223 protein-coding genes, 5 tRNA genes and 3 pseudogenes (2 of these 231 running past the window's edge) are annotated in these 230686 nt (G+C 55.1%); 102 read left to right on the top strand and 129 right to left on the bottom strand.

The features are described 5' to 3' along the window. Nucleotides 1–21: the beginning of an Asp-tRNA(Asn)/Glu-tRNA(Gln) amidotransferase subunit GatB gene (gene gatB / locus FHW17_RS16350; RefSeq protein WP_182510337.1), read on the bottom strand. The gene continues 1482 nt to the left of window position 1, outside the view; 21 of the gene's 1503 nt are visible here — the first part of the coding sequence; it begins with the start codon at nt 19–21; the stop codon falls past the left edge of the window. 203 nt (nt 22–224) lie between these two features. On the opposite strand from gatB, the gene FHW17_RS16345 reads away from it, so the two are divergent. Together FHW17_RS16345 and FHW17_RS16340 are read left to right on the top strand one after the other, a co-directional pair. Beyond that, nucleotides 225–866 (top strand): cysteine hydrolase, encoded by a 642-nt coding sequence (locus FHW17_RS16345; protein ID WP_182510336.1) that lies wholly within the window; start codon nt 225–227, stop codon nt 864–866. A gap of 151 nt (nt 867–1017) precedes the next feature. Further along, nucleotides 1018–2166: an alpha/beta hydrolase gene (locus FHW17_RS16340; protein ID WP_182510335.1), complete on the top strand. Its 1149-nt coding sequence runs from the start codon at nt 1018–1020 to the stop codon at nt 2164–2166. On the opposite strand, the gene FHW17_RS16335 is transcribed toward FHW17_RS16340, so the two are convergent. Next, nucleotides 2163–2807, bottom strand: a complete 645-nt coding sequence (locus tag FHW17_RS16335) for a TetR/AcrR family transcriptional regulator (protein WP_113096243.1) — start codon at nt 2805–2807, stop codon at nt 2163–2165. The genes FHW17_RS16340 and FHW17_RS16335 overlap by 4 nt on opposite strands. Nucleotides 2808–2907: 100 nt before the next feature. On the opposite strand from FHW17_RS16335, the gene FHW17_RS16330 reads away from it, so the two are divergent. Together FHW17_RS16330 and FHW17_RS16325 are read left to right on the top strand one after the other, a co-directional pair. Beyond that, entirely contained in the window at nt 2908–3771 is an 864-nt protein-coding gene (locus FHW17_RS16330; RefSeq protein WP_182510334.1) for an NAD(P)H-binding protein, read from the top strand. Nucleotide 3772: 1 nt separating this feature from the next. Continuing rightward, nucleotides 3773–4258: an anthrone oxygenase family protein gene (locus FHW17_RS16325; RefSeq protein ID WP_182510333.1), complete on the top strand. Its 486-nt coding sequence runs from the start codon at nt 3773–3775 to the stop codon at nt 4256–4258. 2 nt (nt 4259–4260) lie between these two features. Here FHW17_RS16325 and FHW17_RS16320 read toward each other — a convergent pair whose 3' ends face one another. After that, entirely contained in the window at nt 4261–5205 is a 945-nt protein-coding gene (locus tag FHW17_RS16320; RefSeq protein WP_182510332.1) for a GlxA family transcriptional regulator, read from the bottom strand. Nucleotides 5206–5292: 87 nt separating this feature from the next. On the opposite strand from FHW17_RS16320, the gene FHW17_RS16315 reads away from it, so the two are divergent. The 4 genes from FHW17_RS16315 to FHW17_RS16300 all read left to right on the top strand — a co-directional run bounded on the left by FHW17_RS16315 (nt 5293) and on the right by FHW17_RS16300 (nt 7448). Beyond that, nucleotides 5293–5979: a DJ-1/PfpI family protein gene (locus tag FHW17_RS16315; RefSeq protein WP_182510331.1), complete on the top strand. Its 687-nt coding sequence runs from the start codon at nt 5293–5295 to the stop codon at nt 5977–5979. Between the two features lie 117 nt (nt 5980–6096). Further along, complete coding sequence (locus FHW17_RS16310; protein ID WP_091877135.1) at nt 6097–6411, top strand: metalloregulator ArsR/SmtB family transcription factor; 315 nt, start codon at nt 6097–6099, stop codon at nt 6409–6411. Next, entirely contained in the window at nt 6408–6788 is a 381-nt protein-coding gene (locus tag FHW17_RS16305; protein ID WP_112524892.1) for an SRPBCC domain-containing protein, read from the top strand. Before FHW17_RS16310 ends, FHW17_RS16305 begins: the two co-directional genes overlap by 4 nt. A 36-nt stretch (nt 6789–6824) precedes the next feature. After that, nucleotides 6825–7448: an ATP-dependent Clp protease proteolytic subunit gene (locus FHW17_RS16300; protein ID WP_112524890.1), complete on the top strand. Its 624-nt coding sequence runs from the start codon at nt 6825–6827 to the stop codon at nt 7446–7448. Nucleotides 7449–7457: 9 nt separating this feature from the next. Here the strand turns inward: FHW17_RS16300 and FHW17_RS16295 are convergent, their stop codons facing one another. Next, nucleotides 7458–8099: an HD domain-containing protein gene (locus FHW17_RS16295; protein WP_182510330.1), complete on the bottom strand. Its 642-nt coding sequence runs from the start codon at nt 8097–8099 to the stop codon at nt 7458–7460. Between the two features lie 115 nt (nt 8100–8214). Between FHW17_RS16295 and FHW17_RS16290 the strand changes: the two genes are divergently transcribed. Together FHW17_RS16290 and FHW17_RS16285 are read left to right on the top strand one after the other, a co-directional pair. Then, nucleotides 8215–9165, top strand: a complete 951-nt coding sequence (locus tag FHW17_RS16290; protein ID WP_182510329.1) for a GlxA family transcriptional regulator — start codon at nt 8215–8217, stop codon at nt 9163–9165. Nucleotides 9166–9361: 196 nt separating this feature from the next. Continuing rightward, nucleotides 9362–9619, top strand: a complete 258-nt coding sequence (locus FHW17_RS16285) for a YjhX family toxin (protein ID WP_112524884.1) — start codon at nt 9362–9364, stop codon at nt 9617–9619. A 187-nt stretch (nt 9620–9806) separates the two neighbouring features. Here the strand turns inward: FHW17_RS16285 and FHW17_RS16280 are convergent, their stop codons facing one another. The 8 genes from FHW17_RS16280 to FHW17_RS16245 all read right to left on the bottom strand — a co-directional run bounded on the left by FHW17_RS16280 (nt 9807) and on the right by FHW17_RS16245 (nt 19397). After that, nucleotides 9807–11051, bottom strand: coding sequence for a type VI secretion protein ImpB (locus FHW17_RS16280; protein ID WP_182510328.1), 1245 nt, complete (start codon nt 11049–11051; stop codon nt 9807–9809). A gap of 105 nt (nt 11052–11156) precedes the next feature. Continuing rightward, nucleotides 11157–12947 carry a single-stranded-DNA-specific exonuclease RecJ gene (recJ, locus tag FHW17_RS16275; protein WP_182510327.1) on the bottom strand — a complete coding sequence of 597 codons (1791 nt, stop codon included), beginning with the start codon at nt 12945–12947 and terminating at the stop codon, nt 11157–11159. Between the two features lie 71 nt (nt 12948–13018). Further along, nucleotides 13019–13702, bottom strand: coding sequence for a hypothetical protein (locus FHW17_RS16270; RefSeq protein WP_182510326.1), 684 nt, complete (start codon nt 13700–13702; stop codon nt 13019–13021). Between the two features lie 136 nt (nt 13703–13838). Beyond that, nucleotides 13839–14828, bottom strand: coding sequence for a class II fructose-bisphosphatase (gene glpX / locus FHW17_RS16265; RefSeq protein ID WP_091877154.1), 990 nt, complete (start codon nt 14826–14828; stop codon nt 13839–13841). 600 nt (nt 14829–15428) lie between these two features. Beyond that, complete coding sequence (locus FHW17_RS16260) at nt 15429–16091, bottom strand: VOC family protein (RefSeq protein ID WP_112524876.1); 663 nt, start codon at nt 16089–16091, stop codon at nt 15429–15431. A gap of 167 nt (nt 16092–16258) precedes the next feature. Continuing rightward, nucleotides 16259–17575, bottom strand: coding sequence for a homoserine dehydrogenase (locus FHW17_RS16255; RefSeq protein ID WP_112524874.1), 1317 nt, complete (start codon nt 17573–17575; stop codon nt 16259–16261). A 73-nt stretch (nt 17576–17648) separates the two neighbouring features. Next, complete coding sequence (locus FHW17_RS16250; RefSeq protein WP_112524872.1) at nt 17649–18866, bottom strand: LL-diaminopimelate aminotransferase; 1218 nt, start codon at nt 18864–18866, stop codon at nt 17649–17651. Between the two features lie 186 nt (nt 18867–19052). After that, complete coding sequence (locus FHW17_RS16245) at nt 19053–19397, bottom strand: hypothetical protein (RefSeq protein WP_112524870.1); 345 nt, start codon at nt 19395–19397, stop codon at nt 19053–19055. Between the two features lie 249 nt (nt 19398–19646). On the opposite strand from FHW17_RS16245, the gene phaC reads away from it, so the two are divergent. The 9 genes from phaC to FHW17_RS16205 all read left to right on the top strand — a co-directional run bounded on the left by phaC (nt 19647) and on the right by FHW17_RS16205 (nt 28180). Next, complete coding sequence (gene phaC, locus FHW17_RS16240; RefSeq protein ID WP_112524868.1) at nt 19647–21467, top strand: class I poly(R)-hydroxyalkanoic acid synthase; 1821 nt, start codon at nt 19647–19649, stop codon at nt 21465–21467. Between the two features lie 252 nt (nt 21468–21719). Beyond that, nucleotides 21720–23003, top strand: coding sequence for a YcbK family protein (locus FHW17_RS16235; RefSeq protein WP_112524866.1), 1284 nt, complete (start codon nt 21720–21722; stop codon nt 23001–23003). A 147-nt stretch (nt 23004–23150) separates the two neighbouring features. Beyond that, nucleotides 23151–23225, top strand: a tRNA-Glu gene (locus FHW17_RS16230). A 674-nt stretch (nt 23226–23899) separates the two neighbouring features. Further along, nucleotides 23900–24022, top strand: a complete 123-nt coding sequence (locus FHW17_RS25370) for a hypothetical protein (RefSeq protein ID WP_255784354.1) — start codon at nt 23900–23902, stop codon at nt 24020–24022. An 82-nt stretch (nt 24023–24104) separates the two neighbouring features. Continuing rightward, nucleotides 24105–24806, top strand: a complete 702-nt coding sequence (sfsA, locus tag FHW17_RS16225) for a DNA/RNA nuclease SfsA (RefSeq protein ID WP_112524862.1) — start codon at nt 24105–24107, stop codon at nt 24804–24806. An 18-nt stretch (nt 24807–24824) separates the two neighbouring features. After that, nucleotides 24825–25655 carry a type I methionyl aminopeptidase gene (map, locus tag FHW17_RS16220; protein WP_112524860.1) on the top strand — a complete coding sequence of 277 codons (831 nt, stop codon included), beginning with the start codon at nt 24825–24827 and terminating at the stop codon, nt 25653–25655. Nucleotides 25656–25668: 13 nt separating this feature from the next. Further along, nucleotides 25669–26469, top strand: coding sequence for a DNA repair protein RadC (gene radC, locus FHW17_RS16215; protein WP_112524858.1), 801 nt, complete (start codon nt 25669–25671; stop codon nt 26467–26469). A gap of 91 nt (nt 26470–26560) precedes the next feature. Then, nucleotides 26561–27394 (top strand): AraC family transcriptional regulator, encoded by an 834-nt coding sequence (locus FHW17_RS16210; RefSeq protein ID WP_112524856.1) that lies wholly within the window; start codon nt 26561–26563, stop codon nt 27392–27394. Nucleotides 27395–27463: 69 nt separating this feature from the next. Next, the gene (locus FHW17_RS16205; protein ID WP_182510325.1) at nt 27464–28180 is read left to right on the top strand and encodes a 3-keto-5-aminohexanoate cleavage protein; all 717 of its coding nucleotides are present in this window, start codon (nt 27464–27466) and stop codon (nt 28178–28180) included. 83 nt (nt 28181–28263) lie between these two features. On the opposite strand, the gene tig is transcribed toward FHW17_RS16205, so the two are convergent. After that, on the bottom strand, nt 28264–29688 hold the full coding sequence (tig, locus tag FHW17_RS16200; protein ID WP_182510324.1) for a trigger factor: 1425 nt from the start codon (nt 29686–29688) through the stop codon (nt 28264–28266). Nucleotides 29689–30349: 661 nt separating this feature from the next. Here tig and FHW17_RS16195 point away from each other — a divergent pair. The 4 genes from FHW17_RS16195 to FHW17_RS16180 all read left to right on the top strand — a co-directional run bounded on the left by FHW17_RS16195 (nt 30350) and on the right by FHW17_RS16180 (nt 37079). Beyond that, nucleotides 30350–31507, top strand: coding sequence for an efflux RND transporter periplasmic adaptor subunit (locus FHW17_RS16195; protein ID WP_112524850.1), 1158 nt, complete (start codon nt 30350–30352; stop codon nt 31505–31507). Beyond that, nucleotides 31504–34674 carry a multidrug efflux RND transporter permease subunit gene (locus FHW17_RS16190; RefSeq protein ID WP_112524848.1) on the top strand — a complete coding sequence of 1057 codons (3171 nt, stop codon included), beginning with the start codon at nt 31504–31506 and terminating at the stop codon, nt 34672–34674. Before FHW17_RS16195 ends, FHW17_RS16190 begins: the two co-directional genes overlap by 4 nt. Before the next feature lie 146 nt (nt 34675–34820). Beyond that, nucleotides 34821–36908, top strand: coding sequence for a prolyl oligopeptidase family serine peptidase (locus FHW17_RS16185; protein WP_182510323.1), 2088 nt, complete (start codon nt 34821–34823; stop codon nt 36906–36908). A gap of 88 nt (nt 36909–36996) precedes the next feature. Beyond that, nucleotides 36997–37079, top strand: a tRNA-Leu gene (locus tag FHW17_RS16180). A 117-nt stretch (nt 37080–37196) separates the two neighbouring features. On the opposite strand, the gene FHW17_RS16175 is transcribed toward FHW17_RS16180, so the two are convergent. From FHW17_RS16175 to FHW17_RS16125, 11 genes are all read right to left on the bottom strand, one after another. Next, entirely contained in the window at nt 37197–38234 is a 1038-nt protein-coding gene (locus FHW17_RS16175; protein ID WP_182510322.1) for a type VI immunity family protein, read from the bottom strand. After that, nucleotides 38212–39237 (bottom strand): PAAR-like domain-containing protein, encoded by a 1026-nt coding sequence (locus tag FHW17_RS16170; RefSeq protein WP_162700311.1) that lies wholly within the window; start codon nt 39235–39237, stop codon nt 38212–38214. Before FHW17_RS16170 ends, FHW17_RS16175 begins: the two co-directional genes overlap by 23 nt. 10 nt (nt 39238–39247) lie before the next feature. Continuing rightward, a complete protein-coding gene (locus tag FHW17_RS16165) occupies nt 39248–40285 on the bottom strand; it encodes a hypothetical protein (RefSeq protein ID WP_112524842.1) in 1038 nt (345 codons plus the stop codon). Further along, the gene (locus FHW17_RS16160; protein WP_112524840.1) at nt 40282–41310 is read right to left on the bottom strand and encodes a DUF2169 domain-containing protein; all 1029 of its coding nucleotides are present in this window, start codon (nt 41308–41310) and stop codon (nt 40282–40284) included. Before FHW17_RS16160 ends, FHW17_RS16165 begins: the two co-directional genes overlap by 4 nt. Nucleotides 41311–41315: 5 nt before the next feature. Then, nucleotides 41316–41564 (bottom strand): hypothetical protein, encoded by a 249-nt coding sequence (locus FHW17_RS16155; RefSeq protein ID WP_162700312.1) that lies wholly within the window; start codon nt 41562–41564, stop codon nt 41316–41318. Between the two features lie 303 nt (nt 41565–41867). Further along, complete coding sequence (locus tag FHW17_RS16150) at nt 41868–42497, bottom strand: hypothetical protein (protein ID WP_112524836.1); 630 nt, start codon at nt 42495–42497, stop codon at nt 41868–41870. Between the two features lie 12 nt (nt 42498–42509). Beyond that, the gene (locus tag FHW17_RS16145; protein WP_112524834.1) at nt 42510–44009 is read right to left on the bottom strand and encodes a hypothetical protein; all 1500 of its coding nucleotides are present in this window, start codon (nt 44007–44009) and stop codon (nt 42510–42512) included. Further along, nucleotides 44009–44398: a hypothetical protein gene (locus FHW17_RS16140; protein ID WP_112524832.1), complete on the bottom strand. Its 390-nt coding sequence runs from the start codon at nt 44396–44398 to the stop codon at nt 44009–44011. The genes FHW17_RS16145 and FHW17_RS16140 overlap by 1 nt, the downstream gene beginning before the upstream one ends. A gap of 14 nt (nt 44399–44412) precedes the next feature. Beyond that, nucleotides 44413–46542: a type VI secretion system tip protein TssI/VgrG gene (gene tssI, locus FHW17_RS16135; RefSeq protein ID WP_112524830.1), complete on the bottom strand. Its 2130-nt coding sequence runs from the start codon at nt 46540–46542 to the stop codon at nt 44413–44415. Nucleotides 46543–46805: 263 nt separating this feature from the next. Further along, nucleotides 46806–47375: a GDYXXLXY domain-containing protein gene (locus tag FHW17_RS16130; RefSeq protein WP_182510321.1), complete on the bottom strand. Its 570-nt coding sequence runs from the start codon at nt 47373–47375 to the stop codon at nt 46806–46808. Then, nucleotides 47372–48484, bottom strand: a complete 1113-nt coding sequence (locus tag FHW17_RS16125; protein ID WP_182510320.1) for a DUF2157 domain-containing protein — start codon at nt 48482–48484, stop codon at nt 47372–47374. The genes FHW17_RS16130 and FHW17_RS16125 overlap by 4 nt, the downstream gene beginning before the upstream one ends. Before the next feature lie 256 nt (nt 48485–48740). On the opposite strand from FHW17_RS16125, the gene FHW17_RS16120 reads away from it, so the two are divergent. After that, nucleotides 48741–48887 carry a DUF1127 domain-containing protein gene (locus tag FHW17_RS16120; RefSeq protein WP_091878374.1) on the top strand — a complete coding sequence of 49 codons (147 nt, stop codon included), beginning with the start codon at nt 48741–48743 and terminating at the stop codon, nt 48885–48887. A 139-nt stretch (nt 48888–49026) separates the two neighbouring features. Here the strand turns inward: FHW17_RS16120 and FHW17_RS16115 are convergent, their stop codons facing one another. Next, complete coding sequence (locus tag FHW17_RS16115; RefSeq protein WP_182510319.1) at nt 49027–49605, bottom strand: hypothetical protein; 579 nt, start codon at nt 49603–49605, stop codon at nt 49027–49029. 140 nt (nt 49606–49745) lie between these two features. On the opposite strand from FHW17_RS16115, the gene FHW17_RS16110 reads away from it, so the two are divergent. Beyond that, entirely contained in the window at nt 49746–50693 is a 948-nt protein-coding gene (locus FHW17_RS16110; RefSeq protein WP_182510318.1) for an aldo/keto reductase, read from the top strand. 80 nt (nt 50694–50773) lie between these two features. Next, nucleotides 50774–52183 carry a methylenetetrahydrofolate--tRNA-(uracil(54)-C(5))-methyltransferase (FADH(2)-oxidizing) TrmFO gene (gene trmFO / locus FHW17_RS16105; RefSeq protein ID WP_182510317.1) on the top strand — a complete coding sequence of 470 codons (1410 nt, stop codon included), beginning with the start codon at nt 50774–50776 and terminating at the stop codon, nt 52181–52183. 404 nt (nt 52184–52587) lie between these two features. On the opposite strand, the gene FHW17_RS16100 is transcribed toward trmFO, so the two are convergent. Genes FHW17_RS16100 through yajC form a run of 4 tightly spaced genes read right to left on the bottom strand, consistent with a single transcriptional unit; the run spans nt 52588 to nt 56508 of the window. Then, entirely contained in the window at nt 52588–53430 is an 843-nt protein-coding gene (locus tag FHW17_RS16100) for a phytoene/squalene synthase family protein (RefSeq protein ID WP_182510316.1), read from the bottom strand. Between the two features lie 27 nt (nt 53431–53457). Further along, nucleotides 53458–53847, bottom strand: a complete 390-nt coding sequence (locus FHW17_RS16095; RefSeq protein ID WP_112524818.1) for an Mth938-like domain-containing protein — start codon at nt 53845–53847, stop codon at nt 53458–53460. A gap of 4 nt (nt 53848–53851) precedes the next feature. Beyond that, nucleotides 53852–56110, bottom strand: a complete 2259-nt coding sequence (secD, locus tag FHW17_RS16090; RefSeq protein ID WP_113096220.1) for a protein translocase subunit SecD — start codon at nt 56108–56110, stop codon at nt 53852–53854. A gap of 56 nt (nt 56111–56166) precedes the next feature. Continuing rightward, entirely contained in the window at nt 56167–56508 is a 342-nt protein-coding gene (yajC, locus tag FHW17_RS16085; protein WP_112524814.1) for a preprotein translocase subunit YajC, read from the bottom strand. 162 nt (nt 56509–56670) lie between these two features. Here yajC and FHW17_RS16080 point away from each other — a divergent pair, with 162 nt between their 5' ends. Then, entirely contained in the window at nt 56671–57534 is an 864-nt protein-coding gene (locus FHW17_RS16080; protein ID WP_182510315.1) for an ATP-binding protein, read from the top strand. Between the two features lie 56 nt (nt 57535–57590). Here FHW17_RS16080 and FHW17_RS16075 read toward each other — a convergent pair whose 3' ends face one another. The 13 genes from FHW17_RS16075 to FHW17_RS16015 all read right to left on the bottom strand — a co-directional run bounded on the left by FHW17_RS16075 (nt 57591) and on the right by FHW17_RS16015 (nt 72288). Next, on the bottom strand, nt 57591–58874 hold the full coding sequence (locus FHW17_RS16075; RefSeq protein ID WP_182510314.1) for a M23 family metallopeptidase: 1284 nt from the start codon (nt 58872–58874) through the stop codon (nt 57591–57593). Between the two features lie 144 nt (nt 58875–59018). Next, nucleotides 59019–59672, bottom strand: coding sequence for a protein-L-isoaspartate(D-aspartate) O-methyltransferase (locus FHW17_RS16070; RefSeq protein ID WP_182510313.1), 654 nt, complete (start codon nt 59670–59672; stop codon nt 59019–59021). Then, a complete protein-coding gene (gene surE / locus FHW17_RS16065; protein WP_113096219.1) occupies nt 59669–60427 on the bottom strand; it encodes a 5'/3'-nucleotidase SurE in 759 nt (252 codons plus the stop codon). The genes FHW17_RS16070 and surE overlap by 4 nt, the downstream gene beginning before the upstream one ends. 9 nt (nt 60428–60436) lie before the next feature. Continuing rightward, nucleotides 60437–61720, bottom strand: a complete 1284-nt coding sequence (serS, locus tag FHW17_RS16060) for a serine--tRNA ligase (protein WP_113096218.1) — start codon at nt 61718–61720, stop codon at nt 60437–60439. A gap of 69 nt (nt 61721–61789) precedes the next feature. Then, a complete protein-coding gene (tatC, locus tag FHW17_RS16055; RefSeq protein WP_112524804.1) occupies nt 61790–62620 on the bottom strand; it encodes a twin-arginine translocase subunit TatC in 831 nt (276 codons plus the stop codon). Further along, nucleotides 62617–63285 carry a Sec-independent protein translocase protein TatB gene (gene tatB / locus FHW17_RS16050; protein ID WP_182510312.1) on the bottom strand — a complete coding sequence of 223 codons (669 nt, stop codon included), beginning with the start codon at nt 63283–63285 and terminating at the stop codon, nt 62617–62619. Before tatB ends, tatC begins: the two co-directional genes overlap by 4 nt. Nucleotides 63286–63349: 64 nt before the next feature. Next, the gene (locus tag FHW17_RS16045) at nt 63350–63571 is read right to left on the bottom strand and encodes a twin-arginine translocase TatA/TatE family subunit (protein WP_091877218.1); all 222 of its coding nucleotides are present in this window, start codon (nt 63569–63571) and stop codon (nt 63350–63352) included. A gap of 189 nt (nt 63572–63760) precedes the next feature. Beyond that, a complete protein-coding gene (gene scpB / locus FHW17_RS16040) occupies nt 63761–64468 on the bottom strand; it encodes an SMC-Scp complex subunit ScpB (protein ID WP_227988139.1) in 708 nt (235 codons plus the stop codon). A gap of 16 nt (nt 64469–64484) precedes the next feature. Next, the gene (locus FHW17_RS16035; RefSeq protein ID WP_091878380.1) at nt 64485–65315 is read right to left on the bottom strand and encodes a ScpA family protein; all 831 of its coding nucleotides are present in this window, start codon (nt 65313–65315) and stop codon (nt 64485–64487) included. A 58-nt stretch (nt 65316–65373) separates the two neighbouring features. After that, the gene (nagZ, locus tag FHW17_RS16030; RefSeq protein ID WP_112524800.1) at nt 65374–66393 is read right to left on the bottom strand and encodes a beta-N-acetylhexosaminidase; all 1020 of its coding nucleotides are present in this window, start codon (nt 66391–66393) and stop codon (nt 65374–65376) included. 78 nt (nt 66394–66471) lie between these two features. Then, complete coding sequence (locus FHW17_RS16025) at nt 66472–69159, bottom strand: SPOR domain-containing protein (protein WP_182510311.1); 2688 nt, start codon at nt 69157–69159, stop codon at nt 66472–66474. A gap of 99 nt (nt 69160–69258) precedes the next feature. Then, entirely contained in the window at nt 69259–71016 is a 1758-nt protein-coding gene (gene argS, locus FHW17_RS16020; protein WP_112524796.1) for an arginine--tRNA ligase, read from the bottom strand. 63 nt (nt 71017–71079) lie between these two features. Beyond that, complete coding sequence (locus FHW17_RS16015; protein WP_182510310.1) at nt 71080–72288, bottom strand: deoxyguanosinetriphosphate triphosphohydrolase; 1209 nt, start codon at nt 72286–72288, stop codon at nt 71080–71082. A gap of 158 nt (nt 72289–72446) precedes the next feature. Between FHW17_RS16015 and erpA the strand changes: the two genes are divergently transcribed. The 3 genes from erpA to FHW17_RS16000 all read left to right on the top strand — a co-directional run bounded on the left by erpA (nt 72447) and on the right by FHW17_RS16000 (nt 74340). Continuing rightward, the gene (erpA, locus tag FHW17_RS16010; RefSeq protein WP_162700314.1) at nt 72447–72782 is read left to right on the top strand and encodes an iron-sulfur cluster insertion protein ErpA; all 336 of its coding nucleotides are present in this window, start codon (nt 72447–72449) and stop codon (nt 72780–72782) included. A gap of 197 nt (nt 72783–72979) precedes the next feature. After that, entirely contained in the window at nt 72980–73759 is a 780-nt protein-coding gene (gene xth / locus FHW17_RS16005; protein ID WP_112524791.1) for an exodeoxyribonuclease III, read from the top strand. 41 nt (nt 73760–73800) lie between these two features. Next, the gene (locus tag FHW17_RS16000) at nt 73801–74340 is read left to right on the top strand and encodes a PH domain-containing protein (RefSeq protein ID WP_112524788.1); all 540 of its coding nucleotides are present in this window, start codon (nt 73801–73803) and stop codon (nt 74338–74340) included. A 37-nt stretch (nt 74341–74377) separates the two neighbouring features. Here the strand turns inward: FHW17_RS16000 and FHW17_RS15995 are convergent, their stop codons facing one another. The 7 genes from FHW17_RS15995 to FHW17_RS15965 form a co-directional block, all read right to left on the bottom strand. After that, nucleotides 74378–75112 carry a tetratricopeptide repeat protein gene (locus FHW17_RS15995; RefSeq protein WP_227988138.1) on the bottom strand — a complete coding sequence of 245 codons (735 nt, stop codon included), beginning with the start codon at nt 75110–75112 and terminating at the stop codon, nt 74378–74380. Nucleotides 75113–75158: 46 nt separating this feature from the next. Then, nucleotides 75159–75551, bottom strand: a complete 393-nt coding sequence (locus tag FHW17_RS15990; RefSeq protein ID WP_162730225.1) for a hypothetical protein — start codon at nt 75549–75551, stop codon at nt 75159–75161. A 234-nt stretch (nt 75552–75785) separates the two neighbouring features. Beyond that, entirely contained in the window at nt 75786–77039 is a 1254-nt protein-coding gene (locus FHW17_RS15985; RefSeq protein ID WP_112524782.1) for an OmpP1/FadL family transporter, read from the bottom strand. Between the two features lie 397 nt (nt 77040–77436). Beyond that, a complete protein-coding gene (locus FHW17_RS15980) occupies nt 77437–80223 on the bottom strand; it encodes a valine--tRNA ligase (RefSeq protein WP_182510309.1) in 2787 nt (928 codons plus the stop codon). Between the two features lie 267 nt (nt 80224–80490). Next, nucleotides 80491–81312 (bottom strand): DUF2497 domain-containing protein, encoded by an 822-nt coding sequence (locus FHW17_RS15975; protein ID WP_182510308.1) that lies wholly within the window; start codon nt 81310–81312, stop codon nt 80491–80493. Nucleotides 81313–81535: 223 nt separating this feature from the next. Further along, nucleotides 81536–82930, bottom strand: a complete 1395-nt coding sequence (locus FHW17_RS15970; RefSeq protein WP_182510307.1) for a TolC family outer membrane protein — start codon at nt 82928–82930, stop codon at nt 81536–81538. A gap of 148 nt (nt 82931–83078) precedes the next feature. Continuing rightward, nucleotides 83079–83753 carry a protein-L-isoaspartate O-methyltransferase gene (locus FHW17_RS15965; protein ID WP_112524767.1) on the bottom strand — a complete coding sequence of 225 codons (675 nt, stop codon included), beginning with the start codon at nt 83751–83753 and terminating at the stop codon, nt 83079–83081. 588 nt (nt 83754–84341) lie between these two features. Here FHW17_RS15965 and FHW17_RS15960 point away from each other — a divergent pair. From FHW17_RS15960 to FHW17_RS15945, 4 genes are all read left to right on the top strand, one after another. Then, nucleotides 84342–84893: a GGDEF domain-containing protein gene (locus FHW17_RS15960; RefSeq protein WP_112524763.1), complete on the top strand. Its 552-nt coding sequence runs from the start codon at nt 84342–84344 to the stop codon at nt 84891–84893. Between the two features lie 64 nt (nt 84894–84957). Continuing rightward, nucleotides 84958–85395: a hypothetical protein gene (locus FHW17_RS15955; protein ID WP_112524760.1), complete on the top strand. Its 438-nt coding sequence runs from the start codon at nt 84958–84960 to the stop codon at nt 85393–85395. A gap of 214 nt (nt 85396–85609) precedes the next feature. Beyond that, complete coding sequence (locus FHW17_RS15950; protein ID WP_182510306.1) at nt 85610–85777, top strand: hypothetical protein; 168 nt, start codon at nt 85610–85612, stop codon at nt 85775–85777. 333 nt (nt 85778–86110) lie between these two features. Next, on the top strand, nt 86111–86305 hold the full coding sequence (locus tag FHW17_RS15945; RefSeq protein WP_182510305.1) for a hypothetical protein: 195 nt from the start codon (nt 86111–86113) through the stop codon (nt 86303–86305). Here the strand turns inward: FHW17_RS15945 and FHW17_RS15940 are convergent. After that, nucleotides 86300–87199, bottom strand: a complete 900-nt coding sequence (locus FHW17_RS15940) for a LysR family transcriptional regulator (protein ID WP_182510304.1) — start codon at nt 87197–87199, stop codon at nt 86300–86302. The two genes, FHW17_RS15945 and FHW17_RS15940, sit on opposite strands and share 6 nt — an antisense overlap. Before the next feature lie 239 nt (nt 87200–87438). Between FHW17_RS15940 and FHW17_RS25465 the strand changes: the two genes are divergently transcribed. Next, on the top strand, nt 87439–88329 hold the full coding sequence (locus FHW17_RS25465) for a DUF1254 domain-containing protein (RefSeq protein WP_348643748.1): 891 nt from the start codon (nt 87439–87441) through the stop codon (nt 88327–88329). Nucleotides 88330–88338: 9 nt separating this feature from the next. Here the strand turns inward: FHW17_RS25465 and FHW17_RS15930 are convergent, their stop codons facing one another. Further along, nucleotides 88339–89076 (bottom strand): BPL-N domain-containing protein, encoded by a 738-nt coding sequence (locus tag FHW17_RS15930; protein ID WP_112524751.1) that lies wholly within the window; start codon nt 89074–89076, stop codon nt 88339–88341. A gap of 196 nt (nt 89077–89272) precedes the next feature. Here FHW17_RS15930 and FHW17_RS15925 point away from each other — a divergent pair, with 196 nt between their 5' ends. Continuing rightward, nucleotides 89273–89515 carry a hypothetical protein gene (locus tag FHW17_RS15925; RefSeq protein WP_182510303.1) on the top strand — a complete coding sequence of 81 codons (243 nt, stop codon included), beginning with the start codon at nt 89273–89275 and terminating at the stop codon, nt 89513–89515. A 198-nt stretch (nt 89516–89713) separates the two neighbouring features. On the opposite strand, the gene FHW17_RS15920 is transcribed toward FHW17_RS15925, so the two are convergent. Together FHW17_RS15920 and FHW17_RS15915 are read right to left on the bottom strand one after the other, a co-directional pair. Beyond that, nucleotides 89714–89787: transfer RNA gene (locus tag FHW17_RS15920), tRNA-Cys, on the bottom strand. 190 nt (nt 89788–89977) lie between these two features. After that, nucleotides 89978–90526 (bottom strand): GNAT family N-acetyltransferase, encoded by a 549-nt coding sequence (locus FHW17_RS15915; RefSeq protein ID WP_182510302.1) that lies wholly within the window; start codon nt 90524–90526, stop codon nt 89978–89980. A gap of 336 nt (nt 90527–90862) precedes the next feature. Between FHW17_RS15915 and FHW17_RS15910 the strand changes: the two genes are divergently transcribed. Further along, nucleotides 90863–91276 (top strand): hypothetical protein, encoded by a 414-nt coding sequence (locus FHW17_RS15910; protein WP_182510301.1) that lies wholly within the window; start codon nt 90863–90865, stop codon nt 91274–91276. Here the strand turns inward: FHW17_RS15910 and FHW17_RS15905 are convergent. After that, the gene (locus tag FHW17_RS15905) at nt 91273–92022 is read right to left on the bottom strand and encodes a GNAT family N-acetyltransferase (RefSeq protein ID WP_348643747.1); all 750 of its coding nucleotides are present in this window, start codon (nt 92020–92022) and stop codon (nt 91273–91275) included. The genes FHW17_RS15910 and FHW17_RS15905 overlap by 4 nt on opposite strands. A 120-nt stretch (nt 92023–92142) precedes the next feature. On the opposite strand from FHW17_RS15905, the gene FHW17_RS15900 reads away from it, so the two are divergent. After that, a complete protein-coding gene (locus FHW17_RS15900; protein WP_112524954.1) occupies nt 92143–93039 on the top strand; it encodes a LysR family transcriptional regulator in 897 nt (298 codons plus the stop codon). Between the two features lie 20 nt (nt 93040–93059). Here FHW17_RS15900 and FHW17_RS15895 read toward each other — a convergent pair whose 3' ends face one another. Both FHW17_RS15895 and FHW17_RS15890 read right to left on the bottom strand, forming a co-directional pair. Then, nucleotides 93060–93299 carry a hypothetical protein gene (locus FHW17_RS15895; protein ID WP_112524740.1) on the bottom strand — a complete coding sequence of 80 codons (240 nt, stop codon included), beginning with the start codon at nt 93297–93299 and terminating at the stop codon, nt 93060–93062. Nucleotides 93300–93430: 131 nt separating this feature from the next. Then, entirely contained in the window at nt 93431–93679 is a 249-nt protein-coding gene (locus tag FHW17_RS15890; RefSeq protein WP_112524952.1) for a hypothetical protein, read from the bottom strand. 246 nt (nt 93680–93925) lie between these two features. Between FHW17_RS15890 and FHW17_RS15885 the strand changes: the two genes are divergently transcribed. After that, a tRNA-Asn gene (locus tag FHW17_RS15885) sits at nt 93926–94000 on the top strand. A 167-nt stretch (nt 94001–94167) separates the two neighbouring features. After that, entirely contained in the window at nt 94168–94785 is a 618-nt protein-coding gene (locus FHW17_RS15880; RefSeq protein WP_182510300.1) for a LysE family transporter, read from the top strand. A 264-nt stretch (nt 94786–95049) separates the two neighbouring features. Here the strand turns inward: FHW17_RS15880 and FHW17_RS15875 are convergent, their stop codons facing one another. After that, a complete protein-coding gene (locus FHW17_RS15875; RefSeq protein WP_091877268.1) occupies nt 95050–95310 on the bottom strand; it encodes a DUF982 domain-containing protein in 261 nt (86 codons plus the stop codon). 261 nt (nt 95311–95571) lie between these two features. Further along, nucleotides 95572–95772 (bottom strand): hypothetical protein, encoded by a 201-nt coding sequence (locus tag FHW17_RS15870; protein WP_112524734.1) that lies wholly within the window; start codon nt 95770–95772, stop codon nt 95572–95574. A gap of 115 nt (nt 95773–95887) precedes the next feature. On the opposite strand from FHW17_RS15870, the gene FHW17_RS15865 reads away from it, so the two are divergent. After that, on the top strand, nt 95888–96769 hold the full coding sequence (locus tag FHW17_RS15865) for a LysR substrate-binding domain-containing protein (protein ID WP_112524731.1): 882 nt from the start codon (nt 95888–95890) through the stop codon (nt 96767–96769). On the opposite strand, the gene FHW17_RS15860 is transcribed toward FHW17_RS15865, so the two are convergent. Continuing rightward, nucleotides 96770–97426 carry a TetR/AcrR family transcriptional regulator gene (locus FHW17_RS15860; protein WP_113096202.1) on the bottom strand — a complete coding sequence of 219 codons (657 nt, stop codon included), beginning with the start codon at nt 97424–97426 and terminating at the stop codon, nt 96770–96772. It lies immediately after the preceding gene. Between the two features lie 186 nt (nt 97427–97612). On the opposite strand from FHW17_RS15860, the gene FHW17_RS15855 reads away from it, so the two are divergent. Both FHW17_RS15855 and FHW17_RS15850 read left to right on the top strand, forming a co-directional pair. Then, nucleotides 97613–98452, top strand: a complete 840-nt coding sequence (locus tag FHW17_RS15855; protein ID WP_112524725.1) for an alpha/beta hydrolase — start codon at nt 97613–97615, stop codon at nt 98450–98452. Between the two features lie 76 nt (nt 98453–98528). Continuing rightward, nucleotides 98529–98825, top strand: a complete 297-nt coding sequence (locus FHW17_RS15850) for a VOC family protein (protein ID WP_246706862.1) — start codon at nt 98529–98531, stop codon at nt 98823–98825. Nucleotides 98826–98894: 69 nt separating this feature from the next. Here FHW17_RS15850 and FHW17_RS15845 read toward each other — a convergent pair whose 3' ends face one another. Both FHW17_RS15845 and bla read right to left on the bottom strand, forming a co-directional pair. After that, nucleotides 98895–99356, bottom strand: coding sequence for a GNAT family N-acetyltransferase (locus tag FHW17_RS15845; RefSeq protein WP_182510299.1), 462 nt, complete (start codon nt 99354–99356; stop codon nt 98895–98897). A gap of 12 nt (nt 99357–99368) precedes the next feature. Then, nucleotides 99369–100367 carry a class A beta-lactamase gene (bla, locus tag FHW17_RS15840; protein WP_112524716.1) on the bottom strand — a complete coding sequence of 333 codons (999 nt, stop codon included), beginning with the start codon at nt 100365–100367 and terminating at the stop codon, nt 99369–99371. A gap of 163 nt (nt 100368–100530) precedes the next feature. On the opposite strand from bla, the gene FHW17_RS15835 reads away from it, so the two are divergent. The 3 genes from FHW17_RS15835 to FHW17_RS15825 all read left to right on the top strand — a co-directional run bounded on the left by FHW17_RS15835 (nt 100531) and on the right by FHW17_RS15825 (nt 101492). Further along, entirely contained in the window at nt 100531–100809 is a 279-nt protein-coding gene (locus tag FHW17_RS15835) for a hypothetical protein (RefSeq protein ID WP_112524714.1), read from the top strand. Nucleotides 100810–100909: 100 nt separating this feature from the next. Beyond that, nucleotides 100910–101095, top strand: a complete 186-nt coding sequence (locus tag FHW17_RS15830) for a hypothetical protein (RefSeq protein ID WP_112524711.1) — start codon at nt 100910–100912, stop codon at nt 101093–101095. 64 nt (nt 101096–101159) lie between these two features. Next, a complete protein-coding gene (locus FHW17_RS15825; protein WP_182510298.1) occupies nt 101160–101492 on the top strand; it encodes a DHCW motif cupin fold protein in 333 nt (110 codons plus the stop codon). A gap of 28 nt (nt 101493–101520) precedes the next feature. Here the strand turns inward: FHW17_RS15825 and FHW17_RS15820 are convergent, their stop codons facing one another. Next, entirely contained in the window at nt 101521–101772 is a 252-nt protein-coding gene (locus FHW17_RS15820) for a DUF2171 domain-containing protein (protein ID WP_112524705.1), read from the bottom strand. A gap of 184 nt (nt 101773–101956) precedes the next feature. On the opposite strand from FHW17_RS15820, the gene FHW17_RS15815 reads away from it, so the two are divergent. Further along, nucleotides 101957–103441: an NAD(P)H-hydrate dehydratase gene (locus FHW17_RS15815; protein ID WP_112524701.1), complete on the top strand. Its 1485-nt coding sequence runs from the start codon at nt 101957–101959 to the stop codon at nt 103439–103441. Nucleotide 103442: 1 nt separating this feature from the next. Here FHW17_RS15815 and FHW17_RS15810 read toward each other — a convergent pair. Then, a pseudogene (locus FHW17_RS15810) lies at nt 103443–104697 on the bottom strand (MFS transporter). Nucleotides 104698–105118: 421 nt separating this feature from the next. On the opposite strand from FHW17_RS15810, the gene FHW17_RS15805 reads away from it, so the two are divergent. Beyond that, entirely contained in the window at nt 105119–106363 is a 1245-nt protein-coding gene (locus tag FHW17_RS15805) for a GGDEF domain-containing protein (protein ID WP_112524695.1), read from the top strand. Here FHW17_RS15805 and FHW17_RS15800 read toward each other — a convergent pair. From FHW17_RS15800 to FHW17_RS15785, 4 genes are all read right to left on the bottom strand, one after another. Next, entirely contained in the window at nt 106360–107334 is a 975-nt protein-coding gene (locus FHW17_RS15800) for a spore coat protein U domain-containing protein (RefSeq protein WP_227986467.1), read from the bottom strand. The genes FHW17_RS15805 and FHW17_RS15800 overlap by 4 nt on opposite strands. Further along, complete coding sequence (locus tag FHW17_RS15795; RefSeq protein ID WP_348643746.1) at nt 107331–109643, bottom strand: fimbria/pilus outer membrane usher protein; 2313 nt, start codon at nt 109641–109643, stop codon at nt 107331–107333. The genes FHW17_RS15800 and FHW17_RS15795 overlap by 4 nt, the downstream gene beginning before the upstream one ends. A gap of 85 nt (nt 109644–109728) precedes the next feature. After that, nucleotides 109729–110448 (bottom strand): molecular chaperone, encoded by a 720-nt coding sequence (locus FHW17_RS15790; protein ID WP_112524689.1) that lies wholly within the window; start codon nt 110446–110448, stop codon nt 109729–109731. A gap of 24 nt (nt 110449–110472) precedes the next feature. Continuing rightward, a complete protein-coding gene (locus tag FHW17_RS15785; protein ID WP_112524686.1) occupies nt 110473–110979 on the bottom strand; it encodes a spore coat U domain-containing protein in 507 nt (168 codons plus the stop codon). A 653-nt stretch (nt 110980–111632) separates the two neighbouring features. Here FHW17_RS15785 and FHW17_RS15780 point away from each other — a divergent pair. Beyond that, entirely contained in the window at nt 111633–112895 is a 1263-nt protein-coding gene (locus FHW17_RS15780; protein ID WP_112524682.1) for a cyclopropane-fatty-acyl-phospholipid synthase family protein, read from the top strand. Further along, complete coding sequence (locus FHW17_RS15775; RefSeq protein WP_246706861.1) at nt 112892–113254, top strand: MmcQ/YjbR family DNA-binding protein; 363 nt, start codon at nt 112892–112894, stop codon at nt 113252–113254. Before FHW17_RS15780 ends, FHW17_RS15775 begins: the two co-directional genes overlap by 4 nt. Here FHW17_RS15775 and FHW17_RS15770 read toward each other — a convergent pair. Then, entirely contained in the window at nt 113244–115220 is a 1977-nt protein-coding gene (locus tag FHW17_RS15770; RefSeq protein ID WP_112524680.1) for a bifunctional 2',3'-cyclic-nucleotide 2'-phosphodiesterase/3'-nucleotidase, read from the bottom strand. The two genes, FHW17_RS15775 and FHW17_RS15770, sit on opposite strands and share 11 nt — an antisense overlap. 97 nt (nt 115221–115317) lie before the next feature. Then, nucleotides 115318–115806: an Lrp/AsnC family transcriptional regulator gene (locus tag FHW17_RS15765; protein WP_112524677.1), complete on the bottom strand. Its 489-nt coding sequence runs from the start codon at nt 115804–115806 to the stop codon at nt 115318–115320. Between the two features lie 155 nt (nt 115807–115961). Here FHW17_RS15765 and ald point away from each other — a divergent pair, with 155 nt between their 5' ends. After that, on the top strand, nt 115962–117077 hold the full coding sequence (ald, locus tag FHW17_RS15760; RefSeq protein ID WP_091877302.1) for an alanine dehydrogenase: 1116 nt from the start codon (nt 115962–115964) through the stop codon (nt 117075–117077). A gap of 47 nt (nt 117078–117124) precedes the next feature. Here ald and FHW17_RS15755 read toward each other — a convergent pair whose 3' ends face one another. From FHW17_RS15755 to FHW17_RS15710, 10 genes are all read right to left on the bottom strand, one after another. Further along, nucleotides 117125–117616 (bottom strand): DUF1203 domain-containing protein, encoded by a 492-nt coding sequence (locus FHW17_RS15755; RefSeq protein WP_182510297.1) that lies wholly within the window; start codon nt 117614–117616, stop codon nt 117125–117127. Between the two features lie 223 nt (nt 117617–117839). Next, complete coding sequence (locus FHW17_RS15750; protein WP_182510296.1) at nt 117840–118280, bottom strand: hypothetical protein; 441 nt, start codon at nt 118278–118280, stop codon at nt 117840–117842. Between the two features lie 153 nt (nt 118281–118433). After that, a complete protein-coding gene (locus tag FHW17_RS15745; protein WP_227988133.1) occupies nt 118434–118916 on the bottom strand; it encodes an OmpA family protein in 483 nt (160 codons plus the stop codon). 192 nt (nt 118917–119108) lie between these two features. After that, a complete protein-coding gene (locus FHW17_RS15740) occupies nt 119109–119645 on the bottom strand; it encodes a GNAT family N-acetyltransferase (RefSeq protein ID WP_112524669.1) in 537 nt (178 codons plus the stop codon). Then, the gene (sseA, locus tag FHW17_RS15735) at nt 119645–120499 is read right to left on the bottom strand and encodes a 3-mercaptopyruvate sulfurtransferase (protein ID WP_182510295.1); all 855 of its coding nucleotides are present in this window, start codon (nt 120497–120499) and stop codon (nt 119645–119647) included. The genes FHW17_RS15740 and sseA overlap by 1 nt, the downstream gene beginning before the upstream one ends. Before the next feature lie 2 nt (nt 120500–120501). Next, entirely contained in the window at nt 120502–121248 is a 747-nt protein-coding gene (locus tag FHW17_RS15730; RefSeq protein ID WP_182510294.1) for an alanyl-tRNA editing protein, read from the bottom strand. A 5-nt stretch (nt 121249–121253) separates the two neighbouring features. Next, nucleotides 121254–122282, bottom strand: a complete 1029-nt coding sequence (locus FHW17_RS15725) for a cysteine synthase A (protein WP_112524663.1) — start codon at nt 122280–122282, stop codon at nt 121254–121256. A 190-nt stretch (nt 122283–122472) separates the two neighbouring features. Further along, a complete protein-coding gene (locus FHW17_RS15720) occupies nt 122473–123807 on the bottom strand; it encodes a DEAD/DEAH box helicase (protein ID WP_112524940.1) in 1335 nt (444 codons plus the stop codon). A 322-nt stretch (nt 123808–124129) separates the two neighbouring features. Further along, entirely contained in the window at nt 124130–125326 is a 1197-nt protein-coding gene (locus FHW17_RS15715) for an HPP family protein (RefSeq protein ID WP_112524657.1), read from the bottom strand. 123 nt (nt 125327–125449) lie between these two features. Then, a complete protein-coding gene (locus tag FHW17_RS15710) occupies nt 125450–126313 on the bottom strand; it encodes a DMT family transporter (protein WP_182510293.1) in 864 nt (287 codons plus the stop codon). Nucleotides 126314–126467: 154 nt separating this feature from the next. Between FHW17_RS15710 and FHW17_RS15705 the strand changes: the two genes are divergently transcribed. Continuing rightward, complete coding sequence (locus tag FHW17_RS15705; RefSeq protein WP_182510292.1) at nt 126468–127880, top strand: PLP-dependent aminotransferase family protein; 1413 nt, start codon at nt 126468–126470, stop codon at nt 127878–127880. Here the strand turns inward: FHW17_RS15705 and FHW17_RS15700 are convergent. The 4 genes from FHW17_RS15700 to ade all read right to left on the bottom strand — a co-directional run bounded on the left by FHW17_RS15700 (nt 127848) and on the right by ade (nt 132101). After that, entirely contained in the window at nt 127848–128384 is a 537-nt protein-coding gene (locus tag FHW17_RS15700; protein WP_112524651.1) for a DUF1697 domain-containing protein, read from the bottom strand. The two genes, FHW17_RS15705 and FHW17_RS15700, sit on opposite strands and share 33 nt — an antisense overlap. Then, nucleotides 128381–128929, bottom strand: coding sequence for a DUF1697 domain-containing protein (locus FHW17_RS15695; RefSeq protein WP_182510291.1), 549 nt, complete (start codon nt 128927–128929; stop codon nt 128381–128383). The genes FHW17_RS15700 and FHW17_RS15695 overlap by 4 nt, the downstream gene beginning before the upstream one ends. 101 nt (nt 128930–129030) lie before the next feature. Continuing rightward, entirely contained in the window at nt 129031–130290 is a 1260-nt protein-coding gene (gene ilvA / locus FHW17_RS15690) for a threonine ammonia-lyase IlvA (protein WP_112524645.1), read from the bottom strand. Next, entirely contained in the window at nt 130287–132101 is a 1815-nt protein-coding gene (ade, locus tag FHW17_RS15685; protein ID WP_112524642.1) for an adenine deaminase, read from the bottom strand. Before ade ends, ilvA begins: the two co-directional genes overlap by 4 nt. Nucleotides 132102–132346: 245 nt before the next feature. On the opposite strand from ade, the gene FHW17_RS15680 reads away from it, so the two are divergent. The 3 genes from FHW17_RS15680 to FHW17_RS15670 all read left to right on the top strand — a co-directional run bounded on the left by FHW17_RS15680 (nt 132347) and on the right by FHW17_RS15670 (nt 135406). Continuing rightward, complete coding sequence (locus tag FHW17_RS15680) at nt 132347–133324, top strand: tripartite tricarboxylate transporter substrate binding protein BugD (protein ID WP_112524639.1); 978 nt, start codon at nt 132347–132349, stop codon at nt 133322–133324. 104 nt (nt 133325–133428) lie between these two features. Further along, nucleotides 133429–133890: a tripartite tricarboxylate transporter TctB family protein gene (locus FHW17_RS15675; RefSeq protein ID WP_112524636.1), complete on the top strand. Its 462-nt coding sequence runs from the start codon at nt 133429–133431 to the stop codon at nt 133888–133890. Nucleotides 133891–133900: 10 nt separating this feature from the next. After that, nucleotides 133901–135406, top strand: coding sequence for a tripartite tricarboxylate transporter permease (locus tag FHW17_RS15670; RefSeq protein ID WP_112524633.1), 1506 nt, complete (start codon nt 133901–133903; stop codon nt 135404–135406). An 18-nt stretch (nt 135407–135424) separates the two neighbouring features. Here FHW17_RS15670 and FHW17_RS15665 read toward each other — a convergent pair whose 3' ends face one another. Next, nucleotides 135425–136918, bottom strand: coding sequence for a glycosyltransferase family 39 protein (locus tag FHW17_RS15665; RefSeq protein WP_246706859.1), 1494 nt, complete (start codon nt 136916–136918; stop codon nt 135425–135427). A gap of 732 nt (nt 136919–137650) precedes the next feature. Here FHW17_RS15665 and FHW17_RS15660 point away from each other — a divergent pair. Further along, a tRNA-Leu gene (locus tag FHW17_RS15660) sits at nt 137651–137736 on the top strand. A 56-nt stretch (nt 137737–137792) separates the two neighbouring features. On the opposite strand, the gene wrbA is transcribed toward FHW17_RS15660, so the two are convergent. After that, nucleotides 137793–138392, bottom strand: coding sequence for an NAD(P)H:quinone oxidoreductase type IV (wrbA, locus tag FHW17_RS15655; protein WP_112524618.1), 600 nt, complete (start codon nt 138390–138392; stop codon nt 137793–137795). Nucleotides 138393–138567: 175 nt separating this feature from the next. Here wrbA and FHW17_RS15650 point away from each other — a divergent pair, with 175 nt between their 5' ends. From FHW17_RS15650 to gpt, 3 genes are all read left to right on the top strand, one after another. Next, nucleotides 138568–139317, top strand: coding sequence for a competence/damage-inducible protein A (locus tag FHW17_RS15650; RefSeq protein ID WP_112524615.1), 750 nt, complete (start codon nt 138568–138570; stop codon nt 139315–139317). A gap of 126 nt (nt 139318–139443) precedes the next feature. Continuing rightward, nucleotides 139444–140286, top strand: coding sequence for a universal stress protein (locus FHW17_RS15645; protein WP_162730222.1), 843 nt, complete (start codon nt 139444–139446; stop codon nt 140284–140286). Between the two features lie 182 nt (nt 140287–140468). Next, nucleotides 140469–140966 carry a xanthine phosphoribosyltransferase gene (gene gpt, locus FHW17_RS15640; protein WP_091877352.1) on the top strand — a complete coding sequence of 166 codons (498 nt, stop codon included), beginning with the start codon at nt 140469–140471 and terminating at the stop codon, nt 140964–140966. On the opposite strand, the gene FHW17_RS15635 is transcribed toward gpt, so the two are convergent. Further along, complete coding sequence (locus tag FHW17_RS15635) at nt 140963–142006, bottom strand: magnesium and cobalt transport protein CorA (protein WP_112524609.1); 1044 nt, start codon at nt 142004–142006, stop codon at nt 140963–140965. The genes gpt and FHW17_RS15635 overlap by 4 nt on opposite strands. 247 nt (nt 142007–142253) lie before the next feature. On the opposite strand from FHW17_RS15635, the gene FHW17_RS15630 reads away from it, so the two are divergent. The 3 genes from FHW17_RS15630 (at nt 142254) to FHW17_RS15620 (ending at nt 147746) form a co-directional block, all read left to right on the top strand. Next, entirely contained in the window at nt 142254–142748 is a 495-nt protein-coding gene (locus FHW17_RS15630; protein WP_112524606.1) for an NUDIX hydrolase, read from the top strand. A gap of 19 nt (nt 142749–142767) precedes the next feature. Next, a complete protein-coding gene (locus FHW17_RS15625; RefSeq protein ID WP_182510290.1) occupies nt 142768–143367 on the top strand; it encodes a tetratricopeptide repeat protein in 600 nt (199 codons plus the stop codon). 596 nt (nt 143368–143963) lie between these two features. Then, complete coding sequence (locus FHW17_RS15620) at nt 143964–147746, top strand: vitamin B12-dependent ribonucleotide reductase (protein ID WP_182510289.1); 3783 nt, start codon at nt 143964–143966, stop codon at nt 147744–147746. A 255-nt stretch (nt 147747–148001) separates the two neighbouring features. On the opposite strand, the gene FHW17_RS15615 is transcribed toward FHW17_RS15620, so the two are convergent. From FHW17_RS15615 to FHW17_RS15605, 3 genes are all read right to left on the bottom strand, one after another. Then, nucleotides 148002–148532, bottom strand: a complete 531-nt coding sequence (locus FHW17_RS15615; RefSeq protein WP_182510288.1) for a YcxB family protein — start codon at nt 148530–148532, stop codon at nt 148002–148004. A gap of 148 nt (nt 148533–148680) precedes the next feature. Then, nucleotides 148681–148845 (bottom strand): hypothetical protein, encoded by a 165-nt coding sequence (locus FHW17_RS15610; RefSeq protein ID WP_162700323.1) that lies wholly within the window; start codon nt 148843–148845, stop codon nt 148681–148683. 107 nt (nt 148846–148952) lie between these two features. After that, nucleotides 148953–149225 carry an usg protein gene (locus FHW17_RS15605; RefSeq protein WP_112524594.1) on the bottom strand — a complete coding sequence of 91 codons (273 nt, stop codon included), beginning with the start codon at nt 149223–149225 and terminating at the stop codon, nt 148953–148955. 408 nt (nt 149226–149633) lie between these two features. On the opposite strand from FHW17_RS15605, the gene FHW17_RS15600 reads away from it, so the two are divergent. Continuing rightward, nucleotides 149634–150905 carry a YwqG family protein gene (locus FHW17_RS15600; RefSeq protein ID WP_182510287.1) on the top strand — a complete coding sequence of 424 codons (1272 nt, stop codon included), beginning with the start codon at nt 149634–149636 and terminating at the stop codon, nt 150903–150905. A 341-nt stretch (nt 150906–151246) separates the two neighbouring features. Here the strand turns inward: FHW17_RS15600 and FHW17_RS15595 are convergent, their stop codons facing one another. The 3 genes from FHW17_RS15595 to FHW17_RS15585 all read right to left on the bottom strand — a co-directional run bounded on the left by FHW17_RS15595 (nt 151247) and on the right by FHW17_RS15585 (nt 154730). After that, nucleotides 151247–151903, bottom strand: coding sequence for a DUF4166 domain-containing protein (locus tag FHW17_RS15595; protein ID WP_210275913.1), 657 nt, complete (start codon nt 151901–151903; stop codon nt 151247–151249). Between the two features lie 115 nt (nt 151904–152018). Next, on the bottom strand, nt 152019–152510 hold the full coding sequence (locus FHW17_RS15590) for an acyl-CoA thioesterase (protein ID WP_112524591.1): 492 nt from the start codon (nt 152508–152510) through the stop codon (nt 152019–152021). 249 nt (nt 152511–152759) lie between these two features. Beyond that, nucleotides 152760–154730, bottom strand: coding sequence for a TetM/TetW/TetO/TetS family tetracycline resistance ribosomal protection protein (locus tag FHW17_RS15585; RefSeq protein ID WP_182510285.1), 1971 nt, complete (start codon nt 154728–154730; stop codon nt 152760–152762). 361 nt (nt 154731–155091) lie between these two features. Here FHW17_RS15585 and FHW17_RS15580 point away from each other — a divergent pair, with 361 nt between their 5' ends. From FHW17_RS15580 to FHW17_RS15570, 3 genes are all read left to right on the top strand, one after another. After that, nucleotides 155092–156471 (top strand): OmpA family protein, encoded by a 1380-nt coding sequence (locus FHW17_RS15580; protein ID WP_182510284.1) that lies wholly within the window; start codon nt 155092–155094, stop codon nt 156469–156471. Between the two features lie 12 nt (nt 156472–156483). Next, complete coding sequence (locus tag FHW17_RS15575; protein ID WP_246706858.1) at nt 156484–157185, top strand: hypothetical protein; 702 nt, start codon at nt 156484–156486, stop codon at nt 157183–157185. A gap of 151 nt (nt 157186–157336) precedes the next feature. Further along, nucleotides 157337–157594 carry a DUF982 domain-containing protein gene (locus FHW17_RS15570; protein ID WP_112524582.1) on the top strand — a complete coding sequence of 86 codons (258 nt, stop codon included), beginning with the start codon at nt 157337–157339 and terminating at the stop codon, nt 157592–157594. A 41-nt stretch (nt 157595–157635) separates the two neighbouring features. Here FHW17_RS15570 and FHW17_RS15565 read toward each other — a convergent pair whose 3' ends face one another. From FHW17_RS15565 to FHW17_RS15545, 5 genes are all read right to left on the bottom strand, one after another. Next, entirely contained in the window at nt 157636–158553 is a 918-nt protein-coding gene (locus FHW17_RS15565; RefSeq protein WP_182510283.1) for a LysR family transcriptional regulator, read from the bottom strand. Nucleotides 158554–158694: 141 nt separating this feature from the next. Continuing rightward, the gene (locus tag FHW17_RS15560) at nt 158695–159819 is read right to left on the bottom strand and encodes a GGDEF domain-containing protein (protein ID WP_182510282.1); all 1125 of its coding nucleotides are present in this window, start codon (nt 159817–159819) and stop codon (nt 158695–158697) included. Between the two features lie 162 nt (nt 159820–159981). Beyond that, entirely contained in the window at nt 159982–160629 is a 648-nt protein-coding gene (locus FHW17_RS15555) for an alpha/beta family hydrolase (protein WP_182510281.1), read from the bottom strand. A 23-nt stretch (nt 160630–160652) separates the two neighbouring features. Then, nucleotides 160653–161150, bottom strand: a complete 498-nt coding sequence (locus tag FHW17_RS15550; protein ID WP_182510280.1) for a GAF domain-containing protein — start codon at nt 161148–161150, stop codon at nt 160653–160655. Between the two features lie 60 nt (nt 161151–161210). After that, nucleotides 161211–162098, bottom strand: coding sequence for a LysR substrate-binding domain-containing protein (locus FHW17_RS15545; protein WP_112524567.1), 888 nt, complete (start codon nt 162096–162098; stop codon nt 161211–161213). A gap of 189 nt (nt 162099–162287) precedes the next feature. Between FHW17_RS15545 and FHW17_RS15540 the strand changes: the two genes are divergently transcribed. Beyond that, nucleotides 162288–163064 (top strand): class I SAM-dependent methyltransferase, encoded by a 777-nt coding sequence (locus tag FHW17_RS15540; protein ID WP_348643745.1) that lies wholly within the window; start codon nt 162288–162290, stop codon nt 163062–163064. Nucleotides 163065–163126: 62 nt separating this feature from the next. On the opposite strand, the gene FHW17_RS15535 is transcribed toward FHW17_RS15540, so the two are convergent. Together FHW17_RS15535 and FHW17_RS15530 are read right to left on the bottom strand one after the other, a co-directional pair. Further along, nucleotides 163127–163441, bottom strand: a complete 315-nt coding sequence (locus tag FHW17_RS15535; RefSeq protein ID WP_182510279.1) for a PepSY domain-containing protein — start codon at nt 163439–163441, stop codon at nt 163127–163129. A gap of 88 nt (nt 163442–163529) precedes the next feature. Further along, complete coding sequence (locus tag FHW17_RS15530) at nt 163530–164339, bottom strand: mechanosensitive ion channel domain-containing protein (protein WP_112524561.1); 810 nt, start codon at nt 164337–164339, stop codon at nt 163530–163532. Between the two features lie 305 nt (nt 164340–164644). Between FHW17_RS15530 and ftsZ the strand changes: the two are divergent. Beyond that, a pseudogene (gene ftsZ, locus FHW17_RS15525) lies at nt 164645–165643 on the top strand (cell division protein FtsZ); the annotation flags it as partial. A 143-nt stretch (nt 165644–165786) separates the two neighbouring features. On the opposite strand, the gene FHW17_RS15520 reads toward ftsZ, so the two are convergent. Further along, nucleotides 165787–166248: a PadR family transcriptional regulator gene (locus FHW17_RS15520; protein ID WP_348643744.1), complete on the bottom strand. Its 462-nt coding sequence runs from the start codon at nt 166246–166248 to the stop codon at nt 165787–165789. Between the two features lie 51 nt (nt 166249–166299). On the opposite strand from FHW17_RS15520, the gene FHW17_RS25225 reads away from it, so the two are divergent. Next, entirely contained in the window at nt 166300–166755 is a 456-nt protein-coding gene (locus FHW17_RS25225; RefSeq protein ID WP_246706856.1) for a hypothetical protein, read from the top strand. 88 nt (nt 166756–166843) lie between these two features. Here the strand turns inward: FHW17_RS25225 and FHW17_RS15510 are convergent, their stop codons facing one another. Then, the gene (locus FHW17_RS15510; protein WP_113096167.1) at nt 166844–167434 is read right to left on the bottom strand and encodes a TetR/AcrR family transcriptional regulator; all 591 of its coding nucleotides are present in this window, start codon (nt 167432–167434) and stop codon (nt 166844–166846) included. Between the two features lie 128 nt (nt 167435–167562). Beyond that, nucleotides 167563–168507 (bottom strand): GlxA family transcriptional regulator, encoded by a 945-nt coding sequence (locus tag FHW17_RS15505; RefSeq protein ID WP_112524548.1) that lies wholly within the window; start codon nt 168505–168507, stop codon nt 167563–167565. Between the two features lie 97 nt (nt 168508–168604). Between FHW17_RS15505 and FHW17_RS15500 the strand changes: the two genes are divergently transcribed. Further along, nucleotides 168605–169426 (top strand): SDR family oxidoreductase, encoded by an 822-nt coding sequence (locus FHW17_RS15500; RefSeq protein WP_162700325.1) that lies wholly within the window; start codon nt 168605–168607, stop codon nt 169424–169426. A 47-nt stretch (nt 169427–169473) separates the two neighbouring features. Here FHW17_RS15500 and FHW17_RS15495 read toward each other — a convergent pair whose 3' ends face one another. Further along, the gene (locus FHW17_RS15495; RefSeq protein WP_112524542.1) at nt 169474–169968 is read right to left on the bottom strand and encodes a hypothetical protein; all 495 of its coding nucleotides are present in this window, start codon (nt 169966–169968) and stop codon (nt 169474–169476) included. Nucleotides 169969–170072: 104 nt separating this feature from the next. Further along, nucleotides 170073–170447: a hypothetical protein gene (locus FHW17_RS15490; protein WP_162700326.1), complete on the bottom strand. Its 375-nt coding sequence runs from the start codon at nt 170445–170447 to the stop codon at nt 170073–170075. Between the two features lie 186 nt (nt 170448–170633). Here FHW17_RS15490 and FHW17_RS15485 point away from each other — a divergent pair, with 186 nt between their 5' ends. From FHW17_RS15485 to FHW17_RS15465, 5 genes are all read left to right on the top strand, one after another. Beyond that, nucleotides 170634–171281 (top strand): response regulator transcription factor, encoded by a 648-nt coding sequence (locus tag FHW17_RS15485; RefSeq protein ID WP_112524535.1) that lies wholly within the window; start codon nt 170634–170636, stop codon nt 171279–171281. Nucleotides 171282–171487: 206 nt separating this feature from the next. Continuing rightward, the gene (locus tag FHW17_RS15480) at nt 171488–171937 is read left to right on the top strand and encodes a hypothetical protein (RefSeq protein WP_162735940.1); all 450 of its coding nucleotides are present in this window, start codon (nt 171488–171490) and stop codon (nt 171935–171937) included. Nucleotides 171938–171949: 12 nt separating this feature from the next. Further along, a complete protein-coding gene (locus FHW17_RS15475) occupies nt 171950–173182 on the top strand; it encodes a sensor histidine kinase (protein WP_091877409.1) in 1233 nt (410 codons plus the stop codon). A gap of 113 nt (nt 173183–173295) precedes the next feature. Further along, nucleotides 173296–174039, top strand: coding sequence for a GGDEF domain-containing protein (locus tag FHW17_RS15470; RefSeq protein WP_182510277.1), 744 nt, complete (start codon nt 173296–173298; stop codon nt 174037–174039). Between the two features lie 173 nt (nt 174040–174212). Beyond that, a complete protein-coding gene (locus tag FHW17_RS15465; RefSeq protein WP_112524528.1) occupies nt 174213–174887 on the top strand; it encodes a class I SAM-dependent methyltransferase in 675 nt (224 codons plus the stop codon). A gap of 186 nt (nt 174888–175073) precedes the next feature. Here the strand turns inward: FHW17_RS15465 and FHW17_RS15460 are convergent, their stop codons facing one another. Then, a complete protein-coding gene (locus FHW17_RS15460; RefSeq protein WP_182510276.1) occupies nt 175074–175403 on the bottom strand; it encodes a hypothetical protein in 330 nt (109 codons plus the stop codon). 703 nt (nt 175404–176106) lie between these two features. Next, on the bottom strand, nt 176107–176955 hold the full coding sequence (locus tag FHW17_RS15455; RefSeq protein WP_227988129.1) for a hypothetical protein: 849 nt from the start codon (nt 176953–176955) through the stop codon (nt 176107–176109). Between the two features lie 459 nt (nt 176956–177414). Between FHW17_RS15455 and FHW17_RS15450 the strand changes: the two genes are divergently transcribed. The 7 genes from FHW17_RS15450 to FHW17_RS15420 all read left to right on the top strand — a co-directional run bounded on the left by FHW17_RS15450 (nt 177415) and on the right by FHW17_RS15420 (nt 184104). Further along, complete coding sequence (locus FHW17_RS15450) at nt 177415–178050, top strand: hemolysin III family protein (protein ID WP_348643750.1); 636 nt, start codon at nt 177415–177417, stop codon at nt 178048–178050. Nucleotides 178051–178062: 12 nt separating this feature from the next. Continuing rightward, a complete protein-coding gene (locus FHW17_RS15445; RefSeq protein WP_182510273.1) occupies nt 178063–178686 on the top strand; it encodes a glutathione S-transferase family protein in 624 nt (207 codons plus the stop codon). 210 nt (nt 178687–178896) lie between these two features. Further along, nucleotides 178897–179808: an ABC transporter substrate-binding protein gene (locus FHW17_RS15440; protein WP_112528663.1), complete on the top strand. Its 912-nt coding sequence runs from the start codon at nt 178897–178899 to the stop codon at nt 179806–179808. Between the two features lie 60 nt (nt 179809–179868). Then, a complete protein-coding gene (locus FHW17_RS15435; protein WP_182510272.1) occupies nt 179869–181032 on the top strand; it encodes an ABC transporter permease in 1164 nt (387 codons plus the stop codon). Further along, a complete protein-coding gene (locus FHW17_RS15430) occupies nt 181029–181970 on the top strand; it encodes an ABC transporter ATP-binding protein (RefSeq protein ID WP_182510271.1) in 942 nt (313 codons plus the stop codon). Before FHW17_RS15435 ends, FHW17_RS15430 begins: the two co-directional genes overlap by 4 nt. Further along, on the top strand, nt 181967–182719 hold the full coding sequence (locus FHW17_RS15425; RefSeq protein ID WP_112528659.1) for an ABC transporter permease: 753 nt from the start codon (nt 181967–181969) through the stop codon (nt 182717–182719). The genes FHW17_RS15430 and FHW17_RS15425 overlap by 4 nt, the downstream gene beginning before the upstream one ends. Before the next feature lie 62 nt (nt 182720–182781). Next, nucleotides 182782–184104, top strand: coding sequence for an LLM class flavin-dependent oxidoreductase (locus FHW17_RS15420; RefSeq protein ID WP_112528657.1), 1323 nt, complete (start codon nt 182782–182784; stop codon nt 184102–184104). On the opposite strand, the gene FHW17_RS15415 is transcribed toward FHW17_RS15420, so the two are convergent. The 3 genes from FHW17_RS15415 to FHW17_RS15405 all read right to left on the bottom strand — a co-directional run bounded on the left by FHW17_RS15415 (nt 184101) and on the right by FHW17_RS15405 (nt 186774). Next, nucleotides 184101–184757: a methionine ABC transporter permease gene (locus FHW17_RS15415; RefSeq protein ID WP_112528655.1), complete on the bottom strand. Its 657-nt coding sequence runs from the start codon at nt 184755–184757 to the stop codon at nt 184101–184103. The genes FHW17_RS15420 and FHW17_RS15415 overlap by 4 nt on opposite strands. Beyond that, the gene (locus FHW17_RS15410) at nt 184738–185811 is read right to left on the bottom strand and encodes a methionine ABC transporter ATP-binding protein (protein WP_112528653.1); all 1074 of its coding nucleotides are present in this window, start codon (nt 185809–185811) and stop codon (nt 184738–184740) included. The genes FHW17_RS15415 and FHW17_RS15410 overlap by 20 nt, the downstream gene beginning before the upstream one ends. A 117-nt stretch (nt 185812–185928) precedes the next feature. Then, nucleotides 185929–186774, bottom strand: coding sequence for a MetQ/NlpA family lipoprotein (locus FHW17_RS15405; RefSeq protein ID WP_113097314.1), 846 nt, complete (start codon nt 186772–186774; stop codon nt 185929–185931). Nucleotides 186775–187059: 285 nt separating this feature from the next. Here FHW17_RS15405 and FHW17_RS15400 point away from each other — a divergent pair. Beyond that, nucleotides 187060–187563 (top strand): annotated as a pseudogene (locus tag FHW17_RS15400) (hypothetical protein); the annotation flags it as partial. Between the two features lie 33 nt (nt 187564–187596). Beyond that, a complete protein-coding gene (locus tag FHW17_RS25220) occupies nt 187597–187983 on the top strand; it encodes a VOC family protein (RefSeq protein ID WP_348643749.1) in 387 nt (128 codons plus the stop codon). Here FHW17_RS25220 and cml read toward each other — a convergent pair. Further along, entirely contained in the window at nt 187980–189185 is a 1206-nt protein-coding gene (gene cml / locus FHW17_RS15395; protein ID WP_182510270.1) for a CmlA/FloR family chloramphenicol efflux MFS transporter, read from the bottom strand. The genes FHW17_RS25220 and cml overlap by 4 nt on opposite strands. Nucleotides 189186–189621: 436 nt before the next feature. On the opposite strand from cml, the gene FHW17_RS15390 reads away from it, so the two are divergent. Both FHW17_RS15390 and FHW17_RS15385 read left to right on the top strand, forming a co-directional pair. Further along, the gene (locus FHW17_RS15390; protein WP_112528647.1) at nt 189622–189936 is read left to right on the top strand and encodes a PsiF family protein; all 315 of its coding nucleotides are present in this window, start codon (nt 189622–189624) and stop codon (nt 189934–189936) included. Between the two features lie 223 nt (nt 189937–190159). Beyond that, the gene (locus FHW17_RS15385; protein ID WP_182510370.1) at nt 190160–191143 is read left to right on the top strand and encodes an NAD(P)-dependent oxidoreductase; all 984 of its coding nucleotides are present in this window, start codon (nt 190160–190162) and stop codon (nt 191141–191143) included. Here FHW17_RS15385 and FHW17_RS15380 read toward each other — a convergent pair. Further along, nucleotides 191128–191802: a GntR family transcriptional regulator gene (locus FHW17_RS15380; protein WP_091877445.1), complete on the bottom strand. Its 675-nt coding sequence runs from the start codon at nt 191800–191802 to the stop codon at nt 191128–191130. The genes FHW17_RS15385 and FHW17_RS15380 overlap by 16 nt on opposite strands. A 259-nt stretch (nt 191803–192061) precedes the next feature. On the opposite strand from FHW17_RS15380, the gene FHW17_RS15375 reads away from it, so the two are divergent. The 3 genes from FHW17_RS15375 (at nt 192062) to FHW17_RS15365 (ending at nt 196466) form a co-directional block, all read left to right on the top strand. Continuing rightward, a complete protein-coding gene (locus FHW17_RS15375; RefSeq protein ID WP_182510269.1) occupies nt 192062–193471 on the top strand; it encodes a malonyl-CoA decarboxylase in 1410 nt (469 codons plus the stop codon). Further along, complete coding sequence (locus FHW17_RS15370) at nt 193468–194994, top strand: malonyl-CoA synthase (RefSeq protein WP_182510268.1); 1527 nt, start codon at nt 193468–193470, stop codon at nt 194992–194994. The genes FHW17_RS15375 and FHW17_RS15370 overlap by 4 nt, the downstream gene beginning before the upstream one ends. A gap of 119 nt (nt 194995–195113) precedes the next feature. Beyond that, a complete protein-coding gene (locus FHW17_RS15365) occupies nt 195114–196466 on the top strand; it encodes an SLC13 family permease (RefSeq protein WP_182510267.1) in 1353 nt (450 codons plus the stop codon). A 52-nt stretch (nt 196467–196518) separates the two neighbouring features. On the opposite strand, the gene FHW17_RS15360 is transcribed toward FHW17_RS15365, so the two are convergent. Together FHW17_RS15360 and FHW17_RS15355 are read right to left on the bottom strand one after the other, a co-directional pair. Further along, complete coding sequence (locus FHW17_RS15360; RefSeq protein WP_348643743.1) at nt 196519–197190, bottom strand: HAD family hydrolase; 672 nt, start codon at nt 197188–197190, stop codon at nt 196519–196521. A 113-nt stretch (nt 197191–197303) separates the two neighbouring features. After that, the gene (locus FHW17_RS15355; protein ID WP_182510265.1) at nt 197304–198005 is read right to left on the bottom strand and encodes a creatininase family protein; all 702 of its coding nucleotides are present in this window, start codon (nt 198003–198005) and stop codon (nt 197304–197306) included. Between the two features lie 205 nt (nt 198006–198210). Here FHW17_RS15355 and FHW17_RS15350 point away from each other — a divergent pair, with 205 nt between their 5' ends. Continuing rightward, the gene (locus tag FHW17_RS15350) at nt 198211–199443 is read left to right on the top strand and encodes a mechanosensitive ion channel domain-containing protein (protein WP_182510264.1); all 1233 of its coding nucleotides are present in this window, start codon (nt 198211–198213) and stop codon (nt 199441–199443) included. A gap of 42 nt (nt 199444–199485) precedes the next feature. Continuing rightward, on the top strand, nt 199486–200778 hold the full coding sequence (locus FHW17_RS15345; RefSeq protein WP_113097304.1) for an MFS transporter: 1293 nt from the start codon (nt 199486–199488) through the stop codon (nt 200776–200778). A 3-nt stretch (nt 200779–200781) separates the two neighbouring features. Here the strand turns inward: FHW17_RS15345 and FHW17_RS15340 are convergent, their stop codons facing one another. Beyond that, nucleotides 200782–201459, bottom strand: coding sequence for a GntR family transcriptional regulator (locus FHW17_RS15340; protein ID WP_112528628.1), 678 nt, complete (start codon nt 201457–201459; stop codon nt 200782–200784). A gap of 313 nt (nt 201460–201772) precedes the next feature. Here FHW17_RS15340 and FHW17_RS15335 point away from each other — a divergent pair, with 313 nt between their 5' ends. The 3 genes from FHW17_RS15335 (at nt 201773) to FHW17_RS15325 (ending at nt 205800) form a co-directional block, all read left to right on the top strand. Beyond that, nucleotides 201773–202786 (top strand): TRAP transporter substrate-binding protein, encoded by a 1014-nt coding sequence (locus tag FHW17_RS15335; RefSeq protein WP_182510263.1) that lies wholly within the window; start codon nt 201773–201775, stop codon nt 202784–202786. Nucleotides 202787–202794: 8 nt separating this feature from the next. Then, nucleotides 202795–204672, top strand: a complete 1878-nt coding sequence (locus FHW17_RS15330) for a TRAP transporter large permease subunit (protein WP_182510262.1) — start codon at nt 202795–202797, stop codon at nt 204670–204672. A gap of 183 nt (nt 204673–204855) precedes the next feature. After that, complete coding sequence (locus FHW17_RS15325; protein WP_182510261.1) at nt 204856–205800, top strand: hypothetical protein; 945 nt, start codon at nt 204856–204858, stop codon at nt 205798–205800. 34 nt (nt 205801–205834) lie between these two features. Here FHW17_RS15325 and FHW17_RS15320 read toward each other — a convergent pair whose 3' ends face one another. Continuing rightward, a complete protein-coding gene (locus FHW17_RS15320; protein WP_210275910.1) occupies nt 205835–206740 on the bottom strand; it encodes a GntR family transcriptional regulator in 906 nt (301 codons plus the stop codon). A gap of 298 nt (nt 206741–207038) precedes the next feature. On the opposite strand from FHW17_RS15320, the gene FHW17_RS15315 reads away from it, so the two are divergent. From FHW17_RS15315 to FHW17_RS15300, 4 genes are all read left to right on the top strand, one after another. Next, entirely contained in the window at nt 207039–207671 is a 633-nt protein-coding gene (locus FHW17_RS15315) for a hypothetical protein (RefSeq protein WP_227986420.1), read from the top strand. A 221-nt stretch (nt 207672–207892) separates the two neighbouring features. Next, entirely contained in the window at nt 207893–208192 is a 300-nt protein-coding gene (locus FHW17_RS15310) for a hypothetical protein (RefSeq protein ID WP_162700330.1), read from the top strand. A 97-nt stretch (nt 208193–208289) separates the two neighbouring features. Further along, nucleotides 208290–210083, top strand: coding sequence for a chloride channel protein (locus tag FHW17_RS15305; RefSeq protein ID WP_112528618.1), 1794 nt, complete (start codon nt 208290–208292; stop codon nt 210081–210083). Between the two features lie 147 nt (nt 210084–210230). Continuing rightward, nucleotides 210231–212033, top strand: a complete 1803-nt coding sequence (locus FHW17_RS15300) for a GGDEF domain-containing protein (RefSeq protein ID WP_182510260.1) — start codon at nt 210231–210233, stop codon at nt 212031–212033. On the opposite strand, the gene FHW17_RS15295 is transcribed toward FHW17_RS15300, so the two are convergent. The 6 genes from FHW17_RS15295 to FHW17_RS15270 all read right to left on the bottom strand — a co-directional run bounded on the left by FHW17_RS15295 (nt 212030) and on the right by FHW17_RS15270 (nt 219888). Further along, nucleotides 212030–213175 (bottom strand): TDT family transporter, encoded by a 1146-nt coding sequence (locus tag FHW17_RS15295; protein WP_182510259.1) that lies wholly within the window; start codon nt 213173–213175, stop codon nt 212030–212032. The genes FHW17_RS15300 and FHW17_RS15295 overlap by 4 nt on opposite strands. Nucleotides 213176–213275: 100 nt before the next feature. Next, a complete protein-coding gene (locus tag FHW17_RS15290) occupies nt 213276–214160 on the bottom strand; it encodes a LysR family transcriptional regulator (RefSeq protein ID WP_182510258.1) in 885 nt (294 codons plus the stop codon). Further along, nucleotides 214160–215590, bottom strand: a complete 1431-nt coding sequence (locus tag FHW17_RS15285) for a virulence factor family protein (RefSeq protein WP_182510257.1) — start codon at nt 215588–215590, stop codon at nt 214160–214162. Before FHW17_RS15285 ends, FHW17_RS15290 begins: the two co-directional genes overlap by 1 nt. Beyond that, complete coding sequence (gene mprF, locus FHW17_RS15280) at nt 215587–218226, bottom strand: bifunctional lysylphosphatidylglycerol flippase/synthetase MprF (RefSeq protein WP_210275909.1); 2640 nt, start codon at nt 218224–218226, stop codon at nt 215587–215589. Before mprF ends, FHW17_RS15285 begins: the two co-directional genes overlap by 4 nt. Nucleotides 218227–218391: 165 nt before the next feature. Further along, nucleotides 218392–218874: a hypothetical protein gene (locus tag FHW17_RS15275; protein WP_112528608.1), complete on the bottom strand. Its 483-nt coding sequence runs from the start codon at nt 218872–218874 to the stop codon at nt 218392–218394. 318 nt (nt 218875–219192) lie between these two features. Then, the gene (locus FHW17_RS15270) at nt 219193–219888 is read right to left on the bottom strand and encodes a fumarylacetoacetate hydrolase family protein (RefSeq protein ID WP_182510368.1); all 696 of its coding nucleotides are present in this window, start codon (nt 219886–219888) and stop codon (nt 219193–219195) included. 154 nt (nt 219889–220042) lie between these two features. On the opposite strand from FHW17_RS15270, the gene FHW17_RS15265 reads away from it, so the two are divergent. Together FHW17_RS15265 and FHW17_RS15260 are read left to right on the top strand one after the other, a co-directional pair. Beyond that, entirely contained in the window at nt 220043–221347 is a 1305-nt protein-coding gene (locus FHW17_RS15265) for a glucoamylase family protein (protein WP_182510256.1), read from the top strand. 77 nt (nt 221348–221424) lie between these two features. Then, complete coding sequence (locus tag FHW17_RS15260; RefSeq protein ID WP_112528604.1) at nt 221425–222321, top strand: diacylglycerol kinase family protein; 897 nt, start codon at nt 221425–221427, stop codon at nt 222319–222321. A 62-nt stretch (nt 222322–222383) separates the two neighbouring features. Here FHW17_RS15260 and FHW17_RS15255 read toward each other — a convergent pair whose 3' ends face one another. The 8 genes from FHW17_RS15255 to FHW17_RS15220 form a co-directional block, all read right to left on the bottom strand. After that, nucleotides 222384–222833, bottom strand: a complete 450-nt coding sequence (locus tag FHW17_RS15255) for a hypothetical protein (protein WP_112528602.1) — start codon at nt 222831–222833, stop codon at nt 222384–222386. 128 nt (nt 222834–222961) lie between these two features. Continuing rightward, nucleotides 222962–223828 carry an alpha/beta hydrolase gene (locus tag FHW17_RS15250; RefSeq protein ID WP_227988124.1) on the bottom strand — a complete coding sequence of 289 codons (867 nt, stop codon included), beginning with the start codon at nt 223826–223828 and terminating at the stop codon, nt 222962–222964. A gap of 27 nt (nt 223829–223855) precedes the next feature. Next, entirely contained in the window at nt 223856–225475 is a 1620-nt protein-coding gene (locus tag FHW17_RS15245) for a molybdopterin-binding/glycosyltransferase family 2 protein (protein WP_182510255.1), read from the bottom strand. After that, nucleotides 225472–226185, bottom strand: coding sequence for an XdhC family protein (locus FHW17_RS15240; protein ID WP_182510254.1), 714 nt, complete (start codon nt 226183–226185; stop codon nt 225472–225474). Before FHW17_RS15240 ends, FHW17_RS15245 begins: the two co-directional genes overlap by 4 nt. A 2-nt stretch (nt 226186–226187) precedes the next feature. Further along, nucleotides 226188–226520, bottom strand: coding sequence for an XdhC family protein (locus tag FHW17_RS15235; protein WP_112528594.1), 333 nt, complete (start codon nt 226518–226520; stop codon nt 226188–226190). After that, nucleotides 226517–227776 (bottom strand): VWA domain-containing protein, encoded by a 1260-nt coding sequence (locus tag FHW17_RS15230; protein WP_182510253.1) that lies wholly within the window; start codon nt 227774–227776, stop codon nt 226517–226519. The genes FHW17_RS15235 and FHW17_RS15230 overlap by 4 nt, the downstream gene beginning before the upstream one ends. A 1-nt stretch (nt 227777) precedes the next feature. Further along, the gene (locus tag FHW17_RS15225; protein WP_182510252.1) at nt 227778–228704 is read right to left on the bottom strand and encodes a MoxR family ATPase; all 927 of its coding nucleotides are present in this window, start codon (nt 228702–228704) and stop codon (nt 227778–227780) included. Between the two features lie 16 nt (nt 228705–228720). Continuing rightward, nucleotides 228721–229176, bottom strand: a complete 456-nt coding sequence (locus FHW17_RS15220; protein ID WP_112528588.1) for a flavin reductase — start codon at nt 229174–229176, stop codon at nt 228721–228723. A gap of 275 nt (nt 229177–229451) precedes the next feature. On the opposite strand from FHW17_RS15220, the gene FHW17_RS15215 reads away from it, so the two are divergent. Together FHW17_RS15215 and FHW17_RS15210 are read left to right on the top strand one after the other, a co-directional pair. Next, nucleotides 229452–230534 carry a branched-chain amino acid ABC transporter substrate-binding protein gene (locus tag FHW17_RS15215; RefSeq protein WP_246706855.1) on the top strand — a complete coding sequence of 361 codons (1083 nt, stop codon included), beginning with the start codon at nt 229452–229454 and terminating at the stop codon, nt 230532–230534. Then, nucleotides 230534–230686, top strand: partial view of a P1 family peptidase gene (locus FHW17_RS15210; RefSeq protein WP_182510251.1) — the start only. 855 nt of this gene lie beyond the right edge of the window; 153 of the gene's 1008 nt are visible here — the first part of the coding sequence; its start codon is at nt 230534–230536; the stop codon falls past the right edge of the window. Before FHW17_RS15215 ends, FHW17_RS15210 begins: the two co-directional genes overlap by 1 nt.

Raw genomic sequence — 230686 nt, 5'->3', positions numbered from 1 at the left:
GCGGGTATCAACGAGAGTCATGCTGGACTGCAATTCCTGGCTAAATTTATCTGTCTATTGGCTAATCGAAACAGCCCCGTGAGGCAAGTGTTTCTCAATATGGAAGCATCACGTTTGAGGAAATGCCGCGCATCGGCCTGTTTTTCCGGGCCCATGGTGATACCGTTGATTCCCGGGAGCGGTGATCGGGAGAGGATCGCCTGACATATATTCGGAGGACATCCATGCAAAATATCTACGGTCTCGCCATCCCTGAAACCCTTGCTGAAACCGTAAGCCCCGAAACAACGGCGCTTGTTGTTTACGATATGCAGGTGGGAATATTGCACCAGATGAAGGATGGCGCTGCCATACTGGACAAGGTGGTGCAAACCGTCGAAATCGCCCGCTCCGCTGGCATCCGCATCTTCTTCATGCGCCATATGTCGCTGCCAAAGAAAATGGCCGGGATATTCCAACTGAAACAGATGATGGCCTGGCAGCGCAAAACATCGCCCGAAGACGTCGAACCATGGTTCCTGCGTGACAGCCCCGGCTTTGCGCTTGCCCCGGAATTGGCGGTGCGCGAGGATGAAGCCATTCTCGACAAAATCACCTTCTCAGCCTTTGAAGGCACACCGCTTGCCATTGCCTTGCGCGATTGCGGCCTGAAAAGCTTTATCATCTGCGGTATTGCCACGGAAATCGGCATTGATCCGACGGTGCGCCATGGTGCCGATCTCGGCTTCATTCCGGTTATCCTCACCGATGCCTGCGGCGGCGGCCATGCGGATGCGGCGGATCGGTCGATGGCCAACATGGCCTATATGGGCGACTCGATCCTGTGTACCGTCGATGAACTGGCAGCCGCGCTTAGTTCCCGTTAGTTCGTCGCTCACCTGACTGGAAAACGATGCAACCGCAAAGCGCCTTCGCATCGGACGCAAACAGGCCAACCAACGGCGGTGCGAACTTAACGGACCCAATGCCGGGCTGTTAGCTTGATGCTGGGAAGCATTATCGCAACGGAGGCACTGAATGGCACACCACAGATGGCTCGTTCCAGCACTGGCAATTCTGGGCCTCTCAACATTGCCCGAAGCAGCAAATGCCGCCTGTTCCAGCATTGACACCGGCAAATGCACGATCGAACTGAAGACAGGCATTCGTATGGCCTATGTTGAGACCGGTCCTTCAGATGGAAAAGCCGTCATCCTGTTGCACGGGTTGACCGACACAGCGCGCTCCTGGTCTGCCACTATGGCAAGCCTTCACAGGCTCGATCCCTCCCTGCACATTCTTGCGGTTGACCAACGCGGCCACGGTTCAACCTCAATGCCAGCAGGCGCGGAATGCCCCAAAGACCCGAAAACCTGTTTTGCACCTAAACTCTTCGCCGACGATCTCGCGGCTTTCATGGAAAGCCTGAAGATTCCAAAAGCAACAATAGCCGGTCATTCCATGGGATCGATCGTATCGCAGGAAATGGCACTCGATTATCCTGACAAGGTTGAGCGTGTGATCCTTGTTGCCACCAGCAACAAGACCAAAGACAATTCCGTTGTCCGGGATTATGTGCTCAATGAACCGGTGCTTGGCAGTTGGAAAAAAGCACTCGACGCCAAGGGGATTACCAGCCCCGAAGCGATCTGGAATGCAACGCCGCGCGATGCAGACCCCAATGCTGAGGAATGGATAGCCAAAAACTGGGATGTTGATCCCGTCGCGGACCCAGCACTGGTCAAGGCTATTGTTCCGGAAACGTCCAATGTGAAAATGGGAACGTGGATTGGCGCGACGAGCGCTCTGCTTGATTTTGACAACACCGCCCGCCTTGCCAGTCTCAAGACACCTATTCTTGTTCTGTGGGGCTCGCAGGACAGTATTTTTTATCACGAACCCGACCAGATCGGCATCATCGACGTATTACGCAAGGCAGCATCCGCGAACGGTGTCGTGGCAATCTGGAAGCAATATGGTGTCGACCCCCTGCCAGCATCCGGTGCGCAGGAAACCGATATCGGCCATAATGTGCAATGGGATGCGCCCGATCAGGTCGCGACCGATATTCTGAGTTTCATCAAGACTGGCAGACCAACGCCGGACCTCACTCGTTCCGTCATCACTTCGGCAGGCATGACAATCAAGACCGAACCCGGCAAAGCGACCATCATAACTTTGCCTTAAGCTGCCAGCATCTCCCTGAGCACCATGCGTTTGAAACCGTCGACCAGCGCAGCGCCTTCCGCAGGGTCGACGGAAATCGCAAGGTGCATCGTTGCCTGGCCCAAATGCATGATCAGAAAGCTTGAATTTTCTAGAAAAGCCCTGTCCGCAGCCGGATCGACGCGGGCTCGCGCGTCGGCCAGCACAGCACCGTTCAGGCGGCTATCGAGCAGATCGATATCGCGCAGCGCCTTGTCCGCCTGCGTGCCCGACCAGATGTCGCGCATAACCGGTTCGGCAAGAAACAGCGCATAATAAATATCAATCAATTCCGCAAAAGACGCCTGTAAACCGTTCATATCATGAACATTTTTCAGCGTATCAGCAATGCATTCGCGCCCCAGTGCATTGTACCGATCGGCAAGGGTGCGGATGATTGATCCCTTGTCCGGAAAGTACTGGTAGAGCGAGCCGATCGATATCCCCGCTTTCTCAGCCACGTCGCTCATGCGCATGGCATCGCTGCCATTGTCCGCGATCAGCGTCGAGGCACAGGAAAGAATGCGCTCCACCCTCTCCTTGCTGCGGCGCTGGGTCGGTTCCTTGCGCATGGCGGCATCCTTGTCACCCGACACCGACACAAGGGGTGCGATCTCATTCATTGGCAGCGTCTCCGACTCTCATAAATTCCGCTTGACTTGCAGAATATGAGGATTTATCACTTATTGCAAATGTGAGTATTCCTCATATTAATTAAGGGAGATGAAAATGACCACGACAAGCACTTCTTCGACAAAACCAATCCTGATTATCGGTGGAACCGGAAAAACCGGACGCCGCGTTGCCGAACGCCTGACAGCACAGGGCGTGCCTGTCCGCATCGGTTCACGCAGCGGCACCCCATCCTTTGACTGGGAAGACCGCAGCACCTGGCTTCCCGCACTTGATGGTGTGAAAGCCGCCTACATCACCTATTATCCCGACATTGCCATTCCCGGCGCGACGGAAACAGTGGAAGCACTCACCCGCCTTGCCGTTGAAAATGGTGTGAAGCGTCTCGTTCTTCTGTCCGGACGCGGCGAACACGAAGCCCAGCGCGCCGAAAAGGCTTTTCAGGCTTCCGGGGCCGACTGGACCATCGTCAGAGCCAGCTGGTTTGCGCAAAATTTCAGCGAGAATGTCATGCTGGCATCCATCCTCGCCGGCGAACTTGCCCTACCTGTTGGCACCGTAGGAGAACCTTTTATCGACGCCAACGATATCGCCGATGTTGTCGTGGCTGCGCTCACCGATGACAGGCATATCGGCCAGCTCTATGAAGTCACCGGCCCGCGTCTCTTGACTTTTGCCGACGCGGTGGCCGAAATCGCCAGCGCCACCAAACGCGATATTCGCTATGTGACGATAACGCCGGAACAGTTCTCGCAAGGGTTGGCGCAGGAACAGCTTCCTCCTGAAATCGTCGGGCTGTTGAACGACCTCTTCACGCAGGTACTCGATGGCCGCAATGAATATCTGTCCGATGGTGTGCAGCGAGCATTGGGCCGCGCGCCGCGCGACTTCTCAGACTACGTTCAGGAAACAGCAGCAACCGGCGTCTGGTCCGGTATAGTGGAGGGACAGTAACATGTGGCTACCTATTCTCACTCTTTTGGCCGCCTTGGGAAGCGGCCTGATGGCGGGTTTGTTCTTTGCCTTTTCAAGCTTCATCATGACGGCATTCGCCAAGCTTCCGGCGGAACAGGGCATTGCCGCCATGAACTCGATCAATGTGACGATCCTCAACTTCTCGTTCACGCTGGCTTTCTTCGGCACAGCAGCGATCTGTGTGGTGCTTGGTGTTGTCAGCGTTCTACGCTGGAGTGACAGCGGGTCGCTGGCTCTGCTGGCGGGCAGCGTGTTCTTTCTGGTCGGCACGATCATCGTTACGATAGTTTTCAATGTACCGCTCAATGACGCATTGGCGGCAGTTGCTCCCGCAAGTACCGAGGGCGCAAACGTCTGGGCAAATTATCTGAAGGATTGGCTTCCCTGGAATCACGTTCGGACGGTTGCAAACTTCGCCGCCCTCGCCGCCTTCATCTTCGCCTTCGCGCAGCAGTCGCAGGCGTAAAACTACCCGATAACACGAAGCGCGCGTGCAGCGCGCTTCAAAGCCTGCGGCGGCTGACCATAAAGTCTTAAAAAAGCGCGCCGCATGCGTTCCGGATCAATAAATCCTACCGACACCGCAATAGTCTCAATCGGTTCACTACCCGATTCAATCCGCACTCGTGCCGCTTCCGCCCGCAGACGTTCCACCGCTTTCGCCGGAGTTTCTCCCGTTTCAGCCCGAAATGCCCGGCCAAACTGACGCGGACTGAGACAGGCAGCCTCTGCCAGCCGTTCCACCGGCAATGCCTCATGCAAATGCTCACGGGCAAAGCTCAAAGCACGCCGTACCCGGTCGCTATCGGGCTCCAGTTCCAGCATGGCGGAAAATTGCGACTGGCCACCCGGACGGCGATGATAGACCACCAGTTCCTGCGCCACCGCCCGCGCTGCATCGGCACCAAGATCGTCCTCAATCAGTGCCAGTGCCAGATCAATTCCCGCCGTGATACCAGCCGACGTCCAGACCGAGCCATCCCTCACATAAATTTTGTCGCCATCAACCGCGATATCAGGAAAGCGCTTTTGCAGATCCGCCGCACGCCGCCAATGGGTTGTCGCCCGCTTGCCGTCAAGAATACCCGCCGTCGCTAAAAGAAAGGCTCCGGTGCATACGCTGGCAACCCTGCGCGAGCGGGACGCGAGATCTCTTATCATTGCGGGAAGCGGCCCGGTTTGCGATGCAAGCCGCGCACCATAGCCGCCAGCCACAACCAGCGTATCGAAAGACTGGTCTCCGGCTTGCACAGTCATGACTTCGAGGCCCGTCGTGCTTGCCACCAATCCACCCTCCGCCGAGATGACATGCAGCCGGTAGTCCGGCCCGGCAATCTGAAAGGCAGACAACGGCCCCGTCAGATCGAGAATCTGGAACGCAGGAAAGACGAAAAATCCGATATGGCGGGCCATGGCTGAAAATGAGGGTTCTATGTCGTTTGAGACGCAATGATGTCGCTCTAATCTGATACTGTCAACCAGCACTGCAAAGGACTTGCTATGGCCGACCTGATCACCATCGTCATCCCAATCTATAATGGCGTCACCCATCTCGACTTCACCGGCCCGCACCAATTTATGTCCCGTCTGCCCGACACGAAAGTCATTGTCGCGTCCATGAACGGTGAAGATGTCGGTGCCGACGGCCTCGTCTTCTCTGGTCTCTCTGATCTTTCAGCAATCGAGCGTTGTGACGTGCTGTTTGTGCCCGGTGGTTCCGGTTGCACAGGTGCCTTGCAGAATGAAGCGTTTGTCGCCGCAATCCGCCGCCTTGGGCTTTCTGCACAATATATCACCTCGGTCTGCACCGGTTCCCTGATCCTCGGCGCTGCGGGTCTTCTTAAAGGCAAGCGTGCGGCCTGCCACTGGGCATGGCGGGATATGCTGCTGCCATTCGGCGCTATTCCCGACACTGATCGCGTGGTGCGCGATGGCAATATACTGACCGGCGGCGGCGTTACCGCTGGTATTGATTTCGTATTGACCCTGATCGCAGAATTGCGCGGAGACGAGGCCGCACAGCGCATTCAGCTGATGCTGGAATATGCACCTGCCCCGCCCTTTAACGCAGGCCGTCCCGATACTGCTCCGCAAGCCATTGTCGATGCGGTTCTCAGCTGGATGCAACCCTTCGTGCAACAGCGCCATGACGAGGTTGCCTTGGCCGCCGCTCGCCTGACAGGATAAGTTTTTCTCATTTGCATGGCATCGACAAACCCGGCCAGATATCTGGCCGGGTTTTATTTTACAACACCATTGCGAAATCGGCTTGCGACTCACATAAGTCTATGCTTATGTATCTGCATGTCAGAGGTCGATATATTCAAGGCACTTGCCGATCCCACCCGCCGCGCCGTGTTTGAACGGCTGGCCGATGGCGAGAAGAACGCGACGGAACTGCGCGAGGGGTTTTCCCTGTCCCAGCCCGCCATGTCACAGCATCTTGCGGTGTTGCGTTCCGCCGGGCTTGTTGCCGAACAAAAAACCGGCCGCCATGTTCACTACCGGGTCAACCCGGATGGACTGGCGCAAATCCACCAATGGCTTAACCGCTACCGTGCCTTCTGGCCGCAGCGCGTCGATGAACTGAAGCAGCTTTTGAAGGAGATGGATCAATGACCAGCGACACGGCAGAAGCCGACACCGCCCTGCGTTACGAATATGATCTGGATGCCGCACCTTCGAAAGTCTGGCGCGCGCTGACCGTGCCGGAATTCGTTGCCCGCTGGCTGCTGCCTGATCCGCAGGCGCCACAGGAGCCATCGCGCATCTCCCTTGAAGTCATCGAAGCCGATACGGAGCGCTTTGTCCGCTATTCCATGCGCGAAGAAGATGAAGCGGTGCCTGATAGCATCGTCACCTTCCGGATCGATCCCAATGGCTCGGGCGGCACCACGTTCAGCATTGTGCATGAGCCTGTAGCCCTGGCAAAGCCGATCAGCCGCACCGCTGCCAACGGCAACGCGCCGCCGACAACCATGCGCCTCGCCGCTTAAACCAAACAAAATCTCAATATCGAAGGAGTGTTCGCCATGCGCGACATGATGCAGCTCGTCCCTATGGTCGTGGAACAATCCAGCCGTGGTGAACGATCATTTGATATCTATTCGCGTCTCCTGCGGGAGCGGATTGTCTTTCTGAATGGTCAGGTGGAGGATGGAATGGCGGCGCTGATCTGCGCGCAATTGCTGTTTCTTGAATCGGAAAACCCGAAAAAACCCATCTCCATGTATATCAATTCACCGGGCGGTGTGATTACCAGCGGCCTTGCCATTTATGACACGATGCAGTTCATCACCTGCCCTGTCGCCACGTTGTGCATGGGCACGGCCCGCTCCATGGGATCATTCCTGCTGATGGCAGGCGAACCCGGCCACCGCGCCGCCCTGCCCAACTCCAGCCTGCACGTACATCAGCCGCTTGGTGGCTTTCAGGGTCAGGCTTCGGATATTTTCATTCAGGCGCAGGAAATGGCCGTCGTTAAACGGCGCATGACCAGTCTCTATGCCCAACATTGCGGGCGCACGGTGGAAGAGGTCGAGAAAACTCTCGACCGCGACCATTTCATGACCGCACAGGAAGGGCTCGACTGGGGGCTTGTCGATACGATCATCACCAAGCGTGATCGCGATCCCCTACAGATTACGAAGGAGTGAGCGCCAGCCTCACGCCTTCCAGTGCGAACAGCGGATCACATCGCAGAAATTGCCGCGATGGAAATGCGGGTCTTTGTCCGCAAGCACATCAGCCTTGACGTTGCCGAAAGTGGTATCGGGCTTGTGCTTGATGCCGTCATAGAACGCCTGAATGATATCTTCCTTGAAGTGGTCACTGCGTGGGAACGCCTTGACCACCGCCTCACGCTCCGCATCGCTGTATTGCTTGTAGGTCAGACCCAGCACATCCATCTCCACGCCGGCAGTCACAAGTGCCACAACAGGGTGCATATGCTTGGGGATTCCGGGCGTTGTATGCAGGGCAATCGCCGTCCACACCGTATCGATATCCGCCTGCGCGATGCCATGACCGCGCAGAAAATCCCGTGCCGCATTGGCACCATCCACCTCGAACCGCTCATCGGCACTGCTGTGCTGATGCGTCAGGCCCATATCATGGAACATTGCGCCCGTATAAAGCAGCTCACGATCGAACTTCAGCCCCTTCTGCTGTCCGGCAATCGCACCGAAATAATAGACGCGGCTTGAATGGTTGAAGAGCAGTTCCGAAGCCGTGTCGCGCACCAGCTCAGTGACACCTCTTGCAAGCTTCGTATCGGGAATGCTGATACCGCCAATGGATATGGACATTTTGATTTCTCCTTTGTCTTGGGAAACCGACCCTATCGCGCACGCCATTTGGCAGCAATTGACTGAATGCGTCTAATTCTGCCAATATGCGATCCGTAACGCCACGGAGCAAAGAATGCGAACCATCAGCCTTTTGGCCATGCCCGGCGTCCAGCTTCTCGACGTATCGGGACCAATGGACGTGTTTGCCGAAGCCAGTGTGCAGTCAGGGCGTACGGAATATGAATTGCAGGTGGTTGGCATTGAAGCGGGGCCAATCCGCAGTTCATCAGGCGTGCGGCTTTTGCCTGACCGGATCATAATGGATGAGGCAGAGGCCAGCGATACGGTGCTGGTTGCCGGATGCCCGCATGCGCCTGATATCCGGCTTACGCCAGAGCAACATCACTGGCTGCGCACCTCCTGCCTGCGGGCGCAACGCTTTGGTTCCGTTTGCAGCGGCGCTTTCATTCTCGCTGCGGCAGGATTGCTCGATGGCAAACGCGTCACCACCCACTGGGCGTTGGCGGAGAACCTGGCAGCAACCTACCCCGCCATTCACGTCGATGCGGATGCGCTGCATGTGCGCGATGGTCCCGTGCGCACCGCTGCGGGAGTAACAGCCGGGCTCGACATGGCACTTGCTCTGGTTGAAGAGGACCTTGGCCGCGATATCGCCCTCAAAGTGGCGGGGCAACTGGTGATGTTCTTCAAGCGCCCCGGCGGACAGTTGCAATTCAGCCGCCACGGCGAGGCGGAACCGGGCGGGCGGTCGGCCCTGCAGGAGGTACAGCGCTGGGTTGCCGCCAATCCCGGCGAAGACCATTCCGTCACCAGCCTTGCCCAGCGCACCGGCCTCAGCGCGCGCCATTTCGCGCGTATTTTTCAGCAGGAAGTTGGCATTACGCCAGCGGCATGGGTGGAAACGGCGCGGATCACGGCAGCGCGCAATCTTCTGGAAAATGGCCACCGGCTACCAAAACAGGTTGCTGCCGAATGCGGCTTTGCCGATGCGGACACGCTGCGCCGCGCCTTTGTTCGCCATGTCGGCGTGACACCGGCGGAGTACAGGCGGCGCTATTTGTGAGGGTAGACAGGGCGGCAATCTTGTCTTATACGGCTCGTCCACACCGATGGAGTGTTTATGTCTAATCAGTCTGAGTCCCGCTAGAGCCCCAGCTTCTTTGAAGGTTGGGGCGTGAAAACAGGAGCACCGCGCCAAACGCTTTTGGCAGCGGATAGGTTCTTATGGGCTTTTGCCCGTTTTCCCAGGACTTGGATCAATGGATATTTCGCGCGACGAACAGCGCATACTTCACCTGCTCGCCCAGGGCGGCAAAATTTTACTCGAAAAAGATGAGCGCAAAGCCATCACGGACATCATCTGCCTCACCCGCGATGGTTCCCGCTATACCGCTTGCAATTTGCGGCTCTTCCGCAAGCTCAAGCAAAAGGGCGCTATCGCTTCATCCGGCGGCGGCCCCTACCGCGTAACCCGTCGCGGCCTGCAACTGGTAAGGTCAGAATTGGATAATCGGTGAATGGATGTCCGGCGGTGCCAAATGGTGCCGCCGGTTGCTCTACCAAGGTTCCGGTATTGATGTTGAGGCGCTCACCCCCCTCTGTCCTGTCGGACTACCGGGGCGAGCCACGGGTCTCGCCCGTCCTTCGGACCCCCACAAGGGGGGAGATGTCCGACAGGACAGAGGGGGGTGAACGCACAAATCCTCAAAAATCCTCCGGCTCGGGTATCCGGCCGAACGCAATTTTTGAGCCGATATAATTCCCCGGCCCGGTGGTCAGCCCGAGATTGAGTGCCTTGGAGCCGTGGCGCACGCGCACCTTGTCGAGCATATCGGACACGCGCTCCCATTGGCCGCGCTGTTCGGTGACGGCATGCGTATCAAACAGATCCTGGCTTTCCTCCGTTTCGCTGGACAGATCATGCAGCACGACGGTGACGGAGCTGATGTTCCGCATTTCATCTGCTTTGACCATTTTTTCGTGCAACCCATTGAGGCAATTGAGAAAACTATGATCATCGCGCGCAGGGCGAAATTGACCTTCCATGGTCACGCGGCTGTCCCGGCGCACGCCCACCGTATAGCTGAGCGCTCCTGCGCGGTAATGCGAACGGCGCAGACGCCGGGCGGCGCTGAGACAAAGCAGCCGCGCGCATTGCAGCACCTTGTCAGGTGCCCGCCAATCCGGCGGCAGGTTGCGGCCATGGCCGAACATGCGCTTGACCGTCTCGGGCTTTTCCACCGCATAACCATGCAGCGCTGTGACAAACCGCTCGCCCTCAACGCTGTTCCATATCGCACGGGCATGTTTGGGTGCGAGCGCCCAAAGGCCCTGCACATCATTCACCCCGGCCTGTCCCAATCGCTGCTCCATACCCTTGGAAATACCGGGCAAATCCTTCAGCCGCAGATCGAATAGCCGTCCCGGCAGGTCTTCATGATCAAGCACGACGCAACCATCAGGCTTGTCCATTTCCGCAGCGATCTTGCCGAGGAGTTCGTTCAGGGAAACACCGATGGAACAGGTCAGCACCGCGCCCATTTCATCGTGCAGAGCCCGCTTGATGCGTGCAGCAAGCCCATGCGGGTCCTTCGCTTCCGATGCCAGCAGCGTGCATGCAACTTCATCGATGGAACGCACCGCTGCAATGGGCACACATGTCTCAATGGTTGTCAGAATCTGGTTATGCAACTTCACATAAACGTCGGGTCGGGCTTCCAGAAACACGATATCAGGACAGAGTTCCCGCGCGTCACGCACGGACGTGCCTGTTTTGATGCCGAATGGCTTTGCCTCGCGGCTCGCGGCAATCACACTCGTGTGGGGCGAATCCAGCGGCACCACCGCAATCGGACGGTTGCGCAGTGCCGGGTTCAGCTGCTGCTCGGCGCTGGCGAAGAAACTGTCAAAGTCGAGATACAGTTTTTCCAGATGGGTCGGTTTGCGCATGGGCCACGGGTTCTATCATTGCCAATATGAGAACAAAAATAGAACATATGCGGAGAGAGTGCAAACTTATTCGGGAAATGCTGCGGTTTCTGCTGACAACAGCCGTCAGGCTTTTGCGGCGTCGATGATACGAAACTGCGTGGTTGTCGAGCCGTTCCAGTGGTTGAGCGCAAGATTACCCGCCACATGCATGGATTGGCCGAGATTGCCGAAGAGGAAATCACCAAGCGGCGCACCTGTCGCGCGAAAGGCAATGGCGTTGATGCGCTTGCCATCGGCGCCCGCCAGCGTTGCCTTGACGTGGTTTGTGCCAACAGTGCGCGCGTCTACCAGCCTGTGGTGCGGCAGCACAAGCACGGGCTGCGGGTGCCCCGAACCAAACGGCCCGGCCCTTTCCATCGTTTCATAAAGCGGCACCGTAGCACCCGAGGCGCTGAGCGCGCCATCAATGGCCAGAGACTCGTTTTCGCGCAACTGGCTGACCATTTCAGCCGCGTGCTCTTCAAAAAATGCCCGTAAAGCACCCATTTTTCCGCGTTCAAGGGTGATACCCGCCGCCATGGCATGGCCGCCGCCCTTGACCAGAAGCCCGGCATCAACCGCGCCACGCACCAGCTTGCCAAGATCAAATCCGCTGATCGAACGTCCGGAACCACTTCCCGTGCCATTGACGTTGAAGGCAATGGCAAAAACCGGACGGCGCGTTCGTTCCTTCAAGCGCGCGGCGATCAACCCGACAATTCCGGGGTGCCAGTCATCGCTTGCCGTCACCAGAACGGCAGGACCGCCGCCACTCGACATTTCAAACATCGCCTCGGCTTCCGCCTGCTCCAGCATGACGGTTTCCATGGCTTGCCGTTCCGTATTGAGCCGGTCAAGCTCGGTGGCAATGCGCGCTGCTTCATTAGGGTCATCCAGCGTCAACAGGCGCGAGCCAAGCCCCGCATCGCCAATACGTCCGCCCGCATTGATGCGCGGTCCAATGAGATAACCGAAGTGGAAAGCGCTCAGCGGCTCGCCGATGCGCGATACCCGCGCCAAAGCGGCAAGCCCGGCATTTTGCTGCGCCCGCGCCACCAGCAGACCTTTGACCACAAAGGCGCGGTTGAGTTCCTTCAGGGGCACCACATCGCAGACGGTGGCCAGCGCCACCAGGTCAAGCATCGACAACAGATCAGGCGCAAGCGTTCCCGTCGCGATGCGCTGCTCACGCAAGGTTCGCAGAACCTGCACCAGCGTGAGGAAAACCACACCCGCCGCGCAAAGATAGCCCTGCCCTGACAAATCGTCTTCCCGATTGGGATTGACCACGGCGACAGCAGCGGCTGGCAATTCGCCGCCCACCTGATGGTGATCAAGCACAACCACATCGGCACCAGCCTCCCGGGCCGCCTCAATGGCCAAAGCACTGTTGGTGCCGCAATCCACGGTGACAATCAGCGAAGCGCCATTTTGCGCCAGCTCACGCATGGCCTGCGGATTTGGCCCATAGCCCTCGAAAATCCGATCAGGGATATAGATGTGATTGGCAATGCCGTAATGGGTGAGAAATCGCGACAGAATGGCCGATGAACAGGCACCGTCCACATCGTAATCGCCGAAAATTGCCACCTTTTCGTGTTTGCCGATAGCCTGCGCAATGCGAAGGGCCGCCTTCTCCATATCGGTCAGCGTGGCCGGATCGGGCATCAGCCCCTTGATTGTCGGGTCCATGAAGGCCGGGGCATCATCGACACCAACGCCGCGCCCGGCAAGAACACGGGTGACAAGATCAGGAAAACCATGGTTCTGCGCCATGGCAAGAGCGATATTGGCCTCGCGCGGGCCCAGCCGGTCAATCCATTTGAGACCGGTTGCTGAGTTTTCAACGCCGAGGAAGAGCCGTTCTGCTGCCATGCAACGCTTCAATCACTCAGCGCCGCCGAATGCAATGCTCCGAATGATGTATCCAGTGAACAAGCCCGCAATTACTGTGCGGGCGCCGGTGTAACCGCCCCATTTGCGGGCGCGACGGCACCATCTGCGGGTGGCGGCGGCGGTGCGCCAATGTCATGCATTGCCGTTGCAATGGAGGTTGCAAAGTTTGAAAGGGTGCGTTCCGCCGCTTCCTTGCTGCCCTTCGCATAATTGGCGGCGGGTTGGATCAGCAGATAGCGGCTGTGCATACCGACAACACACACAAGAAAGGCGTGCTTTTCCTGTGCCGCGTCAGCACTGACACAGGGCATTGCCAGCCCGACGCTGTATGGCAGCGTGCTCTGAACAGCGATCTCACCGGGCTGGGTCGAATGATACTGGGTCGCCTTCTCAAAGAGATCGCGAACAACCGGATCATCCGCCCCGTCCTTGATGGGATAAGCGGCTGCCCTGTTATTGGCCTTCACGCCCGCCATTATCACCGTTGCCTTGGCATCCACAGCTTCATATTCCGCTGTGACACCAAAATCCTGCGGATTGACACTGTGCTTGACCAAGGTGAATGGCCCAACGGTCTGAGGAAACCTGTCGGCAATGGAATTGGATCGATACCCCTGAATGAGGTCAAGATAGGGGTCCTGAGCAAACGCACTGCCGGACAGCCCGGCGAATACGAGCGTCGAAACAAGGCAGGCACTTATTTTCGTTCGGATATTCATGGCTTTAACACTCATATGAACTCCCCATATGAAAATAGCTTAAAAACCATGGCCCCAATAGGGCAATTCCTACTGAGCCTCGAACGCAGTTAACAAAATGCCCTGCTGCTCGGGTGAGCGGCAGGGCAAAAAGTGTTTCAATTGCCAGATCTTACTGGAACTTGCTCATATCCTGATGCTTAGCCTTGATCTCGCGCACGGTCTGCGAGTGCGAGCGCATGACGATCGTATGGGTCTGGATATAGTCGCGGGCGAACTTGACGCCTGACAGCATATTGCCGTCGGTAACGCCTGTTGCCGCAAAAAGAACGTCACCTTTGGCCATTTCTTCCATGGTGTAGATCTTTTTGGGATCGCTGATACCCATCTTGGCCGCACGAGCGATCTTGTCATCGCTGTTGAGCTGCAAGCGGCCCTGCATCTGGCCACCAATGCAACGCAGTGCTGCGGCAGCCAGAACGCCCTCAGGCGCGCCGCCAATACCGATATAGATATCGATGCCAGTCTCGTCAGGATCGGTTGTGTGGATCACACCGGCCACGTCGCCATCGCCGATAAGGCGGATTGAAGCGCCTGTTGCACGCACTTCCTCGATCAGACGCGCATGGCGCGGGCGATCCATGATGCAGGCGGTAATCTCGTTGATTGGCACGCCCTTGGCTTTCGCAACGGCAGCAATATTCTCGGCTGCAGGCGCATCAAGCTGAATGATACCGGCGGGATATCCGGGCCCAACGGCAATCTTTTCCATGTAAACATCAGGCGCGTAAAGCAGATTGCCCTTTTCGGCAATCGCGATCACCGCAAGCGAATTGGGCAGGTTCTTGGCGCAGATGGTCGTGCCTTCAAGCGGATCGAGCGCAATATCGACCTCGGGGCCGGTACGTGTACCGACTTCTTCACCGATATAGAGCATCGGCGCTTCGTCACGCTCGCCTTCACCGATCACAACGGTACCGCTGATTGGCAGACGATTGAGTTCCTGACGCATGGCATCCACAGCCGCCTGATCGGCAGCCATTTCATCGCCGCGTCCGCGCAGACGCGCAGCCGCCACGGCGGCACGTTCGGTCACGCGGACAAGCTCAAGGGTCAAAATACGGTCAAGGCCCATTGAAGTCTGGTCGGAAGTTTTCGGCATAAATCTATCCTGCGTTCGTGTGGAGATACCCAGTTGCGGATCAACAGGGCTCTTCCTAGCATTGCTGTGCAAACCTTTTGTCAAAGTCATGCCGCAGCGGCAAGACCCCGCCAGCAGGAAAGTGCCCTCCCCGAAAAAGCTAATCGATTAAACGGGGTAGCAGCCGTTCACGATGCAATACAGGTCTTTTACAAAGGGTCATGTGGTCGGGCTTTTGAGTGGGGGTGCGGTTCGTGGTTCGTGGTTCGTGGTTCGACAAGCTCACCATGAGGGGCTTGGGTGGATGCAACGATAATCGCAAAGAGTGTGGGGTATAACATTCTACAACCCACCTCTCTCCGTCATCCTCGGGCTTGACCCGAGGACCCGGCTAGGAAGCTCAAATAAACTTGGAGCTGGGCGCTATTTTAATTGTGGGTCCTCGGGTCAAGCCCGAGGATGACGGAGAGAGGTGGGTTGTAGCGAGAGGTGGGATATAGAGAGCCAAGTTCTGCAAACCTACCCCACACTCTTTGCGATTATCGTTGCATCCTCACTCTCCCTCATGGTGAGCTTGTCGAACCACGCATCACGCACTGTGGTGATGCAAAGCAAATCTCCTTACAAAGAAACCACTGTCGTCCATTCCGAAAGCTGCATTGTTCCGGCACGCATGGGCGCTTTGATTTCGATCAGCAATGGAGCGCGGGCGGCATGGATATTGAGCGTTGGAAACCACAATCGGTTTTTGTCGACCACAATCAGCAACCCATCCGTATCGCCGACCGGAGAAAATGTATCGGTCTGGGGTGGAAATGGCGGCACACCAAACTCGGTCGTCAGCAGATCAACGGAGGTTTTGACGTTCTCAACAGCAAAACCAACCTCGGCAATGGAAAATGGCTGCGGGCCAACGAAAGGCAGACCGCTATATTCATCATGGGCAATATATTCCAGAATAATTCCTTCGGGGCCGATGAAGTAAAGTGAACGCGAATGCCAGCCCTGCGGACCGGTAACAACATCGCTGTCACCGACGGAAATCAGCCTAATGCGCTTACCCAACCAGTCTCTGATCCGCTCGAACTTTGTCGGCGCGATGCCGAACGCCAGATGATGCACACCACTGAATGCTGTGCCCTGTTCCATCACAAGGCGGCTGTAACCCACAGTCACAATGGCATGGCTGATATGCTCTTCAACCGGCAACTGGAGTAGATCCCGATAGAAAGAAACAGCCGCGCTTAAATCCTGCACAGTGATGCGCGCAGAGAAAATCTTCATTTCACATATCCCTGAAAATCACTCGATCTGCCAAGCGTAATTCCTCAAGCATGGTTGAGGTCAACAAGGATAAACATCTGTTTTAGATATATTTTGGCGTTCAAAAGCAAAACGCCACCCCTTGGAATACAAGGGATGGCGTCTGAACCGGGTAATAATCTGGTCCGTTAGCCAGCGCGCTCGATGCGGATCATCTGCGGCTTGTCGGTGGCGTGTCCATCCTTGACGATGCCTTCCAGCGCCTTTTTGACGGCCGCCTCGGTCGTCTCATGCGTGACGAGAATGACAGTCTTGGTCGCATCAGGATGGCTTTCCGGCGTCTGACGCTGGACGATCGATTCCAGTGAAATGTCATTGTCGGCCATACGTTTGGCAATGGCGGCAAAAACACCGGCACGATCATGCACCGTCAGGCGAATGAAATAGCCGCCCTCGTGCGAGCGCATCTTGGCGCGTTTATAGGGTGCAAGGGCTTTTGCCGGTGTGCCGAATACGGGGCCATGCTGGAAACCCGGACGGCTTTTGGCGATATCGGCAAGATCACCGATGACCGCTGATGCTGTCGCGGCACCGCCTGCACCCGGTCCTGATAACAGCAGTTCGCCAAGCAGATCGGTTTCAATGGCTACCGCATTGGTCACGCCATGCACCTGTGCAATCACCGATTCGACCGGGACCATGGTCGGATGCACACGCTGCTCGATACCGCTATCGGTTTTCAGGGCAACGCCAAGCAGCTTGATGCGATAGCCGAGTTCATCGGCGGCCTTGATATCAGCCAGCGAAATATTGCTGATACCTTCGAGGTAAATATCATCGGCGGCAATCTGCGTGCCAAAGGCCAGGCTGGTCAGGATCGCCAACTTGTGCGCCGTGTCGTTACCTTCGATATCGAAGGTAGGATCGGCTTCCGCATAGCCAAGACGCTGCGCATCGGCGAGACAATCCTCAAACGAAATACCTTCATCCCACATCCGCGTCAGGATGTAGTTGCACGTACCGTTCATGATGCCATAGACGCGCGACACGGTGTTGCCGGTGAGCGATTCACGCAGGGCCTTGATAACCGGGATACCGCCAGCGACCGCCGCTTCGAAGTTAAGCAGAACGCCCTTTTCCTCGGCGATCTTGGCAAGAGACACGCCGTGTTTGGCCAGAAGCGCCTTGTTGGCGGTGACCACATGACGGCCAGACTTGAGCGCAGCTTCAACCGCAGCGCGGGCTGGACCCTCGTCGCCGCCGATCAACTCGATAAAAACATCGATATTATCAGACTTCGCCAAGGCAACGGGATCATCGAACCATCTGGCTGATGAAAAATCCACACCGCGATCGCGCTTGGCATCACGCGCAGATACAGCGGTGACGATGATTTCCTTGCCGCACTGACGGGTGAGCATATCGCCCTTGTCCCGCAAAATTTTCAGGACCGAGGCACCAACAGTGCCCAGTCCGGCGATTCCCACGCGCAGCGCATCACTCATCGTTCATTTCCCTGAAATATCTAGCCTGAAACGGAGCCCGAAGGCGCCGCGAGTTCCGGTTTCAGCTTACCGCTTAGCGGCGCGCGTTCAACGGAATGACGTTGTGCAGCTTTTCATCCGCCGTGGCAAGAAACCGCTTGAGATTACGGGCTGCCTGACGAATGCGATGTTCGTTCTCGACCAGCGCAATGCGGATATAGTCATCGCCATGTTCACCGAAGCCAATGCCCGGAGCAACGGCCACATCCGCATGTTCGATCAGAAGCTTGGAGAATTCCAGCGAGCCGAGGCTGCGGAACTTTTCCGGGATCGGTGCCCAGGCAAACATGGTTGCTGCCGGTGACGGAATGTCCCATCCGGCCCGGCCAAAACTGTCGACCAGAACATCACGGCGATGCTTATACACAGCGCGAACTTCCGCAATGTCGGAACCATCGCCATTCAGCGCTGCAGCGGCGGCAACCTGAATGGGCGTGAACGCACCATAATCAAGATAGGATTTAACCCGGGTGAGCGCCGAAATCAGACGTTCATTGCCAACGGCAAAGCCCATGCGCCAGCCGGGCATGGAGAACGTTTTTGACATGGAGGTGAATTCCACGGCCACATCAATTGCGCCCGGCACCTGCAAAACAGATGGAGGCGGCGCATCGTCGAAGTAAATCTCCGAATAGGCCAGATCCGACAGAATGATGATTTCATTCTTGCGGGCAAAGGCAACCACATCCTTATAGAAATCCAGCGATGCCACATGGGCCGTTGGATTGGATGGATAGTTGAGGATCAGCGCCAGCGGCTTGGGGATCGAATGGCGAATGCCACGCTCCAGCGCCGGGATGAACTGATCATCGGGCATGGCCGGGATCGAACGGATCACGCCACCGGACATGATGAAGCCGAAAGCATGGATCGGATAGGTCGGATCAGGGCAAAGCACCACATCACCGGGCGCAGTGATCGCCTGCGCCATATTGGCGAAGCCTTCTTTCGAGCCAAGCGTCGCCACAACCTGCGTGTCCGGGTTGAGCTTGACGCCAAAACGGCGTTCGTAATAGGCGGCCTGAGCGCGCCGGAGACCCGGAATACCCTTGGATGAAGAATAACGATGGGTGCGCGGGTCCTGAACGGCCTCGCACAGCTTGTCGACAATACCCTGCGGCGTCGGCAAATCGGGATTGCCCATACCCAGATCGATAATGTCCGCACCCGCCGCTCGCGCGCTCGCCTTCAGGCGATTGACCTGTTCAAATACGTAAGGTGGCAGGCGGCGAACTTTATGAAATTCTTCCATAGGTTTGGGTCCGGTAAAATGGGTTTAATGTGCGGGTGCGCTATACACCCAAACTGCAAAGCGGTCGAGCAATGATTGACCTTTTGTGTCTAGCACTTAAGTCAATTGCTGCGATGCCATCCAGCTTGGGATTTCTTAGGAAGACACTGTGAATGCGGTGTCTTCGTGACCGTGCGGGGCAGCGTGTTATTGCGAGCCTTCGATGGCCTTCAGATCATCCTGCTGTTGCTGGACCAGCTTCTTCATTTCCGCCTGTCGCCGGGCAACGGCGGCGGGATCGGCGGTGGCATTGCCCTGCCCGCTTTTGGCAGCAACAAGCTTCTTATGCACTGCGTCCTTCTCCTGCGGCGTAAACTGCGCGGTCTCGCCCTTCGGATCGGGTGTGAACACCGGATAGGTCCCGGTATTGACCGGACCGGTCAGCGGCGAGTTGGACATTGGCTCCGGCGGCATGTTCGCACAGGCGCTCAGACCAGCAATCAGAACGGTGCCAACCGAGAAGCGGATAATGGTTTTGACCGAGATATTCATTGTTTGTCCTGACTGCCGGAATCGATATTCATCATGGTGATAAGAATTGCAGGTTAGAGGGATAGCATTAGAGCCCCATACATTCAAATAGGTTCAATTCTGTTTCTCCAAGGGAAATACAATCTGCGGGCAAGGTGACAACACCATCATCTTTCCTGCAGAATGGCTTCAATTGAATGTCCGTTGCTCTGACTTGTGGTATCATGTCTATTATGCTGATCGGGAGGATCGGCGGGAGGAAGTGAATATATGGATAATCACGGCGACAAGACCGGAAAAACGCCGAACCTCGATCATTATGTCATCAAGGACCCTGAAGCCTTCGCGCGTAACGTCGCCCATATGATTGAGCAGGCCGGCAAGGCCGCTTCCGCCTGGGTTGAGCCGCGCGAAAAAGGTCTGAAGCGCGACACGATTGCCGATCCTGTCACCGATGTGGTGAAAACCCTCTCCCGCGTTTCCGAATACTGGTTATCCGAGCCGGGCCGGGCCCTTGAAGCGCAAACCAAGCTTTTCGCCAGCTACATGACCATCTGGTCCAATTCCATCCGCCGCATGAGCGGTGAAGAGGTTGAAGATATCGTCAAGCCCGACAAAGGCGACAAGCGCTTTTCCGACGAGGATTGGGGCAAGAACGCTTTCTTTGACTTCCTCAAACAGGCTTATCTTGTCACAGCAAACTGGGCTGGTGAGTTGGTCACTCATGCGGAAGGTCTGGATGATCACACGCGCCACAAGGCCGCGTTCTACGTCAAGCAGCTGACCTCAGCCATATCGCCCAGCAATTTCCTTTTGACCAATCCAGAGCTTTACAAGGAAACGGTCGCCAGCAATGGCGAAAATCTGGTCAAAGGCATGAAGATGCTGGCGGAGGATATTGTCGCCGGTGGCGGTGATCTGCGCCTGCGTCAATCAGACCTGACGAAATTCACCCTTGGCGAGAATGTCGCGACCACGCCCGGCAAGGTGATTGCCCGCAGCGACGTGGCCGAAATCATCCAGTACGAAGCATCCACAAAGGAGGTGTTGAAGCGCCCGCTGCTGATCTGCCCGCCATGGATCAACAAATTCTACATTCTTGACCTCAATGCCGAAAAATCCTTCATCAAATGGGCTATCGATCAGGGTCACACCGTTTTCGTGATTTCATGGGTCAATCCTGATCATCGTCACGCACTGAAAGACTGGACCGCCTATATCAATGAAGGCCTCCGCTTTGGCCTCGATACAGTCGAGAAAGCCACAGGCGAAAAGGCTGTGAATGCCATCGGCTATTGCGTTGGTGGCACCCTGCTCAGCGCTGCCCTTGCCCTTTTCGCGGCAGAAGGCGAAAACCGGATCAAAAGCGCAACGCTTTTCACCACCCAGGTCGATTTTACTTACGCAGGTGATCTCAAGGTCTTTGTTGACGAGGATCAGATTCGAGCGCTGGAAGCTGCCATGTCCGCCGAGGGCTATCTCGATGGCACACGTATGGCGACAGCCTTCAATATGTTGCGCTCAGGCGATCTGATCTGGCCCTATGTCGTCAACAACTATATGCGCGGCCGCGATCCTGTGCCGTTTGATCTTCTCTATTGGAATGCCGACGCGACACGCATGAGCGCCGCCAATCACTCCTATTATCTGCGCAATTGCTATCTCGATAATAATCTGGTGCGCGGGATGATGAAGCTGGCAGGTGAGAACCTGTCATTGGGCAATGTCAAAATCCCCATCTACAATCTCGCAGCCAAGGAAGACCATATTGCACCTGCACTGTCAGTCTTCACCGGCTGCAAATATTTTGGCGGCGATGTCACCTATGTGCTTGCTGGCTCCGGTCATATCGCTGGCGTCGTCAACCCACCCGCCAAGAATAAATACCAGTACTGGACTGGCGATTCACCCGTTGGGGCATTTGACGAATGGCTCACCAAGACCACCGAACATCCCGGCTCCTGGTGGAATCATTGGCACAAATGGATCGAATCGCAGGACGAAAACCGCGTCCCGGCCCGCATACCCGGTGAAAATGGTTCGGAAATCCTCGCCGATGCCCCCGGAACCTATGTCCGCATCCGCGTGTGAAAACCCGCTATTTTGCTGGCTTTTAAGTTTATCCAAGAGTTGAGAACCGTGGCAGGAAAGTGGCTAATCACTTTTCTGCCTCATTCTCACTATAGCCAAACGCTTGTAGAGACGTTTAAAAACCGTTAACTTTACGAACTCTCTGCCGGTGTTTTTTGCACTTCAACGAAACTTCGCGAGCGTCCTGCTCATAAGAAAAGCGGATTGGACTGAACTTTTGCAAGAGCCGGAAAAGACGAGACGGGGGAATCGTTGAACAAGCTGTCAGCCTCAGTAGCGGCCTTCCGGGCAAGCACCGTCATATGCGTTGTCACGCTTTTCGCGATGGCAACCGTGTCGTGTACGTCTACGGGTTCGTCGCCGACAGCAGGTACCGTCCTCAGTGTCGCTCCAACAACAACCACAACATCCACGGCTACCGCCAACGCAATGCCGGTGACTGGCTCGGAAAGTGTGTCTCCGGAAGCGTTGGCACTTGCTGGCGGTTCAGAAACGAATGCGCTGAAAACCGTCAATGATGCGGCAGCCCAGCCCGGTCATGACAAGAACAACACCTCCGCAGCACTGACAGGCAAAGACGCAACTGTGGCTCAGGCACCGGGCAAGATACCCGGAAAAACCGCACTTTTCGGATCAAGCGCACCGACACCGCAACCGGAAGCCCAGCAGCAGATTGCAGCATTGGCGCCAGCAGCGGCGAAACCACCGGTCAAGACATCATTGTTTGGCAGTTCCACCAAAGCTCCGGAACCGGCAGCAGCAGAACAACCGCAGCAGGTTGAAACGCCGGAAGTAGGCAGTAAGGCCGCAAAAGCTGCTCAAGCCGCGGAAGCACAGGCCGCCACAACCCAAACAAGGCCGGGTACTGGCAAGGACAATGGGCGGCTGGTGCGGCTCTTTTCCAATAACAATGCTGCCCCGCCATCAAAACGTCTCGTGGCCGTCATTCAACCGAAGGCACAAGCCCAGCTCAAGGCACTCAGCAGCGATAGTCAGGTGCAAATGGCGGGACTGCCCTCTCCTTCCGATTACAAGCCGACCGAGCATCTTGCCTCGCTGCCCGGCGTGCGCCCCAATGGCGGCATTGTCATCATGCAGCGCGACAGCCTCTATCAGGACGACGATGAAGGGTCAGCTGCTCCGGTGATTCTCGCTTCAGCGGCTGGTCTCGCCCGTCTTGCACCCAATGGCCTCAGGGTTCAGCGCGAAAGCGTCGATGTTGCCTGCCTGAAACCGCAACTGGTTGGCATACTGAAAACAATTGAACGCCGTTATGGCAAATCGGTTATCGTCACCTCTGGCTATCGCAGCCCGCCCTACAACCGGCTGGTGAACGGTGCAAAGGCCTCTTTGCACATGTCCTGTGCTGCCGCCGATATTCAGGTTCCCGGCGTTTCCAAATGGGAATTGGCGAATTTTGCCCGATCAATGCCGGGGCGTGGCGGCGTTGGCACCTACTGCTATACCGAATCAGTCCACGTGGATATCGGCCCGACTCGCGACTGGAACTGGCGCTGCGGCCGTCGTCGCAGCTAGTATAAATCGATAGTAGCGGCCCTCCTTCTGCCCGGCACGCAGTATATTTGCCCACAGGCACCACAACAATTTTCACTTTTCCCAAAAAAGAATGAAATATGGGGTTGCAGTCGAAAAACTGTTTCACTATAAGCCGCTTACCTGCAGGCGCCCATCGTCTAGCGGTTAGGACGGCGCCCTTTCACGGCGCAAACAGGGGTTCGATTCCCCTTGGGCGTACCAGGTTTTCTCCCCGGAAATCAATGATTTATAACAGCTGGCTAACAAGCCTGCGTGCCATTTGGTCATGTGAAACGGCCAGCCCCTGAAGGAGCCGGCCGTTCTGTCTTTGGTCAGTATTATCAGTTTGCAGGTGCCGGTTTTGCTGGGTCCGGTGCGGGAGTTGCCGGAGCTGCATCGGGTTTTGCAGGTTCCGACGTGGTCGCAGGTGGCGTCGTGCCACCCCCTGATTGCTTGTTGTCACAAGCTGCCAACGTAAACGCAGCGATCGCTAGAATCGGTACAAGAAACTTATAGTTCATCGTGTCTCCTCCTATGCGTTTCACCCGCCTTAGGCAGGCAAGACACAGGATGAGACACTCAAAGCGATGAGAACAGCCCGCGGCGTTCAAGCTTTGTCACCGACTGTTAAAGAAAGTTATGAGGTTGTATTCCTGACCTGACCTATCATGAATCACTGCTGAGATTCCGATCTTTAGCAGTAGGGTTCGGTTTAACCTCCAAACGAACCCGAATTCTCCCACCCCAGAGCAAATTTGCCTGCCCCTCAAAAGGCAGGCTTTTTTTCGCCCTGCGCTTTTGCACAGCGCGGATACAATGCCTGCGAATGAGCATAACTGAGCCACAATCCCGGCACGTTTTTTCTGTCTCTTTGGCTCATGCAGGAAAACATAATCATGAGCAAACAAACGAAAACAACGCTGACATTCTTTCTGGCTGGCCTTGCCGCTATTGCCGCCGTCCTGACCGCAGATATGTCCCTCGCAGATGTGATCCGGACAGTTCAAAGCCTGTCCTGACGGCGTAACGCCTGTCCTGACGGCCCAGAGGCTGTCCTGATTACAGATTGTTCCGGGGCACCGGTTCGGATACATCTCGGGCATGATTTTCCCCACGCCCCTCGCCACCGGCAAACTGGTCCAGCGCTATAAACGATTTCTCGCCGATATCATTCTGGACGACGGCAGCCCGATCACCAGCTCCGTTCCCAATACAGGCTCGATGCTCGGGCTCACCGATCCCGGCATTCGTGTCTGGTTGTCCCAGTCCGACGATACGAAACGCAAATATGCGCACACGCTGCAAATCGTCGAAGCACAGGGCACTTTGGTTGGCATCAACACCGGCCTGCCCAACCGCATCGCCGAGGAAGCCATTTTGGCTGGCCTTTTGCCCGGCCTCTCCGGATATCGCGACCTAAAGCGCGAGCAGAGATATGGCGCCAATTCACGGATCGACATCCTGCTGACTGACCCTGAGCGCGCAGCAGCCTATGTCGAAGTGAAGAACGTCCACTTCTCGCGAACGGAAAATCTCGCGGAATTTCCCGATTCTCCGACTGCCCGTGGCGCAAAACATCTGGACGAGCTAGGCAACATGGTTGAGAATGGCCACCGTGGTGTCATGCTCTATGTGATCCAGCGCGACGATTGCGACCGCTTGAGAATCTGCGGCGACCTTGATCCGGTTTATGCAAGGGCATTCGAGCGTGCAATGGCGCGTGGGGTTGAAGCTTACGCAATAAGATGCCACATCACACCTTCGGGTATTGCAGCAACAGGCGCGATACCCATTATTGATTGACGCCAAGCGGAAAGCACCATGGTTACCTATCTCGATGCGCAGACTGCGCCCCTGAAGAACACCGGACAGATCAGGCTTCACGGCGCTGATGGTTTTGCGGCCATGCGCAAAGCTTGCCAGCTGACCGCGCGCTGCCTCGATGAGCTTGCGAGCATCGTTGCGCCCGGCGTCACCACCAATACCATAGATCGCTTCGTCTTCGAATTTGGTGCCGATCATGGTGCCCTGCCCGCAACGCTGAACTATCGCGGCTATACAAAATCGTCCTGCACCTCGATTAATCATGTGGTCTGCCATGGCATTCCCGATGACAAGCCAATGCGTGAAGGCGATATCGTCAATATCGACGTGACCTATATTCTCGACGGCTGGCACGGCGACTCCAGCCGCATGTACCCGGTTGGCGAAATCAAGCGCGCTGCGGAACGGCTCATGGAAGTAACTCACGAAAGCCTGATGCGCGGCATTGCAGCCGTTCGTCCCGGTGCGCGCACCGGCGCTATCGGCGCAGCAATCCAGAATTATGCGGAAGCGGAGCGCTGCTCGGTTGTGCGCGATTTCTGCGGCCACGGCGTTGGCCAGCTGTTTCATGATGCACCGAATATCCTGCACTACGGCACACCCAATGAGGGTGTCGAATTGCGGGAGGGCATGATCTTCACCATCGAGCCAATGATCAATCTTGGCCGTCCACACGTCAAAGTGCTCGCCGATGGCTGGACCGCAGTTACGCGTGATCGCTCGCTGACGGCACAATACGAACACACAGTCGGCGTTACCAAGGATGGCTGCGAAGTCTTCACGGTATCACCGGCAGGTCTGTTCGCCCCGGGACTGAAACTCGAATAGAACGCAGAGGCCCATGAGCGAAGACGAGCCACAAAAGACTTTCTTCCTCAATGAGCCTTCCCCAAACACCCTTCAGAAACAACCTGGTGTTGAAAAAAGCGCTGGCACGTCGAATCTTGCCAGCAAACCGGATGAGCCAGTCGAGCCTCATTACACCGGTCACCGCGAGCGCATGAAGGAGCGTTTTCTGAAAGTTGGCCATCAGGGCTTGGCTGACTATGAAATGCTGGAAGTGCTGCTTTACCGCTCGATACGGCAAGGTGACACCAAGCCGCTCGCCAAAGCGCTTCTGGCTCGTTTTGGCAGTCTGGCTGAGGTATTGGGCGCGCCAGATCATCTGCTGCAGGAGGTAAAGGGCTGTGGGCCCGTGGTGGCCTTTGATCTTAAACTCATTGCTGCCTTCACACACCGCATCATCCGCAGCGATATGAATCAGCGCACCGTGCTCGGCTCATGGGGCAAACTGATCGACTATTGCACGGCGGCCATGGCGCATGAACAGCGGGAGCAGTTGCGTATTCTGTTTCTCGACAAAAGAAACACCCTGATTGCCGATGAGGTGCAACAGGTCGGAACAATCGACCATACGCCCGTTTACCCGCGTGAAGTCATCGCCCGGGCGCTGCAATTATCAGCCAGCGCCATCATCCTTGTTCACAATCACCCCTCCGGCGATCCGACACCATCGAAAGCCGATATCGAAATGACCAAGACCATCGCCAATATCGGCTCGCAAATGGGCATCGTGGTCCATGATCACATCATTATCGGCAGGAACGGCCATGCCAGCCTCAAGGGCATGAAACTTTTTTAGCCCTGTCAAAATTGCATTCGAACCGCAATCGCGATCAAATGCCCTCTCCCGGCGGCGTGTAGTTGAATGCTGTGCATATGTGGAGAGTTTCATGAATTCGGTTGAGAAAGCGATCTGGTACGTTGAAGGGCATTTTGCCGAGGAAATAACACTCGATGATATTGCTGACGTTGCGGGTCTATCGCGTTTCCATATGTCGCGCGCTTTCGGCATTTTTGCCGGGCGCTCGGTCAGCAGCCATATACGTGGCCGCAGATTAACGGAAGCAGCGAAATCCCTGTGCGAAGGCGCCCCGGATATTCTCAGTGTCGCGCTTGATGCCGGATACAGCTCCCACGAGGCATTCACGCGGGCGTTCCGCGATCAGTTCGGGCTCACCCCCGAACAGGTTCGCGCACAGCGCCATGTCAGAAACATCCCATTGGTGGAGCCGATGAAAATGGATCAGCAATTTATTATCAATCTGGAAGAGCCGCGCATCGAAAATGGCAGGCCGATGCTCATCGCAGGCATAGGCGAACGCTATAGCTGCGAAACAAGTTCAGCCATCCCGGCACAATGGCAACGTTTCGGCCCCTATTTCGGCCATATCAACGGTCAGGTTGGTGACGTCGCCTATGGTGTCTGCTGCAATGGCGATGATGCCAGCAATTTCGACTATATTGCTGGTGCCGAGGTAAAAGACTTTTCGGATATTCCGGCGGAGTTTGCGCGGGTTCGCATACCGGCCCAGATCTATCTGGTGTTCTCGCACCGGGATCATATCTCAACCATACGCAGCACCATCATGACGATCTGGGGTAAATGGATACCCGAATCCGATCATGTACTGGCCGATGCACCCAATTTTGAGCGTTATGGTCCGGAATTTGATGCGCGAACCGGCAATGGCGGAATGGAAATCTGGATTCCCATCAATAGCTGAACATATCCTGACACAGTGCTGTCACCAGTAAATCCGCTATGATGAACTCACAGGAGCGGAGAAACCAGCATGTTACAAGCCTGTCTCAACGGAGGACGGACGCGGGAATTTCACCCTGCAGTTCCGTTTACAGCATCGGAAATAGCCGGAGATGCGGCGCTTGTCGTGGCAGCCGGGGCGCGTGAATTACACATCCATCCACGCGGCCCGGACGGATTGGAAACACTCGATCCGGATCATGTGGCCGATACATTGCAAGCCATTCGTGCAACCGTACCAGGCATTCCTGTCGGCCTTTCCACCCATTGGCGCATAGCACCGGGCGGAATTGCCCGGCAGGAACCAATCCGCCAGTGGAAGACCCTCCCCGACTATGTCTCGATCAATCTCATCGAAGACGATGCAGAGGATTTGATCGCCCTTGTTCTTGGCAAAGGTAGCGGCGTCGAAGCCGGTATCTGGTCCGTCGACGACGCAGACCGATTTGTCAGGTTGAGCAACGCCGGAAAATGCCTGCGTGTCCTGATTGAGATCAACGAACAGGATGTTGAGGAAGGCTTGCGCGTTGCAGAGGGCATACAGGCAGTCCTGAACGCGGCGGGCAGCAAACTCCCCATCCTCATGCATGGCGATGAAGCCAGCGTCTGGCCGGTCTACAGGGAAGCTATGGCGCGAGGTTTTGACAGCCGCATCGGTCTGGAAGACGGCAATCTCCTGCCTTCAGGGCAAATGGCAAAGGATAATGCCGATCTGCTGCGTGCTGCCCTTGCTCCCGGCAATAGATAGTTTTCAAAAGCAAAACGGCCCCGTGAATACGGAGCCGTTTCGAATGTATGAGGCTGCGTTTGATGCAGCTTCTGGTCAGAAGCTTATGCTTCGTCTTCGGTCTTCTTCTTGGCGGCCTTTTTTGGCGCTGCCTTCTTGGCAGGCTTCTTGGCTTCACCTGATTTTTCGTCCGACTCGTCTTCAGCCATCAGCTCTTCCTTCGTCACCTTCTTGTCGGTCACATTGATGGACGAGAGAAGGTGATCGACAACCTTTTCTTCAAAAATCGGAGCGCGGAGATTGTTGATTGCTTCCGGTGTCTTGCGGAAGAATTCGTAAATCTGCTGTTCCTGACCGGGATACTGACGAACCTGATCGTAAACGGCGCGCTGCAATTCTTCTTCTGTCACTTCAATACCGGCCTTGTTGCCGATTTCGGAGAGAACGAGACCAAGGCGAACGCGGCGTTCAGCCAGCTTGCGATATTCTTCGCGCGCTGCTTCTTCCGTTGTGTCTTCGTCTTCAAAGGTCTTGCCAGCCTGCTGCAGGTCCTGACCGATCTGTGCCCAGATGTTGTTGAACTCGGCATTGATCAGACGTTCTGGCGATTCGAACTGGTACTCGCCATCGAGCGCATCGAGAATCTGACGCTTGACCTTCTGACGGGTGAATGAGCCGTACTGGCTTTCGATCTGCTCACGGATAACCTGACGCAGACGATCAGCGCTTTCGATGCCGAGCTTCTTGGCGGTTTCGTCGTTAATTTCGAGTTCGCCGGGCTTGCCGATTTCCTTGACAGTGATGTCGAAGGTTGCGTCCTTGCCTGCCAGGTGCGCCGCACCATATTCAGCCGGGAACGTCACCTTGATCTGCTTTTCGTCACCAGCCTTGGTGCCAACGAGCTGATCTTCAAAGCCGGGAATGAACTGGCCCGAGCCGAGGATCAGCGTTGCATCGGTATCAGCGCCGCCATCGAACGGCTCGCCGTCGATCTTGCCGAGATAATCCATGGTCACGCGGTCGCCGGTTTCGGCCTTGCCCTTCTTGGGCTCAAAAGTCTGGGCAGAGCTTGCAACGCGCTTGACCTGCTCTTCAACTTCCGCATCCGTAACATCAACGACTTCGCGTGTGATGGAGATCTTGGAAGCGTCCTTGAGTTCGATCGCTGGCAGAACTTCGTAGTTCAGCGTGAATTCGAAATCGGCTTCGCCGTTCAGAACCTTGTCCGCTTCCTTCTCGTCTTCAGTCATTGCGACTTCTGGCTGGGTAGCGGACTTTTCATTGCGGTCAGCAAGGATTGTGCGCGAGGAATCGCTGAGGATCTCGTTGACGACTTCAGCCATGAAGGACTTGCCGTACATCTTGCGCAGGTGATTGAGCGGCACTTTGCCGGGGCGGAAGCCATTGATGCGCGCCTTGGCGCTGGCACCTTGGAGGCGTTCGGAAAGCTTTGCTTCCAGATCCTTGGCCGGAACGACGACCTTGATCTCGCGCTTCAGCCCTTCATTGAGCGTTTCAGTAACCTGCATGTCCAAACCTTCACTTTTTAACATTTGTCCCGCCGTCGCCGGCCTATTAGCCAAATTGCGGGAGAAAAACTGTCTGCCATCGTGGCTTCTGGTGCAGATGGGGCGAGCCATGCCCTGACCATCTACGTTGATTTTATTGCTTTATTTCTTTTTCGGCCCGTTATTTGTGTCAAAATTCATATCACAGAATATGCCACAAAGCCGCGGAAGAAATTGCACCCTTACCGATTGGTGGCTCCATTTACTTGCACTGCGTACAAAAATCAATGGCACAGCCCTATGCGATTTGAAAATCCGCGCCGGTGCGCCTGAACTCCTGCACACAAGTCTGGCGCTTTCATGATCACAAAAAGAAGTGAAATATTTGTCTGATGACAACCATGTGCAACTGTGCAAATCTTGATACGTGGGGACCATCGATAGCCATACTGGAAATACACCATACGGAATTTTGGAACTGCCCTTGCGCTGGTCCCTATCGAGACTAAGTATTAAATCGATACAATCTGAGAAATTGACTTGTTTATCTGCGGCACCAGCGTTCCAGCTGTTCTGGTCAGTGCTCATCTGACTCGTAGCCATAAGATGAATCACCGGCGCGGACGGAGAGGCAATCGCATCTCACGAGGCACGGAAGTCTGATCGTCATGGAGGCCTGCCCTTGTCACGGAACTCTCTTTCTACACTTACCCTCGGCTTTGCACTTGCGCTCACGACCGCCTTGCCGGTGCTGGCGCAAAATGCTCCCCCGCCTCCGACAGTCACCGTAGCAAAACCTGTCGTGCGCGACGTCATCGACAGCGATGAATTCATCGGCCGCTTTGAAGCCGTCGATCAGGTTTCTGTCCGGTCGCGTGTTGATGGCTATCTCGATACCGTCCACTTCAAGGACGGTGCTCTGGTCAAAAAGGGTGATCCGCTTTTCACCATCGACCAGCGGCCATACATATCCGCGCTGGCTCAGGCACAATCCGCGCTGGAAGTTGCCAAGACCACGGAAACCTATGCGGAAGCACAGTTCAAGCGGACACAATCGCTGACCGGAAGTGGTACATTGTCCGTATCGACGCTGGATGACCAGCGGCGGGCGTTTCTCGCCGGTCAGGCGAGTGTGGTTGGCGCACAGGCTGCCGTGGATGCAGCCCAGCTCAACCTCAACTATACGCAGATCACCGCCCCGCAGGATGGCCGTATTGACCGCCGGCTCATTTCGGTCGGCAATCTGGTCAATGCCAACAATACAATCCTGACATCTATCGTTTCGCTTGATCCGATCGATTTCTATTTCGACGTGGATGAACGCAACCTGTTGTCCTATTCGAAGACAGCCCGTGAAAACGGCGCCAATCTGCAGGAAGGCGGTGGCGGTCTTGAAGTCACCGTCAGGCTGACCGATTCGAACGAACAGCCATTCAAGGGCAAACTCGATTTTGCCGAGAACCGGCTCGATGACGCCACAGGAACAATGCGCGTGCGTGCGCGCTTCGACAATCCCAAGTTCATTCTTCAACCCGGCCTTTTTGGGCGCGTCGAAGTGGCTGCCTCGAACACATATAAGGGCACGCTCGTACCTGACGAAGCCGTTGGCTCCGACCAGAATGAACGCGTTGTCTATGTCGTCAATGCTGACGAAACCGTCACCACAAAACCAGTTCGCCTCGGACCGAAGCTTTACGGCTACCGGGTTATCCGCAGCGGCCTGAAGGGTGATGAAACCATTGTTGTCAACGGCCTGATGCGCATACGTCCCGGCATCAAGGTCAAGCCTGAACTCGTCGAGCTTCCGCCGGAGGTTAAGGGCGCGGAGGCAGGCCAATGAGGTTTGCGCATTTTTTCATCGACAGACCGATCTTTGCGTCGGTTCTGTCCATTGTGCTGCTGATTGTCGGCGGTATCGCCTATACTCAGCTTCCCGTTGCCCAATATCCTGAAATCGCACCACCAACCATCGTTGTCCGCACCGCCTATCCCGGTGCCGATGCCGAAACCATCGCCAATACGGTCGCCACACCCATCGAGCAGCAGATCAACGGCGTCGAGGACATGCTTTATATGTCCTCCTATTCGACCGCTGACGGCTCAATGGCACTGACGATCACCTTCAAGCTTGGCACGGATCTCGATAAGGCGCAGGTTCTGGTGCAGAACCGCGTTGCCATTGCCGTACCGCAATTGCCGCAGGACGTGCAGCGCAACGGTATCACCACGACGAAAAGTTCGCCCGATCTGATGATGGTCGTACACGTGCTCTCGCCTGATAATCGTTACGACCAGCTTTATGCGTCCAACTATGCCAACACCCGTATCCGCGACGTTCTGCTGCGGCTCGACGGTGTTGGTGAAGTTACTATCTTCGGTGAACGCCAATACTCCATGCGTATCTGGCTAGATCCGCAAAAGCTGGCCGCCTATAGCATGACATCCGCTGATGTGGTTCAGGCACTGCGTGACCAGAACGTGCAGGTCAATGGTGGTGCTATCGGCGGACCACCCACATCGGGCACCAATGCCTTCCAGTACACAGTGACCATGCAGGGCCGTTTCAGCGATGCCCGTCAGTTCCGCTACGTCATCGTCAAGACAAGCGGTGATGGCCGTCTCGTACAGTTGCAGGATGTCGCCCGCATCGAGCTTGGTGCGAAAGACTATGTGACGAACAGCTATCTCGATGGCAGTCCTGCCGTTGCGCTGGGTATTTTCAGCCGCCCCGGCACCAATGCCCTCGCCGCCGCAGAAACAATCCGCTCGACCATGGAGGAACTTTCCAAGGATTTCCCTCCGGGCCTGAAATACGACATCGTTTATGATCCAACGGAATTCATCTCTGAATCGATTTCCGATGTTTACAAGACGATCTTCGAAGCCGTCATCCTCGTGGCACTGGTTGTGCTTGTCTTCCTGCAATCCTGGCGGACGGCAATCATCCCCATCGTTGCAATCCCGGTCTCGCTGATCGGCACCTTTGCCATACTCTCGGCATTCGGCTTCTCGCTGAATATGCTCACTTTGTTTGGTCTGGTGCTCGCCATCGGCATCGTGGTTGATGATGCCATCGTGGTGGTCGAAAATGTCGAACGAAACCTTGCGGCGGGCATGAGTCCGAAAGAAGCCTCCCACATAACCATGGATGAGGTCGGAACTGCGGTTATCGCCATTTCGCTGGTGTTGATTGCGGTGTTTGCGCCAACAGCCTTCATTCCCGGCATCTCTGGTCAGTTCTATATCCAGTTTGCCGTGACCATCTCGGCTGCGACGGCCATTTCGGCGCTTAACTCGCTGACACTTTCGCCTGCTCTGGCAGCGATCGTGCTGCGGCCGCATAACCACGCGCTATCGAACAATCCCGCGGCACGTTTCGGGCGAATGCTCGCCAATGGTTTCAACACTGGCTTCGACAAGATGGCGAACGGCTATTCGTGGATCGTTCGGCGTCTGGTTGGATCGTGGGTTGGCATAGGCGCGTCCCTGCTCGTATTTGTCGGCTTGCTCGGTGCCACATGGTTTATGGCCAATACGATCCCACGCGGCTTCGTTCCGCCCATGGATCAGGGCTACGCCATTGTGGTCGTCCAGCTTCCTGACGGTGCATCCCTCGCCCGCACCGACGCGGTTATTGAAAAGGCATCCAAGATCATCCGGGGCGTTCCGGGTGTCCGCAACGCCGTGGCCTTTGCGGGTTTCAACGGTGCGACCTTCACCAACGCATCGAACTCCGGTGTGGTCTTTGCTCCGTTCCAGCCCTTTGCTGACCGGATCAAGAATGGCCAGACGGGTGATTCGATCATCAGGCAGATCTATGGAAGCCTGCAGAGTATTCAGGAAGCCTTCATCATCGCCGTACCGCCACCGCCAATTCGCGGCGTCGGTAATGCCGGTGGCTTCAAGATGCAGCTTCTGGATCGCGACAGCTCGGACATGCGCCGCGTTCTCGGCCTTGCCTATCAGATGATGGGCGAAGCCAACCAGACACCGGGACTAACAGGCGTCTACACCACTTTCTCCGCCAATAGCCCGCAATACTTCCTCGAGATCGACAGAGACAAGGCGCAGGCGCTCAACGTGCCTATTCCGAACATCTTTGAAACGCTCTCGACCAATCTTGGCACGTCCTATGTCAATGATTTCAACGCTTTCGGCCGTGTTTATCAGGTGCGGGCGCAGGCCGACCAGCAATACCGGCTGGATCGGACTGATATCCTTGCACTAAAAGTACGCTCGGCCACGGGCGCACTGGTTCCACTTGGCACGCTCATTGAAATCAAGGACACAAACGGTCCCTCGCTCGTGCAGCGATACAACATGTATGTATCGGTGCCGCTACAGGGTAATGCTGCACCCGGTGTTTCCTCCGGTTCCGCGCTTGACAAGATGGAGGCATTGGCAGCCAAGACCCTGCCCGCCGGAACAACCTTCCAGTGGACAGAACTTTCGCTGCAGGAAAGACAGACGGGTAATACCGCAATCCTGATCTTCGGGCTTTCGGTCGTGTTCGTCTTCCTTGCCCTCGCCGCCCAGTATGAAAGCTGGGTCCTGCCACTGGCGATCATCCTGATTGTCCCATTGGCAGTTCTGGCCGCGCTGATAGGCGTGTTCTTGCGAGGAATGGATAATAATATACTCACCCAGATCGGCCTTGTGGTTCTGATTGGTCTGGCGGCGAAAAACGCGATCCTGATCGTGGAATTCGCCCGCCAGCATCAGGCGGAAGGTTCCAGTCCGGTTGAAGCGGCCATTGAAGCCAGCCGTCAGCGTCTGCGCCCGATCCTGATGACGGCTTTCGCCTTCATCTTCGGTGTCGTGCCGCTGATGATTGCCCAAGGCCCCGGCGCAGAAATGCGTCAATCACTGGGTACAGCAGTGTTCTCCGGCATGCTTGGCGTGACATTCTTCGGTCTGTTCCTGACGCCGGTGTTCTACGTCGCACTCCGCTCCATCGGGCGCAAGAAAGCGGCTGTGGAGACGCCCACGGAAGCGCCTGCCCATTAGGGCTGGCACCACACCGTATAAATCAAATCGCGTCGGCATGAATGCCGGCGCGTTTTTTTACTGGCATCGAAATTGATCCTTTGAGGCATTGCAAAACGCCTCACTTTCACCAGACTGCTCGGCAGATTCTCAAGGAAGTGAAGCTCATGACCGTTCAAGATATCCGCCCGACTGTCGACGCCCCCGATGATGATCCGCATATCTGGCTCGAGGAAATCGAAGGGGCCAAGCCGCTTGAATGGGTTGCCCGGCAATCCGCAGCCACCTTGCAACGTTTTGGCGGCCAGCAATTTGAACGGGATCGCGATGTTCTGACCGCAATTCTGAACAGGCCAGACAAGATTCCGATGGTCGCCCGCCGTGGCAACTATCTCTACAATGTCTGGCAGGATGAACAGAACCCGCGCGGCCTGTGGCGCCGCACCACCATGGCGTCCTATAAAACGCCAGAGCCGGAATGGGAGCTTCTCCTCGACATTGATGCGCTCGCCAAATCAGAGGACGATGACTGGATCTGGAGCGGCGCGCACATCGAATCGAAAAAACGGCAGCGTGCCATCATCAAGTTATCGCGCGGTGGCAGCGATGCGGTTGTCCATCGCGAGTTCGATATGGATAATTTCCGCTTTATCGAGGATGGGTTCAACCTGCCCGAAGCGAAAGGCGATCTTGACTGGCTGGATATTGATACCGTCCTCATCTCAAGCGCGCTTGGCGAAGGCATGGTCACACAATCAGGCTATGCCCGCACCGTGCGTCTGTGGAAACGTGGCACCGATCCACTGTCTGCGCCTGTCATCTTTGAATGCCCGCCGGAATCCATGGCTGTGGGTGCTGGTATTGACCGCAGCAGCGGCAGCGAGCGTATCTGGTTTGTCGAGCAGCGCTCCTTCTTTGAAACCGCGGGCTGGCTCGGCGACCGTGAAGGCGCCAAACAGCGTCTGGACGTACCGGCGACTGCCTGGTGGAACTCCTACAATAAATGGCTGACCGTAAAGCCGAGGGAGGATTGGACCGTATCCGGTGTCACCTACCCTGCCGACACGCTGCTGGGCGTTTCGCTCCAGGCCTTTCTAGCGGGCGAGCGCAATTTCCAGATTCTGTTCGAGGCCGCGCCGCGCCGCGCGCTACAAGGTTTTTTCTGGAACGATAAGAAGCTTGTCGTCTCGTTTCTCGATAATCTTGCGCCGCGCTTCGAAATTTTCGAACCGAGCGAGGGCAAATGGGCAAAGACAACCGTCAGCGCCCTTCCCGCCGAAGGTATTGTTCACCTCTGGTCGCTGGATGTCGAACATGACGATACCACGGGCGAATTGCTGGTTGCAGCGCAGGACCCGATAACCCCAGCACAGGTGCTTTTGCTCGATATTGCCAAGCCAGAGGCCATCGCCGTACCAACGCTGCTCAAGCAAAGCCCTGCGGTCTTTGATGCCACCGGCCTTGTTGTCACGCGGCATGAAGCTATCTCGACGGATGGCGAAGCAATCCCTTACACACAGATCGGACCAAAGGGTGAAACGGGCGACGCGCCCGTCCACATGACCGGCTACGGCGGCTTTGGTTTGTCGATGGAGCCTTATTACAGCGCATCTATCGGCAAGTTGTGGCTGGAGCGCGGCGGCACCAGCGTGGTTGCCAATCTGCGCGGTGGCGGTGAATTCGGCAGCGCGTGGCACGAAGCGGGGCGCCGCGCAGGCAAAAAGCTCTCCCACGACGATTTTGCCGCCATTGCCGCAGATCTGGTTCGTCGCGGCGTTACGCGGCCCGAACGTATAGCGGCGGAAGGCGGCTCCAATGGCGGCCTGTTGATCTCCAATATGCTGACGCGTTACCCCGAACGTTTCGGGGCGCTGTTCTGCACCATTCCCCTGATCGACATGCGCCGCTACAACAAGCTTCTCGCCGGAGCAAGCTGGGTCGACGAATATGGTGATCCTGACAAGCCTGAGGACTGGGACTTCCTGAAAGAGCTGTCAGCCTATCACAATGCTGTACCCGGTCGTCCCTATCCGCCGATCCTCATTGCAACAACACGCCGGGATGACCGCGTTCACCCCGGTCACGCACGCAAGATGGCGGCAAAGCTGCAGGCTCTTGGCTATAACACCTATTTCTACGAGCCTGAGGCGGGTGGGCATGGCTATGGCAAGGACAATAAAGAACGGGCCAGCTTCATTGCGCTTGGCTACACTTTCCTGCGCGACGCAATCGGCTGGAAGCCAGTCTCTGAGTAAACTGTTCAAACAGCAGCTTTTTCCTTTGACCCCCGGGAAGACGGTGATATAGAGACCGGCGCTTGGGGGTCGAATACGGCAACCATCTGCGGATATGGCGAAATTGGTAGACGCACCAGATTTAGGTTCTGGCGGGAGACCGTGGGGGTTCGAGTCCCTCTATCCGCACCATTATTTTTAGAATGATTGTTTTATTCCAAATGTTTACAGATTTTATGCTGGGTTTACCCCCGCAAATCTCCTTTTGGACGGAGGTCATTCGTGTACTAAAAAGAGATCAAAACGAACTCAATCAAAGCGATGCACCCATTTGAGTGTTTCATCCACTTCATCGAGCGGATCGGGGACTCTGAAATATCCCATATCTGTGTAGTCTTCAAATCTTATGGGCTTTAGTGCCTGCGCAACCGTGTTGTAATGTGATCGAGTCCGCCCCGCATTCACATCTCCAATAAACGGATATTTCCCCACTTGTATAATCAAGCCTCCAGCATAGTCATGGACAACGATCTCCGTGTCCTGCGAAAGTGCATTGGCCAATTTCTCTTTCCCGCCAAGCTTTTCCACAAAGCCGTCATCGATAATTGTCAGCCAGTTTACGCCCCGGATAGACGTGCTGTTACCAGCTATTAGGTTGAATTGAGCCGTGTCCGTGTAATCCAGACCCGGAAATCGCTTCAGAAACGGAAACATCTTACTGTCACGTTGGGAATATGGCGGTGATCCGAAATCCCTTACCATACCAAGACCACTCAGGCCGTGCCGTGGTTTTATCCGGGCACACCACTTCAGCAGGGTAGCGATCAATAGATCTGTATTACTCATGTACCAGCTTGAATGAAAGTAAGCTGAAATAGAGGAGAGCTTGTCTCTATAATTTGACCAAGCTCCAGCGCCTTCAATGGCGTAGGGTGTGGGCTCGCCGGTGCGGATGGCATTGACATATCCCACCAATCGGCCATCGAACCATTCATCCTCGCCAATGCTGGGCAGAATCTCGCGAAAATGTTCGGGGAAATGGTGATCCGTAATGGGGCTAAGTCTGTTTGCATCATTCTTCAGAAAATGCGTCATGCTGTCTTTAAACAATGAAAAGTAATCTTCCCAAATACCAATCATAAAGATGCGCTGTTCCATCGCACAGCCATTGGGAAAGAACATCTCCATAAAGCCACCACCACGCCATATTGGACGTCCAGTGCGTTCATGATTGATAAAAAGATTATCGAGGCCGGAAGCCAGCGCGAGATCAGAATCGGAAAGTTTCTCGGAAGATTCATCTTTTTCAGTCATAGCTATCCATTCAGTATCCGCGAATGCACTCATATACAGTCGTTCCAAATGCTCCCGCTACAGGTCGGCACCAGTCACCGGCCGGACGAGGGTCTGACCACGGCCATGCTCCGGGCACCTGTTCTGACGGTACGGGAAAAGCAGGGTTTGGCGAGGTCTTTGGCGCTCGTGATGGTGCTGTAACAGGCGCCGGTGCAGTACCTCCGCCGCCCGAACAGTCACAATCCTGTTCTACATCCAGTGTTTCATTTTTAGCACCAATATCTTTTGCAGCTTGAGGATAAAGTTCCTTTTGCCTCGGGGATAACGTATCCCCTTTGAACTTCATTTCAACCAGCATCGAGTTACTACCACCTGTGCGGCAAAGTACATCCGGCCGGATTCCACCTCCCGGTGTCATTGGGTTGGATGTTGGTGCTGTCCCCCCTTTATTCATAATGATGCCCCACACGCCGGCGGCTTTATCCCAGATCATAGAGACTTCGGGGCACATTCCATTGTTGAAGTTCGTGGGGTATTTGCCATCATAGAATTTTTTTCTGATCTCATTGGCGACGCAAAGTTGCCGGAGGGTTGCGGGCTTGCACTTACAAGCAATTTCGCAGAGTTCATCCAGATCCTTCGCGCTGGCTCCCTTAACCAACCCGGTATAATACCCGCCTGCCGAGATAGTATTGCCTTTGTTGAGCAACATCCTGTCCGTCAGGCGCGTGACATTCCGCCCCTCCATAAATACGTCGAGCGACCAGGACAGAAAAGTTGCGCGATGCATGTTAACGCCAGAGATCACGCCTCCGCCAACTCCCGGTTCGTCGCCAATCGAGACGGAGAACTCCGAACCCTTGACGCCATTCATTGCGCCATCATGTGAAAAGACCGTCTTTGTTCCCTTCGCCAAATCCTTGGCAAAGGCAATATTGGTGAAAGGCACAGGAATCGTGGGGGCTTTACATACATCCGGCAGCGTCGAACGCACCCAGCCATCTGAATGTTTGTGGCAAAGCGTAATGCCGTTGATCGAAACCGTTTCCTGCATATGCCCCTCCTTATTCTCCCGCTTCCGGAACATCCCGCCTGATCAAGGCTACTGCCCGCTGCCCGTCATATTGGCTGGTTGAAATAAGAGACCATTCCTCGTCTCCCTCTTGCGAGGACCAGTTGGCTGAGGACTGAGCTAGCGCAAAGGCCGTCAACACGCCGCCCGTCGCACAGCCGCAAAAGCCAGTGGCCATTGCCGGTGTCTCAAAGTCGGCGGCGAGATCGTCCGAGACATTCTGCGCACGCGCTAATACATAGCTGATTTCCTCCGAGCGCCAGCGCTCGCCGTTAAGATCAATGAGCAGCCGGTCCGGGGCGCGTTCCTCACAAGCTGCAACAAAGGGCTGCGCCAGGCCAATCCCAATGAGGCCATCCGGATTTTCGACAGATTTGGTCTCACGGCCACTCCAAACCCCTGCCACCGATCCACTGGGAATGCCGCGCACAGCCGCTTCGGGTGTGCAAATGCGAACGAGGACAGCCGCTTCTGATGGCGTTAATCCATGTGGCTGCTGTTTGTTGGAAAGCTGTTTACGCAGGGCAAGGGCATCAATAAGCGGTGCATACAGAAAGCTATCAACAGCACCGACAATGACGGCCGGTTCCTGACCATGGCTGACCATCTTCACCCCTTTGGCAATATCCTCTAAAAACATCGCGTTGCCACCGCCACCAACGCTGATAGATGAGAATCGTTCAGGAAAGTTGTCAATGATCCAGGTTTTCAGGTCAGCACAGATCGGATTGTCTTCGAGCCAGCCCGGTATCAACAGACGCAAGACCAATGGCTCCGGCCAATGACCGGTTTGCTCGATCAGGTCGTCAAAGGCACACTGAAACAGACGTTGAAAGCGGAGTTCGATGTTATGAATATCGTGGAACGCAAAGACTGACGCCAAACGTAAACCCATCCCGTCCGGCCCAATCACATCGTCGGGCTTTTCGAAATTCATTTCGCCGGCGGCGTAAGCAGCGACCGATTGCGCAAAGGTTTTGCCTAGAGAACAGCACAGACCAACACCATTGATGTTCGCGTTGTCGCTCAACGGGCAACCCCCGCCATCTGACGCAGCCTGACTGTGCTGCCCTCTACATCCGTATCCCGCCCGCTACAGCGGGTATGGGCGTTCCATACCATGTCAAGATGCTTGGTACGTGTGTCAAACCCCACCGAGATCAACCGCATACGGGCCTCATGTCTCTCCGTGCCAATCTGGGTGGCAGTATCAAAGATCAATTGCGGTAGACGGAATGAAAAAGGGCCGTCCGGGTGAAGATTGGTCGCAGTGATTGTCTCACCACCTTTGATATCCAATTGCTGATCAGCCGGGGCCGACTGGTAGAAGCGTTCGTCAAAATCCTCCGGCAAAAGCGGCGCACGCTGTCTATGCCAAGCGTCGTCATAAGTACCGGCGTAATTGCGGCGCGGTGTCCAGTGAGGTTGCACCGGGCCAAAGCCGAATGGCGACGGCAATGCCTTCGTTGGGTTGATACGCTGATCTGCAGCTTCAATCAAAGGCAAGGCAATCTCGGCCCCTTCTGGCAATCTTGACCAATATTCTGTCCAGCCTCTACCAACCGGATTGGCCGAGTTTACCGTGACATCGCCTCCATTTCGGCTAACAACATCTGAACCACCTAGACAATTGCGCCAACTCAAATCCACTTCGCTGGCTGCTTCATCATCGACAATAACAAAACGGCCGTTGTGCCGCTTCAGGCGGCGTTCACCGGAAATTGCCGCTCGCTTATGAAGAGAAGCAATTGATAGCGAGGCTATGATTGTTTTGAAGTTGTGCATGTCAGGCAGGCAGGCGCGACCGCTGACAGTAAAATCAACTTGGGTTTTGAAGGGCACAAAGTCACTTTCGCCCTTTAATTCCAGTGCAGTATCATCGGTATATTCGGGTGCAAGACGCACCGGCTTCTGTTCATCCGTGATGCTCACCAGCCCGTCGGCAGTTGCGGAAAAGCTTGCGCGAACAACCGTAACCCAATGCTCAACGCCGTCCCGGTCCCGAACAAAATAGCCCTTCGTTTCGAAGGGAGTCGTATTCTTGACCTGCCACACGGTGCTTAATTCAGCTCGATATAGGCGGCTTCAAGCGCAATATTCTGCGTTGCCTTTTGCACTACACACGTACCCTCAATGCGTATGGTTCCGTCCTCGCGCAATACAATTCGTGCCTTGCCATTACGAACGACAAGTTCACCACGACCTTCATTGAATTCTATCAACTGGGCAAGCTTTAACAGTTTAGACCAAGCATCTTGTGGTAATTCCAAGCTCTCAGCGAAATTGTCACGTGCAGGAATGTTATTCATGGAGCTGATCCTCATACCGTTCCTGTCGAAATCGACTACATTCTAGCTTTTTCAAATCTTTCCCGGATACTCGGACACGTCAAGCTGCATGTTTGCATTACTCTTTGTGGTACATGCATCACGTCGACGCATCTTTTGGACCGCGAATTTTGAGATATGATATTCGGAATCTTCGCATCTAGAAGTTTCCAAAGAACTATATCTTGATTAAAAGTTCCATCCGTTACATCTGTCTATACGACAAAGGGTTGGCTTCAAATGCCTCAACCTTGCACACCATTCTGTGGTCTGGAGCACCTGTGGTTATTCATGCCTGCAAAGCATTAAAACGTGGTCTTTAAAGAAGAATACATCACCACCACCTTTCCATAACTCATAATATGGCTCGTGCTTTAACGGAAACCCGACCACATCTTCGAGCAAATACCTAGTTACTGCCGAATTTTTCGTAAGAAATATTACGGATTCTTTTAATGGAGACATGTAGTCTCCAACCTCATACATCAAATCGATAAATTCATCACCAATTACTGTTTCTATCTCTGAATTATTTCCTGAAATAATTCTTTCTGAAAATTCATTTTTACTATAAACAACTTCAATATTATTAGGTATTGCCTCCAGAGACAACTCTCTCATTCTTTTAATATTAAAGAAATTATGTACATTATCACAGTAAGAATGCATCATTTCCAGCAGTGCATTCTTAGGCAAAAAATTTTCTTTTTTTGGGGTAACATAAAGACCTGAATTATCATTTTCTTCAAAAAGTTTTTTTATCCGCGAAATAAGCGTATATCCACGTGGAAGATCAATAAACGCTTCTTTCAAGAACGAGTCATTTCCATCACGAGGGATAAAATCCATATATTCAGATTTATCAAGGTCACTACGACCCGCAAGCTCGTTCTTCCAATCTTTCAGTGTTGCCATTTTTTCTAATCTTTATTGAGACGGTACGCGATTTATTGCATCTCTCAAGGAGGGAGGGAAGCCATTAACGCCACCATCGAGCCATGAATTTCCAAATCGTCCAAGACGCTGAAGAAGATCGTTCCGTGATGTGGCGTCCTCTATTTCCTTTCTTAGAGCGCGATGCATCGCTCCAGACCCTTCCCCGGTCTTACCTTCATCCGTGGTATGCCGCCAGCGAAGGTCTGGTTTTGCACCGTGTGGGCCAGTAGCTTCCTTGGTTGGGGTGGTCATGGCCTTGATTTCGTCCATACTGAAACCGAGCCTTTTCAGCTTTGGTCCCATGCCTGTCATAAGCCACTCATGATTGTCGCCAGGGTATCGAACGCGGTCCTCAATTTTGTCACGTAACTTCTTATCGGCCCACAGGTTATCTAGCTCATCTGGAGTAAGGTCGTTCCACCACTTGGTAAATTCACCACCATTACCAGCTGATGGAACGTTCCCCCCATATTTCCGCAACAACTCTTCATTGGATCGTGTAGGGCGTATAGGTATTGCCGATGGTTGTTGTGCCTGTGCCGGAGGAGAGTCGCCACCACTTCCGGAGGGTTTTTCCACCGGCCGCGCCTGTTCCTCCGCACGTCGTGCGACATCTGAGCGCTTCGAGCCAACGCCAAGTTTGTCCTCGTCGAACACCTCCTTGATAATCTTTTTGTCGATCTGGCCGTCCGCGATCTTCTCTGCAAACAGAATTCCAGATTTCATTGCAGTTTTTTCGGCAGCTCGGGCAACGCCCTTCACCACAACTCGGGTTACTGTAGCGCCGATGCGTTCACCGACGATTCTCAGCGCGCCCAATGCCAACGCCGCCGCTCCTTCCGTCACGACAGAAATGGCAATAGTTATTCCAATTTCAGCTGCCAGGAATGTGGCATCGATTTGCAATTTATGGACTGCGAACAACAATCCCTTCTCATCAAGATTCTTCCAGAACTCCTCCCACGTTTTCTTGAAATCATTCCAGAGTGAGGCAATGAAATCAGTCACCATTTGACTCATGGCCTGGTTGACCTGATGGTTCACCCTTCCAGCCCGCTCAATTTGCTTTTGCGTTCCCTCCATACCGAACCACTTGGACAGCAGCCAAGCCAGGGCCATGCCGCCACCGCCGTCCATACCGCCACCCGCTGTTTCGAAATAGACACCCTCGTCGGCCTTATCGACTTTGATCGTCTTCAGGTAGGCGTCGATTGCGGCAGCTAGCTGGTCGCGAACCTTTTTTTGCTCGGCAGGCGTGCCGACAGCCCCCGCAAGCAGACCCAACATATGCACTGTTGCAGCATAACCCATCAGCTTTTGGTAGACGTGATCGCCCAGATCAGTCTGGACGTTGAGGAGAAATTGCTCCACCGGCAGGTCCATGTTTTGCGAGCCACGAATAATGCGGTTGGCACGCTGCGCGAGAGATGCCACGCCACCGCCGCTGTCGGCCTGCTGATAAACAATCTGCGGGAATCCTGGCTGGCGCATCAGTCGAACTTGAACTCGCCGTCTCGCGGCCCTTCGAGCTTATAGGGATGCGTAAAGAAGTGCTCTAGCACCCTAGTGTGGAATTTGGTCATGTCCTCGATATTTTGTGCAACAGGGCCCATCGCGCCGATACCCAGCCCCGTCGACCGGAGGGCGCCAGCTATTACAACCAGAAAAGCCTTATGGTCGCCGTCTTCAAGCCCATCACGCGTCACCTGCAACAGCCTGACGATAGGCACGCGTTGCGACTGCGGGGCGGCTTCCACAGCGTTTTGTTCATAGTGCGGAAGGGAGCCCACCTCAGCCCAGAACGCCTCCCGGACTTCATCACGCACGCTCTTTCTGATTTGTGATTTACCAAACCAGTCGCCTTCAACAAACTGCGTCACCACCCACTCCTGTGTTAGTTCTGTTGAATACGCTTGGCCTTCAAATGAATCTCGTCTTCAGCCTCCAAGGTAATCTTCACGCCCGAGATATGGATGATGCCTTTTTCAGACATGAGAAGCTTCGATTTGCCGACGCGCACTTCGTAAAGCTTACCCACCACGGTAGACTTATTGTGGCCAACCTCTTCAAAGGCCCCGATACCGATGGACTGGTTGTGAACGCCGCCGACGACCAGTTGATAGCCACCGCCCACCGTGGTTGCCTTGCCTGCACCCACGACTTCCGTCGAACTAACCATCACCGTCTCAGCCTTGTTTTTGCCCACCCCGATAACGAGATTCCCCTCGCCCATGGTGGCGTCGGAGAGAAAACCCAGCTTATCAGTGAATGCACCAAGATTGGATGACAGCAGATCGCGGGCCTTGGAGCGCAGAACCTGCATTGCGGCCACTACACCCTTCTGCAGGATATTCGGGCCAACCATCAATGTCATATTGCCGCCGATCACCTCGTGATGGTTGTTGCCAACTTCGATCGTCTTGTTGTGACCAATGCTTTCGGCCTGATTATTGTCAACACGCTTGGAGCGGCTGTTGCCCACGTGAACGCGATTGTCCCGTTGGGCATGCATATAAATTTCTTCCTGACCGTTCTCATCTTCAAAGCTCAGTTCATTGAAGCCATCGCCTTTGTGCGTATTGGTTCTGAACGTGCTTTTTGTCTTGTTAGCTGGCAATGTATACGGCACTTTCGTGCTCGGATTAGGCACGATGCCTGTCACGACGGGTCTATCAGGATCGCCTTCGAGATAGGTAACCATCACTTCCATGCCAATGCGCGGAATGACCTGCGAGCCGAAACCACCGCCCGCCCAGGATTGCATCACGCGGATCCAGCAGGTGTCGAAACCGTCCTTCTTGGCGCGTTTGCGCTGCCACGGGAACCACACCTTGATGCGTCCATATTCATCCGGATGGATTTCTTCACCCGGCGGTCCTGCGACGATGGCAACCTGCGAGCCATCTATACGCGGCTGCGGTGTTGTCCGGTGCGGTGTTACTGGAAGCCTCGAAGGAAGGGCAATGAAACTGTTTGAGTAGTCGAGCGTGCCGTCTTCCACCGTCTCGTAGGAATGATCGACAATATGGTGAACAATAGCCGTGACCACATATTCTTCAAACACGTGGTCGGCATGGGCGACTTCATAGGGTTTGAACTTTCGGCCAGCCGCAAGGGTTCTGACCGTTGAACTGCCCTCGATCTTTTCATGATCCGCTTCGACCGCCTGCATACGCAGTTTTGATGCCTGATCATTTGAAGACTGATCAAGTGCTTTGGCGGGGTAATGAAACAGTTCATATTCTGCATTCTTCGGCAGAGACACGAGCGAGGGTGTCATCGCGCCTTGCGGTCCCTGCGGTTTTTCAAAGTTCCAGTCACCTCCGGCGCGCTTTCCCGGGGTGAACTGGTAATCTCTGGTAAATTCATTGATATGGTTGCGGTCGGTTGAACCAGCGGCAAACCTTACATTGGTTTCCGGGCCTTCCGTGTAGCCAAAGGGATGGCTCGCGACATGGAGCGTATGCTGACCGTCTTCATGTTCGAACCAGTAGAACAGCCCGTCATATTCCAAACGCCTTGTGAGATAGGCAAGGTCCGTCTCATTCCATTGAACTGAATAATGGATTGGTTCCGGTGGCTTGATCACACCACCCGTCACAGCTGCTTTGATGCCATGCTCGGACAAAAGGGTTTCGACAATCTGCAGCGTAGTCATATCCATCCAGATACGGCAATCCGAGCGCTGCGACAGCAGCCACAATTGCGGGCGGATAACGAGACGATAGGATCGCAAACCACGCGAGACGGGCGGGCCTTCCCGAAACCCCGATATTAGCCCGTTCCACGGGCGGCGCTGTCCATAAGCAATCTCAAGGGAAACATCGGCCATCGTGCCGACAAGCTCTTCCGGCTTGATATCTACACGCTTGGATTTAACATCGACATGGATTTCGAAAAGGCCGTTGACCTCTTCCCTGATATCAACCTTCTCGGCAAGAAGAACGTCCACCCCGAGCGATGTCGAGATGCGAAGAATACGGTCCGCCTGGATCAGGCCTGCATCGGTGAAGTCAAATTCCATGCGCCACCCCATTCTTTGATGGTATGAACGTTAAACGCATGCGCAGTTTTTGCCAAGAACTATACTGTCAAAAAGCAAATCTGTCGGGCAAGGACATAGATTTTTATACACAGCATTGGTCTATTGTCATCAGAAAGTCATTAAACGTGATTTTATAGATAGTACAACAGCTCACGATACATTTAGATACCGTATATCCGCACCACAGTTTCAAGAAATTTCCAATATTTTGGCCGGTTATCAGCCGTTAGAGCGCTGGTTTTTCAATATGCGGGCTCCCGATAGAGCAGACGCCCATTATATTTGAGCGCACTGATCTGGGCGTCGCCTGCCTTCGACACCGCGATCACAGCATCAAGAGCGTGTTCGCCTTGCATCTTCTCAACAGTTTGCCCCCAACCTTCAGGAAGGTAATAGCGCTCAACGCCGTACTGGACCGCATACACGTCGTTTGTGACCGCGTAGGAATGATTGAGCGTCCGTCCGTGCAATTGAACGTCACCGGCAGCAATGTCCGTACGCTTCTGCCAGGAAGCGCTGGCGAAATTCCACCGCCCGTCCGCACCTTCCTTGACCGTGACATAGATATCGATGAGCCCTGTTGTCTCGGGCTTGTTGCCGGTCACTTTGTCTGTTCCAACGGATGAAATGCCATAGCCGAGCCGCACATATTCGCCCCGCAAAAGGTCGCGTGGATCAACCGGTTCCGTTGCCAAGGTGATCATTGTGCCATGGCGAAGAACCATCGCATGTTTTTCCACCATGGCGTAAAGTACACCCGACTGCAGCAGTGCGACGACAATCCCTGCAATCAAAAAGCGATTTATTTTCATGGCGCTACACTCTTCAGCAGACTCTTTTTCTGAAGGCGGCGCTCCATGCGGATAACAAAGACCGCAAGCAGCAGGACCAGCACACCGACGGTGAGGAAAAAGCCGGCTGTTCCAATCATCGTGCCGATTGTTTCGAAGGCAAGATAAAGAACCTCAACACAGAAAATCGCATAGGCGCTCCACCTGATGGCAAGATTGCGGTGCCCCGACAGGGCCAAACCGGCAATCGCGAGCGCCAGAATGGCAAAACCTATTGTCACCTCACGCGTCCGGCCAAACCCATGATCATCAAACTGGAAAATCATCAGCACCATATGGGCAGCCAGAAAGCCATAGGCACCAAGACCTATACTCCATCCAGTCAGATCATCCAGAACCGGCGAGCGCAATGCATCAGCCAGAAACAAGCCAAGTCCTGTAGCAAGTGCCAGCCACAGGATGGTGCTGGCATCCAGATCGAAATGAACCACACAGACAAAGACAAGCAGCAAAACCGCCAGAAAATGCCGCGCCACGTCAGCTTTCACGTACCAGATCAGGCCTGCCGCCATGACAGAAAAGACTGGTACGAGCCAGACATAGGTCAAACGTGATGTATTATCCGGCTCTACGCTTGCTGCAAGATAGATACCGGCAATGACAATGCTGGTTGAGACAAGTGTCGGTGATCGCAACAACAGGCCAGCAATAACCGTTCCGCCAGTCCACCACAGGGCAGCAGAGGCCATATCACCCGATAGATGATACATTTGACCGACAAACGCGATACCGGCGCCGAAACCTATCGCGGCGATCAGATAGAGCGCTTCGCTGAAAACCTTGTCACCCCTGCTCGCCCGCCATGCGCCGCCAAGATAACCGCACCAGAGAACAGCGAAGATCAACCCAACGCGAACAAGCCTTGGCATGGCCTCCCAATTGGCAGCAATCAGGGACAGAAGCGCAGCGCCAAGCAGAATAGCACCGAGAATGGCCAGAACATTGCCAAGGCCAAAGCTGACACCATGCCCGGCAATATCCTTGCGCAAGCGTTCTGCCGTGGCTTCATCAATCAGCCCGTCCCGCTGCCACCGCGCAATGTGTTTGCACAGGGTGAAGCCGATTATCATGCTTTCTGCTCCCGATTCGAGATGTGTCACTAATAACGACAGCCTCATTGAAAACGCAATTGCAGCCGGATTCGGGCAAAAAGCCATGAAGATGACAATTGTGCGGCGCAGCAATTAAAATCGATTAATGATGCAATGCAACATACGCATAGCTGGCGTGCAAACTTGGCTCTGCACATTCGGCAAGGCATCCACTATCTTCAGTTCAACGATCAAGACTGATCAACGAAACAATTTGAACCGAATGGTGAATGAAATGAACCTTATCCGCTCTTACAGCAACTGGCGCCGTTATCGTGACACGGTTTCCGAGCTGAACCGTCTGTCGACCCGCGAACTGAACGATCTGGGCATCTCCCGCTCGGACATCCCGTTCGTAGCCAAGAAGTCTGCAGTACGCTAATCGCATAACAGAATATCGCCGAGGCTCATCCTCCTCCCAGAGCCTCCGCGATCAAAGGCCGGCACTCCTCCTCCCAGTCGGCCTTTACCAAACGGCACCCACCGCACCTCCTCCCGCGGTGGGTGTTGTTGTTTCAGGCCTACCTCTGGCTATTGAAACCCCGCTCCTCCCACTCAGCCAAACGCATAACGTCAGGTTTTCCGCCCGCTGGCTCATACCAGGAGTCAACGGCCCAGAGCGTTCCTGACTTGTCGCGCAGCACCGCTGCAAAATGCGGATAGCGGCCATCGATGAAGCTTCCGCGCGATTCACGACTGCTGACACTGTGGTGCCGGAGCAGGTCGGCGCTTTGCAGATAGCGCAGGAAATGATCCGTATTGGTGGATTCATCCACGCAATCCATCTGACCTTTCTGCCGTGCTTCGCCAAATTCCATCTTTGGTCGGTCCGCCACGCCAATCACCTGTGTCGAGCGAAGCTCAAACACCTGCACGGCGCGCCGTATGGCAGCGCGCTCCGCTTCGGCTGATTTGCGTCCACTTGCCATAATGGCGGCAATCCGGCTGCGATCGCCTGATGTCAACGTCACCGGCGTTTGGAAGTAACAACCATAGCCATGGCAGACACGGAAGCTTTGCGCAGCGGCAGAACCTGTCCAAACCGACAGCGCCGTAAACAGAACCAGCGAAAGATAAAACCCTAAGCCTGATGTTTTCATGTGCCCATTGTATCAACGGCCATAGTCAAAACCTATCACAACCGCTTGATTTGGTTACCGTCATCGTGGTTGCGGGTGGAAACGCACGGTGAACCTGCCTACACTCGCAATCCTCAACCATCCTCCCCCGGAGATCAATCATGCAAAAACGCCCCCTTGGCCGCACCGGCCTTTCCATTGCTCCATTGGTATTTGGCGGCAATGTTTTCGGCTGGACCGCCGACAAGAAGACCTCCTTCGATCTGCTCGACCGCTTCGTGGATGCGGGCCTTAATGCAATCGATACGGCTGATGTTTACTCACGCTGGGTTCCGGGAAACACCGGCGGTGAATCAGAAACGATCATTGGTGAGTGGATCAAGTCCCGCAACGCACGCGATAAGGTGGTTGTCATCACCAAGGTCGGCGGTGACATGGGTCAGGGCAAGAAGGATCTTTCCCCTGCCTATATCGCCAAGGCAGTTGAAGCATCATTGAAACGGCTGCAAGTGGACAGCATCGATGTATATCTCTCCCATTGGCCCGATCCGGAAACGCCCTATGAGGAAACACTGTCTGCCTATGACACGCTCTTGAAAGCAGGCAAGATCAAATCCATCGGCGGCTCGAATCTCGATGCGAACCAGCTGCGTGCGGCGCTTGATGTGGCCAAGACGAATGGCCTCCCCCGTTATGACGTTCTGCAACCGGAATATAATCTCTATGGTCGGGCCAGCTTTGATGGCAAGCTGCGGGATCTGTGCATTGCCGAAGAGATCGGCGTCATCAGCTATTTCGCGCTCGCGCGCGGCTTTCTCTCGGGCAAATACCGCAGCGAAGCTGATCTGGCACAGAGTCAACGCGGTAGCGGCGTCAAGGATTATCTCAATCCGCGCGGGTATCGCATTCTTGATGCGCTGGATGCGGTTGCCGCCAGGCATGGTGCCAAGCAGGCCGAGGTGGCCATCGCGTGGATCATAGCCCGCGATGGCGTAACAGCCCCTATTTCCAGTGCCACATCGCTGCAGCAGCTGGAAAGCTTGATCAAGGCCGCGGCGCTGAAACTTGACGCAAGCGATATTGCCGAACTTGATAAGGCGAGCGCCTGACCCTTTAAAAGCCGCCACGGACAAGCTGTGGCGGCTTTTGCACCATTGAAGCATGACGCCAAACGGTTTATTGGGGTGCTATGTCAAACACACCCGTACATATTATTGGCGGCGGTCTCGCCGGTTCCGAAGCTGCATGGCAACTGGCCGAAGCAGGCATTCCCGTCGTCATCCACGAAATGCGCCCCGTTCGCGGCACAGATGCGCACAAGACGCAGGATCTGGCTGAACTTGTCTGTTCCAACTCTTTCCGCTCCGATGATGCCGAAACCAACGCCGTCGGCGTCCTGCACGCGGAAATGCGCCTCGCCAATTCGCTGATCATGGCATCGGCGGATTCCCATCAGGTTCCGGCTGGCGGCGCGCTCGCTGTCGACCGTGATGGCTTCGCTCAAGCCGTCACGGCCAAGCTTGAAGCCCACCCGCTCATCACCATCGAGCGTGAAGAGATCACCGGCCTCCCGCCCGCAGAATGGGATAAGGTCATCATCGCGACCGGCCCGCTGACTGCCCCTTCGCTTGCGGAAGCCATCGGCAAGCAGACAGGTGCGGATGCCCTCGCCTTTTTCGATGCCATTGCGCCGATCGTCCATTTTGACAGCATTGACATGAACACCTGCTGGTTCCAGTCACGCTACGACAAGGTTGGCCCCGGCGGCACCGGCAAGGATTATATCAACTGCCCCATGACCAAGGAGCAGTATGAAGCCTTCGTGCAGGCGCTGATCGGCGGCGACAAGACTGAGTTCAAGCAATGGGAAGGCACACCCTATTTCGATGGCTGCCTGCCAATCGAGGTCATGGCGGAACGCGGCGTTGAAACCCTGCGTCACGGTCCCATGAAGCCGATGGGCCTGACCAATGAGCATAACCCAACCGTCAAGGCCTATGCCGTCGTACAGCTCCGGCAGGACAATGCGCTTGGTACGCTCTACAATATGGTCGGCTTCCAGACGAAGCTGAAATATGGCGCACAGACCGAGATTTTCCGGATGATCCCCGGCCTTGAGAACGCAGAGTTTGCGCGTTTGGGTGGTCTGCATCGCAATACCTATCTGAATTCGCCGATCCTGCTTGACCCGACGCTGCAGCTGAAATCACGTCCCGGCCTGCGCTTTGCCGGTCAGATTACGGGTTGTGAAGGCTATGTGGAATCCGCAGCCATCGGCCTGCTTGCCGGGCGTTTTGCTGCCGCCGAGTGGCTGGGACAGAGTTTGACGCCGCCGCCTGTCACCACAGCTTTTGGTGCGCTGCTCAGTCACATTACCGGTGGCCACATTGTCAGCGATGAGGAACCGGGCAAGCGCTCGTTCCAGCCGATGAATGTCAATTTCGGTCTGTTCCCACCGATTGAAGCGCCAAAATCTGAGGGCAAGCGCCTGCGTGGCAAGGAAAAAACCAATGCCAAGAAACGCGCCATGAGCGCGCGTGCGCTAGCGGATTGCCGGACTTGGCTGGGTTTACCTGCGATAGCTGAGGCTGCCGAGTAAGCTTTCAGCAATGGTGTTGTAGAGCCTGTGGTTCATGGTTCGTGGTTCGACATAACAACCATGAGGGAGACTGTGGATGAAAGGGAGTCAAGTTCTGCAACCTTTGCGCTGCAATCCTTTTGATCTGCAATCTCTGCGATTAGCGTTGCATCCTCACTCTCCCTCATGGTTGTTATGTCGAACCACGAACCACGCGCGATATTTCGCCCAGCATTCACCCCCCTCTGTCCTGTCGGACATCTCCCCCACAAGGGGGGAGATCACATTGACAGTAACGCTTTCCCATAAATAACCGGAAGAGTTGCAAATTGTGCGAAGGCGGCATTGAAGGCTGATCTCCCCCCTTGTGGGGGAGATGCCCGACAGGGCAGAGGGGGGTAAAAACTGGCAGAACAGTACACCGCTCAAGCAGAGCGCATCGATGCCCGGAGCATAGTCCACTGGCGGCGCAGCGGCGAAACAACCGGCGTCTCATTCGCCACATCAAACCCGCTCGCCTTGAGTTTTTTCAGGTACATTCTGGTGAGACCAACGGGCAGATAGGCAGCGCGCAATGTTGCTGGCAGTGATTTTGCCGCGGCTTCATACTTGCCAAGGTGATCCTCAGCCAGTGCAATCATTGCATCGATAGCGCGTTTGATTGCGGCCTTATCCGTACCTTCGAGCAACATCTCTGCGCTGCAACCGACGGCTGCCAATATATCTGCCGGAATGTAAGTCTGGCCGCGTCGCCGGTGCAGCGGCAATAGCCGCAACAGTCCGGTTACGGCCTGCGCAACGCCTGCATGTCCTGCAATATCTGCCTGGGCTGGTGCCTTTTCCGCATCCAGTACCAGAGACGCCAGTTGGATCAGTGCCGAGGCCGTCTCACCGCAATAACCCTCAAGATCATTGCGGCTGGGCATGGGATCGTCATAGAGGTCGAAAATACGCGCTTCGCAATAATTATCGAAGGCGGCGCGTGGCAGATTATACGTCTTGATTGCTTCCAGCAAAGCCGCTGCAACAGGATTGCCGACCACTTCGCCATGCTCGGTGCCGTTGATCAGATCGCGCCACCACTGCAATCGCACTTCACCGGGCAGTGGATCGTGGATCAGATCACGGATACGCGCGATCTCCACATTGAATCCATAGAGCGCAGCCAAGGCACCCCGTTTCTCTTCCGGCGCATAAAGCACGGAAAGATAGCGGTCCGGATCGGCATCCCGCAGCAATTGCAGACAATGGGATTCATTTGCGTTCATCGGGCTGAGATACAGACAAGTGCTAAATTAATCTACGGCAATCAATGCCGCAGCAACGGCGCGGTCTTCCGCCAGCAGAACATTATAGGTGCGTACAGCTGCACCGGTGCTCATCGGATCAGAGGAAATGCGATGTTCGCGCAGAACGTCCCGCAGCGCCTGTGGCAAGCGGCGCAATTCAGTACCCATACCCACCAGCAAAATCTCGATATCGGCGGACTGTTCCAGTACAAGCGCCAAATCGTCGGCCGTAAGAGCAGTCTCAATCTTCGGCGTCCAGCCGTGAATGCCGGATGGTAGACATAGGATTGATCCGCGATGCGACATATCGGCGAACCGGAACCCGCCATTGCCATAGGCATCTATCGGCGCGCGGCCCGGAAAATGCGCATCCCGGATTTCAATGCCTTTGACCACAGTCCTATTCTCCGACATCGGCCCGGCGGCCATCCTCGACAACATCCCGCCCCTTGAGGCCAAACAGCATCAGCAACGGGCCTGCGACGAAGATCGACGAATAGGTCGCAACCACGATACCAACAGCAATGGTAAGTGCAAAGGCGCGTACATCATCGCCGCCATAAGCATAAAGTACGATCAGTGCCAGGAAGGTAGCCAGCGATGTCAGGATGGTACGTGACAAGGTCTGATTGATCGAGGCATCAAGCACCGCAGACAGGGAAACACCATTGCCATGCCGCCGCAGATTTTCCCGGACGCGGTCGTAAATGACAACCGTATCATTGAGCGAATAGCCAACAATGGCCAGCAGGGCCGCAATACTCCAGAGATTGAACTCCATCTGGAAGATGATGAACATGCCGAGCAGCAGCACGACATCGTGGATCGTCGCAATGATCGCGCCAAGCGCAAAATGCCATTCGAAACGGAACCAGACATAGGCAAGGATTGCAGCAAGCGAAAGCGCAACGGCCAGCCCACCGGCTTTGGCCAGTTCGCTTGATACAGTCGGCCCTATCACATCGACGCGGCGGAATTCATAATCCTGATCAAGTTCACCGCGGATTTTAACGCCGACGGTCTGTTCGGCATTCTCGCCCTCGCCCTGACTGCCAACAGTAATCAGCGCGCGGTCATCCGATTTGAACGGTTCGATCTTCACATCGCCAATATTGAGGTCATCAAGCCGGCTGTACACATCATCCAGATCGATCGGGCCCTCACTGGAGGCGATCTCAACCATCGTTCCGCCCTTGAAATCGATGCCGAAATTCATGCCGATAACAAAGAACAGGACGATGACCGCCACTGTTGATAATGCCGAGAAACCAAGCGTCAGGCCGCGCAGGCGCATGAACGGGATTTTCGTGTTGTAAGGAACGAGCTTCAACGCTGCGCGGGGCACTTCCTTCGGCTTTGACCACTGCACCCATGCCGAAACCATCCAGCGTGTGAGGGTAAAGGTAGTGAACAGCGTGGTAATGATGCCGACAGTGACTGTCACGGCAAAGCCATGCACGGGCCCGGTACCCAGAATGAAAAGCACCAGAGCCGCGATCAAGGTGGTGACGTTGGCATCGACAATCGTCGCCTGCGCCCGGGCAAACCCGGAATCAATCGCCTGAATGACCGAAAAGCCTGCGCGCCGATCCTCGCGGATACGCTCATAGATGAGGACGTTTGAGTCAACCGCCATGCCGATGGTCAGAACAATACCAGCCACGCCCGCGAGACTGAGGGGGACGCCAACAATGGTCAAAAACGCCAGAATCAGAATGATGTTCACGATCAACGCTATGCTGGCAATCACGCCAAGCAGGCCATAGGTCAACAGCATGAAGAGGATAACAAGGCCAGCACCGATAAGCGCCGCAATCTTGCCAGCCGAAACGGCTGCCGCACCAAGATCGGTGCCAACAGACCGCTCTTCAATAACAGTAACAGGCGCAGGCAATGCTCCGGCGCGCATCACGATAGCAAGGTTGCTGGCACCGGACAGATCGAAATTACCGGCAATTTGGCCGGTATTACCCGGAATGGCCTCGCTGATAACCGGTGCCGACAACACCTGATCATCGAGAACAATGGCGAATGAGTTTCCGATATTTTCCTTCGTTGCCTTGGAGAAGCGCTCCGCACCGGCACTATCAAGCTGGAACGTGATAACCGGTTGCTGGGTCGCCGTATCGACACCCGCCTGTGCGCCAACGAAATTCGCATTGGTGACGATAGGCTCTTTCTTGACGAGATAGGCGACGGGCGGATCATCAAAGGAATAGACAACATCCGAGCCTGCGGGCGGCGTGCCGTCAATGGCCTGCTGCACCGGCACCGATGTATCGATCATCCGGAAGCTCAATTGCCCTGTGAGGCTTAGAATGTCCTTGAGCAATTGCGAGTCATAAAGACCCGATACTTCAACAAGAACACGGCCATTTCTCTGGCTTTCCACATTGGGATTGGTATAGCCAAGTTCGCCGAGGCGGCGGTTCATCACCTCGATTGTCGCGTCAGTCTGCGCCAGCTTGTCCTTATCGACCTGCAGCCGGATGCGCGAGCCGCCCTCAAGATCAAGCCCCAGTGCGAGCTGTTTTTTCGGAAGCCAATTTGGCAGGTTCGCCAGTTGGATGGGGGTAAACAGATTTGGCAGAGCCAGGATCACGCCTACAAGAACAACGGCCCAGATGAGAAGTGTCTTCCAGCGGCTAAAATAGAGCATGCAGTCGCGACCTCAAGAATCAACAGGGCGGCCTGATGCCGCCCCGTCACTATGACTTATTTCTTGTTATCGGCAACCGGTTCGCCTTTGACGCGTACATCCGACACCAATGCGCGGATAACGCGAGCCTTGACGCCCTCGCCGATTTCGACTTCGAGTTCGCCAGTATCTTCGAACACTTTCGTCACCTTGGCAACGAAACCACCACCGGTGATGATGGTGTCACCGCGGCGGATGTTCTTCAGCTGCTCTTCGCGCTTCTTCATCTGCGTGCGCTGCGGACGGATGATCAGGAAGTACATGATCACGAAAATCAGGATGAATGGCAGGATGCTCATCAGCATTTCCGGCGCACCACCGATGCCCGTTGTCTGTGCATATGCGGGAGTTACGAACATAGAGACAGTCTCCAGAGTAATTCTTGTTTGAATGATACAGAACCTGCGGAATACAATGTTTGGAATGGGAAAAGCAACCGTGCAAAATCCCGCATCCCGCTTTTCGGTTTCCCATCAACATGATAGTGGCTTGAACGCAGAAAAAACAAAGGCTTGAGAAGAATGTCCGAGGAATTGCTTGCCGATAAACTTGACCGACTGATTGCAGTGCTGGAACGGATGGCACCGCCAAAAGCGCAACCCGCCAATCTCGACGTGGCTGATTGCTTCGTCTGGAACCCGGATCATCTTGCCTTTGACCCGGTTCAGAAGGTCAATCGTGTCGACATTTCCCTCATTCGCGGCGTGGATCGTGTACGCGATATTCTCTTCGACAACACCAAGCGCTTTGCCGATGGCTTGCAGGCAAACAACGTGCTGTTGTGGGGCGCGCGCGGCATGGGTAAATCATCGCTGGTCAAAGCCGTTCATGCTTCGGTAAACGCTGCGGCGCCCGGCAATGACAATACGCTGAAGCTCGTCGAAATACACCGCGAGGATATTGATAGCCTCCCTGCCCTGATGGCGGCCATCAAGGACACAAAATATCGTTTCATCCTGTTTTGTGACGATCTGTCCTTTGATCATGACGATACATCCTACAAGTCGCTCAAGGCAGCGCTTGAAGGCGGCGTTGAAGGCCGTCCTGACAATGTCATCTTCTACGCCACATCCAACCGCAGGCATCTCTTGCCGCGTGACATGATCGAGAATGAACGCTCGACGGCGATCAATCCATCTGAAGCCGTTGAAGAAAAGGTTTCGCTGTCAGATCGCTTTGGCCTGTGGCTTGGTTTCCACAAATGCAGTCAGGATGATTATCTCTCGATGATCGACGGCTATGCTGCGCACTTCGATCTACCGATGCAGAAGGAACAACTGCACGCGGAAGCACTTGAATGGTCGACCACGCGTGGTTCACGCTCCGGCCGCGTTGCATGGCAATTCACGCAGGATCTTGCCGGGCGGCTCGGCAAAAAGCTCTGAAAAGCAAAAGGCCCGTGCATCGCTGCGCGGGCCTTTTGAATTCAAACACGAACCAATCAGGATTCGAGGAACTTCGAAGGATCAACCGGCGTCGAGTTCTTGCGAACCTCGAAATGCAGCTTTGGCGAGGTCGCATTGCCGGTCATACCGGAGCGGCCAAGTTCTTCACCGCGCTTCACCTTCTGGCCGCGCTGCACGTTCAGCTTGCTCGCATTGCCGTAAACCGTGACCAGACCATTGTCATGGCGAACGAGAACCGTGTTGCCAAACTCCTTCAGACCATCACCGGAGTAGATGACAACACCGTTTTCAGCTGCCTTGATCGGCGTGCCCTCAGGAACCGAAATGTCGATACCATCATTGCCCTTGCCGTAATTGGCAACGACACGCCCACGAACCGGCCAGCGCATCTGCGAGGCGCCGGTAGCTGATGGTGCGGATGCAACATCCTTTTCGGCATCATCGATAACCTTTTCGCTCGCCTGTGGCGGCGTGTATGGCTTTGCCTGACTATCGGCCTGCGGTGCTGCCGGAGTGGTTGCGGTCGCCGCGCTCGGGGCCACGCTTGCAACAACCTTTGGCTGCACGACTGGCGGTGTCGCGGCAGTCTTGACCTGGTCGACCGCGCCCTTGGCCTTCATGTTGTTGGCAACATTTTGCGCCATCGATGAGCTTGATGCCGGAATGGTCAGAGCCTGTCCAACACGAACCGTACCATCCTTCATATTGTTGGCCTGCTTGATGGCCTCAACATTGGTTCCCGTCTTGCGGGAGATGGCATGGAGCGTATCGCCGGTCTGTACGGTGTATGAACCGGTATGGCTTGCTGGCGACGCCGTGTTGTTGGCAATTGCCGCCGGTGCAGCTGGCTTTGTCGGCATACGTGCCTCGCGGCCATCCGGCGTTTTCAGCGAACCGGCAGACGATACAAGCGGCGGAGCCTGCACATTACCCATGGGCTGCGCCGAAGCGACCTGCTGGCGAACAGGAGCAGCACTAACGGCTGGGCGCATCGGCTGCGAGGAAACCGGCGGAAGTGCAGAGGCGCTTGCCGCACCCACTGGCGGCAGGCTGCTGCGCTGAACACCACCCGCAGGTGGAACCGCGTTGCGGTTGACCGAAGCCGTGTAAGTTGAATCAACCGGCGGCGTGTAACCCCGTGGAGCCGAATTCTGCCCCTGAATGATTGAACGCTGGTTGTCACTATAGCCGGAGCTGAAATCCGCGCTGGTGAAGCGCGACACCCCGGAACTACAACCTGCAGCCAAAGCTGCAATCATGAGAACGCTGGCATTCAGTGCCAGCCGCTGTGACGCTTTGTCTAGTACACTCAAACGCATCGCTTATCCCGCCCGTACTCAATACAAGAATATTGGACCATTAAACCGCGTTAATGTTACTCGACAGTTAAAACGCATAAAAAATTTGTAAAAGATTCACCAAGTCCATAAACGGTTGCGCCAATCCTGCGGCAAACGAGTCTGTCAGAGCGCCGTGGCAACGCCATCCAGCAGCGGCAGGAAGCGTGCAGGCATCATATCCTCACGTTCGAAACGGCTACCGATTTTGGACAGGCGCGACACCACCTGCTTGCCATCAACCGGCCCAATCGGTGCAATCATCACACCATTGGACGAGAGAAGATCGACGAACTGGCGGGGCATGCTTTCAAAGGCGGCCCAGACAATAATGCGGTCAAACGGGCCATCATGCGTCAGGCCGAGCTTGCCATCCGCATGTTTGATGAACAGGTTTTCGACCTTCAATGCCTGATGGCGCTGCTGGGCAAGTTCAATCAGCGTGCGATAGCGCTCAATGGAAAGAACGCGTCCGGCAAGCCGGGCCATGATTGCGGCGGTAAAACCTGTTCCCGTACCGATTTCCAGAACCCGGTGCGTTGGCTCCAGATCAAGCGACTTGATCAAACGGGCCTGCAAATCCAGCCCTTCCATGAACTCGCCGCACTCGATAGGCAGCATCCGGTCGCCATAAGCCACGGTTCCAAGATTGCCGGAAACAAAAGCCATGCGGGGCGTCGCTTCGAAAGCCCCCATAAGCCGCTGGTCCGACAGTCCTAAGGACCGCATACGCAGGACGAAGGCGGCAAAGCCTTCCCGTTCAGAAAGCGCAGGCTTCATGCGAAGGCGTCCTCCAAAGTCTGGCGCATTTCGTGCGCCGTCAGATCGAGTTGAAGCGGTGTAATGGAAATATAATTCGCACGGATTGCCGCCACATCGCTGTCAGGCGCAGGCTCATCCTTGCCACGGCCATAACGCAGCCAGTAATAGGGCAATCCACGTCCGTCCTGCCGTTCTTCAATGGTTAAACCGTGGGAAAGCTTGCCCTGAGCTGTCACGCGAACACCGGCCAGTTCACCACCGCTGCAGCTGGGGAAATTCACATTCAGCAACACGCCCTTGGCAAGTTCGACGCCAAGCAGTTTTTTAAGCAGAGCCGGAGCCCGCTGTTCAACAATTTCCCATGGCAGAATACGCGCGCCGCCATTCAGATTATATTCCTGCGACAAAGCGATGGAATTGATACCAAGCAAGGTGCCTTCGATAGCCGCAGCGATGGTCCCCGAATAGGTCACATCGTCGGCCGTGTTCGAACCGGAATTGACGCCTGACAGGATCAGATCCGGTGCTTCCGGCATCAAATGCCGCACGCCCATAATCACGCAATCCGTTGGCGTACCACGCACGGCATAGTGGCGATCATCAATCTTGCGCAGGCGCAGCGGTGTTGAAAGTGTCAGCGAATGCGCAAGACCGCTCTGGTCGGTTTCCGGCGCAATCACCCAGACATCGTCGGAAAGCTGGCGGGCAATGCGCTCAAGAACAGCAAGACCTTCCGCATGAATACCATCATCGTTGGTCAGCAGAATGCGCATCGCCCTCTCCTATGCAGCTTTTTCGATTCGTTTCAGTCCACCCATGTAAGGCACAAGTGCTTCAGGAACCGTAACGCTGCCGTCCTCATTCTGATAATTTTCGACAACAGCAATCAACGCACGACCGACAGCCGTGCCGGAACCATTCAGCGTATGGACAAAGCGCGTCGACTTCTCACCCTCGGGCCGGTAACGCGCATTCATACGGCGTGCCTGAAAATCACCGCAGACCGAGCAGCTGGAGATTTCGCGGTAAGCCTTCTGGCCGGGAAGCCATACTTCCAGATCGTAAGTTTTCTGCGCGCCGAAGCCCATATCACCGGTGCAAAGCGTCATGGTGCGGAACGACAGATCAAGCCGCTTCAACACTTCCTCGGCGCAAGCCGTCATCCGCTCATGTTCAGCAATGGAGCTTTCAGCGTCAGTGACCGATACAAGCTCAACCTTCATGAACTGGTGCTGGCGCAACATGCCACGTGTATCACGACCAGCTGAACCCGCTTCCGAACGGAAACAGGCGGTCAGCGCGGTCATGCGGATCGGCAGATCGCGAATATCGAGAATTTCTTCTCGAACCAGATTGGTCAGCGGCACTTCGGCGGTGGGGATCAGATAGCGGCCTTCCGTTGTCTTGAAGAGGTCTTCTTCAAACTTTGGCAACTGTCCGGTACCATAAAGCACGTCAGCATTGACCAGCAGCGGCGGGTTGACCTCCATATAGCCATGTTCCGTCGTGTGCAGATCAATCATGAACTGGCCAAGTGCCCGTTCCAGACGCGCCAACTGGCTCTTCAGAACGGTAAAGCGGCTGCCGGAAAGCTTGGCTGCCCGTTCAAAATCCATGTAGCCGAGATTTTCACCGATCTCGAAATGCTCTTTCGGCTCGAAGGAAAAGTTCTTCAGGTGGCCAACACGGCGCGTTTCGACATTGCCGCCTTCGTCCTTGCCAACCGGAACACTATCGAGCGGAAGGTTTGGAAGCACGGCCAGCGCATCGTTCAATGCCCGGTCAAGCTGACGCTCTTCCTCTTCGGCAGACTGCAGAAACACCTTGATATCAGCAACTTCAGCCTTGAGGCGGTCAGCCGTCGCCTGATCCTTGGCACCCATCGCCTTGCCGATCTCCTTGGAGGCGGCATTGCGGCGCTCCTGAGCGTCCTGCAATTTGGCAATGTGCTGCCGGCGCTTTTCATCCAGCTCGATCAACCGGGACGACTGAGCTTCAACACCCCGTTTAGCCAGAGCTGCGTCAAGCGCTTGCGGATTCTCGCGTATCCATTTGATGTCGAGCATGGGAATAAAGCCGTCTTGGAATAGTCGTTGGAATGAGGACGTGATTGTCCGGCGAAACCGATAGCCGCGTCAGGAAGAGATATCGCTATCACTGGACCCTGATTGTGCTTCAGCTTCAGCAGCTTCACGCTTTTTCTCGATCAGACGCGCCATCCAGATGGAAACCTCGTAGAGAAGGATCGTCGGGAGTGCAAGACCGATTTGGCTAAGCGGGTCCGGCGGCGTGATAACAGCCGCAACGATAAAAGCGATGACAATCGCATATTTGCGCTTTGATCTCAGGCCTTCATAACCCACCAGCCCTACCCGGGCCAGCAAAGTGGTGACAACGGGCAGCTGAAACACAAGACCAAAGGCGAAGATCAGCGTCATGATCAGGCTGAGATATTCCGAAACCTTCGGCAGCAGCGAAATTTGCACTTCGCCCGCACCGCCAGCCTGCTGCATGGCAAGGAAGAACCACATGACCATGGGCGTAAAGAAGAAATAGACCAGTGCGCCACCCATGAGGAAAAGCACTGGTGACGCGATCAGAAATGGCAAAAACGCCATCCGTTCGTTCTTGTAGAGCCCCGGCGCTACAAACTTGTAAATCTGCGAAGCAATAACCGGAAACGCCAGTACAATACCACCAAACATGGCGATCTTGACCTGCGTGAAGAAGAACTCCTGCGGCGCCGTATAGATCAGCTGTGCCTTGGCTGGATCAAAACCAGCCCAACCAACGGCCCACTGGTAGGGAATGACCAGAAGGTTGAACAATTGCTTGCCGAAATGGAAGCAGACCAGAAACGCCACAAAGAACGCCAGCAATGCCCAGATCAGGCGGCGGCGCAGTTCAATGAGGTGTTCGATCAGCGGGGCTGAGCTTTTGTCAATTTCGTCATCGGCCTTGCTCAAGATTTTGTCCCCGTATCGCCAGCTTTGCCAGTGGCACGCGGCTTCGTCGTTCTTTTTGCCGGAGCCGCCTTCACAGGCGCTTCTGCTTCTGTCTTGGCAGCAGGCGTGGCTTTAACCACCGTTTTGGCAGGCGTTGCCTTGGTCGCAACTTTTGCCGGAGCCGCCTTGGCTGGCGCAGCTTTTGTGGCTGCCGTCGCCGCCGCCGGTGCTTTTTCAGCAGCGGCCTTCGGCTTGGCAGTCCGGCCCGGCTTCTTCGGCGTTGTGGCGGTCATCAATGGCGCAACAGGCTCCATCACCTGCGGCTGCACTTGCGTAGCACCCGGCGCAGAAGGGTCCGGAATAGCAAGATTGTCCTTGGCTGCCGTTCCCGCATCTTTCAGTGTCGAGCGCAGGTCTTCGCCGATCGTGCGGACAGGATCGAAAACCTTGCGAATATCATTGCGCGGATCGAGGCTTTTGGCATCATTGATGATATCGCGCACGTCATCGAGTTCGGCTTCTTTGAGAGCCTCATCGAACTGACGCCGGAATTCACCGGCTGTGGCGCGAAACTTGGCCGTTGCCTTGCCAAAGGCACGCAGCATTTTCGGCAAATCCTTGGGCCCGACCACTACGATCAAGACGATCACGATCACCAGGATTTCCGACCAACCAACTTCAAACATTCATCATGCTCCAGCCACGACGCGGCAACGAGGCCGCGCGCAGGACAACGCTATTATGTGCCACTCAGGACTTTGTTGTCTTTTCCTTGGTGGAATTCACCGGCTGGCTCGTCTGATTGTCGATCGTCTTGGAATTGTCAGCCGTATCGTCGTCGCTCATGCCGCTCTTGAAATTCTTGATGCCCTTGGCAACGTCGCCCATCAATTCAGGAATCTTGCCACGACCAAAAACCAGAAGCACGATCGCCAGAACGATCAACCAGTGCCAAATTGAAAAACTACCCATCTTACCCTCGCATTCGCTCAACAGTTTGAGCTGATCTATGCCTTTTCCCCGTGCTTTTCAAACACAAGTGCATAATGTTGTTTCACATTCATGTTTGTTCGGCGCAAGTGCGAAGTGAAATCTTCGTCACGAATTTTGCAAACAGGCATGTTCGCGCCAGCATCGCGCATAAATGTGGCAAATAAAAACTCAATCGTTCTCGACGCGCGGCGTCAAAAGTCCAAGCTCTTCCAGATCGATATCCGTCAAGGGGTCCTCATCCTCGGTCAGCTCATCAGGGTCGTTGACCGGAACCGGAATGGCAAAATTGGCAGGCATGCGCGCTGAAAGAAGTCCAGCACCGCGCAATTCATCGATACCGGGAAGATCGCGCACTTCCTGCAGACCGAAATGATCAAGGAACGAAGACGTCGTGCCATAGGTAATCGGTCGACCCGGCGTGCGCCTGCGGCCACGGAACTTGATCCAGCCCGTCTCCATCAGCACATCAAGCGTGCCCTTGGATGTTTCAACACCGCGAATATCTTCAAGCTCGGCTCGCGTAACCGGCTGGTGGTAGGCGATGACTGCCAGAACTTCGAGAGCCGCACGGGACAGCTTCTTTTGCTGCACCGCCTCGCGGTTCATCAGGAAGGCAAGGTCAGCGGCGGTTCGAAACGCCCAAGCACCACCAACCTGCAGAAGATTAATGCCGCGCTTGGAATAAACAGATTGCAACTCACCGAGCAGCGCCGGAACGTCAACCCCTGATGGCAGGCGCTCTTCCAGCGCCCTCACCGTCACCGGCTCGGCAGAAGCAAACAGAATGGCTTCCGCCATCCGCAAGGCTTCGGAGACTGGAATAGCCGATGTCCATTCCGCCTCTCGCAGATCGCTTTCATCATTGTCGGCTTGCATAAGCAAAGGACCATTGTCAGCCATTGGCCACATCCCTCATCGTTGTGAGCGGAGGCTGCCCTGTCTTTTCCGCTGGCCGCGGCGCCCTGTCGCGCAGGAAAATCGGCTTGAACGCACCGGTCTGCTGAATTTCCATATGCCCTTCCCGCACCATCTCAAGGCTGGCGGCAAAGGAACTGGCAAGCACTGTCGCGCGCTCACTCGGCGAAGCAATAAATTCAAGCAGATACTGGTCCAACGCCGTCCAGTCTTTCATCTCACCGATGAGCCGCATCAGGATCGTCCGCGCATCTTTCAGCGACCAGACACTGCGGCGCGCAATCTGCACATGGGAAATGGCCTGCTTCTGCCGCTGCGAGGCATAGGCGGTCAGAAGTTCGTAAAGCGTTGCCGAATAAATATTGGTCTGATCAACGATGACAGCCTCAGGCATGCCGCGCGCAAAAATATCGCGGCCAAGGCGGTTGCGGTTGACGAGTTTCGTCGCCGCGTCGCGCATGGCTTCCAGCCGCTTCAGCCGGAATTGCAACGTTGCGGCCAGTTCCTCGCCACTCTCGCCCTCATCGCCAGGGGCTTTCGGGATCAGCAATTTCGATTTGAGGTAGGTCAGCCATGCGGCCATAACCAGATAATCGGCGGCCAGTTCAAGCCGCAGAGCCTGTGCCTGACGGATGAAGATCAGATATTGCTCAACAAGAGCCAGAACGGAGATACGCGCGAGATCGACCCGCTGGTTGCGCGCCAGATGCAGGAGCAGATCGAGCGGGCCTTCAAAACCCTTGATATCGATCAGCAGCGACGGCTCGCTCAGGCCGCGATCCGATGTGCTTTCCCACAGCGCCTCCATGGGTGCTGCGGTCGTGCCATTGGTTTTCTGTTCCGTCGCCGTCAAATCTCTCTCGCTTCTATGCCACCGCTTCGAAGAAACGCTGGAATTCTTCCCGGATTTCAGCCTCGTCTGAGGCATCCGGTTTCTTTGCATATTTGAGTGCCCGCTGCGCCCGCTCCAGCGCTTTACCGCCTAGTTCAGGCGTACAGGAGGCAACCGCCGTCATTTGTTCCATAATACCGTGGCAATGAAGCACGATATCAAGGCCCGCCGCAAAGATTGCTTTGGTCCGATCGAAATAATCCCCAGAAAGTGCATTCATCGACACGTCATCGCTCATCAGCAGCCCGTCAAAGCCTATATGGCCCCGGATGATTTCTTCCACCACCTTGCCTGAAGTCGTCGCCGGGTTCTTCGGATCAACGGCCGAGAAGATCACATGAGCGCTCATTGCCATTGGCAAATGCGCCAAAGCGCGGAACGGCGCAAAATCATGTTCCGCAAGCTCTTCAAGCGGCGTTGTTACCGTTGGCAGTTCATGATGTGTATCGGCAAAAGCACGTCCATGCCCCGGAATGTGCTTCATCACAGGCAGCATGCCGCCAGCCACCAGCCCTTCAGCCGCCGCCCTGCCCATCGCCGTGACGATCTCAGGATGCTTGCCATAGGCACGGGTGCCGATCACGTCATTGGCGCCTTCAACGGGAACATCAAGAACCGGGAGGCAATCCACATTGACACCAAGCTTCAACAGGTCAAACGCATGGAGCCGTGACAAAAGCCATGCGGCCCGCAGCCCGGCTTCCTCATCCTGTTTGAACAGGGCACCCAATGCGGAACCTGCAGGATAATTCGCCGCCAGTGGTGGGCGCAGGCGCTGCACGCGTCCACCTTCCTGATCGATCAGCACGGGAGCTTCGTCGCGCCGCACCAGATCGCGCAGATGGGCGGTTAAATCCTCAACCTGCGCCGCTTCGCTGACATTGCGGGCAAACAATATAAAACCCCATGGGCGCTCGTCGCGAAAGAACGCGATTTCGTCAGGGGTCAGTTTCAGACCGGATGTACCGGCAATCCATGCTTTTGATTCGCTCATATCAGAAGTCTACTGCGTTGATGCAAAAAAGGAAAAGGCGGCCAATGGCCGCCTTTGTCCGGTTAAGGTGAGTATAGCTTACTGCGTGACGAAGCAGCTGCCACCCGCCGACTTGAACTTGGTACACAGATTAACCGCTGCGTCCTTGGTTCCGGCAGGAATGCGAACCCGGTAGAATGTGCCCTTACCGGCAATCTCGGCCTGCTTGATATCGACACCGCGACCGGCAATCACACCCGGATAGCGCTGAGCCAGGGATGCGTAGGTCTTCTGTGCGCCTTCAGCTGTTGGCTGTGAGGCAACCTGGATCAGGTAACTGCCCGGAGCAACAGCCGATGCGACCTGCTGAGGCTGCGCTGCCGGCTGCGCGGTTGCCTTCTGCGGAGCAACCCGGTCGACAACGTTCAGCGGCTGGTCAGCTGGACGATCAACGACAGGGGCATTCCTCGGCGAGACAGACGCAACGGTTTCAGACGTGATCTTCTTCGTCTCAACCGCCTTGGCTGGAAGCTTGCCGGAAGCCGGAGCCTGCGGTTTGGCAATCAATGGCTCAACCGCGGGCTTGGGCGTGGCAGGATTGCTGGCGGCAGCGAGCGAGCCGATCTGATCATTGCCGTCAGGCATCGCATTAACAGGAGCCGGAGCAGCGGCGGCGACTGGACGCGCTGCGGGTGCAGCAGCCGGACCCGAGCTGACAGGATCGGCGGCCTGCGGAATGGCAGCAACCATCGTACCGTCAGGTTTCACGACCATGGTCTGAACCTTGCGCGGTGCAATTGCGTTGTTCGGCTGCGCCTGCTGGTCGGTGGAAGCAACATTGGCGGCAGCAGGATCAACCCGTTCTTCGGCTTTGTTGCCCGCTGTATCGTTCATTGCCACATCTTCGTCTTCATCGGCAGCGGCAAGATCAACAGGCGCTTCCTGCGTGGTGACGAGTTGCTGCTGCTTTGGCGGCGAAGTGTCTGCCGTCGCACCCTTTTCATAGACAATCTTGTCCTGAGCAGGAGCAGTCGCGTTGGCAGTGGTTTCAGGCTGAACCTTGATCGGTGCTTTGTCCGCCATGATCACAACGGGGGTTCCACCGGAACCACCCATCCACTTATAGGCGGCGGCACCGGAAACGGCGATGAGAACGGCCGCAGCCACTGCACCCGGAACCATAAAGCTGCGTTTGCGGCTTGCCGGTTGAGCATAGTTTGTTGCGGCCATCCCGACATCGTCACGCTTTGGATCGTAGCCAAAGTCCATATCGTCTTCGGGGCCATTGCTATAATTGCTGGCAACCGGACGTGCCTGATGGGCGCTGGCTGCTGCCACACCGGCAGCTGCTGCCGCGACACCAGCTCCGGCAATGGCGTAATTTGCCGGGGCATGGCCAGTCTTTTCTGCCTCATTGCCAAACACATCGGCAAAAATATCGGCATACTCATCCTTGGGTGCTGCCGTTGACTGCGGCTCTTCCTGCGGCGCGGCATAGGCAGCGCGAGGATCTTCCGCCTCGATCGAGCCGAAAACTTCAGCGAATTCTGTTTCCAGTTCGCCCATGCCATTATGCTGCGGAGCATCGTCTTCGTAATGCACTTCAGGCAGATCGAGAGATTCCGTATATTCAACCCGGCTCTCTGTGACAGCCATCGTATGAACATCCGGCGCCGACGCGATGGATGACGCTGCGCGATCCAGTTCATCCGCATAACCGCTCAAATCCTGCGGCTCCGGCAGATGATGGGCCTCAATCGCAGGTTCCGGCGCAAAAGCAACCGGCTGATGAACAGCCGCGTAGGACTGAACAGGGCTCTGATAATGGGGAAGTTCTGCGTCCTCAACCCGGGCTTCCGCCTGTGGTTCGGCTACAGCTTCATCCTCGATATCATCAGGCACTTCGAAATCATCAAAAGCAGCCATCAGCTCTTCGGTATCAAAATCATCAAGCGGATCATCCTGAACCGGTGCTGATTCCTGCACCTGAACCGGCTCATCGGCAATGGGAGCCTGATAAGCGGCTGGTTCGGGCACATAGGCTGGCGCTGCTACGGGAGCAGGCTGCGCGACGGGCGCTGTATAGGATGTTGCCCGGCTGATGATGGGAGCGGCTTCAGTGCGGCCGACAACCGGCGCCTGCGAGCCATAACCCCATGATGCGTTGCCAGAACGCTGGGTCACAGGCTTTGCAGAACCAGCAAGCAGCGTCTCCAGCTCATCCTCAAGGCTGAGCGATGGTGCGGCAACGACTGGGCGCTCTTCTGCATAAAGAGCAGCAGGCTCTACGCTCGGCGCAGGCGTTGGCTCTGGAGTGAAACTGGCAGGTTCGTGCGCATCGGCGCCCTCACCTGCTTCACTGTCCACATAGGCTGCTTCCGGCTCGTAATCGGCGTAATCAGGTTCTTCGTAGATTGCCACCGGTTCGGAAATTACCTGACGGACAGGTTCAGCGACATGATGTGAATGGGAAGGTTCCTCATCCGACATCAATTCCCGCTCTACCGCATCCTGCAGATCGAAATTCGCAAAAGGGTCCTGCGCAGCTGCAGGATGGTGATCATGCACGGCTTGCGCAGGTTGGGCAGCTGCTGCCTGTGGGTGCTCGTCAAAGTCACCCATGAGCTCGCGCTCCAGATCCATGGCAAAATCCTCGCTGGAACCGGTCGCAGAGTTCTCCTCTTCCTCGGGCGTTCCCATAATACGGGAAAGCTCCATCAGAGGATCGTCATTACCGATTCGCGAATCATCCTGCCGGTGAGAACGCTGAAGATAGTTGTCCGCCATGGCGTTAATCCTGTACTCTCAACTATGGACGTCAAAAGACGTCACGCATTGGCCATACCAGCGCAATGTGGGCAAAAGTTGACAGGATTTCTACGCCTTTCAGCGCATTTCGGTTGGGGCGTCCGCACCAATGATAGACAATCCGGACGTCAAAACCTTAGAAACAACCTGAACCAGCCCTAGCCTGGCTTGGGACAAGTTTGGATCGTTAACCTTAATAAAACGTAAGTCCGCGTTTTCGGTTCCTTTATTCCACTGCGCATGCAGCGAACTTGCGAGGTCATAAAGGTAAAAAGCCAGTCTGTGCGGCTCCTGATGGATGGCGGCTGTTTCAATCAAGCGCGGGTATTCGGCGAGCTTGCGAATGAGCGCAATTTCGCTTTCATCCGTCAAAAGACCGAAATGCTGCGCACTTGCGGCAAGTGATTCTTCGCCCATGCCGAGCTGTTCAATCGCCTGCCGGAACACTGAATGGCACCGGGCAGAAGCATATTGAACGTAGAACACCGGGTTATCCTTCGAGTGCTCCGTAACCTTCGCGAAGTCGAAATCCAGTGGCGCGTCGTTCTTCCGGTACAACATCATGAACCGGACAGGGTCCCGCCCCACCTCTTCCACCACATCGCGCAGGGTCACGAACTCGCCTGACCGTTTCGACATCCGCACAGGCTCACCATTGCGATAGAGCTTCACCAGTTGGCAAATCAGCACCGTCAGCTTGGCCGTACCGCCGGAAACCGCGCGCGCCAGCGATTCCAGCCGCTTGACGTAGCCGCCATGATCCGCGCCGAGCACATAGATCATTTCATCGAAATGCCGGTCATACTTGTCCTTGAAGTAGGCAACGTCAGCCGCAAAATAGGTGAACTGCCCGTCGGACTTCACCAATGGCCGGTCAATATCGTCGCCCACATCGGTCGAGCGGAACAGGGTCTGTTCCCGATCTTCCCAATCTTCAGGCAATTGGCCCTTGGGCGGCGGCAGCTTGCCCTTATAGACATGGCCCTTCAACGTCAGATCATTGATCGCCGACCGTATCTGCTTGGCATTATCGGCATGCAACGTCCGTTCGGAGAAAAACACATCATGATGCACGTTGAGCGACGCAAGATCGTCCCGGATCATGGCCATCATTGCATCGATGGTCCGGTCCTTGATGATCGCAGTTGCTTCCTCTTCCGGCATTGCCAGAAGCTTTGTTCCGTAATCGGCAGCAAGCGCCTGCCCCACCGGCACAAGATAATCGCCCGGATAAAGCCCTGACGGAATATCGCCGATATGTTCACCGAGCGCTTCCCGGTAGCGCAGCATCACCGAATTGGCGAGCACATCAATCTGCGCGCCCGCATCGTTGATGTAATATTCCTTGGCGACATCATAACCGGCAAAGGACAGAAGGTTGGCCAGCGCATCACCCACAACCGCACCGCGGCAATGGCCGACATGCATCGGTCCTGTCGGATTGGCCGAAACGAACTCGACATTGACCCGGTGGCCATAGCCAAGCTTCGAGCGGCCATAATCGAGACCTGTAGCCAGCATGCCAGCCAGTTGCCTGTGCCAATAGGTATCTTTCAGGCGCAGATTGATGAAACCTGGCCCAGCGACATCAACAGAGCCGACATCAGGGTCATTTTTCAGCGCATCGCCGATCTTGACTGCCAATTCGCGCGGATTTTGACCAACGGCCTTGGACAGAACCATGGCAGCGTTTGTCGCGATATCACCGTGGCTGGGATCGCGTGGCGGCTCCACGCCCACGCGCGACAGGTCCGCATCGGCGCCATCAATGGTTTTCAGTTCAAGCGCTTGCAGGGCTTTCTTAATCCGCGCGTCGAAATCGGCGAAGATGTTCATGACGTTATACTCGATCGGGTTTTTCAAATTGATACGGCCTTTTGACCGCGATTGGCCCTCCGCTTAAGCCAATTCGGGCGTGTGGTCAAACAAGCGGCGATGCTCGCGCACAGCATAGGTGTCGGTCATGCCGGCCAGAAAATCGGCAACAAGCCGTGCGTGGGCCGCCAAACCGTCCTGTTTCTGCCCGTCGCGCCAGCCTTCCGGCATGGTCTGCTCATCGGCCATATAGGCATCAAACAAATCTCTCACAATTTTGTCAGCGGATTTTCGAATGCGCACGACGCTCTCGTGAAAGTAAAGGTTCTTGTACAGGAATGCCTTGAGCAGCTTTTCCTTCTCACGCATGGCGTCAGAAAAGCCAATCAGCATACGCCCTGCATTGTGGATATCATCAACAGTTTGCGGCTGCAGCGCATCAATGTTGGATTGAGCGGTCCGGATAACATCCTCCACCATGATGGTGATCTGCCGCCGGACAATCTCGTGCGCAGTGCGAACCTCATCCAAAACAGGATATTTCTCCCGTACCCCGCGCAAAATGTCACCGGTCAAAGGCACATCCTCAAGGGCATCCAGTGACAACAGCCCGGAGCGCAGACCGTCATCAATGTCATGTGCATTATAGGCAATATCATCGGCAATGGCCGCACACTGCGCTTCAAGGGAAGCATAGCGGCCAAGTTCAAGGTCATATTGGCTGTTATATTCGACAATAGCCGCAGGAACGGGATGTTTGAGCCCCTTACCGTCCGTATCCGTGAGCGGGCCATTGTGCTTCACCAGCCCCTCGAGCGTCTCCCATGTCAGATTGAGCCCATCAAACTCCGCATAGCGTTTTTCCAGATTGGTGACGATACGCAATGACTGGGCATTGTGGTCAAAGCCGCCAAAATCCATCATCCGCTCATTCAGCGCATCTTCGCCCGTATGCCCGAACGGTGTATGACCAAAATCATGCACCAGAGCGATGGCCTCTGCCAGATCTTCATCAAGCCGCATCGACCGCGCCAAAGCCCGGGCAATTTGGGCGACCTCAATCGTGTGGGTGAGACGGGTGCGGTAATGATCCCCCTCATGGGCAATAAAAACCTGTGTCTTGTGTTTTAGCCGCCGGAAAGCCGTGGAATGGATGATCCGGTCCCGGTCACGTTGAAAGACCGTGCGCGTCGGACTTTCGTTTTCCGGAAAGAGCCTGCCGCGACTGTGCTGTGGATCACAGGCATAAGGTGCCCTCTCCCTGTATCCGAAGCCAATTCCCTGCATCGACATGATTGAATTGAATGCCTTTCATTTTGCAACCACTGCGGTCGTTGACTTCGCGGTCGCCAATTCTTAGCTATGGTGTATGATGAATGGCAAGGTGTGACATGACAATGTCAACTTAAGCCGGAGCGCGGCGAACTTGTTCGCATTTGGAGCGTGATGAAATGAGTGATGCAATGAATGTTTCCGTATCCGATGCCGCAGCAAAGCGCATTTCGGCGATTCTGAAATCCGATCCCGACAAGACAGCCCTGCGCATTTCTGTCGAAGGTGGCGGGTGCTCAGGCTTTTCCTATAAATATGATCTCGTCGATGCACAGGACGCCGATGATATCGTCATCGAAAAGCTGGGCGCCAAGGTTTTGATCGATTCGATCTCTCTGCCCTATATTGGCGGCTCCGAGATAGATTTCGTCGATGATCTGATGGGACAGTCTTTCCAGATCCGCAACCCCAATGCGACGTCATCCTGCGGCTGCGGAACCAGCTTCTCCGTATAAGCAACCATTTCTACCGTTTGATAAAGGCCGCCTTATGGGCGGCTTTTTGTTTTTGCGCTGTATGTCAGGAACATGTGCAGCACGGCTCACACTTGCCACCTCGCCGCTTGACCCGCTGGCGGGCGGGCGCGTATCTTCTGCGCAGGATCAATATCGATCTCCGTGCAATCAAAAACCCAGCAAAGTCGTTGTTTCCCATGAAAATTGTCACCTGGAACATCAATGGCGTGAAAGCGCGGATCGAAGTCCTGATTGCCTGGTTGCAGGAGTCCAATCCTGACATCGTCTGCCTGCAGGAAATCAAATCCGTCGACGAACTCTTTCCGCGTGCCGAGATCGAGGCGCTGGGCTATCACATCGAAACACACGGACAGAAGGGCTTCAATGGCGTTGCCATCCTGTCAAAAAAGACGCCTGACGAGGTAACGCGCGGTCTGCCCGGCGATGATACCGATGAGCAATCGCGCTTCATCGAAGCGGTATTTTCAACAGAAACCGGCGCCATCCGCGTCGTTTCGCTCTATTTGCCCAATGGCAATCCCATTGATACGGAAAAGTTTCCCTACAAATTGCGCTGGATGGAGCGCCTCGAGCGTTGGGCCGAAAGCCGGCTTGCGCTGGAAGAGCCGCTGGTTCTCGCGGGTGACTACAATGTCATCGCCGAACCAAAGGACGCCAAACATCCCGAAGCGTGGGTCAATGATGCCCTGTTTCAACCGGAAACGCGGCAGGCATTCCGCCGTCTGGAAAATCTGGGTTTCACGGATGCAATCCGTTCAGTCACCGATGAGGCCGGTATCTATACGTTCTGGGATTATCAGGCTGGCGCTTGGCAAAAGAATAACGGCATCCATATCGATCATCTGATGCTATCGCCTGAGGCAGCCAACCGGCTTGAATCCGCAAGCATTGAAAAACATGTCCGCGCCTGGGAAAAGCCTTCCGATCACGTTCCTGTTGCAATTTCCCTGATTTGATTGAATTTCTAAGCTTGGGAACATTCGGCAGGGGGTGGAGAATGATCGATCAGGCTTTTGCAGGCCGTCTTCTGAGTGGCGAACGCATTCTGTGGCAGGGGCGGCCCAGTCAGGGTATCCTTTTTATCTCACGCGATATGTTTGTCATTCCGTTCAGTCTTTTATGGTGCGGTTTTGCAATTTTTTGGACAATCGGAGCAACAAACACAACCGGAGGCGGACCTTTCCCTCTCTTCGGTCTGCTATTTGTTTGCATCGGGCTCTATTTTGTCTTTGGCCGGTTTCTGGTCGATGCCTGGGCGCGAAGCAGCATGTATTATGCGGTGACGGATCGGCGAATACTGATCATCCGTTCGCGGCCGACCAACAGTTTCACCGCACTTAATATCGCGCAACTGTCTGAAGTTGATATCAATGAAAGAGCTGATGGGCGTGGCACCATATTGTTTGGTCGACCTGCATACGGGGATTCCCGGAATACGACCAGCATGTCACCGGCATTCGATCACACGCCGCAGTTTCTGGCAATTGAAGATGCGCGCCGCGTCTTTGATTTGATTCAGAAGAAAATGGCACCCTGACGGGATAACGGGCCTGAATAACTCAGGTAAAGCCCGATCAGAAGTCGCCGGTTTTGATGATATCTTCGGCCAGAACGATGGCTGTGCGCCGGTCCGCTTCATCAGCGATAGAAAACGCCTGTTCCTGAATATCGCCAATCCAGACACGATCCTGTTTGGAAGCCCGCTCGAAAGCAGCGGTCATCATGGCCAGCCCGCGCACGGTCTTGCCAGCCTGAAACAGGAGGTTTCCGAGCATGGCCTGCGCGCCCGCATGGCCCTTTTGGGCGGAAAGACGGAACCAGCGCGCCGCCTGATTGGGGTTGGGTTGACCACCCTCGCCCTTCATCAGCATTTTGCCAAGTTCGAACTGGGCAGCGGGGTCGCCAAAATTCGATGCGGCCTGCAGATAGAGATCGCGCGCTGCGCCGGGATTGGAACGAATTGGAGAGTTCGGAATGCCGCGCTTTACATAACCGGCAAGTGCGACGAGCGCATCCGCAACGTAGCTCTCGTTCTCTGTACCCTGATCAGCGCCTTCATGAATGACCTGCTCGAACATCTTATAGGCTTCATAGTCGTCTTCCTTGACGCCATCACCTTCCGCATACATGCGGGCAAGCTTCCAGTTTGCGCCCTGATGACCCTTTTCCGCGGCAAACCGTAGCGCTTTAACAGCCTCGTCCTTGTGGCCGTTCTTGTAAGCAGAAAATCCGAACTTGAAGAGATCGAACGGGCTTGAATCCTCGTTCATCTCTTTACCTGCATCAAAGGCGTGGCATGGCAGCGTCATGACACTCAATGCAAGGCCAATCCCAAACATGGGGGCTGCGAAACGATCAATGATGAACATGACAGTACACTTCCCTTGTCCGGAACGCGTGCGTCGCAGCATCGCCGCGCTCAGCACATCTCGTCAGGACCTGATATTTGGCGACGCCCGCAATCGTGCGGCTCGCCTTCCAATTTGTACCAGCCAGTGCTGTTCGCGCTGCTAGTGTTGTTACCGAGAAATATTGCACATCATTCCAGCGATCGTTTGACCGCATTCCGGCAATAGTACGGCCGGTTACATTTGAATCTGGTGTGCAAGAAAGAATGGAATCGTAGGGGCTGCGCGTCAGTTCCGACATCGCGTAACGGCTATCTGTATAAGCCAGAAGGATCGGTTTTGCGTCCATCATTACCCCGTGCGGGATATCGGCACCATTGCACGATATATCTTCAACCACTTATCGGTCGCCGCCCTATCGAGGTGCTCCGGGTTTGTGGCGCAAAATGGGCAAAATTGCCCCTTGCCTCCGCCTTGCAAATCATCGCTCAGAAGTGTTGCTGAATCGTCACAAAACGTAATGGAGAATTTCTTACTTTTAGGACGACGCGCTTCGCACTGCACAACAAACCAGGGCCTGAATACTAAAAAGCCCGGTACGAATACCGGGCTTTTCTGTTCAATCTTTGGTTGATCAGAACTTCAACTTGCCCGAGAGCGAGACTGCAGTCACGAGATCATCACCGAAGTCATATGAAGCATCCGTACCGCATTTCTTTGTGGCATTCGGGCAGCTCGTCGGGCCGTAGGAACCGGAGGTCAGCATGCCGATCGCGCCACCCAAACGAATTTCAACATTCTTATTAGGCGAATAGGCAACACCACCGGAAAGCAGATAGGTATCGGTCTGAGTTGTCAGGCCTGTTGATGTGCCACGATCCCAGCTAACCTGCAGCTGGCCACTCCACTGGTCGTTAAACTTGTGACCGACACCACCAGTAACTGTCCAGCCGTCCTGGAACATCAGATCAAGCGACGTGGCCCGTGCTGGCGAAGCTGGTCCGCAGGCAATTTTTCCCTGCGTAGCGGTAGGGCAGAAAGCGATGACGTTGAGAACACTCCAGTCAACCCATTTAACCGAGCCATAGGCCAGCCAGCCCGGTGCGAAACCGCTCTGCAGCTTGAATTCAACCGACTGTGGCATGGTTGCAGTGCCGTAAACATTGGTGATCTTGCCACCGATGCCGGGTGCCAGCGGCGACTGCGTCAGATCAAGCGTCCCGGTTACTGTACCCAGATCAACTTCTGAGTTGTAAATCAGGCTGGCGCGCAGTGCGATTTCTGGAATTTCGTAGGCAGCACCAATGCGCCAGCCAACGCCATTGCCTTCCAGATCAAGACGGCCTGTGCCGTCGAAACGACCTGGGAAGCCGGGATGAACCTGACGTTCCTTGAAACCGGAAACTTCCTGATAGGAGACACCACCGATAATGCGGAAGTCGCCTTTTTCACCGACGTTGAATTTGTAGGAACATGTCAAACCCCAGTCTTCACTCTTGACCTTGGTTTCGATGTTCTGATTGACGCCGGCCCAATTGTTGCCTGGGTTGGTGTGAACGCCCCATGGCTGGCTATAGGTGCCCAAGCAATCAAGATCGGGTGTAATGCCAACCTTCGCGCCAAACTTATAAACCGAATAGTCAGGCGTTTCGTTTGCGGACTTGCTTTTGTTATTGTTGTTGCCATCGCGTGGATCAGTATCCTTCGCATTCTTGATCTTGCGATCAGGCATAACGTAGATCACGCCACCTTCGGTCGCAAAACGCTCTTCACTGAAGAGGAGATCCCAGTTGTAACCACCGCGCTCAAGGCCCCCGGCCTGAGCAGCAGTAGCAACACTTGTCAAAAGAAGCGCGCCGCCGATGATTGTGGAAATAGTCTTAGTCATTAAGTCCTCCCCGAGACCTGAAAACTTCTGAACGCGCGATCACAGTTCAGCAAAATTGTTACCAATACGTAATAGGTAACAAAGCGCGCGAATCCTGCAACTTGTTTACGACGGGCGGTTTTCGGAGGCTGGAGGCGCGAAATTCAAAAACGTGGAGCTTTCGCGTATTTTCACCCAGATTTTTCAGAATTTCGCAATGCACACCACCGCATTGAAGCCAGAAACGGGCCGTTTTCAGCCAGAAAGCGTCAATGTTGCTCAAATGCAACGGCGCTCAAAAATGACCGAATTGGGGCGGATAACTGTCGAAAGTAGGGTGCGCTCCCCACCTATTCAAGGGGAGCGCAGATTAATTCAATTAAATTGAGAATCAATTAGCCAGAAATGGCTAGTTTACTCAACCTGCCTCACTTACGCGGCGAATGGCGACTTCGATCTTCTCAATCGATGCTTGCAGTTCGGCGAGGCGCTCGCGTTCGGCTTCGACAATCTCGGGTTTGGCATTGGCGACAAACTTTTCATTGCCAAGCTTCTTCTCGATCTTACCGATTTCCTCGTTGATTTTACCAGCTTCCTTGCCAAGACGAGCAACCTCAGCCTTCACATCAATCAGGCTGCCCAGTGGCAGGCAGGCAGTCGCTTCGCCGATAACAAACTGAGCCGAACCCTTTGGCGCTTCATCAGCCAGATTGATCGTTTCGACGCGCGCGCGCCATTTGATCGAGGCTTCATGGCGCACCAATCGTTCCTTGGTGGCATCGCTGGTGCCAACAACGACGAGCGGGGCGGTTGCGGATGCCGGAACATTCATTTCAGCCCGCACCGAGCGGATACCCGTGACAAGATCAATCAGCCAGTTGATATCAGCAGCGGCTTCCGCATCCAGAAAATCCGGCTCCGGCCAACCCGCATGGCAAAGCAAGGTTTCACGCACCTGCCCCTCACCTGCAGTATGCGCCCACAACTCTTCCGTCATGAAGGGCATGAAGGGATGCAGCAGCTTGTAGATTTCATCAAGAACATAGGCAGCGCAGGCCTGCGCTTCCGCCTTGGCTTCCGCATCTTCACCATTGAACACCGGCTTCAGCAGTTCAATGTACCAGTCGCAGAACTGATTCCAGACGAAACGGTAGGCAGCGCCAGCCGCTTCGTTGAAGCGATAACTCGTAATGCCATCGGTAACATCGCGCACCGCATTGGTGAGTTCTGTCAAAATCCAGCGATTGACCGTCAGCTTGGCATTCTCAGGGCGGAATGCGGGATTGCGTGCGACGCCGTTCATTTCGGCAAAACGCGTGGAATTCCAGAGTTTCGTCCCGAAATTGCGGTATCCGGCAATGCGGCTCGGGTCGAGCTTCACATCGCGTCCCTGTGCCGCCATGATCGCAAGCGTGAAACGCAGCGCATCCGCACCATATTCGTCGATCAGTTCCAGCGGATCAATGATGTTGCCTTTCGACTTCGACATCTTGGCGCCGTTCTTGTCGCGAACAAGTGCATGCATATAAATCGTGTGGAACGGCTCTTCATTCATGAAGTGCAGGCCCATCATCATCATCCGGGCCACCCAGAAGAAGATGATGTCGAAGCCTGTCACGACCACATCGGTCTTGTAGTACATGGCAAGCTCGGGGGTCTTGTCGGGCCAGCCCAATGTGGAGAACGGCCACAGAGCCGACGAGAACCACGTATCAAGCACGTCCTCGTCACGGGTGAGAAGCTCGCCCGGCTTGAAGTCTTCAAGCAGGTTCTGCACGAAAGCCTTCATCGGCCCTTCATGCGCAAGGTAGTGCTGAACAGCAGCGCTCAGGGCCTCTTCTTCGGTTTTCTCAACAAAAACCTGACCATCTGGACCGTACCAGGCCGGGATCTGGTGGCCCCACCAGAGCTGACGCGAAATTGTCCATGGCTGGATATTCTCCATCCAGTCGAAATAGGTCTTTTCCCAATTCTTCGGCACGAAGTTCGTGCGGCCTTCGCGGACACTGGCAATAGCGGGTTTGGCGAGTTCGCCGGCATTCACATACCACTGATCGGTCAGATAAGGCTCAATCGGCACGCCGCCACGATCGCCATGCGGGACCATGTGCGTATGATCGTCAATCTTCTCGAGATAGCCGCCCTCTTCCATCATGGCGACGATCAGCTTGCGTGCGGCAAAACGGTCCTTGCCATCCAGTGCGTGAATCAGTTGATCAAGATGACTCGATTTCTCCAATCCTTCGAGGAAGTCGTTGTTATCCTTCAGGAAGATCGATGCATCCATGTTCAGGATATTGATAATGCGCAGATCGTTGCGCTTGCCAACCTCCGCATCATTGAAATCATGGGCAGGCGTAATCTTGACTGCACCTGATCCCGCTTCCGGATCGGCGTAATTGTCAGCAACGATAGGAATCAGGCGGCCAACCAGCGGCAGAACAACATTGTTGTCCAGAACAGCATGGTAGCGTTCGTCTTTTGGATTAACCGCAACGCCCGTATCACCCAGCATGGTTTCTGGACGAGTCGTCGCAACCACAATATAGGTGTGCGGGTTTTCCGGATCGAATGCAACATTCTCAAGCGGATAACGGAAATGCCACAGATGGCCTTTAAGTTCACGCTGCTCCACTTCGATATCGGAGATCGTTGTCAGCAGGTTCGGGTCCCAGTTGACCAGACGCTTGTCCTTGTAGATCAGCCCCTGCTTGTAGAGGGTGACAAAGACTTCAAGAACGGCCTTTGAGAGTCCCTCATCCATGGTGAAACGTTCACGCGACCAGTCACAGGATGCGCCAAGGCGCTTCAGCTGATCGACAATAATGCCGCCGGATTCCGACTTCCATTCCCAGACACGCTCGATGAATTTTTCACGGCCCATGGCACGGCGGCCCGGCTGCTGGCGTTCCATCAGCTGGCGCTCAACCACCATCTGTGTTGCGATACCGGCGTGATCCAAACCCGGCTGCCAGAGCACATTCTTGCCGCGCATACGCTCGAAGCGCACGAGAATATCCTGAATCGTATTGTTCAGCGCGTGGCCCATATGCAGCGAGCCAGTCACATTGGGCGGAGGAATAACGATCGAGAAAGGATCGGCGCCGGGCTTTGAACCAGCTCCAGCCTTGAATGCTCCAGCTTCATCCCAGCGTTCTGCGATCTTCGGCTCTATAGCCCCGGCGTCATAGGTCTTCTCAAGCATGCGAATAGTCCGTCATTTTTGCGGAAAAGGATTAGCTACGGTGTAAACCGAATGGCTGGACATAAGTCAATGATGACTTGGTGAATGTCGCCGGGATGGCTTTGACTCACGGATAGGAGAACTCCATGAGTACCATCGTATCGCACATTGCGCTTACATCAAGGCAAATGCCGTCTCGCAAGCTATAATCACAAGCGGACACGGATTCTGTCGAGCGCTATTATGTACGTTCTCGCGATTGTTTGGAGAGTGTAGTCCGGATCGATATCAGCGTTTGGCGCCGCGCGCCACGCGCTCAATTTCCTCACGCACAAGACGCTCTACGAGATTTGGCAGATTGTTATCCAGCCAGTCCTGCAGCAAGGGTCGCATGATTTCCTGTGCGATCTCGTCAAAAGAACGCCGCTGTTCGTTCTGCACCGCAAAGGAAAGATCACCGAAAGCGGCACTGACTTGACGTTCTGTCGCTTCAGACAGGATCGGCTCCAATGCGCGCTCCAGATCCAAGGACACTTCGTCGCCTATAGTTGCCTCTGATGCATCAGAGACGGTTTCAACGGGCTCCGCTGTAAACTTCTGCTCTTCCGCCTTGATCTGCTCCGGTTCAATGGCAGGCTCCTCGTGTGGCGCAGGCGCGACGACGGGGGTTTCGATAATCGCTTCCGGTGCTTCGAAAGTTTCTGCCTCGGGCCCATGATAGTCCACTGGCTCATGCACAGACGTTTCGTGAATGACGGGTGACTCCAGAACTTCAGGCTGCACGGCTGCTTCCGTTACCGCTGCTTCGCGTTCAACGAGTTTCGACTGAAGCGGCGAGAATGGCCGGCTTAGCGGTGCCTCATAGGACTGCGAAGCCGGATGCGAAACGGCAATGCCCTCGCGTGGCGGCAATTCCACCTCTTCGTCGGCTAGATCATAGGACTGAGGCTGCACCTGCATTGCAGCGGTCTGAACAGGGACATCTGAATTAACAGGTGTGGGCACAACATCATCCGTGCGCGTCGTATCACTCTCTTCGATGATGCGACGGATCGAGGCGAGAATCTCTTCCATAGAAGGTTCGCGCGCCACGCTGGATGATTGTGCCATGATACTCTCGCCTACTACATCTTGTTTCGCTGCCAAGCAACGAATCTGCATTCAGTGTAGAGGCTTACATTGTCTTTGAGAATCCCTCGGGCGGACAATCCGGTCTAACCCACAGACTTTTCTGGCCAGCGCGAAAAACCTGATATTTCAATCCACAAACACAGATGCCGCCGGGCGTTAGACCGGCGGCATCTGAATAGTCTCAAATAAGTGGCCCAAAAGCCTAGCGGCCGTCTGGTGTCCGCAGTCCGAACCACTTGTCCTTGACGGCTTCGTAATGCTCTTCCGGCTTGTATTGAGCCACTTGCAATCCGATCCGTTCCGGCGAAAGCCGTCCAACGGCCAGAAGCACAGCGTAGCTTGTGACAACACTGTCATGTTCAGCCTGTGCCAAAGCGATCTGTCCGGAAAGAACCTGAGCCTGCTGCTGCAACACGTCGAATGTCGTGCGCTGGCCGACCTTGCGTTCCTCGATCACACCGTTCAAGGCAAGCTGTGCGGCAGAAATAACTGTCTTCTGCGCAACAATGGATGCTTTGGCAGCTTCAAGCTGCGACCATGACTTGGCAATCGCCTGCCGCACGGTATCACGCTGCACATCGACTTCAATCCGGCGCTGAGCCGCGGTTTCCTTGGCCTGACGGACCAGTGCTGGCGTGCGGCCACCGCTATAGATCGGAATGGTCAGCGTGATGCCTGCCGATGCCGTGGTGTAGTCAGTTGTATTCCCTGGTGTACCACCGGAATAAAATTCATTGCGGTTGACACTGCCGCTCAAACCAATTTGCGGCAACAACGCACCTTCGTTGGATTTTACGTCATAGCCAGCTGCGTCAAGTGCATACTGGGTCGCCAAAATCGCCGGATGATCGTTGGCAGCAATGGAAAAAGCCGAGTCCATGGACTTGGGCAAATTCTTCGATGCAATACTTGCCGACTTGAGACCGGTCGGTGAAGCGCCAACAATCTGGATATATGTCGCTTCGGCGGTCTTCGCATCCGAACGCGCTACGTTAAGCGTGGCGATAGCCGCAGCTTTCTCCGCGTCAGCCTGTGCAACGTCCGTCCGCGTGCCTTCACCAACATCAAACCGAGCCTTGGCAGCACGCAGCTGCTCATCAAGGAATTCAAGGTTCTTTTGCCGCAGAACAACGACCTGACGCGCCAGATACACATCCATGTAGGCTTGTGCAGCGCTGAAAAGCAGGTTCTGCGTGTTGTTCCGCAGATTTTCACGCTGAGCCAAAACCTGCGTCTTGGCAGATGATACTTTGTTCTGCGTTTGGAACCCGTCAAACAATGTCTGATTGACGGAAATACCGTATGTTCCGCTGGTCGAATTACCGGAACTGCTGCCATCGTTCTTACGTGAAGCAGCGGTTAAATTCGCCGTGGCTGAAATTGTCGGGCGATAACCGGATTTTGCTACGGCCACGCCTTCATCAGTAACGCGCACGCCAGCACGATCAGCATTGAGCGTGGAATTGTTGCCATATGCCTTGGCCATGGCACCAAGGATCGTTTCTGCCAGTGAAGGCGTAGATGTCAAGACCGTCGCCGACAGCAGCGCCGCGGTGAGTACTCGCTTACCCGCTATGAACACCATAAACCCCTTCATTCTCTAAAATCTGTAAACCCCAGACCGAACCGACTGGTTCGACCACATGTCGTTCATTAGCTTTCAATTTGCAAGATGGGCCACAAACACATTTTTCGATATCCGAACAAAGTGGCCAACCGTTGCACTTTTGTCTCATGCGCGACAGTTAAAACTCGAATTCAGGCACTTTCTCAAAACCGGGAAGCAGCTTCACGGCAGAGTTGAAAGCAGGACGACCGGACACAACCCCATCATTCTTGACGTAGATCATGGCCTTGGCAGAATTGCCCGCGCCCTCAACGGCGACAAGACGTCCCCCATCCTTCAGCTGGTCGAATAATGGACCAGGAACATGATCAATACCACCCTCAAACAAAATCACGTCGTAAGGTGCTTCTGAAGCGTAGCCATTTTGCAACGGCGCGCTGACCACGACCACATTGTCATAACCAAGCTCCGCCAGCGTCGTGGTAGCCTGCTGCGCAAGGCTCTGATCGCTTTCAAGCGCAATGACTGACCCGGCGATTCGCGAAAGCACACCAGCCGAGTAACCAGTTGCACAGCCAATATCCAGCACGACATCCTCAGGCTGCACATTTGCCAATTGTACAAGCTTGGCGAATGGCGAAGGCTGCATCAGATAACGTGGGCCTGATTCCGCAGTGGCCGCAGCCACAAGCACATCCTCGTCAATATAGGCGAGAGGCACGCGCGCCGCCGGTACGAATTTTTCGCGGGGGACATCAAGGAATGCCTGAAGCAGTGGTTTGTCGGTCACATCAGTCGTACGCAACTGATTGTCGACCATCTTGATGCGAAGATCTTCAAAGTTCAGCGTCATGGTCCACAAGCTTTCCTGGCAAGGCACTTGCAACACAGAGCGCTTGCAAGCGCGTAACAGGCCTCCGCCGGATGATTACGGCAGAAGCAATAATTTAGGACAGGATGTGGCAAAAAATTAAGCCATCGTCAATCAATGTCTGCCGTGGCGAGATGACATAGCTGTCATTTTTTCACGAATATCGACCATTTCTCGCAAGCCGTAATCTTTGTGCAACTCTTGTCGCGTTTTTCAGGGGACGGAACGCTGGGCCATCGTCTTGCAATCGATTCTTTGGTGAGCCGTAACGGCCATAGACTTTGAGATTCGAAACATTGGTACCGTGTCTAACGTCATTGTGAATTGATATGAGCAGCGTAATTGCGCGACTAACGGAATGTGTCACATCCTAAAGTATAACAAAAACAGGCGTCGAACTGGTTGAAAATCCGTGGTAAAGTAAAACGCACTGAAGCTGCTTTTATTTACCTTGCTATTGTTTTCCGCTCACGCATGTACTCAATTCTGTGATTGAACTGACAGCAAGCACCTGCCATTGTCATAGGCAGGCAAAAGGAATCGGTAAGCGGTAATAGGAATTAGGCGTAAATGATTGATTTCAAAGGACTGGGCGATTTTCCCGTCAGTCACGACGAACTCACCGGACTGGCCGACAGGGATGCGCTTGAAGAACATCTGGATAGTCTTTGCGCATCTTACGGCGAAAGTGACTTCGTTGACCGCATAGAATTTGCCATTCTTTGTATCGATATTGACAGCTTCAAGACCATCAATGAACAGTATGGCCGCAGCGACGGTGATAATCTTCTGCGACTGGTAGCGGACAGGCTGCAGTCCTGTTTGCGCAAGAACGATGTGGTCTACCGTCTGGGCGGCGATGAGTTCGCCATTGTGCTCGTTCAGGTGACGGCCGAGGAGACCGCCCGCGTTGCCGACAGGATCATCGGATCGATCTCTCAGCCCTATGATCTGGGCGGAGATGCCCCCATCAGAATAACGGCAACCATCGGTGCCGCACTCGCCCCCCGTGATGGTCAGACGCCGGAAAGCCTGCTTTGGTGTGGTGACGCCGCGCTCTACATCGCAAAAAACGCCGGCAGAGGTGTATACCGCCGCTATTCGGAACGCCGGTCCAGCTAATCCCGGATCTGGTTCGGTACTCTAACGTCCGTCCCGTCGCCGTTAACGCTCCGATACGGTAAAAATGGCTGACTCGATGAATCCCACAGAACGACAGGCTTTCGATCAGGCAAATGAGGGAATTCGCCTGGGCGCCGTTGGCAACCATTTGCTCGCGGTCAAGCATTGGGAAAAGGCTTCGCGCATTGCGGATGAACTTTTACCGCAGACAGATATCAATTTCTGGATCAAGAGCGGATTTGGTGCGGCTCTCTTTGATGCAGATCGTTTTGACGAAAGCATCGCCATCTCGCAGATGGCGCGTGACTGGTGTCTTGGCCATAAGCAGCCACTGGCATCGCTGTCCATTGCGCGCTCATACCTTGCCCTTGGTCAAACCACGGCTGCAACGACCTACCTGCGCGAAATTCACAGTCTGATCGGTAACGATATATTCGCAGCGTTCAATGATTCCGACGAGGTTAAAATACGCGCGGCCCTCTCAGACGATGAACAAAACTGAAATAAAACGAACAATACCAATATTTTAATCGATTTTACTGTGTGTTTCGCAGTCCAGTATTATTGACACCGGAACACTTGTTTAAAATTGAAATTAAAATCTTCGCCGACATAATGATTTTTGTAATAGACCGTCGCAATTGTTGATTTGAACTGCAGAACTCTTGCCTATTTTGATCGCTACCACGTCCGGCAGTTCAATTCGGAGTCACAGAATGACGATCAAGACCGTTCCACAGGAAGTCTACCAGCGCCATGAACGCGAATGGCAGTTGCTTCGTGAAGCCTTGGCTAAAAACAAGTCCGCGAGCGACGCCCAGCCGCTTATCAATGTTGAACCGAGCTTGCCCACAGAGGCAATTCCGGGCGCATTCCCGCAGTAATCCGGCAGACATCCAAACCCGCGCGATCAACATTATTGGCCGCGCGGGTTTTATTTTATCCGTATTATTACCAATTGAATTGACAAGCAGCAGCTTCTAATTTCGTTTGAGCGACCAAAATCGGGATTAGAAACGGTATACAATATATGAGGAGAATCCTCATCATCGCATTGTCTGTCATTGCCGCTTCGAGCATCGTGCTCGTCAGCAGCGCTGAAGCCGCGCGATTCGGGTTCAGTTTCGGTGGACCTCGTGGCCAAGGGAGTAAACCGAGTAGCAAGGGCAGTAGCATGAACCCCGGAAAGGGCAGCAGCGTTAGCCCCGGTAAAGGAAATGGAACAGGCCTTGGCAAGGGGAACGGTGGTGGCTCTGCCAAGGGCAACAGTAGCAGCTCTGCCAAGGGCAACAGTAGCGGCCCCGGCAAGGGCAACAGTAGCAGCTCTGGCAGAGGGAGCCCTCAAGGCGGGCACTGACGATAGTCTTGTCAGCTTTGAATATCGAAATATTCCTGCCGCCCTCTCCTCATGACACAACATCGATCTGGCAAGCCTGAACAATGTTCGGGCGATAACTCTGGCAAAAATCCAGATATGTTCTGACAATTGTCGATTGATGGCGATGCGGCGGGTAGATCAGGTTGATAGACCATTCAGGCAATGGATAACGCGGCAGCAACGGTATAAGTCGCTTATCGCGAATGGGTGCAGCCGCCAGAAACGGCGGCAATTCAGTGACCACATCGCCGCCCAGCGCTCGGCAACATAAGTACTGGTAGTCGTTTGCTGAGAACACCGTGGGCGGCTCGACGATCTGTCCGCCCAAATCCCAACGAGCCGGATTATCGATGCGTGAAGCCCATACAGCGCACGGAAAGCTGCGAAGATCATCGGGCACGCTCGGCATGCCAAGACGTGCAATCAGTTGCGGGCTGGCAACCAGAACGTTGCGAAAAGACAGAACATGCCGCGCGATCATGTTATCGTGAACAATTGCCCCTACCCGAAGAGCGACATCGACACCGTCCTCCACCAGATCAACGCGGCGCTCCGTCGAATAGACATGTATCTGGATATCAGGATAGCGGCGCTGAAACGCCTGAAGCAAATCCCACCAAGGGTAAAAGGTCTGGGGTATTGATAGCCGCAGGCGTCCTTTTAATCGTGCCTGATCGCTCGCCACAGCCTGCTCGGCATCCAGCAATGTCTCAATACCGCGGCTGGCATATTCATACAGCCGTGCTCCCGCGTCGGTGAGTTTTACGCCGCGCGCCGAGCGTACCAGCAACTGCACATTGAGCTGCTGCTCCAACTCCCTTATCCGCCGGCTCAGCGTCGGAAGCGGGATTCCGAGACGGATCGCTGCCGCTGAAAGACTGCCCGATTGAGCGACCGATACGAACATGTGAGTGGCATTGAGATCCATATGGCAAGCCTATCATATTTGGTAGACCTTCTGTCAATTATGGGCATTCTTTTTCATATTTGATTGCATTAAGTTCCGCTCAAACTTATCCCCGGAGCCATTATGAAGAAGATCAATATGATAACTTCCGCTGCCCTATCCGCGATGATAGTCACTTCCGGCGCAACCGCTCAAACGCCCGCCACCTCTTCAACCCCTGTTACCGTTGAGAACTACAATCGGATGTTAATTTCGCCGGTGTGGTCAAGAGTGGCGGTTTTGCAAAGTTCCGCCATGGGCGCGAGCTTGCCCCTCCGGTTCAGCAGGGGATTGTCCGCCCCAATCGCGACACCTTGTATTCATTCGCGATTTTCGACCTTGATGCCGGACCGGTGACAATCGCGCTGCCCGAAGGTGCAAAGCGTTTCATGGCAATGCAGATCGTCAATCAGGATCAATATACTCCGGCAACTTTCTATGGCGCAGGTACTTACACCGTGACGCGGCAGATGATCGGCACGCGCTATGCCATTGCCGTAGTCCGTTTCCTTGTCGATTTTTCAGACAGGCAAGAAATCCAGCAAGTTCATGCCTTGCAGGATGCAATCAAACTAAGTCAGGATCATTCCGGCAATTTCGAAATCCCCAATTGGGACGAAACAGGCCTCAAGAAAATACAGGCGGCGCTTATGCAGCTTGGCACCACAGTTTCCGATACGCGGCACATGTTTGGCGCGGGCGAACAAGACGTCGATCCGGTAAAACATCTCATTGGATCGGCCATGCTGTGGGGTGGCAACCCTGAGAAAGACGCTCTTTATCTGCCAATCACACCAGCGCGAAATGACGGCAAGACCATCCACAAACTGGCGGTGGGTGAAGTTCCAGTCGATGGCTTTTGGTCACTGACCGTCTACAACAGCAAAGGCTACCTTGAAGCGAACCAAGACAACATCTATTCGGTCAATAGTGTCACGGCGAAAAAGGGTGCCGACGGGTTGGTGAATATCCAGTTTGGCGGATGCGATGGCAAAATTCAAAATTGCCTGCCAATCACGGAAGGCTGGAGCTACACGGTGCGAATGTTTCGCCCGCGCGCAGAGATACTTGATGGCACATGGAAATTCCCTGTGGCACAGCCAGCAGAATAATACCCGACATTATTCAGCCATTGCGGCATCGAGCAATCCCTGAATTAGTTTTGAGTTTACTCCATCCGGGTTGTGCAAGCCGTAATTATCGTACCAATCCTGAGGTGCTTCGGGATGAGGTCCGATCAGCGTTGCACTGCCTTTGCCATAGGAATAGCGCGCAGCTGCCACATCCCCGGTCTGGTAGTGCGCAAGCGCCAGAAAACCTGAATTCGCATCATTTTTTGGAAGATATGGACCATCCTGATAATACGTCCATAACTGAGAGCCCTTCCATTTAATGGGCACGACGTAATCACCAATATCGGAAACTGGAAACCCCGGTCTTCCAACCTCAGAATCAGTTTCACCGTCTACAATATTAAAACCCAGATCCGTGGCGAGATACGCGCCCATGCAAATTCCCAGATACCGCCCGCCTTTGGATATAAAATCCCTGACGGACTGGATGCCAGCTTTTCCAAGGCTTTTTCTCGCCCCGTCAATATCCTGTCCGCCGCCGGGTTGGACATACAATGAAGCCCCGATGAAACTGGATGGTTCCAACTTCAACTTTTCATTCGGGCCGATAAACTGAACGTCAAAATGAAAGGTACTGTTCTTTAAGGCGTCGGCGATTGCAGAAGAACAATCATCACATCCGGCAGGCCCGCGATACACAAGAGCCAAGCCCCCCTGCGATGCATTTGCAGAGCTATTCAGCACGAGAAAACACATGAGAAGTGCATATTTTGCTCCACCAAACATAATCGAATTCCCAATTGATCTGATCCTGCGCGCCCTACCCTATGCCCAATTGCGGTTTAATTTTGTGAAGCGCTCACCCCACGAAGAAGCTTTCCGGATGTGACAGACGCCGCTTTTGTTTCTCGGATGAAGTGCTAAAATGATGAACTCTGCCGTGCGGTGCCGAAATGCAATGCTTCTTACGGGAGGAATCGTGATGGAAAACAACAATGACAGCCTGATACTTGATCTGGTTGAATGGGTGGCCCGGGAACCGCGACATTATGCAGATGCGATGGACGTATGGAAAACCTCCTGCCCCCGGCTGACAATTTGGGAAGATGCGATTGATCGCGGTTTCATAGACCGCTCGCCGTCACAATCCAGCACAACGCAAATCGTAGTGACCGCATCTGGAAAACAATTTCTCGCGGCCAATCATAGGCTGCAAGCTCACTAATCCGCCCTGATATGCCCGCAACCGTCTGCTTGGGCTGGGTTGGACTGGTAAGTGCTTTCTGTCCATAGGTCCGCACCGCAGATGGAAACCAGAGCAATAAGAGCTATCATTGCTCTTGCTTTCCATCAGGCAGAACGATCTGGCACACCTGAAAGAGTGCAAGCAATACCAAATATATACAGAGTGAAATGAAAGCGTTGGAGGCCTCGCCCGGAATCGAACCGGGGTGCAAGGATTTGCAGTCCTCTGCGTAACCACTCCGCCACGAGGCCTCAACTGCAAAATAGCTAATGAAATTAACTACTTATGGAAGTGACGATTTTTCATTCTGAATTCAGTCACTTGCGGCACTCCGAATAGCCGTTTTTGTTTTGTGCTGCAACAGCAAAAATGTTGAAGCTGTGGAGATATGAGAATTATCGCAACCGCGCGCCGATCATCGCGATTTGTGCCGAGCCATCATCAAATCGCTTTAGTCATCCAAAGGATCAATTCGTCGTCGACGCAGTAATGCTCTCCGGCAATGACTGGCTTTCCGTCATAGGTAATGCCATTGCCATCAGGTGTGTAGCCGAGTTTAAAATAGAGCTTCTGGGCCGGGCCGTAATCCGCATAAAGCCCAACCCCAATTCCCACCTTTGTCTTGCCAGTATCTCTCGCCAACTGTTCGAGTTTTGCGATTAGAAGGGTGGCAATGCCACCTCCTCTAGCCTGTTGCGCAACGACAAGATTGTTGATTTCGGGTATATCGTCTTCACGAAATGGATCATATGCCGACAACCAAGCCAAGGTAACATAACCCACCACCTGCAATTCTCGAATTGCCAGAAGAATGATTCTTTCCTCCTTATGTTGCTCGGCAAGATATTGATCCCAAAGTTTTTGGTCGGCGTTCCAAGCCGCTCCCCCATTGGTGACTTTTATCCGTTCAAAATCGCTGGGTTCGAGCATTTTGACGAAGATATTATCCGCATTCTTGATATGGCCAATATGTCGTTTTGATCCGCTCATTACGTGATTTCCAACTTGTTGGCCCTGATGGTTTCGTTGAGAAAATAAATCAGCCGCGGCCCCATGACGATAGCATTGAGGTGGCCGATTTAGAGGTATGTTCCAGCCAATTCGCTCTATTTTCTGGCGCGGTACAGAGTTGAGCTGACTTCGCCGTCATATATGCGATGAAGACTGTAAAGTCTTCTGATCCGCCCCCACAATCTATTACTGTTTGCCTCTGTCTGCCGCCAGGATTGATTGACTGTTGAATGACAGCTTGCTCGTCAATGCGGATCAATTATGAATCAAACTATGGAAGTGACCCCCTCTCCACAGAATGACAACGGGCCCTCGATGTCTGCCGTGCAATTTCCGCTCAAGCGCATTGCGCGTGTCAGTCTTTTCTTTGCGGGACTTCTCATCGCATCCTGCGTCGCCAGCGCCCTGTTCTATCTGTGTCTTGCCGGTTGGGATTCTTTCAGCAACCCAGAATCCATCGCCAAGCTCTCAGATGTCAGCCAATGGTTCAACACCGCACCGCTCATAGCAATCATCGCGTTCCTGCCTGCCCTGCTGGCAGTGACCATTGATCAAGCCAGACAACGACATTCCGCGCTGTTCTTCATGGTCTGCGGCGCGCTCCTCGGGGTTATTCTCGCTGCTGCTATCCGGAACATCACAGCAATAGTGATGATCGGAAGCATAGGCGCCGTTGCTGCGCTCATCTTCTGGCTTATCGCTGTTCGCTCCGACCGCAGGTTTCTCTAAACGGGTGAAATCTTGTCACCCTGCCCCAGCGCTCTTTGCATCAGCACCGTATCGACCCACTGTCCAAACTTGAAACCAACAGAACGCAATGTTCCCACCGGCTCAAAGCCAAGCCGCTCATGCAGTCTCAAAGAGCCCGTATTGCTGCTATTGCCTATTATGGCCACCATCTGCCGCCAATCGCCTGCCTCGCATCGCCTGATCAATTCACCCAGCAACAACGACCCTATACCGCAGCCGGACATTTCATTGGCGATGTAAACTGAATCTTCCACCGTATAACGATAGGCAGGGCGTGGCCTATAGAGTGTAGCGTAGCTATATCCCACGATGTGTCCGCCCGCCTCGGCCACCAGATAGGGTAAGCCAGCGGCAAGAACGCCTGCCTTGCGCGCCATCATGTCATCCAGCGATGGAACCTCGACTTCAAAAGAAGCGATACCATTGAGCACATGATAGGCATAAATGGATTGAACTGCTGTCATGTCGCGATCATCGGCATCACGTATATGCAAGGCAGTAGAATCAAACTGCGAGGTCTTTGATTCAAACAATTGATTATTCAACGGAATATCCTTCGGGGTTCCGCGCAGCACATCGGCTGGCGTCAGGCCAATATCATCAAGCAAATCTGGGTCGAGCGCGCGCAACGCAGCGAGTTGATGAATTCGTGATTGTGGTGCGGCGGTCAGATACCAATCCATCTGCTGCAACACGGTGCGGATTCTGCCCATCTGCACCTTCATTTTCCCGTGTCCTGCGCATCCTTTTTCGCCGCCCATCGGTTAAAAAGCTGATGACACTGTGACGCCATTCGCAATATAAAAGAAGCTTTGGTAGACTATACGAATTATAAGGAAACCTTTGTGTCGTCCCTTAGCCTTGATCAGCTTGCAACCTTCGTAGAGGTCATCGAACTCGGCAGTTTTTCAGCCGCTGCTGACAGGTTGAATATCAGCCAACCGGCCGTGAGCCTGCAGGTGCGCCAACTCGAAAAACGGCTCGGCGTTCTCCTGATCGAGCGAATCGGCCGCAAAGCCACACCAACGGCTGCCGGTACTGAACTTCTCGCCCATGCCGGGCGTATCAACCGGGAAGTCTCAGGCGCTTTGGATGCCATGGCCAGATATACGACAGAAACAATCGGTCGTGTGCGCTTGGGCACCGGTGCAACCGCCTGCATCTACCTGCTGCCGCCACTCCTGCGCAGCTTGCGCCAGGGTTTTCCCTCGCTGGATATTACTGTCAGCACCGGCAATACGGCGGATATGGTCAAGGCGGTGGAAGACAATGTTCTCGACATAGCGCTCGTCACAATGCCCGCATCGGGCCGGATGCTCGAAATCAAATCGATCCTGCGGGATGAATTTGTCGCTGTCGCCCCGGCTGGTGTCGTGATGCCGCCGCAGCTCACAGCTGCGGAGCTGGTCAAGAATCCGCTGATTCTGTTCGAACCCTCAGGCAATACGCGCCGGATCATCGACAGATGGTTTGAGCAAAGCGGCGTAACCCTGCAACCTGTCATGTCACTCGGCAGCGTGGAGGCAATCAAGGAGTTGGTCCGCGCCGGGCTTGGCTGGGCCATCCTGCCAGCCATGGCGGTACGGGAACCGGAACAAAGACGCGCCTTTACGGTTCGCCCGCTCATCCCCAATCTGCACCGCGAACTGGCCCTCATTATCCGGCAGGATAAAACAGTCACCCGTGGCTTGCGCGCACTGATCGCGGCTATCACCGAGAGTGGCACGCGCAGACAGATTTGAGAATCAAAACTCGCTCTGAATTACAACCATTGCCTGCCATCGCCGCCCGCACAGCCATAGGGTGGCAGATTATTGCCGAAATTCTTTTTTAACTGGGCGCAACCCCACTGCCTGATCGGGACAGGCATATAATTATTGAGGCTGATTCCAACCTCGTCATAGGGGCTCGTGGTATTTGTTATGTACTGGTACCAGCGCCCGCCGATGACAACGACCAGCGCAATCACAGCAACAAGCAATATCCGTACGAATCTCATCATCCCGCCTCTCCCTCAGCCAATAACCAGTAAGGACAGGGGTAGCAGCGGCGTAAACATGCGCCAAGCCAAAGTCGAATCAAACCTGTGAATCAGAAATCGCGCCGCCCCTGAGCGCGCCAAACAGCCCGGAATCAGGCTTTGCTGTTGCTGGCAGAGGATCGATTCCCCTTCCAGCGCCGTCCAAGCTTCACTTCGAGCTGGCGGCGTTTGCGCCGGACGATCGTGGAATCATGCGAAAGCACGACAAGACCAAGCGGAATCATCCAGAAACCGAGAATCGGCAGGAAACCAAATATTCCGCCTACAACAAGCGCACCGCCCAGTGTGCGACGCATTGCCACCGATTGCGGTATTGGCACATGACGGCCAAAGATGCGCATATGACGGCGTTTTGGCGTCGTGGAATGCGCTTCAGCACCGTTTGACGTATGATTACCGGTGTTTTCGGGGCGTTCGGTCACTCAGCAGCTCTTTCGTATTTCGTGTTCAACAGACCCCCGATGTAGGGACGCCGGACGGGCATTTCATCCTTTCCTGTGAACATTATATGAAAAAAAGCGAAATGGTCCTTTGCAAAAGCGAAACCCTTTTGCTATAGGCCACTTCGCTGATGACTGAGTAGCTATTCCCCGGTAGCTCAGTGGTAGAGCAACCGGCTGTTAACCGGTTGGTCGCTGGTTCGAATCCGGCCCGGGGAGCCAGTCACCTCAAAGGCTTAGCAGCTCACGCTGCTGAGCCTTTTGCTTTTAGAGATATTTTCTAACATTTACCGCGCTATAACCGCTCGCCAATCTGCCACGAGCCCTTACGGCTGGCGGGTAATCGATGCTATAGATCGCGACAACAACATCGATCCCCCGGAGACGATATGTTCCTGCTCACTGTTGCAACAATCTGGACCATTGCGGCGCTGACACCGGGGCCAAATTTCTTCATGGTTGTACGTTGCACCCTCACCGGCTCGCGCAAGATCGCGATCTCTGCCGTGGCAGGCACCATAACGGGAACGCTGTGCTGGGGGCTTGCCGGGTGGCTCGGCGTTGGTTCATTGTTCATGGCCGCGCCGATTGCCTATATGGGTTTGAAAATTGCTGGCGGTATCTATCTTCTCTGGCTCGGTCTGCGTCTGCTGTGGCAGGTACGCCAGCCAAAGGGCGACATGATTATTCCTGCAAGCAAGGTCAAGCTGACACCCATGGGTGCATGGCGTCTCGGGCTTGCCACCAACCTCGCCAATCCAAAATCCGCGCTGTTCGTCGCCAGTCTGTTCGCAGCAACCATGGCGCCGGGTACACCCTGGACGCACGGCGCCGCAGCGGTGGTCGTGATGGTGACCATATCAACCATCTGGTACGCTGGTCTTGTCGCCGCCCTCAGCCACCGTACGGTTGCTGACGCCTATCAGCGGGCACGCCGCGCCATTGATGCTCTCGCCGGCGCAATCTTTATTGGTTTTGGCTTGAAACTGGCATTGTCTGATCGGTAGTCAGAGCCGAGTCAGGAACTATTATAGCTCACTTTTTCAACACGAACTTTTGTACTTATGTATAATTGAAAGTACCCAATCTCCGTGTTAGCCCTAGTGCTTGGAGATGATTTGATGTCCGTTTTAGCAATCACGATTCTTTGCATTGTTGCCACGTGGGTGGCCTGTTTTCTTTTTCCGCATCTTGACTGATGGACCGGGTCTGGTGGCGCATGCTTCCCGTTCAACGAAGCAGCGGCAATTCTGACAATATGCGCGGCGATATCATCGCACCCATGTCGTGTTCTCGACATAAATATCGGCTTCCATAGTCGCCTGAACAAAAATCGATCGTACCATGGCGGGCGAAGCATGGCCCTCCATCGCCTCGGTGCAGGCCATTTGGGCGAGAAGATAAATCCTCCCCCGCTCACCCGGCCAGTCACTCGATAAAAACTCGGCAGCTTCAGCCACGGAACCGATGTTCCGCAGCTTGAACGAATGAAGTGACTCGACGGTCACCGGTTTGAACTGAGCGTTTTTCATGGCTTAGAAACGCGGATCGTTAAAACTGGTTCCAATCTGAAAAGCGCCTATGGCAAAATTGCGATGGTTTACGCTTCGTCCATCACATGCCTGTGAGCGCGCAGTCTGTTGCGATAGCTCTGATAAATTCAATAGCCGCTTATATTCTTTATTCGGCCTATACTCCCAGAACACGGAAATAACTGGAGAATCGTAAAAATTATTTGCCCCGGCGTCTATCGAGATACCGGGGCATTCAGCCATTCTCACAATGGATGGATTCTAGAATGGCTGACGGAAATCCAGCCAGCGCCGATCGCTATCCGGAAATTTCAGGCAGGAGCGCATGCTGGGGCTCAGATTGATATCGCAAAGCAGGTGGCCATTGAGGTCAGACAGACTGCCCACAGGTCCATTGCCATGCTTCGCCGCCGCAGGAATCATCCACGACAGATTCAGGCCAAAATATCGAACTTCAGTCATTTCAGACTCCCAAAGTCATCAAGCTCATTTCTATGTCTGGAGAAATAGTTCTTTATTTCTGGGATCACCAACGTAAAATGATGTATGAGCCATCAAACCATTTTATGGGTACATCATGTCCTCCCTGCCGCTTCCAGCCATCCGCGTGTTCGAATCCGTCGCTCGCCTGCAGAACTTCACCAAAGCGGCTGAAGAACTGAACATGACCCAATCAGCGGTAAGCTATCAGGTGAAGCTGCTGGAAGAATTTGCCGGGGCACCGTTGTTTCACCGGCTTGCACGCGGCGTCTCCCTGACTGACAAGGGCGACCTCGTAGCGCCGGTGATCCGCCGCGCGCTGGCCGAACTCAGCGAAACCTTTCGCACCATCCGCGAGGAGCAGAATTCGGTTCTGCTGGTTTCGGTCATACACACTTTCGCCAGCAATTGGCTGACGCCGCGCATTGTGGATTTTCAAACCCGGTTCCCGGATATATCGGTACGCTTTGATATTGCGTCGCGGATGGTAGACTTTGTGGCCGAAGGCATCGATTGCGGCGTCAGGATGGGTAAGGGAAGCTGGCCGGGTCTAAAAGCACACCGGTTGCTCTCCGGAGGCTTTACGCCCCTTGCCAGCCCCGCTTATCTCGAAAAATATGGCCGACCACAAACACCTGTAGACCTGCTCAACTATCATTTGATCACCCCTAATGATGATTGGTGGCCCGTCTGGTTTCGTCAGGCAGGCGTCGAAGGGCCACTTGTCATGGCCAAGCCGGGTGTTGGTATCGACACTCAGCAGATCATCGCCAACCTCGCACTGTCAGGCGGCGGCGTTGCGCTCGTTTCAGAAGGCATATTCAAGGACGAAATTGATTCCGGCAGGCTCGTTCAACTGTTTGATGTCTGCGCCTCAACCGGCTCGGACTTCTACCTCGTTTATCCCGAAGGCAGGCAGCTGCAGCCGAAAACGCGGCTCTTCCGGGACTGGATACTCGAACAGGCAGGCGTCCTTTGATTATTTCTTGCCATAGGCTGCCATAAACACCCGCACGCCTTGCTCGGCATGTCGGCGCAGCGCTTCAACTTTCGGAATGGCCACGTCACCCAGCAGCATAACCTGATTGACGGGCTCGGCCATGACAAGCCAGTTGAAATGGGAAGCGGCAATTGCCGGGTCTTCAATCTCAAGCAAACCACGTTCGGCGAACACGGCAAAACTTGCCGCCAGAGCGGTCATGGCGCGTTTCGGTCCACGCTCGTAAAGCACCTTGGCCAATTCAGGAAAACGGCTGACCTCCCCGATCACGAGGCGGCGCAGTTGCATGAGCCTCGGCGTCAGAACAACCGTCAGCTGTTGATATGCATAGTTTGAAAGATACTCCGCAAGATCTTCGCTGTCTTGAAACTCCGGAATTTGACTGTGGACCCTGTCGCCGGCAACGCTGACCATACTGGTCACGATCTCAACAAACAGCGCTTCCTTGCTCTCGAAATGCTTGTAGACCGTTTGCTTTGAAACAGCCGACCGCGCAGCGATATCGTCCATATTGGTGCCGAGATAGCCGTTCTGCAGAAACACCTCCGTCGCCGCATCAAGGATCGCCCTGTGCTTGCGCTCGGAACGGCTTGGTTCCGCTGTGCCCGATGGATGAATTGAAGTCACTTCCGTCATAAAACCGCTACCCGCAATTGCAGCACCCTAGCATGATTCCCAATGGGATCGAGTGTGTACCGTTGACATACAGTACTAGACAGTCTAGTTTGATTCAAGGCGATCAATACACATACAGATTTGCTCAGTTCTCGAAGACTGTTGGCCGGGATGCGCGCCGACGGCTTATCAAACAGGAGTTGCACAATGACGTTTCCTACCAAGACAGGTACATTGAAAGTGCCGGGCGCGAAAATTTACTATGAAGCCCAAGGCTCCGGGCCTCTCCTGCTGCTCATTGCCGGAGGCCCCACGGATGCAGGGGTTTTTGCCGAACTTTCGCATTTTCTCGCCGATCGCTACACAGTGGTGGCTTACGATCCTCGCGGGAATTCGCGCAGTCCCTTTGATGGCAAGCCTGAAGCATTGCAGCTTGATGTTCACGGCGATGATGCCGCCCGGTTGATTGAAGCATTGGGCGATGGACCTGCCTTTGTGATGGGTAATAGTGGCGGCGCGCAAATCGGACTTAATCTGGCAGCACGGCATCCGGAGAAGGTGCGCGCACTGGTAGCGCATGAACCGCCATGCCTGATGCTGCTTCCTGATCCCAGCGAAGCTTTGGCCGGCAATAAGGAAATTCATGACACCTATCAGCGCGAGGGTGTGGAAGCGGCGATGCAAAAGTTCATGGCCATGGCTGGGTTGGACGAGCACGGTGAGGACGAAGAACAGCAGGCGCCTCCCCCGCCCGAAGCTCTGGAGACATTCGAGCGGATCAACGGAAACATGGACTATTTTCTCGCCCATGGACTGATGCCGCTTTCGCTGTACCAACCGGAGATTGAGACGTTGCGCACGGGCAAGCCCGATGTAATCGTCGGCGTTGGCGAGCAAACTGTCGGAGAAATTGCCAATCGTACGGGCGTAGCACTGGCGGAAAAGCTTGGCACGCAACCCATGCAATTTCCCGGCGATCATGGCGGCTACGGCCCTCACGCTGAAGCTTTCGCAAAAACACTTCACGCGGCATTCGCGCAAGCATGAGCAGCCCAGAGCGTCGCGCCGTATATGCGGCACGACGCTCTTGACAGCCGTCAAAGACAATCTGGAGAACGAACAGATGCATATACAGTTTGCCGAGCTTCCCGTGTTCAATCAGGACCGTGCGAAGAAATTCTACATTGATCATTTCGGCTGCGCGATCGTCGCTGATGTTCCCATGGGAGCAAATGGATGGCGGTGGATAGAGCTTAAATTTGCGGGTTCGGAAACAAACCTGCATTTTGGCAAACGAGCAGACGATGAACCGGCCGACCAACCTGTGATGGTTCTTGTGGACGACAACGTTGCCGGCACCGCTGGAACCCTCAAATCAAAGGGTGTCGAGATTATCACCGAACCGCAGGCTGCGCCCTAAGATCCGGGACGCACCGTCGCCGAATTTAGGGACAGCGAAGGCAACCGCTTGGTGATCAGCAGCAGCTGATTAGAAGGAAAACCGGCGCGCCAGTATATGCCCGCGCGCCCTCACCCCGTCCAATCCCTGCAACGTTCCTTCGCGGGTTTCGATAATCTTAAAACCCTCGGAGAGATAAAGCTGCAAAGCGGGGTCGTTGCCATCCAGCACCGAGGTGCTCATCCCGCCTTTTGCCGTGATCAGGACATGTCGTAACAATGCTCGGCCCACGCCTTGCCGATAATGGTCAGGATCGACATAGAGCCATGTGATCTCGCCTTCATCCGCAGCGATAAATCCGACTATCCGCTCATCCTGTTCGGCCACATAAAGCTGACCGTCAAACAGCCCTTCCCCTTGTGCCGTCTGCGCAAGGGTGCGGAAAGCATTTAACCCGACTGACAATCGCAGTTCATCCAGACGGGCGCGATCATGAATATGCGCCAGAAAATCCCAGTCATGGGAAGCATAGGGGCGAATACGGATAGTCATTGCCAACTCCCGTCAGCGGTAGGCTTCGGTTACGGCTTGCGCTGCACTGGCAATGATCGTTGCACGTCGGGTCGGCGTTTCGCGGGAATCGGCCACAAAAACGCTGATTGCAACTTTGCCACCATCGGGTGCGGTCAAGATACCCACATCGTTTGTCGCCACATTGACACCCTTCCAGGTGGGGCTGGTTCCTGTCTTGTGCGCAACGCTCCAGTCGTTGCCGACGCCAGCACGCAGCCTGTCGGGAAATGTCGACGTCTCGTTCATGATGGCAAGCAGGCGATCGGTTGAACTTGTGGAGATGAGCTTGCCACTCATGAGCGCGGCGAGAAATTCTGTCATCGCCCGCGGTGTAGCCGTATCGCGCGGATCTTTCTGATAAGCGTCAAAGGCAGTATCGCGCTCTACCTCCGGTACAGCCTTGATTGCCCTCTGCAGCACTTTCGCATCCACATATTCCTGCTTCCATTGCAACCCGACAATATCCGTTTGCAGATGCCTTTCATCACGATCAATCCGAATACCGCTGATCGCTTTGCCTGCGAGAAATGAATTGATCTTCCCGGTTCCGCCCAACCGGTTAATCAGTATATCCACGGCGGCAGAATCGCTATCAATAATGGCGCGGCGCACAAGATCACCGGCATTTGTCCGAAAGAAACCATTCCGTTCGACAATCTTGGCCAGAGGCTGCTTCATAAGGCTGAGATTTTCAGATCTGATGATAATCGGGTCTTCAATATTCACAGCGCCATGATCGGCAGCATCAAGCGTTGCGGCACCAGCGATCAGCTTCACAACACTCTGCAACGAAAACCGCTCGTCCCCCCGCACGCAGACGGACGTTCCTGCTTGGTCCAGAGCGCAGATACCAATGCGCGCATCCTTGCCTGTAGCCAATTTTTCGAGACGTTGTTGAAGCGCCGCGGGGTCTGCAATTCCTCCCGCATAGCTCACATGGGATATACCCAAAGCAGACACAGCGGCAATCGCAAGTGCAAATGGCTTCATGGCTTGGCATGCCTTTCCGGTCGGTTCAATTCCCGATCTTTTATAAAACCAAGATTACGGCAGCCTTACTGAAATCTGATCTTCGCAGGACGGTTGCGAGGATCGCGCTTGCTCCAGACCCGGTACAGCGCGTAATCTTTAACCGGATGGCATGGGGAAAAGCATGCGGGCAACGCTCGGATACATATTGGTGATTTTAGGCGCTTGTCTCGTCGCCGCAGCCATGTGGATATGGGTGGGCCACGACTATCTGTTGATCGATCCATTCTGGATCAGTTGGGCCATCTTCACGTTTTTCAAGCCGGCAAGCATCCCCCAGACATTCTATGACGTGCTCGTCGGCGTAACCGCTTCACTTGGAATTGCCGCATACAGTCAAGGAAAATACCTGCTTCGCCCGACAAAACCGGCAATCGGCGAGACCGGTCCCGAACAGCCATAGCCGATCCTTATATTTTCTTGAGATTCAGCGAAGATACCCGGAATCGAATCCTTACATCGCGAGGAATATTCTTAGCCGAAGAAAAACAACGGTTCTGACCATGCATGATCTTACGCTTCTACTGGCGGCCATAGCCGTTATCCTGCTCGCCTTTCAGGCAAAGCCGCGCCGCGAGCCCAGTTCAACACGTAATACCGGCACCCGCTACAACGACGCCGACATTGCAGTGTTTGTGTTTGCATTCGCTCTGGTGATGGTCATTACCATGATGGTCTGGTCGCGATAATCTCTTGATGCCGCCATGGCATTCTGTCACGCTGTGTCAGAACGGTTATCCCCCAAGGTCATCAATGAAACTCCCAAAGCTGCCATTCACCGTGACGGACTGGAATAAAGTGCCGATCACCGAACATTCGGGCGAACACGGAAAAGCGCTCTGGCGCAGCTTCACAACTGATGATTTGCGTGTACGAATTGTCGAATATACGCCGGGATATCCGGCCGATCACTGGTGTGACCGGGGACATGTTCTCTATGTTCTTGAAGGCGAGCTTGATACGGAACTGCGCGATGGCCGCACGTTCAAACTGACAGCCGGAATGAGCTATCAGGTTTCAGATTTCGGTGATGAAGCACACCGGTCTTCAACGAAAACGGGTGTGAAACTCTTCATCGTTGATTAGGTCACGAAGCCGTAACGTAACCAGCACGCTATTTGTCTGATGCTTCTTCCTCGAACATCACGGCTACATCGGCATTGGCAGACAGCCGGACCTTGTTGCCCTCGACCTCTGCGACAAGCGATGTTGAAATATAGTGATGATGGCCCTTGTGCGAACCCTCACCGCTGTCTTTCTTCGTCAGCTTGATGCGGGCGCCTTCCACGTGATCGACCGTACCAACATGGACGCCATCAGCGCCGATGACTTCCATATGTTCTTTGATGCGTGTTGCAGGCATGATTTTTCTCCAAAAAGGTTACGGAGCAGAACGCACAAGACGGGCTTTGGATGCATTGCCTCGGTGAAATTATTTGCAGCGCCAGATGGCTTATTCGAATGGACGGCAATAGATGCTTGTATCCCGCTTGATCGCCACCTACCATTCCTGACAACGGGCATAGTGTCGGGAAAACATTGATTCAAAAATGGCTGACGAGATTCTCACACCAGCACAGATGGGCGAAGCCGACCAGCTAACCATCGCTGCCGGACCGATTGACGGATACGGATTGATGTTGCGTGCGGGCTATGCGGTTGCCCGCCACATCCTCAACAATTATGGCAGCGCGACCGCCTTTCACATTCTTTGCGGCCCCGGCAATAATGGCGGTGATGGCTATGTCGTCGCCAGCCTTCTTACCGAAAGCGGCGTCAAGGTGCATCTATGGAGTGATGACAAGCCGAAAGCCGGTTCTGATGCGGCCTTTGCCCGCCGCGATTGCAGCGTCAAAGCCGCGCCTCTTTCCGGTTTCAAGCCCGAAGCTGGCAGCGTAGTAATCGATGCCTTGTTCGGTGCCGGTTTGAACAAGCCTCTTACGGGAAAAGCAGCTGCTGTAATCGAGCGCAGCAATGAAGCCAATATCACCCGCATTGCCATCGACGTGCCATCCGGCCTTGATGGCGCAACGGGCATGGCGCTTGGCCCGGTGCTGAAGGCCGATTGCACCATTACCTTCTTTCGCAAGAAACCCGCACATCTGCTCTATCCCGGACGAGGTTTATGCGGCGAAGTCGTGGTTGCCGATATAGGCATCCATGAGGACGTGCTTTCCACAATCCATCCGCTGTGTTTTGAGAACCTGCCACATCATTGGCAACTGCCCTCTCCCGGCGTGGACACGCATAAGTACAAACGCGGCCATGTCGCCGTGTTTTCAGGCGGGGCGACATCAACAGGGGCGGCGCGACTTTCAGCATTGGCGGCCGCGCGTAGCGGCGCAGGTGCGGTCACGCTGCTTTCCCCGGCGGAATCTCTCGCTGTCAACGCCGCACATCTGACTTCAATCATGCTCAACCGCTGTGAAACCGACCATGAACTTCGGGCATTTCTGGACAGGCGCAAACCTTCCGCACTGGTGCTGGGTCCCGGTTTCGGCATAGGCGCGCGTACCCGCTCGATTGCGCTCGCCTTGCTCAAGGAACAACTGCATCTGGTTTTCGATGCCGACGCGATCACCTCATTTCAGGACCACCGCGACGAGCTGTTCAATGCCACACGCCGTGCATCCGAGGTCCGCTTGGTGCTGACGCCGCATGAGGGCGAGTTCAAGCGGCTGTTCCCCGATATTGACGAAGACAACACGCCTTCAAAGGTAGAGCGCGCCCGCGCCGCGGCCCGGCAGGCCAATGCGATTATCATCTACAAAGGGCCCGACACGGTCATTGCCTCGCCCGATGGCCGCGCTGCGATCAACAGCAATGGCACCCCGCTTTTAGCCACTGCGGGCTCCGGCGACGTTCTGTCGGGCATCACCGCTGGTCTGATGGCACAGGGAATGGCACCGTTTGAGGCAGCCTGCGCAGCAGCGCACATCCATGCGCAGGCGGCGCTTGATCTTGGTTTTGGCCTGATAGCCGAAGATTTGCCCGCCGCCGCCGCAAAGGTGATCGCACGGCTACATCATTGCTGACTCACGCAAGCGCGGGAACAACTCGCGCTCCAGCAACGATTTTCTGCCGCCAGCCTAAAAACAGTCCCAGCGCAATAATGGCGACACCGCCATGAGCGTAATAGGCCAGACTATAGCCACCACGCAGGACCAGCCAACCGGCAACAACATTACTGAACGAGGCACCAATACCCTGCACTGTCATCACGGCTGCAAGGCCCACATTGAACCGTCCGCTGCCCGAGAGCAGCCGTTCAGCGGCAACGGGGGTGACGATTCCAAGAAATCCAGCACCAAGGCCATCCAATATCTGGACAGGATAAACCGACCAGAAATCTGCAACAGAGCCCGCAATCGCTCCACGCACCGGCAAGGCAATCAGTGCAATAAAGAACACGAAGGGTAATCCGAAACGCCGGATCAAAAACGGAGCAATGGCGGCGGCGGCAATCATGGTGAGCTGGGATATGCCGGTAATCAGTGCAGTTGTGCGGAACGGTGTGCCAAGTTCGATGGAAAAGGCTTGAGCGATCAGGCGGCTCATCGGTGCATTGCCGAAATGGAAAACCATAAGGATAAGAGCGAGCAGGATCAGTCCCGGCGTCTCAATCAATACGGAATAACCAGATGGGCCCGGCTTGCCATCATCCTTTGCCAACCCACGCGCCACCTTGTGGTCAATTTTAGCCGGATCAATCATCAGGGTTGCCGCAATGGCACCCGCGGCAGTGACAATCATCATACCGATAATGCCGTACTGCCCCCACAAAACTGTCGTAACGTATACGCCAACGAGTGAGGCGACATTACCCGCGTGATTCCAGAATTCATTGCCCGATACCTGATCGGAGAATTTTGCCTCGCCAACCAGACCGAGCGTGAGACCCACCAGGGCGGGCCCCACCACAGCGCCAACAATCGCCGTCATTGCCTGCCCGCCAACCACCACAGAAACGTTCGGCACATTAAGGGTTAGAAGTGCGGCAATCGTAACCACCAATACAGGAATGACAATCAGCGCCCGTTTATACGGTGTGCCGTCGCACCAATGCCCCGAATAGCGGCGTTGCGACCATTCCAAGAATACCGCCGCCTGTCGCAATGATTCCCAATGACATCGATGTCCAACCATGGGTAGCCAGATAGGCATCAAGAAAAGGTCCAAGCCCATCCCTGGCATCGGCGAGAAAGAAATTAAGTGCAGCAAGTGCAATGAGTGACGGAGTTAACCGATCGCCAAAACGCTCAGATGTTTGCACGCAGTTGCCTCCGAACAAGAGAAAGATGTGTTATCAACGGACAAAAATGGATCAGGAGCCGCATTGTTCCCGTTCTGCTATGCCTGTTGGGATATTCGCCTCCCAACTTTTTAAAATTACCCGTTTGAATTAACTCTGTCTTTACCTTGATCGGGCACTTTCAATTCAAGCGCGATTTGTACTGCGTACGCGCTTCCTTAATTTTGTGAGCGTCATTATTCTGTCGTAATATCAGGGTATTTGTTCTCACGTAGCGAACAGCTTGTTTCCATTTTTGACCACGGATGTACTGGCACTGGTGTTGAGGCAAGTTTAGGAAGGTCGGGTAGCTCCCGGCCTTTTGCTTTTTTAGCCCATCTCCTTTTCGCTACCAAGATCAATACTTTATGTTAGCATTCCTGCTGATACTGATTGCCTTGGCTGAGGGGCACGATCGGCGATGATTGCACTCAATATCCTGTTGCTTATGATCGAGGCGCTTGTCTATTTCGCCGTGATGACAGCTTTGCTGCATTGGCGAAAGCGCTACGGCCTCGGGGTTTTCCTGTGCGCCCTTGGTGTGATGCACTTCCTTGAGACCTATCTGGCCGCCTTTTTCTACATTCAGCTGCCGTTTGGCATCATCTCCCCCGGATCTACCGTCCTGTTCAGTGGCAAGCTGATGATGATCCTTCTCCTTTACATCAAGGAGGATGCGCTCACGGTCCGCCAGCCCATCTATGGCCTTCTTATCGGCAATTTCCTGCTGATCGGGCTCCTTTTCATCGCACGCAATCACGAAACGGTTCAGTTGGTGACAAGCCGTCAGCCCGATCTCGATTTTGTTGATGAAATGGGCATGCTGATGGTTCTGGGTACTGCTCTCCTCTTTATCGACTCCATCGCCATTATCCTGCTTTACGAAAAGCTTGGCCGCTTCTTTGCGCGACATCAGGCATTCCGTATTTTCATCGTTTCGGCTGTCATCCTGAGCTTCGACCAGATCGGCTTCTTCGTGGCACTGCACTATGTCGCCGGTACGCCAGTGTCCGCACTATGGGGCGGCTGGGTGGCAAAGCTTGGTGCGGCGCTGGTCTATAGCCTGATGGTGACGGCCTATCTGCGCTGGTTCAAGGATGAGCCGCAAAATGAACGGCGGGCGAGCCTGCGCGGTGTGTTCGAAACACTGACTTACCGGGAAAAATACGAACGGCTTCTGGAAGAAACCGGACGTGACAGCCTGACCGGTGCGCGCGACCGGCGCAGCCTGACGAGTGAAGGTCCACGCCTTTTTGCCGAAGCGCGCAGGGAAGGATCAACATTCAGCCTGATCGCCATTGATCTCGACGATTTCAAAAGCATCAATGATACCTATGGCCACCAGACCGGCGATATGGTGCTGCAGCAAACGGCGCGCAAAATGCTGGCCAATACCCGCAAGACCGATCACTTCTACCGCTATGGCGGTGAGGAGTTCATCGGAATATGTCAGGGACTGTCAAGTCAGGGATCATCCGCCCTCGCCGAGCGGTTACGCACGGCAGTCGAGGCGTCACCTTATCAGAACGTGAAAAACGTCACGGTCAGCATCGGTGTGGCCAATTTTCCGGGAGATGGCGAGAATTTCGATCAGCTCTTTGCCAAGGCTGATGAGCGGCTCTACCGCGCCAAGCGCACGGGCAAGAACAAGGTCATAACGCTCTAGTAGGTAACCGTGACAATGATTGTGTCATCGTAGCTACCCGGCGCAGGTGTTGTCTGTGGTGGAACGCGCCCATAGACAATGATGGGTTGCGATGCGCCAGAGCCCGTGCCCGCAACGGTGTTTGTTCCAATCGTATTTCCCCAAGGCAGCGTGCGGTTTGTGTCCCGGTACAGGCCATAAGTGACCACACCGCCAGTAGTCCCGGTCATTTTACGCGCCGTCGGGCTCGTACCGGTCCCACCGAGACTGAGCGAAACCGTATATGGCACGGTCGGTGTGCAGGTTACGTTCACCTGACCAGTCTGATCAATATTGGCATTGAGCAGCCCCCTATTGCCAAAATCAATATTCTGCGCCGTGACAAGGCAATCATTGGCCAAAGTAATCTGGGCGTTGAAGGACGGAGGCGAACCCGTCAACGCGCCATTGAGAACAGAGCAACCAGCCCCATCATCATAGCGATAGTGAAACGTCGCATTTGCCCCGGTGAATGTGGAGATGTAAGTGCCAGCGGGCGCAGCCTGCTGGCTGGCCAGCACCTGTCCATAGAGCGTAATTGTCGTTGATCCGCTTCCCAGCAATGGACCGAGAATGGTGGTGAATTCGACCAGAAAACCCGGTGCACGGGCCGCATAAGGCCAGGTGATCGATCCCCAGACGATTGAGCGGGCTGCATCCTGAAAGAGTTGGTAGTTGAGCACATTGGCACCACTCAACATCTTGCGCGCGCTGCTGGTTGCTCCGCCGCTGCCTTCGTTCAAATCAGGGCAAACCAGCACTTTGCGGCCAAGTCCGAGCAGTCCTGAGCAATCCGCTTTCACCGTCGTCATGCTGTTGATGACATTGCCCGGAATTGTACTTCCGGAGAACACGATGCCGGGAACTGTAAAGGTGCAGGATTGCGCCCAGACAACAGCTGGCAGCAGCAGGACGCCGACGAAAAAGACAAACCGGAGCAGCCAGTTCCTCATGAGCACACCACATTGCTGATTTTGATCTGTGTGCCCGGCTGGGCGCGATAGGTGAATTGCGCCTTGCAACTGCTACCATCCAGACGCTCGATAACGATTATATTCTGGGCGCGTAGCTTCTCGATGAAGGCTTCACCGTCGTAGCCGACGACAAATTCATCCGTTGAACCGTCAACATGTCCCCGCAAACCAGCGTCGAGCGGCTTGCCGGTCCCATCCACCAGACTGACTATGGCCGAAGCAGACGTCTGGCTCACATGGAAATCAACGACGACGCCGCTGCGGTCAGCAGGCACAACGATATTGCGTGTTGATCCTATGCTTGCGTCGACGGGAAGATTTTTTGGATCGATGGCCACTGTGTTTGGCTCATAGGAGTTCAGGTCCGGCACCAGAATCTTGCCGCTGCGGTTCGTCCTGCCAACCGGGCGGTTTTCCGAAAGAACCTCAACATCAGGCGCGCCGACATCGACGACCGCAAAAGCATCATTGATCCGGTTTGTGGCGAATACGCCACCGGCGGCCACCGCAAGCGCGCCATCAATCTGTGCGCTTGCGCGGGTATTGCCGTCGAACTGCTCGACATCGCCCTGCACCCGCGCATAGCGGCCGCGATAGCTGGCCGATGCCAACCGATCTGGATTATCGCCCTCGCGCGTACGCAGACGCCAGCCATAACTGCCCTCTTCCAGACGCTCGGACTTGGCAATATCGACGACACCAGAGGCACCGCTTGCTGTCTGTTCGTAGCCGGTTGTTACGGTGATGTTGTTGTCAAACGGAATGGTGAGACCGGCAAAAACACCAAAGCTGTCGCTATTTTCGAGATCGGTGAAAGCAGTCGCATAGAACGAACTGTTCTTGAACACTGTCTGACTGAAGGAAGCACCGATAATGCGGTTCTTCTCCCCGTTTGCTGCTTCAATCTGCGTAAAAGACAAATTGAGATTGGAGCGTTCAAATGGACCCGGCGCGGACACGGTCACCTGCGCCAATGAGCGCGGCACGCGCGGGCTGAAGATGGCAACACCCGCAGGATCAAAGACCGAAAGACGGCTTGTATCGGCGGAAACCGACGCAACGTCATCATAATTGCCGAATGCCTGCTGCATGCGGGCAAAGACAGTATAATTGCGATAGCTAAGTTCCACCGAACCATTGACGAGAAAACCTGTATCGCCGTCGTGACTGCTTCCCGCCACCGCCAGAGAACTGACACCATAGCCGCCAATCGGAAACGCAACACCGACACCGCCATTGAGCAGATCAACGCCGCCCTCAAAGTGTCCTTCCAATGTCAGCAAATCGCTGACGCCATAGCGGACAGTGGCGATCCCCATCGCGTCACCGGCATAATCGCTCGATTCAGTACCGAAATCACGCCGGGGAAAACCAACCTCACCGGAGAAGTCCAGAAGACCTTTGCGCAGCAAAAGACTGGACGAGTAGAAAGGCAGCGTGGTTTTGGTTTCGCGGCCAAGCGTATCACGCAGCACCACTTGTGCCTGCCCAGATCCGGTGAACACAGGGAAATTAGTCACCTGAAAAGGGCCGGATGGTACCGTGCCGCTATAGGTCTTGACGTTCTGCGTATAGACTTCAAGCGTCGACGGTACGGCGGCCGAGCCTGAAATAACGGGTATTGGAATGGTGACAAGATCGGACCGCAGGTGAAAATTGCGCTGGACCTGCAGGCCGCCAAGATAAACGGGGCGTGTCCACTGCAAACCACCGGAAATGAAATCACCAGCCCGGTAGGTAATCAGCCTCTCCGTATCGGAATAGGTATAAGTTGTATTGAGGCGCTTGAAACCCTGCAAATCCGTATCGCTGGCGCTTGATGTGAAAGACTGGGTGAGTGTGCCGAAGGGACTAAAGAACCGGGCATCAAAACCGCCCGATATTCCCTGAAACGGCTTGGCATTGCCTGAGAACAGGTTGTCGCTGCTGGCAAAGAGCGAGTAATTCAGTACCGCACCATAACTTGATTGCGCTTTTGGATGGTCGTCATCCGGCTTTGGATTGATATCGATCTGTTTGGCTGCCCGTGCCTCGTCATTGGTGGTCACGTAAAGGCGCTGGTTTTCCATATCAACGCGGTATTGGACGTCAGGCAGGCGATCAACCCGGATCGAGCCATCCTTGTCCCGGGCGCTTGACACCGGCTTCAGTCCAACTTCCTTCAATTCCTCAGGGCGTGCCGACAGGCCGCCATCCGCCAGCTGCCGAAAAGCGCCTGCCAATCCGGTCGGTTCATCATTGATGAAGACCTCTAAATAGAGGTCCTGTGCGATGCCGGGCTGCGGCACGGTCTGCTCCGCTTCTACAGCATTGGTATCTTGAGCCCGTCCAGAGGTAAGAATGCACGGGCTTATGCAGAGTGCCACAACAAGACTAGCGGCCGCTGACCGCAACGTTGACATCAAGCGGTCCAGAATCGCTCTGCGCCTTCAGGGCAATGGAACCGGCAGACACCGCTTTACCGCCACCCACTGGCCATTGCATCGAAGCGCCACCAAGGACGTAACCGACCAGCCCCTTTCGTGTACCGATTTCCCGCCCGCCCTGCATCAACTGCACATCGGAAAGGCGCAGCCTTGAGTCGCCATTGTTGCGCGCAGCAAGCACCAGCCCGCCGCCAGAGCGTTTGATCGTCCAGGCTACCTTCGGTGCCGATGCATCAGCGTCCTTGAAGAACACCGGGATGGAATAACGCATGACCAGCGTGACGGTGCCGCCCTTGCGACGCGACGGATCAGGCAATTCGTCAACAATCACCCGGTAACTTTCCTCACCCGCCACCGGCTTTTTGCTGACCCTGATCACCCGTACCAGATAATCCTTATTGCCGGTCAGAACGGTTGATGGAGGACTTGCCACCACATCACTTGTTGGTTCGAGTTGCTCAACACCATTGACCTGAGTCCAGCGGAAAACACGCACCTGCACGTTAATTGGTCGCTTCGCCTGATTTGTCAGCGTCAAGACAGCAGCGCTTCCCGGCGCGGTCAGGTCAAGGCTGGTGGGTGCTACGCGCAGTGAAGCCGCATTGGCTGTGCTGCAAAACAGCATAAAGAGCCCCATCGCTCCAATGCGTTTAAGCATGGATCGCATCTCGTTCTCCTTTTTATCTAAACTTTAGTAGGTAACGGTCACCGTTATCGTATCGTTATAGGTGCCGATTGCCGGAGTGGTCTGAGCTGGAACAAGCCCATAAACCGTGAATGGTTGCGCAGCACCATTGCCCGTACCGCCCACCGTGTCGGTACCCACCGTATTTCCCCAGACCGTTGCATGGGTTACTTCCGTATACAGCGAGTAATTGATGGTTGCAGAAGCCGGGCCAGTCATTTTGCGAACCGCTACCGTTGCACCCGCTCCGGTTCCGGCATTCAATCCAACATTGTACGGCGTTGCATTGGTGCACTGGACCGACAGTGTGCTTGTGGACGGAACATCCGCTGCAATGACGCCAGTATTGGGAAAGGTCATGTCAGTCGCACTGACCAGAATACACGACGACTGGATGGTGATGTGAACACCAAAGCTACCAGTCGCCGTAGCGGCAAGCGCCGGACTGGAAAAGCCGAGTGCAGCTGCCAATCCCACTGCGGCGAATCTACGTGTTGAATATCCGAAACTCATTCATCCTCCTCAAGGTATACGTGCCAGCGGCAACTACCTCTGATTCATTACAAATGACTCAGTAGTTATTCTGTATACAATACTTATGTCTTATATCTTTAAAATAACTTATCGAACAGTCAAAAATCTTATGTAATTGAAACGATGTCGTGTCGTTATATGTTTGTTTGTACAGATAACGTCACTTTCACGCGCCTTATCATCATAAATATTGATATTCTAAAATTTTACGCGCTCTTTGAATTATTTAGATAATTTCATATATCTATATTTATTCTACTATCAAAAAAATTCTATTGTGTTTTTAGTAAATCAAATGTTCAGATATGTCGCCATCAAAGCAACGGCGATAACATCATCATTTTATAATTCACTATTGTATATCGGCAACTAATCCACAATCTTATTTACACATGGCGTAAAATCGAATCAAAAGTACTCTTAAATTTACTTTTGTTGCTATTGAAAGAGGCACATAAATTGCAGCCTTCCCGCTCGCCAGCCCTGATCATCCACCTGTCCTGATATAGCCATCAGAACAGAGCGTTGTTTCGCCAGCTAATCCAAGTGTCACACAGCAACCCGATGAATTGCTCTTGAACATTTGCTTTTTGACGGCGAAGATTGCTTCATAAGCATGGAAGAAAACGCACATGGCAAAGCAACGAACTACCAACACATCCGACGCTCTGGGGCAGCTCAAATGGCTCACGCCCGAGAATGTTGGCGCTGCGCTGAAAGGCCTGCCACTGAAGGTTCAGGCGGCACTGCGCGCTGCAGCACATTTGCCACGCGGAACGCTGACGATCACCACGCCCGACCAGCGGATATTCAAGGTCGGGGGTAAGGCTTCGGGCCCGGATGCAGCATTGGTGCTGCACAACTGGAACCTGCCGCGCCGTGCATTTTCATCCGGCACCATTGGCGTTGCGGAATCCTATATGGATGGCGACTGGGAAAGCCCCGACGTAACAACCTTTCTGGAGCTCTTTGTGGTGAACAACCAGATCGGCGAAACCATTGCTGGCGGAACAAACTGGTTCGTCAACACCGTCCAGAGATTGCGTCACTGGCTGAATGAAAACACCCGCAGCCGTTCGCGCAAGAATATCTCGGCGCACTATGATCTGGGCAATGCGTTCTACCGCGAGTGGCTCGACCCAACCATGACCTATTCGTCGGCGCTTTTTGCGGAGGGCGCCAATGACCTTGAAACCGCGCAGACGACAAAATATCGCGCCCTCGCCCGCAATATAGGTATCACCAGAGACAGTAAGGTGCTCGAGATCGGCTGCGGCTGGGGTGGTTTTGCCGAATTTGCAGCGCGTGAAATCGGTGCCCGCGTCACCGGACTGACCATCAGCCGCGAACAGTTTGACTTTGCCACGGAAAGAATGCGCAAGGCTGGCCTGTCGGACAAGGTCGAAATCAAGTTTCAGGACTATCGCGACGAAACAGGCAAGTATGACCATATTGCCTCTATCGAAATGTTCGAGGCCGTTGGCGAAAAATACTGGCCGGTGTTTTTTGGCAAGGTAAAGGAATGCCTTGCTCCCGGCGGAAGCGCCGGGATGCAGATCATCACCATCAACGAGAACTCGTTTGAGCGTTACCGGAAGCGCCCGGATTTCATCCAGCGCTATGTATTTCCAGGCGGCATGCTGCCGACGCCGGAAAAGTTGAAAAGTCTTGGCAGAGATTTCGGCCTTGATCTCTATCGTGAAAGCATTTTTCCGCAGGACTACGCCCGTACCCTTGCCGAATGGCGCGAACGTTTCTGGGGCTCATGGGACAAGCTGAAACATCTGGGCTTTGACAGCAGATTCAAAAAGCTCTGGGAATTTTACCTGTATTATTGCGAAGCCGGGTTCAGGTCGGAATATATCGATGTGCGGCAGGTATTTTACAGATCATGACTGAAGTGTCGCTCAATACGGTTTTCGTGCGGATATGGGACTTGGCGCAAGCCTTGAACCTGCCGGAACTGAACCAAAGCACGACGCACGGTACGCCATCGCTGAAACTCAAGAGTGCATTCCTCGGACGCCTCAAGGATGCCGATACATTTGCAATCCATTGTCCGCTGGAGGAAAAGCCGCTTCTGATGGAAAGTGCCCCGGATGTCTATTTCGAGACGGATCACTACAAGGGCTGGCCCTATATACTGATCCATCTCAATGCAATCGCTGATGCAGAGCTTTCACATCGCATCAAGCTTGCATGGCTGGCAAAAGCGCCAGCCAAACTGAAGAAACTTATAGAGCCTAAAGCGTAATGCGATAACGGGCAAAACCGTTTTCGCCGTCTCCCGCTTCCTCGATTTTCAATGTTTTCACATCAGCGATGAAATTCTTGCCCTTTGGGCCCGTATCAAACAGCACGGACGCACCCTTTACTGGCGCGAACTTCCAGTTGTCATCCGCCGACGGGTTGATTGTCTTCTGGTCGATGATGTAGCGCACAATGACATCGCGGTTGGTATCGGGCGCAACAAATATAACTTTGCTCTCGTTAATCCCTGGGAAATTGCCACCGCCCCCTGCCCGGTAATTATTCGTCACAACAACAAATTTCTGTGCGGGATCAATCGGTTTGCCATTAAAGGTCAAGTTGACAATACGATTGCTGTCGGCGTGGGCGAGTTCCCCCTTCGAACCATATTTGGCTGGCTGCGACAGATCAATTTCATAGGAAACGCCGTCGATCACATCAAAATTATAGGACGGGAAACTGGTATCAATCAGCGGTTGGTCGGCTTTGCCTGCTTCCACCGTCTTGAAAATACCTGCGGACATTTCCAGCCACTCTTTCACATCCGCCCCGGTGATGGCCACCGCCCGTACAGTGTTGGGATAGAGGTAGAGATCGGAAACATTCTTGATGGCGATGTCGCCTGCCGGAACGTCCGTATAGTAATCAGCACCACCGCGACCACCGGCTTTGAAAGGTGCTGCCGCAGAAAGGACAGGCAAATCCTTCCATTGCGTGTCCTTGAGCATGTCCTTGATGTACCAGGTCTGCGCATTGGACACGATCTGCACCGATGGATCATCGGCAACCAGCGAGAAATAGGAGTAGAGCGGCGCCGACGTCTTGCCTACGGGGCGGCGAACATAGGCGAGCGTCGCCTCGTGATCAGCCTTGGCTGCTTCCAGCACATCGGGGCGGCTTTCCACCAGCGGCTTTACTGTCTTTTCAACACGTTCATAGATCGGCCGTGCCTCGGTCGTGAAATCAGCGACTTTCCACTTGTCACCATCCCGTTCAAGCAAAAGGTCTATCAACCCCATATGCGAGCCCCAGAAACCAGCCATGACGGCTGGCTTGCCCTGCAATGTGCCCTTCTTGACGTCGACACCTTCAATACCGGCAAAATCTTTCGGATCGGGGAAAACCAGATGCTGATGCCCCGTGACAATGGCATCAATGCCCTCAACACCTGCGACATAGAGCGAGGCGTTTTCCATGCCGTCACTCTGTCCTGCTGCAATGCCGGAATGCGAAAGCGCGACAATAATGTCAGCGCCCTCTTGTTTCATTTTCGGCACCCATGCCTTGGCCGCCTCAACGATATCACGCGTGACAACCTTGCCCTTGAGATTCTGCGCATCCCAAAGCGTGATCTGAGGCGGCACAAAGCCGATAAAACCTACCTTCACTGGCAGTTTCTGTCCTGCACCATCAGCAATCTCATATTGCTTGATCAGATAGGGCTTCATGTAAAGCGGATCATCCGTTGGGTTTGCTGCCAGTTCGCCCTTGACCAGATTGGCGCAGACATAAGGGTAGCCAGCACCGGCCAGCACCTTGTCCATATAGTCGAGGCCATAATTGAATTCATGATTGCCAAGCGTCCCAACCTCATAGCCGATAGTATTCATGGCCTTGATGATCGGATGAACATTGCCGTCCTTCATGCCCTTCTCATAGGCGATGTAATCGCCCATGGGATTGCCCTGCAGAAAATCACCATTGTCGACGACAATCGAATTGGTCGATTCAGCACGAATCTTGGCAATGATTGATGCCGTGCGCGCAAGACCCATCGTGTCGTTCGCCTTGTCGGCGTAATAATCATAGGGGTAGACGTTCACATGCAGATCAGTCGTTGCCACGATGCGCAGATGCGCCTGCGAAGCAGCAGCCAGCGCTGAAAATGGATGCAGGATTGCCGCCGCACCGGCTGCGGCCGTGCTTGCAAGAAATGAACGGCGGGTGAGAGCAGATAAGAGTTCTTGCATAACGAGGCTCCTGCTTGAATGGAATGTAAGCGGCTTTGTTAGCCGCCATAGATCACCGAATTATGATGAGTTTGTCACGGCCTGTCGCAGCCAGCAATCAGCTTCCCGCAATTTCGATGAGTGCCGTTTCAACACCAAGGCCGGTACGATCCGCCACCTCGCGCAAGGCGAAGGATGAGTTGATCTTCGTCACATGCGGCATGGCAGAAAGCCAGAACTTGTGAATACGCTCGTAATCTTCCAGATCCTTGGCAGCGATGCGCAGGAGATAATCATATTCCCCGGACATCAAATAGCAGACGAGCACATTGGGACAACGACGCACCGCAGTCTCGAACTCACGTAATTGTTTGTCCGCCTGCCCCGACAGGGATATATTGACAATCACCGTGACGGGATGGCCAAGCATCTTATTGGAGAGGCGCGCATGGTACCCTCTGATAACGCCCGTCTTCTCCAGAATATCCAGCCGGCGTGAACAGGCGGATTGTGAAAGCCCGACCTTTTCTGCCAGCGTTGCATTCGACATACGGCCATCTTTTTGCAGGCTATCAAGGATAGCGATATCAATCCTGTCCAGTGACATTGTTCGATCTTTCTTCGACAAATAGCTATTTCGACGCAAGAATATTCGAAAAAATCCTTTCCGTCGATATTGCTTAGCAAGGACATGCGAAGCGATTCATGGTGTCATACGCACCTCAAACGGGAACTTTGAAGAACACTCAAGAGGAGGCGTAAATGCGCGTAGGCTGCCCGAAAGAAATCAAAAACCATGAATATCGCGTCGGTCTCACTCCGGGGGCCGTACGCGAGTATGTTGCACATGGCCACACGGTCATTATCCAGTCCGGAGCTGGAGCTGGAATAGGCGCCGATGACGGAGCCTATCAGGCGGCTGGCGCAAAGATCGTCAAGACTGCCGAAGAAGTCTTTCTGCAATCGGATATGATTGTGAAAGTGAAGGAGCCGCAGCCGTCCGAATGGGCGCAGCTGCGCGAAGGTCAGCTCCTCTATACCTATCTCCACCTCGCCCCCGATCCGGAACAGACCAAAGGCTTGCTCGCATCAGGCGTAACGGCGATTGCCTATGAAACCGTTACCGATGATCGTGGTGGACTGCCTCTGCTTGCACCAATGTCAGAAGTTGCCGGACGCCTTGCCATTCAGGCCGGTGCTACCGCACTTCAGAAGGCCAATGGCGGGCGCGGCGTATTGCTCGGTGGTGTGCCCGGCGTTCTGCCCGGCAAAGTCACGATCATTGGCGGCGGCGTTGTCGGCATCAATGCGGCACAGATGGCTGCTGGCCTTGGCGCAGATGTGACCATTCTCGATCGTTCGATCCCCCGCCTGCGTCAGCTCGATGATCTGTTCCATGGCCGGATTCACACGCGCTACTCAACCATTGAAGCACTCGACGAAGAAGTCTTCTCCGCCGATATCGTCGTGGGTGCCGTCTTGATCCCCGGTGCGGCGGCACCAAAGCTCGTCACCCGTGAAATGCTGTCTGGCATGAAAAAGGGCGCCGTGATTGTCGACGTGGCCATCGATCAGGGTGGTTGCTTCGAAACCTCCCACGCCACAACACATTCCGAGCCGACTTACGAAGTCGACGGTGTGATCCATTATTGCGTGGCCAATATGCCCGGCGCCGTGCCTGTCACCTCTGCCCATGCGCTGAACAATGCCACCTTGCAATATGGCCTGCAGCTGGCAGACCGCGGCGTCAAGGCTCTGGTCGACAACCCGCATTTGCGCAACGGCCTCAATGTCCACAAAGGCCGCATCACCAATCAGGCGGTCGCTGAAGCACTCGGTCTGGAAATGGTGGAAGCCAAGGCGGTTCTCGCCGCCTGACCTGTCAAAAGAAAAGCCCGGGTAACGCCCGGGCTTTTTGTTCTATTTCAGCTGGCAAAATTGAGTTCGTGCAGGTCGATCCGGCACTGGAAACAATTATTTCTGGCCGAACGCATATGCACGTAAGCCACCTCGTCACGTCCCAGAAGCTCCGCCGCCCGCGCTGCAATATTGTCAGTGGCGATCACACCGCCCGTGCCATAGACAATCCGGTCCTGTCGGGAATAACCGCGCAGGATGTAGTCACTGTTCTCGCGAAACATCTCTGGCATGTCTGATATTGCGTCATAGCGCTCGCATTCATCCGCATGCAGGAAAATCGGACCAGTTTCCGCATAGGGTTGCGGTGCCGGAAACGGCCGGTGCGAAAGAATGAGATATTTGTCACCAGCCTTCACATTCTGCAGGCAATGACGGCAGGGTACGCCGTCACCATCCGAGACATGTGTTTCCGGCGTCTGGCCGTTGGCGTCGACACCACCGGCCTGATAGTGGCGGGCGAGAGTTGTTGTCATTGCAGTAAACTGGATCGTGCTCATGGGAACCTCCTTCGTTACACCGAAGAAAACACCCAAATATGGAAGCAAACCACCCGATTCCTGCCGATCACCAACGACCATCAGGCCCGTCGGTGCCCAGCGACAGTCCATCGCAATTCAGTTGCGAAGATCGGTCCCAGCCTTTCAGCCAGCTCTGGCGTGAAACAGTAGCCAGCCCGTTCTTGCGAACTGGCCACGTGTGATTTTCTGTCCGTTGCCCGGTTTATTTTGTGACTGAGATCGTAAAGCTGAAGTAATCAAAATATTGGGGTTGCCCAGCCATCTGCCCGGAGACCGTCACTTTATCGACACCGGAGAAACCAGCGGCTGGCGTATAACGGATTGACGTTGCCGATATGCGGCGCGAGTGGCACTTGTTCGGCGAGTCTTCTGGCCCCTTGGGAAGCGTTCCGGAAACTTTGGCGAACTGCACCGTGCCATGCGACGGGCCCGAGATAACTTTGAGCGCAGGTGCTCTGCCAGTCGAACAGTCCGGATTGTAATTAAGAATATTAGTCAGCAAGACTTGCGTTCCGGCTTTGGTTGTTAGAGACCGGGTAGAAGAACCCGTTGTTACCTTGCTGGGGTCAGCCGTTTGACATGCGGAAACCAACAGGCCGGATGATACCAACACCAAGCCAATCAATGCTGTGTTCAACTTCATATTTTATCCCCCGATAAGTAATATACCCTATGTAAATGGATATTTATCGGACCGCTAGAAGACAAACAGCAAATAAAAAGGTTTTTCTACGGAAAGAATACAATGTGGAAGCGGCGCTCCGTATAGGCAGCGCCGCTTTCCTCACCAAACAGATCAGCGGATGAAATCAGTGACCCGGCGGATCGTAACACGCCGATTGCGCCAGTCTTCATACTCGGTCTGGACAAGCAAATATTCCTCGCCATAACCAACTGTCTCGAGCGCACGCGGTGGAACACCGAAATAACGCACGAGATCGCGCTTGAGCGATTCAGCTCGCTGCTCGGAAAGAATCTGATTTGACTCGTATGATCCTACCGCATCCGTATGCCCCTCGATCAGGAAAACCTCGTTGCGGCGGCGCCGTCTCAGGACGCGGTTCAGTCCATCCGCAATACGCTCTACCTTGTCCTGCTCCGAACGGGGAATAGCCGCTGAACCAAAGGCAAAGTTGATCGACTGTATATCAATCGATGGCGCATAACGGCGCAGCTCAGGACGGCGCTTGAATTCACGCACAGTCACACGGCGTTCATCAGGCAAACGCATGCGTGGAGCAGCTTCAAGACGCCGCTCTATTTCATCCGCACTGGGCATCAAGCGCGATTGCGCAAAAGCGGGTGCAGCAACGGTTGCAGCAGCGAGACCAAACAACAGGCCACGGCGATTGATCATAGACGTTCTCTCCTTCCAGACAGGCAGTTCTCACTGCATTGATTGTTGAAGAAGAAATAGCGCAGCAAAAATGAAGCGGGCATGAACGACCCGCTCCGCAACCGAAGATTGTAGTTACAACCAAGCCTCAATTTCCGCGTCGGCAAATCCAACAGGATTGAACCCCATGCGCTGATACATTTGCAGGGCGCGCGGACTGTCGAGCGTATTGGTTTCGATAATCACCTTTTCCGGGCTGCTCATCCACGCGGCGGAAATGGCTTCGTTGAGGAAAAACTTGGCAAGTCCCCGCCCCTGAAACTCCGGCACAAGACCGAAATAAAGGATTTCCGCGACACCCGGTTCCTCATTGAGCACCAGTTCGAAGAAACCAGCAGGCGAGCCATCCACATAGAGCACATGAATGGCAACGCAATCCCGGTGAATGATAGCGGTCAAAGCCTCGTCGCTAAGGTTCCTGTGTACGAACCAATGGTGCGGCTTGCCGACCTGCTCATAGAGAAACCGGTAAAATGGCAGTGAAATATTCGTCGCCGACATGATCGCCAGCTTAAAACTGGCAGGCGTGGCCACGGAATAAACAGGCCGGTTGGTCATCTCAAGCAGCGTTACACGCGTCTTCAAAATCTTTGGCTTGCTTGCCTCGGCCATTATTCTGCTTCGCCCGTAGCAACAGGCGTTTCCTTATGCGCACCCCACTCGCTCCACGATCCATCATAAAGGGTATTGTCCTTATGGCCGAGAGATTCGAGCGCAAGGGTGATTACGGCAGCTGTGATGCCCGAACCACAACTCGTAACGATGGGCTGGGACAGGTCAACACCGGCATCGTCAAACACCTGATGCAGACCCGGCAAATCCTTCAGATAGCCTTTGTCGGCCAATGTCGACGACGGCACATTGCGCGCACCGGGCATATGACCGGAGCGGAGCCCTTCGCGTGGCTCGGGGTCCTTGCCGACAAAGCGTCCTGCGGCCCGCGCATCGGCGACCTGACGCGATCTGCTATCGACGATCTCCCGCATATCGGCAAAGCTTGCCACTTTATCTGCTTGAAACTTTGGCATAAATGCCGATGGGGCAATCTTCGTCACCTCATCGGTCACTGGTCTGCCATCATTCTTCCAGTTATCGAAACCGCCATCCAGTACAAACACATTCTTTGCGCCCATGGTGCGGAACATCCACCAGACACGCGGTGACGTGTTCATGCCGGGGCCGTCATAGACGACAATCGTATCGTCATTTGTGATGCCCATGCTGCTGACCGCCGCGGCAAAGGCCTCGGGCTTTGGCAATGTATGCGGCAAAGACGAATCCGGATCGGACAGTTTTTCGTGATCGAAAAATACAGCGCCCGGAATATGCGCGGCCTTGTATTCACCTTCGGCATCCCGGTTGAGAAAGGGAAAATACCAGGAGGCATCGAGAATGCTCAGACCCGGTTGACCCAGCCGCTCCTGCAACCAGTCGGGCGAAACCACAAACGCGCTCTTGTCTGCCACGGTCATTCTCCTTCCGGCAAGGCACCGAAGCGGATACGCAACCGCCGGTTTTCCTTGCCTTTCTTTTCTATTTTACCGATGTGGATCGCACCAACTTCGCCAGTGGTGGCCGTATGGGTTCCGCCGCAGGGCTGCGAGTCGATGGAAGCATCCTTACCGATACAGACAAGACGAATACGGCCCGTCCCGCTGGGCGGGCGCACATTCTTTGACTTGATAAGACCAGGATTGGCCGCAAGCTCGTCATCCGTGATCCAGCGCGTGAAGATGGGATGGTTGGCATTGACCAGCTCCATCAGCTTTTCGGTTACATCTTCCTTGGTGACACCGGCATCCGGCCAGTCAAAGTCAACGCGGCTGTCATCCTCGGCAACCGAAGCGCCGGTGATTGGAAACGGGCAGACAACACTCAGCAAATGACAGGCCGCATGCATACGCATCAGCTTGTAGCGCCGATCCCAGTCAATGCGCAGGGTCAACTTTTCGCCAATGGCAGGCACCTGTTGATCCGGCGCCGGCACATGGATAATTTCTTCCTTGGTTTCACCCGTCACCGTCGCAGCGATGATAATTGCGCTGCCATCGTCGCGGATAAAAACCCCGGTATCGCCGGGCTGACCGCCTGATGTCGCATAAAAAATCGTCCGGTCGGTGAGAATGCCACCACGCTCATTGATCGCAAGAACCGTGGCTTCCGTCTCTTTCAGATAGGAATCATCACGGAAAAGAATTGTCGTGTCATATGCCATTAAACTCAGCCTTCGAACGGAACAGATATATTTACTTTCGCTTCCATCCAGCGGGGAACTGGCAGGTCTTTGGAGCGCAGGAATTCCGGATTGAACATTTTTGACTGGTAGCGGTTACCATAGTCGCAGAGGATGGTGACGATGGTGTGGCCAGGACCAAGATCGCGTGCCAGACGGATCGCACCGGCAATATTAATGCCAGAAGAACCGCCAAGACAAAGCCCCTCTTCTGTCACCAGATCAAACACCACATCCAATGCTTCCGCATCCGATATCTGATAGGAAAAGTCAGGGGTAAAGCCTTCCAGATTTGCCGTCACCCGGCCCTGCCCGATACCTTCAGTGATCGAACTGCCCTCAGACTTGAATTCGCCTGATGTATAATAGGAATAAAGCGCGGCACCAAGCGGATCAGCAAGGCCGATCTTAATATCCTTATTGCGCGCTTTGAGCCCGGCAGCGGTTCCTGCAAGGGTTCCGCCGGAACCCACGGCACAGATAAAACCATCCACCTTGCCATTGGTATCGCGCCAAATCTCCGGCGCTGTGGTTTCCACATGGGCCAACCGGTTGGCCACATTGTCGAATTGATTGGCCCAGATGGCGCCATTCGGCTCAGTTTTTGCCATCTGCTCGGCCAAACGGCCGGAAACTTTCACATAATTGTCGGGGTTCTTGTATGGAACCGCCGGAACCTCGACCAGTTCCGCACCGAGCAGGCGCAGCGCGTCTTTCTTTTCCTGACTTTGCGTCTCGGGAATAACGATGACCGTGCGATAGCCCAATGTCTTGGCCACCATCGTCAAGCCAATACCGGTATTTCCAGCAGTGCCCTCAACGATGACACCGCCCGGGCGTAGCAGGCCGCGATTCTCAGCATCGCGGATAATATAGAGCGCTGCCCGGTCCTTGACCGACTGTCCGGGGTTCAGAAATTCGGCCTTCCCGTAAATATCGCACTCGGTCAAAGCCGATGCCTTGCTCAGGCGGATTAGCGGCGTGTTTCCGATGGCGTCGATCACTGAATTCAACATGGGCCAAGTCCTCATTCTGCTTGGCTTGAACCTATTTGCCCCTCGCGCGCCGTTCAAGCGCCGAATGGCAGAAAGTCATGAAAATGCAGGTCTTTATTTCTTGGCGGGAAAGCGGGATGCCAAGCACGCACCAACAAAAAGGCCGCCGATACGATGTATCGACGGCCTGATTGGTTATCTCTAAAGCAGCTTAGGCTGCCTTGGCGCCAAAGCTCTTGCGCTTGGCACGGCGAAACGGACGCTTCTGCGCCGGAGCGCCGCCATCATTGCTCCAGACCTTTTCGCCGCGCGGCTCGCGTGGCTTGCCCGGTGCCTGACCGCGATGCGGCTTTTTGCCCGGTGCGCCATTGCCACCTTCGCGGCGTGCTGGACGCTGGTCATTGCTGGCAACGCGCGCAGGAAGCGTCGACAGATCGATGGGCGAATCGGCCAGCGGCAGACGCATGCGCGTGACGCGCTCGACGGCCTTGAACTTGGATGCTTCTTCGGCTGGATCATAAAGCGTGATCGCATTGCCCGATGCACCGTTACGGCCTGTACGGCCAATACGGTGTACATAGCTTTCCGGCTCGTCCGGCAGGTCGAAATTGATCACGTGGCTGATACCGACGACGTCAATGCCGCGAGCGGCAATGTCTGTGGCAACGAGAACACGAACCGAACCATCCTTGAAACCGTTCAGCGCGCGCTGGCGGGCATTCTGTGATTTGTTGCCGTGAATGGCCGCCACATCATAGCCGTCCTTTTCCAGAACGCGGGTTACTGCATCAGCACCGTGCTTGGTACGGGTAAAGACGATAACCGAAGACAGTGTTGCATCTTTCAGCATGGCCGAAAGAACCTGCTTCTTCTGCTTGGTCGGGATCATGTGTACGACCTGCTTGATTTCAGCAGCTGTGGTGCCCTGCGGTGCTACTTCCACGCGAACAGGATTGCGCAGCAGGCTTTCAGCCAGCGTTGCGACTTCCTTTGGCATGGTTGCGGAGAACAGCGCGGTCTGGCGATCGCGATGTGTGCCCTTGGCGATGCGCTTCACATCATTGATGAAACCCATGTCGAGCATACGGTCGGCTTCATCGAGAACGAGCCAGCGTGTTTCCGACAGGTCAATGCGGTTGTCACGCACGAGATCGGTCAAACGGCCCGGAGTCGCAATCAGAACGTCAACGCCGCCCTGCATTTTGTTGATCTGCGCCACGCGGGATACGCCGCCAAGCACGAGAGCAGTCGAAATATGCGCGCCCTTGGAAAGCTTGCGAACAGTTTCTTCGATCTGGACGGCCAGTTCGCGGGTGGGGGCGAGGATAAGAGCACGGGCAGTCTTGCCCTTGCGCTTGTCACCGATGGTCAGGATTTTCTGCAGGATCGGCAGGCTGAAAGCCGCCGTCTTGCCAGAGCCTGTCTGGGCAATGCCGAGAATGTCCTGACCGGCGAGCTGTGCCGGAATGGCCTGTTCCTGGATTGGCTTGGGAGTAGCCATTCCAGCTGCCTCGACTGCTTTGAGCAGGATGGCATTCAGACCCATGGCGGCAAAGCCAGTTTTTTCAATATTTTCCAATTCAATCTTCTTTCATTGGCCAAGCGTGATGGGAGATCACGGGCCATAAACACATCACAGGGCGCAACCTGCATGTAACTTATTCGGGATGAACGACGAGACGCGGGGAACCAAAGATTCCATGCGACTTGCGCAGCCGTGCCTGAGACAGTGTGCCAACAGGACTTAGACGCCACGAAGTCCGCAATCGGAAGACCGGAGTGTCCGGTCCAAGCGCCTGAGCCGCATATGGGCTTTCTTTGGCAAAAAAGCAAACGATTTTATTGTGCGTCGCAAAATGGCAGTCTGATTATCCAGCCAAAGTCAGCGGTTCGTCCGACTGTCCGGCGCTCAGATTGCTGTTATAGAGCGCGGCAATTACATCGGATTGCGTGACTATGCCGACAAGCTTCTCGTTTTCGTCAGCAACGGGCAGATGATGCAGCCCCCTATCCGCCATCGCTGGCACCAACTCCGTCACCAATGTCTCTGGCCGGACAAAGTGAACCTCTGAGGTCATGATGTCAGCCACCGTGCGTTGCGCCCGGCGATCCAGCTTGACGGCCCGGCGCAGGCGGCGCGCCAGACCTATGCGCAAATCACCGTCGCGGTCCCAATTGGCATTCTCCATAAAATCGGTCTGCGTCACAATGCCGATGATATTGCGATGGGCGTTGACCACCGGGAGCGCCTTGATGCGATGCTTGATCAGCAGCGCCCAGGCGAGATGCAGGGGCGTGTCGGCTTTGACAGTGGCAAGATCGGTGGACATGATCTGCCCGCAGCGCACTTCACCAAAGCGGCGCCGGTAAGCCTGCATCTCGGTCTTGTGCAGGATGGCATCAAGATCATCAGGGCTGATATTGAGCACTTCATCATATTGCCGAAGCACCGTATCGAGATCAGCTGGTGTAAAGCCCAGTCGACGTGTTGGCAAAGGATCGGCCGTCTTGTGTACATTGACGGCTGGTGCCGGAACGATATGCGGATAACGACGGCCTGTCAGATTGTTATAGACCAGTGCTGCAATCAGCAGCAGCAGGGAATTGAGCCCCACCGGCCACAGCACAAACCCATAGCCAAGATTATGAACGACAGGACCGCCGAGAACTGCGGTCAGGGCAACCGCGCCGCTTGGCGGATGCAAGGAGCGGGTAGCAATCATTGCGAGAATTGCCAGCGAAACACCAACTGCCGAAGCGATAACCAGATCGGGAATCCAGATGGCGCAGGTAACACCGATCAGCGCTGCAACTGTATTGCCAACGATGATTGACCATGGTTGCGCCAACGGGCTGGAAGGCACGGCAAACAGAAGCACCGCCGAAGCGCCCATAGGCGCGATCAGCAGCGGCACTGCGGTGGTTGAACCAAGTGCTGTCTCGCTGACAACGCCGGTGATAAAGACCCCCAGCAATGCACCGAAACAGGCGCGCAGCCGTTCCATCCCGCTGACCGGAGCCAATGCAGGCAAGAACCGCTGCAACGCGACTATCCATGATTTCATGATGCATTCCTGAAGCTGCGCATTACATGCGCATACCTTTTGCTGCATCCACTGGCAAAGAATGAATTACTCAAGATTGAGAATAATTTGGAAAAGCAATCCAAGATTGCATTCAGAACCCGCCTATCTGGCAAATCGCTTTGCGCCCGCCACACACAGGATGACAGCCATCGTCACAAGGATCATCGACCAGCCAACGGTCTCGTGCAGCACTGTTGCAGCAAGAACCAGCCCGAAGAACGGCTGCAGCAACTGCAACTGCCCTACCGCTGCGATGCCGCCCTGTGCAAGACCGCGATACCAGAAGATGAAACCAATCAGCATGGAAAACAGCGAGACATAGGCCAGTCCCAGCCATGCACCCTGCCCGATCGAGCCCCAGTCATGCGGCATGGTGTAAAGCGTCAACAGCAGCATTAACGGCAAAGACAGAACCAGCGCCCATGAGATAACCTGCCAGCCACCGAGCCTGCGGGAAAGTTGAGCGCCTTCCGCATAGCCGAGGCCGCAGACAATGACTGCCGCAAACATCAGAAGATCACCGGTCAACGAGGCCGTAACGCCCTGAAACAGCGCAAAGCTTACGACGAACAGGCTGCCAAGGCAGGAGAATATCCAGAAAACCGGACGCGGACGCTCGCCGCCCCGCAGCACACCAAAAATAGCCGTCGCCAATGGCAACAGGCCGATGAACACAATGGAATGGGCAGATGTGACGTGGCGAAGTGCCAGCGCCGTCAACAGCGGAAAGCCGACGACAACGCCGAGCGCCACCACAAACAATGACATGAGGTCCGCCTTTGCCGGGCGCTTCTCACGAAACGCCAGCAACATAGTCAGTCCGAGCAGCGCGGCAATAGTGGCACGGGCGACGGTCAGGAAAACCGGATCAAAATCAGCCACTGCCACCCGTGTGGCCGGAAGAGAACCACTGAAAATCAGCATCCCTACAAATCCGTTGATCCAGCCACTCGTCATCTTGTCCATTATCGCACCTCATTTTCCATGCAGCATTTTCGCCCAGACAGAATCGTTCCGTCGGGCAGGAACTGCTCGGGAGATATCGACGGATAGTCATGGATTTTCCAGAGACGGTACAGTACAATATACCCAAACTGTAATGGGATAATGAGCAGTACAGATGGATATTTCTCCACAGGACGGTACCCTTGTCGAACAGGTGATGCAGGCTATTCGCCAGCGGATTGCCGGACGAACACTGGGCCCCGGCGCGCGTCTGCCATCAATCCGCAGCTTTGCCCTCACCATGCAGGTATCGAAATCGACCATTGTCGAAGCCTATGACCGGCTTGCGGCTGATGGCACTATCCAGTCGCGCCGTGGCTCCGGCTTTTACGTTGCCGGCCATATGCCGCCATTATCGCTGTCGGAAATCGGACCACGGCTTGATCATGCCATTGACCCGCTCTGGGTTTCGCACCTGTCGCTTGACGCGGATGAGGATATGCCCAAACCCGGATGCGGCTGGCTGCCACCGTCCTGGATGCCGGAGGCTGGTGTACGCCGTGCGCTGCGGACACTCGCCCGTGCCGAAGATGCACTCCTCACCGATTATTCAACGCCGCTGGGATTGAAGCCACTGCGCCAATTGCTGTCCCGGCGTATGGCTGAACACGGTATCGAAGCGGCACCCAATCAGATCATCATCACAGAATCCGGCACACAGGCCATTGATCTGCTTTGTCGCTTTCTGGTCGAACCCGATGACACAGTCATTGTCGACGACCCCTGTTACTTCAATTTCCATGCGCTGTTGCGCGCGCACCGGGTCAAGGTCATCGGTGTACCCTATACGCCCAATGGACCGGATCTGGACCGCTTTGCCGAGGCTTTGGTGGAACATCGCCCTCGCCTCTACATCACCAACTCGGCCCTCCACAATCCAACAGGCGCTGTACTCTCGCCGGTTATCGCCCATCGCCTGCTCAAACTGGCAGAACAACATGACCTCACCATCATCGAGGATGATATTTTCGCCGATTTCGAGCATGAACCTGCTCCACGCCTTGCAGCTTTTGATGGGCTGGAGCGCGTCATTCATATGGGCAGCTTTTCTAAATCACTGTCCGCTTCAGTACGGTGCGGTTTTATTGCCACGCGGCGGGAGTGGATTAATGGTCTCGTTGATCTTCGCATAGCCACCTCTTTTGGCGGCGGGCGGCTATCATCTGAACTGGTTCTGCTCATGCTGAAAGACGGCACCTATCGCAAGCATATGGACCAGTTGCGGGCACGTCTCGCTCAGAACATGGCTGAAACCGGCACTAAACTGAAGGCGCTCGGCCTGCTGCCATGGATCGAGCCACGCGGCGGCATGTTTCTATGGTGCAAGCTGCCCGATGGCGTCGATGCAGCAAGCGTAGCCCAAGCGGGACTTAAAGAGAGAATAGTCTTCGCTCCCGGCAATGTGTTCAGCCTCACCCAATCAGCGCATAGCTACATGCGCTTCAATGTGGCCCAGTGTGCCGATCCGCGTATTTTCACGGTGCTGGAATCCGCTTTAAACAGCCGCGAGCATGTTCTGGAGCGTTAGCACAGTGCGCCAGTTGCGCGCCGTCAACGGCACTTTCAACACTTTGTCGAGTGCTTCGGCCATTTTCGAGGTGCCGAATCCGTCAGGCGTGTAGAGATACAGCACGCGGTTGCGAACCGTGAACTCTTCCGTATCACCAGCCTTGCTTGCAAGCTCCACCAAAGCCGCATCGGTCGGGTCATCGTCCATGATCACCGCATGCAGGTTTTTCGGATTATCCAGCGCCTGCGGATAGGCGTTCTTGTTGATCATGCAGTTCCATTCATCCTCGCTGCGGATGGTCACGCGCGACGAAAATCCAAAGGTTCGTGGAAAAATCTCAGTGATGGTTTCGGCAACCCGACGCGCAGTCTGGTCCGATGTCAAAATCACGTTGCCACTTTGAACATAAGTCCTGACATCGCCAAATCCAGCGACAGCCAGAATTGTCCGCAACGTCTCCATCTTGACGATCTTGTTGCCGCCCACATTGATGCCTCTGAACAGAACAATATATTTGGTCATGGTGCCCCCTTGTCGATTTGCTCCGCCAATTGCGCCAGTTTCAACACGGTGTTCCAATTGCGTGCCGTTGCTGCGACTTTGAGCGTTGTCTCGATCTTGCTGAAGAGTTTGGATTCCGATGCGCCCTGCGGCGGATAGTAATAAAGCACATTGCCGTCGACCACGAATTTCTCCGGCCCTGCATTCTTCCTCTCAAGTGCTTCTATTGCCGCGCTGTCAGGCTCTTTTTCCAGAACATAAGCGTGAAGTTTATTGCCTTCTGCGCCGGGAAATGGATTACCGGCAATCAGCTTCTTCCAATTGGCACGGCTCACAATCATGATAGATTTGGAAAAAGCAAACTTTTCCAAGGTGATATCAGCAATTCTTTGAACGATTTGTCTTGGTGTTCGGTCAGATACGAGAACGACATTGCCGGTATTGATATAAGTGGCGACCTTTTCGAAGCCGTCCTCCAGCAAGGCAGTCTTCAACGGCTGCACCGGCAGCGATGTTGCACCGCCGACGCCGCGAAACAGAATGATATAGGTCGTTCTACGCCCCATGCCACCTCAGACCTGACGCCGGGATTTTCCCCTCGCATCCGTCAATCCATTACCCCTGTAGCAATCTTACAGGCGATTCAACCAACTGCAATCGCAAGAAATTAGATAATCAGCCCAGCGATTGTTTCGTTGTCGGTGATATCCTGATAGGCCCAACCCGCTTCATCAAAGCGCTGGAACAGGGCATCAAAGTTCGCCTTTTGCTTGGTTTCGATGCCGATCAGAACCGAGCCGAAATTGCGTGCCGATTTCTTGAGATATTCAAACCGCGCCACATCATCCTCAGGTCCGAGAAGATCCAGAAACGAGCGCAATGCACCCGGACGTTGCGGGAAGCGGAAAATGAAATACTTCTTCAGCCCCTCATAGCGCAGCGAGCGTTCTTTCAGTTCCGGCAGGCGTTCGAAATCGAAATTGCTGCCTGAAATGACGAGAATAATGTGCTTGCCCTTCAGCTCGCTCTTCTTGAAATCCTTGAGCGCATCAATGGCAAGAGCACCGGCAGGCTCCACCACGATACCTTCAATGTTCAACATCTCGATGATGGTTGAACTCAGCCGGTTTTCCGGAATCAACATCACAGAATCAGCTGTGAACTCTTTGAGAAGCTTGAAGTTTTCCCGGCCGATTTCGGCAACAGCAGCGCCATCGACAAAATTATCGACCGTATCAAGCTTGACCCGTTTCCCGGCTTCAAGGCTGCGTTTGAGGCTCGGTGCTCCCGCAGGTTCAACGAAACGGAAGCGCGTCTCCCAGCCAAGATCGCCAAGATAACGGGTAACACCCGCCGAAAGCCCGCCGCCGCCTACGGGCAGGATGATCAGGTCCGGTTTGCGCTTGTCAGGAAGCTGCGCCGCAATCTCATGGGCGACGGTCGCCTGCCCGGTGATGATATCCGCATGGTCAAAGGGCGGCACCATGACCGCGCCCTTTTCCGCAGCGAAATCTTGTGCGGCGGCATAACACTGATCGAAAATATCGCCGACAAGACGGATTTCGATGAACTCGCCGCCAAAAGTCCGCGTCTTGTCGATCTTTTGCTGCGGTGTTGTAACAGGCATGAAAACCACGCCATGCTTGCCGAAATGCCTGCAAATAAAGGCAAAGCCCTGTGCATGATTGCCTGCGGAAGCACAAACGAAAGTTGAATCCTCGGATTTATGCTCGTTCAGATAATGGGCAATGAAATTAAACGCGCCACGGATCTTGTAGGAACGAACCGGCGATAGGTCCTCGCGTTTCAGCCAAATCTGCGCGCCGTACTTCTGCGAGAGATAATGATTGAGTTGCAGCGGTGTTTCCGGGAACAGCGCGCGCATTTTCCCTGTCGCGCGGTCCACAGCCTTGATGAATGCAGTCATAGGAACAGGTCAACCTTCTCGAATGTTCTGACATCGATAATGCCGACATCGGAAATACGCAATTCAGGAATGACCACAAGTGCCAGCAGCGAATGCTGCATATAAGCGTTGTTGAGACTGCATCCCATGGCCCGCATGGCATTGACAAGCTTATCGGCCTTGGCGGCAACAACTTCCGCCCGCTGATCGGACATGAGACCGGCAATTGGCATTTCCACCAGCGCCAGTTCCCGCCCTTTTGAGAACAGCACCACACCGCCGCCGACTTCACCCAGACGATTGGCGGCTTTGGCCATGTCATCCTTGTTGGTGCCGACAACGATCATATGGTGGCTATCATGGGCGACAGTCGACGCCATGGCACAGTCAAGCGTGTAACCAAAGCCTGAGACAAACCCATTGACCACGCCACCAGTGCCACGATGCCGCTCCACCAGCGCGATCTGGCAGACATCGTTGCGCCGATCCATCTGCACGATGCCATCGGAAACCGGTAGCTCTGCCTCAAGCGCCTTGGTCGGTGCCTGATTTTCAATAACGCCGATCACCCGTGCCGTAACGTGTTTGGAGGGTCTCGGCGCCTTGATATCGAAATCCTTGGCATTGAGCTTCTTGCCAAGTTTGATCGTGTTCTTGGCAAAAGCCGGATAGTTATAAACGGGAATCTCCGCTGCAAGCTTGCCCTTTTCCGCCAGAAGCACCCCGCGACCATAGACCCGGTCGATGGTGAGGTTGGCAAGGTCCGACACAATCAGAAAATCAGCAAGACGACCGGGCGTGATCGAGCCGATCTCGCGCTCCATGCGAAAATGCTGAGCGGTATTGAGCGTTGCCATCTGGATCGCTGTGACAGGCTTCAGGCCTTGCGCAATTGCATGGCGGACCACCCGGTCCATATGGCCATCATTAACAAGCGTGCCGGAGTGGCTGTCATCGGTACACAGGATAAAATTGCGCGGATCAATGCCCTGCTCCGTCACCGCCTTGATCTGACTGGCCACATCATACCACGCCGAGCCCAGACGCAGCATGGCGCGCATGCCCTGACGCACCCGGGCAATCGCATCCTCCATGCGCGTGCCTTCATGGTCATCCTCCGGACCACCTGCCACATAGCCATGGAAAGCGCGTCCGAGTTCCGGTGAAGCAAAATGTCCGCCAACAGTCTTGCCCGCCTTAACCGTCGCATCGATACCACCACGCATGGTTGGATCATTATTGGCGACACCGGGGAAATTCATCACCTCGCCCAGCCCGACAATATTAGGCCAGGTCATTGCCTCAGCGACATCATCAGGGCTGATGGCAGCACCCGCATTCTCAAGACCGGGAGCCGAAGGCACACAACTTGGCATCTGCACATGCACATTAATGGGCATGGCGAGCGCTTCATCATGCATCAGACGGACGCCTTCCAAACCGAGCACATTGGCGATTTCATGCGGATCAATGAACATCGAGGTTGTGCCATGTGGAATGACGGCGCGCGTAAATTCGGTGACGGTCACCATGCCACTTTCGACATGCATATGGGCATCGCAAAGACCCGGCACGAGGTAACGCCCGCCCGCATCGATAACCTTGGTCTTCGGCCCGATGCAATGTTCCGCACCATGGCCGACAAAGGCAAATCGTCCCGCAACAACGGCAATATCGATACCTGCGATGATTTCACCCGAATAAACACTGACAAGACGGCCGTTGCGCACGACAAGATCGGCATGGCTGCGGCCCATGGCGACATCCACCAGCAAGGGGGCTGATTCTGTCCATGCTTGCGGTTTGTTACCGGTTGGCGCTTGTCTGCTCATCTCATCACCTCATTCACTGCTTCGACAATGCATATACCAATAAAGACGCTTTCGCGGCGCATTCATCAAAAAAAATCGCAATACCAATGAATTACTTGACATGGGCGCTCTGGTTAAGTCCGATAGGATCAAGTGCAAGGCGCCGCAACGAGACTGCCAATATCCTCGGAGGAACAATGGATATGGCAGCCATCACGGCAAAACCCATTGTACTGATATAAACGCATTGCTCGGGGAGGAATTTAATGCGCGGACTCTCAATCTCATTTGCGGCCACGGCTGCCATCGCCCTGCTTTCGACCGGCGCTTATGCGGCTGGTTATCCGGAACGCAATATCACGATGGTTGTACCGTTCTCGGCTGGCGGACCAACTGACACGGTGACGCGTCTTGTGGCCGAATCCATGTCAAAAGACCTCGGTCAGCAGATCATCGTTGAAAATGTCGGCGGTGCCGGTGGCACGCTTGGTGCATCGCAAGTCGCCAAGGCGGATGCTGACGGTTACACGCTTCTGTTGCATCACATCGGCATGGCTACCAGCGCGACGCTCTATCGCAAACTGCCCTACGACACCCTCAATGCCTTTGAATATGTCGGGCTTGTTACGGATGTTCCCATGACCGTTGTCGCCAAGAAGGATTTTGAGGCAAAAGATCTCAAAGGTCTGGTTGATTACGTGAAAGCCAATGCTGACAAGGTCAGTCTCGCCAATGCCGGTATTGGCGCGGCATCGCATCTGTGCGGCATGCTGTTCATGAGCGAAATCAAGACGCCGCTGGTAACAGTTCCCTATAAGGGCACGGGTCCTGCCATGACGGACCTTCTGGGCGGACAGGTCGACCTGATGTGCGACCAGACAACAAACACGACCAAGCAGATCAAGGGCGGCACCATCAAAGCCTATGCCGTGACATCGGCAAAGCGCCTTGCCGCTCTGCCTGATGTCCCAACCGTGGCCGAGGCAGGCCTGCCCGGCCTTGAAGTCGGTATCTGGCATGGCATTTACGCGCCGAAGGGTACACCGAAAGATGTCACGGAGAAGCTGTCGGCGTCGCTTCAAAAGGCGCTGAAGGACCCGAACATTATCGCCCGCTTTGCCGAGCTTGGTACTGTGCCCGTCAGCGATGCGGAAGCAACACCTGCCGGTCTCAAGAGCAAGCTAGAAAGCGAAGTCACACGCTGGAAGCCTGTGATCGAAGCAGCCGGACAGTACGCCGATTAAACAAGCGGCCTTGCCGTTTTTTACCAAATCATCTCCCCTCAAACCGGGGGAGATGAACTGGGGTATCGGTCACAAAAAGCCAAAAAAGGCACTGTGGGGGTTCTATGAAATCGTTGAGTTTCAGTTCACGCGATCTGATTTGCGGGCTTCTGTTCATTGCAGCGGGCCTTGTTTTCGCCATTCAGGCTTACGGCCTCGAACTCGGCACGGCATTCCGCATGGGTCCGGGCTATTTTCCGCTTGTCCTTGCTTGCATTTTGATCGTGCTGGGTGTCATCGTTATCATTCAGGGAACACAGCTCGAACATGAGCCGATGGGCCCAATCGCCTGGCGCGGCATTCTTTTCATCCTGCCTGCACCGGTTATTTTTGGTTTAACGGTACGTGGGCTCGGCTTTGTGCCCGCGCTGTTCATAACCGGCCTCTGGGCCGCTTTTGCCAGCGTCAAGATGAAACCGGGTCTGGCACTCATTCTGGTGGGGGGACTGACGTTATTTTCCGTGATCGTTTTCAGCTACGCGCTCGGACTGCCCTTCAGGCGGTTCGGTCCATGGCTCGGACTGTGAGGGGCTGCACATGGATCTTTTGAACAATCTCGTCCTCGGTTTCGTGACCGCCGCCTCGCCGTGGAACCTGTTCTTCTGCTTTATCGGCGTCATCCTTGGCACACTGATTGGCGTGCTGCCCGGTATCGGCGCAACGGCCACAATCGCCATGCTGTTGCCGATAACCTTTCAGCTTGAGCCGGTTTCGTCCCTGATCATGCTCGCTGGCATCTATTACGGCGCGCAATATGGCGGATCGACCACCGCAATCCTCATCAATATGCCGGGGGAGTCGTCTTCTGCAGTTACTGCTATCGATGGCTACCAGATGGCGCGAAAAGGCCGGGCCGGTGCGGCTCTCGCCATTGCAGCCATTGGCTCATTTTTTGCCGGAACGGTCTCGACCTTTCTCGTTGCGGTCTTCGCGCCGCCACTGACCATTATTGCCTTGAAGTTCGGATCAGCTGAATATTTTTCACTGATGATTGTCGGCCTTGTCTCCTCCATCGCCCTCGCCCATGGCTCCGTGGTCAAGGCGCTCGGGATGGTGGTTCTTGGCCTGCTGCTGGGGCTCGTCGGCACCGATATCTATACGGGAACGCCACGTTTCAATCTCGGCATTCTTGAACTATCCGATGGGCTCAACTTTGTCGCGGTTGCTGTGGGTGTATTCGGCATTGCCGAAATCCTGCGCAATCTCGAAAACGAGTATGACCGTGAGGTTATGATCAAGAAAGTCACCAATCTCTGGCCAACGCGGCAAGACTGGAAGGAAATGACAGCGCCGATCCTGCGCGGGACGGCCATAGGCTCAGCCCTTGGCATCCTGCCCGGCGGCGGCGCGATCCTCGCTTCCTTCGCCTCCTATACGGTTGAAAAGCGCATGTCGAAAACCCCGGAGGAATTCGGCAAGGGTGCCATTGCGGGTGTTGCCGGTCCGGAATCCGCCAACAATGCCGGTGCGCAGACATCATTTATCCCAATGCTGACGCTTGGCATCCCCGCCAACCCCGTCATGGCACTGATGATCGGTGCAATGATCATTCAGGGCATTGTCCCCGGCCCCAATGTGGCGACGGAGCAGCCTGCCCTGTTCTGGGGCATCATCGCTTCCATGTGGATCGGCAATCTGATGCTCATCCTGCTCAACCTGCCGCTGATCGGCCTGTGGGTGAAGCTGCTGACGATCCCCTATTACATGCTGTTCCCGGCGATCATCGCCTTTTGCGCGATTGGCGTTTACAGCGTCAACTCAAACGTGTTCGACCTGTTTGCCGTCGCCTTCTTCGGCCTGATTGGCTACGTTCTCGCCAAGCTGCGCTGTGAACCGGCACCTTTGCTGCTGGGCTTTGTGCTCGGGCCGCTTCTGGAAGAACATCTGCGCCGGGCCATGATCATGTCACGCGGCGATCCATCAACCTTTGTCACCCGCCCGATCAGCCTGTCGCTATTGCTGCTTGCAGCTGCAGTGCTAGTGGTTGTGCTGCTTCCGAGCATTCGCAAAAAACGCGACGAGGTGTTTGTCGAGGAAGTATGAGAGTATTGTTCCGGCGCCTTAGCGCGCCGGAACGATCACGTAGCTCACAACTTTGGTCTGATCAGGATAGTATTTATAGCTCAGCGTCACCTGTTTGATGTCGGTGGGCGGATTGGTAATGCCAGCGCTTTGCATGAGCCCCTGCACCACCGGGTTCATGCCTTCGCCAAACCAGACAAACAGCGCTGGAAACTGAATACGCGCGGCAGCATTGGGCATTTCCCAATGCACAGGACTGACAGTTCCATCAAACAGGCGCAAATTGCCCGGCAGTTGCGGTCCATCCGAAACAACCGTCCGGTAATTCCCGTCGGCGCGCGTTGCAGCAAAGAGTTTTGCATAGTCCAACTGCCCGATGGAAGGCACACCGCCATCACGGGCATGAAGGATATTAAAGGCCAGAACCGGAATGACCGCCAGACCGCAGAGAGCGCCGACGATCGCGAAACGTTTGAGCGGCAGGTCTGAAGCAATATAGCGCCCAAGCAAAAGCGCCAGATAGAGCGGCGACAGGAACAGCACCGGTTGCAGCCAGCGATCCTTGACCTCGGCGGCACCGCTGATCAGCACGCCAATGAAAACGCAGACCAGCGCAAACATGATGATGCGGCCGACAAAGGTCTCACCATCGGTCCAGCCCGCCTTCGGCGTGACCTGTTGCGCGCGGCTGCGCCACCATGCAATCGCAAAAAACACCAGAGCGACACCGGAGAAAAGAATGCCGTTGAGGAAGAGTTTCCATTCGCCATGCAGGCGGCTGATCAAAAACTGGCTTTGGTTGAACTCGAATTTGCGTGTTCGTGCCAATAGACTATCCATGTGGGACAGCGCCCAAAGTCCTGTCGGCGTTATAGCCCCCCAAAAAACCACGAGGGTCAGGATGGATTTGGGCGACAGAAGAACAGCGCGGTAGGCAGGAATGGAAAATCCGGCCAGAATCAGGCCAATGAGGAAGAAGCCTGCGTTAAATTTTCCGAGAAGACCCGCAGCAATCCCCAGCCCCAGCAGCGCAGCGGAGAGCCACGAGCGGGATTTCATATGCCATGCGAAAGCCAGAAACGCCCATGCGCAACCAGTGGTGGCGCCGACGGAATGCGTAAGCGTCCGCTGTGATTCCCAGGCGATCTGCGGCAGCAGAAACACACCAACCATGCCAGCAGCAGCAACCGCCTTTGACAGGCCAAGCAGCCTCGCACCAGCATAAACGCTGATAAACAGGCTCGCCAGCATACCGAACTTCACCAGAAATACGGTGAACATGCTGATGCCGAGAACATCCCCGGCCACACTGTTGATCCAGGTATAGAGCGGCGGTTGCGATCCGCCATATCCCCATTGCAAGGCGCCAACATAGGCGAGTTGCTCGGCATCATCGACGCCAGCACCATTGGAAATACTTGTCAGGAAAAATACCTGAAAGGCGAAATACAGGAGAACGAACAGAAGACCGGGATTTTCCGATGCAAATCGTTTGATGGCGTTCATAGGCATTTGAACCGGAATAGCTGGCATTGTTTCTATCTTTGATTGCGCCGCTTCTATTCCAAGTGGCTACAGAAATCTACCTATCCATGCATCAACGTGCGCTGCGGAAGCCTGTCTTTGCATGAAAGCTAATCAACCTGACACAAGGATATTTCAAAAGGGGACAGCGGCGTCCCTTTTCAAGCCAACGCAAGTGACTAATGTCCATAACTGTAGTTGCAATGTTCAGGGAGAAAGATTGAGCATAACGTCTACGATCATTGCGGTCGAAAGCCTGTGGGTGGCGAAACGACAGAGCGCTGAGTTTAAAGTGCGCTTAATAAGCATGATTGCGGATGGCATCTGAACAGCAAATCTCACAAGAATATTCAAGCCTCACCAAAACAAGAACAATTCCTGGGGTGGGGTGAAGGGGCGGGATCGGTCAGTATCCCGCCCTTTCCTTTTGCGCTTTACTCTAAAGAACATAGCGCTGAAAATTAATCCAAGATTTCAACTAAATTTTTGAGCACGCGATCCGTCTCTGTAGTGCCGGTTGCTTCCGGCTTCGGAGCTTGGTCATAGAACCATGGGCGTGGCAACGTGACCAAGCTCCGATTCAGCCTTTCCCATGTCTCGCGTGATCATTGTGCTCGGCTGAATATAGCTCCAAAGACCCGCCCTGCACCGCGAAACACTCCAACATGCCAAGCAAAAAGCCGTTTTCACAGCAAACAGCCAGTTGACGGAATCGTCCGAACCGTTGAAAAGCATAAGCGCGCGGACGTGGCGAAACTGGTAGACGCAAGGGACTTAAAATCCCTCGGCCATAGGTCATGCGGGTTCGACCCCCGCCGTCCGCACCAGATATGCAAAAACCCGGCAAGTGATTGCCGGGTTTTGCTTTTCTCAAGCGAATGAATCAGCCATGCAGCTTGATAGTGATCTCTGCAACGCGCTTGCCCTGAAATTTTGCGCCTTCCAGTTCCTGCGCTGAAGGCTGGCGCGAACCATCGCCGTCTGCCGTCGTGGTCATGCCGTAGGGCGCACCGCCGCGCACGACATCATTGCCCATCTGTGCCTGATAGGCGTAGGAGAGCGGCACGATAATCATGCCGTGATGCTGCATCTGCCACTGGGTGGAAACCAGCGCCAGTTCCTGACCGCCATGCTGGGTGGCAGAAGATGCCATCACCGAGCCGACCTTGTTGATCAATGCGCCTTTGGCCCACAGACCACCCGTCTGGTCAAAAAAGTTCTTCATCTGCGCCGACATCGAGCCGAAGCGCGAGGATACGCCGACAATGATGGCATCATAGGTTTCAAGCTCGTCCACCGTGGCAATTTCAGCCTTCTGATCGAGCTTATAATGATAAGCCTGAGCCACTTCGAGCGGAACGAGTTCCGGAACGCGCCTGACTGTGACTTCAGCGCCAGCTTCGCGCGCGCCTTCTGCAGCGGCGTAAGCCATCTGCTCCATATGTCCCCAACTCGAATAATAAAGCACCAACAGCTTGGCCATGATTGTCTCCATCGTTGAAACCGGTTCGACGGACAAATGCCGCCATGGCTCTTTAACGTAAGCATTTCGCTGTTCATTAAAACAAACATTGTCACGACAAACTGTTCACCATTTGAAATGGCTTGCGGCGGCTGTTTGTGCCCATTACGTTCGCGGCGGCGATAGGAGAATCCAGATGACGAATGATGTTGTAAGCGCTGCCATGCTCGCCATTGGCGACGAATTGCTCTCAGGTCGAACCAAGGACAAGAATATCGGTCATCTCGCCGATATTCTGACGGCAGTTGGCATCGATCTGAAAGAAGTGCGGATTGTTCCGGATGAGGAAGACCGGATCGTTGACGCCTTGAATGCGCTGCGCCCAAACTATGATTACGTCTTTACCTCAGGCGGCATCGGCCCGACCCATGACGACATCACGGCTGACGCCATTTCAAAAGCCTTTGGTGTACCGTGCGAGCACGATGCCAAGGCCATGAAGCTGATGGGCGATGCCTATGCGGCACGCGGCATGGAATTCACCGAAAGCCGCCAGCGCATGGCGCGCATGCCGCGCGGTTCTATTCATATCGACAATCCTGTCTCGACGGCTCCGGGTTTCAACATTGGCAATGTCTATGTGATGGCCGGTGTTCCCTCGATTTTTCAGGCGATGCTCGACAATGTGATTCCGACGCTAAAGGTCGGCAAACAGCTGCTTTCCCGCTCGGTCAATTGCCCCTTCGGCGAGGGCACGATTGCCATACCTTTGCGCGATATTCAGGCCGCATTTCCGGAAACAATCATTGGCTCCTATCCAAAATACGAGAATAACAAATTCTCTACAGAACTCGTCATTCGGGCCCGCGATGAGGAAAAACTCGCTGCCGCTGAACAGGCCGTAAAAGCCATGGTCGAAAACCTTTCAGCAGCAAAGCAAATTTGAGGAACTGAAGGCCATTAGCAAACGTTTTACTTCGCACCTGCGATAAAATCACACGCACGGGACTTGTGTTCCGGGCGTATAATGATCTGAATAGGAAGATCGACGTATCAACCGATGGAGGCCAACATGGCATTTCGCACGATCATCGCTTTTATCCGCAGCGAACGCGAGGCAGGAAGAGTTATGGGTGCGGCCAAGCTGATAGCCTCATCAAGCGAACGAACACATATTATCGGCCTTTATACGATCCCCTCACCCATCGTTTATGCGGACCCCACCGGCTTTGCCGATACGACACTGTTTGAGGCGCATGAACAGCGCCATAAGGAAAACTCCGAGGCGATTGCTGCGCTGTTCAACAAGGAAATGGGCAAAGGCACAATCTCCCATGAATTTCGTATTGTCCGTTCCGAAAGCAGCAGCCCATCCGCCGGTGTGACACAGAGTGCGCTTCGCGCTGACATCATTATCGCGGGTCAACCGGACCCGGATGATCCCGATAGCGTCAATGATGTGACCGATCCGCTCGTGATGGAGAGTGGTCGTCCCGTTCTGTTTGTTCCTTATAAGACGGAGCTGCCGACGAAGATCAACCGTGTCCTTGTGGCTTTCAATGGCAAACGCGAGGCTTCCCGTGCAGCATTCGATTCCCTACCCTTCCTGATCAAGGCTGAACGAACAGATGTTGTCTGGATCGATCCCAAAAAGACCACCGATCCCAATATGGATATTCCGGGAACACCACTTTCCGATGCGCTGCGCCGTCATGGTGTGAACGTCAATCCCTTCACGATTGAATCCAATGGTGAGGCCGCCGACAAGATTCTCCGCCGCAAGATTGCTGACGATAAAGTCGATCTGGTCGTTATGGGCGCCTACAGCCAATCGCGTCTCAAGGAATGGGTTTTTGGAGGAGTGACAAGCTCTTTCATATCCGACATGCCCTGTCTGACGCTGATGTCGCGCTGATCAATTCAGGCCATAGAGCCGCAAATCACACCTTTCTGTGCTTCAGGGGTTGGCAGGCTGCGCAAGCGGCTTGCCATGAACAGGCTTTTCCAGCTATTGCGAAACGCATTCTCTCGCGGATTGGAGTTTCTGTATGAAACTTTGGCCTCCGCTTGTTTCGTGATTACTTGATGGAGTGCGCCATGTCTCTTCCCGATAAAGCTTTTCCGGTTTCCTGGGACCAGTTCCATCGGGACGCCCGTGCCCTCGCCTGGCGCGTTGCAGGCATGCAGCGCGAATGGCGCGCCATGGTTGCCATCACGCGTGGCGGCCTCGTTCCCGCAGCCATCATCTGCCGTGAATTGGGCATCCGCATGATCGAGACTGTCTGTATCGCCTCCTACCATGACTATGAGGAACAGGGCGAGTTGAAGGTCCTGAAAGATGTTGATCCGCGCCTTCTGGAAAATGGCGGCGAAGGCATTCTTGTTATCGATGACCTGACCGATACGGGCAAGACAGCCGCGGTGGTGCGCGCCATGATGCCAAAGGCACACTTTGCCACTGTCTATGCCAAGCCAAAGGGTCGCCCGCTCATTGATACGTTCGTGACCGAAGTTTCACAGGATACGTGGATTTATTTCCCTTGGGATATGGGCCTGACCTATCAGGAGCCTATTACCAAGGGCCACCGTGGCTAAAGCCAGCCGTTCTTGCGGAACCGCCAGTAAAGCACCACGCATAGCACCAGAATGAGCCCCATGACTTCGTAATAGCCCATGGGGTTATCAAGCTCGGGCATGTAACGGAAGTTCATGCCATAAATGCCGGCAATCGCCGTGGGCACCGCCAATATGGCCGCCCACGATGCCAGCCGCTTGGCAATGGCGGTTTCCTGACTCTGCCCAACCAGCAGACTTGCTTCGAAAGCAAAGGCGAGGACTTCACGCAAGCCATCGATCTTTTCCTGAACGGTGCGTACATGATCGGTGACATCGCGAAAAAGCGGCTGCATTCCGGTCTGGATTTGCGGCAGATCCGTGTTGCTCAGCCTGCCGCACACATCCACCAGCGGTCCGATGGCATTGCGCAACCGCAGAAGATCGCGGCGCAGCATATAAAGCCGCTCAATATCGGCATTGGTCATAGGCTTGGTAAGAACCCGGTCCTCGATCGATTCCACCTCGTCGTGAATGGCTTCCAGCACCGGCATGTAATTATCGACGATGAAATCGAGAATGGCATAGAGAATAAAGTCTTCGCCCTTTGACAGCGCATAGGGCGAAGTCTCCCAGTGTTTGCGCACCGCCGTGTAGGATGTTGAGGCACCATGGCGGACACTGACAATATAGCCTTTGCCGAGAAAGACGTGGGTTTCGCCGAATGCCACTCGGCCCTCAATCAGCTGAGCAGTACGGGCCACAACAAAGATCGCATCGCCATATTGCTCCAGTTTTGGACGTTGATGTGCGTGTTCTGCATCCTCGATGGCAAGACTGTGCAGGTTGAACTGTTTCTGGACCCTGTGCAGGAGTTCACCATCAGGCTCCAGAAGCCCGATCCAGACGACGTGCCCCTCCTTGCGCGCCCAGTCCCCCGCATCATCGATAGCGATATCGGCAACCCGCTGGCCATTGGCGTAGACGCATGAGGCGACAACGCTCGCGCCTTCATCATGAAGCTTGGCAGCATCAGAAAACGACGAAGCTCCATCATCTTCAGCAGTCCGCGAAAATACCATTGCACCTCCCCAGCGTGTCGTTGGGAGACAGATTACGCCCACTGGCCGTCCCTTGCCAATCTTATCCTTTGGCCCGGCGAGTTCCCCGCTATTTCCAGCCCTTTTTCACCACTGGCCATTCGCTGTGATTTTTTTGCACTGCTGTTCAAAAAATCGACACAAGTCGCATATAAGCTAGGAACAGTACTCATTGAGTGATTGCTGTTTCAAAGAATCGGTTCACAATCACTGAAACAAAACGCAAAATATGGACGGAGCATTGAACTTTAATTACGCCAACGAGATTGTGATGGAAAAACGGATTGAAATGCCCGACGGCAGAATCCGCCAGGTCGCTGCACTCGTTTACCGGGTCAAAAAACACCAGACAGAGATTCTTCTGATCACCAGTCGTGGCACTGGACGATGGGTGTTGCCTAAGGGCTGGCCGCAGGTTGGCAAAACCTTTGCTCATTCCGCACGCGCCGAAGCTTATGAAGAGGCCGGCGCGCGCGGCGATATAGCGCCGTTTTCCATCGGCGCCTACCGCTATGAAAAACACGATATGTCCGAGGGCGAATGCGGCGACTTCATCGTCGATGTTTTCCCCATGCATTATTCCCACCAGGAGAAGAACTGGCCGGAACGCGGCGAACGCCGCCTCGAATGGGTAAGTGTTGAAGAATGTGTCAGCCGGGTTGAAGAACCGGAACTAAAGGCCCTCATTGCGAGTTTTGATCCGGCGCTCATCACCAAGCGCTGATTTATTCAGGACACGCGATATGCTCCGCTTTGGTCTTTCACTCGCTCTCATGACGATGATCTCCAGCCCTGCACTGGCCCTCGACAACGCCCAGCTGGAGAAAACTGAAAAATCCTGCATCGAAGAATCGGCATCTTCATCACCGGAAGAGCGAATCAGCAACTGTACGATCTGGGTCGACAACGCACCGGATCGTCTGCGCGCCAAGGCTTTTTATGACAGAGGCAATGCCTATCTCGATGCCCAGAAACTCGATCTGGCAGTTGCCGATTATACCCAAGCCATCAGCCTGAAGCCGGACTTCAAGGACGCCTATTACAGTCGCGGCTATGCCAGACATGATCTGGGTGACTATGATCATGCCATTGAGGACTATGATGCGGCGCTCAAGCTCGTGCCTGATGATGTCGATAGCCTGTATGGCAAAGCCTATGCCTATCAAAAGAAAGGCGATCTTAATGCGGCGATTGCCGGTTACACGGCGGTCATTCGACTGAAGCCGGATTACCCGACTGTGTATTACAACAGAGCTATCGCCTATAACGCCAAGGGCGATACGGAAAATGCAACGCGCGATGCGCTTGAATATGAACGGCAGAAGGCCAAGAACCCACAATAGATAGTGTTGGGCACCTTTTGGGTTGCCGTTTCCTCTCTTCAGCCGGCTGTTGAAAAACAGCAAAAGTTCTCCCCGTTATCCACATATGTGACACACAAGATGTTGCGGTCACAATTATGTAAAAAACTAATTCTTGACGATAACCCCCGAGTCACTTTTTATAGGGCAGTCGTTGCGTTTGTGGCGTGACCGGGGAGTAATGTGACCGGTCTTTTTCCCAGTTTATGCAGTGTTTTTCGCAGCTTGCGTCCTATGGCGCATGCCAATGATGACTTGTGTTTGCAATATGGGAAATACCATCGTGCACAGGGAAATATTTGTTGGGTAAATGGTATTTTAACACTATATTTAGTGTTTACAGATACTCTTAACACCAGATAATGTGACACTCTCAGTTGGGGCGAGTCACAAAACAGGCGTCAAATAATGGGCCGCCGGGCCTGAAACGGAAGCGGGAAACCGCTACGATCACGGGCCACGGCGACAGAACCGGATTCAGCAGCTGAATCCGGATGGAGCGGGATTGTGTTTCTGGTGCGCTGAACTCTTCACATAGCGCCTGATGAACACTATATATAGAGACAAGGACGAAGCAGATGCGGATCGAACGGCGTTTTACCAAAGAGAATCAATCAGCCTATGCGGAGATCGATTTCCGCGTAGCGACGAGCGAGATCAAAAATCCTGACGGCTCTGTTGTATTCCGTCTGGAGAACATTGATGTGCCGGCCCAATTCAGTCAGGTGGCCGCCGACATTCTCGCGCAGAAATATTTCCGTAAGGCGGGCGTACCGGCCAAGCTGAAGAAGGTTGAGGAAAATTCCATCCCTTCATGGCTGTGGCGTTCGGTTGCCGATGAAGAAGCCTTGGCAGCGCTACCAGCCGATGAGCGTTATGGCTCGGAAATGGATGCGCGCCAGGTTTTTGATCGTCTTGCCGGGACCTGGACCTACTGGGGCTGGAAAGGCAAATATTTCGATTCGGAAAAAGACGCCCTCGCCTTCCGCGACGAGCTTGCCTATATGCTCGCCACCCAGCGCGTCGCGCCCAATTCCCCGCAATGGTTCAACACCGGCCTGCATTGGGCCTATGGCATCGACGGCCCCGGTCAGGGCCATTATTACGTCGACCCTGATACCGGCAAACTGACGAAGTCAAAATCGTCCTACGAACATCCCCAGCCGCATGCCTGCTTCATCCAGTCCGTCGCTGACGATCTGGTCAATGAAGGCGGCATCATGGACCTGTGGGTGCGTGAAGCCCGCCTGTTCAAATATGGCTCCGGCACCGGCTCTAACTTCTCGTTCCTGCGCGGCGAAGGCGAAAAGCTTTCCGGCGGTGGACGCTCCTCCGGTCTGATGTCCTTCCTGAAAATCGGTGATCGTGCAGCCGGTGCCATCAAGTCAGGCGGCACCACGCGCCGCGCCGCCAAGATGGTGGTTGTTGATGTCGACCATCCGGATATCGAAGAATATATCGACTGGAAGGTGAAGGAAGAGCAGAAGGTTGCCGCTCTCGTTACCGGTTCCAAGATCGTCAAGCAGCATCTGGCTGCCATCATGAAGGCTTGCGTCAACTGCGAAGCCGATAATGGCGATTGCTATGAGCCAGCCAAGAACCCGGCGCTCAAGCGCGAGATCAAGGCTGCCAAGAAGAACCAGGTTCCGGAAAACTACATTTACCGGGTTATCCAGTTCGCCAAGCAGGGCTACACGGATATCGACTTCAAGACCTATGACACCGACTGGGATTCCGAAGCCTATCTTACAGTAGCAGGTCAGAACTCCAACAATTCGGTCTCGCTGAAGGATGAATTCCTGCGCGCCGTGGAAAATGATGGCGACTGGAGCCTCACCGCCCGCAAGGACGGCAGGGTCATGAAGACTTTGAAAGCCCGCGACCTCTGGGAAAAGATCGGCTATGCCGCATGGGCATCGGCTGATCCGGGCCTCCACTTCAACACAACGATGAACGATTGGCACACCTGCCCTGCAGCTGGCCCGATCCGCGCGTCCAATCCGTGCTCGGAATATATGTTCCTTGATGACACGGCCTGTAACCTCGCATCGATCAACCTGCTGACCTACCGTGGCAAGGACGGCAAGTTCGACATCACAGGTTACGAACACACGGCACGCCTATGGACCATCGTTCTCGAAATCTCCGTGATGATGGCGCAGTTCCCTTCGAAGGAAATTGCAAAACTCTCCTACGAATACCGCACACTCGGTTTGGGCTATGCCAATATCGGCGGTTTGCTGATGACATCAGGCATTCCCTATGACAGTGCTGAAGGCCGCGCCATTGGCGGCGCCCTCACCGCCGTTATGACCGGCATTTCCTATGCAACCTCGGCTGAAATGGCCAAGGAGCTGGGTGCTTTCTCCGGTTATGCCCCGAATGCTGCCAATATGCTGCGCGTCATTCGCAACCATCGCCGTGCTGCCCATGGCGAAACACAGGGTTATGAAGGCCTCGCCGTTAACCCGGTTGCGCTGATTGCTTCCGATTGCCCGGATCAGGACCTGATCACCCATGCCCGCACAGCTTGGGACAAGGCTCTGGAACTCGGCGAAAAGCACGGCTACCGCAATGCGCAGGCCACTGTTATTGCACCGACAGGCACAATCGGCCTCGTCATGGATTGCGATACCACAGGCATCGAGCCTGATTTTGCTCTGGTCAAGTTCAAGAAGCTTGCCGGTGGCGGTTACTTCAAGATCATCAACCGTGCTGTACCGGAAGCCCTGCGTACACTCGGCTATTCGGAAAGCCAGATCGCCGAAATCGAGGCCTATGCCGTCGGTCACGGCAATCTCAATCAGGCACCTGCGATCAACCCCGGCTCGTTGAAAGCCAAGGGCTTTACCGATGAGATCATCGCAACGCTCAACACGGCACTGAAGTCAGCCTTCGACATCAAGTTTGCGGTCAACAAATGGACCGTTGGTGAAGATTTCGCCAAGAACGTCCTCGGCTTCACCGATGAACAGCTCAACGATTTCTCCTTCGAAATGCTGCCGGCTCTCGGCTTCTCCAAGAAGGAAATCGAAGCTGCCAACATTCACATTTGCGGTGCGATGACGCTGGAAGGCGCGCCTTTCCTGAAAGAAGAGCATTATCCGGTGTTCGATTGCGCCAATCCTTGCGGCAAGATCGGCAAGCGTTATCTCTCGGTTGACAGTCACATCCGCATGATGGCCGCTGCCCAGCCCTTCATTTCAGGGGCGATCTCCAAGACGATCAACATGGCCAATGAAGCGACGGTAGACGACTGTAAGTCCGCCTATATGCTCTCATGGAAGTTGGCATTGAAGGCCAATGCCCTTTACCGCGATGGTTCAAAACTGTCACAGCCGCTGAACTCCTCTTTGCTCGCCAATGCGGACGATGATGAGGATGATGCAATCGAGGCGCTGATTGAGGCGCCGGCCGCTGCCCGTGCGGTTCAGGTCACTGAAAAGATCGTCGAGCGCATCGTCGAGAAGTACATTCATGACCGCGAGAAACTGCCGAACCGCCGCAAGGGTTACACCCAGAAGGCAGTCGTCGGTGGCCACAAGGTCTATCTGCGCACCGGTGAATTTGATGATGGCCGTCTCGGCGAAATCTTCATCGATATGCACAAGGAAGGCGCTGCTTTCCGTGCGATGATGAACAACTTTGCCATCGCCATCTCGCTTGGCCTGCAATATGGCGTGCCGCTGGAAGAATATGTGGAGGCGTTCACCTTCACCAAGTTCGAACCAGCAGGCATGGTTCAGGGCAATGATGCGATCAAGAACGCCACGTCGATCCTCGACTACGTGTTCCGCGAACTGGCTGTCTCCTATCTCGACCGCCATGACCTTGCCCATGTCGATCAGTCTGACTTCTCCAACACCTCGCTTGGCCGTGGTATTTCCGAGGGTAAGACTGAACCGGTTTCCAAGGGTCTTACCCGCGGCGCTATCCTCAAAATGGTCAGCCCCGGCGCACCCGATCCCAAGGGATTTGGCGCATCGTCAGCACCGAAAGCCATGGCTTCCAATGTAACGGCTCTTGCAACCCGCTCTTCCATTGCCGTTGCCACCAAGCCTGTTATTGCCCAGGCGCAGGAAGAAGCCTCCGGCTTCAAGCGTGAATATGAGGAACGCGCCAAGGATCAGACGGAAGAAGATACATCTGCGGCCTCTGCCCTGTTCGATGATCAGAACGCGGAATCGGCTGCAGAGGAGGCCAAAGCTGAAGCCAAGAAGGTCATGTCAGACCGCCGCATCAAATCGATGATGCAGGGTTACACGGGTGACAGCTGTTCCGAATGCTCGAACTTCACCATGGTGCGCAACGGCACCTGCCTGAAGTGCGATACATGCGGCAGCACGAGCGGTTGCAGCTGAGTATTACAGCGGCTGGTGGCAGACCCATTCTCTGCTAACAACAAAGTCAAAGGCTTAGCAAAAAAATAATTCCCGAAGAATGAGGTTTCCCAAGATTGGGAAACCTCAAAAGCAAGTTCAGAACGTGGTTTGAAAGATATTTCTCGTTTCTCCCAATCGAACAGCACGAGATTTGGCATACCGATGCCTGTGATGGCGACGCCCCCTCGATAAGGCAATCACTCAATGGGCGTGATACCGCAGCGTTGCCTAGGTTCACCGCCGGGGAACCGAATGAAGTTTGCTCGTTATAATCGCCAGCATTTCCGGTGTTAAAGCGCGCAGCGGCATGTACCGCATCAACCGGTCACTCTGATAGATGATGAAGGTTTGACTGTTCTGGCTCCAGCCGACGAAATCAGACCAGGAGACGAAAATATCCTGTGTCGGGGTTACAGCCCGCAAACCATTTTCGGTAAAATCCACCCGCCATTCCTGTTTCAGATTTTTCTGCTTGGCGATACTGCGTCTGGCCAGCAATGGCATGGCGAGATAGAGCCCGACGTAATAGATCAGCACCCACACAAAAATCGCGGCTCCGGGTACGAGCGTCAAATAGCCAGATGTGCCAAACCAGATAATATCGGCAAGGGTGAGCAGAGCGATGACCGCGGCAACCAAGAGCCAGGTTGATGGCTTGGTGGCAGACCAAAAAACATAGGATCGATAGGTCGCCGTAATATCAGCCGGCGTGACATGAAATGTGGTGGTAGCAAGTACATTGCCGAATTGGGGTTCTAGGGTCATAGGAGGCAAAATAGCCTGCGTTATGACATCTGGCTACGCAGCAAAACGCTCCGTTTGACACGAAATTCAATATCTTGCCAAATGGTGCGCTGGATCGCACAATTCGTTAGCTGGAGAAATTTGATGCGGCAGACGCTACACCAATTATTCAGTCTGGCAGATCCATCTGGATCAAAGCGAACAGATACCAGAGCCAGACAGCAAGAATGAACGCGCCGAGAATAAGAATGGGATATCTCAGCCGTTTACTACCTGCCATAGCCGCCCAAACAGCGATCAATGCAGCTATCGGCAATAGAAGCAGGATGGGCATTTTGTAAGACTCCAGTCGGCAAAAGCCAGGTGGCAGTTAGAGCTTATAGCGACCGTTCCGAAAACCGTTATTCTGCAAGAACGCCCATCAATCCACATAAACGCAATTCAGTTCAACTTGAACTCACCATCGATGTGCCGCCATTCGCTGGGTCCAATGAGATGTCTATGGCAATAGCGAACGGAATGAAGTGGACCATCAAGTGTTCTCTGCCAAAAATCGAGAAATTTCCTCATCTCGGGAAATTCCGGAGCAAGATCATAGTCCTGCCAGATATAGGTCTGTAGAACCGATTGAAAATGAGGGATGCGGTATAGGATATGAGCAGTTGTGATACCGTAGCCCTTAAGCTGGCGTTCCATCTCTGACGAAAAGTGCATCGCAATCTCCGTTGTTCTCACACTGGAAAAGGGTGTCGCACATTTTCGTGAATTTCAATGCCGGCTCAACAAAATCCACATAATAATCTTTACATTCCAATGTGTTAGCAGCCGTCTCTGATGATTGCTAATTTATGGTCCGGTAACTCTTATTATCATCGACCGATCACACCAACCGGAATTCCTTTCGGCTGTCCGAAGCTATGGAAGACACATTTGACGCGGGTTTTTCCTTTTCAGATTAGCAACGGCAAGACCTCTCCGACTTACGGTTTTATTTCAGTTCTTAACGGCCCATCGACGCTCTCATAGAAATAATGTTGGCGTAATTGCCAGAAGCAGTCTTTCCAGAATAGCTTTAAGCCAACGGGCCTTCTCGGCTCTTCCAGATACCTGAAGGACGATATCGTGTCCCGGAGATCCTACCTTTTCGGAATGACTGTTGCCTTGGCACTGACGGCACTCCCCCAGGCTTTGATGGCAGCCAATGAGGATGACGTTATGCCCCTGCCAACAACACGCACCGAGCTTTCCGAACGCCTCGTTCGCGCTGGCCTTTCTCTTCCCGCGATCAAAACTATTGTGGCGGCTGCCCGCGACGCGCTGGTGATTGAGACATCGGCGGCGGACGAAGCGAAAATCCCCTTAGGGGCAAGCAAATTCGGCGGCTCGCCTGATTTACCGAAGGGAATGCCGTGGGCTATTCGGCCTGCTTACGAAGATGCCGGGCAGATGGCCCAGCAATACGAAGCAGAGGCAACCAACCTCTACGCGGATGTCGGCCTGTTACCACCATGGCTATCCGAAGAGGCAGGCAAGACCCTCGTTGCCGCGCGAAAGCGTCTGAATGACGAGGCGATGGCCGGCGTGCTCAAGCTTATGAAGGACGCTGGTATAGACACTTCTGCGTTGGATATCGGAAATCTGCCCAAAGCAAGTTCCGATGAGATTGCTGCCTCCGCCACGGAACTGCGTGCGAAAGCAATGGCCGTCGCGAAACCATTCCCGCTGACATTCATTGCCCAACTCGATCTTGCAGCACTTTCCGCAGAACGGGGATTCGACCCGGTATTGCCAAGAACCGGGCGTCTTTTGCTTTTCTACGACCTGCCGATCCTGCCAGCAGATTTCGAGCCTCGCGCTCGTGCTGGATGGCAATTGATTTATGACGAAACCCCGGTTTCCCAGTTGCAACGCATCGCGCCCCCCAAAGAATTACTCGACTTCCCGTCAACCACACAGCTTCGAGTAGCAACTATAACCCCATCATCGGTTGTCACCACTGTACCAACAGGCGATGCCTCATATGAAGCTTTGCAGGGGATCACAGAGGCAGATACGTCACTCTACCACCAATGGCTTTTCACGCTTGGCTGGCCCACGGACCATCAGGGACGCAACCATCAGCTCGGCGGTTGGTCGCGTGCCATACAATCAGGCATGCAATCCCGCAGCCAGCTCGCAGCCAATGGAATCGATGCCGGAACCGGCGAAGCATATCAGAGCAAAGCCGCACAACAGCTGCTCACCGATGCCAAAGCCTGGCATCTTGTCCTGCAGATCGGCACGGATAACGCGATCGGTTATACGCTTTCTGGCGCGATCAACGTTCTGGTGCGCGAAGAGGACATTGTTGCACGGCGCTTTGACCGGGCCTGGATAGTTTACGAACAGGACTGAAACCATAAGTGCCTTGGCTTGGCATTGATCTGGATCCTGCTCTGTTCATTCGAAACACGCGATGGAACGCTCTATGTTATTTCAAGATAGAAAATCCCGCGAACGATGACGGGCTTCACAGTTGCAAGATGTATGGGAGATAGCGCCGCCATCATGTTTTTTCCTTCGGTAATTCATCGGAAGATGCAGGGCTGGCCATCACAGATAGTCCGAAAACGGCGATCAATAACCTTAAGATGCGCAAACGAACGTCCTCCCCTACCGATAAATATTGTTCCCTGAATCACCACCACGATTAACGTCTATCTTATTGAATCTCAAATGCAATCAGATGAACGATATCAGGAACTCCGTGCGATATCCGGTTTGATCACGAACCGGCCGCTATAGCGGAAAAGTTCACCCAACAGAGGATGGCAAAGGGTCATCTTCATGCTGAAGTTCTGTGCATCCACGGGTCGTTCCTCCACATAGGCGCTGCCGAACAACAGTCCCACGGGAATGGGAACGTCGATACCGAACAGCCGCCAGATATAACCCTCATCACGAAACACCAGGGCACCATCTTCGGCTGTCACCCGCAGACGCAGGCCCACGCCAAAGCGCACGAACTCAACCACACGATTGCCGTCGATCTGCTCCATGTGTGACCTGAAATGGAAAGGCCGATGCCCGGGAAACTGAAACACTCTGTCCCAATAGATCAAACCATTGTCCCGGTGCGAATTATAATGAACATCGATAGGAACATTGGTCCCGCGATAGGGTACCAGCGCACCGAATATCCAACCAAACGGGATCAGCAGCTTTCCGATGGCGCTATGCTGCACCTCCTGCATTGTTCCGCTAACGCAAATGTAGTCATTGCTGTACGGCTGCAACGAATAATGCCGTTTGACGATATCGCCCAGATCATGCCAGGCATCGCCCAGCACTGCCTGAAATACCGGCAGGTGATTTTCGGCGTCGCCGGTGCGCTCAATCTTACCGTCCTTCAATTCCGCTCCCGATACATGCTGCAATCCTCTTGATAAGCTAGAACAGCAACTCTGCCCCATCTTCGATAGATCAGTCCTGCCTCCCCCTCGATATCACGCGTTATTATCGCATGCATTAAGTGGTTTCGGAGCCCGCTGCACGGAATCGCGTCTCAAATTCACGCCTCAAGGTACGCCTTACTTCAGCAGCGCGCAGGCGTTGTTGCCCGATTTCGGTCGTTGGATGAAATGGCGGCACCTCGGTGGGCCGGCCATCCACATCAACGGCCACCATGGTGAAATAACATGAGTTCGTGTGACGTCGCTCGCCGGAACGGATATCTTCGGCCTCAACCCGGATGCCAACTTCCATGGACGTTCGGCCCGCATAATTGATCGAGGCGCGGAAGGTCACCAATTCGCCAACCTTGATAGGCTGACGGAACACCACCTGATCGACAGACAAAGTGACCGCATATTGCTTTGAATAACGCGAGGCGCAAGAAAAAGCGACGCGATCCAGCAGATTAAGCAACGCACCGCCATGAACCTTGCCACTGAAATTGGCCATATCCGGGGTCATCAAGACCACCATTTCAATACGGCTTCTGTCGATACCATCATCCATTCCGGCAGCCCCTAAATTTCAACACTGAGTTATTATCAGCGACCAGAAATCCCATCGCTCGTCGCAAGGATTCCCTACACCAACATTTCGCTGGATGCGATTATAAAGCCTTCAGCCCCTGGCGGCACCCTCGCCTTCTGGCAAGCTTTTCGCGTTCTCGTCTGCATCGCTTTGTCATCGAGATGGCTACCTTGTAATATCACAGCCGTTGGAGGGGCAGTTTTGCCCCTCACTTCTGTCTCCGTGCTGCTATTCGCTTGGCGGATTGCTTACCGGCACATTCCGGCGCACGCGCAGCAGATATTCGGTGCGATTGAACGGATCGGCACCAGAACGCTGGCGCAAACGCTTTGGGCCTATTATTGGCGCATAGTGATCAAACTCACATTCCATAGCGCCCGCGCCACTCGTCAACCCCGGCAATTGCAGTTGAACGTTTTGGATCATCGCCGACGCTATTGTGCCTTCCAGCCGGGCCACACCACCGGCTATCACGGAATCTTTCGTGACAGCCCCAGCCTTTGCCAGCAGGGTGAGCAGGCCACTCAAAGCCACCGCAGGAGCTTCGAGACAAAATCGGTTGATCGGCTCGCAAATGACAGTTTGTGCTTCCGATAGCGCGGTTGCCAGCACCAATGGCGTCAACTGGCGGAAATCGGCAGCCGTGCTAACCGGGGAACTATGCCGGGCCGCGATCATGGCCACATGACAATCAATCACCTGCCAGCCAAATAAGCCCTGCTTCAATGTTGTGAACACAGTTTCCTCGACCGCCCGATAAAAACTTGCGGGCATCTGACCTATGTCCACTTCCAGCGCGAAGCTGTTGCCCGCCCCTTCTGGCCGCGGATCGATGCGCAGCCCAACCGTTGCAATAAACGGATTGGGTTCCTTGAATATGATCTCGATTCCACTTCCGGTTCCAATCAGCCTCTCGACGCAGATGACCGTGGTCTTCTCGAATATGGCATCAAGACCAAAATCACTCAGCAAGATTGATTGGATGACCTCTTTTTGCACTTCACCATAGAGCGATACAAACACCTGATTGGCCTCTTCGTTCCTGCGCAAATTGATCAACGGATCTTGTTCGGCCAATTGGTTAAGCGCCAGCCAGAGTGCGCCATTCTCAGATGGATGTCTGGCCAGAACACGGGTTTCCAGAGTGGGCGGCGCAAAATCAGCACGTCTGCTTGAAGCAAGGTCAATGCCCACCACATCACCGATCTGCGCATTACTGAGCCCGCTCACACGGGCGATCTGTCCCGCTTTGAAGCTTGTAACTGCATGAACCCGGCCGGCCTCGAAAAGCTGGATGCCCGTCAATCTCGCCTGCCCTTTGGGTAAATTCAGATATTGCCTTGTTTGGATGGTGCCTGAATTTAGCGACACATAAGAAAGCTTTTCGCCGCCCCAACCGCGTTCGATCTTAAAGATTTTCCCCTCGATCGGACCGTCAGGATCAGGAAAGCGCGCGGGCAGTAGCGTCGCGATGGCGGCCATCAGGGCGGAAATGCCAATGCCTGTGTTTGCCGCTCCCCCGAATACGGGGTGTAGCCGTCCCTTGGCGATTTGATCAGCGAAGGCATGTTCAAGTCTTTCGGCGATCAGACGTTCGGGAGCCAGAACATAATCGGCCAACAGCGCGTCATCATTCTCCGCGAGCGTCTCGCACAGGGTTTTGAAGAATGCCCCATTTTGCAGATCATGCGCCTCGACCTGCGCACGCTTGCTGCCGGGGTCCATGACACGCGACATGGCAATGGGCCGGACTGGCAACTGGTTGGCGATGGCCTCCAGAACCCGGTCATATTGCGCCCCGACGCGATCAACCTTGTTGATGAAGAACACGAACGGAACAGCAAGGCGTTGCAGCGCCCGTACCAATACACGCGTCTGCGCTTGCACGCCCTCGACCGCCGAAACAACGACGACCGCCGCGTCGAGCAATCCGAGGATACGCTCGACCTCGGCGATAAAATCAGGATGACCGGGCGTGTCGATGAGATTAACCACCGTATCGCCAATTGTAAAAGACACGACCGCGGCCCGGATCGTGATGCCGCGTTGCCGTTCAAGCTCAAGATTATCAGTCTGCGTGTTGCCGCTATCGACGCTGCCGAGCTTGTCGATCACACCGGCATTAAAAAGCAGTCGTTCAGTAAGGCTGGTCTTGCCTGCATCCACATGGGCCAGAATGCCCAGATTCAAAGTGCGCATGAATCCTCAACTTCTCAGAATTTCGTTTGTGATTTTCTTGAGAAGTGAATCGGGGCATTGGAACCTCTATGCGCGGATGACAATGACTATTGCGAAGACGCTCCATCGAGTCCGGAGCATGGGCAGAACCCTACAAACTTCGCGAAAGATATGTCAAGGATGGATAAGGCAAGCGTTCTATCCGCGCTGCTATTGATATCATCTTTATTTAGAATGCTATTTCCAACCTGCATTTTGGCGGGCGAGCGGGCATTTATAGATCAATCCGGAACTTTCTGTACAAATTGCGGCACTAGAAAGTGCTGAGATAAAGATATACCCTCCCGATGCAACTTAAGGTTATTCATCGGAGGGAAAAGCGATGAGTCAGCCGTCGAAGTGGTGGTGGGGACTACTCCCCCTGATCGTCTTATGGATTGTCGCCACCGTTTTCACCAATAAGTTTGTTAGCTCAGATCTCAACAACAGGTCAGCCGCAGTACTTGGCGCCACCGTTGACAGTCCGGCAATCTCGGTGGCCGGGCGTGATATCACCGCATCAGGCACCATCTTCTCTCCTGAGGACTCAGCCAAGGTCACCAACACCATTGGTGCTGTATGGGGTGTGCGCAAAGTTCTGAACGATACGAAACAACCCGCACTGGCAAACCCTTTCAATTGGGGCGTGACCCGTGATGGTTCGACGGTAAACTTGACCGGAAGCGTACCAAACCCTCAGGCGCGGGAAAAAATAGTTTCAGCTGCCAAAGCGGCGTTCGCTGGCGCTGAAATCAAGGACGCAATGTCCTACGCCAGTGGCGCACCTGCCAGTTACGAAACTGGCGCGCTGTTCGGCTTGGATCAGCTCGCCAGATTGGCAAAAGGTAGCGTCGCAATTTCAGGTGCCGACCTCACGGTTTCGGGCAATGCTGCAACACAGGCCGCCTATGACGGCATCACGGCAGCGCTTAAAACCCTGCCCCAAGGCATTACGCTCGCAAAGGCAGACATAGCACCACCGCCGTCTTATGCCTTTGATGCTTTGAAAGATGCGGGAAAACTGACGCTCACAGGCAAATATCCGGATGATGACACGCACGGCAAGATACTTGACGCCGCCAAGAGCCTGTTCTTCGGTGAGGAGATTGTCGATCAGCTAAGGGCTGCTCCGGGCGCACCCAGCGGCTTTGGTAATGCGGCAATAGCCGGGTTGAACGCCCTCTCCCGGCTGGCAAAAGGCACGTTCTCGCTCTCGAACACCAATGCAAAGCTTACCGGTGACGCTCTGTACGATCAGGCCGTTGCCAGTGTGCAGAATGCCTTTGCCACTGCAGTGCCTGACGGTTTCAAATTCGAGCCAGCGCAAATTGTCGTCGGCCCGGCGGCACCGGCAATAGATGCCACGAATTGCCAATCGACGCTCAATACCATGCTCACCAAATCCAAGATCAATTTCGAGACTGGCAAAGCGCAGATAACACCCGCATCATCCGGTCTGCTTGATCTGATAGTGGCCACCATTGGCCGTTGCGCCAACAGTTCTATCGAGATTTCCGGTCATACTGATTCCAGTGGTGATGAAACCGCAAACATTGCCCTATCAGAACAACGCGCCAAGGCAGTGGTCGACTATCTGACCAGTGCAGGCGTATCACCCGAGCGTTTGACGGCTGTCGGGCTCGGTTCCTCACGTCCAATTGCATCAAACGATACTGATGAAGGCAAGGCGCTCAATCGCCGGATCGAATTTTCTGTTAAATAGGAGGTAGCGGCAATGACCTATCTACTTTCCACCTATTGGCCATGGATGTTGATCGCACTGATTTTCGGCGGTGTGGTTGGCTTCGTGACCTTCCTGCGATCTGCCAGCGGCTGGTGGCCGGATTCCTGGCCGGGCTGGTTTAAATTACTCTGCCTGCTGTTCCTCCTCGGTCTTGTGGTAGCGATATTGAAATGGCTGCCTGGCCTTGCAGGCCATTACCTCGAAACTGCCCTGTTATTGCTTGGCAGTTATATCGTCGGCTGCTTCCTTGGCAGTTGGCTGGCAAGCTTCCGTGCCACAGAACTGAAACCGCAGGAACGGCCCTCTTCGCTTGCTCCGGCTGCGCCAGCACCTAAACCTGTGACAGTGACAGCACCGGTCGCAGCCGCGCCTGCTGCTGCTTTGGCTGGCAATGATGGCCATCCGGGACAACGGCCGTCCTCGATCGAAAAAAGTGCGGCGCCGGACAATCTGAAACGTATATCCGGCATCGGCCACACCAATGAGATAAAGCTCAATGAATTGGGCATCTGGACGTTCCGCCAGATCGCCGAATGGACGGGCGCCAACGCGGAATGGGTTGGAAGCTATCTTGCTTTTCCCGGACGGATAGAGCGTGAAGATTGGATTGGTCAGGCGGCCCAGCTCGCAAAGGGTCTTGAAACCGAGTTTTCCCGCAGGGTTGATGACGGCGATGTACCGACATCGTCATGATCAGTTCCATGCTGGCATCATGCTCAAACCACTTTGCCTTGCCCATGCTTTGAAAACCAAAGCGTGGCACGTGAACATGCTGACTCATTCCTGCCCCAGAATGCTGCGACCCTGCGCACGTTGAAATGACGCGAACGGAAAAGAGGAAAAGATGAGTGAAAAACGTTTTTCTGTCCCCGTAGCAGTACGATTGGGCGCTGCCGGGCAGCGGATGATCTTCAGTACCTGGGAAGCCGTGGAGTGCCTCAAAATCCAATGGCCCCGCAATCATGGACCCAAATACCGCAAAGCTCTGCAGGCCTGCATGGATGCACTTGAAGGGTGGAAACCGACGCATAAAGCCAGACGGGCCTTTGTCGATGCAGCGCGCGAGGCCGGTATTTTCCTTGAGGTCAAGCCACAGCACTAAATCCGGCTAATGGATGAAGAACGCGGCGCAAAACAGTACCTTCATTCAGAAAGTGCTGTGTCTTCAACCGCTATTTCCTGAATGAAATCGAGGAAAGCCCGCACTTTTGCCGGAGGCAGGTGACGCGACGGGTGATACGCGTAAAGCGGAAACCGCTCGCCTGACCATCGGGTTAATATCGGCACCAGTTCTCCGTTTGCCAGCCACGGCCCAAGCCCCACCGCAAGGCTTTGGAAGATGCCCTGACCTGCGACGCAGGCAGCCACCGCCACCGAGGGGTCATCCACAACCACCCTGCCGGTAACTTTCACCTCGAACGCCTCTCCTTCGCGGTGAAATTCCCATGGAAAAGGCCGCCCTGTCTGCGGGTCGCGAAAAAGCAGAGCTTCATGGTGTTTCAGATCGTCCGGCGTTTTGGGCTCGCCGTGCCGCTCGAGGTAGACAGGCGACGCACAGGTAATGACGCGTGTATCGAGCAGTTTGCGGACGATCAAAGAAGCGATATCCGGCGGACCAAAGCGGACTGCTATATCGGCTCCAGTCATCATGTCCTCGCGATAATTCGTGTTCATCAGTTCCAGAAACACCAGCGGATATCGGGACATGAATTGCGGCAGCTGCGGGGCGAGCACCATCCGGGAGAACCAGGGGTCGATTGATACCCGCAACCGGCCACTGACAATAGCGGCTGCACCTGCGGCATTGGTGGCAGCCTCCTCCAACCCGGCCAGCAGCGGCATGGCCTGCTCATGGAAACGGTGTCCCTCCTGCGTGAGCGTGACATATCGCGGGCTGCGATCAAACAGTCTTACGCCGATGCGTGCCTCTAGCCTTGCTATGGCACGACTGACACCTGAGGGCGTCAGGCCCAGAATTTCTGCCGCCCGGGCAAAATTCCCTGCCTCAGCAACGGCGGCAAACACACCAACGCCAGTCAGCAGCCGTGCGTCAAAACTCATCGATTTACCTCTGTAAAAACTCGGTATTAAGCTGGTGACGCGGATTATCCGGGTTCGAAATCATGCATCACTCACCATTATAGCGATGATTTTCAGTCATTTCTCCAATAATCTTTTTGATTTCATATCACGGCATCATCTTCAGCTACTCATGCGATGCAAGCCTTCACCCTCATTTTTCGCGGCATAAAGCGCTTTATCGGCGGCAAGAAGGATAGCTTCGGGCGACGTTCCATGTTGCGGAGCTTGTGCGCTGCCAATACTGGCGCTGACCTGTGCGAACCGGCCATGCCCCAGATCGAATGAATAGGCCACCGCTACCTGAATACGCTCCACCAGTTCGACATAGTCTTGATCAGAACGGTCGGGTAGCAGAACAACGAACTCATCACCGCCGATCCTGAACACGGTGTCCTTTGCCCGAACGGCACCGGTTATGGCAGCTCCCACCTTTTGGAGCACGATGTCGCCTGCCGCATGGCCGCAATTATCATTGACCGCTTTGAAACCATCAAGATCGATATAGAGCAGCGAGAACCAGCGTTTTTCATCCGTTTCGTCGAGACTCAATTGGCTACAAAGAGCCTCAAGTTTCCCGTCAAGTGCCATGCGATTGGGTAGTCCGGTCAGAGCATCATTGGTTGCCAGAAACTGATTGAGAATTTCCGTTTGTATGGCCCGCACGTTCAATTGATAGTTTTGATAGAGCACAAAACACATGCCAGCGGTCCATACAGGCAAGAGCAGGCAGAGATATCCTGCATCGGGAATGGGCGAGAGGTAAAGCCCGACAAGAAACGGCAAGCCGACCAGGATAAGAACCAGAACCGCATATCTTGGGATTGCGGCGTTTCTCGATGCAATGACGCCTTGAATACCTGCCACATTCATCGCTGCCATCATGGAAAGCGTGAAATTACCCGTGACGACACAAAAGGCGCAGCCCACACCCGCCACCAGTGACCATAGACCGCCAGCGAGCATCAGATAAGAAAATATCCGTGGATCGGTTTCAGACTTGGTTTCTTCTCCGAGCGTCAGGAGATGCTGGCGAATGACCAGCAGAACGAGTTCGATGACGATCCAGACAAATGGCCAATTGCTCTGTGTAACCGAGCGGGCATAGGTGGCCAGCGCTACAATGCTGATTGATCCAAAGAACAGCGCTGCCCGGCGCAAAAGCATCGTCTCGATCAGCCGTTGTTCGACGGCACGCGACTGGCGCGGAGATGCAGTTGTGAACCACTCAAATAATAAATTGGACATCGTGAGTTACTTTAAGCCTAACGCCCTCTTTTTGATATTTGACGCAACACCTCAGAGTTATCCTGAGAAAATACTATCACAATATTTGAATATGCGCTTGAACAACAGTAAATACATCAAAACGCATCCACAGATTCCGGCATAGTAAATAAAAATGCGCGACTAAACTTTACCGGCAACCGCATTTGCCCAAGTCAGCGCTTTATGAGCCATTGTTTTCAGATGATCCGCTACAGAGAAACCCGACAGGTTTTTGCGTGGGCGCAGATCATGATCTCCATCCTCAAGCCAAACTATCTCGATAGCATCTGAAAGCGTGTAATCAGAAACTTCTTCGCGTGTCCCGAACAGATCGCGCGTCCCCTGTACGATAAGGGTCGGGGTTTTCATGTGGGCAAGATGCGCCGTGCGCAACTGTGCCGGTTTGCCGATAGGATGAAAGGGATAGCCAAGGCAAAGCAGACCAGCGATCCGTCCCGAAGCATGGAGATCATCGGCGATCATGCTCGCAATGCGGCCACCCATCGATTTGCCGCCGATAATCAACGGTCCAGTTGCACCAAGTGCATCAATGGCAGCCAAATACTCAGGAATGAGCGTGTCTGCACGCGGTGGCGGCTTTCGCGCGCCCAGCATTCGGCGGCTGGCCATATATTCGAATTCAAAACGGGCAACCCGAAACCCGGCTGCGGCCAAGGCCTCGGCATTTGCTGTCATCGAGGCCGAATCCATCGGCGCACCGGCGCCGTGGGCGAGCAGGATTGTATAATCTGCATTCTCTTGCCCATTAAACAGGAAGCTTGCTGTCATCTCGATCGATCGCTTCTCTGGTCTCAATCTTCCCACACGCAGGCGGCAACGTAGATTGCAACAAGTCGCTCCACACCCGTCTGATCAATGCTGTCAAATCTGGCCTGCAATGGACTATCCAGATCAAAAACACCAAGAATGGTGTCCTCGTGAATCAGCGGTACGACGAGTTCCGAGCGGGAAGCCGCATCGCAGGCGATATGTCCCGGAAAAGCGTGAACATCTTCGACAAGGATGGACGAGCCCTGCGCAACAGCTGTTCCGCAGACACCATTGCCCACCGCAATGCGCACGCAAGCAGGTTTTCCCTGAAAGGGCCCGACAACGAGTTCATCTTCCGAATAAAGAAAATAAAAACCGGCCCAATTGAGATCAGGCATCATCTGGAAGATCAGTGCCGACGTGTTGGCGGCATTCGCTACGGGGTCAGTTTCACCCGCGAGCAGACCACTCAACTGATCGGCAAGTTCGCGATAAAACCTGGGCTTGTCAGATTGATCAATCGTCTTCTCGGCAAACATCGAACATCCTTACGTGTTTAATTCCCGCCGCCAGGGCGAAATATCTGAGACTCATCCCTACTACAGGATGTCCTTCGAGGCGACGGTGAACTCTTCGGCTTCTTTTCGAAGCCATTCACAAAACAGCGATGACTTGCGATGTTGGCGCGCACGACGCAAGGCGACATAGTTTTGTCCGCTCTCGATAAACCGGCGCGGTGCAACCAGACGCCCTGCCCTTATGTCATCTGATACGAATGGCCAAGGTGCAATGCAGACGCCCAGTCCGCCCATCGCCGCTTCCAACATGAAATAGAAATGTTCGTACTCCTTGCCTGGCGCATTTCCAATGGAAGTACCTGATCGGGCGCACCAATCCGCCCAGGCATAAAGCCGGGTTTGCGAATGGAGCAGCGGAATTCCTGCAAAATCCGATGATATAACCGGCATCAGAGATGAGGCCAGAACAGGGCCAATCTGCTCACTGAACAGCGGAACAACCTCCGCGCCCTTCGGCCAAAGATCAGCACCGACCCGGATTGCCACATCGAAACCATCGCGGGAAAAATCAACCGGCTTGCTTGAGGAAGTCAGGCGGACGTCAATGTCCGGATGCACAGCCTGAAACCGGTAGAGGCGTGGAATGAGCCAGCGCATGCTGAATGTACCGGGACACGAAACATCGAGCGGTCCCTCTTCCGTATCTGCCACCAGTCTTACAGCAAGATCGATCTGATCGAACGCCGGGACTAGCCCCGAGAGCAACCGTGTTCCTGCATCGGTCAGGCGAAGCGCATTCTTCGGTCCTTCGAACAATGGAACGCCAAGTACATTCTCAAGATGCTGAACCTGCCGGCTGATGGCGCTATGCGTAACGTTAAGTTCATCGGCCGCCAGCGTCATACGTCCATGCCTGCCGGCCGCCTCAAAGGCGCGAAGCGCATTCAGTGATGGAATTCTACGAGCCATGTGCGTTTTCTGAACAATGATTGTTCAATAGTATCGCTTTTCCCACAATCTTTAACAGTGTTTTCTTGCCGCGAACATCAGATTCCCCTGCTGTAAAAGCAATAATCCGGGATTGGAACTCGCCAATCCCGTCCTCCCTCATGTGACTAAAATGATTATATGAAGCTGCTCAACTAAGGAGACTTGATCGTGCTGAACAGATTCAATGATGGCAGTGCTGGTGACGCCAATTACGGTGTGATTGGCGCTGACTACACCAGATATCGCCAGCCCGACCCGCACATTGCCGAGTTTATACGTTCTGCGTTGAGCGATGCGAGATCCGTTCTCAATGTCGGTGCGGGCGCCGGGTCTTATGAACCAATCGACCGGATGGTGACAGCCCTTGAGCCTTCGGCTTCCATGCGTGCGCAAAGGCCGGGTCACTTACCGATGGCGGTCGACGGTGTTGCCGAAAGACTGCCATTTCCTGACCAAAGCTTTGATGCGAGCATGGCAACCTTTACGGTCCACCAGTGGCCTGACTTGAAAGCTGGTCTTGCAGAAATGCGGCGCGTTACCCGCGGCACCGTACTGATCCTGTCCTGCGATCCGGACGAACTGCATCGCTCATGGCTAGCCAATTATGCGCCTGAAATGATTGCGGTCGAAGCGCGCCGATATCCCTCGATGCGCTCAATCCGGGAGGGGCTTGGCGGCGAGGTCGAGATCGTTCCTGTTCCTATTCCCCTCAACTGTGCGGACGGCTTTGGCGAAGCCTACTATGGACGCCCTGAGCGCCTGCTGGAGAAAGGCGCCCGTCTGGCAAATTCGGCATGGAGTTTTGTCGACTCTTCCGTCGCCGATCGCTTCGTCGAGAAACTCGCTCGTGATCTTGATACCGGAATTTGGGATGCCATGTATGGAAGCCTCCGTACCCAACCATTCTTTGAGGGCTCCCTCAGGCTGATCATCGGGCGAAAGTGACCATGTGAGAAAGGCCCCGCTGATGCACATCGGGGCCTTTCTCTGTATAGATACAACACCTGCTAATCGACGGAGATGACTTCGCCTGTCTGTCTGTCGACATTAACCCGGATGTCGTTGCCGCGCCGATCGGTGCCTTCCACAATGAAGCGCGACCGTCTGCGTTCGATATTGTCCACATTTCGCAGGCCTTCGGCACGCGCCACGCGCACAGCTTCGCGTTCGCTGATTTCCATTCCACGACGCATGGGCCGCTCGACGCGTGGCTCCACCAGTCGCACACCACCGGGGCCAATTTCAACGGATTGTGCAAAAGATGACGTCGCCGACATGACTGTCAGTGCGGCAACACCTGCAATGGCAAAAGCTTTCAACATGATTGTCTCCCTGAATTAATAAAATTCATGCTTACGGGGAGATAACGCAGAGCGCAGGGCGTGGTTCCCATCGCAGACAGCACTGGCCCTACTCGGCGGCCAGTTTCCCGGCGTGAAAGACGTTGCGCGTGCCTTTGGTCAAATCGGCCTTCACCGCAGCGAAATCGCCTGGTGATGTCCAGTATCGCAGAGTTACCACAACTGAATCCTCCGTCAGATCGGACACGAAGGCTTGTGGTCCCGGATTTTGCAAAATCCGTTTGTCACCGGCAGTCAGTTTGACAAGGCTTTTTTGAACCTGATCGACATCTTCATCAGGACCTGCGCTGATCGTGATATCGTTGCGCCTGACACCGTTACGCGTGTAGTTCTTCACCGGCTGGGTCCATAGTGTCGAATTCGGAGCAAGGACGTAAACACCATCCGCTGCCCGCAACCGCGTGGCAAACAGACCAATTTCCTCCACAGTGCCCGTAACGCTGCCGACTTCAACATATTCGCCGATACGCAGAGGCCTCAGGGCCAGTAGCATGATGCCGGCGGCGATATTCTGCAATGTCCCTTGCAAAGCGAGCCCGATGGCCAGACCGATCGCGCCAATGGCTGCAATGACCGAGGCAGTCTGGATGCCGAACTGGCCGAGCACCATGACTGTTACAAGACCAAGCACCACATACCGGGCAATCTTTGAAAAGAAGCGGCGCAGCGTAAGATCAAAGCCACTCACCTGCCCCAATCCGGCATAGAGCCATCGCTCGACCAGCCCAGCAACGATATAGCCGATCACCAGCAGCAATATGGCCCCTATCACCGAGAATGAATAGGTGACGACAAGCGCACTGGCTTGCTGAACTCCGGTTTGAATGGCGTTGAAGGCGTTTTGGGGATCAAGTTCCATGAAGCATTTCTCCTTGTCAGGGACTGCAGGACAAAACTTTACAGCACTGGGATAGTTCCCAAATCGGCTGCATCGCCTGCCCTCGAATCCTCTTCGGGGAACTAATACCTAAACATCATTGTGGCCATACTTTTGACAACGCCAGAAGGCGATATCCCATTTCAGGGCTTGCGCCGAAACCCGCTGTCTGATTCTTTGCCGGATATTGGGGCTAGAAGCAGTTTTGATTCTCCAGCTGAGCCCCGCCATACCATTAAGTACCTGCACGCCGATAATGATCACCGGCCGGGAATAAGGATTGCACGATGTCAATTAACCTCAAGAAGCCGGAAATTTCCGAGATGAAACCGAATATCACAGTGTTCGGCGTCGGCGGAGGCGGTGGTAACGCGGTTAACAACATGATCCGCGAAAACCTGCAGGGAACACAGTTCATCGTTGCCAATACGGATGCACAGGCGCTGTCCATGTCCAAGGCGAGCCGCCTGATCCAGCTCGGCGCGAATGTAACGCAGGGTCTTGGCGCAGGGTCCCATCCGGAAATCGGCCGGGCGGCGGCGGAAGAAAGCATCGACGAAATTATGGACCACCTCGCCGGCACACATATGTGCTTCGTAACGGCGGGCATGGGTGGCGGCACCGGAACGGGCGCTGCGCCAGTGATCGCGCGTGCTGCTCGCTCTGCCGGTATTCTCACCGTCGGCGTCGTGACAAAGCCATTTTCCTTCGAAGGCACACGCCGTATGCGCATGGCCGATGAAGGACTGGAAGAACTGCGTGACAGCGCCGATACGCTGATTGTTATTCCCAACCAGAACCTTTTCCGCGTTGCCAATGCCGCCACGACTTTTGCCGATGCTTTTGCCACGGCTGACCGCGTTCTTTATTCCGGCGTCGCCTGCATCACCGATCTGATGGTGCGCGAAGGTCTGATCAATCTGGATTTCGCTGACGTGCGCTCCGTCATGCGCGACATGGGCCGTGCCATGATGGGCACCGGCGAAGGTTCGGGTGAAGGCCGCGCGCAGGCAGCCGCCGAGGCCGCTATTGCCAATCCGCTTCTCGACGTGGAATCGATGAAGGGCGCCAAGGGCGTTCTGGTCTCGATTTCTGGCGGGCGTGATATGACGCTGTTTGAAGTGGATGAAGCGGCTACCCGTATTCGCGAAGAAGTTGACGATCAGGCCAATATCATCCTTGGCGCAACATTTGACGATGCGCTGGAAGGTGTGTTCCGGGTATCGGTTGTTGCAACGGGCATTGATGTTGCTCGTGCAGCCTCGGACACCGGGGCTCCGGGCTCTGTCCTGTCAATGACACGACGTCAGGCCTGATCAGGCATTCAACAATATTAGATATTTAAAAGAGAAATTTCCCTTGTTGGTTTAACTTGGGAAATTGCATTCGGAGCAGCACCATGTCTGCCGCTGCTCCGAATAGGTAGTTGTTAGTCTTGCTTCTTGCCGGATTCGATATCCAGCGCGGCCTGTTCAAGTATCTTGCGAACCCGTTCCGCCTCTTCCGCGTCCCAGCCATGGCTGTGCAGATGCAGCGCTGTGCGCAGCGTATCCATCGCATGGGCGATGGCTTCCGGTGCGCGCTGTCCGGCCATGGAACGGGCAACCATGCCCATTCGTGTGCGAACCGCATCAACGAGGTTCTTGTTCTCAGCCAGATAGGCAAGCCCCTCCTCGGTGATGGTGTAGAGCTTCTTGGAGCCTTCGCTCGCCGCAGCCGTAACCTGCCCTATTTCCTCAAGGAATGTCAGGGACGGATAGACTGAACCGGGACTTGGCGCATAGGCGCCACCGAACAGCTCTTCAATATCCTTGATCAACTCGTAGCCGTGGCGGGGCCGCTCGGCGACCAGCGCCAGCAGGACAAGACGCAGATCGCCCGATGCGAACACCCGGCCTCCTCCGCCTCTGCGGCCAAACCGACCGCCGCCGCCGGGACCATCATGGCCACCGCCATGGCGGCCGAAGCCTCGACCCATGGCATGCAGGATTGCGCGTTCGACGTGTTCATGCCGTTCGTTTCGTTCGTGATGACAATTTCTAAACATGTGTTTTCTCCTTTTCATACACAAACGATATATCTTTTGAGTCTATCTGTAAACAGAATCTTTAAATCGCATCGAAAGTACGCACCACCGCTGCGCTATGTGTATGATTGTCTTGGAGAAAATATTGCGGCATTCATTCATCGGCTGGCTGTAAAGTCGCAACACGGACTATATCGCCAGTGCCAAAACTCACTTGCTCCGCCGATCGATCTCTTCCGCTTGCTGCCGCGTTATGCCGATATCATCGAGCAAATGATCGCTGAGCTTACTGATGCGCGGGTCATCCGCGCGCTCTGCCCGGTAGAACAAATTGCTCCAGAGGGACGTGCGGACTTTTCTGATCAATTCTAACACGGCGTCACCGCTTTTCTGCAGGCCAATGGTATTGGGTTCATTTACTAGTAGACCAGTCGTCTTGAAATTAGGCATGATAAATCTCCTATGCGTGGTTTTTAAGCAGCCCGTCGAACGCCATCGTCTTGAAACGCTGGAGCGGTGCGATGCTGCCTTCGGTCTTCATGCGAACAAGGGCGCCTTCATAGGCGTCAATGAGAAAAGCCGCGGTTTCATCAGGATCAAGATGTGAAGGCAATTCCCCCTGCTCCCGCGCTTCCCGCAAGACTTGTTGAAAATCGCGCTGCCAGGCAGCAAAGGCACGGTGCAGTTCCTGCCGGAGCACATCACTATGAACCGCGATCGATTGGGCAAGATTGCCGAGCAAACATCCACCTATGGGGTTCTCGCTGGCATATACCTGCTCATGATACTCAAAATAGGCGCGCAGACGCTGCAGCGGTGATTTGCTCTCGTCGGTCAGCAATTGGGTCCGAACGGTCTGATTGCCCTCCGTATAGGAACCGACAACCGCCGAGGCAAACTCCTCCTTGCTGGCAAAGAAGTGGTAGAATGAACCCTTGGGGACGCCAGCGGATTTGAGGATTGGCCCAATTCCCGCCCCTTCATAACCGTGCGAGAGAAGAGCTTTCAGCCCCTCGTCAATAAGTACAGCGCGTGTGTCAATTTTGCTCATGCATAAAAAGTAGACCAGTCGTCTAGTAAAGTCAACCCTCCCTGATATTTTGGCTAAATCGGCTTGCAGCAGGATTGGCAGACATGAGAATGCGCAGCGCGAAGGATACTCGCCTGATCTCAAAGGCTTTACGTGAGCGCTGCTTCGCGCGCATTGCGCCGGATCACCTGTGGCGGCTGACCGAAAGCCCTCAGAAATGCGCGGCGCATCCGCTCGCGATCAGCAAATCCGGTTTCCTGCGCCACGGTATCGATAGGCAGACGCCCCTGCTCCATCATCAGCCGTGCCGCCTCGACACGCAGGTTCTCGACAGCCTTGGCGGGCGATTGGCCTGTTTCCGCCTTGAATGCGCGGCTGAACTGGCGCGGACTGAGATGCGCCGCCTCCGCAAGCTGCTCCACCGAAAGCGCCGTTTGCAGATTACGCTTGGCATAAACAAGCGCGCTCTGGATGCGATCGGATTTGGGTTCGAGATCAAGCAGCGTTGAAAACTGTGATTGTCCACCCGCCCGGCGATGATAGATGACGAGGCTTTTTGCTACCAGCCGGGCAATATCTGCACCCAGATCCTTTTCGACCATCGCCAACGCCAGATCGACCCCGGCAGTCATGCCTGCCGACGTCCAGACCGAGCCGTCAACGATGAATATCCGGTCTTCTTCCACTTTGATTGCAGGAAAACCGGAACGCAGATCCCGCGCATAGAACCAATGGGTGGTTGCCCGGCGCCCATCCAGAATACCTGCTTCGGCAAGAACAAACGCACCCGTGCATATAGACGCAATGCGCCGTGCACGGTTCATTTCCCGCTGCATGAAGGCGACCAAACCCGGCCTCGACGGCGCGATACCGGTGGCACCACCAACAATCAGCGTGTCGAAAGCTGCATCATTGAACGGCTCAGTCTGCATCGCCAATCCGATAGAGTTGCGAATGGGTCCACCCGTTTCCGACAACAGATGCACATCATAGATCGTCTCCTCTGCCTCGATATTGGCGAATTCGAACACCGACGCCGCAGCCAGACTCATCATCTGGAAATCAGGGAAAACCACAAATCCGATACGTTGCATGACATCATGTCCTAAAAGGTTGCATATATGACATTTGGGACGCCAATGAAGCGATGTAAAGTGCAACTCACTATCAACAACCACAAACATATGGAGCATGATGATGAGCACGAACCCAAGCAAAGGCACCGCCCTGATTACCGGAGCATCTTCCGGCATTGGTGCAATTTACGCCGACCGCCTCGCCCGGCGCGGATATGATCTGATCCTTGTTGCCAGAAACCGCGGACGTCTGGACGCGCTCGCCGAGCGGCTGACAACGGCAACAGGCCGTTCAATCGAGGCGGTCGCTGCCGATCTGAACAACAAGGCCGATCTCGCACGCATCGAGAATATCCTGAAAACCGATGCCAGCATTACGCTGTTGGTCAACAATGCCGGTGTCGGCGCATCGAAACCATTGCTGGATGGCGAAATCGATAGCCTCGACAGTCTTATCAGTCTGAACGTCACCGCCCTGACCCGGCTGACCTATGCGGCAGCGCCGGGTTTTGTCGCCAGAGGCGGCGGCACGATCATCAATATCTCGTCCATCGTTGCCGTTTCACCTGAACTTCTGAATGGGGTTTACGGGGGCAGCAAGGCTTTCGTTCTGGCTTTCAGCCAATCGCTGAAGCACGAGCTTGCTGATAAGGGCGTGCGAATTCAGGTTGTACTTCCCGGTGCCACCGCCACCGAATTCTGGGACGTCGCAGGGGTGCCGATTACGCATCTGCCTGAAGCGATAGTCATGACCAGCGAAGATCTGGTCGACGGCGCTCTGGCAGGGTTTGATCAGGGTGAATTCGTCACCATTCCATCTTTGCCCGATGCAGCGGACTGGGACCGCTACGAATCAGCACGAACAGGCCTTGCACCGAATCTCTCGCACAAGAAGCCCGCTGAACGTTACGGAGTTGCCCCCCGCGCCGCCGCATAGTGACAAAAAGAGCGCCTGCCGGATGGCGGGCGCTCTTTATCGCAGATTTATCGATACCGGCTCGACGACGCGACGCGAGGGATTTTACGAACAATATTCTGGTTGCTTGCAGCCTGTTCGGGAGAAATTTCCGCGAGCCTGCGCAGGTTACGTTCGCTTTCAAACTGCATAACCGACAGCGCGATGCCCACCGAAGGCTTGCAGCGCCCATGCAGTGACGCCACGAGAATTTCGCGCCCCGAGAAAAGTCCGTTCAAATCATAATTGGACAGATAATCGTCCACGGCAGCACGCGCATTAAGGAAGGCCGATTTCCAGACCTCCATGATCTCGCCATGCAATGCCGCTGCAACGCGCCACCGCTCATAGCGCTCTCCGGCATTCACCGCATCGCGATAAGCCGCCAGACGCTCACGCAATTCGTCGCATAGCGCAGCCAGTGGGCTGATCTTTTTTTGAATAACTGACTCTGCGCCACGGATCAGTTTTGCTGTTTCCGGGTCAGTATCGATAGGCTGGGGACTGGCCCAATTACTCGGCATGGTGGTCGATTCCCTCGAAATATCAGCGCTTGAGGACTTTTTCCCACGTGAAACGCCCGCTCAATGCGACTTGATCGAGATTTCAGCACAGGTACCGGTTCGATTTATTGGCATTCCGACTGTGGTTGTGCGATCAGCGTCTGCAGGATTGAGAACAGCTCGTATTTGTCCAAACTGTCATCGTCCTCCAGCAGAAGAGAACAAATGTGCCGTGCCTTCGCTGCAAATTCTTCCAACGTATTTGCCGGATGCCTGAGCATCGCAACGCGTGCATGATGTTCCGCATCCGTCGCCGCCGCAAGGCGCCTGTCAAATGAGGCAGTCTCCTGCCCGCCATCCATGCAATCGGTGCATGCACGTACAAGCCATTGTAGTTCGCGTCTGGAATTTCTGTGCTGTTCGAGCACAGTTGCAATTGAAGCAACGCGGGCGGCAGGATTAACCCTGATACCATCGATGGTAATGACAGCCAAAGTCACGCCGAAAATCCCCTTGATGCAAATCTGCACCGCTCACGTTTCGGTCGGAACACTATTCCGTTATACCAAGAAAAATAGGGACAACCCTGTCCCTATTTTGCGCTTTATAGAAATCGCACTACTCTCTAAGCGCCAATGCTGTCAGCATGGTAAAATGGCGTGCAACCGGGAGTACGCGTGAAGGCGATGGCGGAACAGACGTCGAAGCATACACACGTGCTGATCATCGAAGATCAGCACTTAATGAGACTGGCCCTGATTCATGAATTGCAGGCGGCCTTGCCTGCGTCCATTGTTCATGGCGCAGCCAATATAACAATTGCGCTCGATCTGCTGGAATCACACCAGTTCGACCTTGTGGTGATTGATCCGGGTCTTCCCGGCTATGATCCGAAGTCACAGGACGACCGTTTTGATGTCGTGCAGGTTGTCATAGAACTGTCACCCGATGCCATCCATTTTGTGGTTACGGGTTCCGACACGGATGAAGAATGGGAACATTGCCAGAAACTCGGCGTCGTCGGCTATCTGGCCAAGAACAATCTAAGGCCCGGAGCCCTGGTTGACGTTCTGCAGGAGGTTGCAGAACGCGGATACAGTGTCAGGCTTTCAAATGAGACGACAGCACCACCCGAATTCTATCATTCGGGTCTGACACCGCGTGAACAGGAAATACTCGGCTGGATGCGGCAACGACCGTCTGGAATCAGTCGCAAAGAAATATATGAACAGCTCGGGGATCGCTTTGATATTGATGCAGCATCTGCAGAAAAATACTATAAACGTGCGCGTGCAAAGCTAATAAAAACCGGGCTCCTACCAAAGGGGTTATGATGGGGACTGCTCTGGAACACCATAATAACAAAAAACTAAAGGCATCAGCGGCAATTGGAGGTCTTTTCGCCACTGGAACTGCCAACCGAACAAAACAGATAAATAACGCAGGCAAGCAGGTTTCTTTTCTCTTCGCGGGCCTGTGCCTCTGCATGTCGGTTTTTTCGGGCACATCTTTCGCCAATGATGACCCCGCGGTCATTCAAATGCAGGATGCATCCGGCGGTGCTTTGGCAACCTTTACGCAGGAAAAACTCCGTCAGGAGTTTCCCATGCATGATCTGGTGACGGAGACCCCCTGGACCAATGGCGTGAAAATCCATTTCCGTGGCCCTTCGGTGAAGGAAATGGTGACCAAGTACAAGATTGCGGACAAGCCCAATCTCGAAGTTGCTGCATTCGACAATTACATTATAAAAATCACCATGGAAGAGGTGGCTGAGTTTGCGCCTATCATTGCACTCGAACAGGCCTGCACAGATACCGACAAGCAAAGCGGCATCTGCACGAAGGATCAGGATTTCAGGCCTTTATCACTCGATGATGGCGGGCCGTTCTATATTGTCTGGCCGCTGGGCAAATTGCCAAAGCCCTATATCCCGGCCCGTAACTCCATATGGGTATGGTTTGTTACCTCGATCCGCCCGGCCGATTGAAACTGACTGAACATGAAGCTGGATAAGTACCTCGACCCGCTCTTTTACATCATCCTGATCGGAGCGGCCCTGCTCTGTGTCTGGTCGTTTGTCCGCGCGGATCTGTACCGTATCCAGACCAATGAAATCATGAGCCAGACCTTTGAGGTTCAGGTTCGCGCTTCACAGGCACGCGAGAAGATTGCCAGTATCAAGGGCTATCTGATGCTCGCCACCAGAACGGGCGATCCTGAGCCGCGCCTGATTCAGGAAGTAACCCTGATGAATTTCAACCTGAAATCGCTGGATCAGCTCGACTACGCAGACCGGTTTCTTGATGCGCCTGATATCGCTTCACTGAAAAAGACGATCCTCACCGTAGACACAGTCTTGACCCCGCAGATCAAGGCAAGCCAGTTCGACAAGGCGTTAAAAACCGTACAAACCATCGAAACGGATATTTTCCGCACCGCCGGATCGACCTTGGCTCACAGTATTACCCTGCAGGGCACCGCCACCATCGCCGCCGATGTTGCCAGAAACAAGCTTCTGGGTGCGGCTGGCGCGCTGATCCTTGCCGGACTGCTCATCCATCAGCGCAGCCTTCTGGCCCGCCGCAAGGACCAGCATATCCGCTCGTTTTCCGCACTGTTTGCCCATATGACGCGCACCCGGATTGCCGCGCTGCGTCTGTTCCTCGGCTATGTCGGCAACAACGCCATTCCCTCATCGGAAATGACCGAAGCGGCCCGCAGCACGATTGCCGAACTGGAAAGCATCAATGAGGGCCTGATGATGATCGGCCACTCCAAGACGCAGTTCAAAAAGGTGCCACTAGGGGATTTGCTGGCGGATATCGTGTCAAAGAGCCCGATCAACCTGCAGCTGGACATTGAGCAGGCCGCGCGTAAATCACTTATTCCCGCATCTCAGTTCCATCTTATCATTGACGAACTGGTCCGCAACGCCACCAATGCCGTCGCCACCCGCACCGATCCGGTTATTGCGATCAGGGCGAGCGTCAACCGCCGCTTTCTGCAGCGCCCGCAACTGGTACTGGTTGTTGCGGACAACGGTATCGGCATGAGCCCCTCCACGCTGGCGAAAGCCAAGGAGCCATTCTTTTCGACCAAGGCGGGCGTCCACCTTGGTCTTGGCCTGACAAACTGCATGGAACTGGTGAAAACCATGACGGGAAAGCTGAAAATCACATCGGTCCCCGATGTCGGCACGACCGTGCGCATCAGCTACGGGCTCGATAGCTAATCCCGGCAAGCCATTTTTGAACCCGATTGTTCGAATTAGACACAACCCAGGATAGCTTTCTTCACTTGTTTCAGGCTTGAATGCCGGTGCTCGCAACTGACCCGGCGGAAACAATGAACATCTACAACTTATGGATGACCCGATTCGGTGCGCTTTCGCCATTGCGGCAAGTCGCGATCATGGTTGGCATGGCCACCATATCATCGGTTATTCTGGCTGTGAGCGCCTTCTTCGTCATTGGCCTGCAAACGCCCTATCGGGTTGCCGCCGTTACAACAGGCATCGTCGTTCTTGTCAGCCTGCCGCTTGGCGCATTTCTGGTCGGGCTGAATTACAAATTGAAGCAGCTTGCAGAGCAGCTTGATCTCGACTCGCGCCGGGATGATTTGACCGGCCTGCTCAACCGCGCCGAGTTTTACCTGCAGACACAGCAACTGTTTGCAAGATCCAGACCCATCGACAGTGCGGGTGCCCTCCTCTACATCGACGCCGATTACTTCAAGGCCATCAATGATCGCTTTGGCCATGCCACTGGCGATGGCGTCATTCATGAACTTGGCCGGGTCATTAAGTCCAGCATCGGCGAGCGGGATTTGGCCGCGCGGATCGGCGGCGAGGAATTCACGGTATTCCTCGCCGATGCAGATCTTGGCCGCGCCAACTGGATAGCCCACAAAATTCTGATCGCCACCCGCGCTATTGGCAGGGAACTCGGGCTTGAGCGAACAACAATCACCGTCAGTATCGGTATTTCCCTGCACACACCGGGGCAGTCACTGGAAGAGACATTGGCGATTGCTGACAAATATCTTTATTCCGCCAAACATCAGGGTCGAAACCGGGTCGTTTATGGCTAAAACACTCAGGCGCTTGTCATCCCGGCGCGCTGATTGAGTTTTCCGCATCTGCGCCGCAGCCTCATCAAGGAGCTTGCATATCGTAACACATAGAGTTACATGAAATGCAATGACGGCCTTTCTTCCACCCCTGCCTTCTGCCGCAGTGGCGAGGCCCCGAACGGAGATGCAGAATGTCATCGTTTTCCAATCCCGATGTCGTTTCGGGATATGCGGCCAGAACCGCGCAACTTGTGCCGGGCCTTCACGACCTGCACCGGATGACTGGTCTGCTTCTGGCAGAGCGGGCTCCTGCCGATGCGCGCGTTCTGGTTCTCGGGGCTGGCGGAGGAATGGAACTGGGCGTGCTCGCGCAGATGCAACCGCGCTGGCATTTCGATGGCGTCGACCCCTCCGCCGAGATGCTTCAACTGGCCAGAACCAATCTCGGTGCGCAGGCCTCTCGTGTTGCGTTCCACGAGGGCTATATCGACAGTGCGCCCGAGGGCCCATTCGACGCTGCAACCTGTCTTCTAACGCTTCACTTCCTGCCGGAAGAGGAACGGCGGCAGACGCTGCGCGCGATCCAGCAGCGATTGAAGCCCGGCGCGCCCTTTGTTGCCGCGCACCACAGCTTCCCCAATGAGGGGGCGGAATTGGACAAATGGCTCGCGCGCTACGCGGCGTTCGCAGCGGCATCCGGGGCTCCAATATCCCTGACTGCGAACAGCATCAGAACCATGAAAGAGCGATTGCCCGTTCTTTCCCCCGCCATGGACGAAACCATTTTTCGCGACGCGGGATTCTCGAATATCGAGCTGTTTTACGCCGGTTTCACATTCAGGGGCTGGGTCGCTTACAAGAGTTGACCGCACCACGAAGACTAAGCAGGAGGCACCACCTTACCCTCCCCCAACGTGGGGAGGGTCGAACCGCAGGTTCGGGGTGGGGGGATGAATTGGCACACCGGTTGAATCGTGATGTCCGAGCAGTTACCCCCCACCCCGCTGCTGCGCAGCGACCCTCCCCACGTAGTGGGAGGGTAAAGGAGCCCGTCATCCTCCATTCTTGGGTTTAACCAGATGGTTTGTATATTCAAACGCTTCGCCCGGCCCCTGATCGAGGAAAAGCCGTGGCGGGTTATCTCCCACCTGCTTTATGTGGCTGATGATATGAACCCGGTTTTGCTTATCCCTATGAACTGAATAAACAAGTTCGCCATCCAGCCCTTTGTCTGCCCGCTTGCTCTCGATCCTGAACCGCATGGTCATCGCCAACAGCCCCAGCACAAAGGCAGGCGGAATGATCAGCCATATTGCCTTGATCAAATCAGGTGAGGATTGAAACGTATCAAGCAGATGAGCCCAGAAATTGTAGTCGGTCATGCGCACTCCCTTGTTTCACGAGGAAAGCGGCCACCCGAGGATTATCCTCTGGTGACCGGGGAGCTAGAAAGTCGCACACAGACGACCGCCACGGCCTTTAAGCCGAAGCTCTGGACATACGCCGAGGCCTCCCCGGCCATAGGGCTGAGGAGGTGCCTTTGCGGTCGACACCGACCGCTGTATGCGAGGTTTCTAGGCCCCAAGACCAATCCATTTCGACCGGTCTCAACGCAGACCATAGTGGGAAAATTATGCAGGTGGAAGGGGTTAGAATGTCAGTTTGCAGGGTTATTAGTGAGTGGAGTGTGTGGTTCGTGGTTCGACAGGCTCACCATGAGGGAGAGCGGTGGATGCAACGATAATCGCAGAGATTGCAGATCAAAATGGTTGCAGCGCAAAGGTTGCAGAACTTGGCTCCCTGCAATCCTCACTCTCCCTCATCCTGAGCTTGTCGAAGGGCGCAACGATGGTTCTGCAATGCAAAGGTTGCAGACTATCGCTCCCGACACCTCAACCCACTCCGTCATCCTCAGTCCTCGGGTTTAACCCGAGGATGACCCGAGGACCCACGACAAAGGGGAAGGAACGACTACAATTATCGTGCTTTCAGATCATGGGTCCTCGGGTCAAGCCCGAGGATGACGGAGAGATGTGGGTTGTGGCAGCAGGAAGCGGAGCGATGGCCCCGCTTCCCGTTATCAGATTAGCTCTTCAGGCGGGAATTGCAGAGGCTGTAATAGCCGCCGCCCTTCTGAATCCACTTGAGGCCGCCAAGCGTGTTGTTCTGCTTGTTGGCATAATACTGTTCAAGACATGTATGCATACGGGCCTTGCCAGCGCTTTCAGTGGAGTATTTGGCCGAAACGGCCTTCGGGAAACCAACGCCCGCTGGAGCTGCCGTCGTGGCTGCTGGCGGCTCATCCTTATAGGTCGCTGTCTGAGGTGTTGGAGCAGTGTCATCATCCGTAGCGGCAGCAGCTGCACCGGAGCTGCACTGTGCCTTGCGGAAATCATTCCACTTCTGGCCGCCAAGTGTGCCTGCCGTCTTGGCAGCCTGATACTTGGCACTGCATTCCTTCATCGTCAGACCACCACCGGTGCTGGCATCTGCCGGCGCAGTGGCTGTCTTGGTTGCTTTGGTTGGCGCGGCGGCCGGTGCAGTTGCTGCTGCATCACCACTGCACTGGGCCTTGCGGAAATCATTCCACTTCTGGCCGCCAAGTGTGCCTGCCGTCTTGGCAGCCTGATACTTGGCACTGCATTCCTTCATCGTCAGGCCGCCACCTGAATCAGCGGGCGCAGCAGCTTTTGGCGCTGCGGCTGTTGTCTTGGCGGCTTTGGTTGGAGCAGCCGGGGCCGGAGCCGCAGCGGCAGGCGATGCATCCGCACATTGCGTCTTGCGGAAATCATTCCACTTTGCGCCGCCAAGTGTCCCGGCAGTCTTTGCTGCCTGATACTTGACGCTGCACTCTTTCGCCGTGAGCGCATAGGCCGGTACAACCGTAAATGATGCGGCACCGATAATTCCGGCCAATATAAGATTCCGGGTCATAGACATTTTTGAACTCCCTCAATTTCAACAGTGCACATTCAGAAACTGGCACCAACCATGGCTTCCCCCCGAAACCCATAGTCTTCATATGTGATGAAATGATTATGGCTTAAATTGGAGAAGTAACCAACAGGAATTACGCATGCAGAATATTCAAAATATCTGACAGAATATTACAGAATTTCAAATAATTATACCAAAGTCTTATCAAAATACTGGTGCAATACCCACATAAAGACAACAACAAGAAAACGGCCTTTCAAAAGAGAAAAACTTCCGATGCGAAGAATCGGACGGCCTCTGTCGCCCTTAACCACGAGTTAACAATCTGAAGTTGTTAAACTGATCCTTGGCCCGAAGACATGAAGGGCGAGGCATTTACGCCGCCGGACTTTTCGTTGTTATATGCGGCCAAGGAAAAACTCTTCGATCAGGGAAACTTCGTTGCGTCCATCACCCATCCGCCCGCTGCCCGCGTTTGTCTTTCGCAAATACACCATCCCCGAACTTTGGGCCGATGGCGTTGTTCACATCTCGGGCGTTACGCTGGCAATCGTGGGATCGATTCTCCTGCTCGTCTTCGGGCCGGAAGAGCCTGCAACCTATGCCGCCGTGGCCATCTACCTTGCAACGCTTGTCCTCTCCATGGGGCTTTCGGCGATATACAACATATGGCCGATTTCGCCTGTCAAAGCCCTTTTGCGGCGTTTCGATCATTCGGCGATCTACCTGCTGATCGCGGGCACCTATACGCCGCTTATGGCCAAAAGCGGTACATGGTGGCTGCTATCCACTGTCTGGGCCATTGCCATCGCGGGCGTGTTGTTGAAACTTTTGATGCCCAACCGGTTCGACCGGCTGTCTATCGTGCTTTACCTTGCCTTGGGCTGGAGTGGCGTCGCCGCCTATCAGGAACTGACTCTGGCACTGTCCGCCACGGTGCTGTGGTTGATCCTCGCCGGGGGTCTTGTCTATTCCTTCGGTGTCATTTTCCACGTTCTTGAGCGGCTGCCATTTCACAATGCGATCTGGCATGCCTTTGTTCTGACCGCGGCAAGCATTCACTTTGCCGCCATTTGTACAGCGGTGGCATAGGAGTAGAATACCATGAGCAAATATGTGCTGATCGGTTCGGCAGGATGTGGCTCAGTCATTATCGAACTGGCCTTCGCCCGCGCAAAGGCCGCCTTTGTGCTTGAACAGATCCCCTATATTGAACCCGGTCCGGAACGTGATCGCCTGCTCGAACTCAATCCCCTCGGTCAGGTGCCCACGCTCATCCTGCCCGACGGCAATATATTGACGGAAAGCGCAGCAATCATTCTGCATCTGGCCGATGCTTTCCCTGACGCCGGACTGGCGCCCTCTGCCAGTGATCCGCATCGCCCGCAGTTTTTGCGCTGGCTCGTCTACATCGTCGGAGCGATTTATCCGGTTTCCACTTTTGGCGATGACCCTGCACGATGGGGGCTGGATGAGGCAAACCAGAAGAAATACCGCGACAGCCTCGAAGAATACCGCCTTAGCCTTTGGAAAAACGTCGAAGAGGTTGCAGACGAGCCGTGGTTCCTTGGCGAGAATTTCAGCGCTATCGATCTCTATCTGGCGGTCATGCGCAATTGGCGGCCGGGGCTCGGCGCATTTAACAGCCATTTTCCCAAACTCGCCGCCATCGCCGATAAAATTGGCAAAGAACCAGCCTTTGCAGAAATCCTTGATCGAGATTTCTAACTTCGCCCTAAACGCTCCTGCCATATCAGGCATAAATGCTGACATGACAGGCTTGAGCCACGGTGGAAAATAGGACAAGCTTGCAGGTGAACGGAAAGCTGCAAATTTTTCGTTGCAGGCCCTTTTCGCGGAAATAAATACCCGGACCCGCCACGGCAATCGTGGTTTAAAGGTCATATTAATTCGGGATATCCAAAGGGAACGAAAAGAATGTCTACCAGCAAAACCTTTCTCGGCGCTGCGCTCGCTCTGGCGCTTTCTATCGGATCTGCAGGCGCGCAGGTCGTTGTTTCATCAAAGATCGATACGGAAGGCGGCGTCCTCGGCAATATCATTCTGGCCGTGCTGAACGCCAACAAGATTGCCACCACAGACCGCATTCAGCTGGGCGCGACACCCATCGTGCGCAAGGCGATTACCGCCAAGGAAATCGATATCTACCCTGAATATACGGGCAATGCCGCGTTCTTCTTTGAAAAGGCTGATGATCCCGCATGGAAGGATGCGACCAAGGCCTATGAGACGGCAAAGAAGCTGGATTACGATGCCAACAAGATCGTCTGGCTGACGCCCTCACCCGCCAACAACACCTGGGCGATTGCCCTGCGCAAGGAAGTGGCGGACGCTGAAAAGCTGGTGACACTGTCCGATTTCGGCAAATATGTGGCTGGCGGTGGCAATGTCGTGCTTGCCGCCTCCTCCGAATTCGTCAATTCGGCGGCAGCCCTGCCTGCGTTCCAGACCACCTATGGTTTCAAGCTCAAATCCGACCAGCTGATCACGCTTTCGGGCGGTGATACGGCCGCAACGATTGCTGCTGCCGCCAACAAGACCAACGGAGCCAATGCGGCCATGGTTTACGGCACCGATGGCGGCATCGCTCCATCAGGCCTCGTTGTTCTTACAGATGATAAGGGTGTTCAGCCTGTTTATCAGCCCGCCCCGATCATCCGTGAGGCCGTGTTGAAAGAGCATCCTGAAATTGAGACTCTGCTCAAGCCAGTTTTTGAAAAGCTCGATCTCGTCACATTGCAGGACCTCAATGGCCGGGTGCAGGTGGGCGGCGAACCGGCAAAGGCTGTTGCGGAAGACTTTCTGAAGAAGAACGGTTTCCTCAAATAAGTCAGTCACTTCACTGAAGCAGGGCGGGCTTATCCTGCCCTGTTCCGGTAAATGGAGACCATGGCCGTGCGTCTGGACAAACTAGGTGTCGTGATTGCCCTGATCGCCGGATATGCGGTGGGCGTAGCGCCGTTTGCCACGTTCCGCGCCAACCGGATCGTTGCCGGTGAACCGCAAACCCTTCTGGCTTCCCTGCCATCATGGGCTGGCCCCACACTTCTTGCTGTCATTGCCATTGCCGTGGTCATCGGCCTCTTTCGCACACCATCGACGCTGCGTCTCGCTGCAAGCTTTGCCACGCTTGCAGCTTTGTTTCTCCTCATCGGCACGGCAGCCGATCACCTCACTCCGCCTGCCAATACCTATGCACGCGTTTCGCCCGCGTCCGGTTTCTGGCTGCTGCTCTTTGCTTTCGCCCTGCTCGCAGCGGATTCGCTGACGCGCCTGCGCCTGACACCGTTGCTCCGTATCCTTGTGCTAATCCTTGCGGGTGGCTTTATCGGCTTTGTCCTGCTTTCAGGAAGCTGGGACAAACTGTCGATCCTGAAAGAATACAGCGCCCGCGCCGATAGTTTCTGGGCGGAAGCCAGCAAGCACATCACATTGGCGCTAGGTTCGCTCGTCGCGGCTGTTGTCGTTGGCATCCCGCTCGGCATTCTCTGTCACCGGGTGCAAAAACTGCGCGACATTGTTCTCAATGTGCTCAACATCGTGCAGACAATCCCGTCCATTGCCCTTTTCGGTATTCTCATCGCGCCGCTTGGCTGGATTGCTGCTAATGTGCCCGGTGCCGTAGAAATCGGCATCAAGGGTATCGGCATGGCCCCCGCCTTTGTCGCGCTGTTTCTCTATTCGCTGCTGCCTGTCGTCGCCAATACCGTCGTCGGCCTTGCGGGCGTTCCCGTTCAGGCCAATGACGCGGCGCGTGGTGTCGGCATGACCGAACGGCAACGCCTGTTCAAGGTGGAATTCCCTCTGGCCTTCCCGGTGATCCTGACAGGCGTGCGCATTGTTCTGGTGCAAAATATCGGCCTTGCAACCATCGCCGCGCTTATCGGCGGCGGCGGTTTTGGCGTCTTCGTGTTTCAGGGCATCGGCCAGACCGCCATGGATCTGGTCCTGCTCGGCGCGGTTCCCACCGTGCTTCTCGCCTTTGCGGCGGCCATTATTCTTGATGCCGCCGTCGAAGTCAGTTCACCCTTTCACTCCGGGGCATCCGCATGATTGAAATCGAGGGTATCACCAAACGCTACGGCGCGGCGACTGTCGTCAACAACGTCTCGCTTGTCGTCCAGCCACGCACCGTCACCGTCATTGTCGGCACATCAGGCTCGGGCAAGACGACGCTGATGCGCATGATCAACCGGCTGGTCGAGCCGACATCGGGCATCATCAAGCTCGATGGCGAGGACAATCGTTCCCTGCCCGGCTATGAACTGCGCCGCCGTATCGGCTATGCCATTCAGGGCCACGGCCTCTTTCCCCACCGCACCGTGGCGCAGAATATCGCCGTCGTGCCCGAGCTTCTCGGCTGGGACAAGGCGAAGATCGACGCCCGTGTGAGTGAACTGCTTTCGCTGTTCCAGCTGGACCCTGATACATTCGGCCCGCGCTATCCGCATGAACTCTCCGGCGGTCAGCAGCAGCGTATCGGCGTTGCCCGCGCGCTTGCGGCAGAACCAAACGTGCTGCTGATGGACGAACCCTTTGGCGCGCTTGATCCCGTTATCCGCTCCAAGGCGCAGGAGGATTTGCTCGCCATCCAGAAGCGTTTCGGCACCACCATCATTCTCGTCACCCACGATATGGAAGAGGCAATTCATCTTGGCCACAAGATTGCGGTGATGGATGGCGGCAATCTGCTGCAATATGCGACACCGGCTGAAATTCTCGCCAATCCGGCAACGGATTTCGTCGCGACACTGGTTGGCACCGGCGACCGGCCCTTCCGCTTCCTGTCCTTGAGCCTCGCTGGTGACGCAGTGGAACCCGGCACAGCGGAAGGCGAAGCCATTCCAGCCTCCGCAACACAGCGCGATGCGCTGGCCGAATTGCTCTGGTCGGGCCGCCCTGCTCTGCCCGTGGTCAATGAAGCTGGCAAATCCATCGGCCGTGTCACTGTGGACGGGCTGGTGAAACGTGCCTCAAGGCCAGCCGCATGAACCTGCGCCTTCCAACCATTCTGCGCATCGGCATCATGGCGCTTCTCGTGGTGTTTTTGCTGCGACCGGAATGGTTTGAACCGATCTTCCGGCCACTCACCCAGAACAATGCCCCTGTCATCTACAATCAGGGCAGTCTGCTGACGCTGACCTTGCTGCATCTGCGCACTGTTGCCATTGCAACCGCAGGAGCCACCATCGTCGCCGTTGCTCTGGCTATTCTGGTCACACGCCCGTTTGGCGCCGAGTTTCTGCCGCTTTCGCGCAGCCTTGTGAATATCGGCCAGACATTTCCGCCGGTGGCTGTTCTCGCCCTCGCCGTGCCTGCGGTCGGCTTTGGTGAAAAGCCAACGCTTATCGCTCTTTTTCTCTACGGATTGCTGCCGATCTTCGAAAACTCGCTGACGGGCCTGACCACCCTGCCGCCAACCGTCACCGATGCAGCGCGCGGTGTTGGCATGACCGGCTGGCAGCGCCTGATCAAGGTCGAACTGCCGCTGGCAATGCCAATCATCCTCGCTGGCATCCGCCTTTCCGTGACGATCAATCTGGCCACGGCCACCATCGGTTCGACAGTTGCGGCCAAAACGCTGGGTGAAGTGATCATTGCCGGGCTGCAATCCAACAACCTTTCCTTCGTCCTGCAGGGCGGCCTCATCGTCGGCATTCTCGCGGTCATGATCTATGATGGATTATCAGCGATAGAACGTTTCATTTCCCGCCGCATGGGCCTTCTCCAGTCGAGCTGACCACCCCATATGCAAACAATCGGACTGCTCCCCCCAAAGGCAGGATTGTGAAAGGACATGCGATGAGCAAGACACGCAAACTGCATCTTGGCGCTTTCATGCGGCCGGTCAGTATTCACACGGGTGCCTGGCGCTATCCCGGCGCTTATCCGGACGCGAATTTCAATTTTGCTCACCTGAAGCGCTTTGCCCAGACGTTGGAGCGCGGCAAGTTCGACGCCTTCTTCATGGCTGATCATCTGGCCGTGCTGAACATGCCGGTGGAAGCGCTGAAACGCAGCCACACGGTGACATCCTTTGAACCCTTCACCCTGCTTTCGGCTCTGGCCGGTGCCACTGAACATATCGGCCTGATCGCCACCGCCTCGACCACCTTTGACGAGCCCTACCACATCGCTCGGCGCTTCGCCTCGCTCGACCATATCAGCGGCGGGCGTGCAGGCTGGAACATCGTCACCACGTCCAATCCCGATGCAGCGCTTAATTTCGGTCTGGAAGACCATATGGAGCATGACGAACGCTATCGGCGCGCCCGTGAATTCTACGATGTGGTGACAGGACTTTGGGACAGTTTTGCCGATGATGCTTTTATCCGCGATGCCGAAACCGGCATTTATTTTGATCCTGAGCGCATGCATGTCCTCGACCACAAGGGCGAGTTTCTTTCGGTTCGCGGTCCGCTCAATATTGCGCGGCCCGTGCAGGGCTGGCCTGTGATCGTACAGGCAGGGTCATCCGAACCGGGACGCCAGCTTGCCGCTGAAACCGCTGAACTCGTCTTTGCCGCACCGTCCAATCTTGCCGACGGCAAAAGCCTCTATGCCGACATCAAGGCCCGTATGGACAAAATTGGCCGGTCGCGCGATCAATTAAAAATACTGCCGGGTGCCTTTGTCGTGGTGGGTGATACGGTCGAGGAGGCCAAGGAAAAACGCGCCCATCTCGACAGTCTTGTACACTATGCCAATGCCATCGGTTCCCTGTCGATTGCCCTTGGTCAGGATGCGTCGGGTTTTGATCCGGATGGGCCATTGCCCGAAATCACCGATACCAATGCCAGCAAGAGCGGCTTGGAGCGTACGGTCAATCTTGCGCGGCGTGAAAACCTGACCGTGCGTCAACTGGCGCAGCGGCTGGGTGGCTATGCGGGTCCTGCCTTTATCGGCACGCCCAAAACCATCGCCGACGAGATGCAGCAATGGCTTGAGGAGGAAGGTTCAGACGGTTTCAACGTCATGTTCCCCTATCTGCCTGAAGGACTTGATGATTTTGTCGATAAGGTTGTGCCGGAACTACAGCGGCGCGGCATTTTCCGCACGGAATATGAAGGCAGGACGTTGCGCGAAAATCTCGGTCTGCAACGCCCCGCCAATCGGTTCTTTTAGATGCGGTGATCGAGCCGTTTGACCAGCCTGTCGCCAACCCACTGAATGCCGCAGACGAGCACAATCAGCACGATCACCACGGCAATCATCACGGAGGTTTCAAAGCGCTGATAGCCGTAGCGGATGGCAAGATCACCCAAGCCTCCCGCCCCGATTGCACCCGCCATGGCCGATGCTCCAATCAGCGTGACAAGCGTGACCGTGAAGCCCGCAACAATGCCCGGTAGCGCCTCGGGCACCAGCACCTCGCGAATGATCGTCCAGCGATTGCCACCCATCGCACGCGCCGCTTCAATCAGCCCGCGATCCACCTCACGCAAGGACACTTCGGCAATGCGCGCATAATAGGGCGTCGCGCCGATGGATAGCGGCACAATGGCCGCCCAAGTGCCGATGGACGTGCCGACGATCAGCCGTGTGAGCGGGATTAGCGCCACCAGCAGGATAATGAACGGCACCGAGCGGAAGGCATTGATAATGGCGCCAAGCACACTGTTGACCCATGGATTGGGCGCGATACCGCCACGGTCGGTTGCCACCAGCGCCAGACCAAGCGGCAGGCCCGCCGCCAGTGAGATCAGACCGGAAGCACCGGTCATGACAAGCGTTTCCCAGAGTGATTGCAGAAGCAGTTCATACATGACTTGTGACATAACCAAGCACCTCTACACGGGCCGAGCGGGCCTCAAGAAACGGAACAAATTGAGCAACTGCAACGGCAGAAACTGCGAGATATAGCCGGGCAATGGCCTGATTTTGCACATGGTCGACACCGCCGTGCAGCAACCGGAATGATCCCGGCAAGTCGGCCAGCAATGTGCCCTGCGCGGCAGCACCGGCAAGATCGACACCAAGCACAGCTTCGCCAGCAGGTTCTGATGACAGGAGGCTGGCAATATGGGCTGGAAGCTGCGGGCGGATACCCGCTAGCAGGCTTTTGGTGATATCAGTCTGCGGATCAGCAAAGACCGACCAGACGGGGCCTTCCTCAACGATTTTACCCGCATCGATAACCGCAACCCGGTCGCCAATGGAGCTGATAACTTCCATCTCGTGCGTGATCAACAGGATAGTGAGGCCAAGTTTCTGGTTGATATCTTTCAGCAGCGCGAGGATGGAGCGCGTCGTTTCAGGATCAAGCGCGGATGTCGCTTCATCAGAAAGCAGCAAAGCCGGCCGCGCCGCCAGCGCCCGGGCAATACCTACCCGCTGTTTTTGCCCGCCGGAGAGCGACGATGGATAGGCTTTCGCCTTGTCGGAAAGCCCAACCAGTTCCAATAGTTCCCGCGCCCGGTTCAGACGCTCAGCTTTCGGGCGTCCCTCAATCTTGAGTGGCAGCGCAACATTCTCTTCCACGGTCTTGGCCGACAGCAGGTTGAAATGCTGAAAAATCATGCCGATGCGGCGGCGGAACGGCTGCAGCTCGCGCTCATCCAGCCCGGTAATCTGCCTGCCCTCAACAAAGATGGAGCCCGTTTCCGGCCGCTCCAGACCATTGAGACAACGGATGAGCGTTGATTTGCCCGCGCCGCTGCGGCCGATAATGCCGAGAATCTCACCTTTGCGGACAGTCAGCGAAACGCCATCAAGCGCCGGCGTCTCGCCGAAATGCCGTTTGACATTTTCAAGCCTGACAACATCGTCGTCCTGGCGCGCGTCTGCGATGATTGCCCCCGATTGGCCGGAAACAGAGACATGCGAATTCATTTGTTTTCCCCTTGGGCGAATATAGAAACCGTATCCGCCTCAATCGAGAAGGCGGTTCGCGGCATATCCCTATGCTGCGAACCGCCTTGCCGTGATTATTCTGCGATCAACCGGATATCAGTACGCGCTGATACCTGTGCCCTTGTAGACACGGTCAAATTCCGCTTTGACCTTGTCATTCTGATAGGAGGAAACGAGGGTTTTCACCCATGCTTCCTTCTCCTGACCAGCCTTCACCGCAATGAAATTGCGGTAAGGATTGTCATCGATCTTTTCCTGCGCGATACGGTTTTCCGGTGTCAGGCCGCTCTTCAAAGCCCAGTCAGTGTTGACCACTGCCGCATCGAGATCTTCCACCGAACGCCCGACGATACCCGCATCGAGTTCCTTGATTTTGACCTTCTTCGGATTGTCGGAAATATCAGCGATCGTTGCGAGAATGCCGGTACCCGCCTTGAGCTTGATCACGCCCTGATCCTGAAGCACACGCAGCGCACGGCCCTCATTGGATGGATCATTCGGCACGCCGATCACTGCGCCTTCAGGAAGTTCGGTGATCTTGGCAAACTTCTTCGAATAGAGGCCAATCGGCCAGACGCCGGTATAACCAACAGGCACGATGTGATAGCCCTGTGTCTTGATCTGGTTGTCGAGATAAGGCTTGTGCTGGAAGGCATTGGCATCAAGATCGCCGCGTTCCAGCGCTTCATTTGGCTGCGTGTAATCATTGAAGACAACTGTCTTGATCGTCAGACCGTTCTTGGCTGCTTCTGCTGTGACGACTTTCCACACATCCTCATCTTCGCCGCTGATGATACCGACCTTGATGGCCTTGTCAGCCGCATGTGATGGCTGTGGCGCTGCAAAGCTTGATATGGCGATGGCCGAAGCCACCAGCGCAAACAGGCCCGCGCGCCGCGTAATTTTCCCGTTATTTGCGAGATTTTCTATGGTTTTTGTCATGTGCTGGCCCCCGTAGGCAGTGTGAATAACTAAAAAGAAACGCCTTGTTTCCTCCTGATATTCGCCAATGCACTCAATTTGAGCGAGGGATGGCTATCTTTTGTGCAGCGCAACCGGCGAAAAACCTTTCAACAAACATCTGAATGGGAACTCAAATTTTCCACCATATGGAACACATCCATCTTTTGCCGCGAAATGAATCCCCCGACACAATTTCATTGGCGCGCGCCGGGGAGAAAATATATGCCATGGATAATTCCCGATCATTTGCAGATGGATGTCCCCATGAGCCGCATATTGCCCGTTATCTATGATGAGGCCTCACCGGAAGCCCGCGCCGAACATGACCGCGAACTGCAACTGCGTGGCCGCATGACCAATATGAAGCGCATCATGCTGCATTCGCCCGTTGCACATCGCATCTACGCGGAATGGTTCACCTTGCGCGAATTGCTGCGCCCCGCCCTGCCCGACCGCGCCATCTGGCTTTTGTCCCTCGCCATCGCAAAGGCGAGCCATGCGGATACCCCGGTCACGTTTTTCCGCCGGGCGCTGATTGATTCCGGTCTGCAGCCGGAAACCATCGTCCCGGATGCGGATGAGACTGTTCTGATGGATTTCGGCAAGGCAATCGTCGCCAGTGCCAATGCGATACCGGACCGCCTGTGGAAGCGGCTGGCTGACCGCTATGACGAACCGACATTGGTCAATCTCGTCGCCTTTGCAGGCATCATGATCGCAACAACCGTTTTCACCAATGTGGTGGAAGTCGATCTCGATCCGGAATTGAACGGCTACCGGGAAGCCAAACCCGATAGTGGGGTGACGATTGATCATATCGATCATCTGGTCCTGACGGTCAAAAATATCGAAGCCACCTGCGCCTTCTATTCAAAAGCGCTGGGCATGACGGTCGAAACATTTGGTCACGAGCGCAAGGCACTGCGCTTCGGTCATCAGAAGATCAATCTGCACGAACTGGGTCATGAGTTTGAACCCAAGGCGAAAGCAGCTACACCGGGTTCCGGCGATCTCTGCTTCATCACCAAAACACCACTGGATGCGGTAATCGCCCATCTCGATCATCTTGGCATTGCCATTGAGGAAGGCCCGGTTGCCCGCACCGGAGCAACCGGACCTATCCGCTCGATCTATATTCGCGATCCCGATGGCAATCTGGTCGAGATCGCGAATATTATGACAGATTAAGAGGTTAGCCTCTTTTCAGAACGGGCTGACAGCCAGACCAGAGCCAGCGTCACCAAGGCGGATATTGCCGTAAATACCGCAACCGGCCAGAAATTGGCCTGCGGCAGCAGAACTACAATGATCGTTCCGGCGATGCCCACAATAACACTCTCGATGAAGTAATAGAGGGCCGTTGCGGTTCCCGCTATATCGCCGAATTCCCGCAATGCGCCATTGGCAGCCACCGCCGAGGTGACGGAGATGGCGCTGGCCATGACCCACATAGGCCCCATGAAAGTGACGACGGAAAGCGGCAAAAACACCTGCCCCAGCACGAGCAGAATCGCACCGGTCAGAAACAACGCCATTCCCCGGATCAGGCATCCCCGCTGTCCCCACCATCGCACGAATACGCCGCCGAAACGGCTGCACGCGATCATCACCAGCGCAACGGTTGCAAACACAAGGCTGAACGAGGTCGAGGAAAGGCCCAACTCCTGCATCAGAATACGCGGTGCCGTCGAGAAATAGACAAAGAACGTCCCCATGGCAGTGCTGAATCCCAGCGTATAGGTCCAGAAGGACAGGCTGCTGAACACTCTTGCGAAATTGCTGATCAGTGCGGTTCGCTCTGTCTGTACCGGGCGCGTTTCGGGCCAGCGCAGGAATGCGTGCAGCCCTGCCAGCGCCGCAAGTGCGGCAAGCAGCCAGAATATGCCGCGCCAGCCGAATATGTGATCAACAAGCGCGCCGATAGTCGGTGCGAATGCGGGAACAAATGCCAGCATCGAGCCGAAGAGACCGTAGATGATAGCGCCTTCAGGCCGATCCGCATAAACGTCGCGGACAGTGGCAAACGTCGCCACCAGCGCCGCCGCCCCGCCAGCCGATTGAACGACGCGAAGCGCAACGAACACCTCGGCAGAACTGGTCACGGCCAGCCCTGTCGAGGCGAGGCAGAACAGAAGCGCACCGCCAAGCACCACGGGCCTGCGACCGATACGGTCCGACAATGGCCCGAACAGGAGTTGCCCGCAGCCGAGCACAATCATGTAAAGGCTGAGGGTTAGCTGGATAATGGCGGGTGATGTGTTCAGCACCGCAGGCATATGGACAATAACAGGCAGATAAATATCCATGCCCAGGGAAGCGAGAAGATCAAAAGGAGCCATCAGCAACAAGGCCGCTGGCAGTGAATAAGCCCAATTTTTGGGGTGTAGCATAGCAAAATCCCACGCGAACGAGAGGTTCGGCGGCGATCATTGATCCCAACTCAAACGGATATTGAGAGCCTTGAATGCCGCAACAACGGTTGAAAACGGTTGTTACGGCCTATCGGGTTGCGAGCTTGGCGGCTTTCATCGGACTTTGCTTCTGTCAAAGGATCATGCTCGTATAGATCTGTGATTTTTTACCGTCAAGCGATCAAGAATTGTGTCCCGCCGGTTAAACAAATTTAACATTCGCGCACACAAAGAAAACACGGTCCGCCAATAATCTCGCGCTTGAGCAATGCTGGCATGACGCATAGTCCCCTGCATCCTGTTGATTTGCAAGGACTTGGCGAAATGCAAGCAGTGCTCAGGTGCAACCGTAGCGTGACAAGAATCATTTTCACAACGCGCTACAAAACCGGTTTGTAACTCAAAGGAAACGACCATGAAATTAGTTGCCACCCTCGCCGCCGGCGCAATCCTCGCCTTCGTAGGCACAAGCGCCATGGCACAGACTGCAGCTCCAGCCACAACAGCGCCAGCAGCAACCACCACGGCCCCGGCACCAACCACCACCACCACGGCCCCGGCAGCTACGAAGCCAGCCAACACCATGATGAAAAAGGCAACGACCGCAACCACGCCTGCCAAGACGGCCATTTCCAAGGCGTGCTCGGCTCAGGCTGATGCCAAGGGTCTGCACGGCAAGGAACGCCACAAGTTCCGCAGCGATTGCAAGAAAAACGGCGGCAAGGTTTAACAGCCCCGTTTGAATGCTGGCGGCAAGATACCCGCAACTTGCCGCCAGTCATTCAGCGCTTTTATGCATTCAGACCAAATCCACCCATGGGGACAGTTTCCGTGTGATTGGAAAAGCCCGCAATACATGCGCTCCTCCCCGTCTTCGTTTGATCTCGCGATAGCTATTTTCAATAAGGCTTACTAAACTTGGACACATAAAACGTGATTCAGGGAATAATATGATGACAATTCTCGTTACAGGGAGTGCCGGTCATCTTGGTGAAGCCCTCATGCGCAGCCTGCGTGAGGGTGGCGAGTCCGTGCGAGGCATCGACATCAAGGCGTCGCCATTCACCGATAGCATCGGATCAATCACCGACCGGGCCTTTGTCCGAGCCTGCATGAAGGGCGTTCAGACAGTGATGCACACGGCAACACTGCACAAACCGCATGTCGCCACCCATTCCAAACAGGATTTTATCGATACCAACATTACGGGCACGCTGATTCTGCTCGAAGAAGCTCTGGCTGCCGGGGTCAACGCCTTCATCTTCACCAGCACCACCAGCACGTTCGGCGCAGCCCTTACCCCTGCCGCCGGAGAGCCAGCGGCCTGGATCACCGAAGATGTCACGCCGGTTCCCAAGAATATTTATGGCGTCACCAAGATCGCGGCGGAAGATCTGTGCCACCTGTTCTTCCGCAAGGAGCGCCTGCCGGTGATCGTGCTGCGTACCTCACGCTTCTTTCCCGAAGAGGATGATGACGCAACAGTGCGGGACAAGTTCCAGCCAGCGAATGTACAGGCGAATGAACTGCTCAATCGCCGCGTCGACGTGGAGGATGTGGTGAGCGCCCATGTTCAGGCGGCACGCAAAGCGCACAGCATTGGTTTTGGCCGATACATTGTCTCCGCAACGACACCCTTCATGCCCGGCGATCTGGCGCTGCTTCGGGAAAATGCTGCGGATGTGGTGCGGCGGCTCTTTCCCGAATGCGACGCGCTTTATGCCAACAGTAGATGGCAATTGCCTGCCGCTCTGGACCGCGTTTATGTCAATCAACGGGCGCTTGCGGAACTGGATTGGCAGCCGAAATATGATTTCCGCCATGTCCTCGAAAGCCTGCGCAACGGGCGGGATTTTGCCAGCCCGTTGGCGCGCGCTATCGGCAGCAAAGGATATCATGGGCAGACGTTCGATAAGGGCCCTTACCCGGTTGCCTGACCGTTTTTGCGCTGCGCCGCCAGCGTGGCAATGAGATCGCTGAAACGATCTCCCTGCACCGCAATGTGCTGGCGCAGATGCGTGCGGGCGGCCTCGGCATCCCCTGAAAGAATCGCCTCAACAATAGCTGCATGTTCGTTGAACGATGTGATCATCCGGTTGCGCACCCGCAATTGCAGTCGCCGGTAAGGCCGCAGCCTGCGATGCAGCGCGAGGCATTGTTCGATCAGGAAGCTGCTGTGGCTGGCCGTATAGACGGCCTGATGAAACCGCTCATTGTCATAATAATAAGTGTCGGTATCTTCGGCATTGGAGGACTGTGTACACTGGGCGTGGGCGGCCAGAAGGTTAGCCCGATCCTCATCCGTATGGCGACGCGCGGCCAGAGAACCCGCCATGCCTTCAAGCTCGGCCATCACTTCGAACATTTCGTAAATCCGGTGCGGTCCCGGTTCAACAACGACCGCCCCGCGCCGCGGGCGAATCTCGACAAGCCCGATGGCGCTCAGTTGCATAAGGGCTTCCCGCACTGGTGTGCGCGAAACACCGAAATGCTTTGCCAATTGCATCTCATCCAGCCTTTCGCCCGGAGCAAACTGGTTTGTGACAATACCGTTCTCGATTTCGTCCCGCAGTCCTTGCACGATATTTTCGGCCATGATCCCTCAAAAATGCAATATTCCAATTCTTGTATACAAGACAGTTGACATTACATACAAGAAAGCCCAAACATTATATACCACCCCGTAAGAGGTATTGGAACAAACGAATAATCTGACGCATGCGAAAGGGAGTATCGCAGAAGCGCTGTCACACCGGATCGGCTATACTATGCAATGCGGCGGGGAGCGCCGGATAAGCGCCGTCTGTCAAACCTGCATGCCTTGCCTGATCCATCCTCGGAACTGGAGTTCTGCAATGACCGGTACATCCTTCTTCAGCGATATGGTGCAGACGATCACCGAACGTGGCCGCAAGCTGCTTTCGTTTTCACCGCGCACGGAGAAACTGCCATCCGGTCTCGCTGGTCTTGAAAGGCTATGCACCATGCTGCTTTCCAGTCGCGGTGAAGCCTCGGGCATGGCACTGGCCGCTGAAATCCTGCAGCAATGGTCCCGCCTGAACGATGAACAGCAGCGCGATTTCATGCTGCTCCTTGCCGATCGGTTCGGACCGGATTCTGATAAGCTCGAAAAGGCCATCGACACCTATCGGGCCGAACGCACCGCCAAGACAGTGCTGCAATTGCATGAGGCCGCCGAACCGCGCAGGCAGGAACTGATCCGCCGCCTGAACCTTGCCCCCAAGGGCATATCCACGCTTGTGGGCATGCGGGAACGCCTGCTCGAACTCAAGGCTGATACACCTGATCTTGAAGCGGTAGATGCGGATTTTGCCCACCTCTTCACCTCGTGGTTCAATCGCGGCTTTCTCATCCTGCGTCCCATTGATTGGTCCACGCCCGCGCAAATCCTTGAAAAGATCATTCAATACGAGGCCGTACATGAGATCCACGATTGGGACGAGTTGCGCCGCCGGCTCGCGCCGACCGACCGGCGCTGCTTTGCCTTCTTTCATCCGCAGCTTCCCGATGATCCACTGATCTTCGTTGAAGTGGCGCTGACCAAAACTATCCCCGAGACGATTTCCGATGTGCTGGATGAAAAACGGGCGCCCATTCAGGCACAGGATGCGCGTACCGCTGTCTTTTATTCCATTTCAAACTGTCAGGTGGGCTTGCGCGGTATTTCCTTTGGCAATTTCCTCATCAAGCAGGTGGTGGAGGATTTGCGCCGTGATCTTCCCAAGCTCGATACCTTTGTCACACTTTCGCCAGTACCGGGCTTTGCCAACTGGCTGGGACGCGAGCGGCGCAATGACGACTCCGATGTGCTGTCGGCCGAAGACAAGGCTGCCCTCGCCGCTCTGGATGACGCCGACTGGTTCGATGACCCGATAAAGACAACAGCTGTAAAGACAGCATTGCTGCCCGCCGCCGCCTGGTATTTTCTGCGCGGGCGAACACCCGATGGGCGCGCCATCGATCCGGTTGCGCGGTTCCACCTCGGCAATGGCGCACGGCTGGAGCGGCTCGATTTTCTTGCCGACCGTTCACCCCGTGCCGTCAGGCAGGCGCACGGGGTGATGGTCAATTATCTCTACAAGCTTGACGATATTGAAACCAACCACGAGGCATTTGCCCAGCGGGGCGAAATCGTCGCGGCACCAGCGATTCGCAAGCTGTTGCGCAGCGAGAAACCCGCCCGCGCAACACAGCCCAAAGAGCAAGACAAGACCAAGGCAAGCAGTAAGGAACTGAGTTCATGAGCAACCATCTGTTTGATGCCATCAGGCATTCCATTCCGGCTGAGGATGCCGTGTTCATTGAAACGGGTGATAACAGCACATGGACCTATGGTGACATGCTGCAATGGTCTGGCCGGATCGCCGGTGCCATCGATACGCTCGGCATTCGCCCCGGCGACCGCGTAGCCGTTCAGGTAGAGAAAAGCCCTGAAGCGCTGATGCTCTATCTCGCCTGTATCCGTTGCGGAGCCGTCTATCTGCCGCTGAATACCGCCTATACGCTGGCCGAACTTGACTATTTCATCAGCGACGCCGAGCCGCGCCTCGTTGTGGTCACGCCGAAAGCTGCCGAAGGCATCAAAGCCATCGCTTCGAAATACGGTGCGTTGGTTGAGACGCTTGATGATCATGGTGGCGGTTCGCTGATTGATCTGGCGAAGGGCGAAGCACCGGATTTCGTCGATGCTACCCGTGCCGCAGATGATCTTGCCGCCATTCTCTACACGTCAGGCACAACAGGCCGCTCCAAAGGCGCGATGCTGACCCACGACAATCTCCTATCCAACGCGCTGACATTGCGTGATCACTGGCAGTTCACCGCAAAAGACCGGTTGATCCATGCCTTGCCGATCTTCCACACCCACGGGCTTTTCGTTGCAACCAACGTCATCCTGACGTCAGGCGCATCAATGTTCCTGTTGCCGAAATTTGATCCGGCGGAAATCCTGTCTCTCATGCCACGCGCAACGGCGATGATGGGTGTCCCCACCTTCTATGTCAGGCTTTTGCAGAATGAGGGCCTGACCCGCGATGCGGTCAAAACCATGCGCCTGTTCATTTCAGGGTCTGCGCCCCTGCTCGCTGATACCCACCGGGCATTTCAGGAGCGCACGGGTCAGGCCATTCTTGAACGCTATGGCATGACCGAAACCAACATGAACACCTCCAATCCCTATGCCGGGGACCGGATTGCCGGAACTGTAGGCTTTCCGCTCCCCGGCGTCACCGTGCGGGTGACGCATCCGGAAACCGGCGTAACCCTGCCAGCCGACGAAACCGGCATGATCGAGGTCAAGGGACCGAACGTGTTCAAGGGCTATTGGCGCATGCCCGAAAAAACCAAAGCGGAGTTTCGTGATGACGGGTTTTTCATCACAGGCGATCTCGGCAAGATTGATCAACGCGGCTATGTGTATATCGTCGGACGCGGCAAAGACCTTGTTATTTCAGGTGGTTACAATATTTACCCGAAGGAAGTCGAAAGCGAGATCGACCAATTGTCAGGCGTTGTCGAAAGCGCTGTCATCGGGGTCGCCCATCCGGATTTCGGCGAAGGTGTTACCGCCATTGTCGTTAAAAAAGCTGGTTCTGATCTCAGCGAACAGGCCATTCTCGATGCGCTGCAAAACCGGCTCGCTCGCTACAAGCAGCCCAAACAGATCATTTTTGTCGAGGACCTGCCCCGCAACACCATGGGCAAGGTGCAGAAGAACGTTTTGCGCGAGCAATATGGCAATCTCTATGCCATCAGCCCAAATGCCTGATCCATGACGCCATCATCGCGCAGATGACGGCGGAAACGAGGGCGTAGGGGGGAGCTTACGCCACAATAAGAACTGAAGAAGCGGCCGCTTATAGCGCGCCGCAGAGGGAGGATTTTACCGTGAATATCCAGATTTTCTCAATTCTTGTGTTGATTGCCATGTTCGTTGTTGCAACGATCCTGCCGATCAACATGGGCGCACTGGCCTTTGCCGCCGCCTTTGTGGTCGGCTCGCTGATCATGGGAATGTCATCCAATGACATCTTTGCCGGGTTTCCCAGCGATCTGTTCCTGACACTCGTTGGTGTCACCTATCTGTTCGGTATTGCCCAGAACAATGGCACCATCGACTGGCTTGTCGAACGGGCGGTGCGGCTTGTTCGCGGCCATATGGCGCTCATCCCCTGGGTGATGTTTTTTGTCGCCGCTGTTATCACCGGCTTTGGCGGATTGAGCCCCGCCGCCTGCGCCATCCTTGCGCCTGTCGCCCTGCGCTTTGCCGCGCAATACCGCATCAGCCCTGTCATGATGGGCCTCATGGTTATTCACGGCGCCCAAGGCGGCGGTTTCTCGCCGATCAGCATCTATGGTGGCATCACCAACCAGATCGTTCAAAAAGCCGGCCTGCCCTACGGCCCGACAACCCTGTTCCTGTCGAGCCTGCTCTTTAACCTTGCCATTGCGGTTGTGGTGTTCTTCATCTTCGGCGGCTGGAAAAGCCTGCGCGATCATGCGGCAGCATCCGGACCCGATCCTGATACCCATGTGGCGGGCGCATCGCGTTCCATCGTTGGCCATGGCGGCACCCCGGCCTCACCAGCCTATCACCGCACCGCCACATCGCCATCCGGCGCGGCAATCAATCCAAACGAAAGCTTGACCAGCGAACGCCTGCTGACGCTGCTCGGATTAACGGCGCTTGCGGTCGGCGCTCTGGTGTTCAAGTTCAATGTGGGTCTGGTGGCAATTACGGTTGCGGTCCTGCTCGCCCTGTTTTCTCCGAAAACCCAGAAGGCGGCTGTCGACAAGATCAGCTGGTCAACCGTGCTGCTGATCGCCGGTATCATCACCTATGTCGGCATCATGCAGAAAGCCGGGACTGTTGATTATGTGGCATCGGGGATTTCCAGCCTTGGCATGCCGCTTCTGGCGGCCCTGCTCCTCTGCTTCACCGGCGCAATCGTCTCTGCCTTTGCATCGTCAACCGCATTGCTCGGCGCTATCATTCCGCTGGCTGTGCCATTCCTGATGCAGGGACATATCAGCGCCATCGGCGTTGTCTCGGCCATCGCCATCTCGACAACCATCGTCGATACCAGCCCGTTTTCGACCAACGGCGCACTCGTTGTTGCCAATGCGCCGGAAGCCGAGCGGGAGAGCGTCCTGCGTAAACTGCTTGTGTACAGCGCGCTGATTGCGGTCATCGGCCCCATTATCGCGTGGCTGGTTCTCGTCGTCCCCGGCGCGATCTAGGCGTAAAACTCAGGTCAGCGCATCGGCTCCCGGTCGATGCGCTGACTGATACTCATGGCCTGACAATCGATATTTTGCCGTCATTGCCGATTTTGGCGGTGATTTCATCATAGCTGGCAATGGTCGCGTGGCGTGTCTCGACAGAGTGCATTTGTGTTGCCGTTATCACCAGCACCTCGGCCCCAGCCGCCTCTCCCGCCTGAATTCCCGCTGGTGCATCTTCGAAAACCAGACAATCGGCAATGTCGACACCAAGCTTTTTGGCACCGAGCAGATAGCATTGCGGATCTGGCTTGCCGATCGATACGTCCTCGGCTGTCACCATAATCTCGGGAAAAGGAATTCCTGCCGCTTCCATACGCCGTTTTGCCAGCAGAATTGGAGCCGATGTCACAATGGCCCAGCTTTGCGGCGGCAGCGATTTCAGAAATGCGACCGCACCGGAAATGGCAACGACGCCCTCCACATCATCGATCTCCGCCCGCTCGATTTCGGCGGCCTCGGCCACAGGATCAACACCGGGCAATCCAAGACGGCTAATCGTATCGACACCGCGCGAACCATGCATGGTTGGCATGAATGCCTCGACATCAAGACCTTTGCTGCGCGCCCAATCGCCCCAGACGCGCTCGGCAGCGGCAAGCGAATTGAGGATCGTACCATCCATATCGAAAAGCAGGGCTGAAAATGGCTTGCTGAAAACCGGAGACTTCGCTGAAGACAATTTATATTTCCTTTTGCTTGGCAAGACCATCGATACACAATTGCCACGCTTGCCCGCAACGCCTGTAGTGCTAATTTCCTGATACGAATCTGACTGCGTTGCGACATACGGATTTAGTGCCAGTCATTGTCGAGCTGCTCGCGCGTCTCGGCGACGGCCACGTCCCACAGCGCCAGCGAATCCGCATCGGGTCGCTGGAACAGCCCGTAATAATTGCCTTCCCCGAGCATTTTGCGTTTACGGCGGGCATCCACACGGGCAAGCCCGCCAAAATCGATCTGCGCTTTCGGCTCCTGCGGTACCGGTGCTCCGGCAATCCTTGTCCACGGAAAATTTTCCATCCATGATGCGTGCGATGCGGCAGGATCGATTTCCATCACCTTCGCCCACGTTTTTGGTGCGCGCCACCAGTCATGCAGCTTGACCGAAGCATCTGGATGATCGTTCAGCCATTCGGAAATGACGGTTCCGGCGGGCGTATTGCCGCCATGACCATTGACCATCAGAATGCGTCGGAAGCCATTGCGATACATGCTGTCGAGCAAATCGCGGATAACAAGCGCATAGGTGGCAAGACTGAATGTGAGCGTTCCCGGAAAATCCATGAACGACGATGCAAGCCCATAGGGCAATGCAGGGAAAACCGGAACGCCCAAAGGTTCGGCTGCATCCACAGCAACTTTCTCCGCCAGAATCATATCCGTGGCGAGGCTCAGATAAGCATGTTGCTCGACACTGCCGATGGGAAGAATGCAGCGATCGTCCTTCGCGACACGTTCTTCCACCTGCATCCAGTTCATATCCGCGATTTTCATTCCTGCTCACCTTTTCCGGCATACATCCATACTGTCGTTTAACAGTGGTGAAGGAGGCCGTTCTCCCTCAAACTGTCAAGCCAGACAGTCAAACAAGCCTTCGCTGAATGATCTGTTTTTGCAACGAATTTTATGTCACAAGATGTGGCGGTAAACACATTCTTTATCTGTGGCGATGCCACAGCTTCATGCATTCGGGGGGACGATGGAGAAAGAAGAGGCTGATGCAATAGCGGCCCTTGGAACTGGCGCGCTCGACGTCATTTTCCAGACGCCGCTTACCGGCTTTCTTTCGATCGGCGCCCTTATCCTGTCATTTGTCATAGCCAAGTTGATCACGCGGCGTCTGAAGCACATCCGGCCTATTACCTCGCGTATCAGAATTATGATCGACTATCTCTCGACAATCGCTCTTACCATCCTCATCCTGTTTGGATTGATGCGAGCCTTCAATGGCACGCTTGCCAATCCATTGATCTTCGTTATCGGCGGGATACTGCTGTCCTTCCTGCTTGTCCGGCTTGTCGGGACGATTGTGGAACTGATTTTCAAACCACATGATCCCTTGCGCTCCATCCTGCGCGCCTCGTCCGTCGTGTTCTGGCTAACGGTGCTTATTTATCTGTTCGGGCAATGGAACGAGACGGTCAAAAGTTTCTTCGACACTGAATATTCCATAGGCGATGCCAAGATCAGCGTATTGGCAATCCTGACCATCCTGTTCTTCGCTGCTATCGTCATCATCGTCACCATCTGGATTTCGGAAGTATCACAGCGTTACCTGCACAAAAGAAGCGGCTTGCAACCCAATCTCGCCTTGGCGCTTGAACGTATCATCTCCGTGACGATCTGGATCATCGCGGCACTCATCATCATCTCAACCGCGGGGATTAACCTGACCGCCCTCGCCGCCTTCGGTGGTGCGCTCGGCATCGGGCTTGGTCTCGGTTTCCAGAAACTTGCGGCCAGCTATATCAGCGGCCTCATCCTGCTGTTCGAGCGTTCGGTTCGGGTTGGCGATAATCTGGTCAGCGACCGCATCACCGGTAAAGTCACCGAGATGACCATCCGCTATACGACTATTCATACGACCGACGGGCTGGATGTTCTGATCTCCAATGACACGCTGATCAACAGCACGATCTACAACGAAACGCTGTCGAACAATAATATAAGGCTGGAATTTCCCATCACCGTGGCATCCACCACAGATCTGGACGCGGCCCGAAGCATCTTTCTGGCAGCGGTGCAAAAGCAGCCGCGCGTGATGAAAGAACCGCCACCACAGATCTATACCGCCAGCATTGAAAACAAGAGCATCAAGCTGCTGGCCCGGTTCTGGATCAACGATCCGAGCAATGGCAGGATTGCAATCATCTCGGATATTAACGAGATGGTTCTGGATGAATATAAGAAAAAGGGGATTGATCTGGCCTGACGACGAAGCAGGAGATCAAGACATTGGGGCTGGGAGGCAAATATGTCATTCAATGAAACGGTAGATCCATACCGTAAGATAAGCCTGCGCATCATCCCGTTCATGATGGTGCTCTATCTCGTGGCCTTTCTCGACCGCGTGAATATCAGCTTTGCCGCCCTGACCATGAATGACGATGTGGGCCTGACTCCATATGTCTATGGCTGGGGCGCAGGCATATTCTTCCTCGGCTATTTCCTGTTCGAGGTGCCCAGCAACGTCATCCTCGAAAAAGTCGGGGCAAGGCTCTGGATCGCCCGCATCATGATCACATGGGGGCTGGTTTCCGCCGCCATGGCCTTTGTGCATGGGCCGTGGAGCTTTTTCATCCTGCGTTTTCTGCTCGGCGTTGCTGAAGCCGGGTTTCTCCCCGGCATGATCCTTTATCTCACCTACTGGTTTCCTTCAGCACAGCGGGCAAAATTCATTGGCCTCTTCATGGCTGCCGTGCCGCTGGCGAGCGCCGTGGGCGCTCCTCTGTCGGGCCTGATTATCGGCATCGACAATGTCTGGGGCCTGAAAGGCTGGCAGTGGCTTTTCATCATTGAAGGTCTCCCGTCCTGTCTGCTTGGCCTCGCCGTGCTGCGCCTTTTGCCCAACGGACCGGCGCAGGCCCCGTGGCTGACCCTGACAGAGCGCCGGATCGTGCAGGAAAGGCTCGAAGAGGATCGCCAGCTCAATCCGGGACGCACCCAGCACCGACTCTGGCCCGCCCTTGTCGACCGGCGGGTGCTGCTGCTTGGCCTCGTCTATTTCGGCATTGTCATCGGGCTCTATGGCATTGGTCTCTGGCTGCCGCAGATGATCAAGGCCATGGGCTTTTCCAATACGCAGGTCGGCTTCATCACGGCCCTTCCCTATATTGTCAGCGCCTTGGCCATGCTGCTCTGGGGCAGACACAGCGACAAAACAGGCGAGCGGGTCTGGCATGTGGCCATTGCCGCAGCCATCAGCGCTATCGGCTTCGTCGGCAGCGTCTATCTGCAATCCAATCTGGTGGCACTGTTTTGTCTCGGGCTCGCATCCATCGGCATCTATGCCAGCCTTGGACCCTTCTGGGCCATGCCATCAGTCTTTTTGCAGGGAACCGCAGCAGCTGGCGGCATCGCGCTGATCAATTCTGTTGGCAATCTTGGCGGTTTTGCCGGGCCTTATCTGGTGGGCTGGATCAAGCAGAGCACCGGCAGTTTCCAGATCGGCATGGGCGTGCTTGCCTGTTGTCTTGCCGCAGCGGCTGTTCTCGTGCTTTTTCTCGGGCGGGAACTCAAATCCACCAGACACGACGCCATACACTGAAGCCTATTCGAACAGATCCGGATGGTTCTTTTCGATCTCCGGCAGAACGCGCAGAATCTCGGTGAGATGATAATTCATGGCGGCTTCCGCCGCATCGGGATCACCGGCATCAATTGCGCCGATGATCGCCTGATGCTGCTCGATGAGAAGCTGCATGGAAGCGGTGTTAAGCAGGCTGAGCTGGCAGGCGCGGTCCATATGTGCCTTCAGATTGCCAACGACTGACCACGCCATCGGGCAACCCGCTCCCTCAGCCAGGGCAATGTGAAACTGTTCGTCAAACTTTTTAAACGCGGTAGAATCTGACCGGGCCGCCGCCCGCGCCTGCGCTTCCAGCGCCTCGTCAATCTTCTCACGGCTTGCCGGATCAAATTCTTCACAGGCCCGCCTGACAACAGCGCTTTCGATCACCTCACGCAGAAACCGCGCTTCACGCATTTTCGCAATGGAAATCTTGACGACAATCGTCCCTCGCTGCGGCAGGACTTCAACAAAATGCTGCTTGCTGAGTGCAATCAAGGCTTCACGCACCGGCTGGCGCGACACGCCGTAACGCTCGGCAATCTCCTGCTCCGATAGCCGGACACCCGGATATAGTTCAAGCGAAACAATCGCCCTGAGCAGTTCTTTTTCGAGCCGTTGTGCTGTGGAACCACCGCGGCTGAGATCAATCGTCAAAATAAGCTCCTCCCATCCGCTTGCATTGCGTCGATTACCATATCATACTACCATACTAGTATATGCCACGCCATTTGAGGTCAAGCGACGGCCTGTTTGCGAACCACGATAAGGTGACAGAACACCCCATATCTGTTTCGCACATCATCCCGCCCGAACCAAGCAAAGCCTGCGCATAAACAACAGCACGCCGATCCGGTTGAGGAGCCGCCGTCGTGTTTTCAAGCCGCCCTGATAAAGAGCGGTAAAACGGGGGACGCCGGGGGTGGCGTCTGGAACAGTAAGGATCACCTGCGTGGTCCGTGGAGGAGATACTATGAAGGATATTCGCTTGACGCGCCGTGCATTTGGCCTTGGCCTTGCTGGTGCCGGAACATTTGCCATTATCGGCCGCGCAACACGAGCGGAAGCTGCTCCCATTGCCTTGCGCATGTCATCATCCCTGCCCGCTGATCCCAATTCCGCGCATTGGCTCTGGTATGACCGCTTTCAAAGCGGCCTGAAGAACAAACTTGGCGATGCGGTGGAGATCAAATATTTCCCTGACAATCAGTTGGGCAAGGAGGCCGACATTGTCGGTCAGGTCAAGCTCGGCATTGTCGATATGATGATCTCTGGCTCCTCGATCTGGGGAACACTGGCACCCGAGATCGGTGTGCTTGATCTTGGCTATCTGTTCGACTCGATGGATGCCGCTGGTCCTGTTCTTGATGGCAATGCGGGCAAGGTGCTGAACGGTATTTTTGCCGACAAGATCGGTGTCGAGGTTGTAAGCTGGGCCTATAGTCTTGGCGGTCGCAATGTCACCGCGCGTCAGCCAGCCAACACACCTGAACTGCTCAAGGGTCAAAAAATCCGCGTTCTGCCGGTGGCCAATTTCGTTGCCACATTGAAGGCCATGGGCGCGTCACCCACCCCGATGTCGCTCGGCGAAGTCTATACTGCCTTACAGACAGGCGTTATCGACGGGCTTGAGCACGATGCTCCCACCGTTCTTGCCCTCAAATGCTATGAGGTAGCCAAGCACATCTCCCTCACCCAGCATATCTGCAATCCGCAGACCATCGTCATCGGCAAGCGCGCCCTGTCAAAAATACCGGCGGAACATCTGCCTGCCTTCCGCGAAGCAGCAGCTGAGGCATCCACCTTCCAGCGCAGCAAGGCCAATGAGATCGAGGCCAGCGCATTGGCAAAATTGCGCAGCAATGGCGTGACGACGCACGAGGTCGACCGTGCGGCTTTCAAGCAGCTCGTCATGCCGCTCTGGAGCGAATTTACCACGACCTATCCAAGCACCAAGCCGGTGCTTGAATCGATCCACAAGGCCTGAGGTCAACCATGTCCGTCGAGGCTGCACTGCCCACCTCCCACGCACCAGCTGTCCGGGGAGCGCCGTTTGTCGGCGCTCTCCTGCGCATTGTCGAGATTCTTGCCGCCATCGCCCTGGCGGCGGATCTCCTGCTGGTCATCTCAGCCGTCCTTTGGCGCTATATCTTCAACGATACTATTTTGTGGGCCGATGAAGTCGCCCGCATGCTGCTGATCGCCGTTGCCTTTCTGGGCGGTGCAGCGGCAGTCGCCAAGGGCAATCATGTCGGCATCCGTATCTTACGCGACAAGCTGGCTCCACAGCACGCGGCCCGTGTCGAAACAGCCGGGTTGTGGATTGAACTTGGAGTAACCCTCGCTGTAGCGATTTTCGCTATCCAGTACTGCGAATCCGCCTCCACGCAGGTCACATCAACCGGCTGGCCGCAAAACCTCTTCATGTATCCGCTTATCGTCGGCGGCTTCTGCATGGCGATTTTCACTGCGGCGCGGCTGCTTGTTTATCCCAAGGCCGACATCCTTGCGGGTCTGGCTGGCCTGCTTGTTCTCGCCGGCGTAGTCGCGCTGTGGAGCACGCTCCTGCCCGCACTTGCGCCTAGCCCGCTGGTCCTGATGCTCGGCGGTTTTGCCATTTGCCTGTCCAGTGGCATTCCCATCGCCTTTTCGCTCTGTGTCGGTGCCCTGCTCTACATTTTCGGCGATGGCTTTATTCCCTTTGCCGTCTTTGCCCAGCAGGCATCCAGCGGCATTGATAATTTCGTGCTGCTCGCCATCCCGTTCTTTGTTCTCACTGGCCTTGCCATGGAAGTAAACGGCATGTCGGTGCGCCTGATCGAACTGCTGCGCCGCGGCGTCGGCAAACGCAAGGGCGGGCTCAACATCGTCACCATTCTCAGCATGGTGCTGTTTTCAGGCATTTCAGGCTCGAAACTTGCGGATGTTACCGCAGTCGGCACCGTCATGATCCCGGCCATGCGCCGCTCCGGTCATGATCCGTCCGAAGGCGTGGCTCTATTGGCCGCCAGTGCCGTGATGGCCGAAACCATTCCGCCCTGTATCAACCTCATCATTCTCGGCTACGTCGCCAACCTTTCCATCGGCGGCCTGTTTGCCGCCGGTATCTACCCGGCAATCCTGATGGCGGGGGCGCTTATTCTTGGGGTCATCATCTTCTCCAAGAAGGCACCGCCCGCCCCGGTGGAAACATCAGGCCGCAGCCTCAGCAATCTTCTGTGGAGCGGTGCCGTCAGCCTTGGCGTTATTGTCATCATTTTCGGCGGCTATCGTTCCGGCTTTGCCACAGCCACCGAAATCGGCGCCTTTGCCGTTGCCTATGCACTGCTGGTCGGACGCCTTGTCTTCAAGGAATTGACATGGCGCAGTACAGTGACCTTGTTTGTTCGTTCGGCAACGCTGGCGGGCACGATCCTCTTCGTGGTGGCCGCATCACAGACTGTCGCCTTCTCACTGACCATTGATCAGGTTCCGCACATGCTGGCGGAAGCCATGATCAATCTCAGCCACGGTGCCGGTTCATGGGCATTCATCATTGCCTCAATCCTCATCCTTATCGTCATGGGTGCGGCGCTTGAAGGCGCTCCGGCGCTGATCATCTTCGGCCCGCTGCTCATTCCCGTGGCGCAGAGTTTTGGCATCCACCCCCTGCATTATGGCATTGTGCTAATCGTTGCGATGGGGCTTGGCCTGTTCGCGCCACCATTGGGGCTCGGGCTTTATACAAGCTGCGCGGTAGGCGGGGTATCTCTCGAAGCAACGGTCAGGCCAATCGCAAAATATCTGCTGATCCTGTTCGTCTGTCTGCTGCTGATTGCCTTTATCCCGGAAATCACGCTGTCATTGCCACGCTATATGGGCTTTTTGCATTAGACTGTAGCCGCAGCAAGACCATACAATGCCGGGCCTTGTGCCCGGCATTTTTATGCCCATCGCAAATGCGCACAGCCGTCATATGACAGTTGCGCTTTCGATCTCCGCTGGAAGAGTGTCGCGCGAAATGCCAATCACTGCGTTGCCAGCGGTTGGATATTTTCTAAAATCGGGCAGGAATATATGTGGAATTTCAGTATCGCGCGTTCACTTGGGCTTATGGTGCAGACAGCCCCGTTCATTATGCTTCGTATTGCCGTCTATTTCGGCATGGCTGTAGCCTATGTGCTCGTTACCGGAACCGGTGCTGGCATCGGCTGGGGCATAGGCGGCCTCGGTGATGAAAGTTTTCGCGCCGGTTCCGCCTTCATCGGCGGTCTGGCTGGTTTCTGCCTAACGGCAGGCGTCCTTTATCTGATGCGCGAATACATTCTTTATGTCGTCAAGGCGGCTCACATCGCCGTGCTTGTCGAGTTGCTGGACGGCAGGCCATTGCCCGATAACAAGGGTCAGATCGACTATGGCAAGGAGGTTGTGACCAGCCGCTTTGCCGAGACAAGTACACTCTTTGTCGTCGATCAGTTGATCAAGGGCGTGCTGACAACAATCACGGGACTGGTGCATGGCATCGCGTCTTTTCTCCCCATTCCCGGCTTGCAGCAGCTTGTCTCGTTACTCCGGGCGTTCCTGCGTATTGCAGTCGGCTTCATTGACGAAGTCCTGCTTGGCTATACGATCCGCACCCGCAGTTCCAATCCATGGCAAGCGGCACAAACGGCTCTGGTTCTCTACGGCCAGAATACCGGCACGATGCTGCGCAATGCGGCGTTTCTGACAATTATCGTCTATGCCCTGACGATTGCCGTTTTCATCCTGATGCTGGCCCCCGCTGCCGCTATGGTTTACTGGATTCCCGGTGGGTGGTCGTCGGGTGGATTGGTCGCCGCACTTATCTTTGCCTGGGCCATAAAGGCAGCGCTCATCGAGCCCTTTGCCATTGCCTGCATGATGCAGGTGTTTTTCCGGACAATTGAAGGTCAGGTGCCGAACCCGGAATGGGACGCCAAGCTTTCGCAGATTTCCAGCAAATTCAGAATGCTCAAGCAGAATGCCGGTGGTTCGACATAACAACCATCACCCGCAGAACTGATCGCAACTATCCCTACTTGAGCAGATGCAGATCGCCCGCCCGCACCCTCTCCAAATCCTCATCAATATGTTTGAATGTTTCATCTTTGGAGATTTGCAGGTGCAGCCGCATCAGCGCCGCCGCTACCTGACGTTCGCCCCGCAGCAGCGCGGCGATGATATTGCGGTGCTCTATCAGGGATTCACGAATCCGGTCCAGCCGCACAAATCCGATATATTCATTCACCCGGCGAATATTGTTCTGGCGCTCTATGGCATCAACGAGGTGAGTCGACCGGGCACCGAGCGCAATCAGCCGGTGGAATTTTGCATCGAGATCGAAAAGCCGTCGCTGATCGAGCTTGTCGATATTGCTGATTGTATTGGCATGATCGCGATCAAGCGCCTGAAACGCCTCGGTATCGATGAAATAAGGGTCTGCAAGGATCGTTGCCGGTTCCAGAATCTGGCGGAAATTATACCCGTTCTCCAGCGCCGTGGCACTGACATCGGAAAATATCCAGCCATGCCCAACTGAGGGCTCAACCAGTTGATCGCGCATCAGGCGGCGCAGTGTCGACATGAGAATGCCGTGCGGCACCTCATATTTCTGCATCAATGCGCGTTCGCTGATAACCGAACTGAGATTGCCGAGGGCCATATCACGCATGACGCGCTCATCAAGCAACTCGTCTCTTTCGCCATCCGCCTCAAGAGTATCGACAGTCGCATCTGCCAGGCGAAAGCCGCGATGCTGCTCGTAGCTGACGACGCCCTCATTTTGCAGCTGCCATAACACCTTGCGCACCGGTGTACGTGAAATTCCAAGCGCATCGGCGATTTCTGCTTCATTGACCCTGTCGCCAACGTGCAGGTCCTCACCGAACCGGCGTTGCAGCTGATCGCGAATACGGGACTGAAGCGGTGTATGTTTGGTCAAGTTCAGCGGCCTCTTGATATATTAGTCGTACTTTTCCCATCGAAGCACTTTTAGCAATAGTTAAGCTGCCGTTTTTAACACAAAAGTGCACTTTTCTATCTTGGAATGTCACATTTGTTCGCACGGGCTGCGCAATCACTCTCCCTGCACGTTCACCGGAGACCATTCATCACGCTTCGTCATTGAACGCAATCAATTCGAAACCAGCAAATATGCATATGTCGCAGCTCACTCTTAAAGAATTCTATAGCTCTTCCAAGTTAGCCGGAATAGGAAGTGACAAACGAGGGAGCCCATCATGGCAAGACCAGCAATCGCAACAATGACGACAATAGCTCTGACGGCCTTAGGCGCCCTGACATTCGCATCCAGCCCCGCATGGAGCAGCAGCAGTGTTCAGACCATCGCCTTTATCAGGCACGGCGAAAAGCCGGAAAAAGGACTGGGACAGCTGAGTTGCCAGGGCTTGAATCGCTCTCTCGCCCTTCCGCCAGTCATCGCCAAGGTGCTGGGCAAGCCCGATTTCATTTTTGCACCCAATCCATCGGACCGGAAGGAAGATGACGGCGTGGATTACGACTATATCCGTCCGCTTGCGACAATCGAGCCAACAGCCATATCCTTCGGTCTGCCTGTTGATACGAGCATCGGTGTTTCCGATCGCAAGGACCTCAACAAAGCTCTGAACAATTCCAAGCTGCGCAATGCCCGTATCCTCGTCGCCTGGGAACACAAGAAGATCGATAATATTGTCAGCGACCTTCTGGAAGCCAACAACGCCGCTTCAACAGACGTGCCGAAATGGAAGGGCGATGATTTTGACAGCATCTATGTTGTGACCATCACCAGAAATGGTGAGGCGGCAAAGGCAACGCTCGAGATCAAACATCAGGGCTTGAATGGACAACCGCAGACCTGCCCACATTCGTGACACACTAGGCCAATAAAGTTTTCATATTGATGGCATACTATTCATCCATAATGGGTTTTTTTGCCGTAATACGAATTTCAGTTGTCCTCTGAAACTATTGCAAATAGTTTATATGCGGGTGGATTGGGTAGTGGCGGCGGACGACATATGTCGTGTCAGGGGCAGATATGATTTTTTGTGATTCAGCGGGTCCGATATATTCGCCGCAAGATCTGGCAACAATGCGCAAAGCTTATGCCGAAGCTTTTCGCATGCTGGACCTTGGGCCGCGGTCAAAAGTCTATTCGCAGGAAATTTCCCTGATCATTCTGCAAATCTTCACGTCAGGCGTATCGGATGTGAAGCGGCTTGCCGAGCTTGCGGTAGACAGGGCCGTGCGCAAGAACTTTGAACTGCGCCTGACGATTGATGCAGCACGGGCACATCAGCTGCGCCGCGAGCAGATCGAAGCGGCGGTTCTGAAAGCCCCTGTCATCCCGGGCACCCGCCCGCAGATCAGATCACGATACACGCGCAACTAAAGCCATATTGCCACCTTTTTAACGCTCTGCGTTTTGACGCCGCCGCACGTTCAGTATAAACCTGCAAGGGCAGCTGTCTTTACCTTCGCAGTCCAAAATGTTCCGCAAATTCAACATTCGCCGCCTTGGTGTCCTATCCATCCTTCTGGCACCCAGCCGCCTCAGGGCATTCGCACGCGGCAATGAAATCGGGCTTGTTCTGGCTGCAGCACTCATCGGCGTGGTCGCCGGTGTCGTCGTTACCGGCATGAGCCTTATCACCCAGGAAATGCATCAGCTCATCTTCAAAATCGAGGATGGCGAGCGCCTGAGTTCCATGAGCGCGCTGGATCAGGTCGCAGTCTTCGCCGCTCCGCTTGTCGGCGGTGTTCTGCTTGGCATACTTGCCCTGATACTGGCGCGCTGGCGCAGACGGCCAATGGTCGACCCCATCGAGGCCAACGCGCTGCATGGCGGTCGCCTTTCCGTCAATGACAGTCTGATCGTTGCATCGCAGAACATCATTTCCAACGGGTTCGGCGCTTCGGTCGGTCTCGAAGCCGGCTATACACAGCTTGCATCCGGCCTTGCCTCCAAACTTGGCCTGTCCCTGCAATTGCGCCGCGCGGAACTGCGTATTCTCGTCGGGTGCGGTGCAGCGGGCGCGATAGCGGCAGCTTTCAATGCGCCGCTTGCTGGCTCGTTCTACGCATTTGAACTGATCATCGGCTCCTACACCATCGTCAGTCTGGCGCCGGTTGTCGTCTCAGCACTGGTCTCAACCATCGTTGCCCGCGCACTGGTTGGCAGTGATTTCATGATTGATGTCGGCACGTTCGGATCAGTCGTGACTGCCGATTATGTTCCGGCAATGCTTCTTGGCGTTCTCTGCGCTGGGGCAGGCATTCTTCTGATGATGGGGGTTTCCTTTGTCGAGGAGCTGGCGCGCAAAAGCTCCGTCCCCTCGTCCGTGCGGCCCATTATCGGCGGGGCTGTGGTTGGGGCCCTCGCATTGATCTCGCCGCAGGTGCTATCAGGCGGCCATGGCGCGCTGCATCTCAATCTCGATCACACGGCAACCATTGCCACACTCGTGGGCATACTCTTGCTCAAATCCACCGCCTCGGCTGTATCCATCGGATCGGGCTTCCGCGGTGGCCTGTTCTTCGCCTCGCTGTTCATGGGCGCCCTGCTCGGCAAGATATTTGCCTACTCCGCCCCTTTTATTTTCGCTCACGCGACGCTTACTCCGGTTATTTACGCGGTTGTCGGCATGAGTTCTCTTGCCGTGGCGGTCATCGGCGGCCCGCTGACCATGACCTTTCTTGCGCTGGAGATAACAGGTGATTTTCCGATTACCGCTCTGGTTCTGGCCGCCGTCATCACCGCGTCGCTGACTGTGCGCAATACGTTTGGCTATTCCTTCGCCACATGGCGCTTTCACCTGCGCGGTGAAAGTATCCGCAGTGCGCATGATGTCGGCTGGATTCGCAATCTGACTGTTGATCGCCTGATGCGCCGGGACGTGCGCACCGCATCCACCCATATGACCATCGCCGATTTCCGCCACGATTTTCCGCTCGGTTCCACCCAGCGGGTTGTTGTGCTTGATGATCAGGGGAAATATGCGGGCATCGTTCTCGTGCCAGAAGCTCATTCGTCAGTGGTTGATGAAACCGCGGGCACGCAGGAAATTGGCAGCCTTCTGAAATACCAGAGCGATTTCCTGCACCCGCAGATGAATGCCAAACAGGCGGTCGGCATCTTTGACAAGACCGAAAGTGAAGCGCTTGCCGTTGTCGATAATCTCATCGAGCGCAATGTCATGGGCCTCTTGACCGAAAGCCATACGCTGCGCCGTTACAGCGAAGAACTCGATCAACGAAGGCGAGAGGTTTCGGGTGAACTGTGAGACCGGAAACGCACTGGAACAGCAAAACGCGCGTGCCTGCAGCGTGGCCGCTGCAAACTTCATAAAACTGTCATCTGGCAGAAACGGAATATTCAAGGATAGGCACGAAGTATCCCGCGGCAATTCGCATTCTTGCCGGAGTACACCATGTCCTTCCAACCCGCCGAAAAGCTGGTTCTGCGTCGATTTGGCGACGATCAGCTCGTGACCCTCGCAAAGCTGGCCATAGAAACCGCATTCCAGCCTATCGTCGAGGCGGCAACCGGGGCGACGTTCGGCTATGAATCCCTCATGCGCGGGTTTGACCGGCTGGGTTTTGGCTCGCCGCCCGAATTGCTCGACAAAGCCTATGATGTCGGGCAACTGGCCGAACTGGAACAGATGATCAATGTCAGGGCCTTTGCCGGATTTTCCGGCCTGCCGGGTTTCACCCACCGCATGTTGTTCATCAACATCGATGCACGGTTGATCAGCCTCGGCAATAATTTCGTCGAACGCCTGACCACACACCTCATCAAGGCCAGCATTCGCCCCTCCTCCATCTGCTTTGAATTGTCCGAACGTTTCGACAATACCAAAGATCCGGCTTTCACTGCCCTGATCAACAAGCTGCGCCATGGCGGCTTCAAGCTCGCCATTGATGATTTCGGCGTCGGCTTCAACGGGTTGAAACTCCTATGTGATTATCCCACTGACTATGTGAAGATCGACCGCCATTTCATCTCCGGCCTTGATGCCAGCGCGCGCAAACGCCACATCGTCAAGCAGATCGTCCAGATGGCGCATATGCTTGGCGCACGCGTCATCGCCGAGGGTGTGGAGACCGAAGCTGAATATATCGTCTGCCGTGATCTTGGGTGTGATCTTGTGCAGGGCTATTATATTGCAAGGCCCACCACCAATGTCGGCGAGTTGCAGGACAGCTATCCGCATCTGGAACAGGCAGGGACCGGCCGCAGGCAGACCACGACGCTCGACAGCATTCTCATCCGCGCGCAGGTGCAGCGCCTTCCGGTGGTGCATGAGAATGACGATCTCGATAATGTGTTCGAGCTTTTCCGCAAAAACCCGCAGCAGAGCTTCTTTCCGGTGCTGGGCGCCAATGACGAGCCGCGCGGTGTTCTGCACGAATATCACGTCAAGGCGATGATTTATCATCCCTTTGGCCGTGATCTGCTCAAAAACCGGATTTATCAGCGCGGCATTTCCCATTTTGTGACGGGCACGCCCATTGCTGATCTGGATACACCAGCCGAACAGATGCTCAAGATTTTCGCCGGCATCGACGGCAGTGACTGTGTGATCCTCACGGAAAATCTGCGCTATGCCGGTGTGCTCTCTGCTTCTTCACTGCTGAAGATCATCAATGAAAAACAGCTGAAGACCGCACAGGATCAGAACCCGCTTACGGGCCTGCCCGGCAATCGCTCCATCCGCGATTATGTGCAGGATGTCACGCGCGACAGTTCTGCGCCCCGCTTCTTCTGCTATTGCGACTTCGACAATTTCAAACCGTTCAATGACCATTACGGTTTTCAGAAAGGTGATCTGGCCATCGGCCTTTTTGCCTCGCTGCTGCGGCACCATTTCGTCGGTGAAGACAAGTTTCTTGGCCATGTCGGCGGGGACGATTTCTTCATTGGCATTTCAGGCAGCAACCGTCCCGAAATAGAGGAACGCCTGACAACCCTCCTCAATGATTTCCAGACCAATGTGCTTGATCTTTACACACCCGAGGATCGTGCGGCGGGTGCCATCCGCGCCCATGACCGATCGGGCGGCGAACGCCATTTCCCGCTGATGCGCTGCAGTATTGCCGTTCTGGAGATTGCCGAAGGCCTTATGCATGCGGACGTCAATCGTGTCAGCGCATCCATCGCCGCCATCAAGGCTTCCGCCAAAGCCAACCCGACTGGATTGGTCTTCAGCAGCCTGACAGAAATTGGTTAGGCAGAACGCAGCTCAAGGCTGGGATCGGCGAACATCTGTCCCAGCCAGACACCCCGAACCGTGCGGGCGGCAACCACAAGCCAGATAAGAGCCAGCGCAACGACAAGAATATCTGCAAACACGGCAATGCTGGCAACCGGGAAAATATGGCCAAGGCGCAGGGTTGCCACCGCATAGACGCCAAGCGGGAATGTATAACCCCACCAGCCAAGATTGAATGGAACACCGTTGCGGAAGTACCGAATGGTGATCATGACGGCCATGGCGAGCCACCACAGACCATAGCCCCAGAGGACCACGCCAAGGATCAGGCTTGCGCCCGATACTGCACTCGCCACCGCGCCAAAACCATGCGCCGCAAGGATATCAGTTGCATTGGCGCTGAGGACAAACATGCCGAGCGCGCCCGTTCCAATGGGGCCGAGCGCCAGCCAGCTCGATGCCGCCATGTTTGCTGGAGGCAGTTTGTGCAAGGCCATGCGCAGGAACAGAACGACGAGAATGCACATCGCCAGCGGCACGGACAGCGCCCAGAGCACATAGCTGGCGAGAAGGATAGACAGCTGGCTCGATATGTCGGCAATGTGCGGCAACAGCAACCCGCCGCTAACAGCTGCCACTTCTGACGCAACGACGGGCAGAAGCCAGACGGATGTCATCTGCTCCATCGCATGGGATTGCCGCGTAAACATCATGAACGGTATCGCCAGACCAATGCCGACTGATAGCGCCACATCCAGCCACCAGAGGCTATAGGCGATATCAACGGCGCGCTCTCCGATATGGGCAATGCCGAATATGAGGAACCCATTGAGGATGGTGGCAAGCCCCATGGGTATGCAGCCAAAAAACATGGACATCACAGCGTGATCGAACACCCGTTTTGCTTCCTCGGGGTAGCGCAACCAGCGCGTGGCATAGATCAGCGTGAAGGTTGTAAAAAGCAGAATGTTGAAAAACCACAGCAGCTCGCCAGCGCCGAAAACCACAGCATATTCAGGAAACTGGCCAAGCGAAACGGATAGAATGCCCGTGCCCATCGTCGCCGCGAACCAGTTGGGCGTGAACTGCCTGACAATCCCAAGTTTGCCACGGGCAGTGGTAAGAGGAACGGAGCGTGTCGATGTGTCCAGCGTTGTCATGATTTTTCTCTGCGTCTGTGCCGGAACACTGATAGCAGGCGGATACTCATCACTTCCAACGCATAAAACTTATCAAATCATTCGATAAAATCGAACAATCTCAAATCTTCGCATCAACCAGCGAGACAAAGGCATCGGCTGCCTTGCTGTAATAACGCTCACGGTGATGCAGCAGATAGAATGGGCGCGGTGTAGTCGGATAAGCGACCTGCCGTAAAAGTTTCGCCCGCAACTTCGATGACGCGACGCTGCGCGATATCAGCGTCGCTCCCACTCCAGCCTCTACTGCACCGATAACCGCCTCGTTACCCGGCAATTCCATGGCGATTTCAAGCATGTTTACATCCATGCCCACAGACCCAAGCAACTGGTCGAATGCCGAGCGCGTGCCTGATCCTTTTTCGCGAAGCACCCAGGCCACATCCCTGAAATCCTTGGCTTCCACCGTCCGGTGCGCCGCCCAGGGCTGACCCGCCGCAACGACAATGATCATGTCATCCGTTGCCACGACCTTGGTCGACAGCAACGCGTGATCGACCCTGCCCTCGACAAATCCGAGTTCCGCCTCACCCGCTTCGACCGCCTCCGCGACCTGCTTCGTATTGCCGATCCGGATATCCAGCGTAATGCCGGGATAGCGCTTGCGGTATGTGCCAAGCCTTTCCGGCAGCCAGTAACCGGCAATGGTCTGGCTTGCCATGATCGACAATTCGCCGCGCATCAGACCGGCAAGATCGGTCAGGGCAGCTTCAGCAGCCTTGGCGCGCGCCACCACGGCGATGGCCTCTTTCAGGAAAACCCGCCCGGTCTGGTTGAGAACGATGGAACGCCCGATGCGGTCGAACAATGCCACACCGTGCCTGTTCTCAAGCGCGGTGATGGCGGCGCTCACCGCCGACTGCGTCATATTGAGCGCCGCTGCCGCATGGGTGATATGCTCCCGTTCGGCAACCGCGATGAAGATACGCAGTTGATCCAGCGTCATTACTGCGCCGGAGCGGTTGTGGGTGCAGTTGCCGGTGCAGGCGTTGCTGCCTGCCCCTGCACGCGGGAAGCAATGGCTTCCATCAGCTTGGCCGCCAGCGCGTCATATTTCTCATTGTAGTGATGATCGCCCGCCAGCAGGATTTTCTGCACGGTGCTCAATGCCGGGTCAGTACAGGCAGTATCATCCTCTTCCGTACCATAGACGCACAGAACCTTTTCCGGCGGCAGCTTGGCAACGGCTGGAGCCACTTCATTGTCGCCGCCAAGGCCTAGCCATGCACCGACAGAAACCTGAAACGGCGTTGTTTCTTCCGTACCGATCAACCCCACCATCGCAATCCGCTTTTGCAGGTGTTCAGGCAGGAATGGCCATGCGAAGGGCACCGTATTGGCGCCGAAGGAATAGCCAAGCAGAACCACGGGAAGTTTGCTGTTGGGATCAGCCTTCTTGACGATCCGGCCAATATCCTTGGCAATATCCTCAGGCTTGCGCACCGACCAGAAATACTGCAGGGCATCAACGCCCACCACATGCACACCTTCCTTGGCAATGATATCGCCGACGGACTTGTCGATATCGCGCCAGCCGCCATCACCGGAGAAGAACACCGCCAGATATTTCGCCGGGCCATTGCTGCTTGGAATATCGACGATCGGCAGGGTGTCGGCAGAAGCATCCTCCTTGGCAATTTCCACCGCTGCATCGGCAGCAATCTGCATACGCTCCTGCTTGGTTGCGGCCAGCTTTTCCTGCGCCTTGAAAAAACCGGGTGTTGCCGGGCCTGATGGCGCGGGATCGGGCTTTTCGCGCACGATCACGGCAGGATTGGGCAAATCCGCATCATAGGAATAGCTGAACCCCTGTCCGGGCACTGCTTCAAAGTCCGCACCTTCACAGGATGGCAGTTTGGTAGCAAGCGCTGGCGACGGATCGAGAGCAACAGCACCGGCCAGTGTTGCAGGCGGTGCATTGGCCACCGACGCATAGGATATCACGCCGCCCTCACCAATACCGATCATAACGGGGTGCATGTAGCTATTGAGGGAAATCATCCGCTGAGCCTCTTTGGCAATGCCTTCAAGTTCGGAAACGAAATAGGTACATTCGCCCGTATCCTGATTGAGTTGCGCGCGCCATTTTTCCAGATTGACCGTCAGGACAAGAAAGCCGCGATCAAGCAGCAGCTTGGACAGCGCCTGATCATCGGCAGCAATACCGCCCTTCTGCGACACCTGAATGGCAATACCCGTTGGCTTGATGCTTGGCTGCAGCAGCGGCACTTCGCTCAGACGTTCGGATGTCACCAGAATATTCTTGGATATTCCCCAGCCGAATCGGGGCAGATAGCCGGCAATAGCGGCAAGTATGATGCTAAGGACCACAAGCGCAGCAACAAGATACAGATAGGGCCTGCGTAGAAATTTCATCGTTTAAAGACCTCGAAGGGGCTGCCGCTTACCAGATTCGTTGCGTCGATCAGAGAACGTGGTGTGGCAAGGCCTGGGGGGCAAATCAGATAGTAAGGAGTCCATTTCGGGCCGAACTTATCCTTGAACGCGCGCAATCCGTCAAATCGATAAAATTCCGCGCCCCGCCGGTAGATGAACGAGCCGATACGGTTCCAGCGAGAGGCAAGGTGGCTGTCGGAAAGTCCCGATAGCGGCGCAGCGCCAAGATTGAACCATTCATAGCCTTCGTTCTTGGCGGCCATCAGCAGATTGGCGAAAAGACCATCCATGATCACACTGGACGCATCCGGGCGGTGGCGCATCAGATCAACGGCAATTTCTTTCTGCCCTGCTCCGCGCCAGACATTGGCGAACGCGACAATGGCGCCTTCCTTGCGCAGAACCGCAATGTCGAAATGCGAGAGATAATCCGCTTCGAAGGAACCGAGCGAAAAGCGCTTTTCCGAACCCGACTTCATTTCGAGCCACGCATCGGAGACTTCCCGCAATTCATTCATAACCGCAGCGGTCTGCTCCCGCGGCAGGATTTCAAAGGAAATGCCTTCCTTTTCCAGACGCCGCGCCGCGTAACGCAGCGGCTGACGCTTGGAACCCTCCAGCGAAAAGTCAGCAAGCTCCACGCGCGCGACTTCACCCAGCTTCAACGCGGTAAGCCCCATGTCGAGGAAAAGCGGCAGGCGTTCAGGGCCGACACCATAGAAAACAGTGCGCGCGCCTGACCGGTCAGCCATATCGCGGAACGACCAGGCGAGATCACCGATTGCATCATCGCTGCCAACTGGTTCGCCCATCGATACCAGACTGCCGCCGGAGCGGGCATACATGACGAAGCCCCGCCCCTTATTGTCCATCAGGAAGCGCTTATCGCCCAGAAGCGCCAGCGCATCGGATGCACGCGGCGATTGCGCCACCATATCAGGCACACCCTCCGGTATGGGCTGCGCGCGCAGCTTGCCCCGACCGACACCGTTGATAATCGTATTGATCGTGATCGCCGCCAGCACAGTCAGAAGCAGAACGCTGCCACGCAGGAAGCGGGATGCCTGCGCATCCCATGCAAATTCCCACCAGAGCTGATTGGCATATTCCACATGGCGGTAGGCAAAGAAGCCAAGCCACAGCACGGCGAAAGCCGTCGTGCCGATACTGGCGAGCCAGCCCCATGTCAGCCTGAAGCTTTCGCCCATGGGCTTGCGGTAGAAAGAATCGCCGAATAGTAGGAGAACGCCCGCCATCAAGGTCAATGCCAGCGCTTCTTCCCAGTCCAATCCTTTGGCCAGTGAGAACACAGCCCCAAGACTGAACAGGATGACCGCCATGACCCAGGCACGCCATAGCCGCCGGGCAAGGCCGCGCGCCACGATCAGCAGGGCCAGACCAACAAAACTGGCGCCAAGATGCGACATTTCCAGAAACGGCATCGGCACGAAGTCCGACAGCACCTCAAGCCTGCGGCTGAAATCCGGCGTGACGGATGAAATCAGCAGGACGATGCCACCAAGAAACGCAATACCGGCTGATAGCGCCGGGATCAGCGTTTCAAACACCCGCACCGCGAGGATTGTCGGCCCTGTGATCAGGTGGCGGCGGCGCAATATTTCAGAAATGACAAAGCCGATAATGGCCAAAAGAAAGGGTATCAGGGTGTAAATCACCCGGTATGTCAGCAAAGCGGCAATGGCGTCAGGGTTACGGCCAATGCCAAGACCAGCAATCATCGTGGCTTCAAATGCGCCGATACCGCCGGGCGAATGGCTGATAATACCCAAGGCGACAGCCACCACATAGATCAGCGCAAAGGCCGCAATACTGGGCACAGCCCCGTGCGGCATCAGGACATAGAGTGTTGCCGCAGCAGCAGCCACATCAACCAAACCGGCGATGATCTGCAGCATGGCACCCTGCGACGAAGGCAGGCGTACCGATACCTTGCCAATCTTCAGCGTGCGTTCGCGGCGCGACAGCCAGACCAGCAGCACGGCAACCGCCACAAGGATTGATGCCCCGATAAACTGATCGAGATCAGGACCAAACGATACAATCCATGGAATGCGCGTCGGGTCGATCACCAGCGCAACGGCAATCATGATGGTAAAGGCAAACCAGATCGCCAGCCACGACGTGCCGATGATCCGGCCAATATCGGCAACATTGATGCCTTCAGCCGCATAAACGCGGTAACGCAGCGCACCGCCCGTCAGCAGCGAAAAGCCGAGCGCATTGGAAATGGCATAGCCCGCCGCCCCCGCCATCGCGGAAATATAATAGGGCACGCGCTTGGGCGCGATCGTCTCAACAGCCACGACGTCATAGAGCGCAACGGCGGCAAAACTCACAAATGTGAAGAACAGTGCCAGCAGCAACGTGCTATTGGGGATAGCGTGGATTGAATGTTTGACGGCGCGGAAGGAAATTTCGCTCGACAGATGGGTGAGCACCAACAGGCTGAGCACAGCCACACCGACGCCGAAGAACGTGAACAGGGCAGATTTCGTCCGCTTGCCCCACGGCAATTTGAGCTGCGAGCGCGCATTGATCTGCTGCAGCGCTTTCTCATTGCTGTGAACCGGTGACGTGGCTGGGTCCGAAATCAATGTGTCGTCTTTCCAACAAAGCCAAAACCAAGATGATTTTTGGCAGGCGTCATAAGCTCGGCAATCATGGCGTCAATATGCCACAACAGCGGCAACACTCAACTTTGGCCGCGCCAAAATCGAGTGTATAACCCGTTAGTTATTGCATTCTGGTGAATTGTGCTACTAGGCAGCCTGATCCAAAGCAAGGTGACGGTACGATCCCGGCGCCCGTACTCTACCTACAGCTGCAGATGGTGGTGTAAGGCCCATGCCTTCTGCGATGGCTGTCGCCACTGAATTGCTGTTCTGGATCAGGAATGAGTAAACCAGATCGGACGCCCGGATACGGGCAGCCATATCGACCGCCGCGCGCCATTTTGTGGCAATGGCTGTATAATTACCCTCAAGCAGCAATGTCGTGCGCGATGTCGGGCGCACATAGAACTCCGGATAATAGGTGAGATCCCGGTTGGAATAATCAGTGACGACAGCCGTCAGCCGGCCACGGATCGCGCAATAGTTGAAACTGTCATCCGCATTGGCTGCGCCGCCATTGATTTCGTAGAGCGGACGGCCTGTCTCATCGGTCCAAACCACAAAATTATGGCTGGCAATCCCGGCAAAGCGCGGGATCGGATAGGAGCCAAAGAGAATGCGGTGGTTCATAAAACGCGTGCTCTGGAGTTGTGGTTCAAGGAAAATCAGAATCTTCAATAGACCATTTAATTTCAAAGACAACAGGGGAATTTCTAACAAAAATGTTATGCGTATTTGCTTAGCCGGAGCACAATCGGTTCATAGACACAAAACTGTCAAACTTGCTGCCTCTGCGGGCCGAATTATCGCATTTTGAGGCCAATCTGCCGGAGCATAAAGACAAATTCCTGCAGATCAGCCTCAAAAAATTATTTTGCACTTTTTTGCGAGCGAAACGACGAAATTGTTTCCCTTCGCTGGCAAAATTGAATGCAACCGCCCCCGGGATCAAACCACCCGCGCGCGAATTTCGCCAATGCCATCAACGCCGCCATGCATTTCATCGCCCCTGACAATGGCACCAACCCCGGCAGGTGTTCCTGAAAAGATGAGATCGCCCGCTTGGAGCGTGAACAATGTCGATAGATAAGCAATTGTCTCCGGCACATTCCAGATCAGCTGCTTCAGGTCGCCGCGCTGGCGCTCCTTGCCATTCACATTGAGCCAGATCGCTCCTGAGGACGGATGGCCGATTTTCGATGCGGGAACAATGTCCGAACAGGGCGCAGAGGCTTCAAAAGCCTTGCCCACTTCCCACGGACGGCCAAGTTTCTTGGCTTCGCCCTGCAAATCGCGCCGGGTCATATCAAGCCCGACCGCATAGCCGAACACATGCTCAAGTGCCTTGTCCGCGGCGATATCCGATCCGCCCTTCCCCAGCGCGATCACCATTTCCATTTCATAATGAACATCGTTGGAGCCGGACGGGTAAGGAAAATCACCATTGCCGGTAACGAGTGTGTCCGGATTCTTCTGGAAAAAGAACGGCGGCTCGCGGTTCGGATCATGGCCCATTTCAATGGCGTGATCGGCGTAGTTGCGACCGACGCAGTAAATCCGGTGGACAGGAAACAGCTTTTCCGATCCGGTTATGCGCAGGACGGGTTGCGAAACCGGCTGGAAGACGAATTGATCATTCTGCATCATGGGCCTTTCACACGAGATTGATCGCCTTGGTCCAATTTGACCTTGGCAGACGGACGATCACGCTACACATGGTATGGAGATCAGACAGATATCGGATATATCTGGGCAAGTGTAGCGGCGTTGTGCCCTGTAGCAGGAATATTCAGCCTTTATGGATCAAACATTCGTGCGTGAAAACACAGACATCGCCGCCGATGATGCCACTTTGCTGGATAGGGTTCAGCGGGCAAGCTTCCAATATTTCTGGGACGGTGCGCATCCGCAAAGTGGTCTTGCACGCGACCGGTCAGGTAAAAATGCCGATCCTGCCAATGATCTTGTCGCAGCGGGTGCGACCGGGTTTGGTTTTATGGCGATTCTCGTGGCCATCGAGCGCGGCTGGATTGAACGGCAGGAAGCCATCACCCGTATCGGGACAATGCTGACCGCGCTGGAGAACACCAAACGCTATCACGGCGTCTTCCCGCATTTCTTTCACGGCGCCGACGGATCAACCATCCCCTTTTCCATGCGCGATGATGGCGGCGATCTTGTCGAAACCTCATTCCTCTTTCAGGGGCTGCTCTGTGTCAGGCAATATTTTACCGCGCCAGCGCCCGATGAGACCATACTGCGCAAACGGATCGACCATCTCTGGCATGGCGTCGAGTGGACGGCACACATCAAGCATGATGAGAAGGTGCTGTACTGGCACCACAGCCCCCGCTACCATTTTGCCCGCAATGTACCCATTCAGGGCTGGAATGAAGCCCTCATTACCTATGTTCTGGCCGCTGGCGCACCCAGACACGGCATTGACGCTGACATCTATCATGAGGGTTTTGCCAAAGGCAGCCAGTTCATCAACCGGCGCGATTACTACGGCATCAACCTGCCGCTTGGTCCTGATTATGGCGGCCCGCTGTTCTTCGCGCATTATTCGTTCTGCGGCCTTGATCCACGCGGCCTTTCCGACCGTTATGCCGATTACTGGCAGCAGAATTGCAACCATGTCCGTATCAACTACCAGCATTGCGTGGAAAACCCGCACGGCTATCGCGGCTATGGCCCTGACAGCTGGGGCCTGACCTCCAGCCATGGCCCTGCGGGCTATGTCGTCAGTTCACCGGCATCGGATTTCGGCCTGATCGCACCCACAGCTGCTCTTTGCAGCCTGCCCTATCTGCCCGATGAATCCATGAATGCCATCAGGCATTTCTTCAAACTACCGCAGGCAAAGATGTGGGGCCGCTTTGGTTTTGTCGATGCATTCTCGCAAACCAGCGGCTGGTATGCCCGCACCTATCTCGGCATTGATCAGGGCCCCATCGTCACGATGATTGAAAACCACCGCACCGGCCTGTTGTGGAAACTGTTCATGACCGCACCTGAGGTGCAGCAGGGATTGCAGAAGCTTGGTTTCACCAGTCCGCATCTTGCCAATAGTGAGCAGGCAATTTTGGAACCAATGGCCTGATTGTGCATTGCCACATCGAGAACAGCCGGTCACATTCCGGCCTGATATTATGATATGCCTGCCATCGGGGACCATTCATGAAAATCCATGCCGTTTTCAACCGCGATGGCGGAACGTTCCGCACGATGGATATGAAAGCATTCGCCCAGACAGCGAAGGAAATCTTTGAAAAACATGGCCATAGCTTCGAAAGTGAAAGCGTGGCCGGTAAAGACATCGTCAAGGCGCTGACAAAGGCCGCTACGCAAGACGATGATCACATATTGATGGCAGGCGGCGGTGATGGCACCATTTCCGCCGCAGCCGATGTTGCATGGAAAGCGGGTGTGCCGCTGGCTGTCTTACCTGCGGGGACCATGAATCTTTTCGCCCGCTCATTGAAAATACCGCTGGAACTCAATGCCGCGCTGGAAAGTCTGGCTGATGGCACCATTAAGGCGGTGGATATTTCGACCGCCAACGGACAGACATTCGTTCATCAGTTTTCAATCGGGTTTCAGCCGCGAATGATCAAGCTGCGCAACACGCTGGAATTCAACTCGCGCTGGGGAAAACGTCTGGCGAGTATGCGGGCCTTTGCGGTTGTCATTGGCAATCCGCCGCGTTTTGCCGTCCGCATGACCATTGACGGCGCACCGACAGAGCGCACCGTCTCGGCCATTTCCATCTCCAACAATCCCTATGGCCGGGGCATGCTGCCGATCGCCGATGATCTGGATCGGGGTGAGCTTGGCGTTTATGTCGCCGAGCGGCTTTCTCCGCTGTCAGTGATGAAGCTGGCGGCAACAGTGCTTATGAGGTCGTGGCGCAGGAACATTGATGTGAACGAAATATTGGCCAGAGAGGTGGACCTGCACTTTCCGCATCTTTATTCCGAGGCCAAGGCAACAATAGATGGTGAGCTTGTCCCATTGGGGCAGGACGTGACCATCAAAATCCATGCGGGCGAATTGAAAGTTCTGGTTCCCGCTTAATCAAAGCTCAAATAAAAACGGCGCAGCTCGCGCCGCGCCGCTTCATCAATAAAGTAAAGCAATCAGCCCTGCTGTTGAGCCTGCTTCTTCCGGGTCTTCTTAACCGGAGCGTCAGCAGCAGTGCCACCAGCGGCCTTCTTGGCAGCGGCGGCTTCTTCAGCGGCAGCCTGATCAGCGCTCTTGCCCATTGTATCGACAACCGAGCGAACCTTGCCCTTGTCGGAAACGGTGCAAAGCGCATCGCGAATATCAACCTTCAGGCTGACTTCGTTCATACCAGCGCCAACTTCACGTTCATCAACAGCGCGGATATTGCGTTCTGACAGAACATATTTGCTGGCTGCCGCCGCGATGCACGGACCTGCGAGTTCCGAGCTAACGGGAGGGCGAACCGGTGAGAACGTTGCGAATGTCGGGCCCATGCTGGGCTCACCGGTGGTCGAACATGCGGCCAAAGGAACAAGAATTGCCAAGGGAGCAATCCGGCTGAAAAGAGAGGTAGGCAGGCGCATGGCTTTCTCCGCAAAGTCTCATCGCAGGGTGATGTCTGATTAGGCCGGAAACTATTCGCTTTTAGCCATTTGTCTAGTGGCGCAATTGCCACAATGGCACTTTATTGCCACAATCCCCAAACCTTACCTCATGGTGCAACGGTGAGCATCCAGTTCAAAACACCTCGCCAATCCGACATGCGGATCGGTGTTCCGTGATTACCGGTCTCGAAGCGAACGAAGCGTACGGGATAGCCTTTGGAGGATTTGCGTATCTTTTGGTAAAACGCCTCCTGATCATCAATGCCGAACACCGGATCGCGGCTGCCATGGCCAAAGAAAACGGGAATACGCCGCTTGTATGAGGGCGAACCGATGAACTTGTCTTCCCAGAGAGAGCCGAGAATAACCAGGCCTGATATGTTTTTCGCCGCCTCAGCATCCTGCGCCAGCCCCCAGCACAGGGAGCCACCCATTGAACCACAGGCGACAAACAGCTTGGCTTGCGGTGATTGCGATTTGAAATAGGCAATCAGCCCGGCAATCTGCGCGACGCCTTTATCACCAAAATCGCGAAAATCCGGTGTGAGGTACAGCCCGCCATTGAGAACCATCAAATTCTTGATGCGGTTGAAATTACCGCCAAAAGTAAAATCATTCATGCCCTGCTGGCGATTGCCGCCCTGCCCGTGCAGATAGATGGTGATGATGGAAGCACCGGGTTCAATTTTCCCCGCAGCCATGACCTTCACTGGTCCATTTGCTGTTGTGACCACCAGATCTTTCTGGGCCCGCTTGGCGGCAAGGTCGATATATTTGCGTCTCACGCGCAGCTCAGGCACCTCGTCACGCCCGTTAATATCGCGCATTTCATTGTAGTCGACCACGATGTAATCGCCGCCATCACCAGTTTTCATGATGCCCGGATAAGCGAATATATCGTCTTTGAACGGCTCAAGCTGCGTGGCAAGCGCGGCGCTGGAAAAACAGACGGCAGCCAGCGCGCCAAGAAGAATAGTCCTGATCAAATGCAAGTCCCCTGATTACCGCACCGTTTCCACGATGGTCCCGCCTGCCAGCCGCAACATATCCGGCGTGTCTACGTCAATCGCCGCCGCTTCGCCAAGCTCTACATCAATGACCGGAATATCACCACGCTCCACCAGATGCCGCGCACCGACATCCCCGGCGAGCGTGAATACTTCATCAAAGAGGAAACGCGGAAGGATGACCGGATTGCCGCGCTTGCCCCGAAACGTGGCTCGCACAACCGTTTGTCCGCCGACATCATGGAACTGCCGGATCAGGGTCTGCAGGTCGGAGGCAGACAAGGCAGGCATATCGGCAAGCATGATCATCACCCCATCCACTGATGCCGGAAGATGCCTGATAGCCACATGCAGCGAAGAGGCAAGCCCGCTGGCATGATCCTTGTTGAGCGCGATGTTCACGGGCAAGCCATCGAGCGCCGTGCTGCATTCCTGCGCCATATGTCCGAGAACAGCAATAACCGGTTCGCCTCCCGCCCTGATTGCCATCTCCGCCGAGCGGCGGATCAGCGGCACGCCATCGAACGTCGCCAGCAATTTGTTGGTTCCGCCCATGCGGGTGGATTGACCGGCAGCAAGAATGGCGATGGCAACAACGGGCTTGGGTAAGGGAGGTCGAGGGTCGCGTGGCTGTGGCCGCGTCGGGATTTCCATCAGCAGGCCGCCAACACCCATGCCGACAATATCAGCCTTGGTAACGGGAATATTGGCCATGAGACGGTCAATCACCCAGTCAAAACCGTTTTCCTTGGGGCTGCGCGCGCAACCTGGCGCACCAATAACGGGTTTTCCGTCCAGTTCGCCCAATACCAGCAGATTACCTGGATCAACGGGCATGCCGATATGATGCACCGTCCCACCCGCTTCGCGAATAGCCGCCGGAACCACATCGTCCTTGTCGACCACGGCGGAAGCGCCGAAAATAATGACCATATCGCTGTTCCGGTGCATTTGCCGGATCGATACGGCCAGCGGGCTGACTTCATGTGCCGGGCGCAACTCGCCAATCAGGGTGCCACCGCTGGCAGCGGCGCGCGCATCAAGAACCCGTGTTGTCTTGTCGAGCACGGAGGATTTGACCGATGCGAGCGTGGTCTGGATCAGCCCGACGCGTGAGCCGGAAAAAGCATGAACCCCAAAAGCATTGCGTCCATCGGCAAGATTGGCAATCTCACTGAGAACTGATTTCGCGACGGCAAAAGGGATAATCTTGATGGTCACGACCATCTGCCCCTGCTCTACCCGCTCAAACGGTTTCAGCGTCGCGATAGTCACAGACGGATCGACTGAATTGATCGCGTTAATGAGATTGGCATCCACGGTAAAAACGCCCGATGCCTGCGCATAACAGTTCACCCGGCCCGTTGCGGCTGGCCCCGCCTGAATGCCGAACCATTGCAAGGCACTGGTTATCTGCCGGGCGGCGGCGTTCTCCTCGACATCATCGGCGTCAAGCCGAGCCGCCGTCACCTGCGTAACACCGGCACCGCGCAACTGCTCGATGTCATCCGTCGTCAGGACGTGCCCCTTTTTCAGCTTCACGGCACCCGCGTGGGTAGAATGGGCCAAAACGGCCCCAAGTGCCTGATCCAGAGGTGTATCGCCGAAAATCATGCGGTCTTTTCCAGTGTTTGCGGCATGCGCAGACTGCGGGCGCGAAAAGCCTCGATGATTTCAGCCAGCACCGCCACGGCAATCTCGGCAGGGCTTGCCGCACCTATATTGAGCCCGATCGGCGCGTGAATGGTGGCAATACTTTCATCGCTAAGACCAACCGCCTGCAAACGCTCCACCCGTTTGGCATGGGTTTTGCGGCTGCCCAGCGCACCGACATAGAAACACCCGGCTTTTAGGGCTGCTTCCAGCGCATAATCGTCAATCTTCGGATCATGGGTAACAGCGGCAACCGCCGTATAGGCATCAAGCGGATGCGTTTTCAACACATCCTGCGGCCATTCGGCAAAAAGCCTCACATCGGAAAACCGCTCCGGCGTGGCAAAAGCCGTACGCGGGTCGATGATTTCCATATCATAGCCTGCAACCTTCGCCATAGGCACCAGCGCCTGACTGATATGCACAGCGCCGATAACCACAAGGCGCGGCGGCGGCAGATGCACATTGAGGAAGAACGAGCGCCCATCAACCTCGACCACACCTGACTGACCCGACAGAAAGGCCTTTGTGATCACTGCGCCCAACTCTCCGGCAACCGGATCGCCTTCCTTGATCACCCGGTCACGGCCATCGCCAAGATCGGTCAAAAGCAGCGCCGCCCGGCGCGCACGGCGCTCAATGTTCAGTTTTTTGAGGCAATAGGGGTCCACGATCAGCCCAACCGTTCCACATAGACTTTGATGCGCCCACCGCAGGAAAGTCCAACCTGCCACGCGGTTTCATCGGCAACGCCAAATTCCAGCAATCGCGGCTCCCCGCTGGTCAATACGTCCATAGCCTCCGATATCACCGAGCCTTCGACACATCCGCCTGAAACCGAGCCTTCGAAATTGCCCTTCTCGTCAATGACAAGGTGGCTGCCGACAGGACGCGGCGCTGATCCCCATGTTTCGACAACTGTGGCGATAGCAACATCACGGCCATCAAGCATCCAGCTTTCGGCAATCAGCAATGGGTCCAGCTCACTCGTGTTCAATTGTGTCATAAAGGCCTCCCTCGGCATGATGAATATAACGTGGGTTGCGGGAAAGACCTTTGCAACCAGCGTTTCGGATCATCACGCTTTTCTGACGGACGGCCCAGCGCTTTGCACAAATCCTCCAGCGCATCGAGATTATGCACGGCGCGAAAATCATCGACATAGGGCAACATCGCCCTCACTCCTCGGGCGCGTGGTTCAAAACCCTCGAACCGCAGAAGCGGATTGAGCCAGATCAGCCGCCGGCACGATTTTGCCAATCGTTCCATTTCCGCTTCAAGCCCGCAGGTTTCCTCCCGCTCCAGCCCATCGGTGATCAGCAGAACCACCGCACCTTGACCCAGAACCCGGCGCGACCAGTGCCGATTGAATTCCCGCAGCGTTTCGCCGATACGCGTGCCGCCCGACCAGTCGCGCACAGCACCGGTGCAATGGGCAATCGCGTCATCGGGGTCCCGGTAGCGCAATGGGCGGCTGATATTGCTCAACCGCGTTCCAAAGACAAAGCAATTGATACGACGGCGCTTGGCCATCATCGCATGCATGAAATGCAGGAAAATCCGGGTGTACTGGCTCATGGACCCGGAAATATCCGCAAGCACAACCAGTGGCGGGTGTATTTCGCGCCGCGAGCGAAATTTCGGCAGGATGAGATCGCCGCCGGTTTTCAGGCTCGCACGCATCATGGCGCGCGGATCGATACGCCGTCCCTTCGGATCGGCCCGAAAGCGCCGCGTCTCCACCTTGTCGACAGGCAAGACCAGTTGATCCATCGCCCGGCGCGCTTGGGCAAGCTCGCTGGCGGTCATCTGGGCGAAGTCCTTGGAACGCAACACGTCCCTGCCGGAAAAGGTGAAACGCGCATCAATGTCTGTTTCAGGCGGTTGCTGCTGTGGTTCATGGCGGCCATTGCTATTGAAAAGCGCTTGGCCGACACGCGCTGCCGTCGGCCTCGATCGCTCCGGTTCCATGGCATCGGGCGAAAACATCGCGAGCATTGCCTCAATCAACGCATGCGAGCGCCAGTACAGCCTGAAAGCCTCGTCAAATGTTGCGTGATCCTCGCGCCTGACAATGAGAACGCTGCGCAACGTCCAATAAAAATCGTCACGCGAGCCGATACCGCCGGCAAGAACAGCCTCTATGGCATCCTTGACCGCCGCGGGCCCAACACGCACACCCGCTTTGCGCAGGGCTCTGGCGAAATAGACAATATTGTCTGCCAGCCGGCTGGTTGATGGCGATGATGTCGACGTTTCCATCCTAGGCTGCGTTCAGCTCCGCCGTGACCTCGTCGAGAATGCGCTGTCCCTCGCCTGCAGCGATCCGTGCGATGTCATCCTGATATTTGAGCAGCACGCCAATTGTATCGGAAACCGTCTCCGGATCGAGCGCCAGCTTGTCCATCTCGGTCAGTGCCCCGGCCCAATCAATGGTTTCGGCCACACCCGGCAGCTTGAACAGGTCCATATCCCGCAATTTCTGCACGTAACGGACGATTTCGTCGGAAAGCCGTTCATTGGCGGATGGCACCTTACGCCTGATGATCTCAAGCTCGCGCTCCGCCGTGGGGTAATCGACCCAGTGATAGAGACAGCGGCGCTTCAAGGCATCGTGGATTTCACGCGTGCGATTGGTGGTAATGATGACAATGGGCGGTTCGGTGGCCGCAATCGTGCCAAGCTCGGGTATCGTCACCTGATATTCAGACAGAACTTCCAGCAGAAACGCTTCAAAGGCCTCATCCGTGCGATCCAGTTCATCGATCAGAAACACCGGAGCCCTGCCCGGTTCGCCAGACAGCGCCTGCAACACAGGACGCCGGATCAGGAACTTTTCGGAAAATACATTGCGTTCAATGGCAGATTTGTCGAGCGTTCCTGTCGCTTCATCCAGCCGGATCTCGATCATCTGCGCCGCATAGTTCCACTCATAGACGGCGGAGGAAATATCAAGACCTTCATAGCATTGCAGACGAATGATCGGGCGATCCAGCGTCGACGCCAGAACCTTGGCAATCTCTGTCTTGCCGACACCCGCTTCGCCTTCGAGAAACAGCGGGCGCTTCATGCGCAGGCAGAGAAACAGCACCGTTGCCAGTGCCCGATCAGCCACATAGCCACCGGTTTCAAGCAGTGCCAACGTCTCGTCAATCGATTGCGGCAATGGTGAAACGGACTGGTCGGCCATGGAGTCTCCGTTGGTTCTAGTCTCCTACACCGTGATAGGAGCGGTTGAGATAGACGAGTGACTGGCTGCGCTCGCCAATATGCAGTGCCGTCACCTTGCCATAGATGACATAATGCGTCGCCACCTCATGGGTGGCAATGATACGGCAGTCAAAACTGGCCAGCGCATCGGCGAGTACCGGTGCGCCCGTTTGCAGCGTCTGCCAGTGTCCAAGCGCAAAGCGGTCTTCCTGCGAAAGTTCCCCCTTGCCTGAGAAAGCCTCCGAAACCGCCTGCTGGCCCGACGAAAGCACGTTCAGGGCAAAAACCTGATTCTCGATAAATAGGTGGTTGAATTCATGCTGGCGGTTCAAACAGACCAATATGGTCGCCGGGTCGTCAGACACGGAACACGCTGCGGAAATCGTCACGCCGCGCCTGCCCGCCGGTCCATCTGTCGTAATGATGTGAACCGCTTCCGCAAAATGGCTCATGGCATTGCGGAAGGCGAGCGGTTCTATCTTCTGATCTTTGGCGATGAGCACTATATTGTTTCCATTGTCCAAATCATCACTATCGCAACATGCATCCGAACCATAGGGCTTGAACCACTGGAGCAGAATATTTTTTCCGCGCCTGCGATCTGACACCGATATTATCGCACCATGCTTATCCTTTTATATAGAGCCGCATTGCGCAGAGTGAAGGAAACAGCTACCCAAATCGAACGTTTGGTTATCCAATGTCCCGAAGGTACGGCAATATCGCAATGAATCCCATGATACGCGCCGCAACGCTTGGCCTATGCCTGTTGTTCAGCTGTGTCGCCTATGCGCAGGACAAGATCGGCGTCATCGCGCCGCTTTCCGGCTCCTTTGCGCGGCTGGGCAGCCAGCTTGTGGACGGCGTCAATGTGGCTGTCTCCGGTAATAAGCAGGGTCAGGATATTGGCGTTGTCACCGCCGATGACAAATGTGACGCTGCGGGCGGTGCCGCCGCGGCCCGCGAAATGGTGCTTGCCAATGCCACCATCGTTATCGGATTTCTCTGTGCAGAATCGCTTGAAACAGCCCTACCCATTCTTAGCCAGAAGGGCATTGCCGTCATAACACCGGGTGTACGGGACCAGACGCTGACAGAATTGCGCGCCGAAACGCCCTATCAGGTATTTCGTGTAGCACCGTCCGAGCGCAATGCCGCACGCGAAACCGGCGATCTTCTGGCGGGCATCTGGCGATCCTCCCCCTTTGCGATCATCGATGACGGCACCATTTTTGGCCGCGAGATTGCCTCCGCCGTGCGGGCGCGGCTGGAGGAAAAGCGCCTGAAGCCTGTATTCACCGATACCTATCGCCCCGGCCTCGATAATCAGAACGCGCTTATCGGGCGGTTGAAACGTGCCGGAGCGACACAGGTTTTCATTGGTGGCGAAAGGGATGATATCGTTGCCATCGGCCGCAGCGCTGCGGCGCTCAACTATCCTCTCACCATTGTCGGCGGCGAAACGCTCAACGCAATCACCAATGGTAGCGATCTGTCCACGGGAACCTTGATGGTCGCACCCGTTGACCCGGCAACGCTCGAAAGCGCGCGCAATGCCAAAAATGCCATTGAACTCGCGGGCAAGGCACCGGAGGGCTATACGGTGCCCGCCTATGCCGCGGCAGAAGTTGCCATCCAGCTTCTGACCACCGCACAGGCGCAAGCCGCCTCGCTGGCTGATCTCCTGCGCAAAAACGTGTTTGATACAGCCATCGGACCCGTTCAATTCGATGCGCATGGCGAGCGTATTGCCGACACCCTTCGTCTGCAACGCTATGATGGAAAGCAGTTCGTGCAGGAGACGAAGTAATGCCGCTTAAATCTGGCCCTCGCAACCTCATCACCGATGTCGCCGGATTGAGCATCGGTAATGCTGCGGATGCAACAATCAAATCCGGCACCACCGTTATTCTCTGCGATGAACCCGTGACAGCGGCTGTACAGGTTCTTGGCGGTGCTCCC

Origin of the sequence: Phyllobacterium sp. P30BS-XVII (genome assembly GCF_014138335.1) — a bacterium.
GTDB classification, from domain to species: domain Bacteria; phylum Pseudomonadota; class Alphaproteobacteria; order Rhizobiales; family Rhizobiaceae; genus Phyllobacterium; species Phyllobacterium meliloti.
The sequence above is the reverse complement of the archived record's forward strand: the minus strand, read 5'-3'. Positions and strand labels throughout refer to the sequence as shown.

Excerpts from the sequence above, each read along its gene's own strand:
- FHW17_RS15260 (WP_112528604.1), top strand. The coding sequence starts at position 221,425 with ATGAAAATCCATGCCGTTTTCAACCGCGATGGCGGAACGTTCCGCACG.
- FHW17_RS15220 (WP_112528588.1), bottom strand. The coding sequence starts at position 229,176 with ATGAGCCATTTTGCGGAAGCGGTTCACATCATTACGACAGATGGACCG.
- surE (WP_113096219.1), bottom strand. The coding sequence starts at position 60,427 with ATGCGCATTCTGCTGACCAACGATGATGGTATTCATGCGGAAGGTCTT.
- FHW17_RS15445 (WP_182510273.1), top strand. The coding sequence starts at position 178,063 with ATGAGCAAATATGTGCTGATCGGTTCGGCAGGATGTGGCTCAGTCATT.
- FHW17_RS15930 (WP_112524751.1), bottom strand. The coding sequence starts at position 89,076 with ATGTTTGGTGGAGCAAAATATGCACTTCTCATGTGTTTTCTCGTGCTG.
- map (WP_112524860.1), top strand. The coding sequence starts at position 24,825 with ATGGTTACCTATCTCGATGCGCAGACTGCGCCCCTGAAGAACACCGGA.
- FHW17_RS15440 (WP_112528663.1), top strand. The coding sequence starts at position 178,897 with ATGTCTACCAGCAAAACCTTTCTCGGCGCTGCGCTCGCTCTGGCGCTT.
- FHW17_RS16305 (WP_112524892.1), top strand. The coding sequence starts at position 6,408 with ATGACCAGCGACACGGCAGAAGCCGACACCGCCCTGCGTTACGAATAT.
- FHW17_RS15740 (WP_112524669.1), bottom strand. The coding sequence starts at position 119,645 with ATGGCCGAGGCAAGCAAGCCAAAGATTTTGAAGACGCGTGTAACGCTG.
- FHW17_RS15955 (WP_112524760.1), top strand. The coding sequence starts at position 84,958 with ATGGCTGACTCGATGAATCCCACAGAACGACAGGCTTTCGATCAGGCA.
- FHW17_RS15290 (WP_182510258.1), bottom strand. The coding sequence starts at position 214,160 with ATGACGCTGGATCAACTGCGTATCTTCATCGCGGTTGCCGAACGGGAG.
- FHW17_RS16175 (WP_182510322.1), bottom strand. The coding sequence starts at position 38,234 with ATGAGTGCATTCGCGGATACTGAATGGATAGCTATGACTGAAAAAGAT.
- FHW17_RS15800 (WP_227986467.1), bottom strand. The coding sequence starts at position 107,334 with ATGAGGAACTGGCTGCTCCGGTTTGTCTTTTTCGTCGGCGTCCTGCTG.
- FHW17_RS15590 (WP_112524591.1), bottom strand. The coding sequence starts at position 152,510 with ATGGATGATGGTATCGACAGAAGCCGTATTGAAATGGTGGTCTTGATG.
- FHW17_RS16115 (WP_182510319.1), bottom strand. The coding sequence starts at position 49,605 with ATGAAAACATCAGGCTTAGGGTTTTATCTTTCGCTGGTTCTGTTTACG.
- FHW17_RS15295 (WP_182510259.1), bottom strand. The coding sequence starts at position 213,175 with ATGACAACGCTGGACACATCGACACGCTCCGTTCCTCTTACCACTGCC.
- FHW17_RS15865 (WP_112524731.1), top strand. The coding sequence starts at position 95,888 with ATGTCCTCCCTGCCGCTTCCAGCCATCCGCGTGTTCGAATCCGTCGCT.
- FHW17_RS15675 (WP_112524636.1), top strand. The coding sequence starts at position 133,429 with ATGAAATCGTTGAGTTTCAGTTCACGCGATCTGATTTGCGGGCTTCTG.
- ade (WP_112524642.1), bottom strand. The coding sequence starts at position 132,101 with ATGAGCAGACAAGCGCCAACCGGTAACAAACCGCAAGCATGGACAGAA.
- FHW17_RS16245 (WP_112524870.1), bottom strand. The coding sequence starts at position 19,397 with ATGAATATCTCGGTCAAAACCATTATCCGCTTCTCGGTTGGCACCGTT.
- FHW17_RS15390 (WP_112528647.1), top strand. The coding sequence starts at position 189,622 with ATGAAATTAGTTGCCACCCTCGCCGCCGGCGCAATCCTCGCCTTCGTA.
- FHW17_RS16080 (WP_182510315.1), top strand. The coding sequence starts at position 56,671 with ATGTCCGAGGAATTGCTTGCCGATAAACTTGACCGACTGATTGCAGTG.
- phaC (WP_112524868.1), top strand. The coding sequence starts at position 19,647 with ATGGATAATCACGGCGACAAGACCGGAAAAACGCCGAACCTCGATCAT.
- FHW17_RS15460 (WP_182510276.1), bottom strand. The coding sequence starts at position 175,403 with ATGACCGACTACAATTTCTGGGCTCATCTGCTTGATACGTTTCAATCC.
- FHW17_RS15870 (WP_112524734.1), bottom strand. The coding sequence starts at position 95,772 with ATGACTGAAGTTCGATATTTTGGCCTGAATCTGTCGTGGATGATTCCT.
- FHW17_RS16045 (WP_091877218.1), bottom strand. The coding sequence starts at position 63,571 with ATGGGTAGTTTTTCAATTTGGCACTGGTTGATCGTTCTGGCGATCGTG.
- FHW17_RS15710 (WP_182510293.1), bottom strand. The coding sequence starts at position 126,313 with ATGGACAAGATGACGAGTGGCTGGATCAACGGATTTGTAGGGATGCTG.
- FHW17_RS15670 (WP_112524633.1), top strand. The coding sequence starts at position 133,901 with ATGGATCTTTTGAACAATCTCGTCCTCGGTTTCGTGACCGCCGCCTCG.
- FHW17_RS15965 (WP_112524767.1), bottom strand. The coding sequence starts at position 83,753 with ATGACGCTGAACTTTGAAGATCTTCGCATCAAGATGGTCGACAATCAG.
- FHW17_RS16270 (WP_182510326.1), bottom strand. The coding sequence starts at position 13,702 with ATGAGTGTTAAAGCCATGAATATCCGAACGAAAATAAGTGCCTGCCTT.
- FHW17_RS16035 (WP_091878380.1), bottom strand. The coding sequence starts at position 65,315 with ATGGAGGCGCTGTGGGAAAGCACATCGGATCGCGGCCTGAGCGAGCCG.
- FHW17_RS15680 (WP_112524639.1), top strand. The coding sequence starts at position 132,347 with ATGCGCGGACTCTCAATCTCATTTGCGGCCACGGCTGCCATCGCCCTG.
- FHW17_RS15960 (WP_112524763.1), top strand. The coding sequence starts at position 84,342 with ATGATTGATTTCAAAGGACTGGGCGATTTTCCCGTCAGTCACGACGAA.
- radC (WP_112524858.1), top strand. The coding sequence starts at position 25,669 with ATGAGCGAAGACGAGCCACAAAAGACTTTCTTCCTCAATGAGCCTTCC.
- FHW17_RS15780 (WP_112524682.1), top strand. The coding sequence starts at position 111,633 with ATGGCAAAGCAACGAACTACCAACACATCCGACGCTCTGGGGCAGCTC.
- FHW17_RS16015 (WP_182510310.1), bottom strand. The coding sequence starts at position 72,288 with ATGTCGATGCAGGGAATTGGCTTCGGATACAGGGAGAGGGCACCTTAT.
- FHW17_RS15255 (WP_112528602.1), bottom strand. The coding sequence starts at position 222,833 with ATGCGCCTGCCTACCTCTCTTTTCAGCCGGATTGCTCCCTTGGCAATT.
- FHW17_RS15350 (WP_182510264.1), top strand. The coding sequence starts at position 198,211 with ATGGAGAAAGAAGAGGCTGATGCAATAGCGGCCCTTGGAACTGGCGCG.
- FHW17_RS15245 (WP_182510255.1), bottom strand. The coding sequence starts at position 225,475 with ATGATTTTCGGCGATACACCTCTGGATCAGGCACTTGGGGCCGTTTTG.
- FHW17_RS15825 (WP_182510298.1), top strand. The coding sequence starts at position 101,160 with ATGAAACTCCCAAAGCTGCCATTCACCGTGACGGACTGGAATAAAGTG.
- FHW17_RS16290 (WP_182510329.1), top strand. The coding sequence starts at position 8,215 with ATGCGAACCATCAGCCTTTTGGCCATGCCCGGCGTCCAGCTTCTCGAC.
- FHW17_RS15270 (WP_182510368.1), bottom strand. The coding sequence starts at position 219,888 with ATGCAGAATGATCAATTCGTCTTCCAGCCGGTTTCGCAACCCGTCCTG.
- FHW17_RS15890 (WP_112524952.1), bottom strand. The coding sequence starts at position 93,679 with ATGCGCATCTTTGGCCGTCATGTGCCAATACCGCAATCGGTGGCAATG.
- FHW17_RS15380 (WP_091877445.1), bottom strand. The coding sequence starts at position 191,802 with ATGGCCGAAAATATCGTGCAAGGACTGCGGGACGAAATCGAGAACGGT.
- FHW17_RS15555 (WP_182510281.1), bottom strand. The coding sequence starts at position 160,629 with ATGACAGCAAGCTTCCTGTTTAATGGGCAAGAGAATGCAGATTATACA.
- glpX (WP_091877154.1), bottom strand. The coding sequence starts at position 14,828 with ATGCCGAAAACTTCCGACCAGACTTCAATGGGCCTTGACCGTATTTTG.
- FHW17_RS16130 (WP_182510321.1), bottom strand. The coding sequence starts at position 47,375 with ATGAAAATAAATCGCTTTTTGATTGCAGGGATTGTCGTCGCACTGCTG.
- FHW17_RS15330 (WP_182510262.1), top strand. The coding sequence starts at position 202,795 with ATGTCCGTCGAGGCTGCACTGCCCACCTCCCACGCACCAGCTGTCCGG.
- FHW17_RS15225 (WP_182510252.1), bottom strand. The coding sequence starts at position 228,704 with ATGGCCGACCAGTCCGTTTCACCATTGCCGCAATCGATTGACGAGACG.
- FHW17_RS15635 (WP_112524609.1), bottom strand. The coding sequence starts at position 142,006 with ATGGTATTTTCGCGGACTGCTGAAGATGATGGAGCTTCGTCGTTTTCT.
- tig (WP_182510324.1), bottom strand. The coding sequence starts at position 29,688 with ATGCAGGTTACTGAAACGCTCAATGAAGGGCTGAAGCGCGAGATCAAG.
- FHW17_RS16205 (WP_182510325.1), top strand. The coding sequence starts at position 27,464 with ATGTTACAAGCCTGTCTCAACGGAGGACGGACGCGGGAATTTCACCCT.
- FHW17_RS15650 (WP_112524615.1), top strand. The coding sequence starts at position 138,568 with ATGACGAATGATGTTGTAAGCGCTGCCATGCTCGCCATTGGCGACGAA.
- FHW17_RS16250 (WP_112524872.1), bottom strand. The coding sequence starts at position 18,866 with ATGGAAGAATTTCATAAAGTTCGCCGCCTGCCACCTTACGTATTTGAA.
- FHW17_RS15375 (WP_182510269.1), top strand. The coding sequence starts at position 192,062 with ATGACCGGTACATCCTTCTTCAGCGATATGGTGCAGACGATCACCGAA.
- FHW17_RS15625 (WP_182510290.1), top strand. The coding sequence starts at position 142,768 with ATGCTCCGCTTTGGTCTTTCACTCGCTCTCATGACGATGATCTCCAGC.
- FHW17_RS15410 (WP_112528653.1), bottom strand. The coding sequence starts at position 185,811 with ATGAATTCGCATGTCTCTGTTTCCGGCCAATCGGGGGCAATCATCGCA.
- FHW17_RS15275 (WP_112528608.1), bottom strand. The coding sequence starts at position 218,874 with ATGAACCACCGCATTCTCTTTGGCTCCTATCCGATCCCGCGCTTTGCC.
- tssI (WP_112524830.1), bottom strand. The coding sequence starts at position 46,542 with ATGGAATTTGACTTCACCGATGCAGGCCTGATCCAGGCGGACCGTATT.
- FHW17_RS16125 (WP_182510320.1), bottom strand. The coding sequence starts at position 48,484 with ATGATAATCGGCTTCACCCTGTGCAAACACATTGCGCGGTGGCAGCGG.
- FHW17_RS15580 (WP_182510284.1), top strand. The coding sequence starts at position 155,092 with ATGAGTCAGCCGTCGAAGTGGTGGTGGGGACTACTCCCCCTGATCGTC.
- FHW17_RS15860 (WP_113096202.1), bottom strand. The coding sequence starts at position 97,426 with ATGACGGAAGTGACTTCAATTCATCCATCGGGCACAGCGGAACCAAGC.
- FHW17_RS15480 (WP_162735940.1), top strand. The coding sequence starts at position 171,488 with ATGCAGGATGCATCCGGCGGTGCTTTGGCAACCTTTACGCAGGAAAAA.
- FHW17_RS16335 (WP_113096243.1), bottom strand. The coding sequence starts at position 2,807 with ATGAATGAGATCGCACCCCTTGTGTCGGTGTCGGGTGACAAGGATGCC.
- recJ (WP_182510327.1), bottom strand. The coding sequence starts at position 12,947 with ATGGCAGCAGAACGGCTCTTCCTCGGCGTTGAAAACTCAGCAACCGGT.
- FHW17_RS15310 (WP_162700330.1), top strand. The coding sequence starts at position 207,893 with ATGCGCAAAGCTTATGCCGAAGCTTTTCGCATGCTGGACCTTGGGCCG.
- FHW17_RS15405 (WP_113097314.1), bottom strand. The coding sequence starts at position 186,774 with ATGACAAAAACCATAGAAAATCTCGCAAATAACGGGAAAATTACGCGG.
- FHW17_RS15575 (WP_246706858.1), top strand. The coding sequence starts at position 156,484 with ATGACCTATCTACTTTCCACCTATTGGCCATGGATGTTGATCGCACTG.
- FHW17_RS15775 (WP_246706861.1), top strand. The coding sequence starts at position 112,892 with ATGACTGAAGTGTCGCTCAATACGGTTTTCGTGCGGATATGGGACTTG.
- serS (WP_113096218.1), bottom strand. The coding sequence starts at position 61,720 with ATGCTCGACATCAAATGGATACGCGAGAATCCGCAAGCGCTTGACGCA.
- FHW17_RS16120 (WP_091878374.1), top strand. The coding sequence starts at position 48,741 with ATGAACCTTATCCGCTCTTACAGCAACTGGCGCCGTTATCGTGACACG.
- FHW17_RS15315 (WP_227986420.1), top strand. The coding sequence starts at position 207,039 with ATGGCAAGACCAGCAATCGCAACAATGACGACAATAGCTCTGACGGCC.
- FHW17_RS15285 (WP_182510257.1), bottom strand. The coding sequence starts at position 215,590 with ATGAAATTTCTACGCAGGCCCTATCTGTATCTTGTTGCTGCGCTTGTG.
- FHW17_RS15545 (WP_112524567.1), bottom strand. The coding sequence starts at position 162,098 with ATGGCTCGTAGAATTCCATCACTGAATGCGCTTCGCGCCTTTGAGGCG.
- FHW17_RS15975 (WP_182510308.1), bottom strand. The coding sequence starts at position 81,312 with ATGGCACAATCATCCAGCGTGGCGCGCGAACCTTCTATGGAAGAGATT.
- FHW17_RS15230 (WP_182510253.1), bottom strand. The coding sequence starts at position 227,776 with ATGGAAACGTCGACATCATCGCCATCAACCAGCCGGCTGGCAGACAAT.
- FHW17_RS15455 (WP_227988129.1), bottom strand. The coding sequence starts at position 176,955 with ATGACCCGGAATCTTATATTGGCCGGAATTATCGGTGCCGCATCATTT.
- FHW17_RS15535 (WP_182510279.1), bottom strand. The coding sequence starts at position 163,441 with ATGTTGAAAGCTTTTGCCATTGCAGGTGTTGCCGCACTGACAGTCATG.
- FHW17_RS15565 (WP_182510283.1), bottom strand. The coding sequence starts at position 158,553 with ATGAGTTTTGACGCACGGCTGCTGACTGGCGTTGGTGTGTTTGCCGCC.
- FHW17_RS15875 (WP_091877268.1), bottom strand. The coding sequence starts at position 95,310 with ATGAAAAACGCTCAGTTCAAACCGGTGACCGTCGAGTCACTTCATTCG.
- FHW17_RS15495 (WP_112524542.1), bottom strand. The coding sequence starts at position 169,968 with ATGCCGAGTAATTGGGCCAGTCCCCAGCCTATCGATACTGACCCGGAA.
- FHW17_RS15355 (WP_182510265.1), bottom strand. The coding sequence starts at position 198,005 with ATGAAAATCGCGGATATGAACTGGATGCAGGTGGAAGAACGTGTCGCG.
- FHW17_RS15630 (WP_112524606.1), top strand. The coding sequence starts at position 142,254 with ATGGACGGAGCATTGAACTTTAATTACGCCAACGAGATTGTGATGGAA.
- FHW17_RS15665 (WP_246706859.1), bottom strand. The coding sequence starts at position 136,918 with ATGCCAGCTATTCCGGTTCAAATGCCTATGAACGCCATCAAACGATTT.
- FHW17_RS25225 (WP_246706856.1), top strand. The coding sequence starts at position 166,300 with ATGGCCACCGCCATGGCGGCCGAAGCCTCGACCCATGGCATGCAGGAT.
- FHW17_RS16315 (WP_182510331.1), top strand. The coding sequence starts at position 5,293 with ATGGCCGACCTGATCACCATCGTCATCCCAATCTATAATGGCGTCACC.
- FHW17_RS15570 (WP_112524582.1), top strand. The coding sequence starts at position 157,337 with ATGAGTGAAAAACGTTTTTCTGTCCCCGTAGCAGTACGATTGGGCGCT.
- gpt (WP_091877352.1), top strand. The coding sequence starts at position 140,469 with ATGTCTCTTCCCGATAAAGCTTTTCCGGTTTCCTGGGACCAGTTCCAT.
- FHW17_RS15945 (WP_182510305.1), top strand. The coding sequence starts at position 86,111 with ATGGAACAGGCCTTGGCAAGGGGAACGGTGGTGGCTCTGCCAAGGGCA.
- FHW17_RS15505 (WP_112524548.1), bottom strand. The coding sequence starts at position 168,507 with ATGCAACGTATCGGATTTGTGGTTTTCCCTGATTTCCAGATGATGAGT.
- FHW17_RS15720 (WP_112524940.1), bottom strand. The coding sequence starts at position 123,807 with ATGGGTCTGAATGCCATCCTGCTCAAAGCAGTCGAGGCAGCTGGAATG.
- FHW17_RS16110 (WP_182510318.1), top strand. The coding sequence starts at position 49,746 with ATGCAAAAACGCCCCCTTGGCCGCACCGGCCTTTCCATTGCTCCATTG.
- nagZ (WP_112524800.1), bottom strand. The coding sequence starts at position 66,393 with ATGAGCGAATCAAAAGCATGGATTGCCGGTACATCCGGTCTGAAACTG.
- FHW17_RS15465 (WP_112524528.1), top strand. The coding sequence starts at position 174,213 with ATGTCATCGTTTTCCAATCCCGATGTCGTTTCGGGATATGCGGCCAGA.
- FHW17_RS15895 (WP_112524740.1), bottom strand. The coding sequence starts at position 93,299 with ATGATGAGATTCGTACGGATATTGCTTGTTGCTGTGATTGCGCTGGTC.
- FHW17_RS15785 (WP_112524686.1), bottom strand. The coding sequence starts at position 110,979 with ATGAGTTTCGGATATTCAACACGTAGATTCGCCGCAGTGGGATTGGCA.
- cml (WP_182510270.1), bottom strand. The coding sequence starts at position 189,185 with ATGCTACACCCCAAAAATTGGGCTTATTCACTGCCAGCGGCCTTGTTG.
- FHW17_RS16320 (WP_182510332.1), bottom strand. The coding sequence starts at position 5,205 with ATGGCCCGCCATATCGGATTTTTCGTCTTTCCTGCGTTCCAGATTCTC.
- FHW17_RS16255 (WP_112524874.1), bottom strand. The coding sequence starts at position 17,575 with ATGAGTGATGCGCTGCGCGTGGGAATCGCCGGACTGGGCACTGTTGGT.
- FHW17_RS16075 (WP_182510314.1), bottom strand. The coding sequence starts at position 58,874 with ATGCGTTTGAGTGTACTAGACAAAGCGTCACAGCGGCTGGCACTGAAT.
- erpA (WP_162700314.1), top strand. The coding sequence starts at position 72,447 with ATGAGTGATGCAATGAATGTTTCCGTATCCGATGCCGCAGCAAAGCGC.
- FHW17_RS16210 (WP_112524856.1), top strand. The coding sequence starts at position 26,561 with ATGAATTCGGTTGAGAAAGCGATCTGGTACGTTGAAGGGCATTTTGCC.
- FHW17_RS15235 (WP_112528594.1), bottom strand. The coding sequence starts at position 226,520 with ATGACACAATTGAACACGAGTGAGCTGGACCCATTGCTGATTGCCGAA.
- FHW17_RS16000 (WP_112524788.1), top strand. The coding sequence starts at position 73,801 with ATGATCGATCAGGCTTTTGCAGGCCGTCTTCTGAGTGGCGAACGCATT.
- FHW17_RS15610 (WP_162700323.1), bottom strand. The coding sequence starts at position 148,845 with ATGCCCATCCTGCTTCTATTGCCGATAGCTGCATTGATCGCTGTTTGG.
- scpB (WP_227988139.1), bottom strand. The coding sequence starts at position 64,468 with ATGCAAGCCGACAATGATGAAAGCGATCTGCGAGAGGCGGAATGGACA.
- FHW17_RS15845 (WP_182510299.1), bottom strand. The coding sequence starts at position 99,356 with ATGACTATCCGTATTCGCCCCTATGCTTCCCATGACTGGGATTTTCTG.
- secD (WP_113096220.1), bottom strand. The coding sequence starts at position 56,110 with ATGCTCTATTTTAGCCGCTGGAAGACACTTCTCATCTGGGCCGTTGTT.
- FHW17_RS16340 (WP_182510335.1), top strand. The coding sequence starts at position 1,018 with ATGGCACACCACAGATGGCTCGTTCCAGCACTGGCAATTCTGGGCCTC.
- ald (WP_091877302.1), top strand. The coding sequence starts at position 115,962 with ATGCGCGTAGGCTGCCCGAAAGAAATCAAAAACCATGAATATCGCGTC.
- FHW17_RS15435 (WP_182510272.1), top strand. The coding sequence starts at position 179,869 with ATGGCCGTGCGTCTGGACAAACTAGGTGTCGTGATTGCCCTGATCGCC.
- FHW17_RS15500 (WP_162700325.1), top strand. The coding sequence starts at position 168,605 with ATGATGATGAGCACGAACCCAAGCAAAGGCACCGCCCTGATTACCGGA.
- FHW17_RS15980 (WP_182510309.1), bottom strand. The coding sequence starts at position 80,223 with ATGCTTGAGAAGACCTATGACGCCGGGGCTATAGAGCCGAAGATCGCA.
- FHW17_RS16070 (WP_182510313.1), bottom strand. The coding sequence starts at position 59,672 with ATGAAGCCTGCGCTTTCTGAACGGGAAGGCTTTGCCGCCTTCGTCCTG.
- FHW17_RS15265 (WP_182510256.1), top strand. The coding sequence starts at position 220,043 with ATGGATCAAACATTCGTGCGTGAAAACACAGACATCGCCGCCGATGAT.
- FHW17_RS15750 (WP_182510296.1), bottom strand. The coding sequence starts at position 118,280 with ATGAAGTTGAACACAGCATTGATTGGCTTGGTGTTGGTATCATCCGGC.
- FHW17_RS15510 (WP_113096167.1), bottom strand. The coding sequence starts at position 167,434 with ATGAGCAAAATTGACACACGCGCTGTACTTATTGACGAGGGGCTGAAA.
- FHW17_RS15940 (WP_182510304.1), bottom strand. The coding sequence starts at position 87,199 with ATGGATCTCAATGCCACTCACATGTTCGTATCGGTCGCTCAATCGGGC.
- FHW17_RS15325 (WP_182510261.1), top strand. The coding sequence starts at position 204,856 with ATGTGGAATTTCAGTATCGCGCGTTCACTTGGGCTTATGGTGCAGACA.
- FHW17_RS16190 (WP_112524848.1), top strand. The coding sequence starts at position 31,504 with ATGAGGTTTGCGCATTTTTTCATCGACAGACCGATCTTTGCGTCGGTT.
- FHW17_RS15745 (WP_227988133.1), bottom strand. The coding sequence starts at position 118,916 with ATGCCCAGTGCGGATGAAATAGAGCGGCGTCTTGAAGCTGCTCCACGC.
- FHW17_RS15470 (WP_182510277.1), top strand. The coding sequence starts at position 173,296 with ATGAACATCTACAACTTATGGATGACCCGATTCGGTGCGCTTTCGCCA.
- FHW17_RS15645 (WP_162730222.1), top strand. The coding sequence starts at position 139,444 with ATGGCATTTCGCACGATCATCGCTTTTATCCGCAGCGAACGCGAGGCA.
- FHW17_RS16145 (WP_112524834.1), bottom strand. The coding sequence starts at position 44,009 with ATGCGCCAGCCAGGATTCCCGCAGATTGTTTATCAGCAGGCCGACAGC.
- FHW17_RS15335 (WP_182510263.1), top strand. The coding sequence starts at position 201,773 with ATGAAGGATATTCGCTTGACGCGCCGTGCATTTGGCCTTGGCCTTGCT.
- FHW17_RS15790 (WP_112524689.1), bottom strand. The coding sequence starts at position 110,448 with ATGCGATCCATGCTTAAACGCATTGGAGCGATGGGGCTCTTTATGCTG.
- yajC (WP_112524814.1), bottom strand. The coding sequence starts at position 56,508 with ATGTTCGTAACTCCCGCATATGCACAGACAACGGGCATCGGTGGTGCG.
- FHW17_RS15695 (WP_182510291.1), bottom strand. The coding sequence starts at position 128,929 with ATGGGGCGTAGAACGACCTATATCATTCTGTTTCGCGGCGTCGGCGGT.
- FHW17_RS15415 (WP_112528655.1), bottom strand. The coding sequence starts at position 184,757 with ATGTCACAAGTCATGTATGAACTGCTTCTGCAATCACTCTGGGAAACG.
- FHW17_RS15910 (WP_182510301.1), top strand. The coding sequence starts at position 90,863 with ATGTCTGCCGTGCAATTTCCGCTCAAGCGCATTGCGCGTGTCAGTCTT.
- ilvA (WP_112524645.1), bottom strand. The coding sequence starts at position 130,290 with ATGACTGCATTCATCAAGGCTGTGGACCGCGCGACAGGGAAAATGCGC.
- argS (WP_112524796.1), bottom strand. The coding sequence starts at position 71,016 with ATGAACATCTTCGCCGATTTCGACGCGCGGATTAAGAAAGCCCTGCAA.
- FHW17_RS15705 (WP_182510292.1), top strand. The coding sequence starts at position 126,468 with ATGGATATTTCTCCACAGGACGGTACCCTTGTCGAACAGGTGATGCAG.
- FHW17_RS15370 (WP_182510268.1), top strand. The coding sequence starts at position 193,468 with ATGAGCAACCATCTGTTTGATGCCATCAGGCATTCCATTCCGGCTGAG.
- FHW17_RS15950 (WP_182510306.1), top strand. The coding sequence starts at position 85,610 with ATGACGATCAAGACCGTTCCACAGGAAGTCTACCAGCGCCATGAACGC.
- FHW17_RS16300 (WP_112524890.1), top strand. The coding sequence starts at position 6,825 with ATGCGCGACATGATGCAGCTCGTCCCTATGGTCGTGGAACAATCCAGC.
- FHW17_RS15430 (WP_182510271.1), top strand. The coding sequence starts at position 181,029 with ATGATTGAAATCGAGGGTATCACCAAACGCTACGGCGCGGCGACTGTC.
- FHW17_RS16025 (WP_182510311.1), bottom strand. The coding sequence starts at position 69,159 with ATGGCGGACAACTATCTTCAGCGTTCTCACCGGCAGGATGATTCGCGA.
- FHW17_RS15420 (WP_112528657.1), top strand. The coding sequence starts at position 182,782 with ATGAGCAAGACACGCAAACTGCATCTTGGCGCTTTCATGCGGCCGGTC.
- FHW17_RS15805 (WP_112524695.1), top strand. The coding sequence starts at position 105,119 with ATGATTGCACTCAATATCCTGTTGCTTATGATCGAGGCGCTTGTCTAT.
- FHW17_RS16325 (WP_182510333.1), top strand. The coding sequence starts at position 3,773 with ATGTGGCTACCTATTCTCACTCTTTTGGCCGCCTTGGGAAGCGGCCTG.
- FHW17_RS16280 (WP_182510328.1), bottom strand. The coding sequence starts at position 11,051 with ATGCGCAAACCGACCCATCTGGAAAAACTGTATCTCGACTTTGACAGT.
- FHW17_RS15985 (WP_112524782.1), bottom strand. The coding sequence starts at position 77,039 with ATGACTAAGACTATTTCCACAATCATCGGCGGCGCGCTTCTTTTGACA.
- FHW17_RS15925 (WP_182510303.1), top strand. The coding sequence starts at position 89,273 with ATGGAAAACAACAATGACAGCCTGATACTTGATCTGGTTGAATGGGTG.
- FHW17_RS15550 (WP_182510280.1), bottom strand. The coding sequence starts at position 161,150 with ATGTTTGCCGAGAAGACGATTGATCAATCTGACAAGCCCAGGTTTTAT.
- FHW17_RS15995 (WP_227988138.1), bottom strand. The coding sequence starts at position 75,112 with ATGACGCTGCCATGCCACGCCTTTGATGCAGGTAAAGAGATGAACGAG.
- FHW17_RS15835 (WP_112524714.1), top strand. The coding sequence starts at position 100,531 with ATGCGGGCAACGCTCGGATACATATTGGTGATTTTAGGCGCTTGTCTC.
- FHW17_RS15850 (WP_246706862.1), top strand. The coding sequence starts at position 98,529 with ATGCATATACAGTTTGCCGAGCTTCCCGTGTTCAATCAGGACCGTGCG.
- bla (WP_112524716.1), bottom strand. The coding sequence starts at position 100,367 with ATGAAGCCATTTGCACTTGCGATTGCCGCTGTGTCTGCTTTGGGTATA.
- FHW17_RS16310 (WP_091877135.1), top strand. The coding sequence starts at position 6,097 with ATGTCAGAGGTCGATATATTCAAGGCACTTGCCGATCCCACCCGCCGC.
- FHW17_RS15700 (WP_112524651.1), bottom strand. The coding sequence starts at position 128,384 with ATGACCAAATATATTGTTCTGTTCAGAGGCATCAATGTGGGCGGCAAC.
- tatB (WP_182510312.1), bottom strand. The coding sequence starts at position 63,285 with ATGTTTGAAGTTGGTTGGTCGGAAATCCTGGTGATCGTGATCGTCTTG.
- FHW17_RS16150 (WP_112524836.1), bottom strand. The coding sequence starts at position 42,497 with ATGGCAACACTGAAAGATTGGAAGAACGAGCTTGCGGGTCGTAGTGAC.
- sfsA (WP_112524862.1), top strand. The coding sequence starts at position 24,105 with ATGATTTTCCCCACGCCCCTCGCCACCGGCAAACTGGTCCAGCGCTAT.
- FHW17_RS15615 (WP_182510288.1), bottom strand. The coding sequence starts at position 148,532 with ATGACCCTAGAACCCCAATTCGGCAATGTACTTGCTACCACCACATTT.
- wrbA (WP_112524618.1), bottom strand. The coding sequence starts at position 138,392 with ATGGCCAAGCTGTTGGTGCTTTATTATTCGAGTTGGGGACATATGGAG.
- FHW17_RS16295 (WP_182510330.1), bottom strand. The coding sequence starts at position 8,099 with ATGTCCATATCCATTGGCGGTATCAGCATTCCCGATACGAAGCTTGCA.
- FHW17_RS15605 (WP_112524594.1), bottom strand. The coding sequence starts at position 149,225 with ATGCACTTTTCGTCAGAGATGGAACGCCAGCTTAAGGGCTACGGTATC.
- FHW17_RS15880 (WP_182510300.1), top strand. The coding sequence starts at position 94,168 with ATGTTCCTGCTCACTGTTGCAACAATCTGGACCATTGCGGCGCTGACA.
- FHW17_RS16330 (WP_182510334.1), top strand. The coding sequence starts at position 2,908 with ATGAAAATGACCACGACAAGCACTTCTTCGACAAAACCAATCCTGATT.
- FHW17_RS15585 (WP_182510285.1), bottom strand. The coding sequence starts at position 154,730 with ATGCGCACTTTGAATCTGGGCATTCTGGCCCATGTGGATGCAGGCAAG.
- FHW17_RS16100 (WP_182510316.1), bottom strand. The coding sequence starts at position 53,430 with ATGAACGCAAATGAATCCCATTGTCTGCAATTGCTGCGGGATGCCGAT.
- FHW17_RS15530 (WP_112524561.1), bottom strand. The coding sequence starts at position 164,339 with ATGGAACTTGATCCCCAAAACGCCTTCAACGCCATTCAAACCGGAGTT.
- FHW17_RS15305 (WP_112528618.1), top strand. The coding sequence starts at position 208,290 with ATGTTCCGCAAATTCAACATTCGCCGCCTTGGTGTCCTATCCATCCTT.
- FHW17_RS15475 (WP_091877409.1), top strand. The coding sequence starts at position 171,950 with ATGAAGCTGGATAAGTACCTCGACCCGCTCTTTTACATCATCCTGATC.
- FHW17_RS15300 (WP_182510260.1), top strand. The coding sequence starts at position 210,231 with ATGTCCTTCCAACCCGCCGAAAAGCTGGTTCTGCGTCGATTTGGCGAC.
- FHW17_RS15905 (WP_348643747.1), bottom strand. The coding sequence starts at position 92,022 with ATGAAGGTGCAGATGGGCAGAATCCGCACCGTGTTGCAGCAGATGGAT.
- FHW17_RS15215 (WP_246706855.1), top strand. The coding sequence starts at position 229,452 with ATGAATCCCATGATACGCGCCGCAACGCTTGGCCTATGCCTGTTGTTC.
- FHW17_RS16170 (WP_162700311.1), bottom strand. The coding sequence starts at position 39,237 with ATGCAGGAAACGGTTTCGATCAACGGCATTACGCTTTGCCACAAACAT.
- FHW17_RS16345 (WP_182510336.1), top strand. The coding sequence starts at position 225 with ATGCAAAATATCTACGGTCTCGCCATCCCTGAAACCCTTGCTGAAACC.
- FHW17_RS15770 (WP_112524680.1), bottom strand. The coding sequence starts at position 115,220 with ATGCAAGAACTCTTATCTGCTCTCACCCGCCGTTCATTTCTTGCAAGC.
- FHW17_RS15345 (WP_113097304.1), top strand. The coding sequence starts at position 199,486 with ATGTCATTCAATGAAACGGTAGATCCATACCGTAAGATAAGCCTGCGC.
- FHW17_RS16185 (WP_182510323.1), top strand. The coding sequence starts at position 34,821 with ATGACCGTTCAAGATATCCGCCCGACTGTCGACGCCCCCGATGATGAT.
- xth (WP_112524791.1), top strand. The coding sequence starts at position 72,980 with ATGAAAATTGTCACCTGGAACATCAATGGCGTGAAAGCGCGGATCGAA.
- FHW17_RS15385 (WP_182510370.1), top strand. The coding sequence starts at position 190,160 with ATGACAATTCTCGTTACAGGGAGTGCCGGTCATCTTGGTGAAGCCCTC.
- FHW17_RS15915 (WP_182510302.1), bottom strand. The coding sequence starts at position 90,526 with ATGAGCGGATCAAAACGACATATTGGCCATATCAAGAATGCGGATAAT.
- FHW17_RS15715 (WP_112524657.1), bottom strand. The coding sequence starts at position 125,326 with ATGAAATCATGGATAGTCGCGTTGCAGCGGTTCTTGCCTGCATTGGCT.
- FHW17_RS15725 (WP_112524663.1), bottom strand. The coding sequence starts at position 122,282 with ATGTTGAATTCAGTGATCGACGCCATCGGAAACACGCCGCTAATCCGC.
- FHW17_RS15755 (WP_182510297.1), bottom strand. The coding sequence starts at position 117,616 with ATGAGCACGATCCAGTTTACTGCAATGACAACAACTCTCGCCCGCCAC.
- FHW17_RS15485 (WP_112524535.1), top strand. The coding sequence starts at position 170,634 with ATGGCGGAACAGACGTCGAAGCATACACACGTGCTGATCATCGAAGAT.
- FHW17_RS15560 (WP_182510282.1), bottom strand. The coding sequence starts at position 159,819 with ATGTCCAATTTATTATTTGAGTGGTTCACAACTGCATCTCCGCGCCAG.
- FHW17_RS15815 (WP_112524701.1), top strand. The coding sequence starts at position 101,957 with ATGGCTGACGAGATTCTCACACCAGCACAGATGGGCGAAGCCGACCAG.
- FHW17_RS15620 (WP_182510289.1), top strand. The coding sequence starts at position 143,964 with ATGCGGATCGAACGGCGTTTTACCAAAGAGAATCAATCAGCCTATGCG.
- FHW17_RS16155 (WP_162700312.1), bottom strand. The coding sequence starts at position 41,564 with ATGAATAACATTCCTGCACGTGACAATTTCGCTGAGAGCTTGGAATTA.
- FHW17_RS15855 (WP_112524725.1), top strand. The coding sequence starts at position 97,613 with ATGACGTTTCCTACCAAGACAGGTACATTGAAAGTGCCGGGCGCGAAA.
- FHW17_RS16285 (WP_112524884.1), top strand. The coding sequence starts at position 9,362 with ATGGATATTTCGCGCGACGAACAGCGCATACTTCACCTGCTCGCCCAG.
- FHW17_RS15765 (WP_112524677.1), bottom strand. The coding sequence starts at position 115,806 with ATGTCACTGGACAGGATTGATATCGCTATCCTTGATAGCCTGCAAAAA.
- trmFO (WP_182510317.1), top strand. The coding sequence starts at position 50,774 with ATGTCAAACACACCCGTACATATTATTGGCGGCGGTCTCGCCGGTTCC.
- FHW17_RS15970 (WP_182510307.1), bottom strand. The coding sequence starts at position 82,930 with ATGAAGGGGTTTATGGTGTTCATAGCGGGTAAGCGAGTACTCACCGCG.
- FHW17_RS15730 (WP_182510294.1), bottom strand. The coding sequence starts at position 121,248 with ATGGCATATGACACGACAATTCTTTTCCGTGATGATTCCTATCTGAAA.
- FHW17_RS16260 (WP_112524876.1), bottom strand. The coding sequence starts at position 16,091 with ATGAAGATTTTCTCTGCGCGCATCACTGTGCAGGATTTAAGCGCGGCT.
- FHW17_RS15830 (WP_112524711.1), top strand. The coding sequence starts at position 100,910 with ATGCATGATCTTACGCTTCTACTGGCGGCCATAGCCGTTATCCTGCTC.
- FHW17_RS25370 (WP_255784354.1), top strand. The coding sequence starts at position 23,900 with ATGAGCAAACAAACGAAAACAACGCTGACATTCTTTCTGGCTGGCCTT.
- FHW17_RS15425 (WP_112528659.1), top strand. The coding sequence starts at position 181,967 with ATGAACCTGCGCCTTCCAACCATTCTGCGCATCGGCATCATGGCGCTT.